The sequence below is a fragment of the Pseudomonas guariconensis genome (assembly GCF_040822035.1).
In the GTDB taxonomy this organism is placed as follows: Bacteria; Pseudomonadota; Gammaproteobacteria; order Pseudomonadales; family Pseudomonadaceae; genus Aquipseudomonas; species Aquipseudomonas guariconensis.
In genome coordinates this window covers 3,004,226-3,231,189 of sequence record NZ_CP162012.1, presented here as the reverse complement: position 1 = coordinate 3,231,189, position 226,964 = coordinate 3,004,226, and the positions used below count along the sequence as shown (strand labels likewise).

General features: G+C 63.0%; 208 protein-coding genes, 2 tRNA genes and 3 pseudogenes (2 of these 213 running past the window's edge). 103 read left to right on the top strand and 110 right to left on the bottom strand.

Annotated elements, in window-relative coordinates:
- From gorA to AB1N67_RS14635, 7 genes are all read left to right on the top strand, one after another.
- On the top strand, window positions 1-1,180 hold the 3' portion of the coding sequence (gorA, locus tag AB1N67_RS14665) for a glutathione-disulfide reductase (protein WP_289717474.1). Its footprint begins 176 nt before the window's first position; only the last 1,180 of its 1,356 coding nucleotides appear in the window; its start codon lies beyond the left edge, outside the window; its stop codon occupies window positions 1,178-1,180.
- A gap of 198 nt (window positions 1,181-1,378) precedes the next feature.
- Entirely contained in the window at window positions 1,379-1,909 is a 531-nt protein-coding gene (locus AB1N67_RS14660; RefSeq protein WP_367863105.1) for a fimbrial protein, read from the top strand.
- 56 nt (window positions 1,910-1,965) lie between these two features.
- Entirely contained in the window at window positions 1,966-2,700 is a 735-nt protein-coding gene (locus AB1N67_RS14655) for a molecular chaperone (RefSeq protein WP_043211765.1), read from the top strand.
- Between the two features lie 8 nt (window positions 2,701-2,708).
- Window positions 2,709-5,153 carry a fimbria/pilus outer membrane usher protein gene (locus AB1N67_RS14650; RefSeq protein WP_367863104.1) on the top strand — a complete coding sequence of 815 codons (2,445 nt, stop codon included), beginning with the start codon at window positions 2,709-2,711 and terminating at the stop codon, window positions 5,151-5,153.
- Window positions 5,154-5,291: 138 nt separating this feature from the next.
- Window positions 5,292-5,855, top strand: a complete 564-nt coding sequence (gene ahpC / locus AB1N67_RS14645) for an alkyl hydroperoxide reductase subunit C (RefSeq protein WP_043211767.1) — start codon at window positions 5,292-5,294, stop codon at window positions 5,853-5,855.
- Window positions 5,856-5,981: 126 nt separating this feature from the next.
- Window positions 5,982-7,544: an alkyl hydroperoxide reductase subunit F gene (gene ahpF, locus AB1N67_RS14640; protein WP_043211770.1), complete on the top strand. Its 1,563-nt coding sequence runs from the start codon at window positions 5,982-5,984 to the stop codon at window positions 7,542-7,544.
- A 171-nt stretch (window positions 7,545-7,715) separates the two neighbouring features.
- Window positions 7,716-7,907 (top strand): hypothetical protein, encoded by a 192-nt coding sequence (locus tag AB1N67_RS14635; protein ID WP_043211771.1) that lies wholly within the window; start codon window positions 7,716-7,718, stop codon window positions 7,905-7,907.
- A 2-nt stretch (window positions 7,908-7,909) separates the two neighbouring features.
- On the opposite strand, the gene AB1N67_RS14630 is transcribed toward AB1N67_RS14635, so the two are convergent.
- From AB1N67_RS14630 to nhaR, 3 genes are all read right to left on the bottom strand, one after another.
- Window positions 7,910-8,557 (bottom strand): YceH family protein, encoded by a 648-nt coding sequence (locus AB1N67_RS14630; protein WP_043211773.1) that lies wholly within the window; start codon window positions 8,555-8,557, stop codon window positions 7,910-7,912.
- Window positions 8,558-8,669: 112 nt separating this feature from the next.
- A complete protein-coding gene (gene sstT / locus AB1N67_RS14625; protein WP_090344589.1) occupies window positions 8,670-9,881 on the bottom strand; it encodes a serine/threonine transporter SstT in 1,212 nt (403 codons plus the stop codon).
- 145 nt (window positions 9,882-10,026) lie between these two features.
- Window positions 10,027-10,920: a transcriptional activator NhaR gene (gene nhaR, locus AB1N67_RS14620; protein ID WP_102082266.1), complete on the bottom strand. Its 894-nt coding sequence runs from the start codon at window positions 10,918-10,920 to the stop codon at window positions 10,027-10,029.
- Window positions 10,921-11,056: 136 nt separating this feature from the next.
- Here nhaR and AB1N67_RS14615 point away from each other — a divergent pair, with 136 nt between their 5' ends.
- Both AB1N67_RS14615 and AB1N67_RS14610 read left to right on the top strand, forming a co-directional pair.
- Window positions 11,057-11,296 carry a hypothetical protein gene (locus AB1N67_RS14615; protein ID WP_043211781.1) on the top strand — a complete coding sequence of 80 codons (240 nt, stop codon included), beginning with the start codon at window positions 11,057-11,059 and terminating at the stop codon, window positions 11,294-11,296.
- Between the two features lie 25 nt (window positions 11,297-11,321).
- Window positions 11,322-12,074: a TerC family protein gene (locus AB1N67_RS14610; RefSeq protein ID WP_043211783.1), complete on the top strand. Its 753-nt coding sequence runs from the start codon at window positions 11,322-11,324 to the stop codon at window positions 12,072-12,074.
- 120 nt (window positions 12,075-12,194) lie between these two features.
- Here AB1N67_RS14610 and AB1N67_RS14605 read toward each other — a convergent pair whose 3' ends face one another.
- Window positions 12,195-12,371, bottom strand: a complete 177-nt coding sequence (locus AB1N67_RS14605) for a hypothetical protein (protein WP_167358087.1) — start codon at window positions 12,369-12,371, stop codon at window positions 12,195-12,197.
- A gap of 157 nt (window positions 12,372-12,528) precedes the next feature.
- On the opposite strand from AB1N67_RS14605, the gene AB1N67_RS14600 reads away from it, so the two are divergent.
- Window positions 12,529-13,260 carry a peptidase C39 family protein gene (locus AB1N67_RS14600; protein ID WP_090344591.1) on the top strand — a complete coding sequence of 244 codons (732 nt, stop codon included), beginning with the start codon at window positions 12,529-12,531 and terminating at the stop codon, window positions 13,258-13,260.
- Window positions 13,261-13,361: 101 nt separating this feature from the next.
- Here the strand turns inward: AB1N67_RS14600 and AB1N67_RS14595 are convergent, their stop codons facing one another.
- Window positions 13,362-14,645 (bottom strand): FAD-binding oxidoreductase, encoded by a 1,284-nt coding sequence (locus AB1N67_RS14595; RefSeq protein ID WP_043211788.1) that lies wholly within the window; start codon window positions 14,643-14,645, stop codon window positions 13,362-13,364.
- 201 nt (window positions 14,646-14,846) lie between these two features.
- Here AB1N67_RS14595 and AB1N67_RS14590 point away from each other — a divergent pair.
- A tRNA-Val gene (locus AB1N67_RS14590) sits at window positions 14,847-14,923 on the top strand.
- A gap of 155 nt (window positions 14,924-15,078) precedes the next feature.
- On the opposite strand, the gene AB1N67_RS14585 is transcribed toward AB1N67_RS14590, so the two are convergent.
- The 6 genes and pseudogenes from AB1N67_RS14585 to hutC all read right to left on the bottom strand — a co-directional run bounded on the left by AB1N67_RS14585 (window position 15,079) and on the right by hutC (window position 22,354).
- On the bottom strand, window positions 15,079-15,723 hold the full coding sequence (locus tag AB1N67_RS14585; RefSeq protein ID WP_367863103.1) for a TetR/AcrR family transcriptional regulator: 645 nt from the start codon (window positions 15,721-15,723) through the stop codon (window positions 15,079-15,081).
- 74 nt (window positions 15,724-15,797) lie between these two features.
- Window positions 15,798-17,204 carry a cytosine permease gene (locus AB1N67_RS14580; protein ID WP_102082274.1) on the bottom strand — a complete coding sequence of 469 codons (1,407 nt, stop codon included), beginning with the start codon at window positions 17,202-17,204 and terminating at the stop codon, window positions 15,798-15,800.
- Between the two features lie 101 nt (window positions 17,205-17,305).
- On the bottom strand, window positions 17,306-18,451 hold the full coding sequence (locus tag AB1N67_RS14575; RefSeq protein ID WP_043211791.1) for an acyl-CoA dehydrogenase family protein: 1,146 nt from the start codon (window positions 18,449-18,451) through the stop codon (window positions 17,306-17,308).
- 2 nt (window positions 18,452-18,453) lie between these two features.
- Window positions 18,454-19,611, bottom strand: coding sequence for a CaiB/BaiF CoA transferase family protein (locus tag AB1N67_RS14570; protein WP_367863102.1), 1,158 nt, complete (start codon window positions 19,609-19,611; stop codon window positions 18,454-18,456).
- Window positions 19,612-19,622: 11 nt separating this feature from the next.
- Window positions 19,623-21,299, bottom strand: a pseudogene (hutU, locus tag AB1N67_RS14565) (urocanate hydratase).
- 302 nt (window positions 21,300-21,601) lie between these two features.
- Window positions 21,602-22,354, bottom strand: coding sequence for a histidine utilization repressor (gene hutC / locus AB1N67_RS14560; protein ID WP_043209069.1), 753 nt, complete (start codon window positions 22,352-22,354; stop codon window positions 21,602-21,604).
- Between the two features lie 174 nt (window positions 22,355-22,528).
- Between hutC and AB1N67_RS14555 the strand changes: the two genes are divergently transcribed.
- Both AB1N67_RS14555 and AB1N67_RS14550 read left to right on the top strand, forming a co-directional pair.
- Window positions 22,529-22,849, top strand: coding sequence for a hypothetical protein (locus AB1N67_RS14555; protein ID WP_090344593.1), 321 nt, complete (start codon window positions 22,529-22,531; stop codon window positions 22,847-22,849).
- Window positions 22,850-22,851: 2 nt separating this feature from the next.
- Window positions 22,852-23,565 carry a DUF72 domain-containing protein gene (locus tag AB1N67_RS14550; RefSeq protein ID WP_043209065.1) on the top strand — a complete coding sequence of 238 codons (714 nt, stop codon included), beginning with the start codon at window positions 22,852-22,854 and terminating at the stop codon, window positions 23,563-23,565.
- 150 nt (window positions 23,566-23,715) lie between these two features.
- On the opposite strand, the gene AB1N67_RS14545 is transcribed toward AB1N67_RS14550, so the two are convergent.
- Window positions 23,716-24,546, bottom strand: a complete 831-nt coding sequence (locus AB1N67_RS14545; RefSeq protein ID WP_043209063.1) for an alpha/beta fold hydrolase — start codon at window positions 24,544-24,546, stop codon at window positions 23,716-23,718.
- Window positions 24,547-24,638: 92 nt separating this feature from the next.
- Between AB1N67_RS14545 and AB1N67_RS14540 the strand changes: the two genes are divergently transcribed.
- Both AB1N67_RS14540 and AB1N67_RS14535 read left to right on the top strand, forming a co-directional pair.
- Window positions 24,639-25,076 (top strand): YeeE/YedE family protein, encoded by a 438-nt coding sequence (locus AB1N67_RS14540; protein ID WP_182942857.1) that lies wholly within the window; start codon window positions 24,639-24,641, stop codon window positions 25,074-25,076.
- 1 nt (window position 25,077) lies between these two features.
- Complete coding sequence (locus AB1N67_RS14535) at window positions 25,078-25,497, top strand: DUF6691 family protein (protein WP_090344601.1); 420 nt, start codon at window positions 25,078-25,080, stop codon at window positions 25,495-25,497.
- A gap of 103 nt (window positions 25,498-25,600) precedes the next feature.
- Here the strand turns inward: AB1N67_RS14535 and AB1N67_RS14530 are convergent, their stop codons facing one another.
- Both AB1N67_RS14530 and AB1N67_RS14525 read right to left on the bottom strand, forming a co-directional pair.
- Entirely contained in the window at window positions 25,601-26,401 is an 801-nt protein-coding gene (locus AB1N67_RS14530) for a helix-turn-helix domain-containing protein (protein ID WP_197852970.1), read from the bottom strand.
- 1 nt (window position 26,402) lies between these two features.
- Complete coding sequence (locus tag AB1N67_RS14525; protein WP_043209053.1) at window positions 26,403-26,651, bottom strand: hypothetical protein; 249 nt, start codon at window positions 26,649-26,651, stop codon at window positions 26,403-26,405.
- Window positions 26,652-26,926: 275 nt separating this feature from the next.
- Between AB1N67_RS14525 and AB1N67_RS14520 the strand changes: the two genes are divergently transcribed.
- Window positions 26,927-27,850 (top strand): universal stress protein, encoded by a 924-nt coding sequence (locus AB1N67_RS14520; protein WP_102081461.1) that lies wholly within the window; start codon window positions 26,927-26,929, stop codon window positions 27,848-27,850.
- 26 nt (window positions 27,851-27,876) lie between these two features.
- Here AB1N67_RS14520 and AB1N67_RS14515 read toward each other — a convergent pair whose 3' ends face one another.
- Window positions 27,877-28,425 (bottom strand): GNAT family N-acetyltransferase, encoded by a 549-nt coding sequence (locus AB1N67_RS14515; protein ID WP_253132218.1) that lies wholly within the window; start codon window positions 28,423-28,425, stop codon window positions 27,877-27,879.
- 184 nt (window positions 28,426-28,609) lie between these two features.
- Between AB1N67_RS14515 and AB1N67_RS14510 the strand changes: the two genes are divergently transcribed.
- The 4 genes from AB1N67_RS14510 to AB1N67_RS14495 are packed head-to-tail and all read left to right on the top strand — an operon-like array spanning window position 28,610 to window position 32,287.
- Window positions 28,610-29,536, top strand: a complete 927-nt coding sequence (locus AB1N67_RS14510; protein ID WP_367863101.1) for a universal stress protein — start codon at window positions 28,610-28,612, stop codon at window positions 29,534-29,536.
- Window positions 29,527-30,894, top strand: a complete 1,368-nt coding sequence (locus tag AB1N67_RS14505) for an MBL fold metallo-hydrolase RNA specificity domain-containing protein (protein ID WP_090344609.1) — start codon at window positions 29,527-29,529, stop codon at window positions 30,892-30,894. Before AB1N67_RS14510 ends, AB1N67_RS14505 begins: the two co-directional genes overlap by 10 nt.
- A gap of 19 nt (window positions 30,895-30,913) precedes the next feature.
- Window positions 30,914-31,558, top strand: coding sequence for a hypothetical protein (locus AB1N67_RS14500; RefSeq protein ID WP_367863100.1), 645 nt, complete (start codon window positions 30,914-30,916; stop codon window positions 31,556-31,558).
- A 54-nt stretch (window positions 31,559-31,612) separates the two neighbouring features.
- On the top strand, window positions 31,613-32,287 hold the full coding sequence (locus AB1N67_RS14495; protein ID WP_367863099.1) for a phosphoribosyltransferase: 675 nt from the start codon (window positions 31,613-31,615) through the stop codon (window positions 32,285-32,287).
- 110 nt (window positions 32,288-32,397) lie between these two features.
- Here AB1N67_RS14495 and AB1N67_RS14490 read toward each other — a convergent pair whose 3' ends face one another.
- The gene (locus AB1N67_RS14490) at window positions 32,398-32,967 is read right to left on the bottom strand and encodes a GNAT family N-acetyltransferase (protein ID WP_043209041.1); all 570 of its coding nucleotides are present in this window, start codon (window positions 32,965-32,967) and stop codon (window positions 32,398-32,400) included.
- Window positions 32,968-33,287: 320 nt separating this feature from the next.
- Between AB1N67_RS14490 and fnr the strand changes: the two genes are divergently transcribed.
- Window positions 33,288-34,019 carry a fumarate/nitrate reduction transcriptional regulator Fnr gene (gene fnr, locus AB1N67_RS14485; protein WP_070571237.1) on the top strand — a complete coding sequence of 244 codons (732 nt, stop codon included), beginning with the start codon at window positions 33,288-33,290 and terminating at the stop codon, window positions 34,017-34,019.
- Here the strand turns inward: fnr and AB1N67_RS14480 are convergent.
- Genes AB1N67_RS14480 through ftsH form a run of 3 tightly spaced genes read right to left on the bottom strand, consistent with a single transcriptional unit; the run spans window position 33,994 to window position 37,138 of the window.
- Window positions 33,994-34,803: a hypothetical protein gene (locus tag AB1N67_RS14480; protein ID WP_232095186.1), complete on the bottom strand. Its 810-nt coding sequence runs from the start codon at window positions 34,801-34,803 to the stop codon at window positions 33,994-33,996. The two genes, fnr and AB1N67_RS14480, sit on opposite strands and share 26 nt — an antisense overlap.
- Before the next feature lie 39 nt (window positions 34,804-34,842).
- Window positions 34,843-35,268: a potassium channel family protein gene (locus AB1N67_RS14475; protein ID WP_043209039.1), complete on the bottom strand. Its 426-nt coding sequence runs from the start codon at window positions 35,266-35,268 to the stop codon at window positions 34,843-34,845.
- 28 nt (window positions 35,269-35,296) lie between these two features.
- Window positions 35,297-37,138: an ATP-dependent zinc metalloprotease FtsH gene (gene ftsH / locus AB1N67_RS14470; protein WP_090344612.1), complete on the bottom strand. Its 1,842-nt coding sequence runs from the start codon at window positions 37,136-37,138 to the stop codon at window positions 35,297-35,299.
- Window positions 37,139-37,430: 292 nt separating this feature from the next.
- Here ftsH and AB1N67_RS14465 point away from each other — a divergent pair, with 292 nt between their 5' ends.
- A complete protein-coding gene (locus AB1N67_RS14465; RefSeq protein WP_043209082.1) occupies window positions 37,431-37,682 on the top strand; it encodes an Lpp/OprI family alanine-zipper lipoprotein in 252 nt (83 codons plus the stop codon).
- A gap of 5 nt (window positions 37,683-37,687) precedes the next feature.
- The gene (locus tag AB1N67_RS14460) at window positions 37,688-39,970 is read left to right on the top strand and encodes a heavy metal translocating P-type ATPase (protein WP_102081465.1); all 2,283 of its coding nucleotides are present in this window, start codon (window positions 37,688-37,690) and stop codon (window positions 39,968-39,970) included.
- 39 nt (window positions 39,971-40,009) lie between these two features.
- Here the strand turns inward: AB1N67_RS14460 and AB1N67_RS14455 are convergent.
- Window positions 40,010-40,117: pseudogene (locus AB1N67_RS14455) on the bottom strand (ribose-phosphate pyrophosphokinase); the annotation flags it as partial.
- Window positions 40,118-40,152: 35 nt separating this feature from the next.
- Window positions 40,153-41,049 (bottom strand): universal stress protein, encoded by an 897-nt coding sequence (locus AB1N67_RS14450; protein ID WP_332773182.1) that lies wholly within the window; start codon window positions 41,047-41,049, stop codon window positions 40,153-40,155.
- A 162-nt stretch (window positions 41,050-41,211) separates the two neighbouring features.
- Between AB1N67_RS14450 and AB1N67_RS14445 the strand changes: the two genes are divergently transcribed.
- Entirely contained in the window at window positions 41,212-42,105 is an 894-nt protein-coding gene (locus AB1N67_RS14445; RefSeq protein WP_102081466.1) for a universal stress protein, read from the top strand.
- A gap of 127 nt (window positions 42,106-42,232) precedes the next feature.
- Here the strand turns inward: AB1N67_RS14445 and arsJ are convergent, their stop codons facing one another.
- From arsJ to AB1N67_RS14410, 7 genes are all read right to left on the bottom strand, one after another.
- Window positions 42,233-43,465 (bottom strand): organoarsenical effux MFS transporter ArsJ, encoded by a 1,233-nt coding sequence (gene arsJ, locus AB1N67_RS14440; RefSeq protein ID WP_367863098.1) that lies wholly within the window; start codon window positions 43,463-43,465, stop codon window positions 42,233-42,235.
- A gap of 9 nt (window positions 43,466-43,474) precedes the next feature.
- Window positions 43,475-44,479, bottom strand: a complete 1,005-nt coding sequence (locus AB1N67_RS14435) for an ArsJ-associated glyceraldehyde-3-phosphate dehydrogenase (protein WP_043209030.1) — start codon at window positions 44,477-44,479, stop codon at window positions 43,475-43,477.
- 62 nt (window positions 44,480-44,541) lie between these two features.
- A complete protein-coding gene (gene arsH, locus AB1N67_RS14430; protein WP_043209028.1) occupies window positions 44,542-45,258 on the bottom strand; it encodes an arsenical resistance protein ArsH in 717 nt (238 codons plus the stop codon).
- A gap of 55 nt (window positions 45,259-45,313) precedes the next feature.
- Window positions 45,314-45,670, bottom strand: coding sequence for a metalloregulator ArsR/SmtB family transcription factor (locus AB1N67_RS14425; protein ID WP_043209026.1), 357 nt, complete (start codon window positions 45,668-45,670; stop codon window positions 45,314-45,316).
- Window positions 45,671-45,836: 166 nt separating this feature from the next.
- Window positions 45,837-47,174, bottom strand: coding sequence for a cytochrome c (locus tag AB1N67_RS14420; protein WP_367863097.1), 1,338 nt, complete (start codon window positions 47,172-47,174; stop codon window positions 45,837-45,839).
- Between the two features lie 16 nt (window positions 47,175-47,190).
- On the bottom strand, window positions 47,191-49,440 hold the full coding sequence (locus tag AB1N67_RS14415) for a molybdopterin cofactor-binding domain-containing protein (protein ID WP_367863096.1): 2,250 nt from the start codon (window positions 49,438-49,440) through the stop codon (window positions 47,191-47,193).
- On the bottom strand, window positions 49,440-49,895 hold the full coding sequence (locus AB1N67_RS14410; RefSeq protein ID WP_367863095.1) for a (2Fe-2S)-binding protein: 456 nt from the start codon (window positions 49,893-49,895) through the stop codon (window positions 49,440-49,442). Before AB1N67_RS14410 ends, AB1N67_RS14415 begins: the two co-directional genes overlap by 1 nt.
- Window positions 49,896-50,149: 254 nt before the next feature.
- Between AB1N67_RS14410 and AB1N67_RS14405 the strand changes: the two genes are divergently transcribed.
- The 7 genes from AB1N67_RS14405 (at window position 50,150) to AB1N67_RS14375 (ending at window position 54,297) form a co-directional block, all read left to right on the top strand.
- Entirely contained in the window at window positions 50,150-50,440 is a 291-nt protein-coding gene (locus tag AB1N67_RS14405) for a hypothetical protein (RefSeq protein ID WP_090344628.1), read from the top strand.
- A 119-nt stretch (window positions 50,441-50,559) separates the two neighbouring features.
- A complete protein-coding gene (locus AB1N67_RS14400) occupies window positions 50,560-51,024 on the top strand; it encodes a hemerythrin domain-containing protein (RefSeq protein WP_043209016.1) in 465 nt (154 codons plus the stop codon).
- Between the two features lie 58 nt (window positions 51,025-51,082).
- Window positions 51,083-51,301 carry a hypothetical protein gene (locus AB1N67_RS14395; RefSeq protein ID WP_332773170.1) on the top strand — a complete coding sequence of 73 codons (219 nt, stop codon included), beginning with the start codon at window positions 51,083-51,085 and terminating at the stop codon, window positions 51,299-51,301.
- A gap of 423 nt (window positions 51,302-51,724) precedes the next feature.
- Window positions 51,725-52,006: a DUF6555 family protein gene (locus AB1N67_RS14390; protein WP_043209012.1), complete on the top strand. Its 282-nt coding sequence runs from the start codon at window positions 51,725-51,727 to the stop codon at window positions 52,004-52,006.
- Between the two features lie 18 nt (window positions 52,007-52,024).
- Window positions 52,025-53,101, top strand: a complete 1,077-nt coding sequence (locus tag AB1N67_RS14385; RefSeq protein ID WP_043209011.1) for a M28 family peptidase — start codon at window positions 52,025-52,027, stop codon at window positions 53,099-53,101.
- A 21-nt stretch (window positions 53,102-53,122) separates the two neighbouring features.
- A complete protein-coding gene (locus AB1N67_RS14380) occupies window positions 53,123-53,647 on the top strand; it encodes a hypothetical protein (RefSeq protein ID WP_090344633.1) in 525 nt (174 codons plus the stop codon).
- 140 nt (window positions 53,648-53,787) lie between these two features.
- Window positions 53,788-54,297, top strand: coding sequence for a ferritin-like domain-containing protein (locus AB1N67_RS14375; RefSeq protein ID WP_043209008.1), 510 nt, complete (start codon window positions 53,788-53,790; stop codon window positions 54,295-54,297).
- 45 nt (window positions 54,298-54,342) lie between these two features.
- Here AB1N67_RS14375 and AB1N67_RS14370 read toward each other — a convergent pair whose 3' ends face one another.
- Together AB1N67_RS14370 and AB1N67_RS14365 are read right to left on the bottom strand one after the other, a co-directional pair.
- Entirely contained in the window at window positions 54,343-55,218 is an 876-nt protein-coding gene (locus tag AB1N67_RS14370) for a manganese catalase family protein (RefSeq protein WP_043209006.1), read from the bottom strand.
- Between the two features lie 60 nt (window positions 55,219-55,278).
- Entirely contained in the window at window positions 55,279-55,632 is a 354-nt protein-coding gene (locus AB1N67_RS14365) for a general stress protein (protein WP_367863094.1), read from the bottom strand.
- A gap of 355 nt (window positions 55,633-55,987) precedes the next feature.
- On the opposite strand from AB1N67_RS14365, the gene AB1N67_RS14360 reads away from it, so the two are divergent.
- The 3 genes from AB1N67_RS14360 (at window position 55,988) to AB1N67_RS14350 (ending at window position 56,889) form a co-directional block, all read left to right on the top strand.
- A complete protein-coding gene (locus AB1N67_RS14360) occupies window positions 55,988-56,386 on the top strand; it encodes an NUDIX domain-containing protein (protein ID WP_043209002.1) in 399 nt (132 codons plus the stop codon).
- Between the two features lie 110 nt (window positions 56,387-56,496).
- Window positions 56,497-56,730 carry a PLD nuclease N-terminal domain-containing protein gene (locus tag AB1N67_RS14355; protein ID WP_043209000.1) on the top strand — a complete coding sequence of 78 codons (234 nt, stop codon included), beginning with the start codon at window positions 56,497-56,499 and terminating at the stop codon, window positions 56,728-56,730.
- 9 nt (window positions 56,731-56,739) lie between these two features.
- Window positions 56,740-56,889, top strand: a complete 150-nt coding sequence (locus AB1N67_RS14350; RefSeq protein WP_168166359.1) for a hypothetical protein — start codon at window positions 56,740-56,742, stop codon at window positions 56,887-56,889.
- Window positions 56,890-56,910: 21 nt separating this feature from the next.
- Here the strand turns inward: AB1N67_RS14350 and AB1N67_RS14345 are convergent, their stop codons facing one another.
- The gene (locus tag AB1N67_RS14345) at window positions 56,911-57,813 is read right to left on the bottom strand and encodes a LysR substrate-binding domain-containing protein (protein ID WP_102081474.1); all 903 of its coding nucleotides are present in this window, start codon (window positions 57,811-57,813) and stop codon (window positions 56,911-56,913) included.
- 148 nt (window positions 57,814-57,961) lie between these two features.
- Between AB1N67_RS14345 and AB1N67_RS14340 the strand changes: the two genes are divergently transcribed.
- The 11 genes and pseudogenes from AB1N67_RS14340 to AB1N67_RS14290 all read left to right on the top strand — a co-directional run bounded on the left by AB1N67_RS14340 (window position 57,962) and on the right by AB1N67_RS14290 (window position 71,327).
- The gene (locus AB1N67_RS14340; protein ID WP_102081475.1) at window positions 57,962-59,545 is read left to right on the top strand and encodes a peptidase M20; all 1,584 of its coding nucleotides are present in this window, start codon (window positions 57,962-57,964) and stop codon (window positions 59,543-59,545) included.
- 96 nt (window positions 59,546-59,641) lie between these two features.
- Window positions 59,642-61,378, top strand: a complete 1,737-nt coding sequence (locus AB1N67_RS14335; protein WP_102081476.1) for an amidohydrolase — start codon at window positions 59,642-59,644, stop codon at window positions 61,376-61,378.
- A gap of 16 nt (window positions 61,379-61,394) precedes the next feature.
- Window positions 61,395-62,363 (top strand): GTP-binding protein, encoded by a 969-nt coding sequence (locus AB1N67_RS14330; protein WP_367863093.1) that lies wholly within the window; start codon window positions 61,395-61,397, stop codon window positions 62,361-62,363.
- 416 nt (window positions 62,364-62,779) lie between these two features.
- Window positions 62,780-64,381, top strand: coding sequence for a 5-guanidino-2-oxopentanoate decarboxylase (locus tag AB1N67_RS14325; protein WP_367863092.1), 1,602 nt, complete (start codon window positions 62,780-62,782; stop codon window positions 64,379-64,381).
- Between the two features lie 120 nt (window positions 64,382-64,501).
- Window positions 64,502-65,263: pseudogene (locus AB1N67_RS14320) on the top strand (ABC transporter ATP-binding protein); the annotation flags it as partial.
- Between the two features lie 87 nt (window positions 65,264-65,350).
- The gene (locus tag AB1N67_RS14315) at window positions 65,351-66,127 is read left to right on the top strand and encodes a transporter substrate-binding domain-containing protein (protein ID WP_196168634.1); all 777 of its coding nucleotides are present in this window, start codon (window positions 65,351-65,353) and stop codon (window positions 66,125-66,127) included.
- A 37-nt stretch (window positions 66,128-66,164) separates the two neighbouring features.
- Complete coding sequence (locus tag AB1N67_RS14310) at window positions 66,165-66,878, top strand: ABC transporter permease (protein ID WP_102081480.1); 714 nt, start codon at window positions 66,165-66,167, stop codon at window positions 66,876-66,878.
- Window positions 66,879-66,888: 10 nt separating this feature from the next.
- A complete protein-coding gene (locus AB1N67_RS14305) occupies window positions 66,889-67,584 on the top strand; it encodes an ABC transporter permease (protein WP_102081481.1) in 696 nt (231 codons plus the stop codon).
- Window positions 67,585-67,628: 44 nt separating this feature from the next.
- Window positions 67,629-68,810 carry a pyridoxal phosphate-dependent aminotransferase gene (locus AB1N67_RS14300; RefSeq protein ID WP_102081482.1) on the top strand — a complete coding sequence of 394 codons (1,182 nt, stop codon included), beginning with the start codon at window positions 67,629-67,631 and terminating at the stop codon, window positions 68,808-68,810.
- 127 nt (window positions 68,811-68,937) lie between these two features.
- Window positions 68,938-70,398, top strand: coding sequence for an aldehyde dehydrogenase family protein (locus AB1N67_RS14295; RefSeq protein WP_102081483.1), 1,461 nt, complete (start codon window positions 68,938-68,940; stop codon window positions 70,396-70,398).
- 104 nt (window positions 70,399-70,502) lie between these two features.
- A complete protein-coding gene (locus tag AB1N67_RS14290; RefSeq protein WP_043208999.1) occupies window positions 70,503-71,327 on the top strand; it encodes an ABC transporter substrate-binding protein in 825 nt (274 codons plus the stop codon).
- A gap of 8 nt (window positions 71,328-71,335) precedes the next feature.
- Here AB1N67_RS14290 and AB1N67_RS14285 read toward each other — a convergent pair whose 3' ends face one another.
- On the bottom strand, window positions 71,336-72,805 hold the full coding sequence (locus tag AB1N67_RS14285) for an aldehyde dehydrogenase family protein (protein WP_090344638.1): 1,470 nt from the start codon (window positions 72,803-72,805) through the stop codon (window positions 71,336-71,338).
- A 203-nt stretch (window positions 72,806-73,008) separates the two neighbouring features.
- On the opposite strand from AB1N67_RS14285, the gene AB1N67_RS14280 reads away from it, so the two are divergent.
- Entirely contained in the window at window positions 73,009-73,758 is a 750-nt protein-coding gene (locus AB1N67_RS14280) for a class II aldolase and adducin N-terminal domain-containing protein (protein ID WP_090344640.1), read from the top strand.
- 51 nt (window positions 73,759-73,809) lie between these two features.
- Window positions 73,810-74,757: a choline ABC transporter substrate-binding protein gene (locus AB1N67_RS14275; protein ID WP_090344642.1), complete on the top strand. Its 948-nt coding sequence runs from the start codon at window positions 73,810-73,812 to the stop codon at window positions 74,755-74,757.
- Between the two features lie 48 nt (window positions 74,758-74,805).
- Here AB1N67_RS14275 and AB1N67_RS14270 read toward each other — a convergent pair whose 3' ends face one another.
- The 3 genes from AB1N67_RS14270 to AB1N67_RS14260 all read right to left on the bottom strand — a co-directional run bounded on the left by AB1N67_RS14270 (window position 74,806) and on the right by AB1N67_RS14260 (window position 78,810).
- Window positions 74,806-75,855 carry a GlxA family transcriptional regulator gene (locus AB1N67_RS14270; RefSeq protein ID WP_052352424.1) on the bottom strand — a complete coding sequence of 350 codons (1,050 nt, stop codon included), beginning with the start codon at window positions 75,853-75,855 and terminating at the stop codon, window positions 74,806-74,808.
- Between the two features lie 111 nt (window positions 75,856-75,966).
- Window positions 75,967-77,628 (bottom strand): choline dehydrogenase, encoded by a 1,662-nt coding sequence (locus AB1N67_RS14265; protein ID WP_367863091.1) that lies wholly within the window; start codon window positions 77,626-77,628, stop codon window positions 75,967-75,969.
- Window positions 77,629-77,646: 18 nt separating this feature from the next.
- On the bottom strand, window positions 77,647-78,810 hold the full coding sequence (locus AB1N67_RS14260) for an aromatic ring-hydroxylating dioxygenase subunit alpha (RefSeq protein WP_090344645.1): 1,164 nt from the start codon (window positions 78,808-78,810) through the stop codon (window positions 77,647-77,649).
- 258 nt (window positions 78,811-79,068) lie between these two features.
- Between AB1N67_RS14260 and AB1N67_RS14255 the strand changes: the two genes are divergently transcribed.
- Window positions 79,069-79,145 (top strand) — tRNA-Val (locus AB1N67_RS14255).
- Between the two features lie 189 nt (window positions 79,146-79,334).
- On the opposite strand, the gene AB1N67_RS14250 is transcribed toward AB1N67_RS14255, so the two are convergent.
- Window positions 79,335-81,077, bottom strand: a complete 1,743-nt coding sequence (locus AB1N67_RS14250; RefSeq protein ID WP_102081487.1) for an EAL domain-containing protein — start codon at window positions 81,075-81,077, stop codon at window positions 79,335-79,337.
- 743 nt (window positions 81,078-81,820) lie between these two features.
- On the opposite strand from AB1N67_RS14250, the gene AB1N67_RS14245 reads away from it, so the two are divergent.
- The gene (locus AB1N67_RS14245; protein ID WP_043208990.1) at window positions 81,821-82,924 is read left to right on the top strand and encodes a GlxA family transcriptional regulator; all 1,104 of its coding nucleotides are present in this window, start codon (window positions 81,821-81,823) and stop codon (window positions 82,922-82,924) included.
- A 50-nt stretch (window positions 82,925-82,974) separates the two neighbouring features.
- Here AB1N67_RS14245 and AB1N67_RS14240 read toward each other — a convergent pair whose 3' ends face one another.
- The 8 genes from AB1N67_RS14240 to glaH all read right to left on the bottom strand — a co-directional run bounded on the left by AB1N67_RS14240 (window position 82,975) and on the right by glaH (window position 92,492).
- The gene (locus tag AB1N67_RS14240) at window positions 82,975-83,706 is read right to left on the bottom strand and encodes a cytochrome c (protein WP_090344651.1); all 732 of its coding nucleotides are present in this window, start codon (window positions 83,704-83,706) and stop codon (window positions 82,975-82,977) included.
- An 8-nt stretch (window positions 83,707-83,714) separates the two neighbouring features.
- A complete protein-coding gene (locus AB1N67_RS14235; RefSeq protein WP_090344654.1) occupies window positions 83,715-84,659 on the bottom strand; it encodes a copper resistance protein B in 945 nt (314 codons plus the stop codon).
- Entirely contained in the window at window positions 84,649-85,059 is a 411-nt protein-coding gene (locus tag AB1N67_RS14230) for a hypothetical protein (protein ID WP_090344658.1), read from the bottom strand. The genes AB1N67_RS14235 and AB1N67_RS14230 overlap by 11 nt, the downstream gene beginning before the upstream one ends.
- Window positions 85,056-86,825, bottom strand: coding sequence for a copper resistance system multicopper oxidase (locus AB1N67_RS14225; RefSeq protein WP_367863090.1), 1,770 nt, complete (start codon window positions 86,823-86,825; stop codon window positions 85,056-85,058). Before AB1N67_RS14225 ends, AB1N67_RS14230 begins: the two co-directional genes overlap by 4 nt.
- A gap of 206 nt (window positions 86,826-87,031) precedes the next feature.
- Window positions 87,032-88,285 carry an arsenic transporter gene (locus AB1N67_RS14220; RefSeq protein ID WP_043208982.1) on the bottom strand — a complete coding sequence of 418 codons (1,254 nt, stop codon included), beginning with the start codon at window positions 88,283-88,285 and terminating at the stop codon, window positions 87,032-87,034.
- A 7-nt stretch (window positions 88,286-88,292) separates the two neighbouring features.
- Window positions 88,293-89,825: a sensor domain-containing diguanylate cyclase gene (locus tag AB1N67_RS14215; RefSeq protein WP_043208981.1), complete on the bottom strand. Its 1,533-nt coding sequence runs from the start codon at window positions 89,823-89,825 to the stop codon at window positions 88,293-88,295.
- 383 nt (window positions 89,826-90,208) lie between these two features.
- Window positions 90,209-91,450, bottom strand: coding sequence for an L-2-hydroxyglutarate oxidase (gene lhgO / locus AB1N67_RS14210; protein WP_367863089.1), 1,242 nt, complete (start codon window positions 91,448-91,450; stop codon window positions 90,209-90,211).
- Between the two features lie 55 nt (window positions 91,451-91,505).
- On the bottom strand, window positions 91,506-92,492 hold the full coding sequence (gene glaH, locus AB1N67_RS14205; protein ID WP_043208977.1) for a glutarate dioxygenase GlaH: 987 nt from the start codon (window positions 92,490-92,492) through the stop codon (window positions 91,506-91,508).
- 180 nt (window positions 92,493-92,672) lie between these two features.
- Here glaH and csiR point away from each other — a divergent pair, with 180 nt between their 5' ends.
- The 6 genes from csiR (at window position 92,673) to AB1N67_RS14175 (ending at window position 98,589) form a co-directional block, all read left to right on the top strand.
- Window positions 92,673-93,365, top strand: coding sequence for a DNA-binding transcriptional regulator CsiR (gene csiR / locus AB1N67_RS14200; RefSeq protein ID WP_043208975.1), 693 nt, complete (start codon window positions 92,673-92,675; stop codon window positions 93,363-93,365).
- Window positions 93,366-93,674: 309 nt separating this feature from the next.
- A complete protein-coding gene (locus AB1N67_RS14195; RefSeq protein WP_043208973.1) occupies window positions 93,675-94,229 on the top strand; it encodes an XRE family transcriptional regulator in 555 nt (184 codons plus the stop codon).
- A gap of 28 nt (window positions 94,230-94,257) precedes the next feature.
- Complete coding sequence (locus AB1N67_RS14190; RefSeq protein WP_090344672.1) at window positions 94,258-95,604, top strand: glutamine synthetase family protein; 1,347 nt, start codon at window positions 94,258-94,260, stop codon at window positions 95,602-95,604.
- Window positions 95,605-95,682: 78 nt separating this feature from the next.
- Window positions 95,683-96,456 (top strand): gamma-glutamyl-gamma-aminobutyrate hydrolase family protein, encoded by a 774-nt coding sequence (locus tag AB1N67_RS14185; protein ID WP_043208971.1) that lies wholly within the window; start codon window positions 95,683-95,685, stop codon window positions 96,454-96,456.
- 70 nt (window positions 96,457-96,526) lie between these two features.
- Complete coding sequence (locus AB1N67_RS14180) at window positions 96,527-97,885, top strand: aspartate aminotransferase family protein (protein ID WP_043208969.1); 1,359 nt, start codon at window positions 96,527-96,529, stop codon at window positions 97,883-97,885.
- Window positions 97,886-98,034: 149 nt separating this feature from the next.
- Window positions 98,035-98,589, top strand: coding sequence for a helix-turn-helix domain-containing protein (locus AB1N67_RS14175; RefSeq protein ID WP_043208966.1), 555 nt, complete (start codon window positions 98,035-98,037; stop codon window positions 98,587-98,589).
- Window positions 98,590-98,604: 15 nt separating this feature from the next.
- On the opposite strand, the gene AB1N67_RS14170 is transcribed toward AB1N67_RS14175, so the two are convergent.
- From AB1N67_RS14170 to AB1N67_RS14140, 7 genes are all read right to left on the bottom strand, one after another.
- Window positions 98,605-99,951 carry an OprD family porin gene (locus AB1N67_RS14170; RefSeq protein WP_367863088.1) on the bottom strand — a complete coding sequence of 449 codons (1,347 nt, stop codon included), beginning with the start codon at window positions 99,949-99,951 and terminating at the stop codon, window positions 98,605-98,607.
- Between the two features lie 11 nt (window positions 99,952-99,962).
- Entirely contained in the window at window positions 99,963-101,129 is a 1,167-nt protein-coding gene (locus tag AB1N67_RS14165; RefSeq protein WP_102081494.1) for a DUF1624 domain-containing protein, read from the bottom strand.
- A gap of 128 nt (window positions 101,130-101,257) precedes the next feature.
- Window positions 101,258-102,085, bottom strand: coding sequence for a phosphonoacetaldehyde hydrolase (phnX, locus tag AB1N67_RS14160; RefSeq protein WP_102081495.1), 828 nt, complete (start codon window positions 102,083-102,085; stop codon window positions 101,258-101,260).
- Window positions 102,086-102,160: 75 nt separating this feature from the next.
- Entirely contained in the window at window positions 102,161-103,039 is an 879-nt protein-coding gene (locus AB1N67_RS14155; RefSeq protein ID WP_070571198.1) for a LysR substrate-binding domain-containing protein, read from the bottom strand.
- A 50-nt stretch (window positions 103,040-103,089) separates the two neighbouring features.
- Window positions 103,090-104,385 carry an MFS transporter gene (locus AB1N67_RS14150; protein WP_043208955.1) on the bottom strand — a complete coding sequence of 432 codons (1,296 nt, stop codon included), beginning with the start codon at window positions 104,383-104,385 and terminating at the stop codon, window positions 103,090-103,092.
- Between the two features lie 112 nt (window positions 104,386-104,497).
- Entirely contained in the window at window positions 104,498-105,586 is a 1,089-nt protein-coding gene (psrA, locus tag AB1N67_RS14145; protein ID WP_090344861.1) for an iron-containing alcohol dehydrogenase PsrA, read from the bottom strand.
- Between the two features lie 144 nt (window positions 105,587-105,730).
- Entirely contained in the window at window positions 105,731-108,283 is a 2,553-nt protein-coding gene (locus AB1N67_RS14140; protein ID WP_102081496.1) for an EAL domain-containing protein, read from the bottom strand.
- A 220-nt stretch (window positions 108,284-108,503) separates the two neighbouring features.
- Between AB1N67_RS14140 and AB1N67_RS14135 the strand changes: the two genes are divergently transcribed.
- Entirely contained in the window at window positions 108,504-109,883 is a 1,380-nt protein-coding gene (locus AB1N67_RS14135; RefSeq protein WP_367863087.1) for a cytosine permease, read from the top strand.
- Window positions 109,884-109,943: 60 nt separating this feature from the next.
- Here the strand turns inward: AB1N67_RS14135 and AB1N67_RS14130 are convergent, their stop codons facing one another.
- The 7 genes from AB1N67_RS14130 to AB1N67_RS14100 all read right to left on the bottom strand — a co-directional run bounded on the left by AB1N67_RS14130 (window position 109,944) and on the right by AB1N67_RS14100 (window position 116,723).
- Window positions 109,944-110,852: a MurR/RpiR family transcriptional regulator gene (locus AB1N67_RS14130; RefSeq protein ID WP_043208948.1), complete on the bottom strand. Its 909-nt coding sequence runs from the start codon at window positions 110,850-110,852 to the stop codon at window positions 109,944-109,946.
- 79 nt (window positions 110,853-110,931) lie between these two features.
- On the bottom strand, window positions 110,932-111,696 hold the full coding sequence (locus AB1N67_RS14125) for an ABC transporter ATP-binding protein (protein WP_182942896.1): 765 nt from the start codon (window positions 111,694-111,696) through the stop codon (window positions 110,932-110,934).
- Between the two features lie 18 nt (window positions 111,697-111,714).
- Complete coding sequence (locus AB1N67_RS14120) at window positions 111,715-112,827, bottom strand: succinylglutamate desuccinylase/aspartoacylase family protein (protein ID WP_289717442.1); 1,113 nt, start codon at window positions 112,825-112,827, stop codon at window positions 111,715-111,717.
- 9 nt (window positions 112,828-112,836) lie between these two features.
- Window positions 112,837-113,535 (bottom strand): ABC transporter permease, encoded by a 699-nt coding sequence (locus AB1N67_RS14115; protein WP_043208941.1) that lies wholly within the window; start codon window positions 113,533-113,535, stop codon window positions 112,837-112,839.
- A 13-nt stretch (window positions 113,536-113,548) separates the two neighbouring features.
- On the bottom strand, window positions 113,549-114,238 hold the full coding sequence (locus AB1N67_RS14110) for an ABC transporter permease (protein WP_043208939.1): 690 nt from the start codon (window positions 114,236-114,238) through the stop codon (window positions 113,549-113,551).
- Between the two features lie 24 nt (window positions 114,239-114,262).
- A complete protein-coding gene (locus tag AB1N67_RS14105; protein WP_043208937.1) occupies window positions 114,263-115,039 on the bottom strand; it encodes an ABC transporter substrate-binding protein in 777 nt (258 codons plus the stop codon).
- A gap of 259 nt (window positions 115,040-115,298) precedes the next feature.
- Window positions 115,299-116,723: an MFS transporter gene (locus AB1N67_RS14100; RefSeq protein WP_324723776.1), complete on the bottom strand. Its 1,425-nt coding sequence runs from the start codon at window positions 116,721-116,723 to the stop codon at window positions 115,299-115,301.
- A 253-nt stretch (window positions 116,724-116,976) separates the two neighbouring features.
- Between AB1N67_RS14100 and lhpH the strand changes: the two genes are divergently transcribed.
- The 3 genes from lhpH to AB1N67_RS14085 all read left to right on the top strand — a co-directional run bounded on the left by lhpH (window position 116,977) and on the right by AB1N67_RS14085 (window position 120,181).
- The gene (gene lhpH, locus AB1N67_RS14095; RefSeq protein ID WP_182815410.1) at window positions 116,977-117,984 is read left to right on the top strand and encodes a trans-3-hydroxy-L-proline dehydratase; all 1,008 of its coding nucleotides are present in this window, start codon (window positions 116,977-116,979) and stop codon (window positions 117,982-117,984) included.
- A gap of 170 nt (window positions 117,985-118,154) precedes the next feature.
- Window positions 118,155-119,165, top strand: a complete 1,011-nt coding sequence (locus AB1N67_RS14090) for an aldo/keto reductase (RefSeq protein ID WP_090344693.1) — start codon at window positions 118,155-118,157, stop codon at window positions 119,163-119,165.
- Window positions 119,166-119,395: 230 nt separating this feature from the next.
- Window positions 119,396-120,181, top strand: a complete 786-nt coding sequence (locus AB1N67_RS14085) for an SDR family oxidoreductase (RefSeq protein WP_043208929.1) — start codon at window positions 119,396-119,398, stop codon at window positions 120,179-120,181.
- A 28-nt stretch (window positions 120,182-120,209) separates the two neighbouring features.
- On the opposite strand, the gene AB1N67_RS14080 is transcribed toward AB1N67_RS14085, so the two are convergent.
- The 6 genes from AB1N67_RS14080 to AB1N67_RS14055 all read right to left on the bottom strand — a co-directional run bounded on the left by AB1N67_RS14080 (window position 120,210) and on the right by AB1N67_RS14055 (window position 125,864).
- A complete protein-coding gene (locus tag AB1N67_RS14080) occupies window positions 120,210-121,196 on the bottom strand; it encodes a zinc-binding dehydrogenase (RefSeq protein ID WP_367863086.1) in 987 nt (328 codons plus the stop codon).
- 136 nt (window positions 121,197-121,332) lie between these two features.
- Window positions 121,333-121,740: an SRPBCC family protein gene (locus AB1N67_RS14075; RefSeq protein ID WP_043208925.1), complete on the bottom strand. Its 408-nt coding sequence runs from the start codon at window positions 121,738-121,740 to the stop codon at window positions 121,333-121,335.
- A gap of 21 nt (window positions 121,741-121,761) precedes the next feature.
- Entirely contained in the window at window positions 121,762-122,559 is a 798-nt protein-coding gene (locus AB1N67_RS14070) for an SDR family NAD(P)-dependent oxidoreductase (protein ID WP_090344698.1), read from the bottom strand.
- 92 nt (window positions 122,560-122,651) lie between these two features.
- Window positions 122,652-123,557, bottom strand: coding sequence for a LysR family transcriptional regulator (locus tag AB1N67_RS14065; RefSeq protein WP_197852994.1), 906 nt, complete (start codon window positions 123,555-123,557; stop codon window positions 122,652-122,654).
- Between the two features lie 73 nt (window positions 123,558-123,630).
- A complete protein-coding gene (locus AB1N67_RS14060; RefSeq protein ID WP_197852995.1) occupies window positions 123,631-124,803 on the bottom strand; it encodes an MFS transporter in 1,173 nt (390 codons plus the stop codon).
- A 125-nt stretch (window positions 124,804-124,928) separates the two neighbouring features.
- Entirely contained in the window at window positions 124,929-125,864 is a 936-nt protein-coding gene (locus AB1N67_RS14055; RefSeq protein ID WP_090344703.1) for a cyclase family protein, read from the bottom strand.
- A 213-nt stretch (window positions 125,865-126,077) separates the two neighbouring features.
- On the opposite strand from AB1N67_RS14055, the gene AB1N67_RS14050 reads away from it, so the two are divergent.
- The 3 genes from AB1N67_RS14050 to tcuB all read left to right on the top strand — a co-directional run bounded on the left by AB1N67_RS14050 (window position 126,078) and on the right by tcuB (window position 129,763).
- Window positions 126,078-126,998: a LysR family transcriptional regulator gene (locus AB1N67_RS14050; RefSeq protein ID WP_043215834.1), complete on the top strand. Its 921-nt coding sequence runs from the start codon at window positions 126,078-126,080 to the stop codon at window positions 126,996-126,998.
- 148 nt (window positions 126,999-127,146) lie between these two features.
- Window positions 127,147-128,601, top strand: a complete 1,455-nt coding sequence (gene tcuA / locus AB1N67_RS14045) for an FAD-dependent tricarballylate dehydrogenase TcuA (protein ID WP_367863085.1) — start codon at window positions 127,147-127,149, stop codon at window positions 128,599-128,601.
- A complete protein-coding gene (gene tcuB / locus AB1N67_RS14040; protein ID WP_367863084.1) occupies window positions 128,582-129,763 on the top strand; it encodes a tricarballylate utilization 4Fe-4S protein TcuB in 1,182 nt (393 codons plus the stop codon). The genes tcuA and tcuB overlap by 20 nt, the downstream gene beginning before the upstream one ends.
- Before the next feature lie 48 nt (window positions 129,764-129,811).
- On the opposite strand, the gene AB1N67_RS14035 is transcribed toward tcuB, so the two are convergent.
- Window positions 129,812-130,705, bottom strand: coding sequence for a LysR family transcriptional regulator (locus AB1N67_RS14035; protein WP_043215830.1), 894 nt, complete (start codon window positions 130,703-130,705; stop codon window positions 129,812-129,814).
- Window positions 130,706-130,852: 147 nt separating this feature from the next.
- Between AB1N67_RS14035 and AB1N67_RS14030 the strand changes: the two genes are divergently transcribed.
- The 4 genes from AB1N67_RS14030 to AB1N67_RS14015 all read left to right on the top strand — a co-directional run bounded on the left by AB1N67_RS14030 (window position 130,853) and on the right by AB1N67_RS14015 (window position 136,051).
- A complete protein-coding gene (locus tag AB1N67_RS14030) occupies window positions 130,853-131,932 on the top strand; it encodes a 4-oxalomesaconate tautomerase (RefSeq protein WP_102081509.1) in 1,080 nt (359 codons plus the stop codon).
- Window positions 131,933-131,995: 63 nt separating this feature from the next.
- A complete protein-coding gene (locus AB1N67_RS14025) occupies window positions 131,996-133,309 on the top strand; it encodes a dicarboxylate/amino acid:cation symporter (RefSeq protein ID WP_367863083.1) in 1,314 nt (437 codons plus the stop codon).
- A gap of 123 nt (window positions 133,310-133,432) precedes the next feature.
- Window positions 133,433-134,737: a CitMHS family transporter gene (locus tag AB1N67_RS14020; RefSeq protein WP_043215617.1), complete on the top strand. Its 1,305-nt coding sequence runs from the start codon at window positions 133,433-133,435 to the stop codon at window positions 134,735-134,737.
- A 60-nt stretch (window positions 134,738-134,797) separates the two neighbouring features.
- A complete protein-coding gene (locus AB1N67_RS14015; RefSeq protein WP_367863082.1) occupies window positions 134,798-136,051 on the top strand; it encodes an OprD family porin in 1,254 nt (417 codons plus the stop codon).
- Window positions 136,052-136,228: 177 nt separating this feature from the next.
- Here AB1N67_RS14015 and AB1N67_RS14010 read toward each other — a convergent pair whose 3' ends face one another.
- A complete protein-coding gene (locus AB1N67_RS14010) occupies window positions 136,229-137,293 on the bottom strand; it encodes an SDR family oxidoreductase (RefSeq protein ID WP_090344717.1) in 1,065 nt (354 codons plus the stop codon).
- Between the two features lie 74 nt (window positions 137,294-137,367).
- Here AB1N67_RS14010 and AB1N67_RS14005 point away from each other — a divergent pair, with 74 nt between their 5' ends.
- Complete coding sequence (locus AB1N67_RS14005) at window positions 137,368-137,754, top strand: MerR family transcriptional regulator (RefSeq protein ID WP_090344719.1); 387 nt, start codon at window positions 137,368-137,370, stop codon at window positions 137,752-137,754.
- Between the two features lie 65 nt (window positions 137,755-137,819).
- On the opposite strand, the gene AB1N67_RS14000 is transcribed toward AB1N67_RS14005, so the two are convergent.
- From AB1N67_RS14000 to AB1N67_RS13975, 6 genes are all read right to left on the bottom strand, one after another.
- A complete protein-coding gene (locus AB1N67_RS14000; RefSeq protein ID WP_289717434.1) occupies window positions 137,820-138,938 on the bottom strand; it encodes a sensor histidine kinase in 1,119 nt (372 codons plus the stop codon).
- A gap of 184 nt (window positions 138,939-139,122) precedes the next feature.
- The gene (locus tag AB1N67_RS13995) at window positions 139,123-140,022 is read right to left on the bottom strand and encodes a LysR family transcriptional regulator (RefSeq protein ID WP_090344863.1); all 900 of its coding nucleotides are present in this window, start codon (window positions 140,020-140,022) and stop codon (window positions 139,123-139,125) included.
- A gap of 101 nt (window positions 140,023-140,123) precedes the next feature.
- On the bottom strand, window positions 140,124-141,338 hold the full coding sequence (locus tag AB1N67_RS13990) for an MFS transporter (protein WP_367863081.1): 1,215 nt from the start codon (window positions 141,336-141,338) through the stop codon (window positions 140,124-140,126).
- A gap of 299 nt (window positions 141,339-141,637) precedes the next feature.
- The gene (locus AB1N67_RS13985) at window positions 141,638-142,954 is read right to left on the bottom strand and encodes an SDR family oxidoreductase (RefSeq protein WP_102081564.1); all 1,317 of its coding nucleotides are present in this window, start codon (window positions 142,952-142,954) and stop codon (window positions 141,638-141,640) included.
- A gap of 137 nt (window positions 142,955-143,091) precedes the next feature.
- A complete protein-coding gene (locus AB1N67_RS13980; RefSeq protein ID WP_289717431.1) occupies window positions 143,092-143,949 on the bottom strand; it encodes an MBL fold metallo-hydrolase in 858 nt (285 codons plus the stop codon).
- A 25-nt stretch (window positions 143,950-143,974) separates the two neighbouring features.
- Window positions 143,975-144,733, bottom strand: a complete 759-nt coding sequence (locus AB1N67_RS13975) for a gamma-glutamyl-gamma-aminobutyrate hydrolase family protein (protein WP_043207055.1) — start codon at window positions 144,731-144,733, stop codon at window positions 143,975-143,977.
- Window positions 144,734-144,959: 226 nt separating this feature from the next.
- Here AB1N67_RS13975 and AB1N67_RS13970 point away from each other — a divergent pair, with 226 nt between their 5' ends.
- The 3 genes from AB1N67_RS13970 to AB1N67_RS13960 are packed head-to-tail and all read left to right on the top strand — an operon-like array spanning window position 144,960 to window position 146,847.
- Window positions 144,960-145,616, top strand: coding sequence for a hypothetical protein (locus AB1N67_RS13970; protein WP_232095183.1), 657 nt, complete (start codon window positions 144,960-144,962; stop codon window positions 145,614-145,616).
- Window positions 145,616-146,044 (top strand): phage holin family protein, encoded by a 429-nt coding sequence (locus AB1N67_RS13965; RefSeq protein WP_043207053.1) that lies wholly within the window; start codon window positions 145,616-145,618, stop codon window positions 146,042-146,044. The genes AB1N67_RS13970 and AB1N67_RS13965 overlap by 1 nt, the downstream gene beginning before the upstream one ends.
- The gene (locus tag AB1N67_RS13960) at window positions 146,041-146,847 is read left to right on the top strand and encodes a DUF3618 domain-containing protein (RefSeq protein WP_182815395.1); all 807 of its coding nucleotides are present in this window, start codon (window positions 146,041-146,043) and stop codon (window positions 146,845-146,847) included. The genes AB1N67_RS13965 and AB1N67_RS13960 overlap by 4 nt, the downstream gene beginning before the upstream one ends.
- 59 nt (window positions 146,848-146,906) lie before the next feature.
- Here the strand turns inward: AB1N67_RS13960 and AB1N67_RS13955 are convergent, their stop codons facing one another.
- Window positions 146,907-147,662, bottom strand: a complete 756-nt coding sequence (locus AB1N67_RS13955; protein WP_182815394.1) for an SDR family NAD(P)-dependent oxidoreductase — start codon at window positions 147,660-147,662, stop codon at window positions 146,907-146,909.
- Complete coding sequence (locus tag AB1N67_RS13950; protein WP_182942917.1) at window positions 147,659-148,378, bottom strand: EthD domain-containing protein; 720 nt, start codon at window positions 148,376-148,378, stop codon at window positions 147,659-147,661. The genes AB1N67_RS13955 and AB1N67_RS13950 overlap by 4 nt, the downstream gene beginning before the upstream one ends.
- Before the next feature lie 225 nt (window positions 148,379-148,603).
- Between AB1N67_RS13950 and AB1N67_RS13945 the strand changes: the two genes are divergently transcribed.
- Window positions 148,604-148,945 (top strand): hypothetical protein, encoded by a 342-nt coding sequence (locus tag AB1N67_RS13945; RefSeq protein WP_043207044.1) that lies wholly within the window; start codon window positions 148,604-148,606, stop codon window positions 148,943-148,945.
- A gap of 27 nt (window positions 148,946-148,972) precedes the next feature.
- Here AB1N67_RS13945 and lapD read toward each other — a convergent pair whose 3' ends face one another.
- The 3 genes from lapD to AB1N67_RS13930 form a co-directional block, all read right to left on the bottom strand.
- Window positions 148,973-150,919 carry a cyclic di-GMP receptor LapD gene (lapD, locus tag AB1N67_RS13940; RefSeq protein WP_102081517.1) on the bottom strand — a complete coding sequence of 649 codons (1,947 nt, stop codon included), beginning with the start codon at window positions 150,917-150,919 and terminating at the stop codon, window positions 148,973-148,975.
- Between the two features lie 9 nt (window positions 150,920-150,928).
- Window positions 150,929-151,606, bottom strand: coding sequence for a cysteine protease LapG (gene lapG / locus AB1N67_RS13935; RefSeq protein ID WP_090344735.1), 678 nt, complete (start codon window positions 151,604-151,606; stop codon window positions 150,929-150,931).
- A 145-nt stretch (window positions 151,607-151,751) separates the two neighbouring features.
- Window positions 151,752-151,922 carry a hypothetical protein gene (locus AB1N67_RS13930; RefSeq protein WP_167358089.1) on the bottom strand — a complete coding sequence of 57 codons (171 nt, stop codon included), beginning with the start codon at window positions 151,920-151,922 and terminating at the stop codon, window positions 151,752-151,754.
- 401 nt (window positions 151,923-152,323) lie between these two features.
- Between AB1N67_RS13930 and AB1N67_RS13925 the strand changes: the two genes are divergently transcribed.
- The gene (locus AB1N67_RS13925) at window positions 152,324-152,740 is read left to right on the top strand and encodes a tetratricopeptide repeat protein (protein ID WP_232095182.1); all 417 of its coding nucleotides are present in this window, start codon (window positions 152,324-152,326) and stop codon (window positions 152,738-152,740) included.
- A gap of 14 nt (window positions 152,741-152,754) precedes the next feature.
- On the opposite strand, the gene AB1N67_RS13920 is transcribed toward AB1N67_RS13925, so the two are convergent.
- A complete protein-coding gene (locus tag AB1N67_RS13920) occupies window positions 152,755-153,201 on the bottom strand; it encodes a MaoC family dehydratase (RefSeq protein ID WP_043207036.1) in 447 nt (148 codons plus the stop codon).
- A gap of 280 nt (window positions 153,202-153,481) precedes the next feature.
- Between AB1N67_RS13920 and AB1N67_RS13915 the strand changes: the two genes are divergently transcribed.
- Entirely contained in the window at window positions 153,482-154,411 is a 930-nt protein-coding gene (locus AB1N67_RS13915; RefSeq protein ID WP_043207034.1) for a malate dehydrogenase, read from the top strand.
- Between the two features lie 33 nt (window positions 154,412-154,444).
- Here the strand turns inward: AB1N67_RS13915 and AB1N67_RS13910 are convergent, their stop codons facing one another.
- Together AB1N67_RS13910 and AB1N67_RS13905 are read right to left on the bottom strand one after the other, a co-directional pair.
- Window positions 154,445-156,994, bottom strand: a complete 2,550-nt coding sequence (locus AB1N67_RS13910; protein ID WP_367863080.1) for an excinuclease ABC subunit A — start codon at window positions 156,992-156,994, stop codon at window positions 154,445-154,447.
- A gap of 59 nt (window positions 156,995-157,053) precedes the next feature.
- On the bottom strand, window positions 157,054-158,112 hold the full coding sequence (locus AB1N67_RS13905; RefSeq protein ID WP_367863079.1) for a sterol desaturase family protein: 1,059 nt from the start codon (window positions 158,110-158,112) through the stop codon (window positions 157,054-157,056).
- 137 nt (window positions 158,113-158,249) lie between these two features.
- On the opposite strand from AB1N67_RS13905, the gene AB1N67_RS13900 reads away from it, so the two are divergent.
- On the top strand, window positions 158,250-158,423 hold the full coding sequence (locus AB1N67_RS13900; protein WP_102081520.1) for a DUF2986 domain-containing protein: 174 nt from the start codon (window positions 158,250-158,252) through the stop codon (window positions 158,421-158,423).
- 169 nt (window positions 158,424-158,592) lie between these two features.
- On the opposite strand, the gene AB1N67_RS13895 is transcribed toward AB1N67_RS13900, so the two are convergent.
- The 3 genes from AB1N67_RS13895 to AB1N67_RS13885 form a co-directional block, all read right to left on the bottom strand.
- Window positions 158,593-159,975, bottom strand: coding sequence for an APC family permease (locus AB1N67_RS13895; RefSeq protein WP_367863078.1), 1,383 nt, complete (start codon window positions 159,973-159,975; stop codon window positions 158,593-158,595).
- 750 nt (window positions 159,976-160,725) lie between these two features.
- Window positions 160,726-161,286 (bottom strand): AAA family ATPase, encoded by a 561-nt coding sequence (locus AB1N67_RS13890; RefSeq protein WP_052352379.1) that lies wholly within the window; start codon window positions 161,284-161,286, stop codon window positions 160,726-160,728.
- A gap of 58 nt (window positions 161,287-161,344) precedes the next feature.
- Window positions 161,345-161,731, bottom strand: coding sequence for a hypothetical protein (locus AB1N67_RS13885; RefSeq protein ID WP_324723741.1), 387 nt, complete (start codon window positions 161,729-161,731; stop codon window positions 161,345-161,347).
- Between the two features lie 124 nt (window positions 161,732-161,855).
- On the opposite strand from AB1N67_RS13885, the gene AB1N67_RS13880 reads away from it, so the two are divergent.
- The gene (locus AB1N67_RS13880; RefSeq protein ID WP_324723740.1) at window positions 161,856-162,056 is read left to right on the top strand and encodes a DUF1289 domain-containing protein; all 201 of its coding nucleotides are present in this window, start codon (window positions 161,856-161,858) and stop codon (window positions 162,054-162,056) included.
- A gap of 64 nt (window positions 162,057-162,120) precedes the next feature.
- On the opposite strand, the gene AB1N67_RS13875 is transcribed toward AB1N67_RS13880, so the two are convergent.
- From AB1N67_RS13875 to AB1N67_RS13855, 5 genes are all read right to left on the bottom strand, one after another.
- Complete coding sequence (locus tag AB1N67_RS13875; RefSeq protein ID WP_367863077.1) at window positions 162,121-163,443, bottom strand: MFS transporter; 1,323 nt, start codon at window positions 163,441-163,443, stop codon at window positions 162,121-162,123.
- A gap of 149 nt (window positions 163,444-163,592) precedes the next feature.
- A complete protein-coding gene (locus AB1N67_RS13870; protein ID WP_043207021.1) occupies window positions 163,593-163,973 on the bottom strand; it encodes a RidA family protein in 381 nt (126 codons plus the stop codon).
- Between the two features lie 44 nt (window positions 163,974-164,017).
- On the bottom strand, window positions 164,018-165,115 hold the full coding sequence (locus AB1N67_RS13865; RefSeq protein WP_289717422.1) for a PLP-dependent cysteine synthase family protein: 1,098 nt from the start codon (window positions 165,113-165,115) through the stop codon (window positions 164,018-164,020).
- Window positions 165,116-165,220: 105 nt separating this feature from the next.
- Entirely contained in the window at window positions 165,221-166,483 is a 1,263-nt protein-coding gene (locus tag AB1N67_RS13860) for a hydantoinase/carbamoylase family amidase (protein WP_102081525.1), read from the bottom strand.
- On the bottom strand, window positions 166,480-167,001 hold the full coding sequence (locus AB1N67_RS13855; protein ID WP_289717420.1) for an L-2-amino-thiazoline-4-carboxylic acid hydrolase: 522 nt from the start codon (window positions 166,999-167,001) through the stop codon (window positions 166,480-166,482). The genes AB1N67_RS13860 and AB1N67_RS13855 overlap by 4 nt, the downstream gene beginning before the upstream one ends.
- Window positions 167,002-167,170: 169 nt before the next feature.
- Between AB1N67_RS13855 and AB1N67_RS13850 the strand changes: the two genes are divergently transcribed.
- Window positions 167,171-168,022 (top strand): LysR family transcriptional regulator, encoded by an 852-nt coding sequence (locus AB1N67_RS13850; RefSeq protein ID WP_052352375.1) that lies wholly within the window; start codon window positions 167,171-167,173, stop codon window positions 168,020-168,022.
- Here AB1N67_RS13850 and AB1N67_RS13845 read toward each other — a convergent pair.
- Both AB1N67_RS13845 and AB1N67_RS13840 read right to left on the bottom strand, forming a co-directional pair.
- Window positions 168,019-168,765: an aspartate/glutamate racemase family protein gene (locus tag AB1N67_RS13845; protein WP_367863076.1), complete on the bottom strand. Its 747-nt coding sequence runs from the start codon at window positions 168,763-168,765 to the stop codon at window positions 168,019-168,021. The two genes, AB1N67_RS13850 and AB1N67_RS13845, sit on opposite strands and share 4 nt — an antisense overlap.
- A 200-nt stretch (window positions 168,766-168,965) precedes the next feature.
- On the bottom strand, window positions 168,966-169,454 hold the full coding sequence (locus AB1N67_RS13840; RefSeq protein ID WP_367863075.1) for a hypothetical protein: 489 nt from the start codon (window positions 169,452-169,454) through the stop codon (window positions 168,966-168,968).
- Between the two features lie 173 nt (window positions 169,455-169,627).
- Here AB1N67_RS13840 and AB1N67_RS13835 point away from each other — a divergent pair, with 173 nt between their 5' ends.
- Window positions 169,628-170,062, top strand: a complete 435-nt coding sequence (locus AB1N67_RS13835) for an anti-virulence regulator CigR family protein (RefSeq protein ID WP_102081528.1) — start codon at window positions 169,628-169,630, stop codon at window positions 170,060-170,062.
- Between the two features lie 33 nt (window positions 170,063-170,095).
- On the opposite strand, the gene AB1N67_RS13830 is transcribed toward AB1N67_RS13835, so the two are convergent.
- The gene (locus tag AB1N67_RS13830; RefSeq protein ID WP_182942938.1) at window positions 170,096-170,878 is read right to left on the bottom strand and encodes a helix-turn-helix domain-containing protein; all 783 of its coding nucleotides are present in this window, start codon (window positions 170,876-170,878) and stop codon (window positions 170,096-170,098) included.
- Window positions 170,879-170,970: 92 nt separating this feature from the next.
- Here AB1N67_RS13830 and AB1N67_RS13825 point away from each other — a divergent pair, with 92 nt between their 5' ends.
- Window positions 170,971-171,882: an ATP-binding protein gene (locus AB1N67_RS13825; RefSeq protein ID WP_052352369.1), complete on the top strand. Its 912-nt coding sequence runs from the start codon at window positions 170,971-170,973 to the stop codon at window positions 171,880-171,882.
- Between the two features lie 18 nt (window positions 171,883-171,900).
- Here AB1N67_RS13825 and AB1N67_RS13820 read toward each other — a convergent pair whose 3' ends face one another.
- Window positions 171,901-172,305 carry a hypothetical protein gene (locus tag AB1N67_RS13820; RefSeq protein WP_043207010.1) on the bottom strand — a complete coding sequence of 135 codons (405 nt, stop codon included), beginning with the start codon at window positions 172,303-172,305 and terminating at the stop codon, window positions 171,901-171,903.
- Between the two features lie 209 nt (window positions 172,306-172,514).
- Between AB1N67_RS13820 and AB1N67_RS13815 the strand changes: the two genes are divergently transcribed.
- The 8 genes from AB1N67_RS13815 to AB1N67_RS13780 all read left to right on the top strand — a co-directional run bounded on the left by AB1N67_RS13815 (window position 172,515) and on the right by AB1N67_RS13780 (window position 182,104).
- Window positions 172,515-172,985 carry a YMGG-like glycine zipper-containing protein gene (locus AB1N67_RS13815; protein WP_090344761.1) on the top strand — a complete coding sequence of 157 codons (471 nt, stop codon included), beginning with the start codon at window positions 172,515-172,517 and terminating at the stop codon, window positions 172,983-172,985.
- 225 nt (window positions 172,986-173,210) lie between these two features.
- Window positions 173,211-174,971, top strand: a complete 1,761-nt coding sequence (locus AB1N67_RS13810; RefSeq protein ID WP_367863074.1) for a monovalent cation:proton antiporter-2 (CPA2) family protein — start codon at window positions 173,211-173,213, stop codon at window positions 174,969-174,971.
- 66 nt (window positions 174,972-175,037) lie between these two features.
- Window positions 175,038-176,135: an AI-2E family transporter gene (locus tag AB1N67_RS13805; RefSeq protein WP_043207007.1), complete on the top strand. Its 1,098-nt coding sequence runs from the start codon at window positions 175,038-175,040 to the stop codon at window positions 176,133-176,135.
- Between the two features lie 13 nt (window positions 176,136-176,148).
- Window positions 176,149-177,666: an efflux transporter outer membrane subunit gene (locus tag AB1N67_RS13800; protein WP_182815366.1), complete on the top strand. Its 1,518-nt coding sequence runs from the start codon at window positions 176,149-176,151 to the stop codon at window positions 177,664-177,666.
- Entirely contained in the window at window positions 177,663-178,763 is a 1,101-nt protein-coding gene (locus AB1N67_RS13795) for an HlyD family secretion protein (RefSeq protein ID WP_043207002.1), read from the top strand. Before AB1N67_RS13800 ends, AB1N67_RS13795 begins: the two co-directional genes overlap by 4 nt.
- A complete protein-coding gene (locus AB1N67_RS13790; protein WP_043207000.1) occupies window positions 178,753-179,787 on the top strand; it encodes a DUF2955 domain-containing protein in 1,035 nt (344 codons plus the stop codon). The genes AB1N67_RS13795 and AB1N67_RS13790 overlap by 11 nt, the downstream gene beginning before the upstream one ends.
- Before the next feature lie 41 nt (window positions 179,788-179,828).
- The gene (locus tag AB1N67_RS13785) at window positions 179,829-181,217 is read left to right on the top strand and encodes a DUF3300 domain-containing protein (protein ID WP_182815362.1); all 1,389 of its coding nucleotides are present in this window, start codon (window positions 179,829-179,831) and stop codon (window positions 181,215-181,217) included.
- The gene (locus AB1N67_RS13780; RefSeq protein ID WP_367863073.1) at window positions 181,214-182,104 is read left to right on the top strand and encodes a DUF2950 domain-containing protein; all 891 of its coding nucleotides are present in this window, start codon (window positions 181,214-181,216) and stop codon (window positions 182,102-182,104) included. The genes AB1N67_RS13785 and AB1N67_RS13780 overlap by 4 nt, the downstream gene beginning before the upstream one ends.
- A gap of 224 nt (window positions 182,105-182,328) precedes the next feature.
- Here the strand turns inward: AB1N67_RS13780 and AB1N67_RS13775 are convergent, their stop codons facing one another.
- Both AB1N67_RS13775 and AB1N67_RS13770 read right to left on the bottom strand, forming a co-directional pair.
- Window positions 182,329-183,060, bottom strand: a complete 732-nt coding sequence (locus AB1N67_RS13775) for a TorF family putative porin (RefSeq protein WP_043206993.1) — start codon at window positions 183,058-183,060, stop codon at window positions 182,329-182,331.
- Window positions 183,061-183,155: 95 nt separating this feature from the next.
- Window positions 183,156-184,901, bottom strand: coding sequence for an amidohydrolase (locus AB1N67_RS13770; RefSeq protein WP_367863072.1), 1,746 nt, complete (start codon window positions 184,899-184,901; stop codon window positions 183,156-183,158).
- Window positions 184,902-185,006: 105 nt separating this feature from the next.
- Between AB1N67_RS13770 and AB1N67_RS13765 the strand changes: the two genes are divergently transcribed.
- The gene (locus AB1N67_RS13765; RefSeq protein WP_367863071.1) at window positions 185,007-185,924 is read left to right on the top strand and encodes a LysR substrate-binding domain-containing protein; all 918 of its coding nucleotides are present in this window, start codon (window positions 185,007-185,009) and stop codon (window positions 185,922-185,924) included.
- Here AB1N67_RS13765 and AB1N67_RS13760 read toward each other — a convergent pair.
- Window positions 185,921-187,102, bottom strand: coding sequence for a GGDEF domain-containing protein (locus AB1N67_RS13760; protein WP_367863070.1), 1,182 nt, complete (start codon window positions 187,100-187,102; stop codon window positions 185,921-185,923). The two genes, AB1N67_RS13765 and AB1N67_RS13760, sit on opposite strands and share 4 nt — an antisense overlap.
- Before the next feature lie 402 nt (window positions 187,103-187,504).
- On the opposite strand from AB1N67_RS13760, the gene AB1N67_RS13755 reads away from it, so the two are divergent.
- Window positions 187,505-189,703 carry an OsmC domain/YcaO domain-containing protein gene (locus AB1N67_RS13755; RefSeq protein ID WP_367863069.1) on the top strand — a complete coding sequence of 733 codons (2,199 nt, stop codon included), beginning with the start codon at window positions 187,505-187,507 and terminating at the stop codon, window positions 189,701-189,703.
- Window positions 189,704-189,888: 185 nt separating this feature from the next.
- Here AB1N67_RS13755 and AB1N67_RS13750 read toward each other — a convergent pair whose 3' ends face one another.
- From AB1N67_RS13750 to AB1N67_RS13730, 5 genes are all read right to left on the bottom strand, one after another.
- Window positions 189,889-191,244 (bottom strand): cytosine permease, encoded by a 1,356-nt coding sequence (locus AB1N67_RS13750; protein ID WP_182942948.1) that lies wholly within the window; start codon window positions 191,242-191,244, stop codon window positions 189,889-189,891.
- A 16-nt stretch (window positions 191,245-191,260) separates the two neighbouring features.
- Entirely contained in the window at window positions 191,261-191,935 is a 675-nt protein-coding gene (locus AB1N67_RS13745) for a cysteine hydrolase family protein (protein ID WP_070571620.1), read from the bottom strand.
- A gap of 486 nt (window positions 191,936-192,421) precedes the next feature.
- Entirely contained in the window at window positions 192,422-193,078 is a 657-nt protein-coding gene (locus tag AB1N67_RS13740) for a cupin domain-containing protein (RefSeq protein WP_367863068.1), read from the bottom strand.
- A gap of 94 nt (window positions 193,079-193,172) precedes the next feature.
- Window positions 193,173-193,802: a hypothetical protein gene (locus AB1N67_RS13735; RefSeq protein WP_367863067.1), complete on the bottom strand. Its 630-nt coding sequence runs from the start codon at window positions 193,800-193,802 to the stop codon at window positions 193,173-193,175.
- Between the two features lie 92 nt (window positions 193,803-193,894).
- A complete protein-coding gene (locus AB1N67_RS13730) occupies window positions 193,895-194,758 on the bottom strand; it encodes a sensor domain-containing diguanylate cyclase (RefSeq protein ID WP_043206975.1) in 864 nt (287 codons plus the stop codon).
- A 397-nt stretch (window positions 194,759-195,155) separates the two neighbouring features.
- Here AB1N67_RS13730 and AB1N67_RS13725 point away from each other — a divergent pair, with 397 nt between their 5' ends.
- The 6 genes from AB1N67_RS13725 (at window position 195,156) to AB1N67_RS13700 (ending at window position 201,832) form a co-directional block, all read left to right on the top strand.
- Complete coding sequence (locus AB1N67_RS13725; RefSeq protein ID WP_043206972.1) at window positions 195,156-195,455, top strand: hypothetical protein; 300 nt, start codon at window positions 195,156-195,158, stop codon at window positions 195,453-195,455.
- 246 nt (window positions 195,456-195,701) lie between these two features.
- On the top strand, window positions 195,702-198,533 hold the full coding sequence (locus tag AB1N67_RS13720; RefSeq protein ID WP_289717412.1) for a xanthine dehydrogenase family protein molybdopterin-binding subunit: 2,832 nt from the start codon (window positions 195,702-195,704) through the stop codon (window positions 198,531-198,533).
- On the top strand, window positions 198,526-199,065 hold the full coding sequence (locus tag AB1N67_RS13715) for a (2Fe-2S)-binding protein (protein WP_043206967.1): 540 nt from the start codon (window positions 198,526-198,528) through the stop codon (window positions 199,063-199,065). Before AB1N67_RS13720 ends, AB1N67_RS13715 begins: the two co-directional genes overlap by 8 nt.
- 2 nt (window positions 199,066-199,067) lie before the next feature.
- Window positions 199,068-200,279, top strand: coding sequence for a cytochrome c (locus AB1N67_RS13710; RefSeq protein WP_332773030.1), 1,212 nt, complete (start codon window positions 199,068-199,070; stop codon window positions 200,277-200,279).
- A 3-nt stretch (window positions 200,280-200,282) separates the two neighbouring features.
- Window positions 200,283-201,254, top strand: a complete 972-nt coding sequence (locus tag AB1N67_RS13705; RefSeq protein WP_367863066.1) for an XdhC family protein — start codon at window positions 200,283-200,285, stop codon at window positions 201,252-201,254.
- Window positions 201,251-201,832 (top strand): NTP transferase domain-containing protein, encoded by a 582-nt coding sequence (locus tag AB1N67_RS13700; protein ID WP_090344796.1) that lies wholly within the window; start codon window positions 201,251-201,253, stop codon window positions 201,830-201,832. Before AB1N67_RS13705 ends, AB1N67_RS13700 begins: the two co-directional genes overlap by 4 nt.
- Before the next feature lie 163 nt (window positions 201,833-201,995).
- On the opposite strand, the gene AB1N67_RS13695 is transcribed toward AB1N67_RS13700, so the two are convergent.
- Entirely contained in the window at window positions 201,996-203,282 is a 1,287-nt protein-coding gene (locus AB1N67_RS13695) for a Zn-dependent hydrolase (protein WP_367863065.1), read from the bottom strand.
- Between the two features lie 47 nt (window positions 203,283-203,329).
- Window positions 203,330-204,820, bottom strand: a complete 1,491-nt coding sequence (locus tag AB1N67_RS13690; protein WP_367863064.1) for an NCS1 family nucleobase:cation symporter-1 — start codon at window positions 204,818-204,820, stop codon at window positions 203,330-203,332.
- Between the two features lie 540 nt (window positions 204,821-205,360).
- Between AB1N67_RS13690 and hydA the strand changes: the two genes are divergently transcribed.
- The 3 genes from hydA (at window position 205,361) to preA (ending at window position 209,557) form a co-directional block, all read left to right on the top strand.
- The gene (hydA, locus tag AB1N67_RS13685; RefSeq protein WP_043206953.1) at window positions 205,361-206,800 is read left to right on the top strand and encodes a dihydropyrimidinase; all 1,440 of its coding nucleotides are present in this window, start codon (window positions 205,361-205,363) and stop codon (window positions 206,798-206,800) included.
- 114 nt (window positions 206,801-206,914) lie between these two features.
- Window positions 206,915-208,282 (top strand): NAD(P)-dependent oxidoreductase, encoded by a 1,368-nt coding sequence (locus AB1N67_RS13680; protein WP_043206950.1) that lies wholly within the window; start codon window positions 206,915-206,917, stop codon window positions 208,280-208,282.
- Complete coding sequence (gene preA / locus AB1N67_RS13675) at window positions 208,283-209,557, top strand: NAD-dependent dihydropyrimidine dehydrogenase subunit PreA (RefSeq protein WP_043206949.1); 1,275 nt, start codon at window positions 208,283-208,285, stop codon at window positions 209,555-209,557.
- A 144-nt stretch (window positions 209,558-209,701) separates the two neighbouring features.
- Here preA and AB1N67_RS13670 read toward each other — a convergent pair whose 3' ends face one another.
- Window positions 209,702-210,322 carry a TetR/AcrR family transcriptional regulator gene (locus AB1N67_RS13670; protein WP_043206947.1) on the bottom strand — a complete coding sequence of 207 codons (621 nt, stop codon included), beginning with the start codon at window positions 210,320-210,322 and terminating at the stop codon, window positions 209,702-209,704.
- A gap of 223 nt (window positions 210,323-210,545) precedes the next feature.
- Between AB1N67_RS13670 and AB1N67_RS13665 the strand changes: the two genes are divergently transcribed.
- Entirely contained in the window at window positions 210,546-213,341 is a 2,796-nt protein-coding gene (locus AB1N67_RS13665) for an amino acid adenylation domain-containing protein (protein ID WP_367863864.1), read from the top strand.
- A gap of 65 nt (window positions 213,342-213,406) precedes the next feature.
- Window positions 213,407-214,027, top strand: a complete 621-nt coding sequence (locus tag AB1N67_RS13660; protein WP_182815346.1) for a LysE family translocator — start codon at window positions 213,407-213,409, stop codon at window positions 214,025-214,027.
- Between the two features lie 12 nt (window positions 214,028-214,039).
- On the opposite strand, the gene AB1N67_RS13655 is transcribed toward AB1N67_RS13660, so the two are convergent.
- Together AB1N67_RS13655 and AB1N67_RS13650 are read right to left on the bottom strand one after the other, a co-directional pair.
- A complete protein-coding gene (locus AB1N67_RS13655; RefSeq protein ID WP_090344811.1) occupies window positions 214,040-215,374 on the bottom strand; it encodes an ATP-binding protein in 1,335 nt (444 codons plus the stop codon).
- On the bottom strand, window positions 215,371-216,096 hold the full coding sequence (locus tag AB1N67_RS13650) for a response regulator (protein ID WP_043206941.1): 726 nt from the start codon (window positions 216,094-216,096) through the stop codon (window positions 215,371-215,373). Before AB1N67_RS13650 ends, AB1N67_RS13655 begins: the two co-directional genes overlap by 4 nt.
- Before the next feature lie 146 nt (window positions 216,097-216,242).
- Between AB1N67_RS13650 and AB1N67_RS13645 the strand changes: the two genes are divergently transcribed.
- Complete coding sequence (locus AB1N67_RS13645; RefSeq protein WP_090344813.1) at window positions 216,243-216,554, top strand: hypothetical protein; 312 nt, start codon at window positions 216,243-216,245, stop codon at window positions 216,552-216,554.
- Between the two features lie 39 nt (window positions 216,555-216,593).
- The gene (locus AB1N67_RS13640; protein ID WP_367863063.1) at window positions 216,594-217,262 is read left to right on the top strand and encodes a DUF3313 domain-containing protein; all 669 of its coding nucleotides are present in this window, start codon (window positions 216,594-216,596) and stop codon (window positions 217,260-217,262) included.
- Between the two features lie 75 nt (window positions 217,263-217,337).
- Here AB1N67_RS13640 and dkgB read toward each other — a convergent pair whose 3' ends face one another.
- The 3 genes from dkgB to AB1N67_RS13625 all read right to left on the bottom strand — a co-directional run bounded on the left by dkgB (window position 217,338) and on the right by AB1N67_RS13625 (window position 220,503).
- Complete coding sequence (gene dkgB / locus AB1N67_RS13635; RefSeq protein WP_043206934.1) at window positions 217,338-218,141, bottom strand: 2,5-didehydrogluconate reductase DkgB; 804 nt, start codon at window positions 218,139-218,141, stop codon at window positions 217,338-217,340.
- A gap of 231 nt (window positions 218,142-218,372) precedes the next feature.
- Window positions 218,373-218,867, bottom strand: coding sequence for a DUF934 domain-containing protein (locus AB1N67_RS13630; protein ID WP_070571600.1), 495 nt, complete (start codon window positions 218,865-218,867; stop codon window positions 218,373-218,375).
- A complete protein-coding gene (locus tag AB1N67_RS13625; protein WP_043206929.1) occupies window positions 218,851-220,503 on the bottom strand; it encodes a nitrite/sulfite reductase in 1,653 nt (550 codons plus the stop codon). Before AB1N67_RS13625 ends, AB1N67_RS13630 begins: the two co-directional genes overlap by 17 nt.
- Window positions 220,504-220,720: 217 nt before the next feature.
- On the opposite strand from AB1N67_RS13625, the gene AB1N67_RS13620 reads away from it, so the two are divergent.
- Window positions 220,721-221,803, top strand: a complete 1,083-nt coding sequence (locus tag AB1N67_RS13620) for an ABC transporter substrate-binding protein (protein WP_367863062.1) — start codon at window positions 220,721-220,723, stop codon at window positions 221,801-221,803.
- A 265-nt stretch (window positions 221,804-222,068) separates the two neighbouring features.
- On the opposite strand, the gene AB1N67_RS13615 is transcribed toward AB1N67_RS13620, so the two are convergent.
- Both AB1N67_RS13615 and metH read right to left on the bottom strand, forming a co-directional pair.
- Window positions 222,069-222,287, bottom strand: coding sequence for a DUF2970 domain-containing protein (locus tag AB1N67_RS13615; protein WP_043206924.1), 219 nt, complete (start codon window positions 222,285-222,287; stop codon window positions 222,069-222,071).
- Window positions 222,288-222,446: 159 nt separating this feature from the next.
- On the bottom strand, window positions 222,447-226,154 hold the full coding sequence (gene metH / locus AB1N67_RS13610) for a methionine synthase (RefSeq protein ID WP_367863061.1): 3,708 nt from the start codon (window positions 226,152-226,154) through the stop codon (window positions 222,447-222,449).
- Window positions 226,155-226,327: 173 nt separating this feature from the next.
- Here metH and AB1N67_RS13605 point away from each other — a divergent pair, with 173 nt between their 5' ends.
- Window positions 226,328-226,964, top strand: the beginning of a protein-coding gene (locus tag AB1N67_RS13605) for a fatty acid cis/trans isomerase (protein WP_043206919.1). 1,664 nt of this gene lie beyond the right edge of the window; 637 of the gene's 2,301 nt are visible here — the first part of the coding sequence; its start codon is at window positions 226,328-226,330; its stop codon lies off the right edge, out of view.

Below are 226,964 nucleotides of genomic sequence, written 5' to 3'. Positions count from 1 at the left end.
GGCCGACGAGCTGGAGCAGGCCGCCGGTTTTGGCTGGACGCTGGAGGAAGGGCATTTCGACTGGGGCACCTTGATCGCCAACAAGAACCGTGAGATCGAGCGCCTCAACGGCATCTACCGCAACCTGCTGGTCAACAGCGGCGTGACCTTGCTGCAAGGGCATGCCCGTATCACCGGTGCCCACGAAGTCGAAGTCGAAGGCCAGCGCTACAGCGCCGAACACATTCTCATCGCCACTGGCGGCTGGCCACAGGTGCCGGATATTCCGGGCAAGGAGCTGGCGATCACCTCCAACGAGGCGTTCTACCTCAAAGAACTGCCGCGTCGTGTACTGGTGGTCGGTGGCGGCTACATCGCCGTCGAGTTCGCTGGCATCTTCCAGGGCCTGGGCGCCGATACCACGCTGTTGTACCGCGGTGACCTGTTCCTGCGCGGCTTCGATGGCTCGGTGCGTACCCACCTCAAGGAAGAACTGCAAAAGCGCGGTCTGGATCTTCAATTCAACGCCGATATCCAGCGTATCGACCAGCAGGCCGATGGCAGCCTCAAGGCAACCCTCAAAGATGGCCGCGAGCTGGTCGCCGATTGTGTGTTCTATGCAACCGGGCGGCGTCCGATGCTGGACAATCTGGGGCTGGAAAACACTGGTGTCGAGCTCGATGACCGCGGCTTTATCCGGGTGGACGATCAGTACCAGACCACCGAACCCTCGATCATCGCCATCGGTGATGTGATCGGTCGCGTCCAGCTCACACCGGTGGCCTTGGCCGAAGGCATGGCAGTGGCTCGTCGTCTGTTCAAGCCCGAGCAGTACCGCCCGGTGGACTATCAGAACATCCCCACTGCCGTGTTCAGCCAGCCGCCGATCGGCACCGTGGGCCTGACCGAGGAGCAGGCGCTGGAAGCCGGGCACAAGGTTCAGATCTTCGAAAGCCGCTTCCGCGCCATGAAACTGACCCTGACGGACATCCAGGAAAAGACCTTGATGAAGCTGGTCGTCGACGCTGAGACCGACAAGGTCTTGGGCTGCCACATGGTCGGGCCGGATGCCGGGGAAATCATCCAGGGCCTGGGTGTGGCCCTGAAGGCTGGCGCGACCAAGCAGCAGTTCGACGAAACCATTGGCGTGCACCCGACCGCTGCCGAAGAGTTCGTGACCATGCGCACCGCGACACGTTGATCCCGCCTTGTCAGCTCCTTCATGGCCTCGCTGCAACGGGGCCATGATTCTTACTTGCCTGCCGTGAATTTCACCTGCCTGGCTGGTAAGTCATCCGACATATTGTTCTTGAGACCTTCCTGATACTGCACCCACGTCCGGCAACCGGACAGCAGCCTGACACTTGCATGGCTGTCAATCAGCAATCAGAAGGTGATCATGAAAACACTCTATAAAGCCTTGTGCGCAGCCTGCGGCAGCGCGCTTCTCTACGCTGGTATCGCGCAGGCGGATCACGGCGAAATCAGCATCAGTGGTCAAGTGCTTGCGCCGACCTGCATCGTCAATGGCGGTAATGGCAACTTGCCGGTCAGTCTGCCTGACGTCAATGCGACCTTGCTGTCTCGGCCTGGACAGGTGGCCGGGCAAACGTCCTTCCAGCTGCGCTTGACCAACTGCGCCCCAACTGTAAGCCGGGTCTCGACCTACTTCGAGCCTGGCCCAACCATTAGCCCCGAGGGACGGCTCATCGTGGATGCCGGCGGTAGCCGCAATGTCCAGATTGAACTGCTCAATAGCAGCTTCGCACCGATGGACTTGTCGGCCGCCAAACGCAGCCGGCGCTCCCAGACCGTGCAGATCGTCGGTGGTAACGCCACGCTCGACTATCACGCGCGTTACTACGCGACCGGGGCCGCTACGCCAGGACTGGTCTCCACCCGTGTCCAGTATTCGCTCGATTACCTCTGAGCTTCCTCGGACAGGCCTGAGCGCCTGTCCTCGCCATTTACAGAACAAGGCATTCGATGTTCTTTCAACTCAACGCCCTCAGGCGCTGGGCGCTGCTGGCTGTATGGCTGTCTTGCGCCGAAGCAGGCGCCAGCGTGGTCATCTCCAGTACGCGTGTCGTTTATCCGGCCGACCAGGCCGAGATTACCCTCAAGCTCAGCAACGAAGGGCTCAATCCATCGTTGGTCCAGGCCTGGGTCGATGACGGCTCTGCCCAGGTGGATGCGCAGGCGCTACACGCGCCATTCAGCCTCGTGCCCTCATTGTTTCGCCTGGATCCAGGCAAGGGGCAGAGCCTTAGACTGTTCCATACGGGCGAAACGATGCCCCAGGACCGTGAAAGCCTGTACTGGCTCAATGTGCTCGACGTCCCCCCCAAAGGCACAGGCAACACGCTTCAGGTTTCCCTGCGGACCCGTATCAAGCTGTTCTATCGCCCCATGAGGTTGTCAGGCAATGTCGCAGAGGCGCATCAGATGCTGCGCTGGCGTGTTTTGCGCGATGGGGCTGGCGGGGTGCTGCAGGTCGACAACCCCAGTCCGTACTTCGTCAATCTCGCCAAATTGGAGGTGCATCAAGGTAACCAAGTGCTCGACATCGAGCCCGGCCATATAGCGCCTTTTTCGAACACTCGATTCGCCGCGCCAGGCTTGAAGACTGGCGGTATCGTCCAGGTGCGCTACGCATTCATCGACGACTACGGCGCGGTGCATGAACGGCCAGAAGCCGTACATGCGAGCGGGGCGGGCTGAGGCTTGTCATGAGCCGCAGGACATTCGTCGACTGTGTGCCAGGGTGTCTGCTCGCCAGTCTTTGGGGGGAGCCGGTCCTGGCGATCGAGTTTGACGCAGGGCTGCTCAAGCAAGGCTCGTCATTGGACGTGCGCCGTTTCGAGAGGGAAGCGGTCGTCCCGGAGGGGCGCTTCACCCTAGACATTGTGCTCAACCAGCAGTGGAAAGGTCGGTTGCCTGTCTTGCTAAAGAAGCAAACGCTGACTAACCAGGCAGCGCCTTGCTACAGCAAGGGCTTGTTGCAGCGTCTGGGCCTGGATCTGCAATCCTTGGCCAGCGAGACCCAGAGCGTCCTCAAGGAAGATGACGCGTGTCTGCCCTTGTCCCAGCTACAAGTGCCTTCTAGTGAGACGCTGGATTTTGGCGCATTGCGGTTGGATCTGGTGATAGCGCAACAAGACCTGGACCGCCAATCCAATGGTCACTTTCCCGCAGACCAGTGGGACAGCGGGGTAAATGTGGGCTTTATCGACTACCGGCTCAACCTCCATCAGCAGCGATCCAGACAGCAGGGCAGTGGTACTCGTCAAGGGTACCTGGGCCTGCGCATGGGGTTGAACACAGGGGACTGGTACTGGCGTCACGAGGGGCGCTGGCAAGGGCGTGATGCCGGGGCCTCGCACTATCAGGCGGGTGGATTGTCGGTCAGGCGGGACATTCCTACGTGGTCATCGCAAATGACACTCGGTGATAGCTACAGCCGTGGCGACGTTTTCGATACCGGCGCGTTGCGTGGCGTGTTGTTGAACAATGACGAGCGCATGCTCCCGCAGACCCAGCGCGGTTTTTCCCCCGTGATCAGCGGTGTGGCAAACAGCACGGCGTTACTGAGCATCCGCCAGCGCGGTGTGCTGGTGCACGAATCGACAGTAGCCCCCGGCCCCTTCGAAATCGACGACCTCTATGCCAGCGGCTTGCACGATGACCTTGAGGTCACTCTGCGCGAGGCCGATGGCGAGGTGCGAACCTTCTTCGTGCCGAGCCAGGCCGCACCGCTTGCCTTGCGCCCAGGAAGCAAACGGTTCGAATTCGCAGCGGGTGTCTGGCGCGATGAGCTGGGGAAGATGGGGCCTGGCCATTTGCACGGGAGTTGGCAACAAGGGCTGAACAACCATCTGAGTGTGCATGGAGGTGCGTGGTTGGCCAGCGATTATCTGGCCAGTGCCATGGGGGTGGCGATAAACAGTGGCGTCGGTGCTGTCGGCCTGACGCGCTACCACAGCCGCGTTTCGCTGGATCGGGAACGACAAGGGCACGCCTGGCGGATGAGCTGGCGACACAGGCTCACTGCATGGGAGACCGACCTTGGCGCGACATTGACGCAATACGCAGGCTATTACCGTTTCGACGATTTTGCCCAGGCGAGCCAAGGCCATGTGTTGGCCCCTGCGCGGCGGCGGGTCGGACTTACCGTCAACCGGCCGTTGGGCTCGCAAGGTGGTCGTCTGACGCTGATGGCGGGTTGGGGGCAGGGCGCAGAACGCCAAAGCAGTTACAGCCTGGGCTACAACAACCATCTGGGGAAACTCAACTATGGGATGCGGTTCGACCGTGAGCGGCGACCTTCTGGCCAGGCGCTCGACACATTCACGCTCACGGCCAGCCTGCCGCTTGGGGAGCGGCGTCGTGCTTCGTTGAGCAGTGGGATGACATGGGGGGCTCAGGGGCAGGGCCGTTCGAATGTGCGCTTGCGTGCAACGGCTGGGGAGCGTGGGCAATGGGGGTATGGGCTGGCTGCAGTGCGTCAGGAAGGGACGCGGGGCGGGGCAGGGCTGGATGCCCATCTGCTGCACCGTGGTTCGTTTGGCGAGCTGAACGCCTCGTTCGCCAATCGGCACACTCATCACCAAGCCTCAATGGGCGCCCAAGGGGCTCTGGTTGCCCATCCGGGGGGCTTGTCCATGGCCCCGCCGCTTGGGGAAAGCTTTGCGATTGTCCATGCACCGGGTGCGAGCGCGGCGCGGCTTCGCCAGCATCCTCAGATACGCCTGGATGAGCGTGGGTTCGCGGTGGTACCAGCATTGCTGCCGTATGGCCTGAACACAGTGGAGCTCGACCCCAAAGGCATGTCCAAGGATGTCGAGCTGCAACTCACTGGCCAGTCGGTAGTGCCGCGGTCAGGCGCGGCAAGTTGGTTGCACTATCCAACCCGTAGTGGTCATCCACTGATGCTGCACGCGCTCAAGGTGAGCGGACAGGCATTGCCCTTCGGTGCATTGGTACTGGATGAAGCGGGTAGGGAGCGAGGGATGGTCGGCCAGGGCAGCCGCCTGCATGTGCGTGGCGATGCTCAGCGAGGCCGGCTCAAGGTCATTTGGGGGGAGGCGGGTGATCAACAGTGCTGGCTGGACTATAGCGCCGGTCCCAGCGGGAGGCTCGAGGCATCGGCGTGTGTACAGGCCGACGCGTCTTAGGAATCAAAGTATCTATTGGGATTGGCGACTTATAGCCAAAACCAATCACAAGCATGAGGTTTGCCAATGAGCCTTTATCGGAGCCTGCGGTTAGGATTCTCTCCGTCAACTGATTTCAACCCATGAAGGAGCGTCTCCATGCCTATCATCAACAGCCAGGTCAAACCGTTCAACGCGACTGCCTACCACAAGGGCGAATTCGTCCAGGTCAGCGAAGCCGACCTCAAAGGCAAGTGGTCCGTCGTGTTCTTCTACCCAGCTGACTTCACCTTCGTTTGCCCGACCGAGCTGGGTGACCTTGCTGACAACTACGCCGAGTTCCAGAAGCTGGGCGTGGAAATCTACGGCGTGTCCACCGACACCCACTTCACTCACAAAGCCTGGCACGACACCTCGGAAACCATCGGCAAGATCCAGTACCCGCTGATCGGTGACCCGACCCACGTCATCGCCCGTAACTTTGACGTACTGATCGAAGAAGCCGGTCTGGCGGATCGCGGTACTTTTGTGATCAACCCGGAAGGTCAGATCAAGATCGTCGAAATCAACGACGGCGGTGTAGGCCGCGATGCCAGCGAGCTGCTGCGCAAGGTCAAGGCTGCCCAGTACGTCGCCGCCCACCCAGGTGAAGTTTGCCCGGCCAAGTGGAAAGAAGGCGAAGCCACCCTGGCGCCATCGCTGGACCTGGTCGGCAAGATCTAAGCCGATGTGTAAGTCGCGGGCGGTAGCCGGTCGCCAAAGCTGAAGTAGCCACCGCCCCGTAAAAACGCCCGGGCGACCTCGCCTGGGCGTTTTTGTATCCAAGTTTTGAAAAAAGGAATCGCCCGTATGTTGGACGCCACGCTTAAATCGCAACTGAAAACCTACCTGGAGCGGGTCACCCAGCCGATCGAGATCGTTGCTTCCCTCGACGACGGCGCGAAATCCCGCGAATTGCATGACCTGCTGGTGGAAATCGCCAGCCTGTCGAACCTCATTACCCTGCGCGAGGACGGCTCCGACGCCCGGCGTCCCTCGTTCTCGCTCAATCGTCCGGGGGCTGACATCAGCCTGCGTTTCGCCGGCATCCCCATGGGCCACGAATTCACTTCTCTGGTACTCGCGCTGTTGCAGGTAGGCGGTCACCCGTCCAAGGCCAGCGCCGAAGTGATCGAGCAGATCCAGGCCCTGGAAGGTGAGTTCACCTTTGAAACCTATTTCTCGCTGTCGTGCCAGAACTGCCCGGATGTGGTCCAGGCCCTGAACTTGATGGCTGTGCTCAACCCCAATGTGCGCCATGTGGCTATCGACGGTGCGCTGTTCCAGGAAGAGGTCGAGTCGCGCAAGATCATGGCGGTGCCGAGCATCTACCTCAACGGCGAAGTCTTCGGCCAGGGCCGCATGGGCCTGGAGGAAATCCTCGGCAAGATCGACACCAATGCCGGAGCCCGTGAGGCCGAGAAGATCAACGCCAAGGATGCCTTCGATGTGCTGGTGGTCGGCGGTGGTCCCGCTGGCGCTTCGGCAGCCATCTACGCCGCGCGCAAAGGCATTCGTACAGGCGTTGCTGCCGAGCGTTTCGGTGGCCAGGTACTCGACACCCTGGCGATCGAGAACTTCATTTCGGTCCAGGAAACCGAAGGACCGAAACTGGCCAGGGCGCTGGAAGAACACGTCAAACAGTACGATGTGGACATCATGAACCTGCAACGCGGCGAAGCGTTGATCCCAGGCGTCAATGGCGCGCTGCACGAAGTTCGCCTGGCCGGCGGCGCTTCGCTCAAGGCCAAGACCGTGATTCTCGCCACCGGCGCCCGCTGGCGCGAAATGAACGTCCCTGGCGAGCAGGAATACCGCGCCCGTGGCGTAGCCTACTGCCCGCACTGTGATGGCCCGCTGTTCAAGGGCAAGCGTGTGGCTGTGATCGGCGGAGGCAATTCCGGCGTGGAAGCGGCCATTGACCTGGCCGGTATCGTCGCACAAGTGACGTTGATCGAGTTCGACAGCCAACTGCGTGCCGATGCCGTGTTGCAACGCAAGCTGCACAGCCTGCCGAACGTTAAGGTCATCACCAGCGCCCTGACCACCGAAGTGCTGGGCAATGGCGAGAAGGTCACGGGCTTGCGCTACAAGGATCGCAACAGCGATGAGCTGCACGACCTGGCGCTCGAAGGTATCTTCGTGCAAATTGGCCTGCTGCCGAACACCGACTGGCTCAAGGGCACGGTCGAGCTGTCGCCACGTGGCGAGATCATCGTCGATGCCAAGGGGCAGACCAATATCCCCGGCGTGTTCGCTGCAGGTGATGTGACCACGGTGCCGTACAAGCAGATCGTCATCGCCGTGGGTGAAGGGGCCAAGGCTTCGTTGGCAGCCTTCGACCACCTGATCCGCACCTCGGCGCCGGCATAAGCCTGCACCACCCTCTTCGCGGGTAAACCCGCCCCCACAGGTATAGCGCTGGTCTCTGGTTCTGCGCCGTACTTCTGGGGGCGGGTTTACCCGTGAATGCTTTTGCGCGTTGTCAAAGCCAAACCTGAAGGTGTCTATGATTTATTGCGGACACCCTCGGGAATCACACTCATGACCCTGATCAGCCGCGAACCCTGGTGGCTAGAGCCACCCAAGCCCGGACAGAAGGAGCAGGACCTGCACTGGGGCTATCTGGAGATCTATGCCGACGGGCGCACGGTCTTTGTCGACCAGCGTCCCACCGACCAAGAGCTGGCCGAGCGTAAGAGTTGCCGCAACTTTCCTGACGCCGATCAGCCCTAAGGTCAGCCCTCCAGTGCGGCAAGGCGCGCCTCCAGCGCTGCGACCCGGGCTTCCAGAGCCTCGATCCGCTCATCCGACACACTGGTGCCGCTGTTGCTGCGCTCGGCGCCTTGCTGGCGTGCGGCGAGGATCTCCTCGATCTGCGCCGGGTCGCCAAGGGCGTGGGTGTAGCGGTCTTCGCGTTGGCCGGGCTGGCGTGGCAGGTGCAGCGCCAGGCCGCGTGAGACCAGACGCTCGAGCTGGTGCTGGATCTGCTCGACGTCTTCAAAGTCATGGAGGCGATTACTGCGGGTCAGCAGTTCGTTGAGGGTCTGCGGTCCGCGCAGGAACATCAGCCCCATCAGCACCAATTGAGCCGGCACCAACTCCAGTGCCTTGTCCACCCGGTGCTCCCAACGATCGGCGCGGCTGCCCATCTGCAGACGGGTCATTTCTTGCCCTTCGAGGGCACGCAGGGCCTGGCCGACCTGGCCGGCGGAGAGGTTCATCACCGGTTCACGGCTGGTCTTCTGGTTACAGGCCAGCACCAGGGCGTTAAGGGTCAGCGGGTAGGTTTCCGGGCTGGTGGCTTGTTTTTCGATCAGAGAACCGAGCACACGGATCTCGATGCTGTTGAAACGGCCTTCGCCTGCGGTTTCGTGTTCTGACATGGCCCTGTCTCATTGCGAGGAAAAGGCCACTAGCCTAGGTAATGCGGCAGGCTTAATCAATCAGACAATACTGCGGGGAAAACCCGCTCCGGTTGCCGGAGCGGGCTGTACCTCAGGCGTTGCGGCGCTCCTGCCCCAGGCAAGCCGCTGCAGTGAACAGCACGTCGGTCGAGGAGTTGAGCGCGGTCTCGGCCGAGTCCTGCAATACGCCGATGATGAAGCCGACCGCCACCACTTGCATGGCGATCTCGCTGGGGATCCCGAACAGACTGCAGGCCAGCGGAATCAGCAGCAGCGAGCCACCGGCCACGCCCGAAGCGCCACAGGCACACACGGCCGCCACGACACTGAGCAGCACGGCGGTCGGCAGGTCCACCGTAATGCCCAGGGTGTGTACGGCGGCCAGGGTCAGCACGGTGATGGTGATTGCTGCGCCCGCCATGTTGATGGTCGCGCCCAGCGGGATCGATACCGAATAGGTGTCCTCATGCAGTCCGAGCTTTTCCGACAGCGCCAAGTTGACCGGAATGTTGGCCGCCGAGCTGCGGGTGAAGAACGCCGTGATGCCGCTTTCGCGCAGGCACATGAATACCAGTGGGTACGGGTTGCGACGGATCTTCCAGAACACGATCAGCGGGTTGACCACCAATGCCACGAACAGCATGCAACCGATCAGTACCATCAGTAGGTGCAAGTAACCAAGCAGAGCGTCCAGGCCGGACTGGGCCAGCGTCGAGGCGACCAGGCCGAAGATCCCCAGGGGGGCGAAACGGATGACCACGCGTACGATCAGGGTCACGCCGTTGGACAGGTCCTCGACCACGGTGCGGGTGGTCTGCCCAGCATGGCGGATGGCGACGCCCAGGCCGATGGCCCACGTCAGAATGCCGATGAAGTTGGCGTTGAGCAGCGCATTGACCGGGTTGTCGACGGCGCTCAACAGCAGGCCTTGCAGCACTTCGCTGATGCCGCCGGGAGCGGTGAGCGAGGCATCGCCGGTGCTGAGCACCAAGTTGGACGGGAACGCCATGCTGGCGACCACGGCCACGACCGCGGCGGCGAAGGTGCCCAGCAGGTACAGCCAGAGGATCGGTCTGATGTGGGTTTCCTGGCCGTGACGGTGATTGGCGATCGACGCCATGACCAGGATGAACACCAGTACCGGTGCCACGGCTTTCAGCGCGCTGACGAACACTTTGCCTAGAAAGGCCAGGTCACGGGCCACGGCCGGGGCGAGCAGAGCGAGGGTGATGCCGGCCACCAGGCCGATGCAGATCTGCGTCACCAGACCGGTGCGGTTGATGAGACGAAGGACAGGGGTCATGTGCAGCGGAATCTCGTTTTTGTAAAACCGGCAACTCTAACACAGAGCTTTGCCGGCCTGGTCTGAGCTCGGACGTTCGGGTCGCTTCGCATATAGCCACGAGCTACATTTCCTGCTGACTAATCCGTATTTCCCGCAGCGTGGATCACCAATGAAACAGATCCCGGCGCGCCCCCTCGGTAATCGCCACGATCCCTGGATGGGTGACCTTGCGTTCCACCGAAATGGCATAGAACGACTCGTTCACCGCCTCGGTCTGCCCGATCAGCTCGACGCCATACTGACGGCACACTTCTTCGGCGATCACGCTGGGCGCCACGAAAATCCCGCTACCGGACTGCCCGAAGGCCTGCATCAAGGCGCTGTCATCGAATTCGCCGATGATCCGTGGATGCAGCTGCTGTTCAGCCAACCAGCGCAGCAACCGGCTGCGGACCACGGTTTCCTGGCCCGGGATCAACAGCGGTGCGTCGTCTAGGCAGGCCGGGAAGGGCAGGGCATGCTGGCGCGCCAGCGCCGGGGTGGCGAAGAAACTCAGGCCGCACTCGCCCAGTTTCTGGCTGTAGCCCTTGATATCCAGGTGGCTGGGCATCGGGCTGTCGGAGATCACTACATCAAGGCGCTGGATGGCAAGGTCGGCCAGCAGGCGTTCGAGTTTGTCTTCGCGGCAGTTGATGCGCAGGACGTTGTCCAACTCCATGGTCGGGGCCAGCAGTCGATAGACGATGGATTTGGGAACGACGTCGGCGACACCGACGCGAAACAGGATCTGTTCCTGAGGCCCTGCGCGCAGCAGGGCTTCCAGTTCACCGCCGATCTGGAACATCTGTTCGGCATAGCCCAGTGCCTGGCGGCCAGTCTCGGTCAGCTCCAACTGCCTGCCGACACGCTGGAACAGCTCCAGCCCGTAGGCTTGTTCGAACAGGCTGATCTGCCCGCTGATGGTCTGGGGCGTCAGGTTCAGTTGCTCGCTTGCGCGGGCGATGCTGCCGGTCTTGGCCACCACCCAGAAGTAGTGCAGCTGGCGATAATTGAGCATCCGACACTTTCCCGATTCGTAAAAACCGAAGTATAACCGCTAAAAATACGAATTTTCCTGATGTATGGCGTTCTCTAGAATGCCCACCCATAAGGCGCTGCATGCAGCGCCGGAAATTGGAAAAGCGAGGATTCCCATGTTGCAACTCAAATCCATCGGTACGCCCTTGGTGCTGGCCTTGGCCCTGTTCAGCCTGGCTGGCTGCGACCAGGCCGAGAAGTCCGCCCAGCAGATGCTCGATCAGGCCGCCGAGTCGGCCAAGCAGGCGATCGACAAGACCAACGAAGCTGCCCAACAGGCCCTGAGCGAGGCCATCGGCTCGGAGGGCGCCAAGCCCAAGGCCGCTGAAGAAAAAAGCGACACCCAAGACATCTGACCCGGACTCGATGCAGGACTAAATCATGGAATATTTGCTGGAACTCGCTGCAAGCCCCGCTGCCTGGGTCGCCCTGGCCACGCTGGTGGCCATGGAAATCGTACTGGGCATCGACAACCTGATCTTCATTTCCATCCTGACCAACAAACTGCCTGAGGCCTACCGCTCCAAGGCGCGGCGTATCGGTATCAGCATGGCGCTGATCATGCGCTTGGCGTTGCTCTCGACCGTGGCCTGGATCGTCCAGTTGACCGAACCTGTGATCGATGTGTTCGGCCACAGCTTCTCTTGGAAGGACATGATCCTCATCGCCGGTGGCCTGTTCCTGCTATGGAAAGCCACCAAAGAGATCCACGAGAACGTCGATCCGCATGGCGCCAAGGAAGAAGCCAAGGCTGGATCCACCGTAACCCTGGGCTTTGCCGCTGCGATCGGCCAGATCCTGATGCTCGACATCGTCTTCTCGATCGATAGCATCATTACCGCTGTAGGCATGACCGAGCACTTGCCGATCATGATCATCGCCGTGATCAGCGCCGTGGTCGTGATGCTGGTAGCTGCCGACCCGCTGGCCAAGTTCATCAACGACAACCCGACCGTGGTGATGCTGGCACTGGGCTTCCTGATCATGATCGGCATGACCCTGATCGCCGAGGGCTTCGGTGCCCATGTGCCAAAAGGCTACGTGTACGCCGCAATGGCGTTCTCGACTGCGATCGAAGTGCTCAACATCATGGCGCGCCGAGCTCGGCTCAAGCGCGAAGCTGCCGAGGGCTGATCGCTCGAAGCACAAAGGAGGGGGCGCAGTGCGCCCCCTTCGCTTTTTCTGGATTCGGGGGCTGACGGGTAGGGGAGCGGTCTATCGTATGTGGGCCGCGTCGGCAGGCTGGGTTGAATGTCAGTGCGCCCCTGCGTGCCGCCGCGCACGACGCGCCGGCTGTGGTTTGGGCAACGTTTGCGGTGGCAGGTGATGGTGGGAATGCCTGCGCACGATGCGCAACACCCCCCACAGCATGGCGGCGGCGACGCTCACCCACATCCCCACCAGCATCAGTATCGCCATTGTCAGGCTCATGTGTGCCTCCTTCTCTCAGGCGCGCACGGGGCTCGCCTTCCAGACACTGCTTTAGTCTAGCCCGCCGGGCGGTGCGTTCCATTGACCGAAGGTCTATTCCCTTGGGCCGTTTCGTTCCAAGCCGGTGACGGGCTATACCCAAACACGCACCCAGCCTATGATCGGAGCCCAGGGCCGGGCGCTGCCTGCCTGGCGACGGAACAAGCGAGTGCCCATGTTGCAAGAAACCTTCACTTCATCGCGCCGGCTGCTGGCCGCGTGCCTGGTCGTGGCCAGCCTGGCCGGTTGCGCCAGTGGTCCATCGCCTGTGGCGAAGGGCCAGGCACAGCGGGTCGAGATCAGCAGCGTGCCGTTCTATCGCGGCAAGGCCAATCACAGCGGGGCCATGGCACTGGCGGCACTGCTGTCGCAACAGGGCGTGGTCATCACGCCGGGTTTGCTTGATAAACCCCTTAACCTGCCACAGGGCGCCGACGCGCTGGGCGCCGGCATTCCCAAGGTAGCGCGTGAATACGGCATGGTCGTCTACCCACTGGACAAGCGCCTTGAGGCCTTGCTGACCCAAGTGGCGGCAGGCAACCCGGTGCTAGTGCGTTACGAAGAAGGCTCGGCCTTTTGGAGTGAGCCACGCTATGCGGTGCTGATTGGCTATGACAGCTACAAAGGGCGGGTGCTGTTGCGTTCGGGGATGCAGCGTCGCCTGTTGATGGCGTTCGATGATTTCGAGGCTGCGTGGGCGAAGACGGGAAGTTGGGCTGTGCTGGTGCAGCCACCGAAACAGCTGCCGGCTCAGGTGGACCGTCAGCGTTGGCTGCAGGCCGCCGACGAGCTGGCCCGGGCAGGCCAGGAAATCGCGGCGAAGCAGGCGGTCCGCAGCCTGGGCCAGTAATGCAATCGCGGGCCAAACCCGCTCCTGCAGCCAGGAGCGGACTTGGCCCGCGATTGGGTCGACCATACCTGGGGCGACGCTTTCGTCGCCCCCGGCTCGTCTTAGATGCCCAGACGGTCGCGCAGGCTGTAGTACCAGGCGCCCAGGGCGCTGAACGGTACGCGCAGCAGCTGACCACCCGGGAACGGGTAGTGCGGCAGACCGGCAAAGGCGTCGAAGCGCTCGGCCTGGCCACGCAGGGCTTCGGCCAGTACCTTGCCCGCCAGGTGGGTGTAGGTCACGCCGTGACCGGAGCAGCCCTGGGAGTAGTAGATGTTGTCGCCGATACGACCCACCTGTGGCAGGCGCGACAGGGTCAGCAGGAAGTTGCCGGTCCAGGCGAAGTCGATCTTCACGTCCTTGAGCTGCGGGAAGGCCTTGAGCATCTTCGGACGGATGATTGCCTCGATGTTGGCCGGGTCGCGAGCACCGTAGACCACGCCACCACCGAAGATCAGACGCTTGTCGCTGGTCAGGCGGTAGTAGTCGAGCAGGTAGTTGCAGTCCTCGACGCAGTAGTCCTGCGGCAGCAGGGTGCGGGCCAGTTCCTCGCCCAGCGGCTCGGTGGTAATCACCTGGGTGCCGCATGGCATGGACTTGGCCGCCAGCTCCGGTACCAGGTTACCCAGGTAGGCGTTACCGGCAACGATGATGAACTTGGCGCGCACCTTGCCTTGCGGGGTGTGCACGACCGGGTTGGCACCGCGCTCGATGCGCACGGCCGGGGTCTGTTCATAAATCACGCCACCCAGCGACTCGACCGCGGCAGCTTCGCCCAAGGCCAGGTTAAGCGGGTGAATGTGGCCACCGCTCATGTCCAGCATGCCGCCGACATAGTTGTCGCAGGCGACCACTTCGCGGATGCGCTTCTGGTCCATCAGCTCCAGCTGGGTGTGGCCGAAACGTTCCCACAGACGCTTTTGCGACTCCAGGTGGCCCATCTGCTTGGCGCTCAGTGCAGCGAACACGCCGCCGTCCTTCAGGTCGCACTGGATGTTGTACTTGGCCACGCGCTCACGGATGATGCGTCCGCCTTCGAAGGCCATCTGACCCAGCAGTTGCGCCTGCTTGGGGCCGACGGTGCGCTCGATCACGTCGATGTCACGGCTGTAGCTGTTGACGATCTGGCCGCCGTTGCGGCCCGATGCGCCGAAGCCCACTTTGGCCGCCTCGACGATGCTCACTTTGAAGCCGTTTTCCAGCAGGAACAGGGCGCTGGACAGGCCGGTGTAACCGGCGCCGATGATGCAGATGTCAGTCTCCACCTCACCCTGCAGCGCCGGACGTGGCGGCACCGGGTTGGCCGAGGCGGCGTAGTAGGACTGGGGGTAGGGGGTATTGGCCATGCTCGGGGAACCTCGTGTTTTATATTTTTAACGAATGTACCGATGCTATCAATAATAATAAACACCCGCTAGTCGTCCGTTGAAAATCCTTTACTCCCCCCGTCGCTTCGGGTCAGGTAAATATTTTTAAGATTCAGTGAGTTAGCGTGAAAAAAACAGTTGACAGCGATTTTGGAGCGCGTAGAATGCGCCCTCATCGACAGGCACATAGCTCAGTTGGTTAGAGCACCACCTTGACATGGTGGGGGTCGTTGGTTCGAGTCCAATTGTGCCTACCAAACAAAAGCCCCGGGTTTCCGGGCACCGAAAAGGGCGATCCGAAAGGATCGCCCTTTTTGCGTTTGCACTACTCCGTGCGGCTTTGTTGAGCGTGCCGACCACTTGCAGATTCGGCCGGCATGTTACCCATCGAGTGGCAGAGCACGAGCCTTGCTCACACGGCACTCGACGAAGCACGGGCTGTCTGCGCCGTGGAGGGTTCCAGTTCCAGGCGGGACGCCGCGCCCAGAATCATCTCGGTCAGTTGTTCGATGATTTGCCGTTGTGACAGGGCCGAATCGATATCCGATGATTGGCAAAGGCTTTCAAGCATGCCGATGACCCTGTCAGTGAAGAACTTTGTCTTTGAGCGATCAATGCCTCGAGGGAAGGTGGAGGCAATGATAGCCATTAGCTGCTGAGTGTATTCATCACGCATCGCGGCATGCAGCCGAGCGTGTTCTGCCGTCAGGTTGCGAGCCTCCCGCAACATGAGCTGGACTCTTTTCTGCTCGCTCTGCTGAAGTTCGATGAAGGCACTGACGAATGCATGCAGACGGGCGCGCGTGCCTTGGGCGGCTTTGAGCTTTACCCGAGTGAGTCTTAGCAGGTCGCTCATGCATTCCTCGATGAGGTCGAAGAGCAGCGCCTGTTTACTTTCAATGTGGTTGTAGAGGGACCCTCCGCCGATACCCAAGCGGGCGGCCAGGTCGCGCAAGCTCGTATTCTGGTAGCCCTGTTCAGCGAACAAGTCCACCGCCGTGAGGTACAGGCGTTCCTGTGTCTTGGTCGGCTGGGCATGTTGTGTGTTGGTGTTCATGGGGGCTCGGGGGTTGTAAGGGCGGGTAGGGCAGGTGGCCTGCCGCCCTTATCGGGCGGCAAGCGGCTCAGGGGCTAGCACTGTTTCTGGGCATAGTCCTGCGCAGGCAGAGGCTGCTGACGTCGCGCCCCGTGCTTGGCAAGCGGGTAGTAGACGAGCGCTGGCACGATCAGCCCAACCAACCAGGATATGTCCGTATCGCCCAGGTGTTGCACCAAGGGGCCTGTGTAGAAGCCGGTGGCGATGAAGGGCATCTGCACCAAGACCCCGAACCCATAGGTGCCGATGCCTACCCAGTTCCAGCGGCCGTACCGGCCATCCGGGTCATCCAGGGCGGCGATGTCGTAACGCTCCTGAGTGATGAAGTAGTAATCCACCAGGTTGATGGCGCTCCAGGGTGTGAAGAACGCCAACAGGAACAGAAGGAAGGATTTGAATGCGCTGAGGAAGGAATGCTGGCCGATCAGCGCCAGGGTAGTGGAGATACCGACTATGCAGAGCACGAACACCAGGCGCTGGCCGGAAGAGACGGTGAAGCGTTTTTGGAACGCACTGACAATGGTGGCGATGCACATGAAGCTGCCATAGGCGTTCAAGGTAGCGATGGTCACCTTGCCAAAGCCGATGCTAAAGAACAGCAGGCCGGCAATCATCCCGCTGGCGCCCAGGCTAACAATGTAGTTCACCTCGTTTCCGGAGAAGGCGCCGCCTGCCAGCGCCGCTGCGAACACGCCGAGCACCATGGAGGTTTGCGAGCCCAGTACCGAGCCCAGGCCCACGGCGAGGAAGGTGCGCAGCGGGGAAGTTGCGCTGGGGAGGTAGCGCGAGTAGTCGGCTACATAAGGGCCGAACGCAATCTGCCACGACGCCGACAGCGAAACGGCCAGAAGAAAGGTGTTCCAGCTGAAGTGTCGATTTTCGAGCAGGGTGGCGATGTCATTGATCGACAGCAGGCGTACGAACAGGTAAGCGAACGCCACCACGCCAAGCACGCTGGCGACCCGCCCGAGCACATGGATCACCCGGTAGCCGCACACTGTCAACACCACGATCACGGTGGCGAAAACCAGGATGCCGCTCGTATCGCTGATGTTCGCCATTCGGCCAATCGCCTGGCCGGCCAGTACCGTGCCGGTGGCATTGAAGCCGATGTACATGATGCAGACGAGTACCAGCGGTATCACCGCGCCGAATACGCCGAACTGCACGCGGCTTGAAATCATCTGCGGCAGGCCAAGACGCGGACCTTGGGCGCCGTGCAATGCCATCACGATGCCGCCGAACACCTGGCCGATCAACAGGCCGATCAATGACCAGAAGACATCGCCACCCAGCACCACTGCCAAGGCGCCGGTGACAATGGCCGTGATCTGCAAGTTGGCACCGAACCACAAGGTGAACTGGCTGAAGAGCCGACCGTGTCGTTCGCTTTCAGGAATGAAGTCGATGGAGCGCGTTTCGATGAGGGGCTTGCCAGACATGAGGGTTTCTCCCGTGGCGCCATTGCCCATGGCGCCTCTATTGTTGTTATGTAGCGGATGCCCTGTGAGCCTGGTCGGCTGGTGCCTTCCAGGCTGACACCTCAAGTGCGGGCGGCGTCTAGTACGGCGCGCGAGATGATGATTTTCTGCACCTCCGAAGTGCCTTCAAAAATGCGCAGGATGCGTGCATCGCGCACCAGGCGCTCCAGCGGCAGGTCGCGGATGTAGCCATAGCCGCCGTGCAGCTGGAGTGCGGCATCGGTAATGAAGCCCGCCGCTTCGGCGGCGAACAGCTTGGCGGTGGCCGACTCAAGGCTGAAGCGCCCGCCCGCGTCGCGCGCGGCCGCAGCCTGCAGGGTCAGCAGCCGTGCTGCCTGCAATTGGGTGTGCATGTCTGCAATACGCCACTGTGTGCCCTGATAGGCCGCCAAGGGCTTGGGCCCGATCTGGCGCTGCTGGGCCCAGCTGAGGCTGTATTCCATAGCCGTGCGGGCGATGCCCAAGGCCATCGCCGCCACCTCCACCCGACCGCGATCCAGTACTTCCATGGCGGTCTTGAAGCCCTGACCAGGCTGGCCCAGCAGGGCGCTCGCGGGAAGCCAGCAGTCCAGGGACAGCTCATAGATCGTGCTGCCGCGCAGGCCCATGGTCTTCTCCGGGCTGGAAAAGGTGATGCCCTCTGTACCTTTGGGAATGAGGAATGCGCTGATGCCATGATGACCCGCGTCTGCGTCGGTCTTGGCGTACAGCACGATGAAATCGGCTTCGCGCGCATTGGTGATGTAGTGCTTACTGCCACGGATTCGCCATCCATCGTTCTCCTGGCTTGCCCGTGTGCGCATGTCAGCCGGATTGGAGCCGGCGGCCGGTTCGGTCAGGCCGAAGGCGCCGAGCAGTTCGCCCGTGGCGGCACGAGGCAGCCATTGCTGGCGCTGCGCCTCTGTCCCGCCAATGAGGATGGAATCGGTGGCCAGGAAGTGCGCAGTCATCGCCGATGCGGTGGAGGCGCAGGCGGCTGCGACGGCCTCAACCACGCGGCTCATTGCCAGGCTTGTGATGCCAAACCCGCCATAGGCCTCTGGCAGATTGATCCCCATGAACCCCAGCTCGCCCAAGGCTTTGAGGCTGCCGGCACAGAACGCTTCGGCCTCGTCAAAGCCTTGGGCATTCGGTTTGAGCACGTCGTGAGCGACGCGTTCGGCCGATTCGATGATCGCAAGTTCTGCGGCGTCCAGTTCGAAATTCATTTTTATTCTCCTGTGTGGGACAGACCGTACAAGGCATTGGCTTCGCCCAGGCGGGGGGCGGGTGAGGCGGTGTGGGGCTTGCTTCCATTGAAAAACACTGGCTGCGGTACCAAAGGTGACTGCGCGCAGCCCTCTACCAGCAATTGGCGCACGTGGGCTTGTTCGCTGCCTGTGGCCTGGGCGAGATTCCATACGGGGGAGGCGGGTACGCCTGCGTCCAGCAGCAAGGAGCAGATCTGTTCAACGCCTCGGGTACAGGTCCAGGCCTCGATCTGTGCCTTCAATGACGCCTCGTTCGCGGTGCGTGAGCTGTCGTCGACGAAACGTGGGTCATCCGCCAAGGCCTGGCATTCCATGCTCTCGCACAAGCGGCGGAACAGCTTGTCGCTGGCGACTGCGATCACGACCAATCCATCGGCGGCGCGGTAGGTGTCGAAAGGGGTCGAGACCGGATGCCGGTTGCCCACCAGTCCGGGCGCGCGGCCCTGGGCAAAAAGATTGGACAGGCCGGTCATTTGAAGACTGACCAACACGTCGAACATCGCCACATCCAGGTACTGTGCAGCGGCACCCTGGAACTCACGGGCGAACAGTGCGGAGCTGATTGCCCAGGCGGCGTAGACGCCTGCACAGAGGTCTCCAAGGGCCTCACCGCTCCGGGTTGGGCCGGTCTGGGGAAAGCCGGTCACACTCATCAGGCCAGACATGGCCTGGGCGACGATGTCGTAGGCCGGGCGGGAGGACAATGGCCCGCTTTGACCGAATCCGGAAATACTGGCGTATATCAGTCGAGGGTTGAGTGCCTTGAGGCTGTCGAAGTCGATGCCCAGGCGCTGGGTCACGCCAGGGCGAAAATTTTCCACCACGACATCGGCGTCGGCGACCAATGCATGGAAGCGCTGAAGATCGGCTGGTGCCTTGAAATCAAGCTCGACGCTACGCTTGCCGCGGTTGATCAGACCGAAATAGACGCTCTCGCCATTTTTGTCGAAAGGGCCCAGGTGACGGCTGTCATCGCCATGCCCTGGGACTTCGAATTTGATCACTTCAGCGCCGAGGTCAGCCAGCATTGCTGTGCAATGAGGGCCGGCCAGTACACGGCTCAGGTCCAGCACACGAATGCCTTTGAGCGGCTTTGATGCAGGGTTTTGCATAGTCATGGCGTGTTTCCTCAGCGCTTGACGCCCGTGATCATGGGCAGGTCCAGGCCCTGCTCCTTGGCGCAGTCGATGGCGATCTGGTAGCCGGCATCGGCGTGACGCATCACGCCAGTCCCTGGGTCGTTGGTCAGCACGCGAGCGATACGCGCGGCCGCTTCGTCGGTACCGTCACAGACGATGACCATGCCCGAGTGCTGGGAGAAGCCCATGCCCACGCCACCGCCGTGGTGCAGCGAAACCCAGGTGGCGCCGCCTGCGGTGTTGAGCAAGGCGTTGAGCAGTGGCCAGTCGGAGACGGCGTCGGAGCCGTCACGCATGGCTTCGGTTTCGCGGTTCGGGCTGGAGACCGAGCCGGAGTCCAGATGGTCGCGGCCGATGACGATCGGTGCCGACAGCTCGCCGCTGCGGACCATTTCGTTGAACGCCAGGCCCAGCTTCGCGCGCAGGCCCAGGCCCACCCAGCAGATACGTGCCGGCAGACCCTGGAAGCTGATGCGCTCGCGGGCCATGTCCAGCCAGCGGTGCAGGTGGGCGTCGTCCGGGATCAGTTCCTTGACCTTGGCGTCGGTCTTGTAGATGTCCTCGGCGTCGCCGACAGAGCGCCGCCCAGCGGAACGGGCCGACACCGCGGCAGAACAGCGGACGGATGTAAGCCGGCACGAAGCCTGGGAAGTCGAAGGCATTGGCCACGCCTTCTTCCTTGGCCATCTGGCGGATGTTGTTGCCGTAGTCGAAGGTCGGCACGCCCATTTTCTGGAAGTCCAGCATGGCTTGTACGTGCACGGCCATGGACTGCTTGGCGGCCTTGACCACCGCAGCGGCGTCGGTCTGGCGCGGTCGCGGTAATGCTCCCAGGTCCAGCCGGCCGGCAGGTAGCCGTTGAGCGGGTCGTGGGCGCTGGTCTGGTCGGTGACCATGTCCGGCGCACGCCCCGCTTGACCAGCTCAGGCAGGATTTCAGCAGCGTTGCCGTGCAGGCGATGGAGATGGCCCTTGCCTTCGGCGGTGTACTTGGCGATGCGCGCCAGGGCGTCGTCCAGGTCCTTGGCCTGCTCGTCCACGAGCGGGTCTGCAGGCGGAAGTCGATGCGGCTCTGCTGGCATTCGATGTTCAGCGAGCAGGCGCCGGCCAGGGTCGCGGCAGTGGCTGGGCGCCGCCCATGCCGCCCAGGCCTGCGGTCGGACCCATTTGCCGGTCAGGTTGCCGTCGTAGTGCTGACGTCCGGCCTCGACGAAGGTTTCGTAGGTGCCTTGGACGATGCCCTGGCTGCCGATGTAGATCCAGCTGCCGGCGGTCATCTGGCCGTAACATGGCCAAGCCTTTGGCGTCCAGTTCGTTGAAGTGTTCCCAGTTGGCCCAGTGTGGCACCAGGTTGGAGTTGGCGATCAGCACGCGCGGGGCATTGGCGTGGGTCTTGAAGACACCGACCGGCTTGCCGGACTGGACCAGCAGGGTCTCGTCGTCTTCCAGGCGGGTCAGGGTCTCGACGATCTTGTCGTAGCACTCCCAGTTACGTGCGGCACGGCCGATACCGCCGTAGACCACCAGCTCCTTCGGATTCTCGGCGACCTGAGGGTCGAGGTTGTTCATCAACATGCGCAGCGGCGCTTCGGTCAGCCAGCTCTTGGCGGTCAGCTTGTTGCCACGCGGGGCGCGGATTTCAGTGTCGCGGAATCGGGAAGCTGTCATGGCGGTTTCCTTTTTTTTGTGATTGTGGTGTCGGGAGTGTCGTATGCGCTCATATACATACAACCATATATCAACCTGTATATACAACATGGGGCGTACCGATCCTGGTACACCCGGCAGAATGGATTCAGCCGCCAAGCGAAAGAAAAATAGCTATATTTTTCAGTTTGTTGCGTTTCAGGAAATGCTGTCTATATGACGGGGCGGGGCGCGAAGCGGCGACGAAAGGTCAAAAATTTTTGATCAAACTCAAAGCGAAATACCATCGACCGGTTCCAGTCGATGGTCATCCTTGAACGAAATTACTGGCCGAAACGGCCTTCCAGGCGATAACGGGAGCCTGGATAGATCAGCCGAGCGCAGCCCACTTGCCGTTTGCCAGACCAGCTACGACGCCGGATGAGAAGACAAGGATCGGTGCGTTTGATGTGCAGCAGCTTGCACTCAGCTGGTGTTGCATGGATGGCCTCCACCATGTGCTCGGCCTCGGTCAGTGGCGCGAGCTGCATCAGATAGGCGAAGGGCGTGATCCGGGTGAAGTCCTGCTGGAGATAATCGGGTGCGATGTCGGCATTGACGAAACGTTCTTCGATTTGCACCGGAATATCGTTTTCGTAATGCACCAGCACGGAGTGGAACAGGTCCTGGACCTCATCCAGAGAGAAGGGCAGCGAGGCCGGCGTTTTACCTGCAAGCGCCTCAAGCAGCACCACGTCGCTGCGATGCTGATGACCACGCTTGGTGATCTCTTCGGCGATGTCGTGTATCTGGAAAAGCGCGGCATGGCCTTTGAGTTCCGCCACGAAAGTACCTACGCCTTGCAGGCGCACCAGCACGCCTTCGATGGTGAGTTCGCGCAACGCCCGATTGATGGTCATCCGGCTGACGCCGAGTTGATTGAACAGCTCGCTCTCGGAGGGCAGCTTGAAGTTCGGTCCCCAGACGCCGGTACGGATCTGCTGAAGGATGATGTCTTTGACTCTTGCATAGAGCGGGGCAGGGCTTTCCAGAGCGAAAGCGGCCAAAGATGCACGATCGTCAGAAGAGTGGGGCACTGTCTTTTCCTGGGTGATAAGTGGGGGCGAACGGGCACCAGTTTACCCTTTACTTCAAGGCGCTTGCTATGAACGACAGGATCGGCCAAGCCGGCTGTCCGGTGCCGCGAATTGATTTCGATCGGTTGGGCAAACCCGGTGCTCTATGTAAGACAACACAGCAAGGGGCATCCCATGAAAAAGAGAGGCGAGACGTACCGACAATGGTGCGATCCGATCCTGCATCATCAAACCCATGAGCAGACCCTCGACGATGGCACCTGCCTCGAGGTGCAGACGCGCTTGTCGCGCACCGGGGCGACACAGCTGTTCATCGGTGTCTACGACGCGGACGGCAATGTGGTGTGTGAACAGATATACGACCAGCGCCCCGGCGAGACCATGACTCGGGCCTTGATGTGGGGGGTGGGCCATGCCAGGCAGTTGGCCGTCCAAGGCGCGGAGGCGCAAGTGGGGCGGTCCGGCCTTGCAGCGAGGTCTAATACAGGAAGGTAGGAATGATTCATCTGGGGTGTGCGGGTTGGAGCTTGCCACGCGAGTACGCCGATGAGTTCGTGCAGTCTGGCAGCCACCTGCAGCGATACGCCGCGCGATTGAACGCAGTGGAAATCAACAGCTCGTTCTATCGCCCCCACCGGCCTGGCACATACGCACGCTGGGCATCGTCCGTGCCGGAAGACTTTCGCTTCGCGGTGAAACTTCCCAAGATCATCACTCATGACCAGCGCCTGCAAGGATGCACTGAGGTCCTCGATGAGTTCCTGGGGCAATGCGGGCAATTAGGCAGCCGCTTGGGTTGCTTGTTGGTGCAATTGCCGCCCTCGCTGAGGTACGACGTTGGCAGTGCCGGACGTTTCTTCGAAGCCTTGCGTGAGCGGTACAGCGGATCGATAGCGCTCGAGCCCAGGCACGTTAGCTGGCAGTTGGCACAGCCGCTGTTGATCGACCTGCAGATCGCGCAAGTAGCCGCCAGTCCCTCACGCTTTGAGACCGATGCCCGCCCTGGTGGTTGGCCAGGGCTGGTCTATTGGCGCCTTCATGGTGAGCCGCGGATCTACCACAGCGAATATCCCACGGCCTACCTGCAAAGCTTGGCCGAACAGTTGCAGCGTAGCCGTGCAGCCGGGATACCTACCTGGTGCATATTCGACAACACCGCGTCGGGTGCGGCATTGAGCAATGCGCTGACGCTTCAGGGCTTTCTGTGCTGAGGCTTCAAGGTGCATGGCCGGGCTTCGGGCCATCCCGTACCTGTCGATGGAAATCCACCCGCGAAGCATGCGACTCGGTCGCTGGCACCGGTGTTGCCGAAGTTCGCGGGTGGAGTCGCTCCCACAGGGCGCAACGGAACATGCACCAGCCTAGCCGCGTATGAAGGCCAGCAGGTCAGCGTTGATCGTCTCGGCGTGGGTGGTCGGCATCCCATGAGGGTAGCCGGCATAGAGCTTCAGCGTACTGTTCTGCAGCAGCTTGGCCGAGAGCACGCCGGCGTTCTCATAGGGCACGATCTGGTCATCGTCACCGTGCATCACCAGAACGGGAAGGGTGATGCGCTTGAGGTCTTCGGTGAAATCGGTTTGCGAGAACGCAACGATGCCATCGTAGTGAGCTTTGGCGCCGCCCATCATGCCCTGGCGCCACCAGTTGAGGATGATGCCTTGCGAAGGCTTCGCGCCCGGGCGGTTGTAGCCGTAGAACGGGCCTGCGGGGACGTCGTGGTAGAACTGCGCGCGGTTGGCGGCAAGTTGGGCCTGCAGGTCGTCGAAGACCGATTTGGGCAGGCCGCCTGGGTTGGCGTCGGTCTTGACCATCAACGGCGGCACCGCGCTGATGATGACCGCCTTGGACACGCGATCCTGCCCATGGCGGGCAATATAGTGCACGACCTCGCCGCCACCTGTGGAGTGGCCGACATGAACGGCGCCATGGGTACCAAGGTGATCGACCACCGCAGCCACATCATCGGCATAGTGGTCCATGTCATGGCCATCCCATACCTGGCTCGAGCGACCATGGCCGCGGCGGTCGTGCGCCACCACACGAAACCCTTGGGCCAGGAAGAACAGCATCTGGGCATCCCAGTCATCGGCACTGAGCGGCCAGCCATGGTGGAAATGGATGACCTGCGCATCGCGGGGACCCCAGTCTTTGTAGAAGATCTCAACGCCGTCTTTGGTTGTGACGTATCCCATGCTTGCATCTCCTGTGTAGGTGAAGTTCGGCACTGCCCATCAACTGTAGGATTAAAATTGAGATTGGGCTCGACTCGCTCGCGGAGGATGCGATGACAATTGATTGGATGGCCTTCACACCCTGGTCGGCCTTGGCCGGCGGCGCACTGATTGGGCTGGGGGCCGGCCTGTTCGTGGTCGCCAACGGTCGCATTGCAGGAATCAGCGGTTTGCTCAGCTCGGTGCTTGAGCGTCGGGCTGAGGGGCGTGGCGAGAAATTCGCGTTTCTCCTGGGCCTGCTGGCGGCGCCGTTGTTATGGATGCTGTTCTCGACGCTGCCACCCGCGCACTTCGCTTCGGCCCCGTGGGTACTGGCAACGGCCGGCCTGCTGGTCGGCTTGGGCACGCGCTATGGCAGTGGCTGCACCAGTGGCCATGGTGTTTGCGGTATTTCTCGACTGTCACCCCGTTCACTGGTGGCCACGCTGTGCTTCATGGCAACGGGCTTTCTCACGGTCTTTGTCGTTCGACATCTTCTACAAGGAAGCTGACATGTCCCGTATCAGTGGCTTTATCGCAGGGGTTCTGTTCGGCATGGGGTTGTTACTGGCGGGTATGGCCAATCCTGCCAAGGTGCTTGGGTTTCTCGACCTTGCCGGGCAGTGGGATCCCTCCCTGGGATTGGTGATGGTGGGCGCTATCGGTGTGGCGCTGCTGCCCATGGCCTGGGCACGCCGGCATGGCGTGGCGGTGCTGGGCGGCAAGATGCAACTGCCAGACCGGCGCGATGTAGACCGCCGGCTGGTCGGGGGCAGTCTGCTGTTTGGCGTCGGATGGGGGCTGGCGGGTGTCTGCCCTGGGCCGGCGCTGGTCCTGCTACCGGCCGGGTATTGGCAGGCTTGGTTGTTCGTTGTCGCGATGCTCGCCGGTATGGCGCTGTTCCAATGGATCGAAACGCATCGTCGTCATTGATGGGCGGATTAAACCTGTACCTTGCCGCAGGCCTATCCATATCGTGTCGAGCGACAACGGCCAGAGCCATGTTCAGGTAGTCCAAGACGTAATGGCGAACGTCCTAGGTGATGGCAGGACGCTGGGCATCGCTGCAGCCCTGTTCCAGGGCCATCAGTGCTGGCATGTCCAGAATCTCGACGAGGCGGCCGTGCAAGTCGGCGATACCCAGGGCACGCAAGCGGGCGACCGACCGGCAGATCGTTTCCAGGCGCAGTCCCAGGTAGGAGGCCATGTCTTCCCGCGACATGCGTAGCATGAAGCCATGAGCGGAATAGCCCCGGCTGACGAAGCGCTTGGACAAGCCCAGCAGGAAACTGGCAAGCCGCTCCTCGGCACTGAGGTTGCACAGCATCAGCACACGTTCGTGCTCGCGTACGATTTCCCGGCTCATCAAGCGATTCAGGCTTTGCTGCAGGACGGGAAAGTCCCGAGCCAGCGATTGCAACCGCCGGTAGGGAATAGGGCAGACTTCGCTGTCTTCAAGGGCGATGGCGTCACACACATGAAATTCAGTGGCAATGGCGTCGAGCCCTAGCACATCGCCTGGCATCCAGAAATTGATCACCACACCCAGGCCTTCGGCATTGTTCAGGCTTGTCTTGAAGCTGCCGCAGCGCACGGCATACAGGGTATCCAACGGTGCATTGGCATTGAACAGCGCAGCGCCTTTCTTGATGCGTATGCGTGGGCCCACCAGGCTACCCAGGCAACTGCTGTCGCTTACCGGCAGGCCGGTCGGCAGGCACAGCCCGCTGACCCGGCATTGCTGGCACGGGGACGCCAGCGGCTTGAGATGGATGGGGGTCGCCTTGGCTGCGGGGATGGGCTGCTCGAGCACCCGGACCCTGATCTGACTGGTCATTTCAGGCCCCCTTCACGCATCGCCCGAGCGATGGCATTGCCTTGGCGGACAGCTGCGCATGCCTGCCCGCCATCTGGTTCCAGATTGGGCTGTCGGCGAGCATGTCCAGCGAATGGGGGGCGTTGAGCCGGGCGGTGAGCCGTTCGACGAACTGTTCGGCCTCATCCGGCGTTCTGAAGCCTACGTGCCATTGATCCATGTGGACACACCAGCGGTGCTGATCGGCGTTTACCTCGATATAGACGTTCATCGGAACCTCCAGAGCGCGCGTGAGCAAGGACTTGCGTATCGATTCGTAGTGCGATGGCGTCCTGCCGACGGCCCTGAAGATCAGGGGGCATTGCACGATTGCTGTGGCTGTGGAGCTAGCGTGCGCCGCACATGCTTTGGAGCTTTGATCCGTGTCAAGTTCTTGGTTCGCCGTGGCAGCCGTTTGTCCGAGCCGTTCGAGTTGATAAACATCAAGTCGGGCAGGCGCCGGTGGCAGATGATCGAGGCACGCTTCCCCAACCGCAGAGGTGTGTCATGGACAATCAACGACTCTTGCTCATCGTGTCGCCCTTGATGCGTCGCACGCCGGTCTATGACCGAGCCGCCGCGCTGGCCAAGGCCAAGGGCATGCCCCTGCACATCGTGGCCTTCGACTATCTCGAAGGGCTTGCCACCGCGGGGATGGTCAACGACCAGGCCCTTGCCGTCATGCGCGATGGGTATGTGCGCCAACACCGTGAGTGGTTGGAAACCCAGGCACTGTCGATGCGGCGCAATGGCGTGACGGTCACCACCGAGGTGGTGTGGGTCCAGAATCCGCTGGACGAGATCCTGGTGCATCTGCGCGAGCAGAAATTCGCCATGCTCATCAAGGCGCTCGAGCACGAGCCGTGGTGGGTACGCGCGATGTTCACCTCGCTGGACATCCAGCTGCTGCGCGAAACCAGCATCCCCCTGCATCTGGTGAACAAGGCCAGTCATGCGCTGCCACGCAAGATACTGGCGGCGGTGGACCTGTCCCGGCCCGAAGATCAGGTCGAGGGGCTCAACGACCAGATCATCAGTGAAGCGCTCAAGCTGGCATTGCAATGCAACGCCCAAATCGACCTGCTGTACGTCTATGACCTGGGCTCGATGTATGTTGACGCCGGCGGTGGTCGCGAGCACTCGTTCCTGTTCGACACGAACCTGTTCAAGACCCTTCACGAAGCCCAGAGCGAGGCGTTCCAGGCGCTGGCCGAGCGCAATGGTATCGCCGCCGAGCACCGTCACATGCGCGTCGGCGATCCGGCCAAGGGCCTGGCGTTGTACATGCAGAACAACGACACCGACGTGCTGGTGATGGGCAGCTATCACCATCATGGTATTGGCTGGTTCATTGGCAGTACGGCAGAGCGGGTGCTGCACCGGCTCGATAGCAGCGTGCTGGTGATCTCGCCGGAGCGCTCCCGAGGCTGACATCCAAGGCCCGCAAGGGCCTTGTTTCAGGTTCTGAGATCCAGCTCGTGGAGGATCTCGCTGACATCGCCCCCCAGGTAACGTGAGGTGAAGCCCAGCGCCTTGGTCAGTCGGTGCATGGCATAGTTGTTTGCAAGGTCCCTGGACACCATGCAGTGATAGCCATTGCGCCGGGCCGCGTCGATCAGGTGCTTGAGCAGCAACCTGCCCAGGCCCTTGCGTTGCCATTGTTCGCTGACCGCGACTGCGCATTCGCAATTGTGGCTGCCGGGAATCCCTGCATAGCGGCTCACGCCGACCTGTCTGAGTTGGCCGTCCTCATGCGCAAGTGCCACGTATGCCATGCACCGGTGGTAGTCCACCGGCATCAGCCGTGCATCCAGGTTGGGCAAGCCGCGGCTGAGCCCGGCGATGAAGCGAAAGCGCCGTGACTCATAGGTGATCGTGCTGAGAAAGCGCTTGTCCCGTTCATGATCTTCATCGCGCAGTGGGCGGATCAGTACGACAGCGTCATCCGCAAGATGCTCCACCCAATGTTCCTCCACGTCCGGCTGCTTGGCGGGTTGCTTGTTCATGTCGCCTCCGATGATCCGGTCTATACCCTGCGAACCGTTGTACCGCGGTGGGCCGGTCCGGTTCTGACAATCGTCAAGTTCATGCGGGACAAGCGGTTTTCTGATCTGCATCAAGCGGCGAGGGGGCTGTTTACCGAAGATCAATTGCATCCCTACTCCTGCCGTGCAAGCCCGGAGGTCCGCCATGGGTCAGTATCGACAACTGCTGGTGCTGCTTACCGACATCGATCCGCATTCCTCAGCCCTGCGCAGGGCGCTTGCCTTGGCCCATGTCAGCGGTGCCAGCGTGCATGTACTGGGGCTGTTCGAACCCACTGAAGAGCACCTGCTGCGGGAGGAGCGACTGAACGAGGTGGATATCAAGCGCCAGTTCATCCACTACCGCGAGCGCCTCGCGCAGCTGGTCGACCGGCACCGGGCCAGCGGTGTCGCGTTGACGGTCGACAGCCTTCATGCCGAAGACATTCGCAGCCAGGCCATCGATTACCTGTGCGAAATGCAACCTGACGTGGTCATCAAGGACAGCGAAGCGTTGCCGGCCCTGGCGCGGCTGTTCGGCACGCCGCTGGACTGCGCGCTGATGCGTGGGTTCAAGGGAATGGTGCTATTCGTGCCAACGGCGGCGGTGTCGCTGCCCAAACGCATCATGGTTGCCGTGGACACCGCCTTCAGCGATACCCCTGAGGCCCAGGCGCTGTTCAATCACGGGCTGGTCCAGGCCGCGCAAGCGCTGGCCCTGCAGTGCGATGCGCAGCTGCACCTGCTGTCGGCGTACAACCTGGCGGGGGTGTTTGCCTCGGACATGAATGTGACCCAGGCGTGGATCGACGAAATGCGCAGCGCCCTCCAAGAGCCTTTCGACACCCTGGCCGATGCCGAAGGCGTCCCCCAGGATCGTCGGCTTTTCAAGGAAGGTGGGCCTGTGCAGGTCATTCGCGAGCAGGTGGCCGTGCTGGATACGGACGTGGTGGTCATGGGCGTCGTGCAGCCCAAGGGATTGGACAAGCTGCTGGGCGATACCACTGAACGCATCGTCAGCCGACCGCCTTGCAGTGTGCTGGCGGTTCATCCCCATGTGATCCAGACCTGGGAGCCGCAGCCATGCAACTGACCTTCCTAGGCGGTACCGGCACCGTGACCGGCAGCAAATTCCTGTTGACCCGCGACAGCACCCGCGTGCTGATCGACTGCGGGCTGTTCCAGGGCTACAAGCAGTTGCGCCTGCGCAACTGGGAGCCTTTGCCCGCCCCCCTGCGTGCGCTCGATGCCGTGGTGCTGACCCACGCTCACCTCGATCACAGTGGGTACCTCCCGGTGTTGGCACGCGAAGGGTATTGCGGGCCGATCTATGCGACGCCGGCTACCTGCGCCTTGGCCGAAATCCTGCTGCTCGACAGCGCCCGGTTGCAAGAAGAGCAGGCCGAGCACGCCAACCGGCATGGCTATTCCAAGCATTCACCGGCGCGCCCGCTCTATACCGAGCAGGATGCCAAGCGCGTACTGGCGCTGTTTCGCCCGGTAGAGTTGCACCACAGTACCGTGGTTGCCGAGGGCATGGAGCTTCTGTTGCGTACGGCCGGGCATATCTTGGGCGCTGCGTCCGTGCAGATCACCGCCGACGGCCAGCGATTGCTGTTTTCCGGCGACCTGGGGCGCCCGCAGGACCCGATCATGCACGCGCCCGAACTGGTCAGGACGGCAGATGTACTGCTGGTGGAGTCCACCTACGGGGATCGCAAGCATCCTGACGAATCCACCGAGCAGTACCTGGCCCAGGTCATCAACCAGACGCTCCTGCGCCATGGCATCACCTTGGTGCCATCCTTCGCCGTGGGCCGAGCCCAGCTACTGATGTACTACCTGTACAAGCTCAAACGCGACGGGCTGATACCGGACATTCCGGTCTATCTCAACAGCCCGATGGCGACCGATGCCACCGTCCTGTACCAGCAGTTCAGGGGCGAGCACCGCCTGTCACCGGCGGAGTGCGCTGCGATGTGCAGGGGCACACACATCATCCGCACCGTCGATGAGTCTCGGCGCCTGGACCAGCTGCGCGAGCCGGCGGTGATCATTGCCGCCAGCGGCATGGCGACCGGCGGGCGGGTACTGCATCACCTCAAGGCGCTGGCGCCCAATCCCCGCAACAGCATCCTGTTTTCGGGCTTCCAGGCCGGTGGTACACGCGGCGCCGATATCGTCGCCGGCGCGCACAGCGTGCGCGTGCATGGCGAAGATGTGTCCATCAGGGCGCAGGTGTACGCGATGGAGAATCTTTCGGCGCATGCCGATGCTGACGAAATCATGGAGTGGTTGCGCGGGTTCGCCCGACCGCCTCGCCAGACCTATGTCATCCATGGCGAGCCGCACGCGGCCGACACCTTGCGCCGGCGTATCAGCCTCGAACTCGGATGGCAGGTCTGCGTACCCGAACATCAGGAAACCGTTGCCATAGACCCTGTGCGCTAGCCAGGCGCGGGAGGCTGTCATGGATACACAAGCAAGGGCAAAACTCAAGGCATGGATGCAGCGGCCCAAGGGTAGTCTGGGTTGGGTCATGGCCATCGTCACCTGGGCGGTGGCCGCCTCTGCCTACCAGGCGTTGGGCCCGTCCTGGCGCCTGCCGATGCGTGATCCCGCGGTCTTGTTGACGTTACTGGTCTTGAGTATCGCGGTGGGATGGGCCGTGCAGCGCGGCGTGAGGCGCACGGTGGGCAAAGCCATTTTCGAAGGGCAGACCACCGGCTGGCAGGCCAGGCTCGCCTTCATCCGGGCGGTAGCCCGGGAGTCGAATGTGCTGCTGGGCGTGCTGGTGCTCTTGGCTGTGCTCGGCGCCAGCACGCTCTGGCTGGCAGGCCGCTCCGTGGAGCGTATCGTGGATAGATGCCAGGCCAACTTGCAGGCCCAGGTGCAGGCGCCCGAGGACGAGCCCCTCGCCACTCTGGTGGGCAGGCCGGTGTGCTCATGCCTGGCGCAGACCTTTCTGGACCGCAATGGCGTGATCCGACTGGCGTTGTTCGAGACACCCTTGCAGCAAGCGAGCACCCTCAAAGCCTTGACGCCGGCGGATGAGCGGCGCTGTCTGGCGCAGTTCGACTTGCTGCCCGAAGAGGCCGCCGAGGCGATGCCCTAGAGGCGCGATAGGCGATCGAATCAACAGGCGTCCGTCGCGACGCAGGAGGCTCCCATGACTCAGGATCTTGCACGGCAGACTACCTTTGCGAACCGCACCGAAGCCGGTCGAGCCCTGGTGGAGCCGCTGCGTGAATACACCAACAGGCCTGATGCGATCGTGCTCGCATTGCCCCGTGGTGGTGTGCCAGTGGCGTATGAAGTTGCCACGGCCCTCGGGCTTCGCCTGGACCTGCTGGTGGTGCGCAAGCTCGGCCTGCCTTCGCATCCGGAGTACGCCATAGGCGCCATTGCCAGCGGGGGCATCCGCATTCTCAATGACGATGCGCTCTGGGCGTATCCCATCGACCGCACCCGTTTCCAAACTGTGCTGGACCAGGAAACCCAGGAACTGCTGCGACGGGAAAAGAAATACCGGGGCAATCGCCCACCGCTGCAGCTCAAGGACCAAGTGGTAATCCTTATCGACGACGGCCTGGCCACAGGCGCCTCGATGATGGCCGCCGTTCAAGCGGTGCGGGCACAGGCGCCTTCGCGCATCGTGGTTGCGGTGCCGGTCTCGCCCCCGGATACGCTCGACGCCCTGTGCACAAAGGTGGATCAGGTCATTTGCCCGCTGGTGCCGGAGCGGATGGTCTCAGTCGGCTATTGGTACCTGGATTTTCCCCAGACCACCGACGAAGAAGTCCTGGCGCTCATGCACAAGGCAAGCTTGCGTGAGTCAACGTGAGACTGCCGGTCGTAGAGTTTCTCCTGCAAGCTGTTCGAAGGTGCGTTCATCAACGTCATCCCCCAGATGGATAGCTGAGGGCGGCCCTGAAGGGCCGCCGCGACACCGTTTCAGACCAGCGAGAGGCGATGGATGACTTGGCTGGCGTCATCCGGATCCCGGGTCGTGGTGAACCCCGCCGCTTTAGCAAGATCACGCATCGCTACGTTAGAGGCGGCATCGATCGAATACATCGCTCGCAGGCCTCTGCTGCGGGCATGGTCGATCAGATGTTTGAGCAGCAGACGGCCCAGACCGTGATGCTGCCAGCTGTCGAGGACCGTTACCGCGCATTCGCACTCGTCGTCCTTCTCGCAGGCGGCATAGCGGGAAATGCCCACTTCCTGCAGTTCGCCATCGACGTGGGCAAGCGCGACATAGGCGGCGTGCCGGTCCTGGTCGACATCCATCAGTTGGTTGAGCATTGCCTCGCCAGGCTCTTTGAGCTGGCACAGGAAGCGGAAATGACGCGATTCTGGGGATAGCCGTTCGATAAAGGCCTTTTCGCGCTGGCGGTCCTTGGGTTGCAAGGGCCTGATCAGCACATGGGTGCCATTGTCGAGTGCTTCGATCCAGTGCTCGCCGGAGGGCACGGGGAACGAGGGTGCGGTGTGCTTAGGGGTCATATCGGCGGTAGCCATGGCAATTTCCTCGTTTGCAAAAAAGGACGATGGAGATTCAGTTTCAACGTTCAGGCGTTGATCGACTTGATCGTTATCAAGTGCCCGGTTGCCGGTCATCGCAGCCGCTCGCGTCGAGGTCTATCCTCGGCTCAGGTAACCGTTGGGGTCACCGGAAACGATTGCCTGGCGCATGAGCATGACGAGGGCTCGCGGGCTTGTCTTGATCTTGCTCAGGTTCAGGCAGGGAGGCAGATGACCCTTGGTCGGCCATGGCGCATGGCTCAGACGAAGCAGCTAGTTTTTATATATGCCCTGCATGAGAAAGCGGAGGCATCGTCATGTCAGGCTCTGAAGATTTGGGGGCAAGGCCCCAGGTGAAGTGCCTTGCGTGCTCGTTGAGCCGCCTTTGCCTGCCCGCCAGCCTCAGTGCTGACGAAGTGGACAAGCTCGAGCACATCGTGCGCCGGAATCGCCCGCTAAAGAAGGGCGAGTACCTGTTCAAGGCCGATGAGCCCATGGATCACGTGTTTGCCCTGCGCTCAGGGGCCATCAAGAATTTCCTGCTCGACGCCGAAGGCAACGAGCGGGTCAGCGGATTCATCCTGCCGGGGGAAATGCTGGGCCTGGATGCCATCGGTGCCAGTCATTACCGAAGCTACGCCCTGGCGCTGGACATATCGCTGGTCTGCTCGATCAAGCTCGATCAACTGGTTGACCTGTCGGGGCAGATTCCAGGCTTGCGCTACCAGCTGTTGCACATGCTCAGCCTGGGGATCCAGGGCAAGGATGAACACCTGCGCTGCTGCCATGGGCGTGCCGACCAGCGCCTTGCGATATTCCTGCTGGGCATGTCGGCTCGGTATCACCAGCGAGGCCTACGTACCGACCTGTTCAGACTGCCCATGTCCCGAGGCGACATTGCCAATTACCTGGATCTGACGCTTGAAACCGTCAGCCGGCTGTTCAGCCGATTCACCCAGGCAGGGTTCATTGAATGCGTTGGTCGGGAAGTCCGGCTTGTCGACCAGCAAAGCCTGGTCAATCTCACCCGGGTGGAGGAGGCCGGTTGAGCATCGCGAGCACCCGGTCATAGCGTTGCACCGGGCCTTCCAGCGCAGATCGCCAGCGCTCTGCTTGGGGCGCCACTTGATCCGTACGTAGCCAGATACGCTGTGCAGGTACGCCGTGTTGCCAGCACAGACGGGCGGCTTGGCGGGCGATGTGCGCCGGCGCGCAGCAGTAGACGGTGTCGGGCTTGAAATGCGTCAGTTGATCTGCAAGTTGCGCCCATCCGCTGCAGCTGTTGCGGGGCAGGGGAGACAGCGTCGAGAGCCTGTGGAGACAATCATCGGGTAGCTGATCGTGGGGGAAGCCTTCGTGTGACAGTTGCACCTGCACCCAGGGCAGCCAGCAGAGGATTTCATCCAGGCAGCCAAGAAGCGCCAGGATCCCTTCTCCTCGGGTGATCGCCAGCAGCCGCGTACTGTGCAACGGAATCGGCCAAGCGCTGCCCAGCGGCCCTGAGTAATCGAGAACATCACCTGCCTGCCCCAATGCTTGGGTGCGATGCGTGGTCACGGTGAAGCGCCTGGCCATGCCTGGCAGGCTGACGTAGCTGCATGACAGGTCAACGCCTTGGCTGCCCAGCAGGCAGTACTGGCCCGGCATCGCTTCCGTGAGCTGCGAGCCGCACAGCTCCAGGCGCAAGCATTGCTGGATGCCTGGGCCCGGTAACACTTCCAGTAACCGGACACCTCCGCTGTCTTCCCGCCTCATACGCGCCTCGAACGTGCAAGCGTTACGTGCTTGCTTCAGGCTAGGCCTCTGCCACAGGCGCACTTTGATCAGGGTCAAACCGGCATCCTCGGGCTTCCTTCAGCCGATGACGCATCGCTACTTGGCCTTCCAGTACTTCTGCATCTCCAGGAACAGGAACGATGCCGTCCAGGTGATCAACACCAGGCCTGTCAGCGCTTGCAGGCCTGTGAGGTACTTGAGATTGCCCGTGGGGGCGATGTCGCCGAAGCCGATGGTGGTGTAGGTGGTGAAGGAGAAGTACACGCAGTCCATGAACGTGCCGTCGAAATTGCCACTGAACGAGCCCCAGCCTTCGGCATTGGCCATCAGGTAGTAGGCCAGGGCGAAGCACCACACCTCCAATGCGTGGGCTAGCAGCGCCCCGAACACACCGACCACGATCCGGAAGCGGCTCCATAGCTTCAGCCGTGGCAGCCAGTCGTTCAGGCGCAGAAGGCATTCGTAGTGAATGATCACCACAAGAATCACGACCAGTGTGTTGATCAGCGTGACGGTGAACATGGCAGGCACCCTGGCCGAAATCGGGTGATTATTTTGCAGTGCCGATCAATGGGCATGCCACAGGCTCCTTGAGCTGCGGCTGCAGGGCGGGAAACTCCTCGGGCGTGATGGTTTCTTTGGCCAGCAGCAAGCGCGCGCCTGCGTCCAGATCGGCACGGCGTTGCTCGAGCAATGCCTGGGCTCGCTTGTAGGCCTGCTCGAGCAGCTCACGAATGCCAAGGTCGATTTCCCGCGCCGTTTGCTCGGAGTAATCCTTGTGCTCCTGACGCAACAGGGCGTCTCCAAGGTAACTGGCCTGCTGGCGCTCCAGCACTGCCTGGCCCAATTCAGGGCTCATGCCGAACCGGGTGATCAGCTGTCGGGCAATATCGGTGGCGCGGCCCAGGTCATCGGCGGCCCCGGTGGACACCTGGCCGAATGCCAGGCTTTCGGCCGCACGGCCTGCCATCAGCACCACGATACGGTCTCTGAGCATCTGCCCGCTGATCAGGAAGCGGTCGTCCGTCGGCCTTTGCAGGGTATAGCCCAGCGAGCCCGCGGCCCGTGGGATGATCGACACCTTGTGGACCGGGTCCATCGCCGGCAGGCTGCTGGCGGCCAGGGCATGGCCCATTTCGTGATACGCCACGACCTGGCGCTCGTCTTCACGCAGCACGGTGCTCTTGCGCTCTACCCCAGCGACCAGGCGCTCGACCGCCTCGGTGAAGTCCTCCAGTTCGACCCACTGACTGGCGCGCCGGGTGGCGACGATGGCCGCCTCGTTGACCAGGTTGGCCAGGTCGGCGCCGGTCAGGCCAGGCGTGATATCGGCGATGCGTTCGCAATCCAGGTCGTTCTTGTAGACGATCTTGTGCAGGTGCACTTTCAGGATCGCCAGGCGGCCCTTGCGATCGGGCCGGTCTATCAAGATCTGCCGGTCGAATCGTCCCGCGCGCAGCAACGCCGGGTCCAACACCTCGGGGCGATTGGTGGCTGCCAGCAGCACGACGCCTTCGCGCGGATCGAAGCCGTCCAGTTCGGCCAGCAGTTGGTTCAGCGTCTGCTCCTTCTCGTCATTGCCACCCAGGTTGCCGATACCGCGCATCTTGCCCAGGGCGTCCAGCTCATCGATGAAAATGATGCACGGTGCCGCGTGTCGAGCCTGGTCGAACAGGTCGCGCACTCGGGCGGCGCCCACGCCCACGAACATTTCCACGAACTCCGATCCGGAGATCGAGAAGAAGGGGACTCCCGCCTCTCCGGCGATTGCCTTGGCCACCAAGGTCTTGCCGGTTCCGGGGGGACCGACCAGCAAGGTGCCTTTGGGGACGTGGGCCCCCAGGCGTGCGTACCAGGCCTGGTTTTTCAGGAACGAGACGATTTCGATCAGTTCATCCTTGACGTCATCGATCCCGGCAACATCGGCGAAGGTGACCTTGATGTCCCGCTGGGCATAGACCCGCGCACGGGACTTGCCGACACTCATCAAGCCCCCCAGCCCCTGCTTTTCCCCAAACCCACGGAAGATGAAGAACCAGGCGCCGAGCATGACCATCAACGGCAGTAACCAGCCCGCCAAGTCCGCGACCGTGTTGTCTTCTGCCAGACCGGTGAAGGCGACCCCGGACTGGCTGAGCTGCGCCGACAGCGCCGGATCGACGCGGACGGTGGAAAACCGTTCGCGCCCATCGATGGGTTCCTGCAGCCTGCCCTGGATACGATTGCGCTTGATTTGCAGATCACTGACTTTTTGCTGTTCGAGCAGTTGCAGGAACTGGCTGTAAGGGAGGGTTGCGACAGCCGAGCGGTCGAACAGACTGAACAGCAGGGCGGTGAGCAGCGCGATCGCGATCGCCAGGTAATACAGTTTCGATGGCTGATCTTTATTCATGGCCGCAGTTCCTCGAGACGATCACTGGACGGGCCTCGTGCCACGCATTCTATGAAGCGCTTCAGGCGATCAGCAGACAATCGTCGACCTTCCTCACGCCGGGCACCGCCCCCTGAAAGCGTGACGACGCCATTGCCTTTAGTCCTTGTTTTTACCCGTCGATGGCCTGGCGCGATTGACAAAGGTCAAGATCGACGTGCTGCCCACGCCGCAGGAGCTTGATAAATGTCAGGCCGCTGCCCGATGCGCTACGGATACTCAAGTCATCTTAGGCACCTGCGAGGGCATGGACATGCGACGCTATCTGCTTATCGGGTTGTCGATCGTGCTGGTATCCGTTTCAGGCTGCAGTCCTTGGCGCGCCGAGGAAATCGATGCGCGCCTGGAGTCGGCGGAGAACAACGCCGCCACCGCAAGGCTGCGCGCTGACGAGGTCTGCTACCGGATCGATCTGGTCGAGCAGACTGCCAACCAGGCGCTGCGCATCGCGACCCAGACCCAGCAAGAGGTCCAACGGTTGCAGCGGCAGGCCAAACAGAAGTAACCGCCATGTCACGTCGTTGGCTGGACCCGGGCCTGTTGCTCGTGAGTGCAGTGGCCTTGCTGTTTGGCGGGGTCGCCTATGCCGCGCAGCAGCCTGCCTGGGCGGCGCTGATCTGGGCGGGAGGCAGCAGTGTGATGGCCCTGGTGCTGGCCGTGGAGATCGCCAGGCGCCTGGCCAGGCGCGAAGCTGGCATCGATCTCATCGCCCTGGTGTCGATCCTGGCGGCGCTGTGGCTGGAGCAGATGCTGGTCGGTGCGGTGGTCGCGCTGATGCTGGCGACCGGGCGTGCATTGGAGGCGCTCAGCCTGCAACACGCCGAGCGCGAACTGCGGGCCTTGATCGAGCGGGCTCCCCAGCGTGCCTGGATTCAAGAAAACGACGGGCTGCGTGAAGTACCCGTGGACGAAGTTCAGCCCGGTCAAATCGTATGGGTGCGCCTGGGCGAGGTGGTGCCGGTCGATGGTCGTCTGCTGAGCGATCAGGTGATACTGGATGAGGCTGCGCTCACGGGCGAGTCCTTGCCGGTCACACGCTATTGCGGTGAGCTTCTGGCCAGTGGCGTGACCAACACCGGCGCGCCAGTGCTGTTACTGGCCACGCGCACGGCAGCGCAGAGCACCTATGCTGGCATCGTACGTCTGGCCGAAACGGCGCGTCGATCTCGCGCGCCTTTCGTTCGCTTGGCCGATCGTTACGCCTTGGGCTTCATTGCGCTGACGTTGCTGGTCGCGGGGGCCGCCTGGTGGCTCAGTGGCGATGTGTATCGCGTGCTCGCAGTGTTGGTGGTCGCCACCCCCTGTCCGCTCATATTGGCCGTGCCCATCGCCATCATCTCCGGTATTTCCAGGGCCGCGCGACGCAACATCCTCGTGCGGGATGGCCAGGTTCTGGAAGCGCTTGCCGGGATCCGGCAGGTCTTTCTGGACAAGACCGGTACCTTGACCGGTGGTCATGCCCAGATGCAATCGATCGAGCTCCAGGGTGAAGGGCTGCCGCTGCAGCTTCTGCAGTGGGCCGCCTCGCTGGCACAGGCCTCTTCGCACCCGATCGCCCAGGCCATTGTCCAGGCCGCTCGCGTGCGCGGTTTGTCGCTGACACCTCCTCAGGATGTGCAGGAGACTCCCGGGCAGGGGCTTGCCGGCACCGTGCAGGGGCATGCCGTGCGCTTGGGAGCGGTGGGCTATGTGCAAGGCGAAGCGCAAAGCGATGCCTGGGCGCAGGCGCGCTTGCAGCAGCTGGATTACCTGGCCAGCAGTGGCAGTTTTGTCGCGATCGACGGTCAACTCAAAGGGATGATCAGGCTGGCCGACAACCTGCGCCTGGAAGCACCCCAGAGCCTGCGCTTGCTCCGTAACCGAGGTATCGAAAAGATCGTCATGCTGACGGGGGATCGTCTGGAAACGGCACAGGCAATCGCACTGACTGCGGGCATCGACGAACTGCATTCTGGCCTGACGCCCGAGGACAAGGTGCGCCTGGTGCAGGAAGGCTGCCGCCGCGAGCCAACGCTGATGGTCGGCGATGGCATCAATGATGCTCCAGCCCTGGCCGCTGCCGATGTCGGCGTGGCCATGGGGGCGTCTGGCGTCACCGCTTCGGCACAGGCGGCGGGTGTGGTGCTGCTGGTGGACCGATTCGACCGGCTGGTCGAAGCACTGGATATTGCCCGGCATGCCGTGCACATCGCGCGGCAAGGCGTGTGGGCCGGGATGAGCCTGTCGTTGCTGGCCATGCTCATCGCCGCGGCAGGCTATCTGCCGGCCTTGCTCGGCGCCATCCTGCAGGAAGGGATCGATCTGCTGATCATCGGCAATGCCCTGCGCGCATTGGGACCCTGGCCCGGTAGGCGGCGCGCCGGCATCGACGTCGCCGCGATCGATCGGCTCCAGGATGAGCACCGGCAACTGGAGGGGGTGCTAACGGACCTGAGCCAGATGGCTCGCGACTTTTCCAGTCGTCCTTTCGACAAGGCACAGGCCGACTTGAGCAACTTGGTCGCTGCTCTGCACAACCTGCTGGAGCGTCACGAACGCGATGACGAACGCCGGCTCTACCCGCTGCTTAGCCGCTTCATGCCAGGTGATGATCCACTGTCGACCATGAGCCATACCCATCGCGAAATCTTTCGCCTGATTCATCTGCTGTCGCGTATGAGCGAAGATTTCAGCCAGGCAACGCGAGCTCCAAGTGCTGAAGAGATACAGCAACAGCTTGTTCGTCTGGACACCCTGGCCAAGCTTCACTTCGACCAGGAGGACGCGCTGTATCGCTCCTTGGATCGACGCTGAGCTTGGGTGTGAGCGGTTGCTGTATCAGGTGTCCTGCAATTGCTCGGCACGCAGCAGTGTCTGACCGGTGCTGATCAGGTCGTCGAAAACGATGACGGTTCTGCCGGCCACGTCACCTATCAGATGCTCGCCCCTCAGCCCTGCCTTGGCCAGCATCAAGCCTAAACGGTGCGCCACCGCATTCAACCGTGAATGGCCAGAATGCTGGAATGGACCTTGTACAGGGCCTGCTCGGTGGTGCTGCCGACAACCTTGGTGCGCCCTTCATGGTAGAGCGTTCCCATCACCACCACGTCGAAACCCTGTTGATTGGCGAACTCGCTGACGACTTTGCTGGCGGGTCCGCGCACCAGATGCAGGTGATCCTGCCGAATGCTTTGGTCGGCACCCAGCTTTGCCAGACGCTCGCGTGCGCGGCCGGTCATTTCCTCGACCAGCGCCTCGGTCCAGGCCACAGGGGCGGCTGCATAGGCAACGAAGCTGGGGCTGGGTTCGTATGCCTGAAGCAGGTGCAGTTGCGCTTTACAGCGCTGCGCAAGGGTGTGTGCCGCTTGCAAGATGCGATCGTTGAGTTTCTGGATCGTTGGGCCGTTCTCGGCCAGTTCCACAGCGGCAATGACACGTGTTGGCAGCGTGGGCTCGGCATGGGCCACCAGGTGTAGAGGGATCGGGCAACGACGCAGCAACTGCCAATCTAGTGGCGTGAGCAGGGCGCGGCTCAGGGCGGTTTCGTGCTTGATGTCCTTGATCACCATTTCCACACGATGCAGTTGGGCCAGGTGAATCAAGTCCTTCAGCGGATCGTCTTCGTCCACGGTTTCGGCGTAGGCGGTGATGCCGAGCGCCCCCAGCGCCGCGACCTGTTCAGCCAGCCAGGCCTTGCGATGCTCGGCGTCCTGCTTGCGGGCATTGCTGCGCAGTACCTGGTCCAGCGTCGCCAAGCGGCTTGGCAGTTGGCTCAACACCACAAGGTGCAGAGTAGCCCCCGTGCCACTGGCCAGCGCTTGCGCGCGGGCCATGGCGGGCGAGGGGTGCAGGTCTGGATGGCAGATCAACAGGAGTCGCGAATAGGTAGTCATGATGGCCTCCTCGGCGATGGCAGCCTTGAGCAAGGCGCATCGGTACAGGCCAAGGGTGACGTATCGGGCCTTTCAAGCCTTGATTTTTATCAAGCTTGCGCCAGCACCTGCTCTGATAATGACGGGGCTGCGAGTGTCGACCCTCGTCTCGGGAGGTGGCCTATGAGCCCGTACCGCCGGATTCTCTTGATCATGACCCAGCCCGAGTCATGTCCGGCCGCCTTGCTTCGGGCGCTGGCGTTGGCGGATGCTTCGGGCGCGGCGTTGCATGTACTGGCTGTCTATGAGCCCACGGAGCTGCGATTGCACCACGAACTGCAGCAACCCCCGGCAGCGACAGCATCGTTCGTGCATTTCAATGCCGAGCTCAATGCGTTGCTCGACGAGCAGTGCGCCCACCGGCCCCGTCCATCGTTCGAGGCCGTGCAGACCCTCAACCCGCGTGATTTCCTCCCCGCCTATATTGCGAAGTTCGCACCTGACCTGGTGATCAAGGATTGCCCCGCCAGCTCGATGTTTGGGCAGATCGCGCAGGCCTCGCTCGACTATGCGTTGTTGCATGCCTGCCAAGGGCTGTTCCAGTTCGTGCCGGTCAATGCGCCGGCCATGCCGGCCCAGGTGTTGATTGCAGTGGATGTGGCCAGTCCCGAGCCTGCTCAGCACGTGCTCAACCACCGGTTGATAGAGGCCGGTCAGCAACTGGCGCTCCAGTGCAATGGGCACGCGCACCTGTTGTCGGCCTACGACCTGCCCATGGCCATGCTGGCCAATGCAGAGCTCGCCGAGCCATGGGCACAGGAGGTGCGAGCGTCACTGCGGGTACCGTTCGATACCTTGGCCGATGCGCACGGTATTGCCTATTCGCATCGGTACTTCGTCGAGGGGGCGCCACTTCGCATCATCAAGGCGCATATCAGCTCGCTGATGATCGATGTGGTCGTGGTGGGCGTGGTGCAGCCCAAGCGTTGGGCCAAACTGATTGGGGACACCACCGAAAGACTCATCGGCAGTGCCCCCTGCAGCATTCTGGCGGTCAAGCCGACACCTGCGGTCTGACACGGTGCTATGTGCACGGCCATGGCGCACCAGCTCAATACAAAAGTCGACTTCATAGGGAGGAACGTGGCACTCGATGATGTCCTGTGCGGTCACCCTGGTGGCCGGTCGCACGGCCGCCCGGGGGCTAATGCGCACCGACAACCCCCTTGGCATGCCTTGGCAACGCGACCGAAATCAAGGCCGCCAGCAGCACGAAGGCGCAGGAGATCCACAGGCACGCCTGTAGGCCATACGCCTGGAACACCCACCCCGAGAGCAGTGTGCCGATCAGCCGCCCCAGGGCGTTGGACATGTAGTAGAAGCCCACATCCAGCGATACGCCGTCTTCCTTGGCATAGCTGACGATCAGATAGCTGTGCAGCGACGAATTCACCGCAAACAGCACGCCGAACAGCATCAGCCCGCCGAGCAGCACGACCTGGGGTGGCGCCCCGGCAGTCAGGCCCAAGGCGATCAGCGCGGGCACGCCAGCGAGGGCGGTGGCCCAGGCCAAGGCCGCCCGGCCGTCGGGGACATGACCGCGCGCCTTGCCGGTGAGGCGAGGGGCAAGCGATTGGACGATGCCATAGCCGATGATCCAGCTGGCCAGGAAGCCGCCGACCTGCCAGAAATCCCAGCCAAAGGCGGTGCTCAGGTACACCGGCAGTGCCACGACGAACCACACATCGCGGGCGCCGAAGAGAAACAGTCGTGCGCCCGAGAGTAGGTTGATCGCCCGGCTCTTGGACAGCAGGTCGCGGAATTTCGGTTTGGCCTTGGCCTTGCCCAGATCCTTTTGCAGCAGGATCAGGCTGGCGAGCCAGATCAAGGCCAGTACTGTCGCCATGGCCAGCACCGCCTGGGTGAAGCCGAGCAGGGCAAGCAGTGCGCCGCCAAGGAAGAACCCCACGCCCTTGAGCGCGTTTTTCGAGCCCGTGAGTAGGGCAACCCATTGGTAGAGAGTGCCTTGCTGGCTGTCCGGTACCAGCAGCTTGATAGTGCTTTTGGCACTCATCTTGTTGAGGTCCTTGGCGATGCCGGACAGCGCCTGGGCGGCCATCACCCAAGGCACCGTCAGCCAGGCGGCCGGCACCGTGAGCATCAGCAAGGCCAGCACCTGCAGGCCCAGGCCGATGTTCATGGTGCGGTTGAGCCCCAGACGGGCGCCCAGGTAGCCGCCCACCAGGTTGGTGATCACCCCGAACACTTCGTAGAACAGGAACAGCGCCGCGATCTGCAGCGGCGTGTAGCCCAGTGCATGGAAGTGCAGCACCACCAGCATGCGCAAGGCGCCGTCGGTGAGGGTGAAAGCCCAGTAATTGCCGGTCACCAGCAGGTACTGACGGACTTGCGAAGACAGGGCAGACAACGCCTTCATGATCGCTGCTTACTCCGCCGTGCCGACCAGCCGGGCCAGCTCCGCTGCGCGGTTGGCATAGCCCCATTCGTTGTCGTACCAGGCGTAGACCTTCACCTGGGTGCCGTTGACCACCAGCGTCGACAAGGCATCGATGATCGAGGAGCGTGGATCGGTGCGGTAGTCGATGGACACCAGGGGGCGTTCTTCATAACCCAGGATGTCCTTGAGCGGGCCTTCGGCGGCTGCCTTGAGCAGCGCGTTGACTTCTTCGGCCGTGGTCGCACGCTCCACTTCGAACACGCAGTCGGTCAGCGAGGCGTTGGCCAGCGGGACGCGCACGGCATGGCCGTTCAGCTTGCCGCGCAGTTCGGGGAAAATCTCGGCGATCGCAGTGGCCGAGCCAGTGGTGGTGGGAATCAGGCTCATGCCCGAGGCGCGGGCACGACGCAGGTCCTTGTGCGGCGTGTCGAGAATGCTCTGGGTGTTGGTCAAGTCGTGGATGGTGGTGATCGAGCCGTGGCGGATGCCCAGGTGCTGGTGAATCACCTTGACCACCGGCGCCAGGCAGTTGGTGGTGCAGGAGGCGGCGGTGACGATGCGGTGCTGCGCCGGATCGAACAAGTGCTGGTTGACGCCCATCACCACGTTCAACGCGCCGCTTTCCTTCACCGGGGCACAGACCACCACGCGTTTGACGCCTTGGTCGAGGTAGGCCTGGAGCACGGCCACCGATTTCATCTTGCCGCTGGCCTCGATCACCAGGTCGCAGCCCGACCAATCGGTGTCGGAGATCGTCTTGTTGGCGGTGACTTTGATGCGCTTGCCCTCGATCACCACCGAGTCGCCTTCGGCATTGGCTTGACGGTGCCAGCGTCCGTGGACCGAGTCGAAGTTGATCAGGTGGGCGTGGGTTTCAGCGTCGCCGGCCGGGTCATTGATCTGCACGAACTCGAATTCTGGCCACTCCCAGGACGCACGCAGCGCCAGACGACCAATACGTCCAAAACCATTGATGCCTACTTTGATTGTCATGTTCTTGTGCTCGTAGTGCGGTAAACCCACCTCCGACGGAAGTGAGGAAGGTCATGAGGGGGTCAGATAGAACGTTGATTGACGCGCTTGGACAGTTCCTCGGCCGACTCCTTGCGCTCGGAGTAGCGGTCGACCAGGTAATCGGCGCGGTCGCGCAACAGCAGGGTGAATTTCACCAGTTCCTCCATGACATCGACGACGCGGTCGTAGTACGCAGACGGCTTCATGCGCCCGGCTTCGTCGAACTCCAGGTAGGCCTTGGGCACTGACGACTGGTTAGGGATGGTGAACATGCGCATCCAGCGGCCGAGCACACGCAACTGGTTCACCACGTTGAACGACTGCGATCCACCGCAGACCTGCATCAGTGCAAGGGTCTTGCCCTGGGTCGGACGTACCGCGCCCATGCTCAAAGGAATCCAGTCGATCTGCGACTTGAACACGCCGGTCATTGCGCCGTGGCGCTCAGGCGAGCACCAGACCATGCCTTCGGACCAGAGCACCAGTTCGCGCAGTTCCTTGACCTTGGGATGATCGTCCGGGGCGTCATCGGCCAGCGGCAGGCCTGAGGGGTTGAAGATGCGCGTCTGGGCACCGAAGTGTTCCAGCAGGCGGGCCGCTTCTTCGGTCAACAGCCGGCTGAAGGAGCGCTCGCGGGTCGATCCGTAGAGCAGCAGGATCCGTGGTTTGTGCGTGGAGGTCTGCACGCGCGCCAGTTTGTCCACGGTCGGCAGGTCAACGAGTGCGTTGTCCAGGTTGGGAATAGGGTGTTCGTTCATGATTTCACTCTTGGCAGAGGGACGGCGTTCTTTGCTCGCACGCCAATGGTGGCAATCAGCAGCAGGAGGCGAGGCGCTGGGGCCGCTCGCCCATGACATCCAGGCGTCGAGTGCTGGTGCTGAGCCATTCGCGGTTGGCCTCCAGCGTGGTTGCCAGCACTTCGCGTACCCAGGCGGGCAATGCGGGATGTAACCGGTAATACACCCATTGGCCTTGGCGGCGGTCTTCCAGCAGGCCACAGGTGCGAAGTTGCGCCAGGTGGCGGGAGACCTTGGGTTGGCTTTCATCCAGGGCGCAGATCAGTTCGCACACGCAGAGTTCTTCCTCGCGGGCAATCAGCAGCATCATGCGCACACGGTTCTCGTCGGCGAGGCACTTGAAAACCTGGGTGGGCGACAAAGGGTCAATCATGGCGGTTCTCATGGGCTGACGAGCACGAGTTTCGAGGGATATATGATTTTGTGAATATACGCCTTATCGAATATATCTCAAGCCCCCGCTGATCAGAGGCAGAGCTCAGCGGGGCGGTCAGGCGCCAAGGGCCTGGCCACCTCGTCCGGCATTGGCCGGCGACCGCTCAGCGCATGTGAAGGATGATCGGGCTGCTGCTGGCCGGGTCGGTGTGTTCGCGCAGCTTGGCGACCGCCTGGGCCTGCACTGCACCGCCCCGATTACCCCAGGCGCTGCGCATGAAAGTCAGGACATCGGCAATCTGCCGGTCCGACAGCTGCTCGCGAAACGCCGGCATGCGGTAAGCGTCCGGTTGGCCTTGGGCGACGACCCGTTGCGAGCCGTTGAGGGTGATGTTGATGGCCGAGGCGTCTTCCTCCGCCAGCGCCGAGGTGGCCCCGGCCAGGGGCGGCATCCATTCGGGCTGGCCCTTGCCATCGAGGCCGTGGCAGGAGGCGCAGTGGGTCAGGTAGGTCTGGGCGCCTGGGGTGTCCAAGTGCGTGGCAGGCAAGGCCTGGTATTGCCAGGGCGCACCGTCGCGCTCACGGTCGCCCGGCAATGACTTGAGATAGCGCGCGATCGCCGTCAGGTCCTCGTCGTTCATGAACTGGCTGGAGTTGTTGAAGGCTTCGGTCATCGAGCCGAATACCACGGCATGCTGGTTTCGCCCGGTCTTGAGGAACTGCACGATGTCCGCCTCGCTCCAGCGCCCAAGGCCGGTGTTGTGGTCGCCGCGCAGGCTCGGGGCATACCAGCCATCGAGCAGGGCACCGGCCAGGAACGGCGCACCTCGCTCATCCAGGGCCTTCTCGTTGAAGGCCAGGCCCCGAGGGGTATGGCAACTGCCGCAATGACCGGGGCCCTGGACGATATAGGCGCCGCGGTTCCACAGTGCATCCTGTGCGGGTTTGACCGCATAGGGTGTGGTGGGCGAGAACAGGCCGTTCCACAGGGCGATGGGCCAGCGCAGGTTGAGCGGCCAGGGAATGTCGCTCTGGATGTTGGCCTGGTTGACGGGCGGTACGCCGTGCATGAAGAAGGCATACAGCGCCCTGACGTCATCGTCGCTGAGCTTGGCGTAAGAGGGGTAGGGCATGGCCGGGTACAGCCGTCGGCCTCCTGGCGCGACGCCCTGGCGCACGGCGCGGTCGAAGTCAGCCAGGCTGTAGGTGCCAATGCCGGTCTGCCGGTCGGGGGTGATGTTGGTGGCATGGATCGAGCCCAGCGGCGTGGCCATTTCCAGACCGCCAGCGAATGGCTTGCCCGCCGGCAGGCTGTGGCAGGCGACACAGTCGCTCAGGCGAGCGACGTACTCGCCACGACTGACCAGCGCAGCGTCCGGTGGCGCCTCGCCGGCCAGGGGCGAGGCTGGCTCACGGGTGACATACCAGGCCAACAGGCCTGCCGCAGCCAGGCACGGCAGGGCCAGCCAACGGGCGGCGGTTGCGAGTCGACGGTTGTGCATGGGTGGCCCCTGGGCGTCAGCTGAAGGTATAGCGACTGAGCGGCATGCTGCGAATGCGCTGACCGGTCAGCCGTGCCACCGCGTTGGCCACGGCAGGCGCCACCGCTGGTAGCGGGGGCTCGCCGATCCCGCCCATCTTCGCGCCGCTCTCGATGATGCGCACATGCACCCTCGCCATGCGCGAAGGCGGCAGCACCGGATACAGGTCGTAATTGCGCGCCCGCGGCATTCCGTTTTGCCATACCGCTTCCTCCAGCAGCACCTGGGACAGCCCCAGGGCCACCGCGCCGTTGACCTGGGCTTCGATGATCGCCGGGTTGACGATGCTGCCCGGGTCGATCGCCTGCCAAATGTCGTGCACCTTGACCTGGCCGTTCTCGATCGACACCTCGGCGATCACCGCCGCCTCGGAGCCGAATGGCGAGGCCATGGCCACGCCACGGGCGCGCGTGCTGCCATCCTCGGCCGTGAACGGACCGCGCTTCCAACCGCCGGACAACTCGCCGACCGCCTGCAGTAATGCGGTCAAGCGCGCGTTGCCCTGCAGCAGGTGCAGACGCAACGCGTAGGGGTCCTGGCCGCCCTTGTCGGCCAGTTCGTCGAGAAAGGCTTCGTAGAAGAAGTCGTTGAGCGAATTACCCACCGAACGCCAGTAGCCGAGCATGGCCGGCCCTTTGACGTAGATCTGGGCGATGCGCGTGTTGGCGATGGCGTAGGCCTTGCCCGACAGCCCCTCGAGCGCTGTAGGGTCCAGTTGCTCGCCCTGTTTGCCGGCGATGGCTTCGGTAGGACCCTCGGTGGCGCTCACTGCTTCAAGCGCCACCGGCAGCCCTCTGTCATCGAGCCCGGCGCGGAACTTGACCACGGCGACGGGGCGTAGCACATCGCGCAGGAATTCTTCCTCGCGGCTCCAGATCACCTTGACTGGGCGGCCGACCGCCTTGGCCAGCGCGATGGCTTGCGGGTAGGGGTTGGCCGAGTCATAGAGAAAATGCCGACCGAAAAAGCCGCCGAGCAGAGGCGAGTGCAGGGTGATCCGCGCAGGGTCGAGCCCGGTGCGTTTGGCGATGTCGTCGCGGAACATGTCTGGCGCCTGGTTGGGCAGCCACACCTCCAGCGAACCGTCCGGGTTGAAGCGCGCGGTCGCCGAGGGCGGCTCCAGCTGGGCATGGTTGAGGTACTGATTGTGGTAGGTGGCCTCGACGGTGGTCTTGGCGCTGGCCAGGGCCGCAGCTACATCACCATGTTTTTCGTCATCGCGGCCTGGACCTGGTTGGGCTGCCAGGTGCTCGCGCCAGGCATCGCTGGAAAAATCCTTGGGCATGGGCCGTACCGTCGCGTCGGGCCCCGGCTCCTGCCAGTCGACCTGAAGCGCCTCGGCTGCACGCTTGGCGTACCACCAACGCTCGGCGACCACTGCGACCGCACCGGGCAGTAGGTGCACGGAATGTACGCCTTTCATGGCCTTGACCTGGGCTTCGTTGCGGATGCCGCCAGGGGTCATGCCCAGACGTGGCGCATGCTGCACGGCGGCCTGGAGCATGCCGTCGAGGTGGATGTCGATGCTGTACTGGGCCTTGCCGGTGGACTTGTCGTAGGCATCGACGCGCTTGACCGGCTTGCCGATCCAGCGGAACTGGCTGGGGTCGCGCAGCGGGACACTGGCCGGGTCCGGCACGGGCAGGTCCATGGCGCGTCCGGCCAGCTCGCCATAGGTGATGCTGCGCCCAGAGGCGCCATGGACGACCTTGCCAGGCTCGGTGGAGAGTTCGCCCACCGGCACGTCGAAGTGCTCGGCGCCGGCCTGCAGCAGCATGGCGCGGGCCATGGCGCCGAGACGGCGCATGGTCGGGTAGCTCATGCGCACCGACATGCTGCCGCCGGTGATGCGCATGCCGTTTTCCATCACCACGTAGGCTTCGCCAGGTGGGGCGCTGTCGACCACGAACGTGGCCGGGTCGGCATCCAGTTCCTCGCCGACGATCTGCGCCATGGCGGTGTAGGTGCCTTGGCCGCCTTCCATGAACGGGCTGAGCAGGCGCACGGTGTTGTCCGGGCGAATCTCCAGGAAGGCCGGTACCTGGGTGCCGCGTTCAGTGCCGGTGGCTGTGGCCGCCTGCACCCTGGGTGAACCCAGGGGCAGGCCGAAGCCCAGCACCAGTGCACCGACGGCGGTACCGGCGAGAAAACGCCGGCGCGACAGGTTGACGGTTGCACCGAGCGTCAGGCTCAGCAGGTCTTCGGGGAGCTCCAGGGGCGTTTTCATCAGGCTTTACCCCCTTGGGCCAGGTCGTGCATGGCGGCGTGGATGGCGTTGTAGGTGCCGCAGCGGCACAGGTTGACCATCGCCGCGTTGATCTGCTCGTCGCTGGGCGTGGGCGTGTGCTTGAGCAGCGCGGTGGCCGCCATCACCTGGCCGGACTGGCAATAGCCGCACTGGGCCACCTGGTGCTCGACCCACGCCGCCACCATGCGCTTGCCGACCTCATCGGCCTCGATCGCCTCGATGGTGGTCACCTCCCGCCCGACCACACCGGCCACCGGCGTGACGCAGGCGCGCACCACGTTGCCGTCGACCAGCACCGAACAGGCGCCGCACTGGGCCAGGCCGCAGCCGTATTTGGTGCCGGTCAGCCCCAGGTCGTCGCGAATCACCCACAGCAGCGGCGTGTCGGCTTCGGCATCGACCTGGTAGGTCTTTTGGTTGATTTTCAGCTCCATGGCTCACCTGTAATCAGTCGGTTGATGTGTCGATTCTCGTCGGCAGGAGGGCAGGGCACCCAATCAGGAAACGCTAGCACAGGCGCAGCGCAGCTCGAGGGCGGCAGCATTAGACCGATGCTGGACGATCATTAGCCTGATTGCAGGGTAGCCCACCGGTTGTCTGATTCAGTTCTCATTCCTGCCCATGGAGGTTGCATGCCAGGGCGGTTTCGATAGGGTGGCGCTCTGGACAGGAGTCGCAGGAGGCCGACATGCGTATCAGGGGTAATGTGTTTTGGAACTGGGCTGATGCGACCCTTCATCATCGAACGCATCAGGAGGCGCTCGACGATGGCACCTGTATCGATGTGCAGGTAAGGCTGTCGCGCACCGGGGCCACGCAGTTGTTCATCGGTGTGTATGCACGTGGCGGCAAGGCCTTGCACGAAGAAGCGTTCGATGCTCGCCCAGGCGAGACCATGACCCGGGCGCTGGCCTGGGGGGTGGGCCGCGCCAGGTGGATAGCCGGCGAGCGCGTCGCGGTCCCCGCCTGCGCCAAGTGACCGACACCCCGCGGCGCGGCCGGTGCGCTGCCATTTATCGGCCACCACGAACCGACGTAGCGGGCGATGACTCCACACAGGGCAAGTCTTTGTATTCCATCGACTGATGAGGCCCGACAATGAATGCCATCGAACTGCTGATCCAGGATCATGAAACCGTCAAGAAACTGCTCGAGGAACTGTCCAGCACCACCGAGCGCGCCGTGAAAAAGCGCAGTGAGTTGCTCGCCCGCATCGAACAGGAGCTGCAGATCCATACCGCGCTCGAAGAGCAGATCCTCTACCCGGCCATCAAGCAGGCCGGGGGCAAGGAAGAGGAGAAAATGTACTACGAGGCCAAGGAGGAACACCGCACCGTCGACTCGCTGGTCTTGCCCGACTTGCTGCAGACCGACACTGGCACCGTGGAGTTCGCAGGCAGGGTCAAGGTGATGAAGGAGCTGCTGGAGCACCATATCGAGGAGGAGGAAGGCGAGCTCTTTCCGACTGCCAAGAAGCTGCTGGGCAAGCAGGCGCTCGAGGAGATGGGCGTCGCCATGCAGGCCCACAAGAAAATGCTAAAGGCCGACCAGAGCGCCGCCTGACGCCCATACGCGACCGGGTAGCCGGTCGCGTTTCATTTTCTCGACAGGAGCGCCGTCCATGGCCAGTCATCTGTTTCTGATCAGCTACATCCTCGATAACCAACCAGGCACCTGCGAAATGCGCAGCGACGAACAGGACATCAGCGTGGAAAGCGCGCGCAGCTATCTGCAGGGGCTGCATCGCGGCGAGTCATCGTCGTTCACCGATGTACAGGTGCAGCGCATCGAGCATGAACATGAGCCGGGCACATCCCCGGCCCACTACCAACAACCCTGAGCGGTGTGGCCGGATGGTAGTCCGCACCGGCGACCGCCCTGAGGAACGCCCGGTCGGCCAGCCGGCGCAGGTCGCGCCATTCGGTCCACTCCACCAACCCGAGTCGGTCCATTTCATCCGCTTGGCGCAACAGCGTCTCGTGGTAGGTGCTGGGGCAGTCCTGGCGTAGCGTGTGATCGTCGAACAGGGCGAACCAGCAATCGATCGCCAGGCGCTTGCGTCGCTCCCGCTCCAAAGGCTCGTTGAATGCATTCATGGCCGTTTTCCTGCGCGCTTTGGCAATCGAGCCCGAGAGCGGGGCCAAGGTTCATTGCGAGCGTTCCGGCGGTCGTTTGGGGCGACTGTATCAAGCGTGTGAATCTCGAATGAATTTTCTTTCCCTGCCCCTGCTCCATAGGCTTGGAACCACTGAGGAGGCTTGTGATGGCAGGGCAGCAATTGTTTGTGATCGAGTACGAACTCCATGGCGAGTACCGCACGTTCATCATCCGCCTGGGGCGCATGGACAATGCCGAGGCCTGGCATTGGGCCTGTTGCGATGCGGGCGTGGGCATCATCCCACGGTTCGGCCAGCACACGATCAAGAAGGTCAGCCGACCCATGGCCGAGCGCTACGGCCTGGCCAACGTGCGTTGGCGTCCAGCGGGGCAGGGGCCCGAATTCGTCGCCCCGCCCATCGATGTGAAGAAGTTCAACGGCTCATGAGCCCGGGGGCACGTCATCATGGAAATCGATCCGCTACTCCACGCACTGCTGCTGGCCCGCGGACCGGGCGGGCAGGAGGATGAAGTCCGGCACATCTGCCAGCGTGAACTGGCTCGTCACTGCGACGAAACCCGCATCGATCGCGCCGGCAACGTGCTCGGCGTGCTGCGCGCAACCCAGCCTTGCGAGCCTGAACAGAGCATCCGATTGATGGCGCACATGGATGAGATCGCCATGATCGTGAAGCGCGTGAAGACCGACGGCACGCTCGAAGTACTGGCACTGGGAGGCGCGCAACCGATCAGTTTTGGCGTGTGCCCGGTGGAGCTGCTCGGCGACCAGCAGTGCCTGCCGGGCGTGCTCTCCTATGGCTCGATGCACAACAGCGGCCGCTCCACCAATGGTCGCGAAGTCCTGTCTGGTGACGTGCATTGGCAGGACGTGCACGTGGTCACACGCCAGGATACCGCTGCACTGGAACGCGCCGGGATCAGGCCTGGCACGCGGGTCGTGCTCAGCCGGCACTGGCGTCAACCCTACGCGGTCAACGACTGCATCGCGGCGCATTTTCTCGATGATCGCGCGCCGGTTGCAGCGCTGCTGGGCTGTGCCCGTGATCTTAAGGCACGCCGCGCCGGGCTGCGCCAGGATGTCTGGTTCGTCTTCACCACCCTGGAGGAAGAGTCCAACGCCGGAGCCATGTACGCCGCGGCGCGCCTGCCGGGCGATACTACCGTGGCAGTCGAAGTGGGCCCGGTGCTGGACGAGTACGGTACCCGGTTGAGCGCCGACCCGATCATCAATACCGGGGATCAAAAAGGTCTCTACAGCCGTAGTGTCGTCCATGGGCTGACGGCGGCGGCGCAGCGCGCCGGGTACAGGCCGCAAGCCGCCTTGCTGGTGGATTTCGCCAGTGACGCGAGTGCGGTCATGAGCGCGGGTGTCGCGGCGCAGGCAGGCTGCCTGGCCATTCCCACGGAGAACACCCATGGCTTCGAGATGATCCATGGCGATGGCATCACGGCCTGTGCAGCGACGTTGGTGGAATACGCGCTGGCGCCGCAAACCCCATCAGCCCCCCACAATCCACGTTGAACCCTCTCCCAGGAGCGACCGGTGCCGCGCATCATCACCCCCGCAACCCCAGAGCACGAAATCAGCGAGCGCAATGCCAAGCTGTTCGGTTCTCCCAAGGAGCGTCTGGATTTCTACCGCCGGGAAATCCAGTACGAGACTAGCATCCTGGCCAACCGCACCGATGCCTTTCTTGCGGCCCAGTCGTTTCTGGTCATCGCGTTCGTGTCCTCCATGGGCAATCTCAATCCGGACTGGGGGGCGGCGTTCACCTTGATCGTGCCGCCGTTTCTCGCCTTGTTGGGGGCGTTGAGTTCGTTGAGTGCCTGGCCGGGCATCCGCGCGGCCTACAAGATCATCGACCATTGGCAGTTCAAGCAGAGCCACCTGCTGCGCAGCGAGCCCTTGATGGGGTTGGCTTATGACGAGTCACCCCTGTTTTGCGAGACGGAAATCTCGCGACCTGGGTATCGCAAGTCATTGCTGTTTTCGTTGCGCACTCCTTGGGTATTCCTGGTGTTCTGGCTGGCCCTAGGGGGTTATGCGGTGGCAATCCAGGTGTTGTGATGTGCGCGGGGCCTGGCAGTCGAAGCGAGGCCGCGTGGCGCCTTTAGCGTAGCCGCATGCCCACCTGTCGGTTCGACAGAGTCGAGGCGGGGAACTGGCTTTCACAAGCAGTACCCATCATCCCAAAGAGGCAACGCAACATGACATCCATTACCGACAATCTGCTCGACTGGCTGCGAGATGCCCATGCCATGGAACAGCAAGCCGAGAGCATGCTCAAAGGGCAGGCTGAACGCCTCGAGCATTACCCCACCCTCAAGGCACGGATCGTCCAGCACATCGAAGAAACCCAAGGGCAGCAGCGCGTGCTGGTCGAGTGCATCGAGCGCCTGGGCGGAAGCACTTCGGTGTTCAAGGACATGGCAGCCAAACTCATGGCCTTCGGGCAGGCAGTGGGCGGCATGGCCATGAGCGACGAGGTGGTCAAAGGGGCCATGGCCGGCTATGTCTTCGAAAACATGGAGATCGCCTCGTACACCGTGTTGATCGAGGCGGCGGAGGCGGCCGGCGACAGCGCCACCGCACAGGCCTGTAGGTCGATTCTCAAGGAAGAAGTGGCCATGGCCGAATGGCTGAAGGACCATCTGCCGGAAGTGACCCGGGCCTTCCTGGCCCGGTCCGCCGATCCGGATGCCGAAGCCAAACGCTGAAGCCAATCACCCGCACCGGCGTTTTGCCCGGTGCGGGTCCCCATCCTACTCCTGACCGTTGTTGACCTTGCCAAGCTCCGCCCCGGTCAGAGGCTGGGCCTGGGGGTTGGACATCGTCCTGGTTTTCATCGCGTCCAATGCGGTTTGCGACTGCGCGTCGAGCTGTACCGAGGCCTCGCCATCGCCGCCATCCACAGCCGGTTGAGGCTGTTCCACATAGACCCAGTCTTGTCCTTCATTCCAGGCCCCGCGCATTTCGCCACCTTTGGAAAGGTTGAAGTACGTGTTGTTGAACTCAGGATCTCCTGGCAGCTTGCCTTGTGGGAAGTTGGGCTGAATGGCATGCAGGGCTTTTTCGAAAGACAGTTGGTGAGCGATTTCCCGACTCATGAGAAAGCCCAGGGCATCCTTGATGCCGGGATCGTCCGTGACATTGATCAGCCGCTCGTAGACGATCTTGGCACGGGCTTCGGCGGCGATGTTGGAGCGAAGATCTGCAGTGGGTTCGCCAATGGTATCGATGTAGGCCGCCGACCAGGGCACACCGCCGGAATTGACCAAGGGTGCGCCGGCGCCATAGAGCAGGCTGGTGATATGCGAGTCGTTACCGGCACCGGTCAGCGAGCGGTAGAGCTCGCCTTCGGCCTCGATGCCCTCGGCCAGTTGGCCTTTGGCGCCCTTGTTGAGCATCACCACGATCGAGCCGATGATTTCCAGGTGGCTCAGTTCCTCCGTGGCGATATCGAATAGCAGGTCCTTGCGCCCTGGGTCATCCTCGCTCACGGCCTGGGTGAAATAGCGCATGGCGGCGGCCAGTTCCCCTTGGGGGCCGCCAAACTGTTCGAGCAGCAGATTGGCCAGTCCGGGATTGGGCTGCGCCACCCGCACGGTGTACTGCAGACGTTTGTTGTGCATGAACATTGGAATGTGCCTCATCAACAGCGCCGGGGCGGCAGAACCGCCCCGGCAATCGGTTGGAAGTTAGCGGTCGTCGTCGCTTTTACGGCCGCCCCCATGGCTGTGCTGGCCGCCTACGCGACCGGCTTCGGAGGCCTTTTCACGGTCGTTGGCGAAATTGCCGCCGGACGCCTGGCCGCCTTTCTTGCCGGCCTCAGAGGCACGTTCAGGGTCGTTCTTGAAATTGCCCCCGGACATTTGGCCGCCTTTGTGACCGGCTTCGGCGGCGCGCTCAGGATCGTTCTTGAAATTGCCACCGGACGCCTGGCCACCTTTATGCCCAGCTTCAGAAGCTTTCTCCCGGTCGTTGGCGAAGTTGCCTGGGTTGGTGTTGGCGCTGCCGCCTTGGTTGCTTTGTTTGTCTTGGTTGTCAGCCATGATCTTTCACCTCATGTCATCTACACAGGAAGGTCTGTGTCTAGTAGTGACAAGGGCGAGGCATTGCGCCTCGCAAAAGGAATTGGAATTTGCTGACGGGTTGCTTTAAGGATTGACGGACCGGCGTTTGAGGTGCCAAAGCCAATAACCCTGGCTTGTCTCGCACTGCTTTCGGGTGCGCAGGTTGTTGCTTTACGGATGACCTTCGCGCAAGTATTCGCAAGGCGCTGGCACTGTGGTGAGATCGATTGGTATGTGTCCCTTCGCTTGAACGGGGCGTCAGGTGTGCAGGTCTTCAGGGAAGAAGCGTCAGTCGGCGCTGCCGATACCCGAACCTTTGCCCAGAACACCCGGTATGCCTGCAAAGAAAAACCGCACAGCCAAAGCCCGCGCCACGATCGTCTGTCTACGCAACGGAAAGGTCCTGCTCGTACGCAAGAAAGGCGCGAGGTGGAACCTGCCAGGCGGCGTCATCGAACCGGGCGAGACGCCGGAAGAGGCCGCTATCAGAGAGTTGCGCGAGGAAGCCTCTTTGCACTGCCAGGGCTTGCATGCGTTGTGTACATTGCCGGTTGGCAATGTGCTTCATCACATCTTCACCATCAACCTCGGCGAGCGGACACGGCCGGTGCCCAGCAACGAAATCGTGGCCTGCAAATGGGTGCTGCGCAGCGTGCTGGGCCGTATGCAATTGAGCAGCACCGCCGCTGCCTTGTTGGCCAAGGAGCTGCCGGTGTTGTCGGCACCGGTGTGACAGCGCCGGCCCATTCATCCGCGCTCAACGAAGCTGTCTGAACTTTACGCCGCCGTGCGCCTTCCTCTGTTCACACCTGTGGTTTTTTCGAATCGCAAGAGGAGGCGGATATGAGTGATCCTGTCACGTATTTCTGGATCGCCCTGGTGGCGATCATTCTGCTGGTCGATCTCTGGGCCATCGTCAGCGTGTTCCGCAGCGACAAGTCCGACGGCACCAAAGTGCTGTGGTCGTTGCTGCTGGTGCTGTTCCCAGTGATCGGGCTGGCCATCTGGGGCGTTGCCGGGCCGCGCGGCATCAAGCGTGGCACCGGACCGACTTCGCCTGAGCACAGCAAAGGATAGGAGGGGACGATGACCCAAGCTACCCACGAACCTGCCAAGCGCCCGCCCAAGGGTGAGGCCGAACGCGACAACGACGCCCATCGTCCTGATGGCTCGACCGGTACTGCGCACGACTCGACGGCGCAAAAGGCCGCGCGGGACAAAGGCAAACGCCACTGAGCCTGCCCAAGTTGGGCATGGTTAAAGGTCTACCCACGCTTGGCGCGAGGCCTGCAGTTGGGTCTTGATCCAGTTGGTGAAGGCAAGGACCGCAGGCCGCTCGCATTTCTGCGGATCGGTGACAAGGTAATAGCCTCGGTGAGAGTGGATGACGATATCGAACGGGCGCACCAGCAAGCCTTTGGCCATGGAGTCGCCGCACAGCAGGTTGTCTCCCATGGCCACGCCCTGGGCGGCGATGCAGGCCGCCTGGGCGCAGTGTGCATCGGAAAACACAATGCCGGTCGCCACGTTGAGTTCCGGCGTGTTCGCCGCCGCCTGCCACACCCGCCAATCGCTGTAGTCGCTCATGTGCAACAGCGGGAACGCTGCCAGATCCTGCGGCGTCTTGAGTCCACCCAGGGCGTTGATCAGCCGTGGGCTGCACACCGGAAAGTAGTTTAGTGCCGCGATCTGTTCGACCTTCATTTCAGGCCAATCGCCAATGCCGTAGGAAATGAACAGGTCGGCGGTGTGATTGCTGACATCGTCTGCCGACGTCGGCGTGACCATGTGCAACTGAACCTGGGGATACTCCTTCACGAAACCGCCAATGTGATGGCACAGCCAGTAGGTCGAAAAGCCTGAGCTGCAACTGATGCACAGCTTGCCGTAGACCTCCTGGTCATCGACTCGTCGTCCGGCATCTTCGAGGTTGGCCAGAAACCGTTGTATCTCCCGCGCGTAGCGTTCGCCTCGAAACGTCAGCGAAATACCTCGGCCCTGTCGCTCGGTGAGGGCGAAGCCGAGGGTTTCTTCCATACCGGTGATCTGGTGGCTGATCGCGCTGCGGGTAAGGTTCAGTTCAAGGGCCGCCGCCGTTACGCTGCCCAATCGGGCAACCGCTTCCAGAGCGCGTAACGCGGGCATCGAGGGCAGTCGCATGGGGGTCTCCAAACACTGAATGTTGAGCAAATATAAACATTAATGGCGAAATAAATCGATTGTCGTATTTGTGGAGTCAACAATACTAGGCAGGCCCTGCTGGCCTATGCCGCTGTGCGGGGTCATATACCTACAAGGAATGCCCTGCATGATCGAGCCCAAGGCTTTTGCCCGAAACTGGGTGGAGCAACAGCACAAGACCCTGTCCGACTGGCATCAGGTGATTTGGCATTTCGCCGAGCCGGCGTTTCGTGAATATAAATCCTGCGCTTGGTACGTCGAACTGCTGCGCCAGGAAGGGTTCGAGGTGGAGCAGGGCAGTGGCGGGATGCCTACGGCATTCTGCGCGACCTTTCGCACTGGCGACGGCCCGGTGCTGGCGACCTACGCTGAGTACGATGCGGTGCCGGGCAACAACCAGGCGGCGACCACACGGCGTCAGCCGCGCGAAGGGCTTTCGCGTTTCGCCCCGGGCCATACCGACCCCCATTCGGCGCTGGGCATCAGTGCCCTGGGCGGGCTGCTCGCGGCCAAGGCTGCCATGCTCGAATACGGCATCCAAGGCACGCTGAAGTTCTTCGGCGAGCCTGCGGAAAAACTGCGCGCCTCCAAGCCTGTGCATGCGGCCAAGGGTTACTACGACGACCTGGACGCGGCCATCAGCTTCCATCCCACGTACATGTTGCCGCTGAACAACACCACCACCTGGGACACCCACTGCGGCATCGCCTACGCTTATATCTACACCTTCACCTGCCAGGCGCCGCAGGACTGGATCGCCTCGGACAAGTACAGTCCCATCCCTCAGAACCACCTAGCCGCGCGGGCTCCCGGGGCGAACGACGCCTTGGTGCACTTCTATACGCTGAACGAAAGCATGCGTCGATCCACACTGCCGTTCACCGGGCTGTGGAGTTTCAACGAGGCGATCCTCACCGCAGGCCAGGCCACGGCCGACAACCTGCCGCCGCACATTGCCCAGATCCAGTACCTGTCCCGTTGCGACTCGATCGAACAGGCAGAAACCATCTCCCAGGTGATGGACAACAACGCAGCCGCCGCAGCCCTGGCCACCGGCTGCCGATGGAAAAAGACCTGGGTGTGCAAGTCCCGTGGTGGGCTGCCCAACCATGTGCTGGCGCAAGCCACCTACGACAACCTGCAAGTCGTCGGTGCCCCCACCTGGGGCGACGAGGCCATCGCCATCGCCCAGCAGATCCAGGACAACCTGGGGCTCGAGCCCATGCCCCGTCCGTTCCTGCCCGACACCGAGGCCTTGATCGACCCGCAGGCATGCGAGCGTCTGCTGCGCGAGCAGATGCCAGCCTGGCAGAAGCACCTGACCTCCGACGATTACCCCGAGTACACCTGGCATTGCCCGACGGTGCGCCTGCTGGTGGCCCGCCCCATGCTCTCGGCGCCCCCCGGCTTCACCTACCCGGACTGGGTGTCCAACGCTCTGGGCGGTATCCGCCAGACCATCGACCCGATGATCCAGGTGGCGGCCAAGACCATCGGCGCCACGTTGGTCGAGCTGTTCACACGCCCCGACCTGCTGGCCGCCGCCCGCGACGAATTCATCGAGCGTACCGGTGGCGGGATCGGTGGGACCCGCTGGCAAGCCCCGTTGCTGTCGCGCGACTTCAAGGTCCCTCACGACTTCCGTTGGCCCGAATACATCCGCACCGCACGCGGCGAAGAGTGGTGGATTCCGACACGGGACGACGAGTAGCCGACCGGCGATGGCGCCTGTGGCGGCGTTTGAACCACTTGGCTTTTTTCTTGGACTGGCGCTGACCACAGCCGCCATAGAAAGGTATTACCTGCAATGAGTGCTATGACCGACTACCGCTCCAGCCATGTTCCCGGCCCGCGTGGCGCCGCCGACCTGGTATTTCTCAATGGCCGTATCTACACCGTCAATGAAGCTGAGCCCTGGGCTCAAGCCGTGGCCATTCGAAATGGCAGCTTTGTCGCGGTGGGGGCAAACGACGACGTTGCCGAGTTCATCGGCCCTCGCACGCAGGTGGTAGATCTGGATGGCCGTTTCGTCATGCCCGGCATCTACGACATGCACACCCACCCGGACCTGAAGCTCGCCCCAGGTTATTCCGGCTACCTGGAGGTCGGTGTCAGCGACCCCACCCCGGAGCAGGTGCGTCAGGCCATCCTCGACTATGCCGCCGAGCACCCGGGCGATGGCTGGGTGTATGGACAGTATTTCGTGCGCTACACCTTCAAGCAGGCCGGCCTGGTGCCGTCGCGTCAATGGCTGGACAGTGTGCTGCCGGATCGTCCGGTGGCGATCCTCGATCGCTCCTGGGGCTGCATGATGGTCAACTCCCGAGCGCTGGAGATCGCTGGTATCGACGCTGACACCGTCGACCCTCGGCACGGCTACATCGAGCGCGACAGCGTCACCGGTGAACCGACCGGTATCCTGGTCGACGGCGCCTATGCACTGATTCACGCCGCCATGCCGCCCACCCCGCAGCATGCCTTGAAGCGCGCCTACCGCGAAGGCGTGTGGTTCCAGAGTGGCCATGGCGTGGTCGGCACCAAGTACGTGCATGTGTGCGAGCACCGCCTCAATGCCCTCAAGGCCATTGACCAGGCCGGTGAGTTGTCGGTACGTGTAGAGGCCGCGATCAGCTGGCAGGACGATATCTTCCCGGTCAAACGCCGCTGGGAACTATTGGCTGGCGAGCGCCACTTCTATCGCAGCGCGCGGCTCAACGCCAACGCGGTCAAGTTCCACTTCGACGGCACCCATGAATCCCGCTCGTCCTACCTGTCCACTGCGTGGCCTGGCGAGGAGCGTTGGCGCGGTCACTTGAATCTGACGCCTGAGCACATCACTGACATGGTGGTGGACATGGACCGGCGCGGGATCCGCGTCATTGCCCACTGCACCGGTGACGGGGCGTCCGATCTGTTCCTCGACGCCGTGGCCACTGCACGTCGCAAGAACGGTCCCGATGGCGTGCGTCACCAGTGTGCCCACAGCACCACATTGTTGGACGGCAACCTCCCGCGTTTTGCCGCGCTCAACGTCACGGCGGAGTTCTCGCCAGTGGGGTGGTTCCCGTCGTCGTTCGCCAACGCCCGGGCGGTGTTCGGCGAGGACCGAATGCAGCGGGCCTATAACTTCAAGGGCGTGTTCGACCATGGCGGCGTCGCGGTGATGGGCACCGACTGGCCGGTTTCGAGTATCAACCCGTGGATCGGTTTCGAGGCCATGATTACCCGGCAAAACCCGTTCGGCGAGGAGCAGGGCAGCTTCTATGGCGCGCCCATCACCTTGGAGCAGGCGATCCGCGTGATGACCATCAACGGCGCCTGGTGCATGGGGATCGAGGACAAGGCCGGGTCGATCGAGACGGGCAAGTCCGCTGACCTGATCGTGCTCGATCGCAACCTGTTCGAGGTCGAGCCCAAGGGCAACATCCACAACACCCAAGTGCAGATCACCGTGCTCGAAGGTGAGATCACTTGGGATCGCAACGGCGAGTTCGATGCCAGTGCCCATGCCGCCACCTGGCGCCGCGAACTCCCCAATTTCTAAAGGCGGAGCGTTTTCCATGAACACGCAGTCTCCCATTCCGGTCACGCTGGTGTCGGGCTTTCTCGGCTCCGGAAAAACCACCTTGCTCAACAAGATCCTCAGCAGTGATCACGGCTTGCGCATGGCGGTGATGGTCAATGACTTCGGTGCGATCAACATCGACAGCGACTTGATCGTCAGCCAGACCCAGACCACGGTCAGTCTGGCCAATGGCTGCATCTGCTGCACGGTCGAAAGCGATCTGATCGAGCAACTGGGCCGCTTGCTGAGCGACCGGCAGAACCGCCCGGAGTACATCCTGATCGAGGCGAGCGGGGTGTCGAGTCCAGGCAAGATCGCCCGCACGCTCAAATACCCGCAGTTTCGCGAGGTGCTGGCGATCGACAGCATCATCACCGTGGTGGACACCGAACAGTTCGAGCAGCTCGAAGGCGAAATGGCGCAACTGGCCATGGATCAGCTAGATGTGGCGGACATCATCGTGCTGAACAAGCTGGATCGGGTCGAGCGCAGCCAGATCGAGGCGCTCAAGCGCCGTTGGCTGTATCCCCAGGCGCGGATCCTTGAGTGCCAGTATGGTGACGTTCCGCTGGAGCTGATCCTGGGGATAGGGCAGGGCAACCCGCTGGCGCCCTTTACCCAGGTGAAGCCGGCTTCAGTGCTCAGCCTGGACCGACAGGAGGCCGATCATGGGCGCGTGTTCGAGTCCTGGAGTTTTGCCAGCGACCGACCGATGGGGCTCGATACCCTGCGCTCGACCTTGGCCCAGCTGCCGACGTCGATCTACCGGGCCAAGGGCACCGTGCACATTGCCGAGGTGCCGGGCACACGCTTCATCATGCACCTGGTCGGCAGCCGCTGCGAAATCTTGCCCGACCGCGACTGGGGCGAAGACACACCGCACACCCAATTGGTGTGCATTGGCAAGCGAGGCACCCTGACCCGCCAGGCGCTCGAGGTGAGCTTCCAGGCCTGTACGGTCTAGGTAGAATCGCCAGTAGCGCGTCAGGGCACATGACGCGCTTCATTCACCTCAAGGGCAATTCCAACTCCGTCGTTCGTGCCTCTTCTGGCGCAGTTGCCGTGCTTTCACGGCACCTGCGCCATCTTCTGCCCCGACAGGTTCTTTGCGCAGCAAGCGCACAAGTCTAGGAAATTCTACCTCCTACCCCTTGGTGACCGCTCTGGCTTGAGCGGTTTCGGCCTTTTATGTCATTTCACGACTTGATTGGTTTCTGGCGACCTCGGCGGCTTGGGGGAATCGCCTTTCCAGGCGCTTTTGGTATACCGGCGAATGGTGAGCAGATATCAACAATGGGCCAAATTTAATTCGATTGTGGTTGCCCTGCATCTCCTGAAAAATGCCTCGGCGGTCGAGTAAAAATAACAGGAGAAGACCCAATGACCAGTTGTGCTCAGGCGCTCGTCAAACTGCTTGAAGGTTATGGTGTGGACACCGTGTTCGGTATTCCGGGCGTGCACACTGTTGAGTTGTATCGCGGATTGGACGGTAGCCACCTTCGCCATGTCAGCCCCCGCCACGAGCAGGGTGCCGGTTTCATGGCCGATGGATATGCCCGAGCCAGCGGCAAACCGGGCGTGTGCTTCATCATCACAGGCCCCGGCATGACCAACATTCTCACCGCCATGGGCCAGGCCTACGCCGATTCGGTGCCGATGCTGGTGATTTCCACCACCAGCCGGCGCGAGCATCAGCGCCTGGGTCACGGTTACCTGCATGAACTGCCCGACCAGCGGGCGATGATCGCGGGGGTATGTGCCTTCAGCCATACCCTGCAGCGCCCCCAGGAGCTGCCCGAGGTGATTGCCCGGGCTTTCGCCCTGTTCGGTTGCGCCCGCCCGCGTCCGGTTCATATTGAAATCCCTCTGGATGTTCTCGAGATGCCGGCCGACGGCCTGGACCTGCGACAGCGCGCCCTGCCTTTGGCCAATGCGCCTGCCGCCTCGGCCATCGAGCAAGCGGCGGCCTTGCTGGGCAACGCCCGACGCCCGCTGATCCTTGCCGGCGGCGGTGCGCGTGGGGCCAGTGACGCCCTGCGGACCCTGGCCGAGCGCCTTCAGGCCCCCGTCGCCTTGACCACCAATGCACGCGGGCTCTTGCCACCGACCCATCCTTTGCTGCTGGACGGTGTCCAGTCCAGCGCCCATGGCCGTGCGCTCTTTGCCCAGGCTGACGTGGTGCTGGCAGTGGGGACTGAGTTGGGTGAAACGGACTACGACTTCTTCGGCCTGGGGCCTCTGGCCCTGGCTGTGCCGGTCATTCGCCTGGACATCGACCCGATGCAGATCCTGGGCGTACAGCGCGCGGCCGTTGGCCTGCTCGGCGATGCACGGCTTGGGCTGCAGGGCCTGAATGCGGCCTTGCCCAGCACAAGCCCCGACAGCGACTGGGCATCGGTGAACGTGCCGCAGGTCAATGCCGCCGAGCGAGCTGGTTGGACCGGCAAGCAGCAGGCGATGCAAGCGGTGCTGGATACGCTGCGAGACAGCCTGCCTTCGCCCATCCTGGTCGGTGACTCGACGCAACCGGTGTACCAGGGTGCCCTGGGCTATCGTGCCCCCGCGCCTTGTACCTGGTTCAACGCTGGTACTGGTTATGGAACGCTGGGGTATGGCTTACCCGCCGCCATCGGTGCCAAGGTGGCCTTGCCCGAACGCGCGGTGGTGGCCCTGGTGGGCGATGGCGGTATGCAGTTCTCTAGCGCTGAGCTCATTGCGGCCCGGGAGCATGGCATCGGGGTCATCCTGGTCCTATGGAACAACCAGTGCTACGGCGAGATTCGCGACTACATGACCGCGCGTGAGATCCCGCACTTGGGCGTGGACATCCTGACGCCAGACTTCGCCGCCTTCGCGCGCTCCTGCCATGTCCAGCATCACACCGCCAGCAGCCTGGCCGGATTGCGTGATCTGTTGCAAGGCCTGGACACTCACACGCCGCACTTCATCGAACTGAAGGCCTCGGACTTCCTGCCCACCTGAGCGCCCTGCGTGACCCCGCCGCGTCACGCGGCGGCCGCTACTCGGTTGGGTTGATCAACAACAATGGGACATCCAAGAATGATCCACGAAAAAGGGCTGCCAAGCCTGCAGTCCACCCCCGTCGTCGCCATCGATGACCTGCACAAGAGCTATGGCGATCACCATGTCCTGAAAGGGATCTCCCTGCGCGCCCATGAGGGGGACGTGGTGTCCCTGATCGGCTCCAGCGGTTCAGGCAAAAGCACGCTGCTGCGTTGCATCAACCTGTTGGAGATCCCCAATGCCGGCACGCTTCGGGTGAACGGCGAAGAGGTCAAGTTCAAGCAAGGACGCAGTGGCGTGCAGGAAATTGCCGACCTGCGCCAGGTCGAGCGGCTTCGCGCGACCCTGAGCATGGTCTTCCAGAACTTCAACCTGTGGCCCCATCGCACGGTCCTGGAAAACGTGATCGAAGCACCGGTCCATGTGCTGGGCGAAAAGCGCCAGGATGCGATCGAGCATGCCGAGCAACTGCTGGAGAAGGTCGGGCTTGCGCACAAGCGCCATGACTACCCATCGTTCCTGTCCGGTGGCCAGCAACAGCGGGTTGCCATCGCCCGCGCGCTGGCGGTGCGTCCGAAGGTGATGCTGTTCGACGAGCCCACCTCGGCGCTGGACCCGGAACTGGTCGGCGAGGTCCTGAAGGTGATCCGCGGCATCGCCGAGGAAGGGCGCACGATGATTCTCGTGACCCACGAGATGGCCTTCGCCCGGGACGTCTCCAGCCAGGTCGTCTACCTGCATCAAGGCCAGATCGAGGAGCAGGGCCCGCCCCAGCAGGTGATGCTGAACCCGAACAGTGAGCGCTGCCGCCAGTTCGTGATGGCTCAACACAATCGCTGACAATAAGAACATTTCATCTGCCGGGGGCGCGCTGTCCCCTGTATGTCCGCTGCCAAAACCAAACAATAGTTGCAAAAGGACTGTTCAATGAAAAAGACCCTCGTTGCTTTCGTGCACACCTTCATCCTGGCTGGCGCGATCAATGTCGCCCATGCCGACGACAAAGTGGTATTCGCGATCGCCCAGGAGCCCTATCCGCCGTTTTCCTATAAAGACAGCAGTGGCGTCTGGAGCGGTTTCGAGCCTGAGCTGATCACTGAAGTGTGCAAACGCATGCAGGCCGACTGCTCACTCAAGGAACTGGCCTGGGACGGCTTGATCCCGGCGCTGCGCTCCAAGCAGGTCGACGTCATCATGAACTCGATGTCCATCACCCCTGAGCGCGAGCAGGTTGTCGACTTCACCGAGCCCTACATCGAGACCCCGGCCTTGTGGGTCGGCGATGCGGCCCTGGAACTGACGCCCACCCCTGAAGGGCTTGAGGGCAAGACCATCGGCGTCCAGGGTTCGACCAGCCACTCGGCCTACGTGAAGCAGTACTTCGGCAAGACCTCGACCATCCGTTACTACAACGACCAGGACGATCTGCTGGCTGACCTGCGCAGTGGCCGGATCGACATCATGCTCGCCGACAAGATCTCGGTGGAGCCGATGCTGGCATTGCCGGACAACTCGATGCTCGCAAGCAAGGGTGTCGCCCCGGCCGATCCGCTGTTCGGCAAGGGCATCGGCGCGGCGGTGCGCAAGGGTGACGATGCCCTGCGCGAGAAGCTGAACAAGGCACTGAAGGCCGTGCGCGAAGATGGCACCTACGACGCTATCGGTGCGCGCTACTTCAAGACCACTGTTTCAGCCTCCCAATGAGACCGGCTGGACCGGACGCGGGTGATCGGGTGCTTGTATGACCATTTCTGATATCTCCAATCTGCTGTTCGCCAAAGGCTGGGTGCAGACCTTGGCCGAAGGCGCGGTCAAAACCCTGGGTATTTCCCTGGGTGCCTTCGCGCTGGGGCTGTGCATCGGGCTGCTGGTCGCCCTGGCCAAGCTCAGGGGGCCGCGCTGGTTGGTCGCCTGCGCCAACTGCTACACCACGCTGTACCGTGCGGTACCGGAGCTGCTGTTGATTCTGCTGCTGTACTACGCCGGCACCGATCTGCTGAACCTGGCGATGGCCGCCATGGGACGGCCTAGCGTCGAGGTTAACGGCTTCATGGCGGCGGTCGTGGTGCTCGGGATCGTCCAGGGCGCCTATTCGGGTGAGGTGATTCGCGGGGCGATCGAGGCGATTCCGCCGGGGCTCATCGAGGCTGGCAGGGCCTACGGCATGCCACGGCTGAAACTGCTGAGCCGCGTCATCCTGCCGTGCATGTTGCCCTTCGCCATCGCCGGCCTGTCCAACCTCTGGCTGGTGCTGGTCAAGGACAGCGCTCTCATCAGCGTGGTGGGCTACAGCGAGCTGTTGACCGCCGGGCGACAGGCTGCCGCCACGACCAAACACTACCTGCTGTTCTACCTGGCGGTCGCGGCGTTCTATTACGTCATCACCTTGATCTCCAGCATGGTGTTCCGCAAGTTCGAGTCCAGCTTCGAGCGCTGGATGCCCAGGAACGTATAAGGGGACGATCATGGATATGTCATGGCTGAATAATTTTTCCAGTGAACTGGTACGTGGCGCCGGGCTGACCGTGCAGTTGCTGCTGTTCTCGGCAGGCTTTGGTTTCCTGTTGGCTATCGCGGTGGCGTTGGGACGCTTGTCGAACAACATCGTGCTGTCCAACTCCGCCAGGTTTTTCAGCAGCGTGATCCGCGGTACACCGCTGCTGGTGCAGATCTACATCCTCTATTACGGAGTGGGCAGTGTCCTGGCCGGATTCCCGCTGATTCGGGGCGGGGTGTTATGGCCTTACCTGCGTGAAGGGTTCTGGTATGTCGCGCTGGCCCTGACCTTGAGCGTCGGCGCCTATGTGGGCGAAGTGCTGCGCAGTGGTTTGCGCGCGGTACCCAAGGGCGAGCTGGAAGCGGCGCGGGCCTATGGCATGCGTCGTGGTCAGATCCTGCGCCGGGTCTGGTTGCCGCGGGCCTTGCAGATGGTGCGGCCGACCCTGGCGGGGGAGAGCGTCATGCTGCTGAAGTCGACGGCACTGGCCTCAACCGTTGCGGTCACCGACCTGCTGGGCGCCGCCAACATCGTGCGCTCGCAGACCCTGCGGGTCTACGAGCCGCTGCTGCTGGTGGCAATCACCTACATTGTCTTGGCCCTGCTCATCGAAAAGAGCTTCAAGCTGATGGGCAACACCGCCTCGCAGCGTCGAGTCCACTGACTAACGTAATGGCGTGGGTTCGTACGCCAGTTAAGGAATGAGCAATGAAGTATTCATCTTTGGTTCAACGCATCAGCGGCGAGAGCGTGGCCGCCTGGGACATCCACTATGCCGCCTGCCAAGCGCAAGAGCGGGGCGAGAACGCGATCATCCTGAGCATTGGCGATCCGGACTTCGCGACGGACGATGCGATCTGCGAGGCCGCGATCAAGGCCCTCAAGGAAGGCGACACCCACTACACGCCGGTGGTGGGCCGGGCCAAGCTGCGCGAAGCCATCGCAGCCAAGCAACGCAAACTGCTGGGCATGCCGGTGGCCGCCGAGAACATTGCCCTGGTGGCCGGTGCGCAGAACGGCCTGTATGCCGCGGCCATGTGTCTGTTCGAAGGCGGTGACGACGTGCTGGTGCCCGAGCCGATGTACCTGACCTACGCGGCCAGCGTACAAGCCAGCGGCGCGCGCCTGGTGTGCATCGAGCAGCCCGCCGCCAAAGACTTTCGCCTGACCGCCGAAGCGCTCGAGGCGGCGCTTACCCCCAACACCCGGGGCATTGCCTTGGCCACGCCGAACAACCCGACCGGCAACGTCTATACCCGCGAGGAGCTGGAGGCCGTGGCCGAGGTGGCTCGCCGACACGACCTGTGGGTGATCTCCGATGAGGTCTATTGCCAGCTGACCTACGGCGCACCGCACATCAGCATTGCCAGCATGGACGGCATGGCCGAGCGCACGGTGGTGCTCAACAGCCTGTCGAAATCCCACGCCATGACCGGCTGGCGGGTGGGTTGGATCGTCGCCCCGCAGGACCTGATCCAGCATTTGGACAACCTGCTGCTGTGCATGCTGTACGGCCTGCCGGGGTTCGTCCAGGAGGCGGCGCTCAAGGCCATCGAACTGGACGATGAAATCGTCGCCTCGGCCCGCGAGGTTTATACCCGTCGGCGCGACCTGATCGCCCGCGAGTTGGACGGGGTCCCGCTGATCAAGGGCAAAGTGCCTGAGGCCGGCATGTTCATGCTGCTGGACATCCGTGCAACGGGCCTGTCAGGCGTCGAATTCGCCTGGGCGCTGTTCCGCGAAACCGGGGTCTCGGTGCTCGATGCGCAAGCCTTCGGTGCCAGCTGCGCGGGTTTCGTGCGGGTGTCGTTCACCGTCGCCGACAAGGACTTGCTGGACGCCTGCCAGCGGATCCGCCAGTTCATCGAGAAGCTGCAGGTCGCCCGCTGAGCCTCACCTTCGTTCGAGGTGCTTGAAGACCCAGTGCTCGCAAGAGGCTGGGTCTTCACTTTCATGTCGCTACGTCATGGTGCGCTGCAGGCAGTGCAGGGCCATTGACGCTCGTGGAGTCAATACGATGTTCCATCCTGAATGTTCATCCGAGGTCGTCGCGGGTGTGCTGGTCGGCAATCAATGGCTGGCGGGCGGACCTACGCTCGAAGTCTTCAACCCCAGCACCGAGGACCGTCTGGCCACGGTCAGTACCGGGGACAGTCAAACCGTGGATCTGGCCGTGCAAAGTGCCGCGCAGGCCTTTGCGGCATGGTCGAGCAGTGCGGGCGCGTTGCGTGGCGAGCTGCTCGCAAGGATCGCCGAAGGCGTGCGGCAGAACAGACAGCACCTGATGACGCTGCAATCGCGCAACAACGGCAAGCCGCTGGCTGAGGCCGGGCTCGATGTGGATGACGTGATCGCTACCTTCGAGTACTACGCCGACCTGGCCCGGGACCTTGATGCCACGCAGGACCGCGGCGTGGCCCTGCCCAGCAGCGATTTCGCCGCTCGCCTGCGGCGTGAGCCCTGTGGCGTGGTGGCGCTCATCGTGCCCTGGAACTTTCCCATGGTCACCACCGCCTGGAAACTGGCACCGGCCCTGGCGGCAGGGTGCACGGTGGTGCTCAAGCCTTCCGAGGTCACGCCGTTGCCGGAGCTTGCGCTGGTGCGGATCATGCTCGACGCCGGCCTGCCGCCCGGCGTGCTGAACGTGGTATGCGGCACGGGCATCGCAGTCGGCGCGCCGTTGTCGAGCCATCCGCAAGTGGCGAAGATCTCCTTCACCGGCAGCAATGCAGTGGGCGTCCAGGTGATGCAGCGGGCGGCCGAGACGGTGAAGGGCGTGAGCCTGGAGCTTGGCGGCAAGTCCTCGCTCATCGTGCTGGAGGATGCCGATCTTGAACTGGCTGTGGAGCTGGCCTGCGCCGGCGGATTCTACAATGCGGGTCAGATGTGTTCGGCCACCAGCCGGGTGCTGGTCGCCGAGCAATTGGCCGACGCCTTCGTGGAGAAGGTGAAGTCGCGCGCCCAGGCGATCTGCGTGGGCGACCCCTTTGACGAAGGTGTGCAGCTTGGCCCGCTGGTCAACCGGGCGCAGTATGACCGGGTGATGACTCACATTGCCCGTGGGCTGACCGCTGGTGCTCGACTCGAATGCGGCGGTCGGCGGCCGGAAGGACTGGACCGCGGCTTCTACATTGCGCCGACGGTCTTCACCGAGGTCGCCCTGGATAGCAGCGTGTGGAACGAAGAGATCTTCGGTCCGGTGATCTGCATTCGCCGATTCAGCTCGCCAGCAGAAGCCATCGCGCTCGCCAATCAAAGCGATTTTGGTCTGGTGGCGACGGTGGTCAGCAGGAACCTTGATTCTGCCAACCACGTGGCCGACGCCCTGCAGGTAGGCATGGTGTGGATCAACGCGCCGCAGGTGATCTTCCCGCAGACGGCGTGGGGTGGGTACAAACAGAGCAGCATCGGGCGCGAACTCGGCCCCTGGGGGCTGGCCGCGTTCCAGGAACTCAAGCACGTGGTGCGGGCGGTCTGACCGCCACCCCGGACCCCCAGGTTCGGGGCGTCGTGCTCGCAGCCTGCATCGACGCTACACTTGCATCGTCGAGATAGGCGGGTACGACCGAACCGAGGGCGCCCATGCGCAAGCTTTATCGACCGATGCTCTTGTCACTGATGTGTTTCCTGCTTGCCCCGGCGGCTGCCGGGGCAGCGCCGCCGTGCAAGCACTTGGTGGCAACAGGCAATCCCGAGTACCCGCCTTACCTGTGGCGCGACCCGCAGAACCCGCAACGCCTGATCGGCGCCAATGCCGATCTGCTCCAGCGCCTTGGCAGCGAACTGGGGCTTGAGATCGACGTGGTCTATGGCGGGCCGTGGTCGCGTGCGCAGGAGCAGGTCAAGAGCGGGCGGATCGACTTGATTGCCGGCGCCTTTCGTACCGCATCGCGCGAAGTCACCATGGATTTCATACCCCCGCCGTTCCTGAACACGCCCAGCGTGGTCTGGGTGCGTCACGACGACCCGTTTTCCTACACAGGGTGGGCCGACCTGCAAGGGCGCAGCGGTGGCACCCTGGTCAACAACAGCTACGGCCAGCAATTTGACGACTACGCCAACGCTCACCTGAAACTCGAAGCGGTCCCCAGCGCGGACCAAGCGTTTCGCAAGCTGTTGTTCAAACGCAACGACTACGTCATCTACGAGCTTTACCCAGGACTGGCGCTGGCCCGCACTCTGGGCATCTCCCAGCAAGTGCAGGCGCTGGCGCCGCCTGTTTCCAGCGAAGGGCTGTACCTGACCCTCTCCCATCACTCGGCCTGCAACCAGCCCGAGCTACGGGCGCAACTGGCACAAAAACTCACCGACCTGCTCGACCGTGCCGTGCCCAGGCAACTGCTGGAGCAAAACCTCAAGCGCTGGCAGGACCAGCAGGCTCGGTCGGGTACGACGGGCAAGCCTTGATGGCGGCCTCACTTGAACCAGTTCAGCGATCGGGGTTCGCAGTTGAGCAGCACATGCTTGAGTTCGCTGAATTCCTCTAGCCCTGCCGCCGACAGCTCGCGGCCAATGCCGCTGGCCTTGAAGCCGCCCCAGGGCGCCTGGGGAAAGGCCACGTTGTAGTCGTTCACCCAAAGCGTCCCCACCCGTAGCCGCCGCGCCAGACGATGGGCCCGGCCTAGGTCTGCGGTCCACACGCCCGCCGCCAAGCCATAGGGCGTATCGTTGGCAAGCTGAACGGCATGGTTCTCGTCGGTGAAGCGCTCGACGGTGATCACCGGCCCGAAGATTTCCTCACGGGCGATGCCCATGTCGGCCTGGACCTCGGTGAGTAGGGTAGGGCGCAGCCAGAACCCCTTGCTCAAGTGCGCGTCCCTGGGGATATGGCCACCTGCGCTCAGGCGGGCGCCTTCGCCTTGCGCCGTCTGGACCAGTGCCAGCACACGGTCCCGATGCGCCGCCGAGATCAGCGGGCCCATGCGCGTACGGCTGTCGAAGCCATCGCCCAGGACGATGGCTTCGATGCGTTCGGCCAGGCGCTCGACGAAGCGGTCATGGATGCTCGCCTCCAGCAGCAGGCGCGACCCGGCCGAGCACACTTGCCCGGCATTGAAGAACACTGCGTTGAGCGCTTGGTCCAGCGCCACGTCCAGGTCGGCGTCGGCGAACACGATGTTCGGGTTCTTGCCGCCAAGTTCCAGGGCCAGGCGCTTGAAGTTGCCACTGGCGGCCTGCATGACCTTGGCGCCGGCATTGGCGCCACCGGTGAACGACAGCATGTCCACCCGCGCGCTGAGCGCCAGGCGATGGCCCACGGCGCCATCGCCGCAAACCAGGTTGAACACGCCGGGCGGCAGCGCGAGGGCGGCCAGCAGCGATGTCAGGTGCAAGGCGCTCAGCGGCGTCAGTTCGCTCGGTTTGAGAATCACCGTGTTCCCTGCGGCCAGGGCGGGCGCGAGTTTCCAGGCGGTCTGCAGCAGCGGGTAGTTCCACGGCACGATCAGTGCGCAGACGCCCACCGGCTCATGGCGCGTGACGCTGATGACATGGGCGGGCGCCTGGGGATGGGCGATGTCGGTGCGCGCTTCGAGCAGCCCCGCGTAGTAGCGGAAGGTGGCTACCACGCAGGCCAGGTCGGCCTCGCTTTCGCCGAGGGTCTTGCCAGTGTTGAGGGTTTCCAGGCGCGCCAGATGGGCGGCATCGGTTTCGATGGCCGCCGCGATGCGCAGCAGCACGGCGCTGCGCTCGTTCGGCGGCAGTTGGGGCCAGGGGCCGTGGTCGAAGGCGTGGCGGGCGGCGTCGATCGCGGCGTCGATATCGTCGGCGCTTGCCTCTGGCGCCAGGGCGAGCAGGGTTTCGTCGGCGGGGTTGATGATTTCCCGATAGCGCTTGCTGTGCGGTTCACGCCACTGTCCTGCAATGAAGAGCTGATGATGCGCCATGCTGCGTTTCCTCGTGTGCATTGGAAATGACCGCACCATAGCCAGGCCCCTGGGCGCGATCTTGACCGAATGCGACAGCCATTACCGCCCGTGCATTCGCGACAAGCCAGGTCGCATCGCGTCAAGTCCTCGGTTGTGTGCTCCCTAGACTCGGGGATGTGAATGCGTACCCGGGGGGTGCGCTCGAAGCCCGAGGAACTGCCATGCACAACCCATCCATCGCCGTGTTAGACGCCCATGCCCAGCTCCGCGTCGAGCTCGCTTGCGCGTTTCGCTGGACTGCCCGCCTGGGCATGCACGAGGCCATCGCCAACCATTTCAGCCTGGCCGTGTCCGAGGACGGAAGGCGCTTTCTGATCAACCCCTATGGGCGGCATTTTTCCAGGATGCGCGCCAGCGACCTGTTGCTGCTCGATGCCGATGATCCTTCGGCCCTGCAGCGCCCCGGGGCGCCGGACATCACCGCCTGGGCTTTGCACGGTGCCTTGCATCGCCAGCACCCGCACGCGCGCTGCATCCTGCATGTGCATTCCAAGTACGCCACGGCCTTGGCCTGCCTGGCCGATTCACGCCTGCCGCCGATCGAGCAGAACGCCATGCGCTTCTTCGAGCGCGTGGCCATCGACGAGGGTTTCGATGGCATGGGCCTGGGGGATGAAGCGGAGCGAGTGAGTCGTCAGCTGGGCGACAAGCCGATCCTGCTGATGGGCAACCACGGGGTACTGGTGGCGGCGCCCAGCGTGGCCCAGGCCTTCGACGATCTCTACTACTTCGAGCGCGCCTGCGAGCTCTACCTCACCGCCCTGGCCACCGGCCGCCCGCTGCGCATCGCCAGCGACGCCGTGGCGCGCAAGACGGCCCGGCAGTGGTTGGACTACCCGGACTTCGCCACCCGCCATTTTGCCGCGCTGCAGGAAATCCTCGATGAACAGGAGCCGGACTACCGCGCCTGAACGTCCCAACCCTTTGCCACGCCCACCCTCAACCGTTCTGGAGTCGCTCGCATGCCGAAGAAAACAGCCGTATCCGTGCTCGCCGCATCGCTGTTCGCCGCAGCCTTTGCCACCGCCCAGGCGGGGGAACCCGTCGCCTGCCAGACCGTGCATTTCGCCGAGGTCGGCTGGGCCGACATCGCTGCCACTACAGGCCTTGCCACCACCGTGCTGCAGGGCCTGGGCTACAAGACCAAGACGCAGATGCTGTCGATCCCGATGGCTTACCAAGCCATGGAGATGAAGACGATCGATGTCTATCTCGGCGCATGGATGCCCTCGATGGCGGCGATCTCTACGCCGTTTCTGGAAAAAGGCAGCGTCGAGCGGGTGCGCACCAATCTGACCGGCGCCAAGTACACCCTGGCGGTGCCGGACTATGCCTACGAGGCTGGGCTCAAGGATTTCAAGGACATCGCCCGGCTCAAGGACCAGTTGCAGGGGCGCATCTATGGCATCGAGGCGGGCAACGACGGCAACCAGATCATCCAAGGCCTGATCGACAAGGATCGCTACGGCCTCAAGGATTTTCGCCTGGTCGAGTCGAGCGAGGCCGGCATGCTGGTGGAGGTGCGCCGGGCCGTGCGCTCGAAAAAACCGATCGTGTTCCTGGGCTGGGAGCCGCACCCGATGAACACCCAGTTGTCGATGCGCTACCTCAGTGGCGGCGATGACGACTTCGGGCCCAACTATGGCGCTGCGGTGGTCGATACCCACACCCGCAAAGGCTTTGGCCAGGAGTGCCCGAACGTTGGGGCGCTGTTATCGCGGATGGAGTTCCAGCTTGGGATGGAGAGTCAGATCATGGGCGCGATTCTCAACGACAAGCGAAAGCCTGCGCTGGCATCGCGTGAATGGCTCAAGCGCAATCCGCAGGTGCTGGACAGCTGGTTGGCGGGGGTGACGACCTTCGATGGCCAGCCGGGCGTGTCGGCGGTGCGCCGTTACCTGGGGCTCTAGCGCAAGGCCCCCGGGGCCGCGTTGCGGCCCCAAAGGTTCGCATTGCGCTTAGATCGCCAACGGCTGCCGGTCATGCCCTAACGGTTGACGCATGACCGGCGCGTTCAAACTCTGCGAACGGTCATTGCTCGGCGCACAGCCAAACTTGGCGCGGTAGGCGCGGGAGAAGTGCTCCAACGAGCCGAACCCAGCGCTGGCGGCTACCTGGGCGACGCTCATGCGGGTCTGCTGCAACAGGTTGTGCGCACGCGCCAGGCGCAGGCTGAGGTAGTACTTCAATGGCGTCAGGCCGGTGTGCTGCATGAACTGGCGCTCCAGTTGCCGACGCGACAGCGCCACCCGCTCGGCGATAGCCTCGCAACTCAGCGGCTCTTCCAGGTGCTGCTCCATCAGCTCGATGGCCCGCCCCATCTTGCCCGCTTGGGCGTGCAGGCTGCGGCGATAACCCTCAGCCTGCTGGACCTGCGGCTCACGCACCTGCTCGATGAGCATGTGCATGGCCACCTCGCGCGCCAGATTGCCGCCGGCCAGGTGATCCAGCCAGTTGAGGACCATATCCAGCACGGCGGTGGCGCCCGCGCAGGTCAGACGCTTGCGCCCAAGCGAGTAGAGCTGCGCGCACGCCTGGACCTTGGGGTAGCTTTCCTGGAAGCCTTGCAGGTTGTCCCAGTGCACCGCCGCCGGATGGCCATCGAGCACGCCGGCGGCGGCGAGTAGCTCGGTGCCGGTCTCGATGCCGACCATGATTGCGCCGAATGCGGCCTGGCGCTTGATCCAGGCCTTCAGCGCCGGGTTGCGTGCATGGCGGTGCACGTCGAAGCTGGCAATCACCGCGCAGGCGTCGAACTCGGTGTGCTCGCCGATGCCTGCCTGGGCGCTGGCCAGCAGGCCGTTGCTGGCGGGCACGGGCTGGCCGTCCACCGAGAGCAGGGTCCACTGGAACAGGCTGCGTTGGGCCAGCCAGTTGGCGATCGAGAATGGCTCGATCAGCGAGGCCAGGCCGAAATTGGAAAACGACGGCAACAATAGGATGCCGATGCGCAGGGGAGGGCTGGCGGGGCCCTGCCATTGAAGGCCAAGGGTTTCGGATCGGTTCATGGTTGCACCAGGCTCGACAATGGGCGTCGGCTGCATGGGCCGGCGCCTCGTTCATAGAAAAGGCCCGCTGCGCCTATCCAAGCGCAGCGGGTCGGCTTTGGCAAGCGCGCTTCAGCGCTGGCATTGGCGCCAGTGCGGGTGAATCCACACCGGGGCATCGTTGGCCGGCAACGGGTCATGGCCGCGGATCAAGTCACTGGCCTTCTCGGCGATCATCACCGTGGGCGCGTTGGTGTTGCCACTGACGATCTGCGGCATGATCGAGGCGTCGACCACCCGTAAACCACGCAGGCCATGCACGCGCAACTGCGGGTCGACCACCGCCTCCGGATCGCCGGCCGGGCCCATCTTGCACGTGCCGCTGGCGTGGTAGCCGGTCTCGGTGACGCGCCGCGCCCAGGCGTCGAGCTGCGCATCGCTCACTTGGTCGGCACCGGGTACCAGCTCATCGCCCGCATAGGCACGCATCGCCGGTTGCGCGAGGATCTCGCGCACCAGTCGGGCACCGGCGCGCATGTCGGCCCGGTCGCGTTCGCTGGTGAGGTAGTTGAACAGGATGCGTGGCGCCTGGTGCGGGTCGGCGCTGGTCAGGCTGACACTGCCCAGGCTGGTGGGGCGCATTAGGTCGATGTGCACCTGGAACGCGTGCTCCGGCACCAGATCGACGCTGCCCGGTTGCACCGCCAGGGGCATGAAGGTCAGTTGCAGGTCGGGAAACTCAACGCCCGCCCGCGAACGGATGAAGGCGCCGGCCTCGAAATGATTGCTCGCCGCCAGGCCATCGTGGCTGGCGAACCAGCGCGCGCCGATCAGCCATTTGCCTGGCGCCCGCGTCCAGGGATAGATCGACACCGGCTGCTTGCAGCGGTACTGCACCACGGTGTCGGGATGATCGTTGAGCCGCTGGCCAACCCCTGGCAGATCCCGCACCACGGGAATGCCCAGGCGCTGCAGGTCCTCGGCAGGGCCGACGCCGGAGAGCATCAGCAGTTGGGGCGAGTTGATGGCGCCTGCGCTGAGCAGCACTTCGCGGCGCACGCGCACCTGGTGCACGGCACCGTCCATTTCCAATTCCACCCCGTAGGCCTGGTCGCCGTCGAACAGAATCCGGCGGCTCAGCGCCGAGTTGGCGACCGTGACGTTGCCGCCTTGGAGCGCTTCGGCCAAGTAGCCGCGAGCAGTGCTCCAACGTTTGCCGTCGCGGGTGGTGCGGTCGACCGGGCCGAAGCCTTCCTGGCGGTAGCCATTGAGGTCGCCGCTCGCGCCGTAGCCGGCTTGCTGTCCGGCTTCGATGAAGGCCTGGCACAGCGGTGACGACGTATCGCCTGGGGTGACGTGGAGCAGCCCGGCCCCGCCCCGGTAGCGGTCGGCGCCGTCCCGGTGGTTTTGCGCACGGATGAAGTACGGCAGCACCTCGCGGTAGCTCCAGCCCTCGCAGCCGTGCTCGGCCCAGCCGTCATAGTCGCGGGCATGGCCGCGGATGTAGACCATGCCGTTGATCGACGAGGAACCGCCCAAGGTGCGCCCGCGTGGCGTGCCGATACGCCGGCCGTCCAGGCCCGGCTCCGGTTCGCTGCTGTAGCGCCAGTTGAAACGCGTGCCGCCCACCACGATGCCCACGGCCGAGGGCATGTCGATGGTCCAGCTGGCGTCCGGCGGGCCGGACTCCAGCACCAGGATGCGCAGCGCCGGGTTCTCGCCCAGGCGCTTGGCCAGCACGCAGCCGGCCGAGCCTGCGCCGATGATCACGTAGTCGTATTCATGCCCGAGCATAAGGCTCTCCCTCAACGGTCAGCGGCCTTCGCCGATTCCGTCGAACACCAGCTTGTGGAAGTGATGCACCAGGTGCTCGCTTTCGTTGCTGCGTTCGGCATCGATCATGTAGCGGCCTTGGTCGTAGCCCAGCGAGTGCAGGCCTTTCTGCACACTGATGTTGAGCTCGATGTCTTCCGGGCCCAGATCTTCGTTCATCCATTTCATGCAGGCATGGGAAACCGCCGGCACCTGTTCGTGCGGGCTGTAGTAGCCAAAGCGCAGCAGCGAGCGTTCGGCGTCCAGCGGAATCATGATGAAGGTGCCGAGGAACTCGGAGAACGGGAAGGTATAAAAGGTGTTGTTCGGCCATAGGCCAATGTTGAAGAAGCGCTCGTCGGGGTTGCGCGGCCCGCTGAGTTTCACGCCGTAGGCTTCCTCGGCCTGCAGGTTGGCTGGGGCGATGTAGGTCCACCAGTTGTCACGCTTGGTCAGGCGGTAGCCTTTGAAGTCGATCAGCTTGGCCAGGTCGATATGGCAAGGGCCGGACAGCTTGAAGTGATACCCCTCGATGGAGTTGTCCATGATCACCTTCCAGTTGGCCGGCACGATCACGTCCTGCTCCTCGATCAGGCGCATCTTGCCCAGCTCGGGAAACACCGCTCGCATCTCTTCATCGGCGCCGGGGAACAGTTCGGCCAGCGAGGGGGCTTGGGCGTCGAAGTTGAAGTAGACGAAGCCACCGAGCTCTTCGACGCGGACCTTGGGAATATTGAACTGCTGCTTGTCGAAGGCGATCAGCCGTTCGCTACGTGGTGCGCTGCGCAGGCTGCCGTCCATTTCGTAGCACCAGGAGTGATAGGCGCAGCGCAGCACCCGGGTGTCGCTGCCCCGGCGCACGTCCAGCAAGCGATTGCCGCGGTGCTGGCAGACGTTGTGAAAGGCATTGATCTTGCCATCGTTGCCACAGGCCACCACCACGCTCTGGTCAAAGATGTCGCAAACCACGAATTGCCCGGGCTCTGCGAACTCGTTGCGATGTCCGGCCAGGTGCCAGGCGCTCATGAAGATGCGGTCGCGTTCGGCGGCGAAAATCTGCTCATCGAAGAAGTAACGCGAGGGCAGGGTGAACGCCTGTTCCGGGCGCTGATCGGCCCAATCTGCAATGCAAGTGCTGTGCTTGAACTGTTCGACGGATTGCATGGCTGGTCTCCTCCAGACACTGCCCCTTGGGTTCGGTCAGGGGCTTGCTCGGAAGTTAATCTAGGGGAGGGGCAACAGGCGCTCTTGATGGAAAGCGACAACATTCGCCTGTGTTGGCGGGAGTGCTACGGCGATAGGAGCGTGCCCTTGGGGCGCGGTCTTCGCCCCTGGCCTGGCACCGTTGGCAAAGTTTTTGATTTTTTTGAAAAAAGCGCTTTACAGCTGGGGGGCGCCCCCTTAATATGCGCGCCACACGACAGGCACATAGCTCAGTTGGTTAGAGCACCACCTTGACATGGTGGGGGTCGTTGGTTCGAGTCCAATTGTGCCTACCAAACAAAAGCCCCGGGTTTCCGGGCACGAAAAGGGCGATCCGCAAGGGTCGCCCTTTTTTCGTTTGCAAAGTTGTTGCAAACCCCGCCTAAGAAGGGCCACTTCACACATACAGGTTGGAATTAGGCGCGTGTTCATCTCGAAGTAGGCCTGGACCTGTCCCGTGACAGCGACAGGTCCGCTGAAAGTGTTCAGTGCACCTTTCTAGGCGCCTGGCTGCAGGGCATGGTGTGACGAGGTTGGCTCTGTAACCACTCGATCAACGCCCCCAGTGGCAAGGGATGGGCGAGCCAGAAGCCTTGGCCTTGTTCGCAGCCTTTGTCGCGAAGCCACTCAAGTTGTGCCTGCGTTTCGATACCTTCGGCCACCACCTGCATATCCAGCGCATGGGCAATCCCCAAGATCGCACGGACGATGGCTTGGTCGGAGGTATTATCAGAAAGTTCCTTTACAAAAGACCGATCGATTTTCAATTTATGAAAGTGCAAGCCGCGCAGACGACTCAGTGACGAGTAGCCGGTTCCGAAGTCGTCCATGGACAGTGAAATCCCAGCGTGATTCAGCGCGCGTGCGTGCTCGGTCACCAACTCCAGATTGTGCATGGCGACATCTTCGATGATTTCGATTTCCAGGCGGTTGGTGGGCAGGCGGGCTGCATCGCAAAGGTTGGTCACCGTTTGCACGAAGTCGTAACTGCAAAATGAACTGGCACTGATGTTCACTGCGACGGGGACATCCAACACACCCTCTTCGATCAGTCGGGCATTGTCTTGGCAGGCTTTATCCAGTACCCACCGCGTCAGCTCTGGCATCAGCCCATAGGTTTGCGCGATGGGTAGGAACTCATTCGGCGCAATGAGCGTGCCGCTGTGGTCACGCCAACGTATCAAGGCTTCCAGTCCGCAAGGGGCTCGGCTTTGCAGGTCGAACTGCAATTGGTAATGCAGCTCGAATTCTTCTTTCTGGATGGCCTCGCGCAAACGCGTCGAGAGTTGGAAAACGTACTCTGATTTTTTTCGCATCTCTTGGTCGAACAGGCATGTCTGCATGCGGTCACTGGACTTTGCCTGATACATGGCGATGTCCGCAGCGCTGACCAATGCATCGCTGGTTTCTCCATGTTGGGGATACAAACTTATGCCGATACTGGCGGAGACTCTTAGCGGCATGTCATTGATCAGGAAGGGGTCTTCCAAGCTATGCAACAGGCGATGGGAGACTGCTTGCAGCGTGAGCTCGTCACTCGAGGTGATGAGTGCGATGAACTCATCGCCGCCAATCCGTCCCAAACTGTCGTTTTCGCGAAGGCTGGCACGAAAGCGCTCTGCGACTTGTGTCAGCACTTTATCGCCGATGGTGTGGCTGTAGTTGTCGTTGATCTGCTTGAAACCATCCAGGTCGATATACAACACGGCAAGTTGCTCGTGTTGTATCCGGCATTGCACTAGCGCGTTGTCCAGGGTTTTGATCAGTTGATGGCGATTGAGGCAGCCGGTGAGGCTGTCATGCGCAGCCAGTTGGATGATGCGCTCCGATAACCGGCGCCGCTCGCTGATGTCATAGCAGATGCCGACAAAAGCCTTACGCCCGTCGAATTGAAATTCACTGACATTCAGGTACATGGGGAACTGCGAGCCGTCCTTGCGCTGCCCCACGACTTCACGACCTACGCCAATTATCGTTCGATTCCCGGTCTTGGAATAATTGGCCAAATAGCCGTCATGGGCTTTTGCATAATCCGTAGGCATCAAGCACGACACGTTTCGCCCAATGAGTTCTTCTTGCCCATAGCCAAAGTCTTGTTGGACCGAGCGGCTGACCGCTTGGACGATACCCCGTTCATTAATGATTACCACGGTATGCATCGAAGCGTCGGTGAATACTTCAAACATGGAGAGGTCAATGTTGCACAGATCAGTTTTCAAGCGTTGCATTGCGCTTCAAATTCCTTTCGGTCCACGGTCAGGACGCTGCAATTTTGGTGTTGCGCAGTAGGGGTTCGTGCACTGAAAACGTGTTTCAGTAATGGCTAAAACCACATGATTATTAAGCTTTTTAGAGAGTGAGTTTTTGCTGCAGAGAGGAAATCTTTCGCTGGCGGGCAATATTTTTATCGATCGTGGCCGTACAGCTGCAGCGGGCCGGTCCGGGCAAAGTCACATGCGATAGGCTGCATGGATAAAGGCCAATGGCCTTCTTTATAAGCGGGAAGGGGTGCACTTGCCTGATGGGCGGTACCTTGGGTGATCGATGCGAAATCGGCCCCACCAGCCTGCACCGGCAGGTCGCACATGGGCAAAAAAATGACGTAAACAGATTACGTACCCTTTAAACCCAGCACGTACATTGACCCTCTAGTAAAGTAAGAATAATTAGTCGAACAATGCATGTCTCATCAGGCCAATACGGCGAATGTGTGAGAGCTAAATCGTGTCGCTTCCCAAGCGAAAGCTGCTTTCACATTGACGGCTCGCACCCCGTTGGGGCTAAAACAAGTTAGCGTGCTAAGTGGTATTGTTGAACGACGGTTCAAAAAACACGGCGTCTTTGCGACCGCAGGATTAACGTTGCAATTTTCAAATAACTAAAAAAACAAATTTTAATATATCGATTATTTCGAGAATTATTAAAAGTAGCCCTTGATGGGTGCTCGCCTGCATGTCGAAGAGGTATCTGTATGTCGTCGCAAAAGGACGGAAAGCCTGCTCAAAACGGCTTTCCTCCCCAGTCCATCGGCTTTCTTTTGCTGGACAGTTTCACGCTGATCTCCCTGGCGTCCGCCGTCGAACCGCTGCGCATGGCCAACCAGCTTTCTGGACGCGAGCTCTACCGTTGGCACACCCTGACCGTCGATGGTGGCCAAGTCTGGGCCAGCGATGGCTTGCAGATTGTCCCCGACGCCGCCATGCACAACGCGCCGCCGATGGATACCGTGATTGTCTGCGGTGGCGTCGGCATTCAACGCACCGTCACCCGTGAACATATCACTTGGCTACAGGCCCAGGCGCGCAAGTCGCGGCGCTTGGGCGGGGTATGCACCGGCAGTTGGGCGCTTGCCTGCGCCGGGTTGCTCGACGGTTTCGATTGCAGCGTGCATTGGGAGTGCCTGGGCGCGATGCAGGAAGCCTTTCCGCGGGTAAACATGAGTACCCGCTTGTTCAGCCTGGATCGCAACCGCTTCACCAGTTCGGGAGGCACAGCCCCCTTGGACATGATGCTGCACCTGATCAGTCGCGAGCACGGTCGAGAACTCTCGGCGGCCATTTCAGAAATGTTCGTGTATGAGCGTATTCGTAATGAGCAGGACCATCAGCGTGTGCCGCTCAAGCATATGCTCGGCACCAATCAGCCGAAGTTGCAGGAAATCGTCGCGCTGATGGAGGCCAATCTGGAGGAGTTGATTGATCTGGATGAGCTGGCCAAATATGTGAATATTTCACGGCGCCAACTTGAACGATTGTTTCAGAAAAACCTGAACTGTACCCCCTCTCGTTATTATCTGCGGTTGCGTCTTGTCCGGGCGCGTCAATTACTCAAGCAAACGCACATGTCGATCATCGAGGTGGCTTCCGTGGTGGGCTTTGTCTCCACGCCGCACTTTTCCAAGTGCTACCGGGAATACTTCGGCGCGCCACCGAAAAACGAAAGAGCTACCTCCAATACTTCGCAAAAGCTGCTGCTGGATGACGACGAGACAAAGGGGCCAGACGACACCACTAAAAGTTCGCTCGACCAAGCACAAAGCGAGTCGACTTTCGCGAGCGTGAAGTTAAAACTTTAACCCTGCGCAAAACGGGTAGGGGCACAGCGACCCCTCCCGCCAGTGACCCTTCAGTTTCCGTGGGTGTGCTCTTTTCCATCTCGGTGGACATGCGTCGTTGGCGAAGGTGTGGCGGGCTGGGCAACGTCCGTTTCGGCCCCGCCATGCCCATCGTGGTGACCTGAGCTGTGTGCTGAGTCGGAGGGTGGATGATGCGCCTTCGATTGCTCCGTACCCTGACCATGGTGGCCTCCAGCGCTGTGCATCGCACTCTCACCACCGCTGTGCTGGTGGCCGCCACTGCTCGCCACCATCGCCTGATACTGCTGAGCGTCCATCTGGGGCAGTCGATCGAGGAAGGCGACGATCCCCCAGATGTACTGATCCCCCATGCTCTTGCCCCATGCCGGCATGCCTGTGGCCTTGATGCCATGCTTGATGGTCCAGAACGCCACGGCGGGATGATCACCGGTCCCGATCTTGGCCAGGTTCGGAGGCGGGGGGTAGAGCGCTTGGCTGAGTTCGGTCTGGTCAACCCCAGGGGCGAGGTGGCACCCGACGCACATGGCGTTGTAGTTGCCCGCTCCCGTGCGGATCAGTGCTTCATCCTTGAGGTTCGGCACCTCGATATCCCTGGCGCGCACTTCGATGGAGCGCTCCCGGGCCATGACCAGGAAGGCATGCACGGCGGGGAAGTGGGGATCATCGGCCCCCACGTTGACCAGGCCCGAGTAGGCGGCGCCCAACACGGCGGCACTCGCTACCGCGCCTGCGACCACGAGCGTTGTCATTGTTCTTTTCATTCAAGGTCTCAGAACCACATCCGAATCCCGGCAACGAAGCGCGCCTCTTCCACATCCCCGTCTTCGTCGCGAATCAGGTCAGCGGTCTTGCCGTAGGAACGGCTCCAGGTAACGCCGATGTACGGCGCGAATTGACGAACGATTTCATAACGAAGACGCAGGCCGACTTCGGTGTTGGCAAGGCCCGAACCGACGCCGCGCGCAGGATCGTTCTTGCCATAGAAGTTGGCCTCGGCGATGGGCTGCAGGATCAGGCGATTGGTCAACAGAATGTCGTACTCGCCCTCAAGACGCGCGGCTGTCTGACCATTCTCGCCAATAAACGCAGTGGCTTCGGCTTCGAAGTCGTAAAGCGCCATGCCCTGCACACCAAACGCTGCCCAGGTCTGCGGTGATTCGGGCTTGAAGTCCTGGCGAACCCCGGCCACCACGTCCCACCAAGGGCCGATGGCGCGGCCATAGAGCAATTGCAACTCGGCATCCTCGGTCACCCCGTTGGTCCGTTCGCCTTCGGAGCGGATCCACAACCGATTGATATCGCCCCCCACCCATCCCGAGGCATCCCAGGCCAGCGCACTGCCTTCGTCCGCGTCCTGATATTCCAGCTGATCGAGCAAGAAGAAGCTGTTGATCGCGCTGTCATGCATCTTGTGACCGTCCAGCGGGGGAAACGCGGCCTTGCGATCGGCGTCCGTGAGGATCGGAATGGGCGTTCGACTGGTCGTTCGGGGGGCGTCGTCGGTGCCAGGGTTCATCATTGAATGATCCATGGCACCGTGGTCCATCCCCTCCATGCTGCCATGACCCATCTTGCCGTGGTCCATGCCCTGCATGGCGCCGTGGTCCATCGACGAGTGCTCCATTTTTTCAGCCGCGAAGCTCGGCGTCCCGCCCAGTGTGCCGAGGGAAATGGCCAATGCCATGAGCGAGGGTCGCACCCGCCTATTGGTCATCTTTCCCTGCCTTGGCTTTGTCGCCGCCCTGGGATTCCATCATCTTGCGGTGATCCATGCCCTTCATCGCGTCATGGTCCATGCCTTTCATCTTGCCGTGATCCATGCCCTTCATCGCGTCATGGTCCATGCCCTTCATCTTGCCGTGATCCATGCCCTTCATCGCGTCATGGTCCATGCCTTTCATCTTGCTGTGATCCATGCCTTTCATCGAGCCATGGTCCATCCCCTTCATGGCATCGGGCTGGCCGGCAGCCTGGGTAGATTTCTGAACGTGTTGCTCATGATCATCGCTGGACCACGAGGACGGCGTGTAGACCGCCAGCAGGCCTGCCAATGCGGCAGAGAAGACATAGGCGTTTCGTTTCATGGTTTTGCTCATTTCAGATCTCCAGTTCATTCGTCCACACGAACTTCTCGGAACATGCCCATTTCCATGTGGAACAGCAGGTGGCAGTGATAGGCCCAACGACCCAAGGCATCCGCCGTCACGCGGTAGCTTCGTTTGGAGCCTGGGGGGATATCGATCGTATGTTTTCGGACCATGAAGTTGCCGTGTTCATCCTCCAGATCGCTCCACATGCCATGCAGGTGGATGGGGTGAGTCATCATGGTGTCGTTGACCAGCGTGATGCGAAGACGCTCGCCATACTTCAGGCGCAGCGGCTCGGCATCGGAGAACTTGATGCCGTCGAAAGACCAGGCGAACTTTTCCATGTGACCGGTCAGGTGCAGTTCCACGGTCCGCCCCGGCTCACGGCCGTCCGGGTCAGCGAAGGTGCTTCGCAGGTCCGCGTAGGTCAGCACACGGCGGCCGTTTTTGCGCAGGCCAATTCCAGGATCATTGAGCTTGGGCGTCGGGGTCATGGTCTGCATGTCGACCAGAGGGTTGTTGGTTTCCGACGCAGGATGGGTCTGCATGGCACCGTCCATGCCAGCCATGCTGCCGTGATCCATCCCGGCCATCTGGCTGTGGTCCATACCCGCCATGCTGCCGTGGTCCATTCCAGCCATCTGGCTGTGGTCCATGCCAGTCATGCTGCCGTGATCCATACCCATGTCGCTCATCGAGATGAGCGGGCGTGGATCGACCGCGGGGACGGGCGCCTGCAGGCCTTCGCTTACTGCCAAGGTGCCCCTGGAATACCCGGTACGGTCCATGGACTGAGCGAAAATGGTGTACGCCTGCGCGTCCTCGGGCTCGACGATGACATCGTAGGTTTCCGCCACGGCGATTCGGAATTCATCGACCGAGACGGGATCGACGTGCTGACCATCCGCTGCGACGACAGTCATCTTCAAGCCGGGGATCCGCACATCGAAATAAGTCATGGCCGAGCCGTTGATGAAGCGCAGCCGAATTTTCTCGCCGGGTTTGAAAAGGCCGGTCCAGTTTCCATCAGGGGCCTGGCCATTCATCAGATAGGTGTAGGTATAGCCACTGACGTCGGCGAGGTCGGTGGGGCTCATCTTCATCTGGGCCCACATCTTGCGATCGGCCATGGCCGCCGACCAGCCCATTTCGCTGACATCGTCGACGAAGTCGCCAACGGTGCGCTTGTGGAAGTTGTAGTAGTCGGACTGTTTCTTGAGCTTGGACAGAACCCGGGCAGGATCCTCATCGGTCCAGTCGCTGAGCATGACCACGTAATCGCGATCATAGGTGAATGGCTCGGGCTCCTTGGCATCGATGACCAGCGCGCCATACACCCCGACCTGTTCCTGAAGGCCAGAGTGACTGTGGTACCAGTAGGTACCGTTCTGCTGGACCTTGAACTTGTACTCGTACATCCCGTCGGGGGCGATGCCGTGAAAGCTCAGCCCAGGCACCCCGTCCATGTTCGCCGGAAGGATAATGCCGTGCCAATGGATGGAGGTGTCCTGCTTCAAGCGGTTGCGCACACGCAGCGTGACAGTGTCGCCCTCGCGCCAGCGGAGAATGGGGCCTGGCAGCGAGCCGTTGATGGCCATGGCCGTACGCGCGGCGCCGGTGAAGTTGACCGGCAGGTCTGCGATATACAGATCGAACTCGGTGCCCGTCAGCACGCTGGGTTGGCCGGGGCTGGTCACGGCCCAGACCGGTGTGCGCCACATGCCCAATCCACCCAGTAGTCCGGTCGCGGCCAGGCCTTTGACGAAGGATCGTCTTGTGGTTTTGCTTTGCATGCCGTTGCGTCCAGTCAGTCATATAGTGGCTGATGTACGGGCTATCGGGTCAGCGTCCTTGGTCCCGAGAGCACTCGCACTTTCCAGGCTTACGATAGGCAGGCAGCGCTGTCAGAAAACTGAGTGCAACATTACAGATCTGTCAGGTGTTGGCGGGCAGCATCAGGATCTTGCTCAAGGTCGAGCTAAGTGCCCTGGTTTTGCGCTCAGAGCATCAATGCCAACAATGCAGCAGTCAGCGCTGGCGGCATCACCAGCAAGCCCAGGCGCAGGAAGCGCCAGGCACTGACATGCTCGCCTTCGCGACGGATTGCCACCAGCCATAGCAAGGTCGCCAGGGAGCCTGTGATCGACAGGTTAGGGCCCAGGTCTACACCAATCAGCAGTGCGGCCGTCGTCTGTCCGGGTAACTCGACCAGATGCCCCATGGCCCCGGCGATCAGCCCGGTGGGCAGGTTGTTCATCAGGTTGCTGGCAAGGGCGACACCCACGCCTGCGGCCCAGCTGGCCTGGGTGGGCGAGACCTGGGCCCGTGCCGCCAGGGCCTGAGCCAGCCGGTCGATGACGCCGGTCTGGGCCACGGCTTCGACGAGCACGAACAAACCTGCCACCAGCGGCAGCACGCCCCAGGCCACGTGCCTGAGCACCGGCATCGGGCTACGTCGCTGACGCAGGTGGATCAGCCCGGTGGTGGCCAGACCTGCGCAAAAGGTGGGCAGGCCCAAGGGCATGTCCAGTGCCGACGCCGTCAGCAACAGGGTACCGGTCAGCACAATCCCCACGGCGCTCAGCCTGGCCCCTTGGGACAAGGGCTGCGGGTCGATTTCCAAGGCCAAGGGTTGGCGAATCTGCCGACGCTGGGTGATCCGCAGGACCGCGTAGGTCAGGCCGATGGCCGCCAGCGACGGCAAAGTGAACTGCCTGAGCCATTCCAGCAGCGGCGGCATCTGGCTGCCGAATACGACCAGGTTGGCGGGGTTGGAAATCGGCAACACGAAGCTGGCGGCGTTGGCGATGAACGCGCAGATGAACAGGTACGGCAGCGGTTCGGCCTTGGCCGCCCGGCAGGCGGCGTAGACCGCCGGGGTCAGCACCACGGCAGTCGCATCGTTGGAGAGGAACACGGTAACCAGCGTGCCTACCAAGAACACCAAGTCGAACAACCGTTGCCCGGAGCCACGGGCGTGGCCCACCGCGTACCGGGCGAGCCAGTCGAACAAACCTTCCTGTCGTGCCAGTTCGGCCAATACCATCATGCCGATGAGAAACAGATAGACATCACCGCCTTCGGCGATAGCGGCCATGGCACGGTGCAATGGAATCAGCCCCAGGCCTGTCAGCAGCAGCGCGCCTCCCATGGCCCAGACGTATTCAGGGATGCGCCAGGGGCGCAGGATGACGCCACAGGTGGCCAGGGCGGCCACGGTCCAGATGAGGAGTGAGGGGTTGGAGAGTGTCATGCTCGATTCAGGATCCAGCGGGTAAGGAAATGCCGGTCGTCGTGGCGACATGCAGGCGATTGCGGCCCGCCTGCTTGGCGGTATAGAGCGCCTGGTCGGCGCGTTCGAGCAGCGATTGGCTGCTGTCGAGGGAGGCACCGGCCGCGCAGGCGATGCCGATACTGGCGGTCACCTGGCCAAAAGGGCTGCCTTGGTGGGCGATGGACGCCATGGCCAGGCACTCCAGCATCAGCCGCGCCACGACGACGGCACCGTCGCAGTCGGTGTCGGGCAGGACCACTGTCATTTCTTCGCCTCCGTAACGTGCCAGCAGGTCGCACGGGCGACGGATGCAGCCGGTGAGCAGGCCGGCGATTCGCTGCAGGCAGGCATCGCCGGCCGGATGGCCGTAGGTGTCGTTGTAGCGTTTGAAGTGGTCGATATCGATCATCAGCAGGGACAATGGCGTCCCACTTCGACGGGCTCTTCGAATCTCCTCGTCCAGCACCTCGTCGAAGCGGCGTCGGTTGGCGAGTCCGGTCAGAGCATCGAGCATCGCCTGGCGTTCGAGCTGTTGATTGCTGTCGAGCAACTGTTGTTGGGTCTCTCTGAGTTCACGCTCTGCGGCGATCCGTCGGCCCATGGCGCGAATCAGCAGCCAGCCGATGGCGCCGGTGAGGGCGAGCAGACCGCAGACCACCAACGCCGACAGTTGCGCCTCGAAGCGCCAGGCCGCGAGCGCCTCGCGTTTGCCCAGGGCGACGGTTGTCACCAGGGGGAGGGTGTCGCTCTTGCGAAATGCATACAGGCGCTCCACGCCGTCCAGGCTGGAGGTGAACGAGGCCGTGCCCACTGACTGATCGACGAGGTACTTGGCATAGATGGGCGATTTGGAGAAGTTGCGTCCCATGTCCTGTTCACGAAACGGGTAACGCACCAGTATCGCCCCGTCGGTGTACGACAGCCCGATGGCGCCGTCCTGGCCCACATCCAGCTGTCCGAACAGGTGCAGGAAGTTCTCCACGCCCAGCGTCACGGCAACGACGCCGGCGAAATCGCCATGGGCGTCGTTGAAGCGGCGGCTGATGGTGATGACCCATTCCTGGTTGGTGCGGCTGCGGATAGGAAGGCCGATGAACGGCTCGCGGGAAGGATCGTCGCGGTGATGGATGAAGTAGGCGCGGTCGCTGCTGTTGGCACCGACGGGCATGGGGCTGTTGGAGGACATGAGCCCGCGGCCATCCTTGTCATAGATGGTGATGCCGCTCAACTGCGGCATCAACGGGTGCTGACGGCTCACCAGCTGGCTCAGGCGTTCGATCTGCGAAGGCCCGCTGCCTTCGGTTTCCAGCCGCTCGATGAGGCCGAGCAACAGCAGCGAGCTCTGTCGCACGATGCCCTCAGAATAGGTGGACAGTGCCTGGGTGAGGTTCAAGGCGTGGGTATTGATGTCTTCCAGTGCCCGCTCGCGAGAGGCCATGACCTTCCACAGTGTCAACGATGCGAGCGAACAACCGATGATCGACAGCAGCAGAACGACGAGGTGGATGTCACGCTTCACATAGATACCTGATGGGAATTCCGATTTCTCTTGCGGGTCGCGAATGCGTGGGGGATTCGCAACGGGCACTCCCGGCCCTGTGCCACACATCAAGCAGACTGACACTGCCACGGGTGGCTAACCTAGCGGTCAAGAAGTAACCAGGTGGTCCAATTGGCGAAATATAACACTGCTTATGTCGGAGTGTCTGACAGATATTATGAAGAATACGTCAAATGACTGCCTGCTGAATCATTGCTTCCAGCAGGCAGCCCGGCGGGGATCAAAGCATGAAAACGGCGATCAATAGACTGGCCAGGGCGAGCAGCTCGAGTCGGTGGCCCTGGGTCAGCCTTGCCACCCAGTGGAAGGTCGCACCACCTTGCGAAGGCAACAGCCTATGTTCAGACGGCTTGGGCCTGAAGTGCCGGCACGGACGTTTTCTTGAATTCATCGCCGACGATTTCCTGGACCTTGGACACGATGTAGGCCCCGATCGGAATGGCTGAGGTGGCCGCCGGGGAAGGCGCATTGCAGACGTTGACGCTACGGGCGGTGTTGACGAACAGGAAGTCATCGATGAGCTTCCCGTCATTGGACACCGCCTGGGCGCGCACGCCGGCCGGGTAGGGCTTGAGGTGTTTCTTCTCGAGGCTCGGGCAGTACTTTTGCACGGTCTTGAGGTAGGCCCCCTTGAACAGCGAGTTCTTCATCTCGATCAGCCCTGGGCGAAGATTGTCCTTGAGCACTTTGCGGATACCACGGTGCCCCAGCATGTTGCCCAGGTCGCTCAGGGAGACATCGGATTTGCGATAGCCCTCGCGCTTCATGGCCAGCACTGCATTCGGCCCGACGGTGACGGTGCCATCGATCATCCGGGTCAGGTGTACACCCAAGAACGGCATGGACGGGTCCGGGATCGGGTAGATCAGGTGATTGACGATCCGGTTGTGCTCCGGTGGCAGCAGGTAATACTCGCCACGGAACGGGCAGATGGTAAAACCTGGCTCGACACCGAGCATGCGTACGACTCGGTCAGCCATCAGGCCCGAGCACGACACCAGGTAGCGGGTCGTGTAAGTGCCCCGGTCGGTCTGGACGACGATCGAGTCTGCCTGTTCGACCAGCCCGGTGACTTCGGTATCGAACTGCAGGGTGCCGCCTTTTTTCTCGAACTCCTTGGCCATCTGAGCGGTCACCGCAGCGTAGTTCACGATGGCGCTGGAGGGCACGAAGATCCCGCCCAGGCCGACGATGTTGGGCTCGCGTTCGCGAAGTTCGCCGGCCGACAGCCAGTGACGCTCCAGGCCATTGGCCGCAGTGCGCTCCCACAGGGCGCGCATACGCTGCATCTCCAGCTCGTTGGTGGCGACGAGGAGTTTTCCGCAGTTGTCGTAGGGGATGGCGTGCTCATCGCAGAAGCGTTTGGTGGCCTTGTTGCCTTCAAGGCAGAACTTTGCTTTCAGGCTGCCGGGCGTGTAATAGACACCCGCATGGATCACACCACTGTTGTGGCCGGTCTGGTGCTGCGCTGGGCTGCTCTCTTTCTCGAGCAGCAGCAGGCGCGCCTCGGGGTACTGGTCAGCCAGCTGCATCGCTGTCGACATGCCGACGATACCGCCGCCGATGATCACGAAATCGTACATGAGTCTGTTCCTTGCAGATGGCCCCGGCCCACAGGCGCCGAGGCCATGCTGAGCATCAGTTGGAGGTCTGGCCCCGGTGGTGTTCCATTTTCGGGAAGCTGAAGTAGCCGCGCTGACGCATCAACTCGCGGCGCAGGCCCGGGTGAGCGACGAAGCGGTCACGGCCGTGCAGCCAGAACAGGTTGTTGATCAGCAGGAACGAGCCGACCGGAACCGGAATCGACACCTTGTGCGCACTGCCTTCGAGTGACTCGCCCAACTGGAACAGCCAGGTGCCTTCCTCGTAGTTCTCTGGCTGCACGAACTGGTCGATGTAGCGCATGGTCGGGCGACCCACCGAGTCGGTATCGAACACGGCATGGAATACATCCTCCCGGGTGTTCTTGCTCGGTGGCGCGGTCCAGCGCATCACCCGACGGGCGAGCGGGTGCTTGTAGAAACGGTCCAGGTCAGCCCAGTCGTCCAGGTGCAGCAACAGGGAATTGCCGCCTTCCATGTTCTGCTCGTCGATTTTCATCATCAGTACATAGTCGGTGATCTGGTTCACGAAGGTGCCGTCGTTGTGCAGCTCCATCACCCGGTGTGGCTGGCGCAGGTAGCTGTCGGAGTTATCGACGTTCTCGACCACGAAGCGCGCGTAGAACTGGCCGCTCATGGCATCGAAATTCGATCGGCCCAGCAGATGGGCCACAGCGGTAGAGAGTTTCACCATGTCTTCAGCCTGGGAGACGTTGTCCAGGCCCTCAGGGGTGACCAGCAGGCCGCCAGTGCTGCGATCGAGCAGGGTGTTGACGATGACCGGGCGCAAAGTGCCCTGGCACAGGTCATCGAGGATCTTGCCGAACTGGAAACGCAGGAACGATTTGTACTCCAAGGCCTGGACCGGCCATTGGGCGACCGCGGCGACGAAGGCGTCGACGGTCTCCTTGGCAAAGCGCAGTTCCAACAGGCGCTCGGACTGGGAGGTCGACTGCAAGGTGAAACCGTGCAGCAGGGCAGGTTGCTCGAGGACAGGCATATCGATGTGGGTGAGGGCGTTCATGGCGACTCCTTGTTAACCGGGCGGTTGAGAGGACGGGTCAGGTCGTGGGGCAAAAATATCGCCGAAATTAAAAAATGTCTACATTTTTAAATATCGTCGCAATTATTGTGTTTTGTACACGATCTGCGTGTCTGAACGGAGTCCGGTATGATAGGTGCGCCTAGCAAGAGAGCCCTCTGGATGGACCACACAGACCTCGCTGAAACCGCATCAGATGCTGCCTATTCGCGCTTGAAATCCGACATTCTCCGTGGCGTCTTCCGCCCCGGTGAAAAACTCTTGATGAGCGCCTTGAAAGACCGTTACGCCGTCGGTGTGGGGCCGATGCGCGAGGTGTTGGCGCGGCTTGTGGCGGAGCGGTTGGTCAGCGCGATCAACCAGAAGGGCTACCGGGTGGCACCGATGTCGTTGGACGAGATGCTCGATGTCTACACCGCCCGGGCTCACCTGGAGGCCTTGATCGTGGGGTTGGCGGTAGAGAAGGGCGATGAAGCCTGGGAGGCGTCCATCGTGGCGTGTTCGCACACACTGTCGAAGGTGGTCGAGTTGCACAGTCCGCAGGAAATGGTCGATATCTGGGATGCCCGGCACAAAGCTTTCCACAATGCCATTGCCAGTGGTTGCGGCTCCAAGAGCCTCCTGCAGGCGCGTGCCTTCCTGCAGGATCAGGCCGAACGCTACCGGCAGATCTGGCTCAAGCGCACGGTGTTGTCCGAAGCGGCGTTGCGGCTCAAGCGCGAAGAGCACGCCGAGCTGGTCAGTACCATCCTGGGGCGCGATGCCGCCAAGGCCAGCAAGATGATGCTGGAGCATTTGATGACGCCGGTGCCGATCATCACGCAGATCATCGAACGCGAATCCGACATCTTGTAGCCAAACAGCAGGCGAGTGCTTCGCACTCGATCGCAGGCTGCGCCAGCGCCCACGAACCCTGGCGCAGCGTCCCCAGTGTAAAACCGCCTCACTGGATAGGAGCTGGCCTCAGTCTCCCCGGCGAAAGCTTGGTCCTCTCTTGTAGGCGCTGGCGAAGCCTACGATGGCCGCGCGCCTGACGTCCCCGACCTCATCTGAATCCCTGGCTATGGGTGGCAGCCGTTTGCTGCGCCTGGCTTGACGCGTGAAATTTTTCATGTATTTTTTCATGAAAAATAAATCCAATAATTTCACGGCTGCCTCTGAGCGATGAAGATGGACGAAGAAGTTGAAGCCTTGGCGATCCTCATTCATGACCTGCGCAAGTTCAAGAATCTGACGCTGGGCGAGCTGGCTGAACGCATCGACCGTTCGGTTGGTTTTCTTTCCCAAGTTGAACGGGGTGTTTCGCGCCCGACCGTGGCCGACCTCACCGCCATCAGCGAAACACTCGGCGTCTCGACCGCGTATTTCTACAACCTGAGCAAGCCCCGCGCCGTCAGCTGGGTGACCCGCCCTCATGAGCGGCGCACGTTGTACTTCGGTTCGGGTATCACCGATGTGCTGGCCTCACCGACGATCTCGGGCGCCTTCTCGATGCTCGACAGCCGCCTCGAGCCTGGTGCGAGCAGTGGCCCCGAACACCTGAGCGATCGCTCGGAGCAGGGCTGCTTTGTGCTCGAAGGCGAACTGACGGTCTGGCTGGACGACGGCGATGCCGTGACCCTGCACGCCAACGACAGCTTCCAGCTGCAACCTCATGCGCGTTTGCGTTACGCCAACCTCACGGACAGGCTCACCCGCGTGCTCTGGGTCTTCAACTGAATTCGTTTCACCTCACAAGGACAAGAAGATGAGTGTCATCTTTCCGGATCTGCTGACTGAAGTGCGCGCTTTTCGCGCCCAACACCCAGACGTGCGTTACGTCGACCTGATTGCGCTGGATATTCCCGGGCATTTCTATGGCAAGCGCTACCCCATGGACATGCTGGAGAAAGTGGCTGCAGGCGCGCCTTTGAAGTTGCCGCAGAACTGTGTGTTGCTGGGGACCCAGGGTGGCCTCTACAAGATTGGCGACTATTGCTTTGCCGATGGTGACCCGGATGCACCGCGGCGCCTGGTGCCTGGCACCCTGAAACCGGTGCGCTGGGAAAAGGAGGCGATCGCCCAGATGATGATCACCTCCGATGGCACCGCCAAGCCCATCGAGTTCGAGCCCCGCGAAGTGCTGGCCCGGGTGCTGCGACGTCTGGCCAGTCGTGGCATTCGTCCGGTGGTTGCCTTTGAGCTTGAGTTCTACCTGTTCGACCGCGCGCTCAAGGACGGCCTGCCGCAGTACCCACGCGATGTCGCTACCGGCGACCAGGACGACCAGCCGAACATGCACATCGAACGGCTGTCGCGGTTCTCGTCCGTGCTGCATGAGATGGTGGATGTCGCCAACGAGCAGGGTGTGCCGGCGAACGTCATCACCGCGGAACTGGGCCCTGGCCAGTTCGAGATCAACTTCTCCCACAGTGACGACGCGCTGAGCGCGGCGGACTGGTCAGCCTTGTTCTGCCGCAGTACGCGCGGTGTCGCCATGAAACATGGCTATCGCGCCAGCTTCATGAGCAAACCTTACCTGGACGCACCGGGCAGCGGCATGCATGTGCATGTCAGTCTCTACGATGAGGCCGGCAACAACCTGTTGGCCGGTTACGGACAACGCAACCTGCGCCATGCCGTCGCCGGTTGCCTGGAGCTGCTGCCCCACTGCATGCCGATCTTCGCCCCTAATCACAACGCCTACCGCCGCTACGGCGCCATGGTCAACGCCGCGAGTGTGGCCAGCTGGGGCTTCGAGGACCGGGATGCGTGCATTCGCATTCCCGAGTCCGATCCACGCAACCTGCGCATCGAACACCGCCTGGCCGGCGCCGATGCCAACCCGTACCTGGTGCTGGCGGCCATTCTCACCGGCATGGAGCATGGCCTTGATCGCGGTGTGGAACCCATCGCACCGCTCAATGACGATCGCACGAGCGGTATCGATTTCCCCAAGGATGCCCTGAGCGCGGTGGCTGCGATGCGCAACCATCCGGTGGTCAACGAGGGGCTGGGCAGTGAGTTCGTGATGGTCTATTGCGAAAACAAACGCCAGGAACAACTGGATTTCATGAACGCCATCAACGCGCGTGAATATCGCTGGTTCTTGTGAGCATCCGTTTCACCCAACTGCGCCCCACTTTCTTAATCAGTTTGAATAACTCGCAATATTGATTTGCCGGAGGATGATATGCCACGCGTGCCCGTTATCGGCATCACTGCATGCACTCGCATGATTGAACAGCATGCGACCCAGACGATCAGTGAGAAGTATGCGCGCGCCGCGGCCAAGGCGGCGTGTGGCTTGCCCATCGTGATTCCCAGTCTCGGTGAACTGATGGATACCGCCGACATCGTCGACACAGTGGATGGGCTGATCTTCACCGGCTCGCCGTCCAACATCGAACCATTCCACTACAACGGCCCGGCCAGTGAGCCGGGCACCCATCACGATCCGTTGCGCGATGCCACGACGTTGCCGCTGATGCGTGCGGCCATCGCCGCTGGTGTGCCGGTGCTCGGCATCTGCCGGGGTTTCCAGGAAATGAATGTGGCGCTCGGGGGCACCCTGCACCAGAAGGTCCATGAGACCGGTCTGTTCATGGATCACCGCGAAGGCAAGGACGAGCCTGTGGACCAGCAGTATGGCCCGCGCCACGCAATGCATATCCAGCCAGGCGGCCTGATGGACCGTATGGGCTTGCCCGCGGTCATCGACGTCAACTCCATCCATGGCCAGGGCATCGATGTGCTGGCGCCGGGGCTGAGGGTGGAGGCGTTGGCACCGGATGGGCTTGTGGAAGCGATCTCGGTTGAAGGCAGCAAGAGCTTTGCCCTGGCCGTTCAGTGGCATCCGGAGTTCCGGGTACTTGAAAACCCGCATTACCTGACGATCTTCCAGACCTTTGGCAAAGCCTGCCGGCAACGCTCGGTATTGCGTCAGTTGATGTTGAAAACCGCCTGAGCCGTGAACGCTATTGAAACGTTGAATGTTATTACGCAGCCCGGCTGCGCCTCGTTAAGGAGAGCAATAAATGAGTGAAAAGAATTCCCAGACGCTTGCCTGGCAAGCCATGAGCCGAGACCATCATCTGGCGCCGTTCAGCGACGTCAAGCAACTGGCCGAGAAAGGCCCGCGCATCATCACCTCGGCCAAGGGCGTTTATCTTTGGGACAGCGAAGGCCACAAGATCCTCGACGGCATGGCGGGCCTGTGGTGCGTGGCCGTCGGCTACGGTCGTGACGAACTGGCCGACGTGGCTGCCCGGCAGATGAAAGAACTGCCGTACTACAACCTGTTCTTCCAGACCGCGCACCCGCCGGCGCTGGAGCTGGCCAAAGCAATCGCCGATGTGGCCCCGCAGGGCATGAACCATGTGTTCTTCACCGGCTCCGGCTCCGAAGGCAACGACACCGTGCTGCGCATGGTTCGCCATTACTGGGCGATCAAGGGCAAGAAGGACAAGAAGGTCATCATCGGCCGCATCAACGGTTACCACGGCTCCACCGTGGCGGGTGCCGGCCTGGGCGGCATGAGCGGCATGCACCAGCAGGGCGGTTCGCTGCCGGATATCGTGCATATCCCCCAGCCGTACTGGTTCGGTGAAGGCGGCGACATGTCCGAGGCCGAGTTCGGCGTGTGGGCGGCTGAACAACTGGAGAAGAAGATCCTGGAAGTAGGCGAGGACAATGTCGCCGCCTTCATCGCCGAGCCGATCCAGGGCGCAGGCGGCGTGATCATTGCGCCGCAGACCTACTGGCCGAAGATCAAGCAGATCCTGGCCAAGTACGACATCCTGTTCGTGGCTGACGAAGTGATCTGTGGCTTTGGCCGTACCGGTCAGTGGTTCGGCACCGACTACTACGACCTCAAGCCCGACCTGATGACTATCGCCAAGGGCCTGACCTCCGGCTACATCCCCATGGGCGGTGTGATCGTGCGGGACGACGTGGCCAAAGTGATCAGCGAAGGCGGCGACTTCAACCATGGCTTTACCTATTCCGGCCACCCGGTGGCAGCGGCGGTGGGCCTGGAAAACCTGCGTATCCTGCGCGACGAGAAGATCATCGAGCAGGTGCGTGACGTCACTGCACCGTACTTGCAAAAACGTCTGCGTGAACTGGCCGATCACCCGCTGGTGGGTGAAGTGCGTGGCCTGGGCATGCTAGGCGCGATCGAGCTGGTCAAGGACAAGGCCACACGGGCTCGCTACGAAGGCAAGGGCATCGGCATGATCTGCCGCCAGCACTGCTTCGACAATGGCTTGATCATGCGCGCCGTGGGCGACACCATGATCATCGCACCACCTCTGGTGATCAGCACTGAAGAGATCGACGAGCTGGTGGAAAAGGCCCGCAAGTGCCTGGACCTGACTTACCAGGCTGTCCAGTAAGCCTGCGGCACCTCGGCAGGCTCCCTGCCGAGGTGCTCTTCAGGCATCGTGCCCGCCCAGTCCGTCCCCTTCGATCCTTGATCTTGCCTTGCACGGCCCACTCCAATACCCTCCGTCGACACCATCGCTCCCACCGCCAAGACCACACGATGAAAGTGCACGAAGAAATTGAAGGGCTCGCCATACTCATTCGCGATCTGCGCAAGTTCAAGGGCTTGACCCTGGGCGAACTCGCGCAACGCATCGGTCGTTCGGTGGGCTTTCTATCCCAGGTCGAGCGGGGCGTGTCACGCCCAACCGTGGCGGACCTGACGGCGATCAGCGAGACGCTGGGGGTCTCGACGGCCTACTTCTATAGCCTGGAAAAACCCCGCGCGCTCGACTGGGTCACGCGACCGGATGAGCGCCGTACGCTACATCTGGGAGGGGGGATTACCGATGTGCTCGTGTCGCCCACCATCGCCGGTGGTTTCTCGATGCTCGACAGCCACCTCGAACCTGGGGCCTCGAGCGGGGAAGAGTATCTGGACGACAGTTCGGAGCAGGGCTGTTTCGTGCTCGAAGGCGAACTGACTGTCTGGCTGGATGACGGCGATCCGGTGACGCTCCACCCCAATGACAGTTTCCAGCTCCAACCTCACGCGCGTTTCCGTTATGCCAACCTGACGGACAAGCCGACCCGCGTGCTCTGGGTGTTCAACTGAGGGCTCGTCCAGCGCCTAGAGCTTCCCTCCTATCGGATATTCCACCGCCAGGCGTATCTGGTCGGCATCCAGTTCTGCCTGTGCGGCATTGCCCCGGTGCACATTGTGCCGCAGCGAAAACACCATGCCCTTGGCATTGCCGCTCTGCACCACATACCGCACCTGCAGGTCCCGCTCCCAATGCTTGCCGCCTTTGCCGTAGCCGAGGTAGGCGTAACCGCCGTCCGGGTCGGCATGGGTGCCGTCGATATCGAACCCGCGCACATACAACGCCGTCAGGTCCAAGCCGGGCACGCCGTAGGGGCCCAGGTCCAGGTCATACCGCGCCTGCCAGGATTTTTCGTTCGGTGCGTTGAAGTCGGACAACTGCACCGCATTGCCGAGGTAGATCGCACCCCGGGTCACGTAGTCGAACGGGGTGCTTCCATCGACCTGTTGCCAGCCGAGGCTGAACGTATGCGGGCCGTCGCTGTAGCGGGACACCAGGCTCCAGGTGGTGTTGTCGATACGGCCTGACAAGGCGTCTGCGGTATCGGTGGTGCGGTACAGGTTCAGGTCCAGGCCCAGGCTGCGTCGATCATCCAGAGCATGGCTCAAGGTGCTGCCGAAGTAGTGCTGGTTCCAGGTGTCTTCGTAGCGCGAGGTATAGAGGCTGGCGCTGACCCGGGCATTGGGAGCCCACACCATGCCGGCCAGGTCGAACGTGTTGCCTTGACGGGCATTGGTGTAGTTCACCACGAAGCCTTGGTCGTGGCTCGACGCATTGCGGTCGGTGTTTTCGTTGAAGTGACCCGCGACCAGCCTGAGCGTCGGGATCTCTTTGCTGTCGAGAAACCACCCGGTGGCGGTCTCAGGCAGCAGGCGGCTGTCGGATGAACTGAACACGGGCGTCTTGATCCGTTGTTCGCCATACGACAACACAGTGTTGGAGAAACGCAGTTTCACCGCCGCACCGCCACGGCCGTATTGCGTTTTCGGATGGCCGTCGTTGTCCAGCGCGAGCAAGCGCGCCTTGCCGGCGCGGCCGCCACCGCTGTCGAGTTGCACGCCGAGGTAGGCGTGCGCGTCCAGGCCGACACCGACTCGCCCTTGGGTGAAACCGGACTGAAGACTACCCATCAGGCCGTAGGCCCATTCTCCGGCCTGGTCGCTGCGTTCGCGGCGCGGCTTGAAGGCGTTGCGGGCACTGCTGTTGCGTGAGCCATGGCGATAGTCGCGCTGGTCGAGCACGCTGCGGTTGAGCACGATCCAGGTGCTGCCGTCGAGGAACCCTTCGGCGTGCGATTGCGCGGCGTCGGCCATTGCCGCAGACGAGGCGCCTGCCAGCGGCAGCAGCAGGGCGATGCGATTGAACAGGGTCATCGCTGTGACTTCTACAAATACTTGAGCCAGGCAATGTCACGTCGCCGCGCCTTGAGGCGGGCGAAGCTGCGCACCGGCAGGTACAGCGCAATGGCCAACAGCAGGGCGACCAGCCAAACCGCGCCGATGCCGTCGAAGCCGAAGTAGTCACCCTGGTTCAGCCCAAACAGCGCGACGCAAGCGAGGTACAGCAGCTTCAACACATACAGGTGCAGCAGGTAGAAGAACATCGGCGCGGCGCCGAACACCGCCAACGTACTGATCCAACGGGCGCTGCCCGCGCGTTCGAAGCCACGCAGCACCAGCAGGCCGATGCCCAGGGTCAATGCCAGGAACAGCAGCGATGGTGGGTACTTGGTGATGTTGAAGACACTCATCAGCGTTTGCGTGGCGGTGGGATAGCCACTCCAGGGCGCCTCGCCGTAGCCATTGATCATACGCAGCACGGCGAAGCCGAGCAGGGCAGCGGCACCTGTGAGCAGCAGTCGCTGCTGGCGCTCACGGGCATCGCTGCCACGGCCGAACCATGGGCCCAAGCCATAGCCCAGGGCGATCACGCCGATCCACGGCAGCACAGGATATGAAGTGCGCAGACGCAAGTCCTCGGAGACCACCAGCCAACCACGGTCATGCAGGATCGCCCACGGCACGTGCAGGGCCGACTCTGGCCCGAAGTGCAGGCCATCGAGCAGGTTGTGCCCGGCGACGATCACCAGGCCCAGCGCCACCAGCGCAGGCCGCGGCAGCCATACCAACAGCGACAGGGCGATCATGCTCAGGCCGATGGCCCAGATCACTTGCAGGTAGATCACGCTCGGCGGCAGTTGGAAGGTCCAGGCGAAATTGACCAGGGTGAACTCGAGCGCCACCAGGAACAGCCCTCGCTTGAACAAGAACACCGCCGCAGCGCCTTGGCCCTGGTGCTTTTCGCCGTAGAGCCAGGCCGAAAGCCCCGTGAGCAGCACGAACACCGGGGCGCACAGATGGGCCAGGGTGCGGCTGGCGAACAGGCCGGGTTCGGTCGTGTCGATGTTCATCGGATCGCCGACCTGGTGATGCAGGAAGAACGTCTCGCGCACGTGGTCGAGCAGCATGAACAGGATCACCAGGCCACGCAGGGCATCGATGCTCTGCAGGCGCTGGGTGGTTTGGGTAAGGGCGGGAGTGGCACTGGTCATGGGCGAGGAGATAATCAGTATGAATGAAACGTTATCTTATAACGTAAATTCATGCCGTGGCTATCGCCTGGTTGATCGGGACTCCAAGCAAGCCCGCGCGAGGCGGGCGTGCTTGGGGGCGTTTGAGTTCACCGCCCTTGCGGCATCTCTCCCTTCGCCAGGCGTGCATTGATGTCGGCGATGACCTCAGGCAGCTCGGCGATGGTGTCGATCAGATAATGTGGACGCGAGCCTTCGAACAATCGACCGATGCGCAGGCGCTCCTGCGCCAGCCGGTCCGCCGGCAAGGCCTTGTACTGGGCGTAGGTCAAGCCCAGGGCATTGCCCGAGCAGGTGAGGGCGACAGTCCACATGCCGGCGCGCCGGCCCTCGAGAATGCCCGGCCAGGTGTCGTCGACCTTGACGCATGCCGCGACGTCCTCGATGCCCAGCGCAATCACGTTGGCCAATGCCTGGGCCGGGTGAGGGCGGCCATTGGGGACTTCATCGGTGGCCACTACATGGTCGGCTTCATAGCCGTTGGTCTTGGCCAGGGCAACGACCTTTTCCATCACCACCGCCGGATAACCGGAGCACGAGCCGATCTTCAGGCCTTGCGCACGCAGTTGCATGATGGCTTCCAAGGCGCCTGGAATCAGCGCCGAATGCTCGGCGATCTTCTCGATCTGCAACGGCATGAAGCGGTTGTAGATCGCCGTCACGTCCTGGTCGGTGGGATAGCGGCCAAAGGCGGCGTGATAGCGCTCGGCGATCTGCGGCAGGTCGCACAGGGTGCGGATGTGGTCCCACTTGCCCATGCCCATCGGGCCGCGTGCTTCTTCCAGGCTGACCTCGACGCCGAATTCGGCGAACGCCTCGACGAAGATCTGGGTCGGCGCGAAGGAGCCGAAATCGACGACGGTGCCGGCCCAGTCGAGCACGACAGCCTGCAGTTTGCTGGGGGTGTGATAGTTCATGGTGTTCTCCGGTGAGTGAAATTCAGGGCGTACGAAGCCAGCCCGCACGCGGCGGGCGGCAGGCAAGGCGAAGCATCAGTGTGGGGCGTTGGGAGCGGTGCTGGCGTCGAACAGCTCGCAGATGATCGGCCGGTTGCGACGAATGCCCAGACAGCACAGGTAGTAGCTGATGTGGAACGGGTCTTCGGCGAAGGCGATCGAGCGCGTGCCGGGGCGATCGGCATACTCCACCGCAGAGACGAAGCCAATCCCGATGCCATGGACCACTGCATGCACGATCGCCTCGCGGCTGTTGAGTTGCATCGCGCAGTCGAGTGTCACGCCGTGCGCCTGGCAACCTTCCTCCACCAGCTGGCGTGTGCGCGATGCCGGCTCGCGCAACACCACACGCTGATCGGCGATCTCCTGGACGCTGATCCGCTCGCGCTGGGCCCACGGATGGTCGTCGCGCACCACCGCGAGGATCGGGCAGGTGCGATACAGCTGGGTGCTCAGGCGATGGTCGAATTCCGACAGAGCGAGAATCGCCACGTCGATATCGAAGTTGTACAGCCGCTCCAGCGTGCCAGCTTCGCTGGTGAACGAGGTTTCCAGCTCGATGTCCGGATACTGCTGCATCAACGAATAGGTCAGGCTCATGGCGATCGGCGGCGAGACGGCGCCGATGCGCAACATACCCTGCTTGCGCTGGGCAAAGCTCTGCAGCAACTGCAGGGCTTCGTCCTCCTGGCCGAACAACCCTTGCGTGATCTCGTACAACTGCTGTCCGGCAGGGCTGAGCTCGATGAAGCGACCGCGACGATGAAACAGCTCCACCGAGAAGCGTTTTTCCAGGCCGCTGACCTGCTCGCTGATGGTCGGCTGGCCGATGTTGAGCAGCGTGGCGGCCTGGGTGAAGCTCCCGCTCCGGGCAACGGCATGAAACGAACGCAACCACTTGTGGTACTGGTACATGGAGCCTCTCGGTCAGGGGCGCGCGGGCAATGACGGGCATCTTCACACCCTCAGCGCCGGACGAACAGGGCGACCAGGGCACTGCAGGCGCAGGCCGTGGTGACGACGATGAAGATCAACGACGTGTTGCCGGTCGTGTCCAGCATACGTCCAATCAAGGGTTCGGCCAGGCCTGCAAACAGATAAGACGAGAAATTCATGATGCCGGTGGCGGTGCCGGCCCGGCGTGCGCCGACAAGGTCCGGGCACAGCGCCCAGAAACTCGACGCCGGCCCGTAGACGAAGAACCCGCACAGGAACAGCGCCAACAACCCCATCGCGCTGTGCGCCGGCAGGCTCCACATCCACAGGCTGGTCAGGGCGCCCAGTACCATGTAGAGCATGATCGCCAGGTAGCGCTTGCTGCCGAACAGCCGGTCCGAGACCCAGCCGTTGCTCAATGCCCCGACAGCCATGCCTACCGGCAGAGCGACGGTGATCCATTTCGGATCGATGAAGCTGTCACCTTTCTGCCAGTTGGCGCCCAAGAAGTGCACGGGCACCCAGACGATCAGCCCGTAGCGCGCAGCGTTCTGGAAGCCCAGCGAAACAGCGGCCACCAGCAGGCGCGGGTTCTTCAGCACGGCCAGGTAGCGTTGCCGGGAGGTTTCCTGGTCGGCGTGGTCGGCTTCGTTCGCACGGTCCGCCGCATTGGCCACACCTGTGTCTGACAAGGGCTCGAAGCCCATGTCCTGTGGCCGCTCGCGCGCCACCAGGTAGAACACGATGCCTCCGGCGAGCATCAGCAGCACCGGCAGGCGGAAGATCCACCGCCACTCCAGGTGCAGCACATCGATGACCACCACCGAGGTCACATACGACAGCACCGAGGCGCAGCCTGCGGCGAACACGTAGAAGCCATAGACCTTGCCGCGTTCTCCTGCGCCCCACCAGTTCGACAGCAGGCGGCTTCCCGGTGCCCAGCCCAAGGCCTGGAAGTAGCCATTGACGCCCCAGGGCAGGACCAGGCTGAACAAGCCTCCGGCAAAACTGGTGACCCAGTTTGCACCGCAAGACAGCACGGCCCCCAGGCTCATGATGCGGCGCCCGCCGAACTTGTCGGCGAGGTTGCCATTGATCGCCTGACCGATGGCGTACATCCACAGCATGGCGCTGGAGGCCCAGCCGAGGGTTTCCTTGCTCAGGCCGAACTCGGCCTGGATGCCGGGGATGGCGAATCCAAAGGTCTGGCGACCGGTGTAGAAGAACAGGTAGCAGAACATCGCCGCCAGCAGCATGCGCCATTGGGCGACGCGAAAAGGCGAGGTTCCGGTCAATGGGCCAGACAGGGTTTGTGTACGGTTCATGACGGTTTTCCTTCTTGTTCGTAGGCGCCGCCGTGAGGCACGGCGGGGCGGCACGCTTGTTCGGTGCAACAGGAAAGGGCGGCGGCGCTGGCCACCGGGGTCTGGACGCGTATCAGGCGGCGTGCGAGCCGATGAAGTTACGGCCGCGTGCGCCCTGCATGGCGAAGTCGATCATCGCTTCGGCCTCGGCATCCGTCACGCCGTAGTCCTCGAACTCGGTCTTGACCCCCAGCCGGTGAAGAAACCCACGCAGCTGATGCTGCGCATCGGCCAGGTCATTGCCGAACACCTTCTTCAGGGCTTGGTCACGTCCGGCGTCGCGCCCCCAGGCAAGGCCCAGCACCAAGGGCAGGGTGAAGGAGCAGGCGATGCCGTGAGGCAGACCGTGGCGCAGGGTCATTTCATAGGAGATGGAATGGGCCAGGGCAGTCTTGGTGTTGGAGAAGGCCATGCCGGCCTTGAGCGCAGCCAACGCCATGCGCGCACGAAGTTCGCGGTTGCCCAGATCCTGCTCAAGACGCGGCAGGCATTCGAGGATGTCTTCGATGGCCGAAATGGCGAAAGTGTCGGAAATCGGATTGGCGTTGTGGTTCCAGATCGATTCCAGTGCGTGGGACAGCGCATCCAGTCCGGTGGAAACCGTCACCGCCGCAGGCACGCTGAGCATCAGGTCAGGGTCGATCAGCGCCACCTTGGGCCAGGTGCACGCCAGGTGCAGCGAATATTTCTTCTGCTGCGCGGCATCCCACAAAGTCGCCCAAGGGGTCACTTCGCTTCCGGTGCCGGCGGTGGTGGGCGCGGCGACCAGGGTCTTGCAGCGCGCAGGGGTGAACGGTTTGCCACTGGCCAGCAGTTCCAGCAATTCGTCGAAGCGCCCAGAGGCGGTCCCCACGATCAACGCCTTGGCTGTGTCGATCGCGCTACCGCCACCCAAGGCAAGCACGGTGTCGCACTCGGCGTTGACCTGCCAGAAGCGCTCATGGACCGTGCGCAGCCAGGCGACATCGGGGTTGGGCTGGACGTCGTCGATCACGCATACCAGCCGCTCGCCGAGCAGGCCGCGCACGCGTTCGACCAAGCCCAGTTGCGCGGCTTCGGGGAAGGTCACCAGTGCGACTTTGCCCGGGCAGAGCGCGGGCAGGCGTTCCAGGCTGCCACTGCCGAACACGGTGGCGACAGGGTTGTGAAAGAGAGCGGGCATGGACAGTTCCTTGTTTTTGTTGTTGAACGGTGCGCCCATGCTCGGCGGCTTGCGGTTTTCGTTCCAATCGATTGATCGCAGGTAGCTATCGGGTGGGCCGATAATGGGTACGCTCCATCGTGCGCCACCCGACCCAACGCGGCCTTACTGCATCACCGCCACCTTCTCCTCCATCATGCGGACCAATACCACGTTCTCCACGGGTTCACTGAGCAAGAACCCTTGCACTTCATGGCACTGGTCATCGCTGAGCAAGGCCAGTTGCTCGGCGGTCTCGACGCCTTCAGCGGTCACTGTCATGCCCATGGCGTTGCCGAGGTTGATGATGGCCTGGACCACACTGCGGTCGCTGCCGCTCTTGCCCAGGGACTGAACGAAGCGCTTGTCGATCTTGATGCTGTCGAACGGGTAGGTGCGCAGGTAGCCCAGCGAGGAGTAGCCGGTGCCGAAGTCGTCCATGTTCAGCCGCACTCCCAGCTCCTTGAGCGCATGCATGGTGTGCAGAGCGCCTTCGACGTCATTGAGCATGACGTTCTCGGTGATCTCCAGCTCCAGGCGGTGGGCAGGCAGGCCAGTGGCCCGCAGGGCATCGCCGACGTCCTGGACCACATCGGAGCGGCTGAACTGGGCCGGTGACATGTTCACCGAGACCATCACCGCCTGCGGCCATTCCCTGGCCTTGGTGCACGCCTCGTGCAGCACCCAATTGCCCAGCAGCACGATCAGGTCCGATTCCTCGGCCAGGGCAATGAAACGATCCGGTCGCAACAGGCCGAGCCGGGGGTGTTGCCAGCGCACCAGCGCCTCGACCGAGGCGACCGATATCCCGTCGACCTTGAAGCGCGGCTGGAAATGCAGCACCAGTTCCCCGCGTGGTATGCCCTCGCGCAGCTCGCTTTCCAGCACACGTTTGTCCAGCAGCGCCGCATTCATCTGCGCCGAGAAATAGCGCCAAGTGTTCTTGCCTGCCTGTTTGGCGCTGTACAAGGCCACATCAGCGTAGCGGATCAGGTCGCTAGGGGTGCCGGGGTATTCGGCTGACAGCACCACGCCTAGGCTGACGCCGACATGAACCACATGGCCTTCGACCTGCATGGGGCGCTTGAGCGCTTCGATCACCCGCAGGCAGAAGCGGTCCATGTCCTCTCGATCTCCGGGGTGCGTCAGCACGACGATGAACTCATCGCCCCCCAGCCGGGCCACCAGGTCACTGTCCCGGGTGGCCTGGCCAAGGCGCGCAGCGACCTCGATCAGCACCGCATCCCCGGCAGGATGGCCCAGGCTGTCGTTGATCGGCTTGAAGTTGTCCAGATCCAGCATCAGCACCGCGACCTGGCGCGTCTCCCCGCCCGGACCTGAGGGCTCGAGGAAGCGGAACAGCTTGTTGCGGTTGGGCAGACCGGTGAGTGCGTCGTGCAACGACAGGTGTTGGATCTGAGCGTGGGCAGCCACTTCATCGGTGATGTCGCTGCAGGTCCCGCGAAAACCGGTACAAGCGGCCTGGGCCATGGTCGCTCGCGCGGCGATGCGGCAGATGCGTTGCTGGCCCAGGTGATCCTGGTACTGGCAGCGCAAGGTGCCGGAAGCGCCGGTCGCCGCCAGGCCGTGCAGCCAGGTTGCGAGCTCGCTGGTGTCACAGGACAGCAGCTCGGTGATCGGGCGCTGCAACCAGGCCTCGACGGTATGCCCGGTCAGTTCGGCGAAGCGCGCCGAGAGGTAGGTCAGGCGCAGGTGCGCGTCGGTTTCCCAGATCCAGTCCGAGGCGGCTTCGGCTACGGCCTTGAAGCGCTCTTCGCTGGTCTGCAATGCGTGCTTGGAGGCCGCCAGGTCGCGATGGCTGCGGTCGATGCCGGCGCTTGCGCGCATCGCATGGCGGGCAAACAGGGCCATGGCCAGGGCGATGAGCAGCACCGCGATGGCCAGCGGGACGATCACGGTCTTGATCAGTTCGGTGCCGGGTTGGGGAATCTGCCAGGTCAAGACATGGCCGCTGCCTTCGAGCGGCAGCAGGCCTCGCCCGGTAGGGGCGCTGGCCGTGTCGCTCACGGCAAGGCCGGTCAGCCCTACCGATCGACCCAGCGGGGCGAGTACCGCGGGGGTGAGGATGCGGACGAACACCATCACGGTGGTGGGCTCCGGCACGTGATGGGGCAACGCCTGCGGGCGGATCAACGAGGCTGCGAACACCGCAGGCTGGCCGCGGAACAGCAAATAGCCCGAGGCTGCCTGCTCGGTCTGCGCAGCCTGGCGGGCCAGGAGCAGGACCTTGCCGGCACTGGCGCTGTGCTGCTCGAATCCCGCATCGCTCAAGCGTCCGTCGACCATAGCGTAGTGGGTGCCGTCATCGTTGAGTACGAATACGCCGTCATAGCCATCGGCGGTGTAGAGCGTGGCGCCGACATTGTCTTCATCGTAGGCCCAATGGCTATCGACCGGCCCGGCCAGGTGGTCGTAGGCGGCTTGCCAGTTGGCGTGCGTCAGCAAAAACGTTCTGTCGTTCTTTTGCAACTGGGTCATGGCGGACTCGGCGTGGAAGCGGCTTTGCTCCACCTCACGCGCATCCAAGGCCCCGGCGAGGCGGTACAGCGAAAACAGCCCCAGCACCAAAGCCAGCAGCAAGACGGAGGAAAACACCACGATCAGTTGGCGGACCACATGACTACGGGGCGACAGGCCATTGTCAGCAAGCACGTCCATTCGTTCACCATCGCTGCCAGGGGAATGCAAGGTTGACCGGGTGCGGGCCCGGGAGGTCGATGCAGCTGACGACCGGTGGTCTATCCAGCCAGCGACCGCCGCTTTGCCAGCGCCGACAAAGTGCACGCAGGCGTCGTTGGCAGCTATGGGATGTTCGTCGCCAGGTCGGGCAGGCTCCTCGCACCACTCGATAATCCCGAAATTCACTCAGGAGACGGTCGTGAAGCTGGAAACGCGAAGTATCGAGTTTGTCCCTCACGCTGAACGCTATGGCACACCCAGGCGGTTGTTCACCATCTGGTTCAGCTCCAATTTCCAGGTGACCGCCCTGATGGTCGGTACGTTGGGCATCGCCGCAGGCTTGAGCTTTGCCTGGACGCTGCTCGGCCTGCTGATCGGCAATCTCGTCGGCACTATCTTCATGGCCGCGCATTCGGCCCAAGGGCCGCATCTGGGCGTGCCGCAGATGATCCAGAGCCGGGCACAGTTCGGTGTCTACGGCGCGGCGATTCCGTTGCTGGTGATGGTGGTGGCCGCTGTGCTGTTCCTGGCCGCCAGCGGTGTACTGATGCGCGATGCCTTGAAAGCGCTGCTACCGATCAGCGACGACCAAGCCATCGTCCTGGTCGGTGTGTTGACCTTCGTCATCGGCTTCGTCGGCTATGAGCTGATCCACCGACTGGGCGCCTGGATGAGCTTGCTGTCCACGCTGGTGTTCGGTGGCGCCCTGGTGCTGATCCTGCTGCATCCCGGCCAGGCGTCGGCGAATGCCTCGGCCACTGGCGCGTTCTCCTGGACCGCTTTCAACCTGGTGGTAGCGCAGGCGGCGTCATGGACGCTGGGATATGGCCCCTACGTGGCCGATTACTCACGCTATCTGCCGGCCAACGTGAACACCCGCACCACATTCTGGACAACCTATTCGGGTTGCGCGCTAGGCTCCTTCGCCATGATGGCCCTGGGCGCGTTGCTGGCCGTCGCGATTCCGACAGCCCTTGGCCTGAACCCGGCCACCGCGATCGCCACGCTGTTCGGGCCTTCGGCGCCGATGGCGCTGGGCGTGATTGCGCTTGGCGTCATCCAGTACAACGTGCTCTGCCTGTACAGCGCCTACATGTCGTCGGTGACGATTTTCGGCGCTTTCGGTGGGCTGCGATATGTCACCCCCACCGCCAAGGCAGTGGTGATGGCGGTGCTGACGCTCGCCGCCACGCTGATCGCCATTGCCACCCAGTACCATTTCGACACCTTCTTTGCCGACATCCTGATCGGGCAGCTCTACTTGTTGATCCCCTGGAGTGCGATCAACCTGGCGGACTACTACTGGGTGTGCCGCGGTCACTACGACGTCGGCGAGCTGTACAACGCCAAGGGCCGCTACGGACGCTTCAATCGCCGGACCCTGGCGGTGTACGCCGTCTCGATCATCGGCACCATTCCGTTCATGAAGCTGTCGTTCTACACAGGCTTCGTCGCGAGCTGGCTGGACGCGGACATCAGCTGGGTGGTGGGCCTGGTACTGGCGGGGGCGCTGTATTGCATGGTCAACAGCCCATCCTCGGTCAGGCAAGGTCAGTTCCCGTCCTCGGTGCCGGAGTAACTGGCTAGTCGGCTATTTCGATAGGCTGAAAACCCAACACGCCCGCAGGAAGCGGGCTTTTCATCCCTTGCGGGGCGTCTTGGCAGCGGGCATGTGCAAGTAAGCCATTACGCTTTCGGTCAACTCTGTCGCCAGCTTCACCGCTTCCTTGTTGCGCGCCATGACGCCGGCCACCAGCCCCTCGATCAATGCCAGCACGGCAATGTTGGAGCTGGTCAATACCGGATGATCGGCGGGCGCGAACAATACATGGTCAGCGATGGCGGTGAGAGGGGAGGCGGGCGAGTCGGTAATTGCCAGCACCGTGGCGTTGCGCTCGCGAGCAAAGCGAGAAAGCTGGAGGGTGTCCTGGGAGTAGCGCGGCATGGAAATCGCCAGCAGCACGTCTTGCTCGGTGATTGCTGCCAGGCGGTAGGCGGCGTTCTCGTTACCGCCTTCCATGCTGATGGCGCAGGCATCCTTGCAGAACGGCACTAGCGTCGAAGCTGCCAGTCCGGCCATGTAGGCGCTGTTTCCGAAGCCCAGCACATAGATTTTGCGTGCCGAGATCAGCCGGCTGACGAAGGCTTCGAACGCATCGGCTGGATTGTTGCTATCGGTGCTGGCCAAGTTGCTGCCGGCACTTTGGATCTGCTCATGCAGGCCGAAGTCGCCGCTGGGCCGCTGGGCCAGCTCGTTGCGGAGTTTGTCTACGGGCGAGACCATTTGCTGCAAGGTGGCCACCAGCTCGGCTTTCATGCCAGTGTAGCCGCCCAGGTCCAGGGCCTTGGCCAGGCGATTGACCGCAGCAGGCGAGGTCGCGGTGGCCTGGGCCATGTCTTCGATGGTCAGGGTCGCCGCTTTCAGCGGGTGGCGCAGAATGTAGTCGGCGACCTTGCGCAACGACGGTGGTAGGTCGAGCAGTTGCTGCGACAACTTGCGCATGACCGGCGAGGCATAGACGGTATTGTTCTTCGATTTGCTCGGCATCCGGCGCAAGCTCCCTGAGTGATTGGCCGTAGTCTATCTCAAGGCATTCCCCGGCCACAGCCGGGGCGCTCGTTCGGACTTACTTGAGGCTGCCGGCAAGAAACTGCTGCAAGCGTTGGGACTGGGGACGTGCGAGCACCTCCTGAGGGGCGCCGCGTTCCAAGGCCACCCCCTGATGCAAGAACAGCACTTGGTTGGAGACCTCCCTGGCAAAGCCCATCTCATGGGTGACCACGACCATGGTGCGGCCTTCCTGAGCCAGGTCCTGCATGACCTTTAGCACCTCGCCGACCAGCTCCGGGTCGAGCGCCGAGGTCGGCTCGTCGAACAGCATGACCTCCGGCTCCATGGCCAGGGCCCGTGCGATCGCCACGCGCTGCTGCTCGCCTCCGGACATGTGTGCTGGGTAGGCGTCACGGCGATGGCTGACGCCAACCTTGTGCAGGTAGTACTCGGCTTTTTCGCGGGCTTGCTTGCGGTTCATGCCCAGGACATGCACAGGGGCTTGCATGACGTTGTCCAGGGTGTTCATGTGCGACCAGAGGTTGAAATGCTGAAAGACCATGCTCAGCCGTGAGCGCAGGCGCTGCAGTTGGCGAGGGTCGGCGGCGCGCAGACCGCCACGGGGGCAGTTGCGCAATCTCAGTTGTTCGCCATTGACCAGGATCTGCCCGGCATTGGGTTGCTCGAGCAAGTTTATGCAGCGTAGGAAGGTGCTCTTGCCGGAGCCGCTGGAGCCGATGATGCTGATCACATCGCCCGCCTTGGCCTGCAGCGAGACGCCTTTGAGCACTTGATGGCTGCCGTAGCTTTTATGCAGGTCCTGAATTTCCAGTTTGTTCATCGATGGGTACTCGTTGTGTCAGTCGCTGAGCAAGCGACCTTGGCGAATGGGCGTGCTACCGGCGACTTTGGCCAGCCACAGACCTGGTTGGGCGAAGCGCAGGCGTTCGCGGGCATAGAGAATGCCGTCAGTGGTGGCCCTGACCACGCTGTGACGATCGCTGAGCGGATCGATCACTTCGAACAACGGGTCCCCGACCTTCACCTGCGCCCCCAGTGGTTGCAGATAGCTGACCACGCCGGGATGTTCGGCATAGGCGTATTGAGCGCCGGCAAAGGGTGTGGCTTGGCAGCAGTGGCTTGGCGCATCGGGCCATTGGCCGCTGATCAGTCCCTGATCGGCGAGGTAGGCAAGGATGTGCTCGGCGTTGGCCTGGCAGAGTTCACGTTCGGTATCGGCCATGCCGCGCAACTCCACGGTGGTGGCGATACAGGCCAACGGGATGTTGGCCTGCTCGAAGTGCTTGGACAGCTTCGTCCAAGGCACCGCGCAGGCTTCGTCGAAGGCGTTGCCGCCGGCGTCTTCGGCCAACAGCGCTACCTGCACCTCCAGGCGTGCCGCCAGAGCGCGCAGACGTGGCCAGTTCTGCGGCAATGCATACAGCAACATCACCGACTCGAAATCGCAGTGCAGGTCCAGCACCACATCGGCGTCGCACGCGTGTTGCAGGAGCAAGCGACGAAGACCGTCGAGCTCCGACTGCGCGGGGGGCATGTGCTCGAGAATATCGAGCATGGTGCGGCGAATGATGGCTACGTTGGCCTCGCCGTCCTCGCCCAGCAGGCCCTCCAGACGTTCGACCAGTGCTGTGGTCAGTTCCGGAAAATCGCGGTTGAAGTTCTTGCCGCTGTTGAACTCGAAACGGCCTTGGTGTGTGGCCTGGAACATCTGGCCGATTCCGATCGGATTGGCCAGTGGCACCAGTTCGATCACGCCCTTGAGCCGGCCTTGGGCTTCCAGCTCGGCCAGGCGGGACTTCAAGGCTACCGCCACGCGCATACCCGGCAGTTCGTCCGCGTGCAGCGAGGCCTGGATATAGGCTTTGCGCGGGCCGTTACCGAAGCGGAACAGGCTCAGGGTGCGTTGGGTACCGCAGGCACTCCAAGGCAGGATATGGTCGATTTGCTGCACGGATGCTCCTCAGTGCTTGCGTGGGGCCAGGTAGGTCAACCAGCGGCGTTCGGCCAGCTTGAACAGGCGCACTAGTAGAAAGGTCAGGACTAGGTAGATCAGCCCCGCGGTAATGAAAGCCTCGAACGGCAGGTAGTAGCGCGCATTGAAGGTCTTGGCCGCGCCGGTGATGTCTACCAGCGTGACGATCGACGCCAGGCTGGTGGTCTGCAGCATCATCAGCACTTCGTTACTGTATTGCGGCAGGGACCGGCGCAGGGCCGAGGGCAGCAGGATGCGCCGGTACAGGGCGAGACGCGACATGCCCATGGCACGTGCGGCTTCGACTTCGCCCCGTGGGGTGGCCCTCAGGCTACCGGCCAACAACTCGGCGCTGTAGGCGCTTGTGTTGATGGCGAACGCCAGGCAGGTGCAGAAAGTCGCGCTGGACAGGTATGGCCAGAGCAGGCTCTGACGCACAAGCTCGAACTGAGCCAGGCCGTAGTAGACCAGGAACAACTGCACCAGCATCGGTGTGCCGCGAATCACGTAGGTGAAGAGCCAGGCCGGGAAGCGCAGCAGATACAAGTTCGACACGCGCATCAGCGCCAGCGGGATCGCTAGCGCCAGGCCGCAGGCCAGGGAAACCAGCAGCACTTTCAGGGTCAGCGCGATGCCGCTTAGGTACAACGGTAGGTTCTGCCAGATCAGGTGATAGTCAAGCATGATGCAAACCTTCCCTTCACAGGTCCGCGGCTTTGAAGCCGAACGAGTAACGGTTTTCCACGCTGCGCAGGATCCACAGCGACAGGCTGGTCAGCAGCAGGTAGAGCCCTGCCACGGTGAGAAAGAACGTGAACGGTTCATGGGTCGCATCGGCCGCGTTCTTGGCCTTGAACATCATGTCCTGCAGGCCGATCACGGAGATCAGCGCGGTGGACTTGGTCAGCACCAGCCAGTTGTTGGTGAAGCCCGGCAGCGCCAGGCGCACCAACTGCGGTACGCTGATTCGCCAGAACACCTGCAGGCTGCCCATGCCATAAGCGGCACCCGCTTCGGCCTGGCCCTTGGGTATGGCGAGAAAGGCCCCGCGAAAAGTCTCTGAGAGATAGGCCCCAAAAATGAAGCCCATGGTGCAAACCCCGGCTATGAATGGGTTGATGTCGATGTACTGCTCGTAGCCCAGGACCAGCGCCAAGCGGTTGACCAAGTCCTGGCCGCCATAAAACACCAGCAGAATCAAGACCAGGTCAGGAATGCCGCGCACCACCGTGGTGTAGACCTCGCCCAGTGCTGCCAGCCAGCGCAGCGGCGACAGCCGGCAGGCGGCGCCGATCAGACCAAGGCCGATGGCCAGTGCCATCGCCATCAGGGCCAGGCTGATGCTCAACCACGCGCCATCGAGAATGCTCGATCCATAGCCGTGAAGCATGATGTAAGTCCTCGTTAGCCGGCGCTATTGGCCATAGATGTCGAATGGGAAGTACTTGCTTTGCACCTGCTGGTAGGTCCCATTGGCACGAATGGCTGCGATGGCGGCATTCAATCGCGCCAGATTGGCGTGATCGCCTTTGCGCACGGCGATCCCCGCGCCCCGACCGAAGTAGCGTGGGTCGCTGATGTCCGGGCCGACCAGTGCGAAGCCTTGGCCAGCGGGCGTCTTGATGAAGCTCTCTTCGGTATTGACGATGTCCGCCAGGGTGGCGTCCAGCCGGCCGGCCACCAGATCGAGGAAGGCTTCGTTTTGCGAGGCGTAGCGCAACACCTCCACACCCGCGCTTTCCAGTTGCTCGGTGGCGAAGCGGTCATAGGTAGAGGCACGCTGCACGCCGAGCTTTTTGCCTTTGAGGTCGTGGACCGGATCGGTTATCTGGCTGCCGGCCTTCATCGCGAACTTGCCGGGGGTGTGGTAGTACTTGTCGGTGAAGTCGACCGACTTGAGCCGATCTTCAGTGATCGACATCGACGACAACACGGCGTCGATCTTGCGTACCTTCAATGACGGAATCATCCCGTCGAACTCTTGGATCACCCACTGACATTTGACCTTCATCTGCGCGCACAGGGCGTTGCCGATATCGTAGTCAAAGCCCGCCAGCTCGCCTTCGGGCGTGCGGTAAGCGAAGGGCGGATAAGCCGCCTCGATGCCGATGCGCAGGCTTCCTTCATCGGCCTGAGCCAAGGCGCTGCAGGCACACAGCGCCAATGCGCCTAGAAGTCCGGTCTTGTTCATATTCTTGTCTCCGGTGGATAGGGCGTTACCGGCCTGCCTCTTTGCGGGGTGCGGCTCGGTGCGAAGAGAAAATGACACGTTTAATTTCACAAATCAACGATCGTGAAAATAAAAGTATCAGTGCCTGATTGCGCAAAGCGCACGCCTAAGACTGTCGCGTCTTACTCATCGAGGAGGTTGTGTGGAGAACACGGGGAATCGCATTTCGAGCACCAGTGCAACATCGTACGGACAGGTGCCGATAGATTTCCTGCAGAGCCTAGCGGCCCTGCAAGGCGCTTATTCGCAGCTGTTTGTCGCAGACAAGGGACTTGCACACGCTCGCCACGCACGCCAAGGCCGCAAACGCAACGCCGGCCCACAGCGCCAGAAAAGCGCCCTGGGCGGAGTACACCTGGAAGAGTCCCGCCACCAACGCCGCGCCCAATACCTGCCCGAGCATTCGCATCGTGCTCGACAGGCCGCCCGCCCCACCGCTGCGCTGCGGTGCGATCGACGAAATCATGTCGCGCATGTTCGGCGACTGGAAGAACCCGAACCCCGCGCCACATACGGCCATGCGCAAGGCGATGTCCCATGGCGCGGGCGAAGACGGTAGGGTGCAGAGCAGTATCAGGCCGATCCCCAGTATGCCCATGCCCATGGCGGTGAGGGTGCCGGTCGCGTAGCGGTCCGAGAGCCTTCCAGCGATGGGGGCCATGAGCGCGGCCATGGCAGGCCAAGGCGTGATCAGAAATCCGGTCTCGACTTGGGAGAGCCCCCACTGGTGCTGCAACATGAAGGGCAGGGCGACGAACGCCAGGCTCTGCGCCGTGAGCGACGCCGCAGCGCTGGCGGCAGACAGCGCGTAGAGCGGCTGGCGCAGCAGGTCAAGAGCAAGGATCGGCGCGGGATGACCGGCCTGGCGCCGCAGCAATAGGCACAGGCAAAGCCCGGCGAGCACCGCGCTGCCCAGCGTGACGCTCCATGGCCCGCCTTGGGCAAGGCCATTCACGGCATACACCAGGGCAGCAAGAAACAGCGCGCAGAGCCCTGCGGCCATGGCATCGAATGCCCGCGCGCTGGTAGGGGTGGGCGGCAGCGAGCGCAGGCCGAGAAACACGCCGACCAAGCCCACCGGGACATTGATCAGGAACAGCCAGTGCCAGCTGGCAAGGCTCAGGATCAGTGAAGCCACGCTCGGTCCGGCAGCCAGCGAGGCGCCCACGACCAGCGCATTGACCCCCATGCCGCGCCCGAGCATGTGATTGGGAAAGACGAAACGCGTCATCGCCACACCCACACCCAGGATCCCGGCGGCGCTCAAACCTTGTACCAGGCGACCGACCAGCAGCCACTCGAACGACGGGGCCAGGCCACACAGCAGCGAGGCCAGGATGAACAGCACCAGGCCCGCCATGGAGATGCGCCGGTAGCCGACGATGTCTCCCAGCGAAGCCAGTGGCAGCAGGGCGGCGATCATCGCCAGGTGATAAATGCTCACCACCCAGATCGATTGGGCGTCGGTGGTGCCCAGGTCGGCGGCGATGGTCGGCAAGGCCGTGTTGGCGATCGCCGTTTCCAGGTTGGCCATGGCGATGTTGAGCATGATCGCGATGACGGCGATGAGCCTTTGAGGTTTGGGCACCCCTTCGCCGGGGGGCGGCAGGGTGGTCTGCTTGAAGGCGAACACGGCGAGACTCATGGCAGGGACTGAACGAGGGAGGCGGCAAGGCGCCTGGCACATACTAGGAAATGTCACCCGGCGCTTGAAATTAAATATCGGCATCCTGGGCAGTGAGAATTCGAATCGGCCAACCCTGTGGCGCATGCTCGATGGCATGGGGTCTGAAGCGCGCTAAGGGGCCTTTCCTTACATCTTGTGCCGAGAGTCCTGTTGTTATCGGTAATTTTGCAGGCATAGGATCGATCCGCAGCGCATTCAAGGAGACGCATCCATGCAAATCACCCGCAGCATCAGTACCGTCGAAGTCCACACCGGTGGCGAGCCGTTCCGTATCGTGACATCCGGGCTGCCGCGCATGCCGGGCAAAACCATCGTCGAGCGCCGTGCCTGGTTGCGGGAAAACGCCGATGACATCCGCCAGGCCCTGATGTTCGAGCCTCGCGGTCACGCCGACATGTATGGCGGCTACCTTACCGAACCGGTTTCGCCCACGGCGGACTTCGGCATCATCTTTCTGCACAACGAGGGTTACAGCGACCACTGTGGTCACGGCACTATCGCACTGGCGACGGCAGCGGTCGAACTGGGCTGGGTCGAGCGTACCGAGCCGGAAACGCGTGTGGGTATCGATGCCCCTTGTGGCTTCATCGAAGCGTTCGTGAAGTGGGATGGCAAGCACGCCAACGGCGTACGCTTCATCAACGTGCCGTCGTTCATCTACAAGCGCGATGTGACCGTCACGACCCCAAGCTTCGGTGAGGTCACAGGGGACATCGCCTACGGTGGCGCCTTCTATTTCTACACCAGCGGCGCGCCGCATGGCTTGGAGATCCGCGAGTCCGCGGTGGAGACACTGAAACAGTTCGGCGCGCAAGTGAAGCAGGCGGCCAACGCTGCATTCGCTGTGGTGCATCCGGACATCCCGGAAATCAACCATATCTACGGCACCATCATCGATGGCGCGCCGCGTTTCGCTGAGTCCACCCAGGCCAACTGTTGCATCTTCGCCGATCGCGAAGTGGACCGCTCGCCGACCGGTTCAGGCACCAGTGGCCGTGTCGCGCAACTCTATCTGCGCGGGCTGCTGGGCAAGGACGAGGTGTTGGTCAACGAGTCGGTGATCGGTTCGGTCTTCACCGCCAAGGTCATCCAGGAAACCACCGTGGGCGACATTCCAGCGGTGATTCCTGAAGTATCGGGCAACGCTTACATCTGTGGGTTTTGCAACTGGATCATCGATGATCGCGATCCGCAGAAGCACGGCTTCCTCGTGCGTTAATGAAAAGGGCAAGAGGTCGCTTTTCTGGGGCACCGCTCTTGCCTCCACACGGGTGTTGCTTTAGAGGTCTGAAGTCTGTCGAATTATGACTTGGACGGTCTTGGTGGGGGAGGCATAGGATGACGGCCACTGGAGTTCACAACTGACTCCCCTCATCAGGAAAGACATCAATGAGCCTCAAATCGCTTATCGCCAACCCACTGGGCTTCGGCACCGCACCGCTTGGCAACATGTTCCGCGACGTACCCCAAGACGAGGTGCAAGCCACCGTCGATGCCGCCTGGAACAACGGCGTGCGTTACTTCGATACCGCGCCGTTCTACGGCGCTGGTCTCTCCGAGTCGCGTCTGGGCGATGCCCTGGTCGGTCGTCCACGTGACGAGTACGTGCTCAGCAGCAAGGTCGGCCGGATCATCCTCGACGAACTGGAAGACCCCACCAGCCGCGAGCTGGGCGAGAAGAGCGGCCTGTTCGAACACGGCAACCGCAACCGCATCGTCAACGACTACAGTGCCGATGCCACCCTGCGTTCGATCGAAGACAGCCTGCGCCGCCTGAAGACCGACCGCCTGGACATCGTCTGGATTCACGACATCGCCCAGGACTTCTACGGTGACGAGTGGCTGGAGCGTTTCGAGACGGCCCGCAAAGGCGCCTTCCGCGTCCTCACCCGCCTGCGTGAAGAGGGCGTGATCAAGGCCTGGGGCCTGGGTGTGAACCGCGTCGAACCGATCGAACTGACCCTGGATCTTGACGAGCCGCAACCCGATGGCTTCCTGCTCGCCGGCCGTTACTCGCTGCTCGATCATGACCGCGCTCTGCAACGTGTCATGCCGCAGGCGGTCGAGCAGGGCGTCGGCATCGTCGTCGGCGGCCCCTACAGCTCTGGCGTGACCGCCGGTGGCGAGCACTTCGAGTACCAGAAAGCCACCCCAGCGGTACTGGCCAAGCTCGAGCGTATCCGTGCTGTGGCGCGTGCCCATGGCGTCGAGGTCAAGGCCGCCGCCTTGCAGTTCGCCCTGGCTCACCCGGCTGTGGTCGCGGCCATTCCTGGCTCTACCCGCGTGGCGCACGCCAACGAAGACCATGCCGCGCTGAGCGCAGTGATCCCGGCGGCGTTCTGGAACGACCTGCGCCAACAAGGCCTGATCAACGCCCTGGCACCGGTTCCGGCCGCCTGAGCATGACGGGGCAGGGCTGCGTCGCAGCCCTGTCAACATCCGCGCCGCGCGTGGCCGATGGGGCACGCGCGGCGTTTTCATGCGTTGAGCGTGCCGCGCGTTGTAACTCGTCGTCCTCTCGGTGTGGAGCGTTGTAATGCCAGGATGGCCCGTGCAGGCGCTTCTTTCACAGGGGAAAGCGTGCTTGCGCGCGTGGTAAGGTCCAACGCATCAATCAACGAGGAGCCAACATGGATCTAGGTATCAAGGGCCGCTGGGCCATCGTCTGCGCCGCCAGTCAAGGGTTGGGCAAGGGCTGCGCCGAGGCCCTGGGCGGCGAGGGCGTCAACCTGGTGATCAACGCCCGCACTGCCACCACCCTGGAGCAGGCGGCTGCCGAACTGCGTAGCCGCTTCCCGGGCATCGAAGTCCGCACGGTCGCTGGCGATGTGGCCGAGCCTGCGGTGCGCGAAGCCCTGCTCAGCGCCTGCCCGCAGGTCGATATCCTGGTCAACAACGCCGGTGGCCCACCACCAGGCGATTTCCGGAACTGGGATCGGGAAGACTGGCTCAAGGCCTTGGACGCCAACATGCTCACGCCCATCGAGCTGATCAAGGCCGTGGTCGATGGCATGGCCGAGCGCGGTTTTGGACGGGTGGTGAACATCACCTCGGGCGCGGTGAAAGCGCCGATCGATATCCTGGGGCTGTCCAATGGTGCGCGCAGCGGCCTGACCGGTTTCATCGCAGGGCTCGCCCGCCAGCAACGTCTGGCCGGGCGCAACGTGACCCTGAACAACCTGCTGCCAGGCGCCTTCGACACCGCTCGCCTGCAAAAGACCTTGCAGGCGGCCAGCCAGGTCAGCGGCGACCTGCAGGCAACCACCCAGGCACGTCGCCAGGCAATCCCGGCGGCGCGGTTCGGCGATGCCAAGGAGTTCGGGGCGTACTGCGCCTTCCTGTGCAGCGTCCATGGTGGCTATATCACCGGGCAGAACCTGCTGATCGACGGCGGTGCTTACCCGGGCACTTTCTGACCTAGCACGCCTGGGCGAGGCGGCTGGATCACCCCAGCCGCGTCACCCACTTGCCCGATGCATGGCCTTCCTTGAGTTGGCGCAATGCCCTCGGTAGCGCATCAAAGGCAAAGTCCAGGCGCTGTGGCATTACCAGTCGGCCCTCGGCGACCATTTGCAGCAAACGCTCCCCTTCGACCTTCAACGCCTGGCGATCGAGCAGTCGACCGTGGGCGTGGATGCTGTTGAGCGCGACTTCATGCAACGAGATCGCTGTGCTGAAGGCAGGCAGCGGCGCGGTTTCCTGGCGGTCCTGGATGCATACCAGATGGCCGTTGTAGCCAAGCAGGCAGGCCAGGCTCGCCGCATGCGCGCCGCTGACGGTATCGAACAGTGCATGCAGCGGGCGTTCGCCCAGGGCGGTTTGCAGGTGTGCCTGCCAGTCCTCGGCGCGGTAGTCGAATACACCTATCACGCCCAGTTGCCTGAGGCGGTCATGGTGTTTCTCGCCAGCGGTGGCCCATACGCGCAGACCGCGCTGCACGGCGAGCTGAACAAGGTAGAAGCCCACCGCACCACCCGCGCCCACCACCAGTACATCACGTGAGGCGCCGTCGGCGACTTTGGCCAAGGCCTGCCAGGCAGTGAGCGCCGGGCAGGGGATGGCGGCTGCAGCGGCATCGTCGAGGTTGGCGGGGATGTGCATCACCAGCGTTGCGTCGAGCAGGCAGTACTGGGCAAAGCTGCCATCACGGGACAGCGACTGGTGATAGGCGACACGGGTGCCCAAGGGCAGGTCGACACCTTCGCCGACGGCGGCAACGAGGCCGGCGCCGTCGACGCCGGGCACGGTGCCCTGGCGCCAATCGGCATGGCCCCATTCGCAGATCTTCCAGTCCACCGGGTTCAGGGAGATGGTACGGTTGGCCACCAGTACTTGACCGGGGCCGGGTTTGGGGAGGGGTTTTTCGATGAGCTCAAGGCCGTCCAGGCCGGCGCCCGGGGTCCAGCCCCAGGCTCGATGCGTGGTGGACATGGGGAGTCCTCTTGGGGGAAGAAGGGGGAGGGTAGCGAGGTGTTGCGAGGGGAAACAGCAGTGTTGGCGCAAAGGCCTGTTGACCTGCGGTCAACAATGACGAGGGGCCGCTGCGTGGCGGCCCCTTGTGTTCATCTCAGCCCAGGGTCTTGGCCAGGGCTTGCAGGCCACCTTCGTAGATGCCGGTGAACAGGGCGATGGCTTCCTCGTCGCTCACGCCAACCGGGGTGAACTCGCCGAGCCATTCCACCAGGCTGCCCTGGCCGTCGGCCTTGACCCGCAGGGTCGACAGGTAGTCGGTTACCGGGAACGGGCTGGTGAGGATCGAGTAGCTGTAGCTGCGCTGGTGTTCATCGAAGGCCATCAGACGCTCGATGATGGCATTGCCCTCCGGATCTTTCAGCGAGCGTACGCGGCCGCCTTCGCTGGAGAGGCTTTCAGGGATGAATGGCAGCCAGTCGGGCAGGCTGTCGAAGCCGCCGATCAGGGCCCAGACGTGATCAGGGCTGTGTTGGGTTTTCAAGGATGCGTAGGCGTTGGCCATGATGGGATTCTCCAGTTGAATTCAGATAGCGAGGCTGTCGACCACACCGCCGTCGACCCGCAGGGCCGCACCGGTGGTGGCGGAGGAGTAGGGGGATGCGAGGTACACCACCAGGTGGGCGACTTCGTCCACTTCGGCGGCGCGTTGAATGATCGAGCTCGGGCGAGCGGTGCGCACGAAGTTGTCCGCCTCTTCGCGAATGCTGCGGCCGGACACCTTGGCTGCTTCAGCCACCAAGGTGGCAACGCCGTCGGTGAGCGTCGGGCCAGGCAATACCGCGTTGACGGTGACGCCCGTGCCGGCCAGGCGCTTGGCCAGGCCGTGGGAGACGGCGAGGTTGGCGGCCTTGGTCACGCCGTAGTTGATCATGTCGGCCGGGATGGCAATGCCGGATTCGGAGGAAATGAACAGGATCCGCCCCCAGCCTTTGTCGACCATGCCCGGTGCGTAGTGGCGAGCCAGGCGCACGCCGGACAGCACGTTGGTGTCGTAGAAGCGGCTCCACTCGCTGTCGGGGACATCGAAGAAGTCGACGTCATCGTAGATGCCCAGGTTGTTGACCAGGATGTCGGCGCTCGGGTGGGCGTCGAACAGCGTCTGGGCGCCTTCGGCGGTGCCCAGGTCGGCCACCACGCCGTGGACCTTGCCGCGGCCACCTTGGGCGTGCAGCTCGGCCAGGGCGGCGTCGACCGACTTCTGGCTACGGCCGGCGATGACTACGTCGGCGTGGGCGCGGGCCAGGCCGCGGGCGATGGCCAGACCAATACCGCCGGTCGAGCCGCTGATGATGGCGGTACGTCCGCCAAGGTCGATGTTCATGGAATGGCTCCTGTGGATGAGTTGCATCGATGGGAGCCATGCTAGGGCGGTCTGGTCAGACTGTAAAAGACGTAATTCGACTGAGTTAAGACCTATGCGGTCTCTTTTGCCAGCGCCAGCACCCGCTCGCGGAACACGCCCACGATTGGCCGCAGGTCTACCTGGTGCCAGGCTGCCCACAACTGCACGCAGGGGCTGAACCACGGCAGCTTGCGCAGCACGACGGTGGAGCCTGCGCTGGCGGACAGGCTGCTCTGGACCATCGCCAGGCCCAGCCCGGCGGACACCAGCCCGAGCACGCTCAGCGGGTCGTTGGCCTCCAGCGACAGGCGCGGGGTGAAGCCTGCGTCGGCGCAGCGGGCGATGAAATCGTCGCGTTTGTTGATCTGGTCAGGCTGGCCGCCGGTGATGATCCATTCCTGCTCATGCAGGTCGGCGGGCGTGAGTTCGGCCTTGATGGCCAAGGGGTGCCCGGCGGGGATGGCCAGCAGCAGAGGGTCGTCCAGCACGGGGTGGCCACGCAGGTCGGGGTCGGTGCTGGGCGGGGGCTCGCAGACCAGGGCGATGTCCAGGCTGCGCTGGCGCAGGCCTTCGAACTGCTCGCGCGGGGTCATGTTGTACAGGGCGATATGGATGTTCGGACGTTCGCTGCGGATGGCCCGCACCGCGCCGGGCAGCACGCCGGCATGGATGGCGTGGTTGACGTAGCCGATGCACAAGCCGCCTTCCTCGCCCCGGCCCAGTCGCTTGCCCAGCGACTCCAGGCGTTCGGCGTGCTTGAGCAGGCCGCGGGCTTCGGACAGGAAGGTGCGGCCGTCGGCGGTCAGGTACAGGCGCTGATTGCGCCGCTCGAACAGGGCAAGGCCCAGGTTGTCTTCGAGCTGGGCGATCTGCCGGCTAAGGGGGGATTGTGAAATGTGTAGCTGCTCGGCCGCGCGTCCAACGTTCTCGCATTCGGCGACAGCGACGAAGTAGCGCAACTGACGTAGATCTTGCATGAGACCTCCAAGGGAACTGCCCAAAGTTTTACGCGGACAGCTCTGCCTTGGCTAGCCTCCTCAGGTGGGGGAACTATACGGTCCCGCCCACGGCCCTGGCGGCGACCTTGCCGCGTCCGCCCAGCCAGACCAGCAGCAGGCCGCCTGCCGCCAGCATGCCGCCGGCGACCGGTACCGCGGCGTAGCCCAGGTCCAGGCTGATGACCGCGCCACCCAGCGCTGCCCCCACCGCATTGCCGAGGTTGAAGGCGCCCACGTTGATCGACGAGGCCAGGCCCGGAGCCTCGCTGGCGGCGATCATCACGCGCATTTGCAGCGGCGGTACCACGGCGAAGGTGAATATGCCCCAGACCAGCAAGGCCAGCGCCGCGCCGACGTGGGAACCCAGCACGAACGGCATCAGCACCATGATCAGCGCCAGTACGCCGAGGAAGAGACGTGCCGAGCCGTCCAGCGACCAGTCGGCCAGGCGACCGCCGAGGCTGTTGCCCAGGGTGAAGCCCACACCGATCAGCACCAGGCCCAGGGTGACGAAGCGGTCCGAAGCGCCAGTGAGGTCCGCCAGCACCGGGGCGACGTAGGTGTACAGGGTGAACATCGCGCCAGCACCGAGCACCGTGGTGGCCATGGCCAGCAGCACGTTCGGCCGGGCGATCACTGCGAGCTCCCGACGCACATCGGGCACGCTGCCGCGCTCGCCCTTGGGCAGGGCCCACCACAGGGCGGTCATGGCCAGGATGCCAAGCAGCGCAGTGCCGGCGAAGGCTAGACGCCAGCCGACCTGCTGGCCGATCCAGGTGGCGGCGGGGACGCCGCCGATATTGGCGATGGTCAGACCCATGAACATGGTGGCGATGGCGCTGGCCTGCTTGTCGCGAGGCACGACGCTGGCGGCCACCACCGCACCCAGGCCGAAGAAGGCGCCGTGGTTGAGGCTGGTGACCAGGCGCGAGGCGAGCAGCGTGCCGTAGCCCGGCGCCAGGGCCGACAGCAGGTTGCCCACGGTGAAGATGGCCATCAGCGCGATCAGTGCGCCGCGCTTGCCAAAGCGGCTGAACAGCAAGGTCATGATCGGTGCGCCGACCATCACGCCGACGGCGTAGGCGGTCACCAGCATGCCGGCGCTGGGGATGCTGACATCGATGCCTTCGGCGATCACCGGCAGCAGGCCCATGGGGGTGAATTCGGTGGTACCGATACCAAAGGCCCCGATGGCCAGGGCGAACAGGACGTGTCCGGGTTTCATTGCAAAGGCTCCTGGGGGCGAAGTGTGTGAAGGTGAGGCGCAGTATGGCAACGGCCGGCAGGCCGATTAAGTCACGACTGCGCCAAGGACTTTTGATTTGAAATCAACGATCGCCTGGGCGGCGATCAGTGGATGGCCACCGGATTGATGTTGACCTGGGTCGAGCCCTTGTACAGCGGCTGGCCCAGCACGAAGAGGAACTCGAAGGCCTTGTCGCGCACCAAGGCGCGGGTGTCGATCAGCTCCAGGTTGTAGATACCGCGCTTGGCCAGCATGAACTGGTTGACCGGAAACTCTTCGCCTGTGGGGTTGGGGTAGACCTCCGAGGCCCAGGTGTCACCGCCAAAGGCGACGATGCCCTGGTCGGCGAGCCACTGGGCTGCTGGCAGGTCGATGCCGGGCTCGGTAGCGAGGAACTGCTGGTTGTCCTTGCCGATCAGCTCCAGCCAGCCGGTGTTGAACAGCACCACATCGCCCTTGCGCAGGGTGATGCCTTGTTTCTTCAGCACAGCCTTGATGTCGTTCACGGTGAACGATGTGCCACCCGGCACGATGGCCTTGCCGTAGTAGGCGGTCATGTCCAGCACCACGCCGCGGGTCACCATGGGCGGTACTTTCTCCACGCCGAGCTTGGTGACGCCCTCGACGGTGACGAAGTCCGCTGCCTTGTTGCCGTTGTAGTAGACGTTGTCGATACCGATATGGCCGATGCCGTTGAGCTGGGTGCCGACGCCGGTCCAGCCGTTGACCAGTTCATCGTTGAAGCTGAACTTGTTCTTGCCCAGCGTCTGGCCGGCCTGTTCGCCGGGCTGGATGTTGTAGAGGTGGAAGCTGCGATGGCGGAAGGCGGGCAGGTCCTTGCTCACAGGCACGGCCAAGGGGTAGGTCTTGCCGGTCTTGACCAGACCCACGGCCTGTTTGACCACCTCGGGGGTCAGCAGGTTGGCGGCGCCGATTTCGTCCTGCTTGCCATAAGGCGAATCCTGCCAGTCGGCTGCCAGGGTGGCCTGGGCGGTGGTGGCCAGGGCGGCGGCCAGAAGCAGGGGCTTGAAGTAGTTCATCCGGATTCTCCTGATCGGGAAGTGATGTCAGGGACGGATTCTGGGCGGGTGCAGGGGGGAGAAAAAGCAGCGGGCGGGACAATGACTTTTGCGTACGGGTCAAGGAGCGAAGCCTCAGTCGCAGGTGAGCCCGCTCCCGCAGCGATCAAGCGCAACCGATCCAAATGCCTTTAACATGGTTGCGGATCGGCCCCTTCGTTGAAAGAGACCTGTATGGAGTTACGTCAGCTTCGCTATTTCCTGAGTGTCCTGGAGTACGGCAGCCTGGGCAGGGCTGCAATCGAGCTCGGGGTCGGCGCCTCCGCCTTGAGCCAGCAACTGTCGAAGCTGGAGAGCGAGGTGAGTACCCGGCTTTTGACACGTTCGAGCACGGGCGTCTCGCCGACGGCGGCGGGCCTGGCCTTCGAGTACCACGCACGCCTGGCGCTTCGCCAGGCCGAGCATGCCGTTCTTGCCGCGCAAAGCGGGCGCATGAGTGGCTATGCCAGCGTGGGGCTGGCGCCGACCACCGCCTCGATTCTCGGTCTGGCCTTGATCGACAGGATGCGCGAACGCTATCCCGATATCCGTCTGCATCTGGTGGAAATGCTCTCTGGCTACCTGATGAACCAACTCAATGCCAGACACCTCGACTTGGCAGTACTGTTCCAAGCGGAGTCGGGGCCACGCCTGGATGTCCGGCCGCTTCTGAACGAGCGGCTGTTCGTTCTGGTTCCCGCCCCGTTGGTCAAGGCCGATTGGGGCGAGTCCCTCACGCTGGAACAGATCGCGACGCTTGCATTGGTGATGCCCAGCACACAGCATGGCCTGCGCACGACACTGCGTTCGATCTTCGAGGGGGCCGGGCTGGAGGCCAACATCGTCATGGAAATCGATGGCCTGTCGCTGTTGATGGATTGTGTCTGTGCAGGTCACGCCGCCACCATCCAGCCCGGCGCGACGGTGGCCCGGGCGCACCAGGCGGGCTTGCGAGTGTTCGCCATCGATGAGGCTCAGGCGCAGCGGCGCAACGTGATCGTCAGCCTCACCGATGACGAACTTTCGCCAGCGGCGTTGGCGACCCGGATCGTTCTGCAGGAGCTCGCACGGGAGCTGGTGGAGCAGGGGCGATGGCCGGGCGCCCGGTTACTTTGAGCCTGGGCACGCCATTGCCGCCCAGGACCGTTTAGCAAAACTGAATGCCTCCCCTCGGCGATCGCGTTTCGCCGTCCATGCCCGCTCATTAGAGTCCCCGGTCACGAGGAGCACCCGAACAGTCGGCTCCTCGTGATCTGGAGGCGAAATGATCGATGTGCTTGTCATCGGAGGGGGCAATGCCGCCCTCTGTGCCGCGCTGATGGCGCGGGAGGCCGGAGCCAGCGTGATGCTGCTCGAAGCGGCCCCACGTGCCTGGCGGGGCGGCAATTCCCAACATACCCGCAACCTGCGCTGCATGCATGATGAGCCGCAGGACGTGCTGGTCGAGTCATACCCGGAAGAAGAGTTCTGGCAGGACCTGCTCAAGGTCACCGGTGGCCAGACCGACGAAACGCTCGCGCGTTTGGTGATTCGCGCGTCCTCCAATTGCCGCGACTGGATGCGCCGCCATGGTGTGCACTTCCAGCCGTCGTTATCCGGTGCGCTGCATACCGCTCGAACCAACGCGTTCTTCATGGGCGGTGGCAAGGCGCTGGTCAATGCGTACTTTCGCAGTGCCGAGCATCTGGGCGTACAGATTCGCTACGACACCCCCGTCGCCGACATCGAACTGCACAACGGACGCTTCGTTGCCGCGCACGTGCCGGCGCGTGAAGTCCAAGGCCGACACTTGCCCGCCGAACGCATCGAGGCGCGCAGTTGTGTGCTCGCCGCCGGAGGTTTCGAGTCCAACCGCCAGTGGTTGCGCGAGGCCTGGGGACAGAACGAACGAGGGGAGTGGCCTTCGGACAATTTCCTGATTCGCGGTACGCGTTTCAACGATGGGGTGCTGTTGCGCCGCATGATCGAACACGGCGCCGACACGATCGGCGACCCGACACAGGCGCACATGGTGGCGATCGATGCCCGTGCGCCGCTGTACGACGGCGGCATCTGTACGCGCATCGATTGTGTGTCGCTGGGCGTGGTGGTCAATCGCGACGGCCAGCGTTTCTATGATGAAGGTGAAGACTTCTGGCCCAAGCGTTATGCCATCTGGGGACGGCTGGTGGCCCAACAGCCCGGGCAAGTGGGCTTCTCGATCATCGACCAGAAAGCCCTTGGCCGCTTCATGCCCCCGGTCTTCCCGGGGGCTACCGCCGATAGCCTGGAAGCCCTGGCCGGCCTGCTCGGCTTGCCCGTGCAGCCCTTCATCGACACCGTGCGGGCCTACAACCGAGCCTGCCAGGCGGGCACCTTCGACCACACCCGGTTGGACGACTGCCACACCCTGGGCCTGGAGCCTGTGAAGAGCCACTGGGCACGACCGATCGATACCCCTCCTTACTACGGCTACCCGCTGCGTCCTGGCGTCACTTTCACCTACTTGGGGCTGCGCACCGACGAAACCGCCGCGGTCCATTTCGCTGGACAGCCCAGCCCGAACCTGTTCGTCGCCGGCGAAATGATGGCGGGCAATGTGCTCGGCAAGGGCTACACCGCGGGTGTCGGCATGTCCATCGGCACTGCCTTCGGCCGCATCGCCGGGACCAGCGCCGCGGCGGCTGCCGGCCATGTATATCCAGAACAAGAGAATCGCCATGACCGCACAACTGCCTGAACCCCGCCAACCTGATGCCGAGCAGCCAGCCCTCGCCCTGATCCCGGTGTTGAACCTTGAGGAGCAGGAAGTGGACCGGCAGATGCGGATCTGCAATGCCTGCCGATACTGCGAGGGCTTCTGCGCCGTGTTCCCGGCCATGACCCGCAGGCTGGAGTTCGGCAAGGCCGATATCCATTACCTGGCCAACCTGTGCCACAACTGCGGCGCTTGCCTGCACGCCTGTCAGTATGCCCAGCCCCACGAATTCGCCGTCAACGTGCCCCAAGTCATGGCCAAGGTGCGCGGGCAGACCTACGCCGAATACGCCTGGCCGAGCCTCTTCGGGCGGCTGTATCGGCACAACGGCACCTATGTCGCCAGTGCCTTGGCAGTGGCCTTGTCGCTGTTTTTGCTGCTGGCATTGTGGGCCAACGGCACGCTGTTGCCCGGGCGGTTGGCGGGGAATTTCTATGCGGTCTTCCCGCACAACACCTTGGCGTTGATGTTCGGCAGTGTCTTTGCCGCCGCAGGTGTGGCGCTGGCGGTGGCGGTGCGTCGTTTCTGGCGCTCGGTCTCGCCTGCCCAGGCCCAGGCGCAACCGGCCAAGGGAGCGGCGCTCGAGGCCTCGAGCGCGGCGCTGACCCTGAAGTATCTGGACGGTGGGCATGGCCAGGGCTGCAACAACGCCGATGATCGCTACACCCTCTGGCGCCGGCGCTTCCATCACTTCACCTTCTACGGCTTCCTGTTGTGCTTCGCTGCCACAGCGGTCGCCACCGGCTACCACTACCTGTTGGGCTACCCGGCGCCGTATCCGCTGCTGAGCGCACCGGTGTTGCTGGGGACCTTGGGTGGGCTTGGCTTGGTCGTCGGGCCAGCCGGGTTACTGGCGCTGAACCTGCGCCGGGCGCCGGAGCAGGGCGATGTGGCCCAGCGGCCCATGGACCGGGCGTTCATCCTGCTGCTCTTGCTGGTCAGCGTCACGGGCCTTGCCCTGCTGGGCCTGCGCGACACCGCCGCGATGGCGATCCTGCTGGCGATCCATTTGGGCACGGTCATGGCGCTGTTCATCACGCTGCCTTACGGCAAGTTCGCCCATGGCCTGTTCCGAAGCGCGGCACTGCTCAAGTTCGCGATCGAAAAGCGCCGCCCCAATGACCTGGGTCTGGGAGGGGAGTGAGCCATGGATGCAGCCGGTTTCTCATCTGCACCGTTTTGCGCGTCTCGCTCACCGGTTGGGCCATTTGTCCAACAGGATCGACACGAACTTCTCCGCCGCCGGCGACAGCGATGCCCCGCGTCGGTAGACCAGCCCCAGGGTGCGGGTCACCTGGGGTTCGATCAGCGGCACGCTGACCAGCGTCGGATGATCGGCGCTGGGCATGGCGAGGCTGGGCATGGCCGAAACACCCAGCCCGGCCTCGACCATGCCCAGCGAGGTGGACAGGTGCTGGACCTCATAGAACCACTTGGGCCGCAGGTTGAGCCCGGACAGGGCATGGTCCAGCAGCATCCGGTTGCCGCTCAGCCGGCCCACGCCGATCAGTCGGTAGTCGGCCAGTTCCGTCCAGGTCACCGCGTCGCGGTTCGCCAGCTTGTGGTCCCGACGGCAGGCCAGGACAAAATGCTCCTGCACCAGGGAGACGAATTCGATGTCCGGGTGCTGGCCGCTCATCATGTTGATGCCGAAGTCGGCCTCGCCGCGCAGCACGGCCTCGAGCCCGTCGTTGGCGCTGAGGTCGAGCAGGCGGATGCGGATCTTGGGGTACTGCTCGTTGTAGTCGCGGATCACCGACGGCAGGAAATAAAACGCCGCAGTCGGGATGCAGGCGAGGGTGACCTGGCCGGTCTGTCGTTCGGCGAGTTCGCGAATGCTCAGGATCGAATCCTCGAAGTCATCCAGCAGGCGCCTGGCTTTGGGCAGAAAGTCCCGCCCGACACTGGTCAAGCTGACGCGGCGGGTCGTGCGCTCCAGCAGGGAGGTGCCCAATCCTTCCTCGAGCTTTTTTATCCGCCGACTCAGGGCGGGTTGGGACAGGTGCAGCGCTTCCGCTGCTTCATGGAAACTGCCCAGTTCGGCGATTTTCACGAAAGATCGTATGTCTTGCAGCTCGTATTCCATCTCGGATCGCTCTTTGGCCCTGGCTCTGGATTGATTCACCAATCGCAATAATGGCTACGATATTTGCATTGGATTGATTTATCCATCCCTGTCAATCTTGTGTCCACAACATCAATGATGTCCATTGATCAACAAGAGTGCGAAATCATGCAACGAATTCCTTGCGTACTCATGCGCGGCGGCACCTCCAAGGGGCCCTTTTTCCATGCATGGGATCTTCCTGCCAATGTGGTCGAACGCGACGAATTGCTGATCAACCTGATGGGTTCCGGGCATGAGCTGGAAATCGACGGAATCGGCGGCGGTAGCCCGCAGACCAGCAAGGTGGCGATCGTCAGCCCCTCGCTGCATGCCGACGCCGATGTCGATTACCTGTTCGTGCAGGTCATGGTCGCCCAGCGCCGGGTCGATACCGCACCCAACTGCGGCAATATGCTCTGCGCCGTTGGCCCATTCGCCATTGAGCAAGGACTGGTCAAGGCCCAGGATGGCAAGACCTTGGTACGCATCCGTAACTTGAACACCAACACCTTCGTCAATTCGCTGGTGGAAACGCCCGGTGGCATCGTGCGTTACGAAGGCCGCACGGCAATCGACGGCGTACCTGGCACTGCCGCCCCGGTGCACCTGACCTTCCTCGACGCGGTGGGCAGCAAGACTGGCAAGCTGTTCCCCACCGGCCAAGCCCAGGATGTGATCGACGGCGTGCCGGTGACCTGCATCGACATGGCCATGCCGATGATGATCGTCGAGGCCAGCCAGCTGGGCGTGACCGGCTCCGAGACCCCCGCACAGCTGGATGCCGACACCCGCCTGCTGCAACGTCTGGAGGCCTTGCGCCTGAAGGCCGGCAAGGCCATGGGGCTGGGCGATGTCAGCGGCATGGTGATCCCCAAGCCCGTACTGGTTTCTCCGCCCCGCCATGACGGCACGCTGCAAGTGCGCTACTTCATGCCTCACAACTGCCATCGCGCCTTGGCCATCACCGGTGCGATCGGGCTGGCGACTGCCTGCGTCAGCCCGGGCACCGTGATCATGGACATGCTTGGCGAACAAGCACAGCACCTGGATGAAGTGCGCCTGGAGCACCCGAGCGGTGGCATCGACGTCGCGCTTTCGCGCAGCGGCGCCGATGGCAAGACACTCCAGGCCTCTGTGGTTAGAACTGCCCGCCGGCTGTTTTCAGGCTTCGTCTACGCCCCAACCTTGCGCAGGCTGGCGGGGTAGGCAGCTGCTTGCATCACATCGCAACCCGCACATCCGCACAATTTCAACAATGGGTGATGCCTCATGAAACTCGCGAAATCACTGTATTTCCAGATCCTCTGCGCCGTCCTGCTGGGCGTGGTGGTCGGTCACTTCTGGGCGCAACAGGCCGTTGCGCTCAAACCACTGGGCGACGCGTTCATCAAACTGATCAAGATGATGATCGCCCCGGTCGTTTTCTGCACCATCGTGACCGGCATCGCCGGCATGACCGACAAGCGCTCGCTGGGTCGGTTGATGAGCAAGACCTTGCTGTTGTTCCTGGGGCTGACGATCGTCAGCCTGATCATCGGCCTGGCTGCGGTGTACCTGTTCCGCCCGGGTGTGGGGATGAACATCGATCCGGCCACCCTCAGCACCGAGGGCCTTGGCCAGTACGCCGCCTCTGCGGCGAAGCTCAGCGTGGTCGATTTCTTCATGCACATCATTCCGGACACCTTCATCGGGGCGTTCAACAAGGGTGAAGTGCTGCCGGTGCTGTTCATCGCGGTGCTCAGCGGTTTTGCCCTGTCGTCCATGGGCGAGAAGGGCAAGCCGGTACTCGATGTGCTGGAGTCGGCCTCGACCATGGTGTTTCGCATCTTCGGCTACCTGATGCGCTTCGCCCCGGTCGGTGCCTTCGGGGCGCTGGCCTTCACGGTTGGGCAGTACGGGGTGACCTCCTTGGGCGCATTGGCCAAGCTGGTCGGCACGCTCTACATCGCCTGCGCATTCTTCGTGCTGGTGGTGCTCGGTGGCATCTGCCGCGCGCACGGCTTCAGCCTGTGGAAGCTGCTGCGTTACTTCCGCGAGGAGTTTCTGGTGGTGCTTGGCACATCGTCCACCGAGCCGGTGCTGCCGTGCATGCTGGAAAAACTCGAGAAGCTGGGGTGCAAGAAAGGTGTGGTGGGGCTGGTGCTGCCGACCGGCTATTCCTTCAACCTCGACGGCACCGCCATCTACCTGTCGCTGGCGGCGGTGTTCATCGCCCAGGCCTGCAACATCGACCTGAGCCTCGGGCAGACGGTGACGATGCTGGCGATCATGCTGTTGTCGTCCAAGGGCGCTGCAGGTGTGACCGGCAGTGGTTTCGTGGCGCTGGCCTCGACCTTGACCGTCATCCACGACATCCCGTTGGCAGGGCTGGCCTTGCTGATCGGCATCGATCGTTTCATGTCCGAAGCGCGGGCCCTGACCAGCCTGGCCAGCAACGCCGTGGCCACCGTGGTCATCTCGCTGTCGGAGAACGCCTGTGAACGGGAAACCTTGCTGCGTCGTCTGAACGGCACCCCGGCTGCACCGGCCGAGACGCAGATTGCGCAGGCCGACTGGTCTGCCGAGCCTCGGCATCACGGCTGAAAGCCTCTTCCACCTCCCATCGTTGACGTAAAATCCCACTCGACATCCCGGCGATGCCGAGTGGGGTAGGGGGCCGTCTGCCTTGCCGATGGCCGCAACACAATAAAAACAAGAGAAAAGACCATGCTCGCACTCCTGGGCCTGATCATGGTGGTGACCTTCACCTACCTGATCATGAGTAAACGCCTGTCGCCGATCGTTGCGCTCACCGTGGTACCCATCGTCTTCGCGGTGATCGGTGGTTTTGCCCCCGAGCTGGGCAAGATGATGCTCGATGGCTTGAAGATGGTGGCGCCCTCGGCGGCACTGTTGCTGTTCGCCATCCTGTTCTTCGGCCTGATGATCGATGCTGGCCTGTTCGACCCGCTGATCCGCAAGATTCTCAAGCGCGTCAATGGCGACCCGATCAAGATCGCCATCGGTACGGCGCTGCTGTCGCTGCTGGTGGCACTGGACGGTGACGGCACCACCACCTACATGATCACCTGTGCGGCCATGCTGCCGCTGTACAAGCGCATTGGCATGAACCCGATGATCCTGGCCACGGTGTCCATGCTGTCGCTGAGCATCATGAGCGGCATGAGCCCCTGGGGCGGGCCGGCCACCCGGGCTATCGCCGCGCTCGGGCTGGATGCGACCGAGTACTTCATTCCGATGCTGCCGACCGTGATCGGGGGGGCGGCCTGGGTGGTGTTCACCGCCTACCTGCTGGGCCGTGCCGAGCGTCGACGCATCGGCAACATCGCCCTGGAGTCCGGCGGGGGCAATTGCTACATCAAGGAAATCCTTGGCGACAACCCGCACAAGCGCCCACGGCTGGCGTACGTGAATCTGGTGCTGGTGATTGCCGTCATGACGGCCTTGGTGATGGGTGTGATGCACTCCGCGCTGCTGTTCATGATCGGTTTCGTCGCGGCGCTGATGATCAACTACCCGCAGTTGGAGTTGCAGAAGGAGCGCATCCTCGCCCATTCGGGCAATGCCATGACCGTGGTGCTGCTGGTGTTCGCCGCCGGCATCTTCGCGGGGATCTTCTCCGGCACCAAGATGGTCGATGCCCTGGCGCAGACCCTGGTCGACTGGATTCCCGAGGCCTGGAGCCACTGGTTCCCGCTGGTGGTGGCGCTGACCAGCATGCCGCTGACCTTCGTGCTGTCCAACGATGCCTACTACTTTGGCGTGGTGCCGATCCTGGCCAACGCGGCTGCCGCCTACGGCATCGACCCGGTCGAAATTGCACGCGCCTCGGTGCTAGGCCAGCCGGTGCACCTGATGAGCCCGCTGGTAGCTTCGACCTTGCTGCTGGTGGGCATGGTCGATCGCGATATCGGCGACTTCCAGAAAGCCACCGTCAAATGGGCGGTACTCACCTCGCTGGTGATCACGGCACTGGCGTTGCTCACGGGGGCGCTGTCCTTCTTCGTCTGATCTGCATGGGGCGCTCCTGGCGCCCACCTCTATCCAAGAACAACAACTAGAGTACCGAACATGTCCCGAGCTGTTTTCCGTGGGGCCACCTGTGGCCTGCTCTGCGGCTGGCTGCCTGTGGCCGGCGCTGCCGGAGTCATCGATGACGGCAAGCTCAAGCTGCAACTGCGCAATGTCTATTTCAACGAAAACTTCCGTGACGAACAGGGCATGAGCCCCCGCGCTGCCGCGAACGCCAAGAGTGAGCGGGTGGAATGGGCGCAAGGTTTCCTGCTCGATTACCAATCAGGGTTTACTCAAGGCCCGCTGGGTGTGGGCCTCGATGCCCTTGGCTTGGTCGGTGTCCGGCTCGATTCGGGCCGTGGGCGCAGCGGTACCGGCTTGCTGCCGGTCCACGACGATGGCCGCGCCGCAGACGAATTCTCCAGCGCCGGGGTGACGGCCAAGGCGCGCGTGGGGCAGACCGTGGTCAAGCACGGCACTTTGCTGCCCAAGACGCCGGTGTTGGTCTACAACGATGCGCGGCTGCTGCCTCAGACCTACCAAGGCACACAGCTGATCAGTACCGATGTCGAAGGGCTGACCCTGACCGCCGGCCACCTGGATCGCTTCAAGCAGCGTGATTCCTCCGACAGCACTGGCCTATTTCTGGATGGCTACGGCGGTAGCGAGTCTGGCGATTTCAGTTTTGCCGGCGCGGACTATGCCGTGAGCAAACAGCTGCGTTTGAGTTATTTCCATGGCCAGCTCGAACACTTTTACCGCCAGGACTATATGGGGCTGGTACACGACTTGCCATTGGCCGGCGGGGTGTTGACCACCGACGTGCGTTACTTCAAGAGTCGTGACAGCGGAGCCGCTTACGGTGGCAAGATCGACAACGACATGTTCAGTGGGCAGGTGTCGTATACCCACTCGGGGCACACCGTCGGCGCCGGCTACCAAGTGCTTGATGGCGATGCTGGGCTGCCGTACATCAGCGGCGCGACGGTCTACTCGTTCAGCAACGTCGGCATCGGTAAGTTCATCGAGGAGGAAGAGAAAACCTGGATGGCAAGCTATGCCTACAACTTTGCAGCGGCCGGTGTCCCTGGGCTCACCTTCATGGCGCGCTACTTGAGCGGGGACAACGGTCGCTCCGCTGACGCTGAACTCAACGAATGGGAACGTGATGTGGAACTTGCCTACGTGGTGCAGTCCGGTCCGGTCAAAGGGTTGGGCGTGAAGCTGCGCAACTATGTCTACCGCTCTGATTTCTCCCGCGGTCGTGACAGCAACCGGATCTACCTGACCTACGACATCGCGCTCTGGTAATGCAGCGACGCGAGCCGGCGCACTTCGGTGCGCCGGCTCGCGCTGTGTCGGACTTTCTCGAAGACGAACTACACGCCGGACGGCTGTGGCGCTTTTTTGCCCAGCCGGATCAGCTCGTTGCGTCTGGAGCGGGCCCGCTGTCACAGGTATTGTTCGAGTCCGCTCAACCGGGTTGCCTCAGTGGGCCAAGTCGCCTTTGACGTAGCGCACCGTATTTTCCAGCGTGCGCGCCATGTCGGGGTGTGTGAATTGATACTTGTGCTCCAGAAGCTCGCTTTGACGCATGTCGAAGCGCTGGGTCTGAATGAAGTCCAATGATTCGGCGCTGACCGCCAGTCGGGCCGCCAGGCCCGGAATCGTCAAAATCCACCTGAGCAAACCTATCGGTACATGGTAGCGGGGTGCCTTGACCTGCAGCGTTCCTGCGATCTGCTCGAGCATCCCTTGCAGGTTCGGTGTGTGCGCGCAGAGCGCCAGGACCTGCCGGTTGGCCATCGAAGGGTCGAGCGCCACGCAGGTCATCATCTTCACCAGGTAATCGACGCTGACCAATGGCAACCAGTGCCTGGCAGAGCCGGGAATCGCTTTGAACCGGCCTTGTGCCAGGTTTCGAATGAGCTCGGCCAGAGGTTGTCCTTGCGGGATGTGCCCAGTCTCGCTGTGGCCACACACCGTAGCAGGATGGACAACGGTGTAATCCGCACCGGCATCGTGCATGTAACGCATGACTGCGAAATGGGACTCGATCTTGCTGCCTTCGTAGCCCCCAGCACGGGCGTAGACTGCAGGCCAATCTGTGTTTTCAGGGCGCTCGTTATCGACGCCGATCCTGGCAAGGTGGGCCAGGTTTTGCAGCATGAAGCCACCTACCATGAGCAAGCGGATGTCCTGGCTCGCCGCAAGCCTGGCGACTCTGAGCGCCCCTTGCACATTGACGGCGCGGGCGTGCTCCATCGTCAGCCCCCAGGAAAAATCCGCCGCAAGGTGGAAAACCACCGAAGCCGAAGACACGCACGCCTGGTCCGCCTCGCTCAGACCAAGCCCCTCTGTGCTGATGTCGCCTTCAACCGCGTGGACATGTGCAGGGTCACCGCCCAGCCGGCTTACCTGTTCTCTGAGCCGTTCGATGTTTCCAGGATTGCGCATGAGCACCCAGGTCTTGTGCCCTGTCGCAGTAAGACGGGCCAGTAGGTGTTGGCCTATAAATCCGCTGCCGCCCGTGACGAAGCATTCCACGCTCATGCCTGATTCCTTGTTTGGATGATGGGTGCAGGCTAAGGTGTAGAGCGTGCTCTACAGTCAAGGAGTTTCTTTAGGTGAACATTGGAGAGTTGGAGCGCCGAAGTGGACTCGGCCGCCACGCATTGCGCTATTACGAAAAGCTCGGGTTGATCGTGGCCCATCGACAGGCCAACAACTACCGCAGCTACAGCGATCAGACCGTTAGTGACCTGGCATTCATTCAAAGTGCCCAGGGGGCGGGATTTTCACTCGCCGAGATCGGGGACATCCTGGCGGCCAGGCGCGGTAACTCGATCAATTGCGCCCAAGGCGCAGCCTTGGTTGCCGGCAAGATGGCCGAGATTCAAGCGAAGATCTCCACCTTGCAGGCCGCGTATGCCTTTCTCGACGCCGAGCGTGCCAAGCTTGAAGCCAGTGCCATTGCCCAAGGGCTGCCGCTGATTGCCAGCTACACGAGGTAGGTCGTCCGCTCCTTCTTCGACGAAAACGGTGGACAGCAACTGTCGATACGATTTCGACTTCACCCTTACCCCTTGAGCAACACCGCAAACGTCGTCCCTTGCTCTTCATTCGACATGACTTCAATCCTGCCGCCGTGACTGGCAACGATTTCCGCCGCGATGAACAACCCTAGCCCAAGACCTGCAGCTGAACCCTTTTCTCCGGCTGCATAACTGGAATAACGCCCCTCCGGCTTGAAGAGGTAGGGGATCACGTCAGCAGGAATGGGTTCTCCCCAGTTATGGACTGTCACACGCGGACCGATAGCGTCGTTCTCCACCGTGACCTTGATAGGGCAGGCTATATCGCCGTGGCGGATGGCATTGCCTATCAAATTGGAAAAGACCTGGGCGATACGGGCCGAATCAAACGGGCCGGTCACCTGCGCGACTTCGTCAAAGACGATGTCGGCCACCGGGAAAGCGGTTTGCAACTCCTCGATCACGGTGCGGCATATCGGGTTCAGTTCGACCTCCTCTGGATAGACCGGGATGCCGGTACCCAGATTGCAGCGCGCCAGGTCGAGCAGGTCATTAACAATGGCCGTAGCGCGGCGAGCGCTTGTACAAACCTGGGATGCCAGTGCCTTGCCTTTTTCATCCAGCCCTTTCTGGCGCAAAAGCAGATCGCCAGCCATGTGTACCGCCCCCAACGGTGACCGCAGGTCATGGCCTAACACGGCAAGCACCTTTTTTCGTGTCGACTCCACTGCCACCCCATAAGCTGCGATCGACTCTACCAAGGCTTGGTCTATTGCCTCGTTGAACCGAATCATGTCTTGGACCTGGTATTGGTCGAATGCTTCGTGCTTAAGCCAGAGGGAGAGCACACTGGAGCGCAGCGCTCGATATTCGGAGACCATCTGATCCATGGAGAAGCCTGCCATCAGACGTACCACCGCATGTGTCTGGGCCGCTGTCTCGCTGGATATTTGCGGCCCCCTTCCTTGCGCTTTTTCAGACTGTTGATGGGCTGTCTGAGTCGTTCGCATGTCCTGGGCGACCGTGTGCAGGATCTTCTCGGCGTGATTCCTCAAACCGGTCGCATCCAGATTTGGCTGCTGCGTCTCCACCGAACGCGCGAAATCCTCCCAGGCTTGGAGAATCGGCTCCATGTTGCCCTCGATGAAGTCGTACAGTCTCATAACGGTCCCTGGCACTGTCCTCAAACGGCGTCCCAATAGACTAGATCATCGAACTGTAGGGGTATAACAACCAGTGCGTTAACTTCTGTCACGCTTTTGCAACGACGCGCTATATGGCTTGGAATTCACCGATGATCACGGCGGTGAAGTCGTAGGGTGTATCCGCGAAGGATGATGTTGCCCATCAACGGTCGAGCAGCGTTTTCATGAACCGAGCGAATGCCTTGATACGCGTGGACTCGCGATTGGCCGGCAGATACACCATGTTGATACTCGTGTCGACCGAGGTTGGATTGACTTCGAACATTGGCAGCAAGCGGATCAGCCGGCCGTGCCGCACGTCTTCGGCGACCAGCCAGTCGGCCAGCAGCGCGATGCCTTGACCGGCGACGGCAGCCTGGCGGAGAACGTCGGCGTTGTTGCTCTGCATCTGGCCGTGCACTTGGACCGGCACCGTCTGGTCGTCAATCTGGAACTGCCAGGCGCGCATGGGCCCGCCGTAATCGAAGCGCAGGCATCTGTGGCGGGGTAGCTCGAGGGGATGGGCGGGGGCCGCGTGCTGCTCGAGGTAGGCAGGGCTTGCCACCAGCCAACGCTGGAAATGGCCGAGCGGGGTGCAAATGACTTCATCGCTGGAAACCGTTGACCCTAAACGCACGGACAAATCAATGCGCTCCTTGAAAAGGTCCACCCGCTCATCGCTGAGGTTGAGGGTGACTTCCAACCCCGGGTGGCTGTCGAGAAAACGCCCCAGATGCGGTGAAATCAAGTGACGGCCGAACTCCACCGGCACGCTGATCCTGAGCGTGCCTTTGGCCTCGCTCCCCCGGTCCATCACCAGGCTGTCGGCCGCAGCCAACGCATCGAGGATGGCCACCGCGTTCGCAAAGTAGGCCTGGCCCAGGTCGGTCGGGCTGTTTCGCCGCGTGCTGCGGGTGATGAGCGTGGCCCCAAGGTCTGCCTCCAACGCTGCAACCTGACGGGCCACCGACGAGGTGGCCACGCCGAGCTTCCGTGCCGCTGCGGAGTAGCCGCCGCAGCGTACCGTCTCGACGAACATGCTCAATGCCAGAAATTTATCCATACGTACAACCTTGTCGAAGAGGACCGGGAGCGCCAGCCCGAAGGTAACGGCTGCACGGATGATAGCCATGTCAAGGCTCATCGAGATAGCGCGATGCCGGCTCAACGAGCATTCCTGTGTTTGACCACGAACACCAGCAATGCCAAGACCGGGAGCAGGGCAGCGGTATAGAGCGCGGTACTCCATCCGAAACGCTCGTACAGCGGGCTTGCCATCATCGAGCCCACTGCGCCGCCGACGAAGATGCTGGTCATGAACACGGCGTTGAGGCGAGCGCGGCTGTGAGGGTCCAGCGCGTAGACCTCACGTTGCCCCAGGACCATGTTCAACTGCACGGCAAAGTCCAAGGCGACAGCTGCCACTACCAGGCCCAGGTAGCCAAGCCCGGAAATGGCACCGATCAGTAGCGAAGCGGGCGCCAACAGCAAGGCAGCCAAAGTGCTGACCTGCCCGTGACCTGCATCGGCAAGGCGCCCGGCGATGGGGGCTGCAACCGCCCCGACCGCACCGACCAAGGCAAAGAGCGCGACGCCGTTCTGGCTGAGGCCGTAATGACGGATCAGCTCGATGGGCGCCAGGGTCCAGAAGCAGCTGAAGCTTGCGAACAGCAGCCCTTGGTACAGCGAGCGCTCGCGCAGCACTGCATAGCGTCTGGCCAATGCGAACACCGATCCGATCAAGCGGCCATAGGTGGTGTGATGGTTCGGGATCCGTTCAGGCAACAGCACCGCTACCAGGGCTGCGATGGCCACCATCAGCAGGGCGGCACTGAAGAACACGCCCCTCCAGCCAACGTACTCCGACAGTAGGCTCGAGACCGGGCGGGCGAGCAAGATGCCGAGCAACAGGCCACTCATGATGTTGCCCACGACGCGACCCCGGCTGCTTTCTGGCGCCAGGTGTGCGGCCAGGGGCACGAGGATCTGCACGGCGACGGAAGTCAGGCAGATCATCAGCGAGGCGGCCAGAAACAGCGAAGGCGAACCGGCAAAACCTGCCGCCGCCAGGCACACCCCCACTACCAAGGTAAAGCCGATGACCAGGCGTTTGTTTTCCATCAGATCTGCCAGCGGCACCAGCAACAGCAAGCCGACGGCATATCCCAACTGGGTCAGCGACACGATCAGGCTGGCATGCTGCGGCGAAAGCCCGATGCTGGGCGCGATGAGTTCAACGATCGGCTGGGCGTAATACAGGTTGGCAACGACGGCGCCGCAACAGAACGCCAGAAACACAACCAGCGCCTTGGACAGGGCAGGCGTGACGACGGCGGACGCCGACGGTGAAGCAACAATCTCAGGGCTGCTCGCTGACATGGTGGACACTCCAAATGGGTTGACAGGTCAGCGACAAGCCTAGGGCTGCGGTCGGGAAGGCGGTAGACCCACTCGCCGCAACGAACTTGTGCGTGCTGCGCAAAACCCCGGGGCCGCCTCACAGCATCGGCTTGCCCCTGTCTCACCATAGCGTGACCCGGAGATGTAGCTGCCCTCGTCGGAGTCGAGCAGGACAAAGACCGGGTCCGGGGATTGGAAGTTGGTGGCGAGGGTCCGATGACGCGACAGGTGGTGCCGGGTCCTGCAAGGGTGTCGTCGGACCACACCTTCCAGAGCACTCAGCGCCGTTTGCGTCGAAGCGTGGCCAGCGCGCAGCTCCCCAGTATCAGCACCGCCGCAGTGACCAGCAACGCAGGTGCAGGGTGTCCAGCGGTGCGCCAACCCCCTTGCACGCCACGGGTGCCAACAGGGGGCTGGAACAGATTGCCGTCCGACACCGCCGCCTTCGGGCTACGCTCGATGCCCAGACGGGTCAGCCAGCCGGTGAACTGGGCAAGGCGAGGCACCAGATGACTGGCCAGGTGCGCGAGCCGCGCCGCTGAGCCCACAGTGGTGTGAGCACGGGGCGATACTGCGCAGGCCACCATGGCCTTGGCCACCAACGCCGGATCGTAGACGGGCCCCGGCGGTTTGAGCGCATGGCCTGTGTAGTTGCCGCCGTCCCTGAAACCCGGCGTGTCCATCACCGCCGGATAGATATCGCACACATGGATATCCGGATATTCCGTCAACTCGCCCCTGAGCGCTTCGGTCAGGCCACGCAAGCCGAACTTGCTGGCCGAATAGGCCGCTGCATAGGGTTGGGCTACCCAACTGCCGACCGACAAGGTGTTGATCAATATCCCGCGCCCCTGGGCCTTGAAGTACGGCAGCGCCGCGTGAGCGCCACGCAAGTAGCCGAGCAGGTCGGTCTGGATGACTTGCTCATGGGCGGGGAGCGGCGTCTGGTCGAAGCTGCCCACGGCTCCGACACCGGCATTGTTGATCCAGATGTCGATGCGTCCGTGGCCGAACTCCGCCGCCCGTACGGCCAGCGCTTCGACCTGTTCGCTACGGGTGACGTCGGTAACCACGACCAAGGCATCGGTGCCGCACTCGGTGCACTCATCCAGCACCTCGAACAGCGCCTGTTCGTCGCGGGCGGCCAGCACGAGGCGGGCACCTTGGCAAGCAAAGGCCTTGGCCGTGGCCCGACCGATGCCACTGGATGCGCCGGTGATGACCACCAGTTGGCCCTGCAGCCGGCGCTGGGCCGAGGGTCGGTGCGGCGTAGGACTGGGTCGTTCGGTGTGCGACGCAGCCGCTTCGCCAGCGGCAGCATCGACCCTCGACAGCTTAAGGGCCGGACCCTCCACCACATGAAGCGTCAGGTCCTCGACCGTCCCGGCGAAGCGATCCGCGAACACCGGCTCGCCTGTGGGCGTAAGGTTGTCATAGATGAACCGCCGACCTTCCAGCCAGCCGACGGCCGTCAACAGCTCAGGTTCCAGGTAATACTTGCCGTCCAGGAAGAATCCCGGAAACTGCTGGACCTCGTCGGGATCGCTTACCCGGTAGCGTTCACCCGGTTTCATTCCCGTTGCCGGATCAATCATGATCGAACCCTCTCTCAGGCAGCCATCGCCGTGAATGATCAAGGCCAACATGCAAACGGAACCGCCTGTTGGGCCGGTGGTGGTTTAAGTAGAGGAAGCTGGACAGCCTGAGGAAGTTCAGGCCAAACGCTCGATGGTCAGGCTCGCTGACACCGGGCATCCTTTTCCTGCTGGTTGGTCAAGGCATACTGCATCTCCCATCGGTCATGGCTGCAGAACACCTCCAGTCCCGGCCCCTGGGTCAGGACCAGGTCGCGCAGGCGTCGCTGGTTGGCCAGGCGCAATTTGTGGTCGGTGTCCATCATGCGCTGATACAGACGCATGCCTGGCGGGCAGCGACGTTGGGGGCTGTGCACCTCCAGGTGGTGGAAGTACGCATCGCCGGCATGCAGCAGCCAGCCCTGTCCGGTGCGCAATGCGATCCCGGCATGGCCATGGGTATGGCCGCCCAGGGGTACCAACAGAATGTCGTCCTGGGCATCGATCAGCGCGCGCACGGCATCGAAGCCGAACCACTGTTCGCCCAGCTCGGGATAGAACTCCCAATCCGCCACGGCTTGCCACTGGCGGGCGCGGTAACGCCGTGATCCGATCCAGCCACCGGCCTGGGTGGCATGCGATATTTCCTCGCCCATCACATGTACCCGGGCCTGAGGGAAGTCTTCCAGCCCGCCGGCGTGGTCGAAATCCAGGTGCGTCAGCACGATGTGCCTGACATCCCGCGGATCGAAGCCCAGCCGCCTGATCTGATCCAAGGCTGTCAGGCGGTGGTCGAGGCGGATGTTGTTGAACAGCCGAAAGAAGCGGCTCAAGCGCTGTGGGTGCTGGATATCGTTGTAGCCAAAACCCGTGTCGACCAGTACCAGCCCGTCACGCTCGGTTTCGACCAACAGGCAATGGCACGGCACGGTCGCCGTCAGGCCTGGACTGTAGCCGTCGAACAGCGCACCGCCCCAAGGGCACATGCAACCGCAGTTCAAATGATGAATGTGCATGGTCTTCCTCCAGTGGCCCGAGCCCTCAACGGCGTGCGCAACGCTGCTGAGCGCGTTGTCGACAGGCGTCGCCGAAGACTTTGAAAATGGCCAGGTAATCCGGGTTGAACATGACCTGCCACTCAGGATGCCATTGCACGCCCAGGGCAAAGCTCTGGCTGCCTTCTACCGAAAGCGCTTCCACAAGGCCGTCCTCAGCGACGGCCTCGACACGCAAGCCTTTGCCCACCTCGGCGATACCCTGGCCATGGACCGAATTGACTTCGATACGGCCCGCCAGGCCCAGACGATAAAGCACACCGCCTGGCAACACGGTCAGGTTGTGTGTGCGCGCATATTGGTCTTCCACCGGCTCGTTGCTCGGCGGTTGATGTTCGGTGCCGGTTTCTGGCAACCGCTGTTCAAGGGTGCCGGCGAAGGCGACGTTCATTTCCTGGAACCCTCGACAGATGCCCAATACCGGCAGGCCGGCGTCGACGGCTTCGCGCCACAGCGGCAGGGCCAGATGGTCACGGGCCGCATCATGTGGGGTGTCGGGTGGGCTGGGAGGACCTTGGTAGTGATGTGGCTCGATGTTCGAGGGCGACCCGGTAAACAGCAGGCCGTCGACACGCTCTATGATGTCGCGGGGCATCAGAAGCTCGGCGAACACAGGAATCACGACAGGCAGGCCATTGGCAGCCAAGGCAACGGCGCGCCCGTATTTGTCGTCCATGATCTGCACGGCATGGGGGCCGATTTTCCAGGAGCTTGCCACTATGCCGATTACAGGAAGACGTGCCATACCTTCAGGCCTACTGGTTATCGAGAGAAAACAACCTGTGTCTTGGCAAAGGATGCCGCCCTGTCCCGAACGTTCAAACTGCGTATGCAGGCGGTTTGGGAAATCGGCGCAGGCAGGTACGCGCTAAAGCACGGCCCTAATGGATCGTGCACGAGCCATTGGCACCGTGGCGAACCGTTGCCGATCGCTTGGACTGAACTCCCTGTGTTGCGCCCACGTCCCTCGAATGAATGTCGCAAGTTCCGGCATTCACCCAATCGTCAACTTCGAGGACGTCATGATGGAAAAAAACGACCCCAGCGCCACCTCCAGGCCGGGCAGTACACAGGATCACCTCCACGCCATTGCCGATGAAGCCGGAGCTTTGCTCGATGATGCGAAAACCCAAGGTACCCACCAGTACGAGCAATACCGCGACCGTGCGGCGGAGCAGCTCGACGCTCTCAAGGAAGGCGCGCGTTCGGCGGCTTCGGAGCTTGAGGGCCATGACAGCCTAGGGCTTTCCCACTATCTGAACGAGGCGGCCGCCTGCATCGGCAGCTTCGCCGAGCAGGTTCGTCATGAAAGTGCCGAAAGCCTGCTACAGCGAGGTGCACAGCTGGCGCGGGACAATCCTGCGCTCTTTCTCGCAGGCAGCGTGGCGGTGGGATTTGCCTTGTCGCGTTTCGCCAGTGCCAGCAACCGCCACGCAACCGCCGAACCCCCTCAACCTACGACGCACGCGCGCCCTGAGCCCGATCACACCCTACCAGCCGTGCCCGATCGGGCGAGCGATGTTTCCACCCACAAACCCTACACCCCCGTCGACCCTGTGGGGCTCGGCGCCGGAAGGCCGGTAAGTGACAGCCCACTGGATCGCGATCCACTCAAAGGAGGCGAGTGATGAACAAGGACCCTTTGCAACACACCCCAACTGCACATTCGACGGTCGACGATCCCGTGGGCGTGACGGGCCTGCTGCGCCAATTGATGCGCGAAGTCCCGGAACTGTTCGCCAAGGAGCTGGCACTGGCCAAGGCCGAACTGCAACAGAACCTGGCCACGCTCAAGGCCGGCACGGCGGCCGTAGCGACCGGCGCGATCGTGTTGCTGGCAGGTTTTGTCATCCTCCTGCTGGCGGCGGTCTATGCCCTGGCGATGGTGCTGGAGCCGTGGCTGGCTGCGCTGATCGTGGGTGCCGTCACCGTCATCGTCGGCTTGATCATGGTGCAATCGGGCAAGAAGCAGTTCGAGCCTTCGCACCTCAGACCTGACCGTACGTTGCATGCCATGGAGCAGGACAAGGACACCTTGAAGAGGAAACTGCCATGACCAGCACCTTCGAACGCGACGCACAAAAAGACCCCGACTTGCTCGAGCAGGAAATCAACGCCAAGCGCGAGCACATCAACGAACTGGTCGATGCACTGGAGCAACGACTGAGCCCTGGGCAATTGGTCGACAGGCTGCTTGCCTATGGCAAAGGCAATGGTGGCGAGTTCCTGCACAACCTGGGCACCACCCTCAAGAACAACCCGGTACCTGCGACCCTGACGGTCCTTGGCCTGGCTTGGCTGGGCCTTAACCAGCACCGGCCCTTCAATCCAGGCCCTGCATCCACAGGGCCTGGGCTGGGCGAAAAACTGGGTGATGCGGTCGATTCCGTGAAAGGTGCATTCGCCCAAGCCGCCCAGACGGTGCACGATGCCAGCCACAAGGTGCGCAGCAAAGCCCACGATGCGAGGGACCGCGCCAGCGAGCTCGGCCAGGGCGCACGCGCCTCGGTGAGCGAATCTGCCCAATCCTTGGGCAGCCGGGCACATCAGGTAGGCGACCAGGCCACCGCCCTGAAGGGCCAGATGGACCAACTGCTCAAGGAGCAGCCGCTGGTGCTGGCAGCGCTGGGCGTACTGCTGGGAGCGGCGCTGGGCGCTGCGCTGCCCGGCACGCGTCAGGAGAATCGGCTCATGGGGCCCAGCAGCGATCGGGTCACCGACGCGCTCAAGGCCAAGGGCGAGGGGCTCAAGGCGTCGGTGAAACATGCCGTCGACGATACCTCGGGGCAGCAGGCGCCTGGCACGGCGCGTGATGCCAAGGGGGCCGATCTTTCCGCAGGGTTGGGTTTTCCACCTTGATCTGCCGGTAATGGCCGCCAGCCTCCGGAGCGTCCCAGGAGGCTGGCGCTACTGCATGCTCAACCCCAGAACGCCTGGCCGCCATCGAGCGGCAGCGTGGCGCCGGTCAGATAGCCTGCTTCGTCGCTGGCCAACCACGCGACCGTTCGGCCGATATCGTTTTCGCAATCCCCGACCCTGCGCAGCGGAATGCCCTGCAGGAACGCTTCGGCTTCTTGCGGGTGGGCTTGCATCCAGCCTTCGAGCCCTGGAGACAAGGCGTGGGGCGCGATCACATTGACGCGTATGCCATCAGGCCCCCATTCGCATGCGGCTGCGCGGCTGAGGCAGCGGATGGCTTCCTTGGCCGCCGCATAGGCACCATAGCCGCAGGCGTCCCAGCGCACTGCGGCAGAGGAGGCCAGGTTGACCACCACGCCGCCGCCCCGCAGATACGGGTGGCATGCACGCATCAAGCGCAGGGTGGCCAGGGGGCCTGAGTCCATGCCTTGGGCGAAGGCCTCGTCGCTGACCTCCAGCAATCGGCCCAGGGGTACGATCTGGGCGTTGTTGACCAGGATGTCGATCGTGCCGAACGCTTCCAGCACCTGGGCCACGCACTGCTCGATGGCCTGCGCCTGGGTGACGTCGCAGACCACCGCCAGTGCCTCGCCACCGCGCGCGCGGATTTGCGCGCAGGTCGCTTCCAAGGGGGCCAGTGTGCGTCCTGCGACGGCCACCCGCGCGCCCTCGGCGCACAACGCCAGGGCAATGCCTTGGCCTACGCCCTGACCCCCGCCGGTGACCAGGGCTGTCTTGCCGGTAAGACGGTTCATGCGAGAAATTCCAGTGACAGGGGGTATTGGCTGGTGGGCAGTACGCCCAGCTGGTCGAAATCGATGAAGCGCTGGCAGCTGTCCATCATCAGCGCCAGGTTGTGCTGGAACTTCGCCTCATCGCCCGGCGCATCGAAGAACGCCTGCGGATCGTCCATGGCTGCCGGCGGGAAGCATTCCTCGACGATGGCCGCCAACGCGGTGGCGCCAGGGGTGAGCACCTGCACCACCAGGTTTTGCACGTACTGGAAGTTGTCCTGGGTATCGATGGCTATCCGTGTGTGGTGGTTTTGCCAGACCTCGAGCCAGGCCTCGTGGCTCAAGCGCGTCGGCCGTTGCAGGAAGGCCAGTTGCGAGAAGCCGTGGGTGCGCTGGCCGGGGCTGGCGGGGAATCGCGTGTTGCGGATGGGCACCGACTCGCAGACCAGGTACCCCGCAATGCGCGAACAGATCGCCTGCAAGGCCTCGTCGAATGGGCGGCGGAATTCGCCGACGGCGCTGTCCAGCCAGAAGCTCAGTACGGCCTGGGGCAGGGGGCCTGCCTGTGTCTGGCGCAAGCCGTTGGCGGCGCTCACGTCGGCGTCGGCCAGGTTCAGCTGCAGGTGCCGGGCGCCGAGGGTGTGCAGGCGGTCGGCGAGGGGGCCGCTCAATTGCTGTGAGAACGAATCGAACGTGTCGTGCTCGGTTTGCCAAAGCAGGTAGATGACTTTCTGCACGGAGCGCTCCTTGACACAAGGCATGGTTGAGAGATGACCGTGACCATGGTTGATCGCCGTCGCTGCAGAGGAATCCTCCAAACGGACTATCCCGCGCCGATGAGCAGGCTCGCCTTACTTGTTGCCGGGCGATCTTTGCCTATGCTGCGTAGCGAGGGGCTGTATGAAATGTATTCGCGCAAAGGCCAGACAAGGCGAAACCAACACGTCACGAGGGTCGATACCATGTATTACGTGCAACGCGATGCCGCAGGCCAACTGTTGCGGGTCGAAGCCGCTCCTTACGCCGACTACACCGAAATACTCCCTGCCGACCATGGCGAAATCCAGGCCTGGTTCGCGGACGATGTGGTGGAAAACAGCCTTCGCCAGCTCAAGCAGAGTGACCTGGACATGATCCGTGTGCTCGAAGACCTGATCGACGTGCTGACCACCAAGGGCGTGATCAGCATCACCGACCTGCCGCCGGATGCGCAGTCCAAACTGCTCAACCGCTCTTCGGCGCGCAAGGCGCTCGGCAGCCTGAACAACCTGATCGAGGAAGACGAGGGCGGTGGTCTGATCTGACCCCGTCCGGGGGCGGCAGCGCTGACGTCAGCGCCAGGGTGCAGGCTCGCCCACCCGCCGCCCTTGCATCCCTTGCACGCCCATTTCGCGCAGAACGTTCGATTCCCCTTCGGACTCGACCCGCTCGGCAATCAGCGGCAGGTCGATGCTGTGCGCTGCCCGTTGAATGGCTTCGATGAACAGGCGTTTATGCTGCTCCTGATCGATGTGGCGAATGTAGCTACCATCGATCTTCAAGTAGGCAAGTCCCAGGTTTTCCAGGTTACCGATCATGCTGAAGCGCCCGCCGAAGCGCTGCAGCGCCAGGCCAACGCCCAACTCGCGCAGGCGTCGGGTCAAGTGCTCGAGCGAGGCCTGCCGGGGCAGTTGCTCTTCGCCGATTTCCAGGGTCAAGCGTGCGGCCAATGCGCGATGATGGCCGAGCTGTTCGTAGACCTGGCGCATCGCGCCGTCATCGGCCAGGGTGGCGGCCGAGAGGTTCAGTGCCAGGGAGGCATCGTGGCCTTCCAGATGCCTGAGGACCTTATCCAGCATCAACAGGTCCAGGCGCGGCATCCAACCGAAACGCTCGAGCCACGGCAGGAAGCGACCCGCCGCCAACGGCTCGCCCTGATCATCGTGCAGACGGGAAATGACCTTGTAATGCAGGATCCGGCTCGGCACCTGGCAATCGACCACCGGCTGGAAGAACAGCTCGAACAGCCCCCGGTCCAGGGCCCGGTCGAGCCGCGAGTGCCAGGCATTCTGACTGTCGGGTGCCTGTGTCGCGGCGCTGCGTTCCAGGCACACCCAGCTCGGTGCTCCCTGGTGCTCGGCGCGCGCCAGGGCTTCATCGGCCAGCTTGAGCAGTGCGTCGGGCTGATCGCCTGGCGTATAGGGGGCAAGGCCCATGCGGGCCACCGGGCTGACATCGCTGGCCTCGGTCTGGTGCAGGCTGTGCAAGGCCTGCTCCAATGCCTGGGCCAGGTGTACGGCTTGCTCGGAGTCCAGGCCAGGGGCCAGCACGGCGAACTCGCCGCCACGGCTGCGCGCGATCAGGTCGCGGGTCTGGGGATGGGAGGCGCAAGCGCGGCGTAGCTGTTCGGCCACCGCCTGGATCAACTGATCGGTACGTTGCCCGCCCAGGCGCGCGTTGAGGCCGGCCAGGTCCTGAATGCGCAGCAGCAGCAGGTAGCCAGCCCGGGCGTCCTCGACGTTGCTGACTTGGTCGTTGAGCTGCATCTGGAAGTAACGCCGGTTGGCCAGGCCAGTGAGGCTGTCCTGATACGATTCGGCACGCAGCTGCTCGCTGCGCTCGGCCTGTTCGTGGAACAGCGCCTTGAGCTTCTCGACCATCTGGTTCATGGCCTGGACGACGCGGCGCAGTTCGGGCGTGCGGGGAAGATCCGGAAGGCTGAGGAATTCCCGGCGGGCGATGGCATGGGACTGGGCAACCATGTAATCGAGCGGGCGCAATTGGCGGCGTAGCAGCAAGGCGCCCAACACGGCGCTCAAGGCCCCGCACAGCAGCAGCCAGCCCAGGCTGCCCAAGGCGCCTTGCCAGAGCTTGGCCAGGGCGAACATCGGGTGGCTGACCACCTCGACCCGTGCCGCCTGCTGCCAGCCGCGGCTGACGATGGCGTCCGCGCCGGCGGCCTGCAATCCCGCCAGGCGAATGAACCAGGCGGGCACGCCATTGCTGTCGGGTTCGGCGTGGCGCTCCACGAGCACGGCGTTGGAGGCCAGGTCGATGACCTTGATGCTGGCGTAGTACCCGCTGTCGAACAGCGAGCTCACCATCAGCTCGACCATGGCTGGATCGTCGATGTTCGGCGTCAGCGACAGGGCCAATGCAGTGGCACCGTCCTGGGCATGCGAGCGCAGCTGGTTCACGTACTGGCTACGCGAGCTTTCCAGGCTGACCATGAAGCTGCCGGTGAAGGCAACCACCAGGAACAGGCAAATGGCGAACAGCAATTGTTTGAACAGTGACATCTGCGCTCCTTAGTAGACCGGTTCGGCCGGGAAGCCTTCGGCCTGCATCTTTTTCAGCACGTCCTGCCAGCGCGACAGCCGTTTGGTATCGCCGACTTTCTTGTTCCCCGAGGCGCCGGTCAGCCAGAGACCCTCACCGTTGAAGGCGTAGACCGGCAACAGGTCGGTGCGCTCGCCCGCCGGCTTGATCGCGTCCATCAGGCTGTCGAGCACCAGCGGCTGGGCCTGTGGGGTCGAATAATAGGTCAGGACCATGTGCGCCCGATTCTGGCGCAGGGCCTTGACATAGGTGATGCGTAGCTTCTCGCTGGGGATGCCCATGCGCCGCAGGCTGAAGTACTTGGCGATAGCGTAGTCCTCGCAATCGCCTGCGCCCTTGATCAGTGACTGGATCGGTGTGGCCCAGTAATCGATGTCGCGCCACAGGTCGATATCTTCGACGTAGCGCAACTGCTGGTTGAAGAAGAGATTGACCTGCCGCAGCCGTTCCAGCTCGCTGCCTTGTTGCTGGGTGGCAAGCAGCTGCTGCCAGGCATCGATGCGCGCCTGGCCTGGGCCCAGAGGGCCATAGAGGGCCTGGGCCCGTCGGCTGATCTGCGAGAAATCCCAATCGGCGCGCAGGCTGCCCAGCAGCACAAGCGCCAACAGGACGGCGAGGCCGAGGCGCCACACGACGGTTTCGAGCATCCTGGGTTTCGCCACTGCTAAGGCCTATTGAGTACCGATCCTTGACAACCGTGGTGCTGTCGTCCGGGAAAAGCGCAGGGCACGTCACTGCCCGGCGACAACGAGCAGTGTAGATGATAGGCGCCCAGCTATGGCCATGCGCCAGCTATGCAATGAAATCCGATTCGGCGGGCGGCTCTGCCCGGGCATCCTGCTGGATCGTGCCATGCACGGCAATGCCACACACACCGCACAAGCCAACGCTGGCGAGCACGATGTCGCCCAGGATCATGCCGACGATCAACAGCAGCAGGCTGGCGCGAAAGAGGGTGGTCATGACTGCCTCCATGGCAATTGACGTGGGGATGGTGCTAACCATAACGCCTTTGGATCCCAGGATGCAGCCTGGTTTTTGGCAGACGGCAGGCTTTCCATCGGAATTGGCCGATTGGTCCTGTCCGCGTGCTCGGCCCTGATGGCCGCTGGCCGTTGCAGGGCTGGAAACCTCATCCCGACCGAGGCCAGCCTTGGGGGAGGCGAAAGCGGCGGATCAGGCCGGGCGACGCGGAACTTCAAGCGGCGGGCCCGGTCGATAGCATCCCTTGCCTTCCGAACAAGGGCCCAGCCAACCTGGACGGCTGCAAACCTGCCCATCGTGTGGCAGTCCACCCGGTCTTGTCGAGTTCGTTTCCGATGCCAAGCACGCCTGTATGGTTGGCTTTATGCCTGTGTCTGACGGTGATCGTATCCCAGTGTGCCATGGCTGGCGGCCGTGCCACTCAAGCCCGTAGCAACAACGCCTCCACCGCGTTGATCGAAGCCGCCTCGCAGCAATATGCAGAAGGTCATCTGGACCAGGCGGCGGCGACATTGGAACGCGCGCTGCACATACAGCCGAACAATCCCGCCACCTTGCATTACCTGGGTGTGTTGCGCCTGCAGCAGGGGCAATACCAGCAGGCCGAGACGCTGGCGGCCCGCTCCAACCTTCGTGTCGGCGCCAATCGTGCGCTGTACGCTCGCAATCTTCAGCTGATAACGGCGGCCCGCAACGCTCAGCGCTCAGGTGCAATGCCTGCGGCGATCAAGGACTCCGAGCGGGCCGGCGGCGATGCCAGCGGCATGATCACCGCCGAACAACTCATCCGCTACTGACCCCGGCAGGGCGCCTAGGCCTCACGGGCAAAGCACAGCACCTTGCTCGTCATGCGCTGCAAGGTTTCGCCCCGCTGGTTGGACGTGATGCATTCGACCACCACCATGCCGCGGTCGCGGCGCGTGCGCGAGGGCGTGATGCTCACGATGGTGCTCTGCACACGCAGCCGGTCGCCTGCTCGGGTGGGCTGCGGCCAGGAAACCTCGGCAGTGGCACCGATCACGCCGCGGGCCAGGGGCAGGCTGCTCACCAACAGTTTCATGGTCAGCGCACTGGTCTGCCAGCCGCTGGCGGCCAACCCTTCGAAGAACGTGTCCTTGGCAAGGCTTTCGTCCAGGTGAAACGGCTGCGGATCGTACTCACGGGCAAAGCGAATGATCTGTTCAACATCCAGGCAATGCTCACCGCTGGTGAAGGTATCACCTACGGCCAGGTCCTCCAGATAGATCGGGTCGGTCATGTCAGGCTCCTCACGGGGCAGAGGCCGGGAGCGGCACGCTGCGCTCGGCCCATCAAACGCGATAGTGGTGCCTTGTTCAAGTAGGCCGACACTTGTAGCCAGAGGGCGCGGCGCTGGAAAGCGCCAAGCGAAACCTTGACCTGACTCGAAGTCCACTCTCGCTGTCGACAACACCCCAGGCGGCCTTGCGTCGTGAAAGCACTGCGAGGCCTTCGCCAGGGCCGATACTGCTGGTATCGGCGGCGTCTGGCTGGTGGCGCGGGCCGCGAGGAGGTGTGAGGTGAACAAATTGTCCATTGTGGGTGCCGGAATGGTGGGTGAGGCGGCGGCGCAAATCATCGCCCGGGAGGAGTTCTGCCGTGAGCTGACGTTGATCGATGTGCAAGGGGACATGGCGCAGGGCAAGGCACTGGATGTCTGGCAGGCAGCCGTCGAGTCCGGTTCCGATACCCGGGTCTACGGAGGGGGCGATGCTCAGTTGCTGCAGGATTCCGAGTTGGTGGTGATCACCGCGGGCGTGCCGCGCAAGCCGGGTCAGTCGCGCCAGGATGTACTGAGCATCAACCTGCCGATACTCGACGGCATCATGCGGGACATCAATCGGCATGCCCCGTCGGCGATCGTACTGGTGGTGTCGAACCCGGTCGATGTGCTCACTTACCGGGCCTGGAGCCTCAGTGAGCTGGGCCGCGACAAGGTGTTCGGGCAGGCCGGGGTGCTGGATACCGCGCGGATGAAGTGCTTCATTGCCGAACAGACAGGCTTTTCTGCCCGGGATATCGCGGCGCTGGTGCTCGGAGGCCATGGCGACAGCATGGTGCCGTTGATGCGCTACTGCACGGTCGGCTCTGTACCGCTTTCGCACTTTTTGACCTCTGAGCAGATCGAGCGGATCGTGCAGCGTACCCGTCAGGGAGGCGGCGAAATCCTGGGCCTGAAGAAGGTGGGGAGCGCATGCGATGCACCGGGCGTGGCAATCGCCCAGATGGTGGATGCGATCGCCAACGGTCGAAACCGCATTCTGCCTGCGGTCGCGATCCTCGAGGGCGAGTACGGGCGCCGGGATATAGCCATGGGGGTGCCTTGCGTGCTGGGAGAGCAAGGGCTGACGCGGGTCGTCGAACTGCCCCTGGATGCGCAGGAGCAATCGATGTTCGACCACTCAGCCGACCAGGTGGCGCGTGACATCGGCGAAATGAAAGCGCTGTGAGCCTGCAGGGCGCGGGTTCAGCCGCAGCGCCCCTCAGGCGTGCCCGCGGGCCAACGCCTGCGCGAGATAGGGCGCAGTGCGGCTGCCCTGAACCTGGGCAACCTCGGCGGCGGTGCCGGTCGCGACGACCAGGCCACCGGCCTGGCCTGCCCCGGGTCCAATGTCGATCACCCAGTCGGCCTGGGCCACCATGCGCATGTCGTGCTCGATCATCACCACGCTGTTGCCGGCATCGACCAGCTGTTGCAACTGCGCCATCAGCCGGTCGGCATCGGCCACATGCAGGCCGGTGGTCGGCTCGTCGAGCACGTACAGTGTGCGCCCTCGCTGGCTGCGCTGCAGCTCGGTGGCCAGCTTGATGCGCTGCGCCTCGCCGCCGGACAGCTCGGTGGCCGGCTGGCCCAGGCACAGGTAACCCAGGCCGATCTCGCGCAGCACCTGCAGCGAGCGCGATACCGCTTGCTCGTCGACGAAGAAATCGCAGGCTTCTTCCACGGTCATGCGCAGCACGTCGGCGATGTTGCGGCCATTCCATTGCACCGCAAGGGTGTCCGCGTTGTAGCGGGCGCCGTGACAGGTGGGACAGGGGGCATAGACGCTGGGCATGAACAGCAGCTCGACGCTGACGAAGCCTTCGCCTTCACAGGTCTCGCAACGCCCCTTGGCCACGTTGAACGAGAAACGCCCCGCGTCATAGCGGCGCTTGCGGGCTTCGTCGGTCGCGGCGAACAGTTTGCGCACAGGGTCGAACAGCCCGGTATAGGTCGCCAGGTTGGAGCGAGGCGTGCGACCGATCGGCTTCTGGTCCACCTGCACGACCCGTTGCACGGCCTGTACATCGCCGCCCAGGTGACCGCCGGTGCGCTCGATGATCGTCGGGCCTTCGGTGCTGGCTTCGCTGTCTTGCTCCTCAGGTTCGTGCCCCAGGTGCAGCAGCATCAACTCGGGCAATGCCTGGGCGATCAGGCTCGACTTGCCGGAGCCGGAGATGCCGGTCACCGCCGTGAGCACACCCAGCGGCACGCGTGCGTCCACGCCGTGCAGGTTATGACGTCGGATGGCCTTCAGCTCCAGCCAGCCGGTGGGTGTGCGGGCGCGAGTGCTGGGGGCGGGCAGTTGGTCGAACAGGTAGCGGGCGGTGTGCGATTCGGCCACTTCGCGCAGGCCCGCCGGGGCACCGCTGTAGAGCACGCGGCCGCCGCGCTCACCGGCATCGGGACCGACATCCACCAGCCATTGGGCGCGGCGCATCAGTTCCAGATCATGCTCGACCACGAACACCGAGTTGCCGGCGTCGCGCAGGCGGTCGAGGGCGTCGTAAAGCGCCTGGCTGTCGGAAGGGTGCAGGCCGGCTGAAGGCTCGTCGAGCACATAGACCACGCCGAACAGCAGGGCGCTCAGTTGCGTGGCCAGGCGCAGTCGCTGAAGCTCGCCGGTCGACAGTGTCGGTGTGGCGCGTTCCAGGGTGAGATAGCCAAGGCCCAGCTGCTGCAGCGTGCGCAGGCGCGCCAACACCCCTTCGGCCAGGCGCTGCGCGGCCAGTTGTTTTTCGCTCGAGCGGGTGTCCTGGGCAGAGACTTGGCCTCGGCTGACCGGTTCGAGCAAGGCCACGACCTGGTCCAGCGGCATCTGGGCCAGGGTGCCGATGTCCACCCCGCAGAACGTCACTGACAATGCCTCTGGCTTCAGACGCTTGCCGTCGCACGCTGGGCAGGGGCGACCCTCCATGAAGCGCGACACACGCTTGCGCATCAGCGCGCTCTGGGTGTTGGCGAATGTGTGCAGTACGTAACGCCGGGCACCGGTGAACGTCCCCATGTAGCTGGGCTCGAGTTTGCGCTTGAGGGCGGTGCGGGTTTCGGCCGGCGTGAGGCCCGCATAGACCGGCACGGTGGGCGCTTCTTCGGTGAACAGGATCCAGTCGCGGTCTGCCTGCGGCAGGTCTTTCCAGGGCCTGTCGACGTCATAGCCCAGGGTGACCAGGATGTCGCGCAGGTTCTGCCCATGCCAGGCCGGTGGCCAGGCGGCGATGGCCCGGTCGCGGATGCTCAAGGTCGGGTCGGGGACCAGGCTCGCCTCGCTGACCTCATAGACGTGCCCCAGGCCATGGCACGCCGGGCAGGCCCCTTGCGGTGTATTGGCCGAGAAGTCTTCGGCATACAGCATCGGCTGGCCGCTGGGGTAGGTGCCAGCGCGCGAGTACAACATGCGCACCAGGCTGGACAGGTTGGTCACGCTGCCGACCGAGGAACGGGCATTGCTCGCACCGCGTTGTTGTTGCAGCGCCACAGCCGGGGGCAATCCATCGATCGCGTCGACATCCGGCACGCCCACCTGGTCGATCAGTCGCCGGGCGTAAGGCGCTACGGATTCGAAGTAGCGGCGCTGCGCTTCGGCATACAGAGTGCCGAAGGCCAGCGATGACTTGCCGGAGCCGGAAACGCCGGAAAACACCACCAGCGCATCGCGGGGGATGGCGACATCCACATCCTTGAGGTTGTGTTCGCGCGCGCCGCGCACCACCACATAGCCGTCTTCGGTCTCGAGGTGGGCACGGTCGGTCGGGGAGGGGGTGCGTGTCATGGGGCGGCGGCTCGGCGGCTGGCAAAAGGGTTACGGTAGCCGTTGTCGGGCCTCGGCGCCTACCCCTGGGTGTCTTGAGGGCGTTGGGTGTGGAGTCTGGTGTGCATGTTCTCTGGCGTGCCCTCGTCCTTTGCCAGAAGCTTGCGGGCTGTCTCTATAAAGGGCGTGACCACCAGGCTGTACACCGTCAGGTAACGCTGCTGGTCTTGTTCTGCGGTGCCGAAGCGGATGTCTTCAGGCGTTGAGGTGGTGACATAGAGCGTGCCGAACATCCAGTCCCAGAGGGACAGGTTGGTGCCGAAGTTGCGGTTGAAATGGCGCGGGGCGTCACTGTGGTGGATCTGGTGCTGGGCCGGACTGTTCAATACATGCTCAAGCCGCGGACCGAACGACAGCCAGACATGGCTATGGCGAAGGTTGGCCGCCAGGCCATTGAAGATGAACACCAGGTAGGTCACCCCGAACAAGGTGTAGCGGCTGATTTCGCCGCCGCAGGCGTACCAGAAGCAACCGGCGTACAGGCCGATGAATAGGCTGGTGCTCAGTTTTTCGACGATCTTTTCCACGAAGTGCACCCGGCTTGCCGTCACGGGTACCAGCACGGGCGCTGAATGATGAACCTTGTGAAAAGCCCAGAGCCAGCGGGAATGAAACGCCCGATGCGCCCAGTAATGAATGAAGTCTTTGACCAGGAACACCCCCAACCCGTACAGCAGTGAGAGCCCGAGGTTTTCACCCACGCGCGGGCGTTCGCCCCAGAGATTGACGAAAAAGGCCTGGTAGTCGCCTGAATGCAGGATGTAGGGATCGACCCAGTTGACGATAGGCAGCACCAGCGCGACTTTGAGGACGGCTCGCACGAAGTAGTAGCGGTAATCCAGCAGCGCCGAGGGATGCAGGTGTACTCGGCCAGCGCCGATGAACTGCCAGAACGAAGGGGCGTCGGTCAGGCCGTGATGCTTTCTGAAGCGGAACAGGCCATAGGCGACGCCATAGGAGATGCAAAGGAACAGGACCCCGAAACGGCCGTTCAGGTTGAATATGCCGAGAAACTGCTCGGTGACGGGCGCGATCACCCACTCGGTCAGATGTTCGAAGGCAAGCGACAGTGCATCCACGAAACGGCGGCCTCGGCGAAAGAAACGGCATTGTAAATCAGATTGATTTACTTAAGCGTCTTTATATGAAGCACCGTGGGTTTGTGGGCGCTACGCCACGGTATGATAGGCGCAACGCGATCCCGCCAGAGTGAATCATGAACCGTCAGAAAAAAATCAAGCAGTTGCTCAAGGCCCATGCCAAGAAAGCCAGCGCCAAGCTCGCACCGCGCAGCAACAAGCCCAAGTACATCAGCAAGGCCGAGCGGGAGAAGCTAGCCGCGCAGACGGCGAGTGAATCAAGCGCAGAGATCGAGCAAGGCGCGCATTGATCACCGCCGGCGCTTCCTATCTTCGCAGCGGCGCCACCGACCGCTGCTGATGGCGAGCCAGGTGTTCAAGGCGACGCAGTGTACTTCCTTGTGGCTGTACCTGTTCGAAAGGCACGCCTCCTGCAGGCAAAGGGGCATCCATAGCCCCTGTGCCTTAATATCTGCCGAATCAATCAGCCGCGATTTGCAGTTCCGGCAGCTTGACACGAAACGCCCGGGTGACCCCCAGCAGGCAGATGAATCCAAGCCCCATCCAGCCCAGGCCAATCATGAACGACATGCTCGACAGGCTGGTCCACAGCCAGATCGTGCTCAGGAACCCCAGCCCCGGAAGCATGCCGTACAACAGGTAATTGCGCAGGCCACGCAGCTTCTGGCCGACCAGGTAGTGCTTGACCACCGCCAGGTTCACCGCCGAGAAGGCGAACAGTGCACCGAAGCTGATCATGTTGGCGACGGTATCAAGGGTGATGAACAGCGCGATCAGCGACAGAAGGCTGACCACCATGATGGCTGTGGCCGGCACCCGCTTCTTGGACACCAACTGGCCAAATGCGCGCGGCAGCACGCCGTCCCGGCCCATGGCGAACAGCACCCGTGACACGCTCGCCTGGGACACCATCGCCGAGGCGAAGCAACCTGCCACGTAGGTGGCCGTGAAGGCGCTCACCAGCAGTTCACCGCCAACCCGGCGCATGACGTCCACCGATGCGGAGTCGGGGTCGTGGAAAGTGTTCCACTGCGGAAACACCATCTGGGCACACCAGGACACCACCAGAAACAGCAGGCCACCGATCATTGTCACCGCCATGATCGCCTGGGGGATGCGACGTTGTGGGTTGGGGGTTTCCTCGGCCATGGTCGACACCGCGTCGAAGCCCAGGAACGACAAGCAAAGTACGGCTGCGCCGGTCATGATCAGCGGCACGCTGAAGCCTTCATGGTGGAAGGGCGCCAGCAGCGAAACAGGCCCCGTTTGCTGGTTCAGGTGACTGATAGACAGCGCGATGAAGACCACGATGAACACCAACTGGGCAACGATCAGCACCCAGTTGACACGGGTGATGGACTCGATGCCGATCAGGTTGAGGAAAGTCACCAGAGCGATGGAGCCGAGCGCCCATACCCACGCGGGGACTTCGGGGAAGTATTCGGACATGTAGATGCCGATCAACAGATAGCTCAGCAGCGGCAGGAAGATGTAGTCAAGCAGTAGGGTCCATCCGGCCATGAAGCCGAAGTAGGTGCCGAAGGCCTTGCGGGTGTAGGTGTACACCGAGCCGGAATAGGGGTGGGCCTGGACCATTCGTCCATAGCTGTAGGCGGTGAACAGCATGGCGACGAGCGTCAGTATGTAGGCGGTGGGCAGATGCCCTTGGGTCATTTGGGTGACCAGTCCGTAAGTGGTGAATACCGCCAGCGGCACCATGTAGGCTAAACCGAACAGCACTAGGGCGGTCAGGCTCATGGACTGGCGGAAACGACTTGATGAGGTGCTTTGCGACGGTGAATGGTGGGAGGAGGTATCGGCCGCATTTGTTGTTATATTCATTACTGACTCCTGAAAGTTCAGAGGCAAGGCACTGGCGGTATTTGGGTCGATCGTGACTTTGTGGGTACGTTTGTTCTCTTTGTAAAAACCTCGGTGCGGGCACGTGATGACCTGCGTTGAAATAACGCATTGAGCACGTCCAAGAGTCGCTACGTTGAAACTTGCAGCTTCACAAGCGTTTTACGGCATGAGTGGGGCGACCTGCGGGCTCGAATGGCGCCAGGCCATGGCAGCGATATAAAACCGGGCCTTCGGAACGAGAAGAGCCGTAACACTGCAGGTCAATTCCTGTAGTTCATTAAGTAGGTGTAACTACTTAATACTTTCAAGGCATTTATATTGCCATCGAACGGATATCGGATTTCGAATGACAACAGCGGCAATATTGCTCGATGACCACTAAATGCCTTGATCAAGAAAGCATGACTAGACAATCCCTGTTGGCCCAACGACGATCCTGTTTTCGACTTGGGGATTGAACGAGTTCGTTGTCCAACCAGGACTCAAGCTTCAGACGGTTTTGATCCACCTCTCATGGCCTGTCACTCCACCCCTGGAGTGTCAATTCTTCATATCGTCCGTGCTTGGCTATTTTTCCATGGCTGTGCGGTGGCCACCATCACCCTTTTGTGTGAGCTGGCGCTGGGCAGATACGGTCACAGGAGATACAGATTGATCAGGGCCCAGCGCCACACCGCAGCGACTATCAATTGCACGGCAAATGCGCCGAACCTGAGCCCTGCAAGCACACTAGGGACGATCGTGTCGCGTTGGCTCCATCGCTCTCTGCAGGGTCGTGTCATCGAACCTTTCCAAGAAGCGGTCGATCTGCGTCTTGCCGCACAGATGCACGGTTGGAACCTGCGGCGCCACAGTCAGGCGGATGGCTTCAATCTCTGCGCGGTAGCTGCTATCGAACTGCCAGACGAATTTCAAGAACTCTAGAAACGCTTTGTCCAGGCGTTCCTTGCAGCCAACCGGCCGGTCGGCCCGGGGCCTGTCCAGCAGGCTGCGAACGATCACCCGGGCGAGGCAGGTGAGTCGCGGGGTATCAAGCCAGATGACCAGGTCGGCTTGGGGCAGGCGCAGGTCGAAGGTGCGCCGTGCATAGTTGCCTTCACAGACCCAGGCGGGCGCGGCAACGGCATGGCGTACCCGTTCGCGAAACTGTTCGGCGTCGGGTTCTTCCCAGTTTGGTTCCCAGAACAACGTATCCAGGTGCACGACGCAAGCGCCGAGGCGTTTGCCCAGCGCCCGGGCCAATGTCGATTTGCCGCTGCCGGCGTTACCGAGTATCACAATCCGTTGCATGGGAAGACTTCCAGTCGCCAAATGAGGGGCGGCGATTTTGCGGATTTTGTGGGTGCTGTCAAGGCGAGAAGGGCCAGGCGCCCACGGCATAACTGGTGCGCGCATCGTTCGAGGCCTCATCGTTCAAGTGGCTGATGGCCGCGCTTTTCGCCTGGGCATCCACGAGCGCGGTCTGTCGATCCGAGAGCTGCTGGTTGGCCGTGAACAGGTTCGCCACCTGTTGCTCCAAGTGGTTCAGTGCATCCACAAGTACCTTCTTTTGCTCAAGCTCATCAGCCAGTTGGTGGGCGAGATCGCTCACCCGAGCGATTTGCTGCTCCTGCTCGGGCGTGACGTTCGCTGGCGAGGCAACGGTGAATCCGCTGAACACCGAAGACAGGCTGCAAAGCGCAATGCCAAAGTACTTTTCCATCAGGATCCAGAGCCTGTCACGGTGATGGGTCATCGATTCACGATGGGACCATGACAGGGCCAGGCGGCCAATAAGATGAGTCTTAAAAGTGCCTTGGTGGGAACACCGAATGCCGGCGTGTTTGCAGTATCATGCGCGCCCGCTTTCGGAGCAGCCCATGGCCAAAGACATCGACAACCCCTGCGTCTCGCTTTGCCAGCTCAATGGCGAGCTGTGCGTGAGCTGTGGCAGAAGCCGCGAAGAGATCCGCAAATGGCGCGGCATGAAGCGGCCGGAGAAGATGGCGACGGTGCAGCGTGCGGCGACGCGGTTGAAGGCCATCGTCAAGAAGGGCGCCAAGCGTCAGGCGCGTGACTGACCGGTGAATACCCTTGAGGGCTGCTCAGGGCAGCCCCAAGGGTATCGCCAGCGCACTTGAGCCTTTATCGCAACGCCTTGCCTTTGGTCTCCGGCGCCCAGGCCACTGTCACCAGCAGGCCCAGTAGCGGGAAGAGCGCCATCATGATCAAGGTCGCCGAGAAGCCGAACGCCTGCAGCAACGAGGGCAGCAGATAGGTCACGCCTGCTGCCGATATCCGCGAGAAAGCCGCCGAGAAGCCGATCCCGGTCGCACGGACATGGGTGTCGAAAATCTCAGGCGGATAGACGAACTGAATGTTGTTGATCGCAGGCCCGATGAACATGTACGTCGCGAACAAGCCTACGACGACCCAGGTCGGCGCATGGGCGAACAGACCCAGTGCCAAGAAGATCGCCAGTACCGCGACGAAGGTCCAGATGACGAATCCGCGACGGCTCATCCAGTGCACCAGGAACACCCCAAAGACCACCCCGGCGATCTGAATGGCGTTCAGCGACAGGTCGACCCGGTGATCGCCTTGCAGCCCCAGCGTTTCCAGCACCGGCACCATGAAGGTGAAGATGGCGAAGAAGGGGCCGACCTGACAGAACCAGAACAGGCCGGAGAACAAGGTGTGTTTCCAGGTGTCGCGCTTGAACAGCTCGCCCAGCGAGGCGCCCTTGGGGCTGACATCGACATCGGGAATCGCGTACTCGGCGCCGAAGTGCCGATCGACGATGGCCCGGGCCTCGGCGTCCCGTCCCTGTGCCTTGAGCCACATTGGTGTTTCCGGCAGCAGCAGGCGAAGCAGGTAGATGATGACCGCTGGAATCACACTCGAACCCAACAGCATTCGCCAGTTATCACCGTCGTAGAAGGCGCCGATGATGAAGGCGGCGGTAAAGCCGATTTGCCAGGCGATGGTGAAGCAGCCAAGCAAGGCCCCGCGGTTCTTGCGTCGGGAAAACTCGGCCAGGACCGTGGAGCCGACGGCGTACTCGACGCCGATTGCCAGCCCTAGAAGCAAGCGGATGACCACCAGTTGCCAGATGTCCTGCACGAAGAACTGGCACACCGACAGGACAATGAACGCCGCCAGGTTCCAGGAGAACACTGGTCGACGTCCGTAACGGTCGGCGAAGTTGCCGAACACCAGACCGCCGATGAATACACCGATCAACGCACTGCAGGCAATCAGGCCTTGGCTCGTTGCGGTCAGCAGTTCGTTCTTGGCCAGCGCCAGCGCAGGGCCGACGATTCCCAGGATGTAGCCATCCAGCGCAGCGCCGCCCAGACAGGCGAGCGCGGCGATGACATGGATGGGCATCAGGCGCGCCTCATCCAGCAAACGTTGACCGGACGTGCTGCTTGCTTCGCGTGGACTCGAAGCGATTGGCATACCCATAAAAGCCTCCGCAATCTCTCGTTGTAATTATTGATGTGCGCAGACGGTCCCCCCGCCGTGGCGGGCGCCTGCATGACGCGTGCTGGGTCTATGTGGCGGTGCGATACCGGGGCCGTCGGAAGCAAAGACCTCAGGCCCCGGCAGTGGGACTAGGGAAGGGCGATCACCGCCTCGATCTCGACCTGGGCGCCTTTGGGCAGGGCCTTGACCTCATAACAGGCGCGCGCTGGACAAGGCGCTGAGAAGAACTCGGCATAGGCCCCATTGACCAAGGCGAACGCACTCAGGTCGGTGACAAGCAGCGTCGTCTTGACCGTGTACTTCAAGGAGGTGCCGGCCTCGTGCGCGATGGCGGCAATGTTCTCCAGGCACTGGCGCGTCTGCGCGACGACGTCATCGGAACAGAACTCGCCGGTGGCCGGCACGATGGGCAACTGGCCCGAAACGAACAACAAGTTGCCGATCCGGATGGCCTGGGAGTAAGGGCCTATGGCAAGCGGGGCGTGGGTGCTGGAAACCTGGGTGATCATGTCGATATCCGTTGTCGTGGGAAAGGTGCGTTGCTGTAGTGCGATCAGTCGGTGCTCAAGTGATCCGTTGCGCCGTCCAGGAAGGCTTCGATGCGCGCGTACCAGGGCGCGATGTCGAGGTTGTTGCACGCCAGCCATTGGGCGTTGAAATAGGTATCTGCGTAGCGATCGCCGCTGTCGCAGATCAAGGTCACCAGCGAGCCCTCTTCGCCACGGCGTTTCATTTCGCTGGCAATGCACAGCAGTCCGAAGAAGTTCGTGCCGGTCGAGCCGCCGACGCGGCGGAACAGACGCTCCGACAGCACATGGGCGGCGGCGATCGAGGCGGCGTCCGGCACCTTGAACATGCGGTCGATCACGCCCGGAATGAACGACGGCTCCACACGCGGGCGACCGATGCCTTCGATCCGCGAAGGGTGTGCACAGGTCGTTGACAGATCCCCGGTCTGCCAGGCTTGGCAGAAGGCGGAGTTCTCCACGTCCACGACGCACAGGCGGGTGTCGAAACCGCGATAACGGATGTAGCGGCCGAGGGTGGCCGAGGTGCCGCCGGTGCCGGCGCTCATCACCACCCACGCTGGGCACGACTGCTCCTCGCACTCCATCTGGTTGAATATGCTTTGTGCGATGTTGTTGTTGCCGCGCCAGTCGGTTGCCCGTTCGGCATAGGTGAACTGGTCCAGGTAGTAGCCGCCTTTTTGTGCCGCGATCTCGGCGGCCACGCGATAGACCTCGCCGGGGTGATCGACGAATTCGCAGACCCCACCGAAACGCCGGATGGCGCCGATCTTCGCTTCGCTGGTGCTTCTGGGCATCACGGCAATGAATGGCAAGCCCAGCAGGTTGGCGAAGTAGGCTTCCGACACGGCCGTGGAACCGGAGGAGGCTTCCACCAAGGTGGTGCCCTGGTTGATTCGCCCGTTGCAGATCCCATAGAGAAACAGCGAGCGGGCCAACCGGTGCTTCAGGCTGCCGGTGGGATGGGTACTCTCGTCCTTGAGGTAGACCGAGAGCTTGCCCAGGCCTGGGAAGGTCGGCTTGATCAGATGGGTGTCGGCCGAGCGATGACCGTCGCCCTCCAACAACCTGACCGCGTTGCGTGACCAATCGATCGCTACGGATTGCGTGGTATCAGTGCCCATATCAATGTTCCAAGTTATGCCGATCGTAATGAATTGCGCCCACGACCCTGCGCGGACAGCCTCGAGGGCCGTCCGGGGTGCAATCAATTGCCGTGGGGCAGTGCGTCAGTTGCTGGAGGCGTCGGCCGACAGGCGCTCGTCCAGGTCAAGCACCGCATCGAGCAGTACCGTGGCGCCCTTGGCGCATTGCTCGGGTGAGGAGTATTCGCGCACGTTGTGCGAGAGCCCTAGGTACGACGGAATGAAGATCATTGCGCTCGGAGCCAGGCCGGCCACGTGCGCAGCGTCGTGCCCGGCGCCGGAGACCATGCGTCGTGCCGAAAAGCCCAGGGCCTCGGTGCAGGCGGCCACGACATCGACGATGCGTGCGTCGAACCTGACCGGTGGTTTGAGCCATACCCTGCGCACCTGCGCCTCGGGGGAGATGCGCCGGATTTCGGCGGTCAGTTCGGTTTCCAGGGCCGTGAGCCCTGTATCGGTGGGGTGGCGCAGGTCCACCTCCAGCGACACCGAGCCCGGTATGACATTGCGTGAATTGGGCCCGGCACTGATGTAGCCGACCGTGCCCACGCCAGGGCTATGGCGGGCTGCCACGGCCTCGACCGCCAACACGATCTTGGAGGCCGCGACCAGGGCATCCTCGCGCATCGTCATGGGACGGCCACCGGCATGGGCTTCGACGCCGGGCACTTTGATGTCCAGCCAGCAGACCCCCTGTACCGCTTCGACGACACCGATCTCCAGGTTCTGCGCTTCCAGTACCGGCCCTTGCTCGATATGCAGTTCCAGGTAGGCGGCAAACGGCAGGAAGCCAGGCTCACGATCACCGGCATAACCGATGGCGTCCAGGGCCTGTGCCACTGAAACACCGGACTTGTCGCAGGTCGCAGCAACGGTTTCCAGCGAATGGGCGCCGCAATAAACGCCCGAGCCCATCATGGCCGGGGCAAAGCGAGAACCCTCTTCGTTGGTCCAGACAATGACGGTGATCGGATGGGCAGGGCGCATCCCGGCATCCTGCAATGCGCGCAACAGCTCGACACCGGCCAGCACCCCGAGGATGCCGTCGAAGCGGCCACCGGCAGGCTGCGTGTCCAAATGGCTGCCCATGGCAATGGGGGCCAGGTTTGGGTCGCGGCCTGGGTAGGTCGCGAAGATATTGCCGATCCGGTCGATGTCGATCGTGCAGCCCAGGGCACGGCACGCGGCCACGAACCAGTCCCGAACCTGACGGTCCTCCTCGCTGAGGGCCAGGCGACGCATGCCGGTTTCGCCCAAGGCGCCGAACCTGGCGGTCGACATCAAGTCCGCCCAGAGACGGTCTTGCTGGATGAGCACTTTGCGCGCCTTGCTGGTCGATACGCTCATTGCTGGCCGTCCTGTTTTTTCACGTAGCGGTATTTGAAGTCGCAGCAGGGCGCGCCTTCCATCAAGGTCTGGGTACGTTCGAGTTCGATGTTCGGGTCGTAGCCTTGCGGGAACATGTAGTCGCGGTTGCACGACAGCAGGTGCCCGATGTGGCCCAGGCCCATTTCCCGGTACATCTCGGCGTAGCGGCAGCGGTGGACGGTGTAGTTGAAGTGCTCGTCGGTGGCCGTGTCGACGGCGATGATCAGCGCATCGTCCTGGGTCCACAGCGACTGTAGCTCCTGGAAGGTACGCAGGCTGGTGCCACCCGGGGTCTTGGCGGCGAAGGCCTGGCCGGCCTCGACGGCGGCCTTGCGGATCGCGGCATCGATGATCGCTTGGGCCATGTCCTCGCCCAGGCGGGCGCAGAGTTCCTGGTAGATCGGTGCGATGACACCGGCTTCGATACGGCGCCGGGCAAGGATGCCGATCTCGCCGTCGGTGGCGGATGCCGGACGGTAACCTGGCTTGTCACTCATGCTGCTTCTCCTTTGCTGGAGTTCTTATGGGTATGTGTCGGCACTATACCCAGCAGCACTTATTGGCTGGTAACGGATTTATCTGATAGTTTGATCGCGATTTGCAATAAATCAGGCGCGCGATCGACCCTGCGCCCAACGGCCTCAAGCCTGTAGAGGAAACACCCCGATGGATACCGTCCTGCTGCGCAGTTTCTACAAAGTGGCCTCGGTGGGGAGCTTCAGTGAGGCAGCGCGTCTGCTCAATGCCAGCCAGTCCACGGTCAGCGGGCATATCGCCAAGCTCGAGGACTACCTGCAGACCCAGCTTTTCCGGCGTACCACCCGCAGTTGCCAGCTGACCACGGCCGGTGACGTGCTGCTCACCCATGTCACCACCTTGCTGCAGGTCATCGACCGGATCGAGGAAGAGTTCTGCCCCGCGCGTATGGGCGGCACGATCAAGCTCGGGCTGCCGGATGAATATCACCTGTTCTCGCGCCTGGCGCCGGTGCTGCAAACCTTCATGGCCATGCGCCCGAAGGTGACCATCAAGGTCACCTCGGGGTTGTCCTACGAGCACAGCCGGGCGCTCGCCGATGGCTTTCTCGATGCTGCGCTGATGCGCGAGCCGTTGCAGGAAGGGCAGGTGGCAGATCTATGCCCCTCCCAGCTGGTGTGGATCGGCCTGCCGGGCTTTGACCTGGACCAGGCCGAGGTCCTGCCGCTGGCGCATATTTCAGGGCATTGCCTGTACTTTCGCGAGGCTTTCACGGCGCTGGACCAGGCGGGTGTGCCGTGGCGTTCGGTGTATGACTGCAACACGCTCGAAGGCATTCGCACGGCGGTGCGCAGTGGCCTTGCCATTGCTGCCATCCCCGAGGAAGACTGCCCTGATGATCTTGTGAAGCTGCATCATCCGCGGTTGCCCAGGCTGCCCATCGTGCATGGGCAGTTCAAGACTGCCCACCGCGAACCGCCGGTCATCGTGCAGCAGTTGCTCGCGACCCTGCGCGAGGCCTTGCAGGCCGATGGAAACTAGCAAAGCAGCTTGCCGAAGCCGGTCATGGAGGGCGTACGGCCCATGCAACGCAGTGCATGCCAGAAGGCTGCCTGGTTCGAGGTGATCACCGGCAGCCCTGTTTGCGCCTCCAGCGGTGCGATCAAGTCCAGCGTGGCAGCGGTGGTGCAGGAGAGGAAAAGTGCATCGGCGGTGGCGATATCCATCTGAGCGATGGCACGTCGATAATGCGCCAGCCCCGGAGTGGCGATCTGCACGTCGCTGGTCAGGCCAAAGCACAGACGATCGGAAAAACCGATACCGGCCTCAGCGAATACCCCGCTGGTGATCTCGGCGACATCCTCGGTATAGGGCGCGATGAATGCGATCTTGCTGCATCCCAGGTACTTCAAAGCTTCCACGGCGGCGGTCGCTGGATTGGTGACCGGCACGCCGGGACGCAAGGCAGCGATTTGCCCGGCGATTTTCGCGGGTCCGATGATCGCGGAGCCGGAAGTACAGGCGAAGACGATGGCATCGAGTTGTGCTTCAGGCAGCAGCAAACCCATGGCGTCCGGGATGCCGTCTTCGAGCCGCGCGAGCGTGGTGGGCGTCAGTGGCATCGATTGCGCGATCCGCGTGGTCACGATATCGACCCCGGCCGCCAGGCCTATGCGCCAGAAGTCACGCTCGACCAGCACATCCGACGCCAGCGCGATCAAGCCCAGACGAGGGCGGCGCTGCGGTGGCTGAGTGAAATCGATACCCGTCTGGTGCTGCTTCATGACCTGATCTCCCGGCAGTCAGTGCTATTTGGTGCCCGGTCCGCATCATAGCGGAGGGACAAACGCACGACTGACGGTGTGTTTCGGCAGGTCCATCGCGATCTGCGATGAATGAGGGCAAAGGTGGCGCCAGGTACCTGGGCATCGGGCGATGTCCAGGTACCTCGGTGAGCCAGGCGCTCGTCGCGGAGCGAGCCTGATCAGCGATCGTTCTTGGTGGAGGAGTGGACTGCGTTGTCCAAGCCTTTGGTGTTGTGACTACCCGGCGTGGTGTCGGAGATCGCTCGGGCCTTGTCCAGGCCGCGGGTTTCCTTGGAGTGTGCGACTCCGGAGGTCACCGAGCCATGCCCTTCGCTGTCATTTCTGTCCTGGCCGTAATGCTTGCCGCTCACGCCGTGGTCGCGGGTGGCTTTGCCGGCATGCAGACCACCTTCGTTGGCGCCATTGCTGTTGCTGCCATGGTTGCCGCCCAGCCCGCCCTTGCCGCCGCCATGGCCACCGCCGTGACCGCCGCCGCCGCCATGACCGCCGCCGCCGCCATGACCGCCGCCACCACCATGACCGCCGCCGCCGCCACCGCCGCCACCCTTGGCATAAACCGAACCAATCGGGGAAAGGTCAGCGGGCAGTATGGCTGTAGCACCAAGCGCGAACGCGCACACTGCTGCAACTACCAGGGTTTTCTTCATGATCGAATCGCCTCCAGGGGCGGGATTGGGATGCCGATATGACATCGTCCAGGCCACTGAGTTCGCGGCCTGGCGACGAAATGCAGGCACGCCGGTGCCAAGTTTTCGCTGTCGGGTTCTGTTGGTGGGCGCTACGCTCAGTAGCGGCATTCTCAAGTAAGGAGACAGATGCAATGTCCAGACTCAACACACTGCTCGCCGCCACGCTGGGGCTGGCCTTGCTGGGCGCAGCCCCAGTGCTGGCCGACCCAGGCAAGGGCAATGGCCACGGCAAAAACATGCAGCACGGTAATCAAGGTCATCAGAATCCGGGCGGCGGCAACGACTGGCGCGGTGGCCCGCAGATAGACATCGGGGGCATTCGGGTCATCCTCGACGATAATCGCGGCTACTGGAGCCCGGGAGCAGACCTGCCGCCTGGCGTGCGGAAGAATCTGGCACGCGGCAAGCCGCTTCCGCCAGGCATCGCCAAGAAGCTCGATGGGCGCCTGATTGGCCGGCTGCCTCACTATGACGGCTATGAGTGGCGCCAGGCGGGCACCGACTTGCTGCTGGTCACGATCGCCACGGGCCTGATCTATGAAGTGCTGACCAACGTGCTGGATTGATCCGCCCTGGCGCTGCCACGCCGCCTTGCAAGCTCAGCGGCGTGGCTGCTGGAAGGTGCGCGGGGGCTGCCCGAATTCCCGTTTGAACATCGCCGTGAACGCGCTAGGCGTGGAATAGCCGGCATCCAGCGAGACGTCGAGAATGTTGTGGCCTTGGGCAAGCCTGTCCAGCGCGATCAATAGCCGCGCCTGTTTGCGCCATGTACCGAAACTCATGCCCACATCCTCATGGAACCAGCGCTGCACAGTCTTGATGTTCAAGCCAAGGAAGGCGGCGCACTCGGCCAGCCCCCAATCCAGCGTCCTGTTCTGGACAAGGTGCTGGCACAGCGCTTGAAGGCGCTGCCCCTTGGGGCGCGGCAGGTAGATCGCCGAGACTCTGGCGAGCGCCAGTTCATCGAGCAGCAACCCGACCAGGCGGGCATGCCGGCTACCTTTGGCAATCTCCAGGTCCATGCCCGAGGTCTCGATGATCAATTCGCGCACCAGATTGGAGATGGCGTAGACCGCGCACTCGCCAGGCATGCCCGGGGTGCGCTGTGGCGCGAAATAAAGCGTGCGGATACAGGTGGCACCGAGGCTGCGTGTCCAGTGGGCGACCTCGGCGGGAATCCACAATCCGTAATTGCAAGGCACCACCCAGCACCCCTGATGGGTGTTGACCATCAACGTGCCCTGGGTGGTGTAGAGCAACTGCCCATGGGGGTGTCGGTGGGTTTCGATGCAGGTGCCGTCCGCCAGGTCCAGGGCCAGCGTGGCCACTTCCTGGTCAGGTGGGAGGAAATGCTGGGTCGCGATCGGGGTCTTGTTGTCCATTATTCGACGATTTGTGTCCATCAGTCGTTAGACGGGAGCGCGCCAGCTTAGCATCATGGCGCCTCATACCCTCGCCCTGTGTGCCTTCGCTCATGAACACGCCTTTGCCTGACCCGGCCGATTTCTCCCAGCAGGTCCTTGCGCAGCTCAAGCGCATCGCCGATTCCCTGGAACGCGCATTCGCGCCTCCACCCGTGCCCGTCCTGGACCCCGATGCCATCGCCTACCAATGGCAGTACCGGGCCAGCCAGGGCGGCCATCGCGCCACCTTGGTACCGGTCAGGCGGCCCATGCTCATCGGCTTCGATCAACTGCAGAACGTCGACCGGCAAAAGGCGCTGATCCGCCAGAATACCCAGCAGTTTCTCGACGGCAAGCCAGCCAACAATGTGTTGCTGACCGGCTCCAGGGGCACGGGCAAGTCCTCGCTGGTCAAGGCGTGCCTCAACGAGTTCCACTCGCGTGGGCTCAAGCTGGTGGAGATCGACAAGGAAAATATCGGGGACCTGCCCGAGGTCATCGAGATCGTCAGTCACCAGCCTGGATACTTCATCCTGTTCTGCGATGACTTGTCGTTCGAGGAAGGGGATATCGGTTACAAGCGTCTGAAGACCGCCCTGGACGGTTCGGTGGCCGAGCATTCGTCGAACGTGCTGATCTACGCCACGTCCAACCGCCGGCACCTGATTGCCGAACGCGCCTCGGACAACCTGTCCATGACCCGCGGCGAGAACGGTGCACTGCACCCAGGGGAAGAGATAGAAGAGAAAGTGTCGCTGTCCGAGCGCTTCGGGCTGTGGATTTCGTTCTACGGCTTCTCGCCGGACGAATACCTGAACGCGGTGAACCAGTGGCTGGCGTTCTACGGTGTGCCTGCGCATGCCATCGAGCAGGCCCATGTGCACGCGGTTCGCTGGGCCACTCAGCGCGGCTCGCGTTCCGGGCGCATCGCCGCGCAGTTTGCCCGGGACTACGCCGGACGCTGGAGCCAGGACACGCCCTGATATCAGGGCGTGAGGCGCTTAACGACGGTAATAGCGCTGATCACGCCCGTAATAACGTCGGTCGTGATCGTAGTAACGGTGATCGTGTTCGTAACGGGCGCGGTAGTGACGGCGTTCCCACTCGTGACGACGCTCGGCCTCCCGGCGGGCCTGCTCGCGGCGCCATTGGGCACGGCGCCAATCGTCCCGTCTGTCGTGCCAGCGGCCGTCTCGCCAGTAGCGGTCGTCGTGGGCGAGCATCGGGCCTTGTTGCTTATCGGTCAGGCTGGCCAGGCTCGGCCAAGGGTTCTCGACCACCCGAGGGGTCGTGATCGGGGCGGCGGGCGCTGGGCTTGCCGCTTTCATCGGTGAAGCAGATGCCGAGCCCATCGACGCGAACGCGAACAGGCCAAGGAGCACCATTCGTGGGACGTTGATTTTCATGAGCAAAGACAACCTCTGAATGACATTGGGATCGCGGCCATGGGGCTTAAACAGCGGTGGGCCGCGTTTATTGAGCTGAGCTCCCTCACATAGACCGATAAATAGCAAAAAGTTCTAGGCGAGGGCCCGAATGATTTTGCCCACGAACCCAGTGAACTCGCGCGGGCACTATTCTGAAACGTTGGGGCTTTCTTTCGAGGAGGTGTGTCATGCGTGCGTTCACAGGGTGTTGCCTGGGGTTGATGTTGCTCGCAGGGCCCGTCAGCGCCCAGAGCGTCGTGCCGCTCAATGGCCAGAGCAGCCAGCAGATGCAACAGGACATGGACTACTGCAATGGTGTGGCCAACAACGCGGCCAACAGCGCCGGCACCTCGTCCGAGGCCCATGTCGGGGGCCGCGTGCGTGGCGCGGCAGCCGGGGCGGCGGCAGGGGCGGTGGGTGCCGAGGTCCGTGGCCGGCAGCACGAGGAACTCTATGACCGGGCCGGTGACGATGCCAAAGCGCAATACCGACAGAACCGCGCCGGCGAAGTGGCCGCAGCGGGGGCGGCAGTCGGTGGAATGCGCCAGCGTCAGGAGCGCCGGCAGGACCGCCGCAGCCAGAACCAAGCCCAGGACTCCGCCCACGCCAGCGCCTACAGCAGCTGCCTGCAGGGACGTGGCTATCAGGTCAGCCCTTGAGGTCGATGACGCGTCGCAACAGGCCGTGTGGCCTTACATATCGACTGCCCCGAGCAGACAGCGGCAGGGGGGCGATGCGCGTCTGTAAACCCTGCGCGGAAAATAAAAACCTGCGACAAGCAAACGGCCATTAATCACCCATACTCAATTCCATCTTGACTGGCGGGACTCAGGCAATCGACTTCGCGCGGGCGATTGCCTGGCATTCGAGCAAGGGGGAGGGAAATGCCTCATGACGGCAGCCTGTTGCAGGCGACGGTAGTCTTTCTGTTGGCTGTGGTGCTTCTGGTTCCTCTGCTCCAGCGCCTTAAGTTGGGCGCCGTACCTGGTTATCTGCTCGCAGGTATCGTGATCGGCCCTTCGGTGTTGGGGTTGATCGACAATCCCCACAACGTCGCACGGCTCTCGGAGATGGGCGTGGTGATGCTGTTGTTCATCATCGGCCTTGAATTGTCGCCGCGTAAATTGTGGACGATGCGCAAGTCGCTGTTCGGCGTCGGCTCGTTGCAGGTGGGTTTCACCGCGGTGGCACTGGGAGGGCTCGCCTTTGTGCTGTTCGACCAGTCGCCTGCGGCGGCGGTGGTACTCGGCGTGGGCCTTGCATTGTCGTCCACCGCGTTCGGCCTGCAGGTACTGGCAGAGCGCAAGGACCTGAACAAGCCACATGGGCGCTTGGCCGTGGGGATCCTGTTGTTCCAAGACATCGCCGCCATCCCCTTGATTGCCGTGGTGCCGTTGCTCGCCGGTGGCGCGACGACTACGGCCGAGGGCACCCGGCCATTGCTGGCGGTGGCGATTGGTATCGGCATCGTGATCATCGGAGGGCGTTACCTGCTGCGGCCGGTGTTTCTCTGGGTGGCCAAGTCGGGGCTGCACGAGCTTTCCACCGCCACGGCGCTGCTGGTGGTGTTGGGGACGGCCTGGGTGATGGAGCACGTGGGCGTATCCATGGCGCTGGGTGCATTTTTGGCCGGTGTGCTGATGGCGGAGTCTCCCTTTCGTCACGAGCTCGAATCCCAGATCGAGCCGCTCAAGGGGCTACTGCTGGGGCTGTTCTTCGTCGGCGTCGGCATGACCGCCGACCTGCGATTGCTGCTGGGTTTCCCCCTGCAAGTGCTGGGGCTGACCCTGTTGCTGGTGGGCATCAAGCTGCCTGTGCTGTTTGGCCTGGGACGTTGGGCCGGCGGCCTGAGCCGTGCCCAGGCGCTGTGCCTGGCGGTGGTGCTGGCGTCGGGGGGCGAGTTCGCCTTCGTGGTGTTCAAGCTGGCGCTGGATCATCAATTGCTGGCGCAACAGGTGCACGACCTGCTGGTGCTGGCCATCACCTTGTCGATGGCGGTGGTGCCGCTGGTGATGATGGCGCTGGCGCGTCAGTTGCGTGAAGAGCGGCCGGTATTGGAGGCCCCGGACACGCTGCCGGCAGTGGATGAAGCGCCGCAGGTGGTGGTGGCCGGCATGGGCCGCATGGGGCGCGCCATCGCCAGGATGCTGCACGCCGAAGGTGTACGCCTGGTAGCCCTGGATACCTCGGTCGAAACCTTCGGACGCCAAGCCGACAAACAAGGCCCGCCGGTGTTCTATGGCGACCCGTCGCGCTCGCAGATCCTGCGCGCGGCCAAGGTCGGCGAGGCCGAACTGGTGATCGTCGCCACCGACGATCCGCAGGTCAATCTCAAGACCGTGGACCTGCTCGCCCAGCAGTACCCGCATACCCCAGTCATCGCCTCCGTACGCGATCATCGGGATGTCCTGCATCTGCTCGAGCTGGGCGCGAGCCCGGTCCGCGAAACCTTCCATTCCAGCCTTGAAATGGCGCGTCGCGCCTTCATCGCCCTGGGCCAGGACGAAGCCCAGGCCGCTGCCTGGGTGCGGCGCTACCAGCACCAGGAGCAGCGATGGCTGCTGGAGCTGTACCAACGACGCGCGTCCAGTGAAAGGCTCGAGGACGATGACGGTTCGGCAGACGACCACCGACCGCAGGATTGACGACCAACATCGCGCCAATCGGCGCACCGACTGTTCGACCCGCCCACGGCGGCCCGGAGGTGATTCATGCAGCCGAGTTTCAAACTGGACAGCGCCCTGTCGCGGGGATTGCTGGATGTGCTCATCAAGGCGGGGTTGGTGGCAGGCTTGGTGATTTTCGCCTTTCAGGTGTTCCAGCCATTTCTCGAACTGATGCTCTGGGCAGTGATCCTGGCGGTCACGCTGTACCCGTTGCAGCAACGGATCAAGCGTGCCAGCGGCTTGAAGGACGGCCATGCGGCGACACTGGTGGTGCTGTTGGTCCTGCTGGTGCTCCTGGTGCCGATTTACTTGGTGGTGGTGTCCCTCGGCGAGTCGGTCGAGAGCCTGGTGACACTGCTCAAGAGCGGCGCCTGGAGCGTGCCGGCGCCGCCAGAGTCGGTCGCCACCTGGCCGTTGGTGGGGCCACGGGTGTATGCCCTCTGGCTGTCGGCCTCCGAAAGCCTGAGCGGGGTGCTGAACAACCTGATGCCGTACCTCAAGGATGCCGGCCGGTTGCTGCTCGGGGCCATCGCCAGTGCTGGCGGCGCGTTCTTGCTGTTTATTGCGGCGATCATCATCTCAGGGGTGATCATGGCCTTTGGCGAGCGCGGTGAATGGGCGGCGCAACGCATCGCCATGCGGGTCTCAGGCGAAGCTCAGGGCAAGCCCATCGCCAAGCTGTGCACCGCCACCATCCGTGCGGTGGCCCAAGGCGTGATCGGCATCGCGTTCATCCAGATGCTGCTGATCGGTGTCGGCTTCGTGATCAAGGGGGTGCCAGGCGCAGGCATCCTGGCCATCGCCATCCTCATGCTGGGTATTGCCCAGGCGCCTGCGACGCTGATCACGCTGCCGGTGATCGCCTACGTCTTGAGCACCGAAGGTTTCACGGTCGGCACCATCGTGTTCGCCATCTACACCTTCGTCGCCGGCCTTGCCGACAACGTGCTCAAGCCCTTGTTGCTGGGGCGTGGCGTGGACGTGCCGATGCCGGTGGTGCTGATCGGTGCGCTGGGTGGCATGGTGGTCAAGGGCATCATTGGCCTGTTCATCGGCCCGGTGATCCTGGCTGTGACCTACAACCTGTTCTGGCAGTGGGTCGCGCAGCAAGTGCCCGAAACGCCCGTCGACAAGACGTATTGAACCAGGGCTTGCCATGGTCAAACGTGTCTTTTGCTGTGCACTGAGCCTGGCCGCCTTGGGCGGTTGCACCCAGGTCGGCCCGGATTTCAAACCCGTGCCGACACCCTGGCTGGACACCTGGAATACCCCCTTGCTGGAGCAGGCCACCCACCCGGCGGCATCGCCGGACCTACGCCAGTGGTGGGCGGTATTCGCCGACCCGATGCTCGATGCGCTGATCGCCGAAGCCGATGCACATAACACCGACCTGCGCGTGGCCGGCCTGCGCATCGCTGAGGCGCGCGCGCAGTTGGCCATCGCCCAGACCGGGCGCTACCCCCAGGTGCAGCAGCTGCGTGGCGAGAGCCTTTACCTCAAACAGGACCAGTCCGGTACCCCCACGGCCCGGGACTCGGTGTTCTGGCAATCCAGCTTGGGCTTCGACATTGCCTGGGAAGTGGACTTCTGGGGGCGCTTCAGCCGCGCCATCGAGTCGGCCGACGCGCTGTATTTTGCCTCCCAGGCCAACTACGCCGATGCCATGGTGCTGTTGCGGGCGCAGGTGGCCGATACCTATTTCAGCCTGCGTACCGTCGAGGCCCGCCTGGACATCGCCCAGGAGAACGCCCAGCGCCAGGCGCGCAGCTTGCAGATCACCGAACGGCTGTTCCGCCATGGCGAGAACGATGAACTCGACTGGCAGCAAGCCCGCACCCAGTTCCTGGCCACCCAGGCCAGCATTCCGGAGCTGGAAAACCAGCTCAACGCCCTGCGTAACGTGCTGTGCGCATTGCTGGGCCGACCACCTGGGCCATTGCCTGAATTGGCGAGCGGCCACGGGCAGTTGCCGCTGCCTGACCGGGCGATCCTGCAGGACGTGCCGGCGAGCCTACTGCAGCGCCGCCCGGACATCCGCGCTGCCGAACAGGCGGTGGCGGCGCAATCGGCGCTGGTGGGCGTGGCCGAGGCCGACTTGTACCCATCGCTGAGCCTGTTGGGCAGCATTGGCTGGACGTTCGTCTCGGCCAGCCATCTGCCCGACAGCTTCCAGCTCGCCGCCGGCCCCAGCCTGATCTGGAACCCGTTCGACTATGGCCGGCGCAAGAACGCCGTGCGCGTGGAAGATGCGCGCCTTCAGCAGTTGATCGAGTTGTACCAGCGCGATGTGCGCGAGGCCGCTCGCGAGGCCGACGATGCGGCCAGCGGGCTGGTGCGCTCGCTGCAAAGTGCCGAGGTTCGCCAGCAGGCCTCCCAGGCCGCGCAACGCTCGTTGGAACTGGCCACGTCCCAGTACCGTGAGGGCTTTGCCGATTTCCAGCGGGTGCTCGATGCCCAGCAACTGTTGCTGCAACAGCAGGACAGCTACCTGGTGAGCCGTGGCAATGCGGTCGGCAGCCTGGTGGCCCTGTACAAAGCCCTCGGTGGCGGCTGGGATCCGCACCGTGCGCCCATCGCCCCCGACACCCGCCAACACATGCAGCAACGCACCGACTGGGGGGATCTGCTCGACAACCCCGCCCCAGCGCGCAACGACACAGGTGAGCCGAAATGAGCGATGCCCCAGCCCCTTCGCCGACACCCGCCAAGCCCGACCGGGGCATGCGCTGGGTCTTGCTGCTGATTCTCGTGAGCCTACTCTGGTATGTGCTCGCCGACCGTTTCACACCCTATACCCAGCAGGCACGGCTGCAGGCCTATGTGGTGCCGGTCAGTGCCGAGGTGGCCGGGCAGGTGAAGCGGGTGGCGGTGGGCAACAACCAGGAAGTGCGCAAGGGCGAGGTGCTGTTCGAACTGGACCAGGCGCAATACCGCATCGCCCTGGCGCGGGCCGAGGCCGAGCTCGACACGGTGCGCCGGCAGATCGGCGCCCATACGGCCGGCATCGACGCCGCCCAGGCTTCGCTGGCTGCCGCCCAGGCCAACGAGCGCAAGGCCCGCCAGGACGCCGAGCGCCTGGCACGCCTGTATCGGGAAGACCCGGGCACGGTGTCCGTGCGACGCCTGGAGGGCGCCCAGGCCAGCCGCGAGCAGGCCAGCAGCCAAGTGGCCGCAGCCCGCGCCGAAGTCGAGCGCGCCCGCGAGCAGCAGGGCGGACAAGAGGCGGACAACGCCCAGGTGCGCAGCGCGGTGGCCAACGTCGAAAAGGCTCGGTTGGACCTGGCACGCACCGCAGTGCGGGCCGACTCCGATGGATTGATCACCGACCTGCGCACCGATGTCGGCCATTATGTCGGCGCCGGCAGCCCGGTGATGACCTTGATCGCCATCCACGACCTGTGGATCAGCGCCGACATGACCGAGAACAACCTGGGCCACCTGCGCCCGGGCACCCCGGTGCTGGTGGTGCTCGATGCCTTGCCCGGCGAGTTGCTGCACGGACGGGTACGCAGCATCGGCTATGGCGTAAGCGTCGGCCAGAGCCCGCCGCCAGGTTCGCTGCCCCAGGTGCAGAACAGCCGCGAGTGGCTGCGTTCGGCGCAGCGCTTCCCGGTGATCGTCGAGCTGGAGCGCGATGGGCGGCTGAACGTGAGCAACCTGCGGGTCGGTGGCCAGGCCGAGATCATGGCGCTGCCAGGGGAGGGCAACCCACTCAACCTGCTGGGCCGGGTGTTCATGTGGGTGATGAGCTGGTTGTCCTATGCCTATTGAACTGCGTCGCCTGCGGGCGCTGCGCCTGGCCTGGGGCACGGCACTGTGCCTGGCGGCGAGCTTCGGCCTGGACATGCCGGTGCCGATCCTGGCGCCGGTGTTCGCCGTGCTGTTGCTGGCCATGCGCAGCCAGGCACTGGGGCTGCGTGCGGCGCCGGTGCTGGCGCTGATGGTGTTGCTCAGCTGTGGAAGTGGCCTGTTGCTGATTCCGCTGCTGCGCCATGCGCCGCTGAGCGGCGTCCTGCTGGTGGGTGTTGGTTTGTTCGCGGTGTTCCGCTACGCCTTGCGCGGCGGCAACGGGCTGCTGGCGAACCTGCTGGTGATCGGCTTGACCATGATCGCCGCGGCAGGGACCAGCGATTTCACCCTGGCGTTGTCGGTGGTCGAGGCACTGGCCAAGGGCATGCTGCTGGCGGTCATCGGCTGTGCGGTGGCCCATGTGCTGTTCCCCGAGCCGGCCGACGTGGCGGCTGCGCCAGTGCCGCCGCGCTTGGGCCCCGATGAGGCGAGCTGGATCGCCCTGCGCGCGACGCTGATTGTCATGCCGGCGTTCGTGCTGGCGCTGATCGCACCGGACCGCTTCATGCCGCTGATCATGAAGGCGGTCAGCCTCGGCCAACAGGCAGACCAGACCGATGCCCGCCAGGCCGCCCGCGAACTGATTGGCTCGACGTTGCTGGCCGGGCTGCTGGCGATTGTGCTGTGGGGTGCGCTCAGCTTGTTCGTCCATCTGTGGATGTTCTTTCTGTGGGGGCTGCTGTTTGCCCTGTGGCAGGCCCGGCGGCTGTATGCGGTGATCGGCAGCCGGCATGGACCGGCGTTCTGGGTCAGTTGCCTGACGACCATGCTGATCTTGCTCGGGCAGTCGGTGCAGGACAGCGTGGCAGGCCAGGACGTGTACCGTGCGTTCGCGGTGCGCATGGCGTTGTTCCTGGCGGTTTCGCTGTATGCCAGCGCCATGCTGGTGTGGATCGACAGCCGGCGTGCGCGACGTGGTAAATCGCAGGTGCAGCGCTACCCTTAACGCACAGTCATTTCAGGCGATAGGCCTTTGCGGGAGGTGCAATGCGCGTTCCAATGCTAGGCGTCATCACAATGATGTTGTGCCTAGGCGGCACGGCGAGCCTCGCCCAGACGGCGACGACAGCGCCTGCCCCGGCTGGCGAGCCGGCGCCGAGCACGGGCGCCGCCAAGACGGCCGTGTTCACCCAGGAGCAGTTGGATCAGATGCTCGCGCCCATCGCGCTGTACCCCGATGCGCTGCTGGCACAGGTGCTCATGGCGGCCACCTACCCGGGCGAGGTCGCCGAGGCGGTGACCTGGTCCAAGGCCAACAGCACGCTCAAGGGCGACGAGGCGGTCAAGCAGGTGGCCGGGCAGACCTGGGACCCCAGCGTGCAGGCGCTGGTGGCCTTTCCGCAGGTGCTGGTGACCTTGGGCCAAGACCCGGTCTGGGTGCAGCGTCTGGGAGATGCCTTCCTGGCCCAGCCCGACGACGTCATGAACAGCGTGCAGCGCCTGCGTCACCAAGCTCAGGCAGCCGGCAACCTGCAGAGCAACCAGTACCAGAACGTGACCGTGCAGGCCGCGCCCGCGCCGTCCTCCGCCGGCGGTACCGGCCAGAGCGCAGCGGCCGGCAACACCACCATCATCATCGAGCCGGCCGACCCGCAAGTGGTCTACGTGCCCAGCTACAACCCCAACACCACCTACGGCACGTGGCAGTACCCCGCCTCTGCGCCGGTGTACTACCCACCGCCGCCGGCCTATTACGCAGGTTCAGCGCTGGTGGCGGGGTTGGCCTTCGGCACTGGCGTGGCGATCATCAATTCGCTGTGGGGCGACTGCGACTGGGACGATCACGACATCGATATCGATGTCGATCGCTACAACAACATCAACAACATCGAAAACCGCATCGACAACAGCCAGAACAAGTGGCAGCACAACGCCGTGCATCGCGATGGTGTGCCCTATCGCGATGCCAGGAGCCGCGAGCAATACGGCCGGCAACTGGACGGCGCCCGCCAGCGCGCCGCGTATCGGGGTGACGATGCCCAGCGCGCCGAGGCCCGAGAACGCGCCCGGGCTTCGATGGACCGGCACGGCATCGAACGTCCGGCCACCACCAACCGCGAGGCCCGTGAACGGGCACGCGAAGCCCAGGCTGGCCATCGCCTGCAAGGTGCGACGAACGCACCCCGGGTAGCCGACCGTCGCCAAGGCGATGGCCAGCTCCGCCAGGCTGCGCACAAGCGGCCTACGGCCTCGGCCGGGCGGGCCCGCAATAATGCTTTCGATGGCGTTCGCTCGCCGTCGCGAGCCAACGTGCAGGCCAACCGTGGACGGTTGAGCCAGTCGTTCGCCCAGCGGCCCGGTTCCGCGCGGGCGGCGGGACGTCCGGTGTCCAGACCGGTCAGTGCGCCGATGCGCAGGGGAGGAGGGCGGCGATGAACCTCAAGTTGCTTATGGGACTATGGGCCACAGGCCTTGCCTGGTCGTGCATCGCCTCGGCCCAGCAGGCCTTCCCGACGCCGGAAAAAGCCGTCGAGGCCTTCGTCCAGGCCCTGGGTGTGGAGCACCCCGACGAAGCGCGCCTGGCGCAGCTGCTCGGCGAAGACTGGCGTAACTACATTCCCCGCGGGGGCGTGCAGCGCAGCGACGTGGATGCGTTCTTGCAGCAGTACCGCGAACGACACCGCATCGAGCCAGACGGCGAGCGCAAGGCGATTCTGGCAGTGGGCAACGCCCCCTGGACCTTGCCGATCCCGCTGGTCAAAGGCAATGGCGGTTGGCGCTTCGATCTGAAGGCCGGCAGCGCCGAGATCCGTGCGCGGCGCATTGGCCGCAATGAGCTGGCGGCTTTGCAGTCGGTGCTGGCGTATCACGACGCGCAGATGGACTACGCCACCCAGGATCGCAACGGCAACGGTGCGCTCGAGTACGCCCAGAAAATCTTCAGCAGCCCAGGCAAGCACGACGGCCTCTACTGGACGGACGAAGGCGACGGCCAGATCAGCCCGCTGGGCCCGCTGTTCGGTCAGGACGTAGTCGGCGATGACTGGTATGGCTACCACTTTCGCATTCTCGATGGCCAGGGCCCGTCGGCACCTGGCGGCGCGTACAGCTACCTGATCGGCGACCAGATGAGCCGAGGCTTTGCGCTTATCGCCTGGCCTGCCAAGTACAACGAGACGGGGGTGATGAGCTTCATGATCAGCCATGACGGCCAGGTGTTCGACAAGGACCTGGGGCCTGATGGCGAGAAGGTCGCCAAGGCGATGAAGCGCTTCGACCCGGACGACAGCTGGCAGGTGGTGAAGGTAGACCCAGCCGAGTGAGGGCTGGCACTGAAAGCGCAGGCTGAGCCCTGGGCCGAGCTGTGCAGCGATACGTCGGCAATTGCCGAAGCCCACTTCTTGGCCTGGCTATTTTTTTCGAAGCGCCGGCGTATCTACAGTCGCAGGCGAGAGGCAGGCCTCTGTGCGGCTGCGGGCTCACCGGCGAAAGTGTCGCTACAGGCAACGCAACGACAGGGTGCCGGGGCTGCCTGTGCAGTCCTGATTCAGAACTTCTTGCTCGCACTTCCTACCCAGGTCGCCGAACACAGGTCATCGAACCCATAGCTGCTGGCGCACTCGGTCTTGGACAGGTCGGTGTCGATGTACGACAAACTCCAGGTCAGCCCAGCCAGTTCACGGGTCAGCTTCACTTCCCATTCGTGGTGGTCGGACGATGTCTTGCCATCGCCGGCCGTGTACATCGGATCCTTGAAGTCCATGCGCCCGTAACGCAGCTGCAAGCCGATCTCCAGCGGCAGGGCGGTTTCGTAGGCCACGTAGCTGTAGAGGGTGTCCTGGTCATCGCCCAGGGCGCTGCCGGTGTCGTTGGAGTAGTTCGCTCCCAGGGTCACGCCGTAGACGGTGAGGGCGGCGTAGTAGTCGCTGAGGTTGTACAGGCTCGACTTGGGGTAGGTGTACTTGAGGTAGCCCACATCCAGGCTGACTTCATCGGTGGCCTGCCAGTACCAGCCGGCGTAGTAGTCCACCTCCTGGCGGGTCTGGGTGCCGAAGCCAAAGTCCACATTGGAGGTCCAGGCGCCGAGGTACAGGCCGCTGGTGTGCTGCAGGGTGATGGCGAGTTGGGCGGCGGGGTCGTTCTGGGTCTGGGAGATGCCGCGGGTACGGTAATCGCTGACCAGAGCGGGTTCGATCTCCAGGTAGAAGTCATCACTCAGGGATACGGCTTGGCTGGTCAAGGGGGCCAGGGTCGAGGCAATGAGCAGGATGCGGCGCATGAAGGTACCTGTTTGTTGTGATTGTTCTGGCAGGTGCGGGCAAAGCGCGGCCTGGCTCCCGGGTAGCCCGGGAGCTTGGCGTGGTGCAGAGGGAGTCAATGTTCGGCTTTGTAGACTTCGCGGCCGCCGAACCAGGTCTGCAGGACGCGGGTGTCGGCCAGGTCATTGTCGGCGACGGTGAGCACATCGCGGTCGAGCACGATGAAGTCGGCTTGCTTGCCGGGCGTGAGCGAGCCGATCTGCTTGTCCAGGCCAATGGTGCGTGCGGCGTTGAGGGTGTAGGCCTGGAACATGGTCTGGCGGTCGATGCGCTCCTTGGGGTTAAGCACGCCCTTGGGGCCTTCGCGGGTGATGGCCTGGTGAATGGCCAGCCACGGGTTGGGCGAGGAAACCGACCAGTCGCTGGCCCCGGCGATGGTGGCGCCGTGGCTGAGCAGCGAATGGGCAGGGTACTGGTAGGGGAAGACATGGGGGCTGACGTAGGGCTTGACCATGTCCAAGGTGTATTCGTCGCCCGAGGCCCAGAGCAGCTGCATCGAGGCGATCACGTTCAAGGGCTTGAAGCGAGCGAACTCGGTGGGGTTCACCAGTTGCAGATGAGTGATGGAGTGGGTGACGCCACTCTGGCGGTCCTTGCGCGCTTGGGCGATGCCGTTGAGCGATTCGCGTACCGCCCGGTCACCGATGGCGTGGATATGTACCAGCCAGCCTCGGGCGTCGGCGGCGCTGACCAGCTCGCCGAAATGCGTCGGGTCGATCAAGAGCTCTCCGGTTTTGTGGGAATTGCTGTAGGGCTCGAGCATCGCCGCGCTTTGCGCCGGGTATTCCACCACGCCGTCGGCGAATATCTTGATGCCGGGCAGTGTCAGGTTGGGGATGCCCTGGAACTGCTGGCGAACTTTGTCCAAGGTGTCGAGATCGGCCGGCAGGCTCTTGGGGTTGGCCACCAGCAGCGCAGCGACATGGGCATTCAACTGGCCTTTCTCGGCCAGGGCCTTGTAGGCCGGCAGTACGCCGATGGATTTTTCCGTGGGCTGGAGGCTGAACACCGACTCCCCAGGTGCGGCGTTGGCGGCCGGGTCCATCCAGGCGGTGATACCGAAGGCGTTGTTGTATTTCACCGCAGCGTCGGCGGCGTGCAGCAGGGCGTCGGCGCTGGGGGAGGGCATGGCGGCGCTGATGCGGTCCCAGCCTGCATCCACGGCAAAGCCATTGGGTGTGCCGTCTTGTTTCTTCCCCAGGGTGTCGCGTTCGGCGGCGGGCAGGGTGGCCAGGAGCCTGGCGTCGATACCGGCGCGTTCGAGCATGGCCTGGTTGGCCCAGGCGGTGTGGTGGTCGCTGCCAATGAACACCACCGGGACCTTTGCCCACTCGCCGTGGTTGAAGGTCGCGCCCAGCTCCTCGGCCTTGGCCCAGTAGGTGGAGCTCACCCCGACCACGGTCAGCACATCGCCCTGGCGGGCTGTGCCGTCGTCACGCCAGGCGCGCAATCGTTTTTCCAGCTCCGCGGTGGGCACGTTCTCCTCATCGGCCAGGCTGGCTGCCGACAGCTCCAGGCCACCGAAGATGGCGTGGGAGTGGCTGTCGATCATCCCCGGCATGACCCGCTTTCCGCCCAGGTCGATGACTTGGGTCGTGCTGCCGGCCAGAGCCTTGATCTGGGCATCGGTGCCTACTTTGAGCACTTTGCCGTCCTGTACGGCCATGGCCTGTGCAGACGGGTGGGCGGGGTCGGCGGTGTACAGCTTGCCATTGAGCAGCACCAGATCCACAGCGGCCATCGAATCCATCGAGGCAAAGGCCAGCGCCACGGACAGCAACGTAGGCGTGAAACGTCTCATTGCAAAACCTCTTGTTTTTTGGGGGCTGTTGGCGAGACTAACGGCTGGCCCGGGCAGGCAGAACGCCCGAAATGCGCAAAAGCTTTTTTCCTGAATGGAAAAACCATGGACAAGTTCGCCGCCATCACCATGTTCGTCGCCACTGCCGAGCACGGCAGTTTCAGCCGCGCCGCCGAGCAATTGGGCAAGACCCCGTCGGCCCTGACCAAAGCCGTGAGCCATCTGGAGGATGACCTGGGCGTGCGGCTGTTCGAGCGCAGCACGCGGCGCACGGTGCTGACCGAAGCCGGCAAGGTCTACCTGGAAACCGCGCGCCAGGTGCTCATGCGCATGCATGAAGTCGGCGAAGTGGTGGGGCAGATGCAACATGGCTTGCATGGGATCCTGCGGCTGACGGCGCCGCTGGCCTATGGGCGGGCCTTTCTGGACCAGGTGTGCTCACAGTTTCTGCGCGACTATCCGCAGATCCGCCTGCGCGTGGACCTCTCCGATGACTTCGTCGATCTGGTGGAAAGCGGCTACGACCTGGCCCTGCGCGAAGGGCACAATGACTTGCCCGGGTTGATCGCCAGGGAGGTCGGCCGCAACCGCCTGACGCTGTGCGCGAGCCCCGACTACTTGGCGCGCAACCCGATACCGGTCACACCCCAGACCCTCGATCAGCACGACTGGCTGTTGTATCGCCATGCCGCCCTGAGCCGCACCTACTGGTGGGTAGAGAAGGACGGCGAACGTCTGAGCCTGCTGCAGCCCACCCATGCTCGACTGGAAAGCGACAACTACGACCTGCTGCTGGCCAGCGCGCTGGCCGGTGGCGGGTTGTTTCATGTGCCGCTGTGGAGTGGCGCGCCCTATCTGGCCGATGGGCGCCTGGTGCGCTTGATGGAAGACTACGCGATCGACCCCGACGCCTTCGGGCCGAAGATCCTGGCGGTGTACCCCAGCCATCGGCGAGCGACGGGGAAGGTGCTGGCGTTCATCGAGTACCTGGCGGCATACCTGGAGTGCACGGGGTTGGCCTAGCCTTCGATGGTCGGCTCGTTGGCTGCGCTGTGCTCGAACACATGGACACGGTTGCGTCCCGCGGCCTTGGCCGCATACAGCGCGTCGTCCGCCAGCGCCAGCAGGCGCGAGAGTTCGTAGCCGGCGGCCTCGCTGGTGACGACGCCGATGCTGACGCTCAGACTCCCTGGCGTGGGCAGTGCAGCGCTGTGAAAGCGCTGACGAATGTTCTGCGCGACCAGGGTCGCGATCTGCTCCCCCGCACCGGGCAGAAGGCAGGCGAATTCCTCGCCGCCGATCCGGCCGAACACATCGCCGTGGCGCAGGTTGCGGGTCGCCAGCTGACTGAAGGCGATCAACGCCTGGTCGCCTGCCTGGTGACCGAGGCTGTCATTGAGGCGTTTGAAATGGTCCAGGTCGAACAGCAGCAGGGTGATGGGGGTGTGGGTGCGTTTGGCCTCGGCCAGGATCTGCTCACCTTGGGTGATGAATGCCCGGCGGTTGCCGATGCCCGTCAACTCGTCGGTGTTGGCGGCCGTCTTGTACTTCTTCTCGGCCTGCTCCTTGACCATTGCCAGGGTGATGTAAGCGATGCCGGTGGCATAGAGCATCGACTCGAACAGCATGACGGCAAAGAACCGTGCGCCATCGCCACTGCCGGACAAGGCGTTTTCCAGCGAGAGGCCTTCATCGACGATGAGGCGCACGATGTAGAAGATGGTGTGCATGCCCAGGATCAACAGGGCCGGCATGTACGCCATGTCCAGGCGATTGCGGCTGCGCCACAGCTCGACGATGCCCAGGCCCGAGTAGGCCGCGGCAAGGGTCGAATACACCGTGATGCGCAGTGACAGCGAGTCGTAGAACACCGGCGTGAAGCAGAACAGCAGCCACACCACCACACCCATGGCAATGCCGGGCAAGTAGGGCGCGCGCCCGGCCAGGGTGCGCATGGCTGTCCAGCCCAGTGCGGCTGACAACAACAGCACGATATTGCCCAGCACCAGGGGAACGAGGTCGTAGCCGCGCTCGCGCAGGCTGATCAAGGCGACGCCCACCGAGGCCAGCAACAACATCGCGCCCAGATAACCCAGCGGCCGCTCACGTTTGCCACGCGCCCAGGTGTGCAGGGTGAGTGTGCCCATCAGACCGAGCAGGAAGACGGTGACGAGAATGAGGGTGGGAATACTCAAGAGCACGGGAAGTCCTTTGGGCTCGGCGGCAGGTCCATCAGTTTTGCCATGTTAAGCGCCAGCGTGACAGTTTGCCAATGTGCGGAAAGTTATTAAATTCGCTATGGGTGGGGCTGTCGTTAATGTCGCAAGAATAAGCTCACGGATGGCGTACTCTCGGGAAAAAGTATTTTTAAACAATCTGTTAATTGTTCGGGGAAGCATTATGCCGGGCCGGTTGGTCGGGCTTGCGCAGGTGACCAAGCACGGTGCATGCAGGCCCGGGAGCGAGCCTGAACAGGCTGGGAGGCGCCCTGCGCCTGGCCTGCCGGGCGCCGCGCCCACGGCCGAAAAGCACAAGACTTTCGCGGGGAAAAACCGGATAATGGCCGCCATTTTCGTTTTGCTCGTTATCACGGTATCCCCCGCATGGAAATCAAGGTCAACTTTCTCGACAACCTTCGACTTGAAGCCAAGTTTGATGACTTCACGGTCGTGGCCGACCAGCCGATTCGCTATAAGGGCGATGGTTCGGCACCGGGGCCGTTCGATTATTTCCTGGCCTCTTCGGCCTTGTGTGCGGCGTACTTTGTAAAGTTGTACTGCAATACACGAAACATTTCGACCGATAATATTCGTCTGTCTCAGAATAATATTGTCGATCCGGAAAACCGCTATAAACAGATCTTCAAGATCCAAGTGGAACTGCCGGCGGACATCAGCGAAAAAGACCGCCAGGGCATCTTGCGTTCGATCGAGCGATGCACGGTGAAGAAGGTCGTGCAGACCGGTCCTGAGTTCGTCATCGAAGAGGTGGAGAACCTCGATGCCGATGCCCAGGCATTGCTGATGGTGGACACCGACCCGAGCGCGAGCACCTATATCCCAGGCAAGGACCTGCCACTGGAGCAGACCATCGCCAACATGTCGCAGATCCTGGCCGGTCTGGGCATGAAGATCGAGATCGCCTCCTGGCGCAACATCGTGCCCAACGTATGGTCGCTGCACATCCGCGATGCCCACTCGCCGATGTGCTTCACCAACGGCAAGGGCGCGACCAAGGAGAGCGCCCTGGCGTCGGCCCTGGGCGAGTTCATCGAACGCCTGAACTGCAACTTCTTCTACAACGATCAGTTCTGGGGCGAGGACATCGCCAACGCGCCGTTCGTGCATTACCCGGACGAGCGCTGGTTCAAGCCGGGCCGCAAAGACGCGCTGCCAGCGGAGATCCTCGACCCGTACTGCCTGGAAATCTACAACCCTGAAGGCGAGCTGCGTGGCTCGCACCTTTACGACACCAACTCTGGCAACGTCGAGCGTGGCATTTGCTCGCTGCCCTATGTGCGTCAGTCCGACGGCCAGGTGGTGTATTTCCCGTCCAACCTGGTCGAGAACCTGTTCCTGAGCAACGGCATGAGCGCCGGCAATACCCTGGCTGAAGCGCAGGTGCAGTGCTTGTCGGAAATCTTCGAGCGGGCGGTCAAGCGCGAAATCCTCGAAGGCGAGCTGGCATTGCCGGATGTGCCGCAGGAGGTACTGGCCAAATACCCCGCTATCCTGGCCGGTATCCAGGGGCTCGAGGAGCAGGGTTTCCCGGTACTGGTCAAGGACGCCTCGCTCGGCGGTGAATTCCCGGTGATGTGCGTCACCTTGATGAACCCGCGTACTGGCGGTGTGTTCGCGTCCTTCGGTGCACACCCAAGCTTCGAAGTGGCGCTGGAGCGCAGTCTGACCGAGCTGTTGCAGGGGCGCAGCTTCGAGGGCCTGAACGACCTGCCTCAACCGACCTTCTCCAGCCATGCGGTGACCGAGCCGAACAACTTCGTCGAGCACTTCATCGATTCGAGCGGCGTGGTGTCCTGGCGCTTCTTCAGCGCCAAGGCCGACTTCGAATTCGTCGAGTGGGACTTCTCCGGCCACGGCGAGGATTCCAACGCCGAGGAGGCCGCCACGTTGTTCGGCATTCTCGAGGGCATGGGCAAAGAGGTGTACATGGCGGTGTACGAGCACCTCGGTGCAACTGCCTGCCGCATCCTGGTGCCGGGCTACTCGGAAATCTATCCGGTGGATGACCTGATCTGGGACAACACCAACAAGGCCCTGTTGTTCCGTGCCGACATCCTCAACTTGCACAGCCTGGACGATGACGCCCTGGCGGCGCTGGTCGAGCGGCTGGAAGAGAGCGAGCTGGACGACTACACCGACATCACCACCTTGATCGGCGTCGAGTTCGACGACAACACGGTCTGGGGGCAGTTGACCATCCTGGAGCTCAAGCTGCTGATCTACCTCGCCCTGGAGCAGTTCGAGGCGGCGAAGGAACTGGTGGAGACCTTCCTGCAGTTCAACGACAACACCGTCGAGCGCGGGCTGTTCTACCAGGCCTTGAACGTGGTGCTGGAAGTGGAACTGGACGAGGACTTGGAGCTGGCCGATTACGAAGCCAACTTCCGCCGCATGTTCGGCGATGCGCGCATGGATGCGGTACTGGGTTCGGTCGATGGCAGCGTACGTTTCCATGGCCTGACACCGACGAGCATGAAGCTCGAAGGCCTCGACCGCCACCTGCGCTTGATCGACAGCTACAAGAAGCTGCACAGCGCCCGGGCCAAGGTGACCCTGCGCTAAGCCAGTCGCCAGCCCTGGTGGCTACCGGGGGCGCGGTGCGCCCCTTTTCGCGGCCCTTCGCCGCTCCCACAGACGCCGTAGTCCTCCTCGCACAGTTTTTGCGGATGAACCCGCTCCCATCGGATCGGCACCGATCCTGTGGGAGTGGGTTACCCGCGCAGCACACGCTGCACAAAGGCTTGGCTTTATGCGCAGGCGCCGGCCAGCGCCTTGCGTCTGCCCATCAGCCAGTAATAGGTCAGCGCTGGGAAAATCAGGCCGACCGCCCAGGCCAGGTCAACCCCTTGCAGGTGGGTGGCGATGGGCCCGGCGTACATCGAAGTATTCATGAACGGCACCTCGAGCACGATGGTGACCAGGAATACGCCGATCGCGACGCCATTCACCCGTCCATAGATCCCGCTCGGCCGGAAGATGTCTTCGATGCGGTATACCCCTTTGCGCACGACGTAGTAGTCGACCAGGTTGATGGCCGTCCACGGGATCAGGAAGTAGCTCATGAAGAAGATGAAGTTCAGGAAGAACGCAATGAAGTCATCCTGGGCAAGCGTGCACAACCCTGTAGCCGCAGCGGCAATCACCAGCAGCAACCCTGCCCGCACCCACGCGGTGACCTTGAGTGCGGTGAAGGGTTCGATCACGGTCACTGTCGACATGAATGCTCCGTACAGGTTGAAGACGTTGATGGCGATCTGACCGTAGAGCACGAAGGCGAACATCAACACCGTGCTGCCGCCGAGCAATCCCACCAGGTTCAAGCCAACGTTGTCTCCGAACCCGGCCATCGCCTTGGCCAGCACCGCACCCAGCAGCATCATCCAGCTCCCGCCGATCACCGTGCCCAGGTAGCTGTACCAGAACACCTGCTGCGTCGGGGTTTCGGTAGGCAAGTAGCGGGAGTAGTCGGCCACGTAGGGCGCATAGGAAAGTTGCCAGGTGACCGCGATGCTCACCGAGGCGAGGAAGGTCGGCAGGCTGAAGCCCTCGAGCGACCATTGCCCGGCGGGCACTGGCAGGCTCAGTGCCAGCCAGGTCGCGATGCCGAACACCCCGAGCGAAGCCAGCGTCAGCAGCTTTTGCAGGCGATGGATCAGTTGGTAGCCGAACAGCGCGACCAGGAAGCACACCGCACCCAGCACCACGATGTTGCCGCCATTGCCGATCGGGCTGGCGCTGGCGACGGCCTGGGCGGCGAGCAAGGTATTGCTGACGAAGAAGCCCAGGTAGATGAGCATGACGAACAACAACGGCACGATCGCGCCATAGACGCCGAACTGGGCCCGACTCTGGATCATCTGTGGGATGCCCAGCTTGGGCCCTTGGGCAGAATGTGACGCCATGAAGAGGGCACCGATCATCGAGCCCAAAAGAATTGACAGCGCACTCCAGAACAGGTTGAGGCCCAGGCTGATGGGCAAGACGCCGGCCGCGACCGTAGTGATGTTGGCATTGGCGCCGAACCACACGAAGAACAGCGAACGCGCCTGGCCGTAGCGCTCGCCCTCAGGGATGAAATCGATGCTGCGATTTTCAACTTTCATCAGGATCTCTCCACACTCAGCAATCATGGGCAAGGCGGTGTTCGAAGCGTTGGATCGCGTCGACGAATGCCTCGGGGTGGAAGGCGAGGTGGTCGGGCGTATCGGTGCGCACCGAGCCTGCCGGCTGCTGCTGCCAATGGCGCAGCAGCTGTGACGTGGAGAAGATCTCCAGCCCGTAGATCCAGTTGGAGAGGATCATCAGGGCTGAATAGTGCGCACCCAGCGTCGTGGCCGTGCAGGCATCGGCGACCAGGCTCAGGGTGAAGCCGTGCTGGTAGGCATCGAACACGCTGGTCATGACGCACACATCGGTCAGCACGCCGAACACCACCAGATGCTCGATCCCCTGGCTTCGAAGCCGCTGCGCCAGGTCGGTGCCATGGAAGGCGCTGTAACGGTGCTTGTCCAACACCTGGTCGCCGGCGTGTGGCGCCAGGGCGTCGAGGACCTCCACCGCCGAGGTGCCGGCGCGGTAGCTGGTCGGTTGGCCATGCTCGTCCACCGGCTCCCCGTGCGCCAGGTCGTGGCCTTGGGCGTTGTTCACGTGGCGGGTGTAGATCACGGGGATGGCAAGGCGGCGGGCTGCGCCGATGAGGGCGCCGGCGTTGCCGACGACTTGGTCGAAACGCTCCAGGGGGAAGCCGTCCTCCTGTTGCAGGTCGATCACGAGAAGTGCGCTGGTACAGGTCATGGTAAATCACTCGGGTACAGTGCCCCTGGCGCCGTCGCAGGAGGCGCCTTGAGGGCGAACGAACAGTCGCAGCGTCCAGGCGAGCCGGGCGCTTGTGGGAAGGTCGAGACGACGCTCGAAGGGGACTTACGCGACTATTTGCCAGAACCCGTTCTGTTTGGCTGCCACGCAGGCAGGCAGGCGTGGCAGGGTGACCTGGGCGGGCGCGCGCCCATGGCGAAGGAAGCCTTGCATGGCACTGGGCAGGTCATGTCTGTCAACGCCTGCCCTGCAGAGGGCAGCGTGACGACGATTGCCTGTGAGAGTGAAAAAAGTGCCCATGTGAGGTGCGCCTTGGAACGGTTGAGCAGGAGCAAAGCAAACGTCGGGCCATTATTGGCGTTTTGGCCGTAAGGCGCATTGCAGGGGCATTTGGGGTGCTTAGCGGGGGCGTGTTTCTAGGTATACCGTAATACGGTGATACCAAAAGTAGCGATTTGCGCTGAATCAACAGGCCGTGAGGTCCAGCGCGGCATCCTTGATCCAGATCCGCGCCCCGGCATCGCCCGCCACCGCCTGAACCGCAGCCCCCGGCGGTCGGCGCATCCAGCTCCAAGGCCGCAACGCGAAGTCGTCACCTTGTAACTGGCCGTCGAGTACGAACAGCTCCAGACCTCGCGGGTTGGCAATGTTCAGTGTCTGTCCGGGCTGGGCCTGCTGCACCCAAACCCGTTCATGGATGCTTTGCCACAGTAGCTGGTCACCCTGCTCGGGCACCTGTGCGACCACGCGTTCATGGTCCTCGGGATGGAACTGGCGCAAGTGCACGAAGATGACGCAGCCCTGGGCAGACCCCGGCGAGTGCTGGCTGCCGGGTGGGTTGCGTATGTAGCTGCCAACTGGATACTGACCCTGTTCGTCCTCGAAGACCCCCTCCAGCACCAAGAACTCCTCACCCCCCGGATGGGCGTGGGCATTGAACCGACTGCCAGGCGCATAGCGCACCAGCGAAGTGGCGCGGGCCTGCTCCTGTCCGATGCGGAACAACAGGCGTCGCTCCACCCCGGCTTGCGGGCTGGGAATCCAGGGCAGGGCATGTCCATGCACGATCACCGTTTGCCGCAGGTCGGCATTGATCAGGGCCGGCATTACCATCGAAGTCATCTCCACACATCCGACCGACTGATGATCCACCGCCATGGCCCGAAAATCGAGCGTAAAAAAAGCCCAGCGCTGGCGCTGGGCTTGGGCGTCTCCGTTACTGCACGACGCCGTTGTACACCACCGTCGCGACGCCATCCTTCTTGATCGTCAGCTTGTTGCCCTCGGCCAGCGACTCGACCACTTCGGAGCAGCCATCGACTTCCTGTTTGCCGTCCACGTACTCGCCCTTGGCGTCGAAGCTGAAAACATAGGTGGACGCGGGGCAGGCGTTACCACCTTCACCGGTGGACACCACCACGACGTACTTGCTGGGACCGAACGAATAGGCCTTCTCGATGGTGACATAGCCGGTGGCTTCGACATCTTCGACGACCGACTCCATGACGTTCACGACGCCGGCCCGCGACGGGTACATCAGCGCGGTCCCCAGTTCCATGCGCTGGATGCTGAAGGGACCTGCGCTGTCGCCGCTGACCAGCAGCGTTTCGTAGGCCATGGTCGGTGCAGCGGGGGCCAGTTCCGGCGCCACCGGGTGCTTGGCGGCGAGGGCTTGCGGGGGCTGCGGGCTGACGCACTGGCCGCTTTCGCAGATGCGATCGCCTTTGCAGTCGATGTCCTTGGCGCATTGTCCGGCGGGTACGGTGGCCTGGGCGGTGTTCTGCTCGGTTTTGTCACAACCGGCCAGGGCCAGTGCGACCAGGGTGCAGGCAAACAGACGCTTCATGGGGTGAAGTCCTTTTCCAGAAAAAAAGTGGTGGCACAATAGTATCGCGCAATCGCGCCAGGTTGTCTCAAACGCTTGATTTCAGGCGCGTATCAGCGTGTGCCCGAACGCTGTCGCTTGATCCGGTACATGTCGTGATCGGCATGGCTGAGCAGCGCGTCGGCATCCTCGCCGTCCGCCGGGTAGCAGGCCACGCCGATGCTGCAGGAAGGCATCTCGACCTCGCCGAACTCGGCGCCCAACGGCTCGGCCATGGCCGCGAGGATCTGCGCGATCTTTTCGGCCACCGCGCTGTGCGACGGGATGTCGGTCAACAGCACGATGAACTCATCACCGCCCATGCGTGCCACGGTGTCGGTCTTGCCCACGCAGGCTTCGAGCCGTCGGGCGACCGTGCACAGCACGCGGTCGCCCGCCGCATGGCCATGGACATCATTGATGCCCTTGAAGTCGTTGATGTCCACGAACAGCAGCGCCAGTGCGCTCTGTTGGCGGTGCGCCGTGCGCAGGGCCGATTCCAGCCGGTCATTGAACAGCGAGCGGTTGGCCAGCTGGGTCAGCGGGTCGTGGTGGGCGAGAAAGCGCAGCTCCTTCTCGGCCTGGGCCAGGGCCGTGACGTTGCGCGCCACGCCGATGCGAGCCCCGACCTCATCGGACCAGAAGGCCGCCCACAGGATGTGCACCACGCCGCCATCCTTGCGGATGTAACGGTTGCGAAAATCCACATGGGGCTGGCCATTCATGATGCGGATGATCGAGGCGCGGGTGGCTTCCAGGTCGTCGGGGTGCATGTAGTGGGTGATCGGGGTGCCGACCAACTCGCTGGCTCGATAGCCGAGCAGGGTTTCGCAGGCGTCACTCACGAAGACGATTTCGTTGTCCCGGTCGACCACAAAGACCGTGTCCAGCATCAGGTGGATCAACTTGGGGTAAAGCGCTTGGAGGTCGACGGCCATAGGTCAGCGGAGTCCGGTGCAGAAGGGCGTTCGCGGCGCAGGACAGCATACAAGGCTCATGCCTGCGTCACTACTGGGGCGGGCAAGAAAACCCTCGCTGGCGATGGCCGGCAAGTCGTTCAAGTTCTTCTAGAATTTCGCTAATGCGGGCACCGCTCTGTTGGGAGCCTGATCCTGGTCTCGGCGGTGCTGCTGTTGCTCAATGTCAGCGATACGCTGCACCGCTTGGCCAAGTTGCCTTACCACACGGTGCTGCTGGTGGTGTTGTGCGTGCTTTAACTGGTTCTGGCTTCACGGGTGGTCGAAATCGTCTGAAGTTTCACGGGCCAATAGTCGCGGTTGAAATCTTCAGGCAGACCGGCCAGGCTCTGCAGCTTTTGATTCTGGAGTCCTCCAAATGTGGGGAAAACCTGCGCGCCAGAGCCCGCCATGGGCCTTGTGCACCTTGCTCGCCATCAATCTCGCCCTGGCCGCCGGCTGCAGCAGCAAAGCCAGCACGGCTCGGTATGCCGCAGCGACGGCGGGGTCTAACTGCTATGCCAAGGCCTTGCCGACAGCGGGCGAGGGCGGTCTGGCCTGGGGGGCGAGCATGAGCATTGCCCGGCAAAAGTCCCTTCACAACTGCATGCGCTACGCAAGCCGCTCCGGCGGTACACCGCATACCTGTCAGGTGGTGTTGGCCAAGTGCAAGCGCTGATGGCCCGAGCCCTGTGACCGAAAAACCTTCATCTTTAATGCCTGTGGCGAAAGTTCGTACATCGGCGCGACAAGTTGTCTGCTTGACTTTGCCAGAGGCGCGGTCGTTGCGCTAAACTTGACGCCAAGGTCAGTTTTTGTGATTTCCACTCCGACCTTGCTTTCGGAACGTCAGTGATTCCGCCCTCCGAGCTATCAAGTACCAGAATACGTCATGGGCAGGCGCGCTCTGCCCAGAGGATGAAGCATGACCCACCGTGATATTTCCCGGCGCGCCTTCCTGCAAGGCGGCGTGATTGCGGGCGTAGGGGTGACCCTCGCACCGCTCGGCAGCCCGGCCTTCGCCGCCCTGATGGAAAACAGTGTCACCACTTCCCCGCAGAAGTGGATGAGCCATGACGGCAAGACACGTTTTCGCAACGATGCGCTGTCCAAGGTGTGCGGCAACAAGGTGTTCGCCCGCGACATCCGCGCCAAGGACATGCCCGGCTGGCCGCAGCAGCAAGGCCACGCCCTGTTGCTCAAGACCATCAAGGCCGACCGCATCTATGCAGGCCTGGACCTTGCCTGGCTGGGCGCCGACCTGCAGCCGGACCGCGTCGTCACCGCCGAGGACCTGCACAAGGATGGCATCGCCTGGCCTGAGGCCCACTCGCCGGACCCGCTGCTGCCACCTGGCAAGGTGCCGATGTTCATCGGCCACCCGGTGGCGATCCTGATCTGGAACGACTTCGAGCGTTACCGCCAGGCCAAGCTCAAGCTGCAATTCAACGACAAGGCCATCCGCTACGGCGCCCAAGCGCCGCTGTATCAAGGCGACCCCTATGGCAGCTTCCGTTTCGTGCGGGTGGCGGGCAAGACGCCGTTCGAGGAGGACGAGTTCTCCAGCCTGAAGAACTCCATGCTGTTCCCCACCATCCTCAACCGCAAACCGGTCTGGACCAACGAGCCCAAGCAGCACGGCACCCTCACCGAGCAAGGGTTGTTCTATGCCGATCGCATGGCCGAGCAGCTCAAGCAGGCCCCTGAGGACTGGTTGGTGTTCGACGAGCGCTACAAGACGCCCTCGATCGAACCGGCAGCGCTCGAGCCGGACAACGGCAACGGCTGGTACGACCCGCAAAGCGGCACCCTGCATTTCGTGGTGGCGACGCAGTGCCCCTTCGAGGTGGCACAGGAATGCGTGCACATGATCAAACCGTCGCGCTTTGCCCTCAAGACGCTGAACATGCACCCCGGCTACACGGTCGGCTACGGCTCCAAGGACAACAACATCTTCGTGTTCTACGCTGCCGTCGCGGCCCTGTACGGCAACGGTGTGCCCGTGCGCCTGGCCAACGACCGCTACGAGCAGTTCCAGAGCGGCATCAAGCGCCATCCGTTCGACATCCACTACCAACTGGCGGTGGACAAGAAAGACATGTCGTTCAAGATCTTCCGTGCCGACATGAGTGTCGACGGTGGCGGACGCGCCAACTACAGCTCCTCGGTGGCCGCCGTGGGCGCGACCGCGGCGCAGTCGATCTACTACATGCCTCAGAGCGATCTGGCCGTGACCGCCTACCACTCCCGCGGTGTCGAGGCCGGTTCCATGCGGGGTTATGGCACCCTGCAGACCATGGCCGCGACCGAGATGATGGTCGACGAGATCGCCGGTCGCCTGGGTGTGGATGCCATCGAGCTGCGCCGGGTCAATGCCCTGAAGTCGGGCATGAAGAACACCCAGGGCGCCGTACCCGCCGGGGCCTTGCGCCTGCATGAGATCCTCGACAAGGCCAGCGCCCACGAACTGTGGAAGAACCGCGACGCCTACAAGAAGGCTATGGAAGCCAAGGACGCCGACAACTGGTACGGCGTGGGCTTTGCCATCTGCCAGAAGGACTTTGGCACGGGTGCCGAAGCGCCCATGGCGAGCATCGAATTCACGGCCGACGGGCGTATCAGCCTGCGTCATATCGGCACCGAACTGGGCACTGGCATGTCGACCTCCCAGGCGTTCGTGGTCAGCGACTTCCTGGGGCGTCCGGCCGATGAAGTGAAAACCGCCGAGACCGAGTGGCCGGAGCTGCAACTGGCCACCCACGGCAACCCCTATCTGATGAGCCAGGCCGAGCAGGACGCTGCCCTGCGTGACCCGCGCTGGGTCGGCAAGCTGGCCTCGCCATCCTCGGCGACCAACTCGGCCTTCTACTTTAGCCACGCCACGCGCGAAGCCGCTCGGGTGCTGTTCAACCATGGCCTGTGGCCGGCGGCGTTGTCGCTGTGGCGCCAGGGCCCGTTCGGTGGGCAGGCCAACCCGCTGGTGGTGCGCCGCGAGAACGCGGTCTGGGTCAACGGTGAACTCACCGGCAATGGCCTGGCCCCGATCCCGTTCGCCGAGCTGGCCAAGAAAGCCCATGAGATGGGGCTGGTGACCGGCGTCAGCGTCCACGCATTCAACCGCTGGAGCTGGGCTGAATCCGATTTCGTCATCGATGGCGTGCGTGAGCGCCTGCCGCTCGATGCGATGGCGGTCAAGTACGGCGACGGTGCGCCGAACGTCAAGAAAGCGCAGATGAACAGCGCCAGCTACCACCTGCTGGACCGCCAGAACGCCGCCTATCCGGCCACCCAGCTGAACAACGCCATGGTGACTTACTACAGCCCGGTGGCGACCCTGGTGCAGGTGAAAGTGAACAAAGGCAGCGGCCAGGTGCAGGTACTCAACCACCACAGCTGGGTGGAGTGTGGCCGTGTACTGGTACCGGAACTGGTCAAGGGCCAGCTCGAAGGCGGTATCGCCATGGGCATCGGCCATGCACTGACCGAAGAAATGCCGCTGTACGAAGGTGGCCCGGGCGAGGGCGACTGGAACTTCAACCGCTATCGCCTGCCGATGGCCAAGGACGTGGCAGTGTGGCAGCAGACATCGGAGATCCTGCCGCCACTGTCACCGACCGACCCCTCCAAGGGCATCGCCGAAGTGGTGATGATCCCGGTGGTCGGCGCGATCGGTAACGCCGTGGCCCATGCCATCGGCAAGCGTGTTCGCGACCTGCCTATCACCCCCGCCCGCGTCAAGGAGGCCCTCAATGGCTAACCGCCCGCTTCAAATGACCTTGAATGGTCAAACCGTCGGTCCGGCCGAAGTGCCTGAAGACCTGGCAATGATCGACTACCTGCACGAATACCAGAACCTCACCGGCTCCCGCCTGGGCTGTGGCCAGGGCATCTGCCACGCCTGCGTGGTGATCGTCGACAACCCTGACGGCACCAGCGAGGAAGTGCGCACCTGCATCACCGGCGCGCATTACTTCGAAGGCAAGAAGGTGCGCACCATCGAGGGCCATGCCAAGCATGACGAGGCGGGCAACCTCAGTGAGCTGAACCCGATCCAGCAGAAGTTCGTCGACCGCTTCGCCTTCCAGTGCAGCTACTGCGCACCCGGCTTCGTCAATGCCGCCACCGTGCTGGTGGAAAAGGCCCAGCGCCAGCCGCTGAAAAAGAGCGAGCTCGAAGGGGCCATCGAGGCCAGTCTCGGCCATCACATCTGCCGCTGCACCGGGTATGTGCGTTACTACGACGCCACTCGCGAAGTGCTCAGTGACCTCGGCCTGGTCAAGGAGGGTTGAGCATGAGGCACGTTCTTTCGGGCCTGGCGCTGGCCATGGGTGCGGCGCTGTCGCTCGGTGTACAGGCAGCCGACCAGGCGCAGGTCAAGCGTGGCGAATACCTGGCCCGCGCGGCCGACTGCATGGCCTGCCACACGGCCGAAGGCGGTGCGCCGTTCGCCGGCGGCCTGCCGATCCATTCTCCGTTCGGCACTATCTACGGCACCAACATCACCTCGGACAAGCAGTTCGGTATCGGTGACTACAGCCGCGACGAATTCTTCGCCGCCCTCACCGAGGGCAAGCGCAAGGACGGCGCCAACCTGTATCCGGCGATGCCCTACACCTCGTACCACTTGATCAAGCGCGAGGATGCCGACGCCATCCACGCGTACTTGATGACCGTGCCGCCGATCAACCGGCCCGCGCCTGAAACCAGCCTGAGCTTCCCGTTCAACGTGCGCATGGGCCTGGCCGGCTGGAACATGCTGTACGGCAAGAGCGTGCAGTTGCAGGCCACCGAGGGCAAGAGCGAGGCTTGGCAGCGCGGGCAGTACATGGTGGAGGTACTCGGCCACTGCGGCGAATGCCACACCCCGCGTAACCGTATCGGCGCCCTGGAGCAGGACAAGCGCTTGACCGGCGGCCTGTTGGCCGGCTACCTGGCACCCAGCCTGCTGGCCCAGGACCTGGCCGAGCGCGGCTGGACCCAGCCGGACCTGACCACGTTCCTCAAGCACGGCATCAGTGGCCAGGGCAGCATGTTCAACGAGATGTTCCCGGTGGTGCACCACAGCACCCAGCATCTGGAAGACGCCGACCTGGCCGCGATGGCGACCTATCTGCTGGGTGACCAGCCACCGAAGGCCAAGGTCGTGCAGGCCGTGCCGGTGGACCAGCTCGGCGAGAGCGCCCAGCGTGGCCGCCAGCAGTACCTCAACGTCTGCGCCGGCTGTCATGGCGTCGAGGGCGAGGGCAAGCCGCACATCGCGGTCGCAATGCAGGGCAACACCGTGCTGCGCCAGGCCGACTCGCGCAACCTGGCCAAGGTGATCCTCGAAGGCATCCGCGAGCAGCAGTTCACCGGTTTCGAGCGCATGCAGCCCATGCCGGGCTTTGCCGACAAGCTCGACGACGGGCAAGTCACCGACCTGGTCAACTACCTGCGTGAAGCATGGGGCGGGCTGCCGGGGGACTTGAGTACCCAGCAGCTGGCGAACCTGAAGACGGAGTGAGCCGTGCAGCATCTTGATCTGCAAGTGGTACGACAGGCGCTGCAATGGTCCGGCCAGGGCCAGCGTGTGTGGCTGTGCACCGTGCTCTTCACCTACGGCTCGGCGCCCCGTGCGCCGGGCTCGCTGTTGGCGGTCAATGAGCGCGGGCAGTGGGTGGGGTCGCTTTCTGGCGGCTGCGTCGAGGAAGACTTCCTGGCGCGGGTCGGCGAAGGCGAGTTTGCAGGGCCGGTCGCGGTTGTGCGCTATGGCGATGGTAGCGACAGCCGCTCGAATATTCGGCTTCCGTGCGGCGGTGTGCTCGATGTCCTGGTGGAGAACCTGCCAGCGGATTGCGACGTGCAGGCGCACTTGCGCGAGCTGGAGTCGGCCTTGCTCGGCCAGCGTCGGCTGTTACGCCAGGTGAGCCTGCACGATGGCCAGCGCCGGTTGAGCGACGATATCGAGCAGGGGCCTCGGGTGGCCTACGACGAGGCCGCCGTCCATCTGCGGGTGGGCGCGGCCCAGCGTTTGCTGCTGGCAGGGTATTCCAGCGTCGCGCACTTCTGCGCGGAGTTCGGCAAGGGGCTTGGTTTTGAAGTCATCCTCTGCGAACCCCGCGAGGAGGTGCTCGACGGGGTGGAGCTCGACGGCATCGAGATTCGTCGCGAGCTGCCGTCGGTGTTCATTGCCAATGGCGGCTGCCACCGCGACACGGCGGTCGTGGCCCTGACCCACGATCCCAAGATCGATGATCTGGCCATGCTCGAAGCGGTACGCACCGAGGCGTTCTACATTGGGGTGATGGGTTCGCGCACCACCTCAGAGAAACGCCGGGAACGCCTCCAGCGCATCGGCAAGCTGGATGAGCAGGCGCTGGGGCGGGTTCACGCTCCCATCGGCCTGAACCTGGGCAGCAAGACACCTGCGGAAATCGCCTTGGCAGTGCTTGCGGATGTGCTGCGTACCCGCAGCGGCATCGCCCGCGAGGCGCTGTGACGGTCGTTGCGCTGGTACTGGCCGCCGGACGCAGTGCGCGTTTCGGCAGCGACAAGCGCCGTGCGCCTCTGGCTGACGGGCGTAGCCTGTTGGCGCACAGTGTCGAGCAGGCCTTGGCCGTGTTCGACGAGGTGCGGGTGGTGCTGCGTGAGGGGGAAGGCATGCAGGAGTTGGGACTGCCTGCCGGCTGCCGCGTGGTCCCCAGCCCGGATGCTGCCTTGGGCATGGGCCACAGCCTCGCGGCGGGCGTGGCCTCGCTTCAGGACGGCAATGCCCACGCGGTCGCCATCTTGTTGGGGGACATGCCCTGGATCTTGCCGGACACCTTGCGGCGAATGGCGCAGGCCGCTTCGGCATCCAGCATCCTGTTGCCCTCGCATGGGGGGCGACAGGGGCATCCTGTGGTGTTCGGCCGTACCTTTTGGCCGGAACTGATGCGCCTTACTGGCGACGAAGGTGCGCGCTCGGTGCTGCGCTCACACCGGGATTGCTGCGTGCTGCTCGAGGTGGACGACGCCGGCGTATTGCGTGATGTGGATACGCCGGACGCGTTGGCGGCAAGGGCCTCGCCCCTGTAAGAGCGGGTTCACTCGCGAATACCGGCCACCGCTGCACGGTCTGCTTCGCGGCGGTTCGACGCTTAGATAACCCCCCATCCACAGGCTCAGTGGTGCTGTCCTTGTGGGTAGGGGGCTTGTCCTGCGCCGGGCTGCGCAGCAGCCTCGATGGTCTTCCGTCTGGCTAGGCCGCCAGGCGCCCACTGGCAATCGCCTGCGAAGCCGCCAGCATGGCGCGCAGCAACACCGCGCAGCCGGCCGCCAGGTCCTCTGGCGTGGCATTCTCGATTTCGTTGTGGCTGATGCCGCCTTCGCAGGGTACGAAGATCATCCCTGCAGGGCCAAGCTCGGCGAGGAAGATCGCGTCGTGCCCCGCACCGCTGACGATGTCCATGTGCGCCAGGCCCAGGTTGCGCGCCGAGTCGCGCACGGCTTCGACGCAACCTGTGTCGAAGTACAGGGCAGGGAAGTCCGCGGTCGGTGTCAGCGTGTAGCTCAGGCCATGCCGCTGGCAGGTGCTGTCGATCACCTGGCGGACCTCAGCGATCATCGCATCCAGCTGCTCACCCTCCAGGTGACGAAAATCGAGAGTCATGCGCACTTCGCCGGGGATGACGTTGCGCGAGCCAGGGTAGGCCTGCAGGCAGCCCACGGTGCCGCAGGCGTGCGGTTGATGGCTCAGTGCGGCGCGGTTGACCGCGGCCACCACGTCGGCGGCGCCCACCAGGGCGTCCTTGCGCAGGTGCATCGGCGTTGGACCGGCATGGGCCTCGACGCCGCGCAGGGTCAGGTCGAACCACTTCTGGCCCAAGGCGCCCAGCACCACGCCGATGGTCTTGGCTTGGTCCTCGAGGATCGGCCCTTGCTCGATGTGCGCCTCGAAGTAGGCACCCACCGGGTGACCGAGCACGGCCCGTTGACCGGCATAGCCGATAGCATCGAGCGCCTCGCCGACGGTCACTCCCTGGGCATCGACTTTGGCCAAAGTTTCTTCGAGGGTGAACTTACCGGCGAACACGCCTGAGCCCATCATGCACGGGGCAAAGCGCGAGCCCTCCTCGTTGGTCCATACCACCACTTCCAATGGCGCCTCCGTCTCCACACCCAAGTCATTGAGGGTGCGGATCACTTCCAGGCCGGCCATGACCCCGAAGCAGCCATCGAACTTGCCCCCGGTGGGCTGGGTGTCGATGTGGCTGCCGGTCATCACCGGTGGCAGCTTCGGATTGCGTCCTGGCCGGCGGGCGAAAATGTTACCGACTGCATCGATGCTGACGTCGCAACCGGCGGCCTCGCTCCATTTCACGAACAGGTCGCGCGCCTGGCGGTCGAGGTCGGTCAGGGCCAGGCGGCAGACGCCACCCTTGGCGGTGGCGCCAAGGCGCGCCAGGTCCATCAGGGATTGCCACAGGCGCGCACTGTCGATATGGCGCTCGCTCGATTGCAGGACATGCTGGGCGGGAGTGCTCATGGATATCTCCTCAGGCTGTTGTTATCCGGTTGGGCGCAGGTCTTGCGTCACGGTATTGGTTTGGCCAGTCGGCTGGGTTTGCGCAGCGCCACGCTGCCCAGGGCGTAATAGAGCGTGCCGCCGAGCACCGAGCCTGTGAACCAGCCGTAGTCGTAGAACCAGCTGAAGCGGTCGTTGCCGATGGCCATGATCGTCAGCGCCACGGGCAGGGCGAAGGCGGCGAAGCCCGCCCAGTTCCAGGCGGGGTAAACGTCGTCACGGTACAGACCAGCCAGGTCCAGGCGTTGCCGGCGGACCAGGAAGTAGTCCACCACCATGATTCCGGCAATCGGCCCGAGCAGGCTGGAGTAGCCCAGCAACCAATTGGAATAGACACTCTCAAGGCTCAGGTCCGAGACGATCCAGCCAAGCTTTTTCAACAGCTCGTGAGCCATCAGGGCCAGGCCGATGAAACCGGTGAGCCACACGGCGCGGCTACGGCCGATCAGCCGTGGGGCGATGTTCTGGAAGTCGTTGGTGGGCGAGACGATGTTCGCCGCCGTGTTGGTCGACAGCGTGGCGATGATGATCAGCGCCATGGCCAGTGCCACCCAGCCTGGGCTCTGGATGTGACCAATCAGGCTGACAGGGTCCGACACTGTCTCACCGACCAGGGACGCCGAGGCCGCCGTCATGATCACGCCCAGGGAGGCGAACAGGAACATGGTCAGCGGCAAGCCGAAGATCTGCCCGAGGATCTGGTCTTTCTGGCTCCTGGCGTAACGGCTGAAATCCGGGATGTTCAGCGACAGCGTCGCCCAGAACCCCACCATGGCCGTGAGCCCCGCGCAGAAGTAGCCCACCACGCTGGCGCCTTCCGGACGCTTGGGCGGCTGGGCCAGCAACTCAGTCATCGACATGTGCGGCAGCGCCCACATCAGCAGGCCGAAGCCCACCGCCACGAGCAGTGGGGCCGACAGGGTCTCGAGCCATTTGATCGACTCCGCACCGCGCAGCACCACCCACAAGTTGAGCGACCAGAACACCATGAAACCGATCACCTCGCCGGTGCCGCCCAACGACTTCCAGCCCTCGAACAGCGACCCGAGGAACAGGTGAATGGCCAGGCCACCGAACATTGTCTGGATGCCGAACCAGCCGCAGGCGACCACTGCGCGGATCAGGCAGGGCACGTTGGAGCCCAGGATGCCGAAGGAGGCGCGTAGCAGGACGGGGAAGGGGATGCCGTACTGGGTGCCGGGAAAGGCATTGAGCGTCAAGGGAATCAACACGATCAGGTTGGCCAGCAGGATCGCCAGCAACGCCTCGCCGACGCTCAGACCGAAATAGGCGGTGAGCACGCCACCGAGTGTGTAGGTGGGTACACAGATGGACATCCCCACCCACAGGGCGGTGATGTGCCATTTGTTCCAGGTCCGTTGATGCACCTTGGTCGGTGCGATGTCGTGGTTGTAGCGCGGGCTGTCCAGGACATCGCTGCCGGCGGACAGCTCAAACAGCCCGTCCTGCTCGATCACTTGCGATCTGCTCTGTTGCATGGGGCTCTCCAGGTTTTTCTTGTAGTTGTTCGCTCATCGGGCTGATGCGATGGCCGGAGTACACACACCACCAGTACTGCACCTTCGGTCCGGCCAGGCGGTTGGGGCCGCACTCAACAAACGTGCCGGGTTGGCCCTGGACCTTCCCGGATGGCCGCCGCCGACCGAAGGTAATGCGCTGCAAAGCATTTCTCGACAACAACAGCGGGCGCGGCACCTGCCGCGCCCGCTGTTTTCGTGTTGTACGGACCAGATTTCAAACAGCTGAATTTGCATGGAAAATCTCGACCAATTTCGCTTCTTGTCAAGTGAGTCAAGCTGGTTCGAGGTCCGCTGTTTTTCCTGTTTTTTATAAAAAACTAATAAAAACAAGATGTTAATGATTGACGGTTTTGCCAATTAATTTTTTGACCAAACCCGGATCAGCAACTAGATTCCAATCTTGTCAGGTCTGACAGGATTGCATGTTCCTTTCCAGGCCTAGGCCACATAACAATTTCAAGAACCGGCCTTGACCGGTCAGCCTGCGAGGAAAACGGCATGTCCCTGTTGATCCGTGGCGCCACCGTGGTTACGCATGAAGAACACTATCGCGCAGATGTCCTGTGCGCCGATGGCCTGATCCGCGCCATCGGGGAAAACCTCGACCCACCGGCCGACTGCGAGATTCTCGACGGCAGCGGCCAATACCTGATGCCAGGCGGCATCGACCCCCACACTCACATGCAGTTGCCGTTCATGGGCACGGTAGCCAGCGAGGACTTCTTCAGCGGCACGGCCGCAGGCCTTGCCGGTGGCACCACGTCGATCATCGACTTCGTCATCCCCAACCCGCAGCAATCGCTGCTGGAGGCTTTCCACACCTGGCGTGGCTGGGCGCAGAAATCCGCCGCCGACTATGGTTTTCATGTCGCCATTACCTGGTGGAGCGAGCAGGTGGCCGAAGAAATGGGCGAACTGGTCGCCCACCACGGGGTGAACAGCTTCAAGCACTTCATGGCCTACAAGAACGCCATCATGGCGGCCGACGACACCCTGGTGGCCAGCTTCGAACGTTGCCTGCAACTGGGGGCGGTGCCCACGGTGCATGCCGAGAACGGCGAGCTGGTGTTCCACTTGCAGCAGAAGTTGCTTGCCCAAGGCCTGACCGGGCCAGAAGCGCATCCGCTGTCGCGTCCCTCCCAGGTCGAGGGCGAAGCCGCCAGCCGCGCCATTCGCATCGCCGAGACGCTCGGGACACCGCTGTACCTAGTGCATGTCTCCAGCCGCGAAGCCCTGGATGAGATCACCTACGCCCGGGCCAAGGGCCAGCCGGTGTACGGCGAGGTGCTGCCGGGCCATTTGCTGATCGACGACAGCGTCTACCGCGACCCTGACTGGGCCACGGCCGCAGGCTACGTGATGAGCCCGCCGTTCCGCCCGCGCGAACATCAGCAAGCGCTGTGGCGTGGGCTGCAATCGGGCAGTCTGCATACCACCGCGACAGACCATTGCTGCTTCTGCGCCGAGCAGAAGGCCATGGGCCGCAACGACTTCAGCCGCATTCCCAATGGCACCGCCGGCATCGAGGACCGCATGGCGGTGCTGTGGGACGCCGGCGTGAACAGCGGGCGCCTGTCGATGCACGAGTTCGTCGCGCTGACCTCCACCAACACCGCGAAGATCTTCAACCTGTTCCCGCGCAAGGGCGCCATTCGCGTTGGGGCCGATGCCGACCTGGTGCTCTGGGACCCCCAAGGCACACGCACGATTTCCGCCCAGACCCATCACCAGCGAGTGGACTTCAACATCTTCGAGGGGCGCACGGTCCGTGGCGTGCCCAGCCACACCATCAGCCAGGGCCGCGTGTGCTGGGCCGATGGCGATTTGCGCGCCGAGCCCGGGGCAGGGCGCTATGTGGAGCGTCCGGCCTACCCAGCGGTGTACGAAGTGCTGGGCCGACGTGCCGAGCAGCAGCGGCCGACGCCCGTCAGCCGCTGAGCCTGAGGGCTGCGCTGGCAGCCCTTCAGACACCACGAACTGCCGTTGACTGCCATCCCGAGAACGCCGGGCGGGTGACCGCCGCCCGGCCAATAAGAAAGAGAGGCTACAACCGTGATCGATGCCCTGAACCACTTGCCCAAGCCCCGGGCCAGCCGTGAGCAGCTGGCCGAGGCGTTCACCGATCTTGCACCTGCGCTGACGGCGCGCCAGGCTGCCGTGGAAAGCGCACGCTGCCTTTACTGCTACGACGCGCCTTGCGTCAATGCCTGTCCCAGCGAGATCGACATCCCCTCGTTCATCCGTCGCATTGCCGACGAGAACCTGCAGGGCGCTGCCGAGCGCATCCTTTCGGCCAACATCCTCGGTGGCAGCTGCGCCCGCGTCTGTCCGACCGAGATCCTCTGCCAGCAGGCCTGCGTACGCAACAACGCCCAGGAGTGCGCGCCAGTGCTGATTGGCCAGTTGCAGCGCTACGCGCTGGACAATGCAGGCTTCACCGGGCATCCGTTCCAGCGCTCACCGGCTACCGGCAAGCGCATTGCCGTGGTCGGCGCAGGGCCGGCCGGGCTTTCCTGCGCCCATCGCCTGGCCATGCAGGGCCACGATGTGGTGATCTTCGAAGCGCGGGAGAAGGCCGGTGGCCTCAATGAGTACGGCATCGCCCGCTACAAGCTGGTGGATGACTACGCCCAGCGCGAGGTCGAGTTCCTGCTCGGTATCGGCGGTATCGAAATCCGCCATGGCCAGGCGCTGGGAGCCAACCTCACCTTGACGGAGCTGCGTGGGCAGTACGATGCAGTGTTCCTCGGCCTGGGCCTTGGGGCCGTGCGCCAACTGGGCTTGCAGGATGAAGAGGCCCCAGGCGTGCTTGGCGCTACTGCATACATCCGCGAGTTGCGCCAGGCCAGCGATCTGACGCAACTGCCCGTGGCCGACCGCTGCCTGGTCATCGGTGCAGGCAACACCGCCATCGACATGGCGGTGCAGATGAGCCGCCTGGGCGCGCGGGACGTGAATCTGGTGTATCGCCGCGGCCAGGCCGACATGGGCGCGACCGGGCATGAGCAGGACATCGCCAAGGCCAACCAGGTGCGCCTGCACACCTGGGCCCGCCCCGACGCGGTGCTGCTCGATGACTGCGGCCGGGTGCGCGGCATGCGCTTTGCCCGCACGGCGCTGGTCGATGGGCGACTGACCGACACGGGTGAGACGTTCGAACTGGCCGCCGATGCCATCTTCAAGGCCATTGGCCAACGCTTCGACGATGCAAGCCTGGCCGATCCGCTGGCGGCGCAGCTGGAGCGCGACGGCGAGCGCATCCGCGTCGATGCGCAGATGCGCACCAGCCTGCCAGGCGTCTATGCCGGTGGCGACTGCACCGCGCTGGGCCAGGACTTGACTGTCCAGGCCGTGCAACATGGCAAACTGGCTGCCCAAGCCATCCATGCCGAACTCATGCTCAACGTGGAGGCTGCGTAAATGGCCGACTTGTCTATCGTCTTCGCCGGCATCAAGGCGCCAAATCCTTTCTGGCTGGCCTCCGCGCCGCCCACCGACAAGGCCTACAACGTGGTGCGCGCCTTTGAGGCCGGTTGGGGCGGGGTGGTATGGAAGACCCTCGGCGAGGACCCTGCGGCGGTCAACGTGTCGTCGCGCTACTCCGCGCACTACGGCCCCAACCGCCAGGTGCAGGGCATCAACAACATCGAGCTGATCACCGACCGCTCGCTGGAGATCAACCTGCGCGAGATCACTCAGGTGAAGAAAGACTGGCCTGACCGCGCATTGATCGTGTCGCTGATGGTGCCCTGCGTGGAGGAGTCCTGGAAATTCATCCTGCCGCTGGTGGAGGCCACGGGCGCCGACGGTATCGAGCTGAACTTCGGTTGCCCCCATGGCATGCCGGAACGGGGCATGGGTGCGGCGGTCGGCCAAGTGCCGGAGTACGTGGAGATGGTCACCCGCTGGTGCAAGACCCATTGCTCGCTGCCGGTGATCGTCAAGCTCACGCCCAACATAACCGACATACGCCAGTCAGCCCGCGCCGCCCATCGTGGCGGAGCGGACGCGGTGTCGCTGATCAACACCATCAACTCCATCACCAGTGTCGACCTTGATCGGATGGTCGCGCATCCGATCGTGGGCGAGCAGAGCACCCATGGCGGTTACTGCGGTTCGGCGGTCAAGCCGATTGCGTTGAACATGGTGGCCGAGATCGCGCGGGATCCGCAGACGCGCGGCCTGCCGATCTGCGGCATCGGCGGTATCGGCAACTGGCGGGACGCCGCGGAGTTCGTCGCCTTGGGCTGTGGCGCGGTGCAGGTGTGCACGGCAGCGATGCTGCACGGTTTCCGTATTGTCGAGGACATGAAAGATGGCCTGTCGCGTTGGATGGACCAGCACGGCCATCACAGCCTGGAGGCCTTCCGCGGTCTGGCGGTGGGGCACACGACCGACTGGAAGTACCTGGACATGAATTACCAGGTTGTGGCCCACATCGACCAGCAGGCCTGCATCGGCTGCGGTCGCTGCCACATCGCCTGCGAGGACACCTCGCACCAGGCCATCGCCAGCACCCTCAAGGCCGACGGTACCCATGCCTACAGCGTGATCGACAAGGAATGCGTAGGCTGCAACCTGTGCCAGATCACTTGCCCGGTGGAGGGCTGCATCGACATGGTGGCGCAGGACACCGGCAAGCCCTACCTCAACTGGACCCAGGATCCGCGCAATCCCTATCGCGAGGCCAGTTGATCCCTGGCTGCGGCACGTGAGCATCGGGCTGCTGCGCAGCCCATCGCAGGCTGTCGCCAGTTCCCACGGTTAAACAGCAAGATCTGTGGGCGCTGGCGACAGCCTGCGATGGGGCGTGTATCGGCCCCAGGGGCAGCAATGGGATCAGGGTTCCAGGCCGATGCCGCGCAGGATCACGCAGGTCACGGTCTGCACGGCCCGCTCGAAGGCCGGGTCTGACAGCGGCTCGCCGCCATTGAGCAGCGTCACCTGATAGCCGAAGTCGGCGTAGTGCTGGGTCGCGGCCCAGATCATGTACAGCAGTGCCGAAGGCTCCACCGGCAGGATACGTTTTTCCTCCACCCAGCGACGGATCTTGGCTTCCTTCATCAGCGCCCAGGGCACCAAGTCGTCGTCCAGGCTGGCGCCGAGCAGGGGCGCGCCATGCAGGATCTCTTCGGCCCAGACCTTCGAGCCCAGCGGTCGCGAGCGCGAATGACCCATCTTTGCGCGAATGTAGCTGGTCAGTACCACCCGCGGATCCTCGAAGCGCTCGAAGCACAGGGCGTCCTGCTTCCACACTTCCAGCAGATCGCGCAGCACCGCCTGGTACAGCTCGTCCTTGGTGCTGAAGTAGTAATGCAGGTTGGAGCGGGGCAGTTCGGCTTGCTCGGCGATATCGCCCATGGAGGTGCCGGCGTAGCCTTTTTCGGCAAATACCTTTTCGGCGGCCTGCAGGATCTTTTCGACGTTGCGTCGACGGATCTCGATCTTGTGGTTGGTCATAGCCTGTCCATTGCAACCTTCGCCCGCCAAGGCTAACAGCTTTACAGGGCACGGCCCAAAGCGAATGCACGACCTGCAAGCCTCTGGTTGGCATCTATGGCCACTGTGCACTACCGTTCAAGCAACGGGGCCTGCGCCATTTATCGCTTTCTTTGATGCCCAGACCACGAATCAACGTTGTCAGGACGACGTCACTCGTTTGGCTTACGGAGTAGACAAGCAAATGCAGGATGTCCGTCCGAACCCGCGCCTTCCCTTGGCCCACGATGCTGGGCAGCCGATCTTCATGGACTTTTTGCAGCAGGCTCAGCGCTCGCCGCAGGCGCCTGCCATTGTTTCCGAGCATGGCATCTGTACTTTTCTTGAGCTTGAGGCGATCAGCCGGGGTATTGCAGCGTTGCTGATCGAAAGCGGGGTGCATCAAGGCGATCGCGTCGTGATCGTTTCGAGCCGGTGCGCGGGGCTGGTCTACGCCATGCTCGGTGCCTCGCGGGCGGGCGCGATCTTCACGGTGGCCGACACGGCCTACCCGAAGGCGCGTATCGCTCAGATCCTGCATACGCTGCAACCTGCCTTCGTCTTGTTGGCCGGGGCGGCGCAGCTTGAACTCGACGACGCGTCCATTCGGGTGGAACGGGTGCCTGAGCCGGCAGGTGAGGCCCTGGCGCGCTTTGCCCATCATCATCAACAGCAGTTGCCGTTGGTCGATCCTGATCAACCGGCCTATATCACCTTTACGTCCGGCAGCACTGGCGAGCCCAAGGGCGTGGTGACGACCCACGCGCCATTGGTGCACTTCATCGGCTGGCATGTTCGCCAGCATGGATTTTCCCAAGAAGACTGCTTCTCGCTGCTCTCCGGGCTGGGCCATGACCCGGTGTACCGGGATGTGTTCACGCCGCTGTCCATCGGTGCCAGGGTTGCGATCCCTGCACAGACCACAGTGATCGACCCGACTGCACTGGCGGCCTGGCTGCAGGCCCAGGCGGTCTCGGTGGTTCACCTCACACCGCCCCTGGGCAAGCTGATCGAGACCGGCGCCAGGCTCGGCGGCATCAGGCTCGATGCGCTGCGCTACCTGTTCTGGGGCGGCGAAGCGCTGGGCAGCGCCCTGTATGGGCAAATACGCGAAATCGCGCCCAACGCCTGCTGCGTCAACTTCTACGGCACCACCGAAACGCCCCAGGCCATGGCGTACCACCGGATCGATCCGGGCGCCGACCACAGCAGGATCCCCCTGGGCAAAGGCATCGATGGCGCGCAGCTGCTGGTCGTGGATGACGCTAACCAACTGGCCGGGCAAGGGCAGGTTGGCGAGATCCTGATCCGCAGCCCCTATCTGTCCCAGGGGTACTGGGGCGATACGGTCCAGACCCGCCAACGCTATGTGCCCAACCCCTTCACCCAGGCCGAAGACGACCTGTGCTACCGCACCGGTGACCTGGGCAGTTACGGTGCCGACGGCAGCGTCACGTTCCTTGGCCGTGGAGACAGCCAGGTCAAGATACGTGGGCACCGGATCGAACTGGCGGAGATCGAAGCGGTGTTGGCCCAGCACCCGCAGCTCAGGCAATGCGTGGTGCTGGCCGACACCGAAGGCCCCAGCACCAAGCTGGTGGCCTATTGTGTTGCCAACGACGCAGCGTCCTCTCAGGCGCTGCGCGAGTACGCTGCCAGCCAATTGCCGGACTACATGGTGCCGGCGTTGTTCGTGATGCTCCAGGCGATTCCGATCACGCCGAACGGCAAGGTCGACAAGCGTGCCTTGCAGGCGCTGCGCGGCGACATCGAGGCGAGCACCGTGCAGGCAAACCAGGTGCTGTCGCCGGTGGCGCAAAAGCTGGTCAGCGCCTGGTCAGAAATCCTGCAGACGCCTGAGATCGACCCGAACCTGTCATTCGTCGAACTGGGCGGCGATTCACTGTCGTTCGTCCAGGCCTCGATGGTGCTGGAGACGCTTATCGGCCCGCTACCGGCGCAATGGGAGCTCAAGCCGATCCATGAGCTGTGTCAGCTAAGTGCCACGCGGCCAGCGGCCAGGCCTATGATCCGCGCCGTGGAGATCCCGGTGCTGTTGCGGGTGCTGTCGATCCTGCTGATCGTCATCGGGCATTTTCACGGTGGCTCGGGTTGGCCGATCGTGGGCGAAACGTCGGTGTTGTTCGCGGTGTCCGGGCTTGCCCTGGCGCGGTTTCAACTCAAGGCCATCGACGACTATGGCAGCGTGCGCACGCTGATTCGCTCGATCGCCGTCATCGTGGTGCCGACCCTGCTCTATACGCTGTTGACCCAGGTCGTGTTCGGCAACGTGCACTGGCAGGCTTTCTTGCTGATCGCGAACTGGTACCCGCCAGCGGTCACCGGAGGTTTTTCGTATTGGTACATCGAGCTGCTGGTGCAGATGCTGGCGATCATGGCGGTGGTGCTGTCGTTCGCCCGGGTCAGGGCGCTGATCATGGCGGCGCCGTTTCGCGTGCTGCTGGCCGGTGCCTGCGCGGCGGCCGTGGCGGGCCTGTTGATCGATGCCTATATCTTCGATGCAAGTGCGCTCTACAACCGCGTGCCCCAGCATTACCTTGCGGTCCTGGTGCTGGGCATGGCGATTCATTTTGCCCGGACCACGCCGCAGAAATGGCTGGCCAGCGCGGTGGTGGTGCTCGTGCTGGGCGGGCAGCGTGTGGTGGATGTGCTGGCGCATGGGGTGGACTTCAGCCAATACGTCGATGTGGCCATCCCGGCGGTGCTGACGATGATTTGGTGGCGCGCCGTTCCCCTGCCTGACCTCATTGCCCGTGGGGCTGCCTTGATCGCATCCTCGACGCTGTTCATCTACCTGACCCACTATCAGTTCCAGTCCGTCGCGCGCCGTCTGGGCGATGTGCCGGGGCTCGATGTGGTTCTGGCCATCGTCGGCGGGATCGCTGTGGCTTATGCCTGGAACAAAGCCGTCCGCTTCGTCTCGATGCGCTGGAGTGGCGGCGCCAAGCGCAGCGCGGAAAAGTTCGAGCGCGTCCTGTGACGGGGCTGTGCGGGGGCTGACTGGCCTGCTAACGTGCCCACTTGCACCTGCACAGGCCTCGCCCCATGCCCGTCGTCGACAACCTGATCGCCTTCACCTTCGCCGCCACGGTGCTGACCCTCACGCCGGGCCTGGACACCGCATTGATTTTGCGTACAGCCACGGTGGAGAGCCGCACCCAAGCCATGCGCGCCGCCTTGGGCATCAACGCAGGCTGCCTGCTGTGGGGCGCTGCGGTGGCATTCGGGCTCGGGGCCCTGATTGCGGTCTCGGAGCTGGCCTACAACCTGCTGAAATACTGCGGCGCGGCCTACCTGGCTTACCTGGGGCTGAACATGCTGTTGCGCCCGCGCCAGGCCTTTTCGGCTGCCGGCGAACAGGCCAGGCCTGTGGCCAACTGGTTTCTCAAGGGCATGATGGGCAACCTGCTCAACCCCAAGGTCGGCATCTTCTATGTGTCCTTCTTGCCTCAGTTCATCCCCCAAGGCGAGCCGCTGGTGGCCTGGACCTTCGGCCTGGTCGGGATCCATGTGGTGCTGGGGCTGCTCTGGGCGAGCGCCCTGATCGCCGCGACCCAGCCGCTGGCGACGGTGCTGCGCCGGGGCCCGGTGATCCAATGGATGGACCGCACCACCGGGCTGATCTTCGTTGCCTTCGCCGCGCGTCTGGCCTTGAGCAGGCGCTGAGCAGCACGCAGTTCAGCGGCGCACGGGAAGCACCACCTGCGCCAGCAATCCGCCGCTGTCGCGATTGCGCAGGGTCAGCTCGCCGCCCTGTTCGCGAACGATCGCCCGCGCCGCCGAAAGCCCCAGGCCAACGCCACCGGTGTCACGGTTGCGCGAGGCCTCCAGGCGAAAGAACGGGGCGAACACCTGCTCCAGCGCGGCCTCGGGAATCCCTGGCCCTTCGTCGCTGACATCGATGCGCACCGCCTGATCGTCCTGGGTCAGGGTAATGGCCGGGTTTCGTCCGTACTTGAGGGCGTTTTCCAGCAGGTTGACGACCACCCGCTTGATGCCCAGCGGACGCCCCAGGTACACCAGGTGGGCGGGGCCCGTGAAGTCGACGGCGATGTCCTGGTCGCGGTAGTCGTCGACGATGGTGTGCAAAAGCTCGGAGAGATCGAACGCGGTGCTGGGCTCGCGCTGGGTGTCTTCGCGAAAGAACGCCAAAGCGGCGTTGATCATCGACTGCATTTCCTCGACATCGCGAATGAGCTTGCGCTGGTGATCCAGGTCTTCCATGAACTCGCTGCGCAGGCGCATGCGTGTGAGCGGGGCGCGCAGGTCGTGGGAGATCGAGGCGAGCATGTGGGTGCGTTCGGCGACGAAATGCTGGATCTGCGCCTGCATGGTATTGAAGGCGATGATCGCCTGGCGGATTTCCTCGGGGCCTTGCACCTCGATGGGCGGGGCGCGCAGGTCATCGCCGAAGCGCCGCGCCGCGCTGGCGAAGCGCTGCAAGGGACCTGCCAGCTGGCGCGTGGCGATCCAGGCCACCAGCAGGGTGGCCACCAGGCCGAGGGCGATGATCACGGCGATGCGCACGTTAGCGCGCAAGCCCCAGCTGCGTTCGGGCGGGGTGAAGGACAGCCAGCTGCGGTCCTGAAGCTGAACCAGCGCCACGTAACGGGCCTGAGGGCTATCGCCGGGCCAGTCGTCGGGGGTGAAGATGTCGATTTCCCGGCCATCGCCCAGCAATCGGTGCAGCACCGGCACCTGGCCTGCATCGAGCCGTGCGCCGTCGCTGGGCAGCTGGAAGTCGGCGCGCTGCGCATTCCAGGCCACCCGCAGCATGGGGTTGCTGGCGGCGCTTGCCAATTGCGCTCGCAGCGGCGCAGGCGCAGCTTCGATCACCCGGGTGGTCGAGGCGATCTGCTCCAGCAGGCCGGTGCGTTCGATGGGCGGGCGCGCCCAGGTGCCGGCGACCTGGACGAACAGGGCGTTGAGGGCCAGCGAGGCGAGCATCGCGGCGACGATGGTCAGGGCGATGCGGCGCCTGAGGGTGTCGCGACGCAGCAGTGGCTCGATCATGAGCGGGTGACCTTGGCCGTGAACAGGTAGCCACCGTTGCGCACCGTGCGGATCAGTTCGGGGCGTTTGCTGTCCGGCTCGATCTTGCGCCGCAGGCGGCTGACCTGCACGTCGATGCTGCGGTCGAACGCCTCATGGCCCTGGCCGTGGGCCAGGTCGATCAACTGCTCGCGGGTGAGGATGCGCTGGGGGTGTTCGAGAAACACCACCAGCAAGTCGAACTCGCCACCGGACAAGGGCACCATCACGCCCTCGGAGGAGCGCAATTCGCGGCAGGTGATATCCAGGTGCCAACCTGCAAAGTGGATGACCGGCCGTGTCGGTTCGCCTGCCGGGAGGTTTGGCTGGCCGATGCGTCGCTGCAGCGCGCGAACCCGGGCGAGCAACTCGCGCGGTGCAAAGGGTTTGGTCAGGTAGTCGTCCGCACCGAGCTCCAGGCCCACGATGCGATCGCTCAGCTCGGCCATGGCGGTGAGCATGATGATCGGAATACCGGTCTGGGCATGGACCTTCTGGCACAGGCTCAGGCCGTTTTCCCCGGGCAGCATCAGGTCGAGGATCACGGTGTCGGGCCGCTGCGCCGCAATCGCCGCCCACATGGCCTCGCCGTCGGCTGCGACGTCCACCTCATAGGCGTGCTGAACGAAGAATTTCTTCAGCAGGGTCAGGATTTCCACGTCGTCGTCGACGATCAGCAATCGGCTCACGTTCACAGGGTCCAGGGCTAGAAAGGGCGGTATCTAAAACCATTCTGCTGCTTGGGTCATTTATTTCAATCGAGCAACATTCCTTCAGGCCTGACATCAAGCGGACATCCTCTGGCAAAACGCCTTGGGTACTTTGCACGCCTTCGTTTTTGGGGGCTTGCATGAAGGATTTGAGCAACAGGTACACCACCGATCAGGGCGCGGCTGCACGCCCGTTGATCCTGGCCCAACGCACCACCGCGCCAGGGCAGGATGCACCGATTCTGTTCCAGCAGTCCTGCCTGGGCGTGGCCGAGGATCAAGAGCGCATCGTCCTGCGTCGCTATTTCGAGCGCTACAGCCCGGACAGCGGACATTGGGTGCAATACGTCCACTCGATCCCCACGGCCGATTTCATCCACTGGATCATGACCCATGGCCAGTTGCACATCGAATGCTCGGACAACACCCCGGACACCCACGGCCACGCCTGAGCGGCGCCGGCCATCGAGCAGAACAAGGACCTTTGATTGATGAAAAAGCATCGCTCGCTGCCGCTGGTGCTGGCGGCCTCCCTGAGCTTGTCGGCATGCAGCAGCAAGACCGTCAGCCCCAAGATGTACACAGGGTTTCTGAAGGACTACAGCCAGTTGGCGCCGCACCAATCACCCTCGGGCCAGCAGGTGTCGAGCTGGGTCAGTCCGGCGCTCAAGACCGGTCGCTACAAACAGGTGTACCTGGAACCGAGCCAGTTCTATCCGCGGCCTGAGCCGACCGAGCGGATCCCCCGCAGCACCTTGATCAACGTCACCGGCTACTACGATGCGGCGCTGAGGCTGGAGTTGGGAAAAGTCGTCCCCCTGGCCTCCAAGCCTGGCCCGGACACGTTGGTCGTCAGGCCTGCCATCACCCGGATCGCCACCTCCACCCAAGGCCTGCGCTTCTATGAGTGGCTGCCGGTCACGCTGGTGGCCGCTGGCGTGAGTGCGGCGACGGGGATACGCGACCAGGACAGCGAGATCGCCACCGAGGTGTCCTTCGAGGACGGCGAAACCGGCGCGGTCGTCGCCGAGCTGGTGCGCAAGGGCACGGGTGTACCGCTGGACAATGACAAGCAGGTCTTGACCGCGCACAACGTCAAGGCAGTGCTCGATGGCTGGGCGGGTGACCTGCGTACGGCCTATTCGGCGCGTCTTCAGTAGAAACTCTTGCGCGGGATGAACGAAAGGGCTGCGTAACAGCCCTTTGTTTTTGCATCGGTAGACGTTTGCCGTGGCTCAGTCCCAGATCGGCGCCAGGCCGTCAGGGCTGACCTCGCGTCCGTTGCGCTCGAGCTTGGCGATGCGCGCCATGTCCTCGTCGTCCAGGCGCAGGTCTCGGGCAAGCAGGTTGCTGGCCAGGTTCTCGGGCTTGGTGGAGGAGGGGATGACCGCATAGCCCAGCTGCATCGCCCAGGCCAGCGCGACTTGTGCGACGGTCGCCTTGTGCTTGGCGGCGATGTCGGCCAGCACAGGGTCCTTGAGCACCTTGCCGTAGGCCAGGGTCATGTAGGACGTGACGGTGATGCCTTGCTCCTTGAGGAATGCTGCGAGCTTGGTGTTCTGCAGGTACGGGCTGAGTTCGATCTGGTTGGTGGCGATCTCGCCCTTGCCGACCACCTCGATGGCCTGGCGGGTCAGTTCGATGTTGAAGTTGGAGACGCCGATCTGACGCGTCAGGCCTTGCTTCTTGGCGTCGGCCAGGGCGGTCATGTATTCGCGCAGTTCGACGCCGTTGCCGGGGGCTGGCCAGTGGATCAGCAGCAGGTCGACATGATCGGTGCGCAGCTTCGCCAGGCTCTCGCGCAGGCTCGGGATCAGCTTGTCGGCGGCATAGTTGTCGACCCAGATCTTGGTGGTGATGAACAGCTCGTCACGCGGTACGCCGCTCTCGAAGATCGCCTGGCCCACGTCGGCTTCGTTGCCGTAGATCTGCGCGGTATCGATGACGCGGTAGCCCAGCTCGAGGGCGGACTTGACCGAGTCGATGACGGCTTGACCGGTGAGGCGGAAGGTGCCGAGGCCGAAAGAGGGAATGCTCATTGATCTGCTCCTGGTAAGTGTGGCAAGGATCGAACCCAGAGATAGTGTGGCCCGGAATCGATCGAGTGAGACCAGTGTGCGGATTTACCGAAGATTGATTAAGACGCCGGTGAACCAAGGTCATTTGACTTCAAATCATCAATGGCCGGTGGCGCGTGCGTGAGGCAGGGGCAATGGGCGAAAACGACACGGCCCGCCAAAGGGCGGGCCGGTCGGTGCTGGCTGTGACGATCAGCGGCGGCGGAACAGCGGCAGCGGCTCGTCGGTGGCGCCCTGGTAGGTCACCGAGAAGTCCTTCAGGCTCTGCAGCGCGTCTTCTGGGTCCTTGTCCGCGCGGATGGCGAAGGCGTCGAAACCGCAGCGGGCCATATAGAACAGCTGGTCGCGCAGCACGTCGCCAATGGCGCGCAGCTCGCCTTTGAACTTGTAGCGGTCCCGTAGCAGGCGCGCGTTGGAGTAGTTGCGCCCGTCGGTGAAGGCCGGGAAGTTCAAGGCGATGACCTGGAAGGCATCCACGTCTTCGCCGATCTCTTCGGCTTCTTCGTCGCTGTCCAGCCATACACCCAGGCCGCCGTCGCGTGCCTTGAGGGCATGGGCGTGGTCACGCCACATTTGCAGTGGGACGATGTAGTCGTCGCAGTTGGTCAGCTCGTCGAACGAGGTGCCTTTGGGCAGCAGGTGCCAGGTTTCGTCGACCAGTTGGTTGTTTTTAATGATTCGCTGCATAGACGCGTTCCTTGAAGGGGTCGATGCCAATACGCTGGTAGGTGTCGATGAAGCGCTCGTCTTCGGTACGCTGTTCCACGTACACGTCGATCAGCTTCTCGATCACATCGGCCATTTCGTCCTGGGCGAAGGAGGGACCGAGGATCTTGCCCAGGCTCGCATCGCGCGCGGCGTTGCCACCCAGGGAGACCTGGTAGAACTCTTCGCCTTTCTTGTCCACACCGAGGATGCCGATGTGGCCAACGTGGTGGTGACCACAGGCGTTCATGCAACCGGAGATGTTCAGGTCGATCTCGCCGATGTCGAACAGGTAGTCCAGGTCGTCGAAGCGGCGCTGGATGGATTCGGCGATCGGGATCGACTTGGCGTTGGCCAGCGAGCAGTAGTCGCCGCCCGGGCAGCAGATGATGTCGGTCAAAAGGCCGACGTTCGGCGTGGCGAAGCCCTGTTCGCGCAGCTCCAGCCAGAGGGCGTGCAGTTGGCGCTGCTCGACGTCGGCCAGGATGATGTTCTGCTCGTGGGAGGTGCGCAGGAAGCCGAAGCTGTAACGCTCGGCAAGGTCGGCCACGGCGTCGAGCTGCTTGTCGCTGATATCGCCCGGGGCAACGCCGGTGGGCTTGAGCGACAGGGTGACAGCGACATAGCCGGGCTTCTTGTGGGCGCGGGTGTTGCGTGAGCGCCAGCGGGCGAAGCCTGGGTATTGCTCGTCCAGCGAGGCGTAGTCGACGTTGTCCAGGGCCAGGTAGGCCGGGTCGACGAAGTGGCGCGACACGCGCTGCAACTCGGCTTCGGTCAGGGTGGTCGGGCCGCCACGCAGGTGGGCCATCTCGGCCTCGACCTTCTCGGCGAACACTTCTGGGGTCAGGGCCTTGACCAGGATCTTGATCCGCGCCTTGTACTTGTTGTCACGGCGGCCGTAACGGTTGTACACGCGCAGGATGGCGTCCAGGTAGCTGATCAGGTCTTGCCAGGGCAGGAATTCATTGATGAACGAGCCGACCACAGGAGTACGGCCCAGGCCGCCGCCGACCAGTACACGGAAGCCCAGCTCACCGGCCTCGTTGTACACCGGCTCCAGGCCGATATCGTGGACTTCGATGGCGGCGCGGTCTTCCTTTGAGCCGTTGATGGCGATCTTGAACTTGCGCGGCAGGTAGGCGAATTCCGGATGGAAGGTGGTCCACTGGCGGACGATTTCGCACCACGGGCGTGGGTCGATCACTTCATCGGCGGCGACGCCGGCGAATTGGTCGGTGGTGGTGTTGCGCAGGCAGTTGCCGCTGGTCTGGATCGCGTGCATCTGCACGGTGGCCAGCTCTGCCAGGATGTCCGGAATGTCCTCGAGTGCCGGCCAGTTGTACTGGACGTTCTGGCGGGTACTGATGTGGGCGTAGCCCTTGTCGTAGTCACGGGCGATCTTCGCCAGTACGCGGACTTGGCGTGCGTTCAGCTGGCCATAGGGCACTGCGACACGCAGCATGGGCGCAAAACGTTGGATATACAGGCCGTTCTGCAGGCGCAGAGGGCGGAATTCTTCTTCGCTCAGCTCACCGGCCAGGTAGCGGCGGGTCTGATCCCGGAACTGCTTGACGCGGTCCTCGATGATCCGCTGGTCGTACTCGTCGTATACGTACATATAAGTCCTGTCTCAGGCTGCAGGCAGCTATTCGCGCGCACGGCCGCGCACTCCGCTTCGGAGCCGGAGCACGATATCAGGTTGTGTTTATGCGCTAAAGTGATGTTTTTGCATATGAAAAGAACCAATAGGACTAAGTGAGATCCACTGGCATTTGCCCGCCTTCAGGCCCCGTCCGTTTATACTCGCGCGTTTGTTTCGCAACGGATGTCATCGAATGCTCAAGGCCTTGTGCCAGGCCCTGTCGCTGAGCTTGCTCCTGGCAGCAGCGAACGCGCAGGCCGCCTCCGTGGTGTTCCTCAACCCGGGCTTTTCCCATGAGGCTTTCTGGGTCGGCTACTCGCGCTTCATGCAGGCGGCCGCGCAGGAGCTGGGCATGGACTTGCGCATCGAATACAGCGAGCGGCGCACGGACCTGGCGCTGGCCCAGGCCCGCGCGGTGCTGACCGGGCCCCAGCGCCCGGACTACCTGGTCTTGGTCAACGAGCAATACCTGGCCCCGGAAATCATCCGCCTGGCACAGGGGCTTGGCGTCAAGTTGTTCCTGGTCAACAACGGCCTGACCGAAACCCAGGCGCGCAGCATTCAGGCTCAGCCGGACCGCTATGCGCAGGTGCTGGGCACCCTGACTGCCAACGACGAGCAGGCGGGCTACCAGATGCTGCGGCAGATGGTTGCCATGCTGCCGCCAGGTCCGGGACCGGTGGACCTGGTGGCGTTCGCCGGGGTCAAGACCACCCCGGCCTCCCAATTGCGCGAGCAAGGCATGCGCCAAGCCCTGGCGGACTTCCCCCAGGTGCGCCTGCGCCAGGTGGTCTATGGCGGCTGGAGTCGCAAGCGCGCCTATGAACAGGCCCAGTTGCTGGCAGAGCGCTATCCGGATACGCAGTTGGTGTGGTCTGCCAACGACGAGATGGCTTTCGGTGCCATGCAGGCATTTGAAGAGAAGGGACGCACGCCTGGGCGTGATGTGATCTTCGGCGCCATCAACAGCTCTCCCGAAGCGCTGCGCGCGCGAATCGATGGGCGTCTGAGTGTGCTGATGGGCGGGCATTTCACTTTGGGCGGCTGGGCCATGGTGATGTTGCATGACGATGCCTTGGGGCTGGCGATCAATCGTGATGGTCTGCAAGCGCACACGATGCCGGTGTTGCAGTCCTTCGACCAGGCCAAGGCCCGCCGCTGGCTCAATTTGCTTGAAAGCTGCGACGACATGGGGGTGGATTTTCTGCGCTACAGCGCAGAAGGGCGACCGGAAGGTTTTCGTTATCCGTTTTTGGCCAAGCCTGTCGACTATTGAAAGACCTTGCTTGAGAGAAGGCCATTGCTGGGCTTAACTGCTGGTTGAAGTGCATTCCCATAACCACTACAAGAGGCAATGCAATGGGAAACTCGACCAAGTTGCGCAAAGCTGACAGCACTGTCGACGCCTGGGCGATCCTCTGCCTGATCGTCCTGGTCGTCGTGGCCGCCGTGTATTGGGTCAGCCACCAATAGCGCCGATCTTCAGACCTTGAGCAAACCGGAACCGCCCGCGGAAGGGATATCCGCGGGCGGCTTGCGTTCTAGCGGGCGGTCAGGTGCATGGCCAATTGCACCAGGCCGATCAGTGCGAGGATGAACACCAGGGTGAACAAGGTGCCCAGTGCGATGAAGTGACTGGCCTTACCATGGGTGAAGTCGCGCGCGCGGTTCTTGCCGCTCTGCACGCCGAAGGCGGCGGCGAGGATGCTGTGAAGCATCTGCCAGAAGGTGGGCGGTTTGCCGGGGTCGTTGTCATCCATGAAGGGCTCCTGAAAACAGAGACAATCACACGACAGTGTAGACAGGCCTGTGGACGCTGCGCAGGTCTTCGCGGGTAAACCCGCTCCCACAAGGATCACTGTGAACCCTATGGGAGCGGGTTTACCCGCGAGAGTGCCGCAGCGCGGCCGCCTAGCAGATCAGCTCTCGTAACCGAGGTTCGGTGCCAACCAGCGCTCGCTGACGCTGATGTCCTGGCCCTTGCGCGCGCTGTAGCGCTCGATCTGGTCTTTGTCCACCTTGCCCACGGCGAAGTACTGCGCCTGCGGGTGAGCGAAGTACCAGCCGCTGACCGCCGCTGCCGGGAACATGGCGAAGTGTTCGGTAAGGAACACACCGCTCGGCCCGGTCTCGCCGATGGCTGTGCCGTCGAGCAGGCGGAACAGCGTGGCTTTCTCGGTGTGGTCCGGACAGGCCGGATAACCCGGAGCAGGGCGAATACCGCTGTACTGCTCCTTGATCAGCGCTTCGTTGTCCAGGTGTTCGTCCTTGGCATAACCCCAGTACTGCTTGCGGACCTGCTCGTGCAGCCACTCGGCGCAGGCTTCGGCCAGGCGATCGGCCAGGGCCTTGACCATGATCGAGTTGTAGTCGTCGCCTTTGTCCTGGTAGGCCTTGGCCACTTCCTCGGCACCGATACCGGCGGTGGTGATGAAACCGCCGACGTAATCGGTCACGCCACTGTCCTTGGGCGCGACGAAGTCGGCCAGGGAGAAGTTCGGCTTGCCGTCCGGCTTGATGGTCTGCTGACGCAGGTGGTGCAGGGTGGCGAGCTTCTCGCCGTTGTCGCCGTAGACCTCGATGTCGTCATGCTCGACCTGGTTGGCCGGCCAGAAGCCGAAGACCGCACGGGCACTGATGAGCTTTTCGTCGATCAGCTTGTCGAGCATCTCGCGGGCATCGTTGTACAGCGAGGTAGCGGCCTCGCCGACCACTTCGTCGGTGAGGATACGCGGGAATTTGCCGGCCAGGTCCCAGGAAATGAAGAACGGCGTCCAGTCGATGTATTCGGCCAGTACGCGCAGGTCGATGTCCTCGAGCACCTTGACGCCCGTGAAGGAGGGCACCGCTGGGGTGTAGCCGGCCCAGTCATACTGAGGCTTGGCGGCGATGGCCTGGTCGTAGCCCAGGCGCTCGGTGCGGGCGCTGCGGTTGGCGGTGCGCTCACGGACTTCCACGTATTCTTGGCGGGTCTTCTCGACGAAGGCCGGCTTGAGTTCCTTCGACAGTAGCTGAGTGGCCACGCCCACCGCACGCGAGGCGTCGGTGACGTAGACCACCGCGTCGTTGGAGTACTTGGGTTCGATCTTGACCGCCGTATGGGCCTTGGAGGTGGTGGCACCGCCGATCATCAGCGGCAGCTCGAAGCCTTGGCGCTGCATTTCGCGGGCGACGTGGACCATTTCGTCCAGCGACGGGGTGATCAGGCCGGAGAGGCCGATGATGTCGCATTTCTGCTCTCGGGCGGTCTGCAGGATCTTCTCCGCTGGCACCATCACGCCCAGGTCGACGATGTCATAACCGTTGCAGCCAAGCACCACGCCGACGATGTTCTTGCCGATGTCGTGCACGTCGCCCTTGACCGTGGCCATGAGGATCTTGCCCTTGGCCTCGGGGGTATCGCCTTTCTCGGCTTCGATGAACGGGATCAGGTGGGCCACGGCTTGCTTCATCACTCGGGCGGACTTGACCACCTGAGGCAGGAACATCTTGCCGGCACCGAACAGGTCGCCAACTACGTTCATGCCGCTCATCAGCGGCCCTTCGATGACCTCGATGGGGCGCGCGCACTGTTGGCGGCACTCCTCGGTATCCTCGACGATGAAGGCGGTGATGCCTTTGACCAGCGCGTGCTCCAGGCGTTTTTCCACCGGCAGCGTGCGCCACTGTTCGTTTTCCACTTCCTTGGTCGCGCCGCCGCCCTTGTAGTCGTCGGCAATCGCCAGCAGTGCGTCGGTGCCGTGCGGGGTGCGGTTGAGCACCACGTCCTCGACCTTCTCGCGCAGCGCCGCCGGGATCTCGTCGTAGATTTCCAGTTGGCCGGCGTTGACGATGCCCATGGTCAGGCCGTTCTTGATGGCGTGGTAGAGGAATACCGAGTGGATCGCCTCGCGCACCGGGTTGTTGCCGCGGAAGGAGAACGACACGTTGGACACGCCGCCGCTCGACAGGGCGAATGGCAGATGGTCGCGGATGTAGGCGCAGGCTTCGATGAAGTCCACGGCATAGTTGTTGTGTTCCTCGATGCCGGTGGCCACGGCAAAGATGTTCGGGTCGAAGATGATGTCTTCCGGCGGGAAGCCCACTTCATTGACCAGGATGTCGTAGCTGCGCTGGCAGATTTCCTTCTTGCGCGCGGCGGTGTCGGCCTGGCCGACCTCGTCGAAGGCCATCACCACCACGGCGGCGCCGTAGCGCTTGCACAGGCGGGCATGGTGCTTGAATTGCTCGATGCCTTCTTTCATGGAGATCGAGTTGACGATGCCCTTGCCCTGGATGCACTTGAGGCCCGCTTCGATTACCTCCCATTTGGAGGAGTCGATCATGATCGGCACCCGGGAGATATCCGGCTCGCCCGCGATCAGGTTGAGGAAGCGGACCATGGCAGCCTTCGAATCGAGCATGCCTTCGTCCATGTTGATGTCGATCACCTGCGCGCCGGCCTCGACCTGCTGCAGGGCCACTTCCAGTGCTTCGGTGTAGTTCTCCTCGCGGATCAGGCGGGCGAACTTGGCGGAACCTGTGATGTTGGTGCGCTCGCCCACGTTGACGAACAGCGACTGGCGATCGATGGTGAACGGCTCCAGACCCGACAGGCGGCAGGCCTTGGGGATGTCCGGAATTTCGCGTGGTTTGTACTTGGCCACGGCCTCGGCGATGGCCTGGATGTGCGGCGGGGTGGTGCCGCAGCAACCGCCGATGATGTTGAGAAAACCACTGGCAGCGAATTCCTCGACCACCGCGGCCATTTCAGCCGGGGTTTCGTCGTACTCGCCGAAGGCGTTGGGCAGGCCGGCGTTGGGGTGGGCCGAGACGTGGGTGTCGGCCTTGGTGGCCAGCTCTTCAAGGTAGGGGCGCAGGTCCTTGGCGCCCAGGGCGCAGTTCAGGCCTACGGAGATTGGCTTGGCGTGGCGCACCGAGTTCCAGAACGCCTCGGTGGTCTGGCCCGACAGGGTACGGCCGGAGGCGTCGGTAATGGTGCCGGAGATCATGATCGGCAATTCGACGCCGTCTTCCTCGAACACTTGCTGCACGGCGAAGATCGCCGCTTTGGCGTTGAGGGTGTCGAAGATGGTCTCGATCAGCAGCAGGTCGGCGCCGCCTTCGATCAGGCCGCGGGTGGCCTCGGTGTAGTTTTCGACCAGCTCGTCGAAGGTGACGTTGCGATAGCCCGGGTCGTTGACGTCCGGGGAGATCGAGCAGGTGCGGCTGGTAGGGCCGAGCACGCCAGCGACGAAGCGAGGCTTGTCCGGGGTTTCCAGTGTCTTGGCGTCGGCCACCTGGCGGGCAATGCGCGCGCCTTCGACGTTGAGCTCGTACACCAGCGCTTCCATGCCGTAGTCGGCCTGGGAAATCTGCGTGGCGTTGAAGGTGTTGGTCTCGAGGATGTCGGCGCCGGCGTCGAGGTAGGCTTTCTCGATCGAGGCGATGACATCGGGGCGGGTGAGCAGCAGTAAATCGTTGTTGCCCTTGACGTCGCTTGGCCAATCGGCGAAGCGCGTGCCACGATAGTCGTGTTCCTCGAGGCGGTAGCTTTGGATCATAGTACCCATGCCGCCGTCGAGGATCAGTATGCGCTCCTTGAGTGCTTGCTGGAGTGCTTGGAAACGAGCGCTGCGGTCGGACATAGGAACTACCTGGTCGGGCGAATTTCGGAAGGTGCTGAATAATAACAAAGCTGCACGGATTTTAGGCGTGCCGGCCATTTGCATGAATTTCCTTCATGTTGGTGAGCGCGCCAAAGCACCCAAGGACCGGTCAGGCAATCGTGATGGCTTTCAGGAATCAGGACATTCGGCACATGGTGCATCGTTTACTTGCTGGCGCTTTCGCCCTGCTCATCAGCGGCGTGGCGTTCGGGCAAGCCCCTCAATCGAGCCCGGCGATTTCGTACACCCGGGACATTCAACCGATCTTCACTGAGAAGTGCGTGGCCTGCCATGCATGCAACGACGCGGCCTGCCAGCTCAAGCTGGAAAGCCCAGAAGGTGCAGTGCGCGGTGCTTCCAAGACGCCGGTGTACCAGGGGGAGCGCAGCAAGGCGGTGCCCACCACGCGGCTGTTCTATGACGCCCACGACGAGCAGGCCTGGCGCAAGATGGGCTTTTATTCGGTGCTCGACAACCAGGGCAGCCAGGCCGCGTTGATGGCACGTATGCTCGAGCTGGGTCACAAAACGCCGCTGACGCCCAACGCCAAGCTGCCCGAGGAGATCGTCTTGGGGCTCAACCGTAACAACATGTGCCCATTGCCCCATGAGTTCGACGCCTACGCCGGTGCCCACCCCAAGGAGGGGATGCCGCTAGCTGTCACCGGGCTCACCGATGCCGAGTACCAGACCCTGCAGCGCTGGCTGGCGGCCGGTGCGCCGGTCGAATACCAGCCGATCCAGCCCAGCGCCATCGAGTCCCGGCAGATCGCCGAATGGGAAGAGCTGC

Coding starts and splice junctions, on each gene's coding strand:
- AB1N67_RS14660 (WP_367863105.1), top strand. CDS start 1,379: ATGAAAACACTCTATAAAGCCTTGTGCGCAGCCTGCGGCAGCGCGCTT.
- AB1N67_RS14655 (WP_043211765.1), top strand. CDS start 1,966: ATGTTCTTTCAACTCAACGCCCTCAGGCGCTGGGCGCTGCTGGCTGTA.
- AB1N67_RS14650 (WP_367863104.1), top strand. CDS start 2,709: ATGAGCCGCAGGACATTCGTCGACTGTGTGCCAGGGTGTCTGCTCGCC.
- ahpC (WP_043211767.1), top strand. CDS start 5,292: ATGCCTATCATCAACAGCCAGGTCAAACCGTTCAACGCGACTGCCTAC.
- ahpF (WP_043211770.1), top strand. CDS start 5,982: ATGTTGGACGCCACGCTTAAATCGCAACTGAAAACCTACCTGGAGCGG.
- AB1N67_RS14635 (WP_043211771.1), top strand. CDS start 7,716: ATGACCCTGATCAGCCGCGAACCCTGGTGGCTAGAGCCACCCAAGCCC.
- AB1N67_RS14630 (WP_043211773.1), bottom strand. CDS start 8,557: ATGTCAGAACACGAAACCGCAGGCGAAGGCCGTTTCAACAGCATCGAG.
- sstT (WP_090344589.1), bottom strand. CDS start 9,881: ATGACCCCTGTCCTTCGTCTCATCAACCGCACCGGTCTGGTGACGCAG.
- nhaR (WP_102082266.1), bottom strand. CDS start 10,920: ATGCTCAATTATCGCCAGCTGCACTACTTCTGGGTGGTGGCCAAGACC.
- AB1N67_RS14615 (WP_043211781.1), top strand. CDS start 11,057: ATGTTGCAACTCAAATCCATCGGTACGCCCTTGGTGCTGGCCTTGGCC.
- AB1N67_RS14610 (WP_043211783.1), top strand. CDS start 11,322: ATGGAATATTTGCTGGAACTCGCTGCAAGCCCCGCTGCCTGGGTCGCC.
- AB1N67_RS14605 (WP_167358087.1), bottom strand. CDS start 12,371: ATGAGCCTGACAATGGCGATACTGATGCTGGTGGGGATGTGGGTGAGC.
- AB1N67_RS14600 (WP_090344591.1), top strand. CDS start 12,529: ATGATCGGAGCCCAGGGCCGGGCGCTGCCTGCCTGGCGACGGAACAAG.
- AB1N67_RS14595 (WP_043211788.1), bottom strand. CDS start 14,645: ATGGCCAATACCCCCTACCCCCAGTCCTACTACGCCGCCTCGGCCAAC.
- AB1N67_RS14585 (WP_367863103.1), bottom strand. CDS start 15,723: ATGAACACCAACACACAACATGCCCAGCCGACCAAGACACAGGAACGC.
- AB1N67_RS14580 (WP_102082274.1), bottom strand. CDS start 17,204: ATGTCTGGCAAGCCCCTCATCGAAACGCGCTCCATCGACTTCATTCCT.
- AB1N67_RS14575 (WP_043211791.1), bottom strand. CDS start 18,451: ATGAATTTCGAACTGGACGCCGCAGAACTTGCGATCATCGAATCGGCC.
- AB1N67_RS14570 (WP_367863102.1), bottom strand. CDS start 19,611: ATGACTATGCAAAACCCTGCATCAAAGCCGCTCAAAGGCATTCGTGTG.
- AB1N67_RS14555 (WP_090344593.1), top strand. CDS start 22,529: ATGAAAAAGAGAGGCGAGACGTACCGACAATGGTGCGATCCGATCCTG.
- AB1N67_RS14550 (WP_043209065.1), top strand. CDS start 22,852: ATGATTCATCTGGGGTGTGCGGGTTGGAGCTTGCCACGCGAGTACGCC.
- AB1N67_RS14545 (WP_043209063.1), bottom strand. CDS start 24,546: ATGGGATACGTCACAACCAAAGACGGCGTTGAGATCTTCTACAAAGAC.
- AB1N67_RS14540 (WP_182942857.1), top strand. CDS start 24,639: ATGACAATTGATTGGATGGCCTTCACACCCTGGTCGGCCTTGGCCGGC.
- AB1N67_RS14535 (WP_090344601.1), top strand. CDS start 25,078: ATGTCCCGTATCAGTGGCTTTATCGCAGGGGTTCTGTTCGGCATGGGG.
- AB1N67_RS14530 (WP_197852970.1), bottom strand. CDS start 26,401: ATGACCAGTCAGATCAGGGTCCGGGTGCTCGAGCAGCCCATCCCCGCA.
- AB1N67_RS14525 (WP_043209053.1), bottom strand. CDS start 26,651: ATGAACGTCTATATCGAGGTAAACGCCGATCAGCACCGCTGGTGTGTC.
- AB1N67_RS14520 (WP_102081461.1), top strand. CDS start 26,927: ATGGACAATCAACGACTCTTGCTCATCGTGTCGCCCTTGATGCGTCGC.
- AB1N67_RS14515 (WP_253132218.1), bottom strand. CDS start 28,425: ATGAACAAGCAACCCGCCAAGCAGCCGGACGTGGAGGAACATTGGGTG.
- AB1N67_RS14510 (WP_367863101.1), top strand. CDS start 28,610: ATGGGTCAGTATCGACAACTGCTGGTGCTGCTTACCGACATCGATCCG.
- AB1N67_RS14505 (WP_090344609.1), top strand. CDS start 29,527: ATGCAACTGACCTTCCTAGGCGGTACCGGCACCGTGACCGGCAGCAAA.
- AB1N67_RS14500 (WP_367863100.1), top strand. CDS start 30,914: ATGGATACACAAGCAAGGGCAAAACTCAAGGCATGGATGCAGCGGCCC.
- AB1N67_RS14495 (WP_367863099.1), top strand. CDS start 31,613: ATGACTCAGGATCTTGCACGGCAGACTACCTTTGCGAACCGCACCGAA.
- AB1N67_RS14490 (WP_043209041.1), bottom strand. CDS start 32,967: ATGGCTACCGCCGATATGACCCCTAAGCACACCGCACCCTCGTTCCCC.
- fnr (WP_070571237.1), top strand. CDS start 33,288: ATGTCAGGCTCTGAAGATTTGGGGGCAAGGCCCCAGGTGAAGTGCCTT.
- AB1N67_RS14475 (WP_043209039.1), bottom strand. CDS start 35,268: ATGTTCACCGTCACGCTGATCAACACACTGGTCGTGATTCTTGTGGTG.
- ftsH (WP_090344612.1), bottom strand. CDS start 37,138: ATGAATAAAGATCAGCCATCGAAACTGTATTACCTGGCGATCGCGATC.
- AB1N67_RS14465 (WP_043209082.1), top strand. CDS start 37,431: ATGCGACGCTATCTGCTTATCGGGTTGTCGATCGTGCTGGTATCCGTT.
- AB1N67_RS14460 (WP_102081465.1), top strand. CDS start 37,688: ATGTCACGTCGTTGGCTGGACCCGGGCCTGTTGCTCGTGAGTGCAGTG.
- AB1N67_RS14450 (WP_332773182.1), bottom strand. CDS start 41,049: ATGACTACCTATTCGCGACTCCTGTTGATCTGCCATCCAGACCTGCAC.
- AB1N67_RS14445 (WP_102081466.1), top strand. CDS start 41,212: ATGAGCCCGTACCGCCGGATTCTCTTGATCATGACCCAGCCCGAGTCA.
- arsJ (WP_367863098.1), bottom strand. CDS start 43,465: ATGAAGGCGTTGTCTGCCCTGTCTTCGCAAGTCCGTCAGTACCTGCTG.
- AB1N67_RS14435 (WP_043209030.1), bottom strand. CDS start 44,479: ATGACAATCAAAGTAGGCATCAATGGTTTTGGACGTATTGGTCGTCTG.
- arsH (WP_043209028.1), bottom strand. CDS start 45,258: ATGAACGAACACCCTATTCCCAACCTGGACAACGCACTCGTTGACCTG.
- AB1N67_RS14425 (WP_043209026.1), bottom strand. CDS start 45,670: ATGATTGACCCTTTGTCGCCCACCCAGGTTTTCAAGTGCCTCGCCGAC.
- AB1N67_RS14420 (WP_367863097.1), bottom strand. CDS start 47,174: ATGCACAACCGTCGACTCGCAACCGCCGCCCGTTGGCTGGCCCTGCCG.
- AB1N67_RS14415 (WP_367863096.1), bottom strand. CDS start 49,440: ATGAAAACGCCCCTGGAGCTCCCCGAAGACCTGCTGAGCCTGACGCTC.
- AB1N67_RS14410 (WP_367863095.1), bottom strand. CDS start 49,895: ATGGAGCTGAAAATCAACCAAAAGACCTACCAGGTCGATGCCGAAGCC.
- AB1N67_RS14405 (WP_090344628.1), top strand. CDS start 50,150: ATGCGTATCAGGGGTAATGTGTTTTGGAACTGGGCTGATGCGACCCTT.
- AB1N67_RS14400 (WP_043209016.1), top strand. CDS start 50,560: ATGAATGCCATCGAACTGCTGATCCAGGATCATGAAACCGTCAAGAAA.
- AB1N67_RS14395 (WP_332773170.1), top strand. CDS start 51,083: ATGGCCAGTCATCTGTTTCTGATCAGCTACATCCTCGATAACCAACCA.
- AB1N67_RS14390 (WP_043209012.1), top strand. CDS start 51,725: ATGGCAGGGCAGCAATTGTTTGTGATCGAGTACGAACTCCATGGCGAG.
- AB1N67_RS14385 (WP_043209011.1), top strand. CDS start 52,025: ATGGAAATCGATCCGCTACTCCACGCACTGCTGCTGGCCCGCGGACCG.
- AB1N67_RS14375 (WP_043209008.1), top strand. CDS start 53,788: ATGACATCCATTACCGACAATCTGCTCGACTGGCTGCGAGATGCCCAT.
- AB1N67_RS14370 (WP_043209006.1), bottom strand. CDS start 55,218: ATGTTCATGCACAACAAACGTCTGCAGTACACCGTGCGGGTGGCGCAG.
- AB1N67_RS14365 (WP_367863094.1), bottom strand. CDS start 55,632: ATGGCTGACAACCAAGACAAACAAAGCAACCAAGGCGGCAGCGCCAAC.
- AB1N67_RS14360 (WP_043209002.1), top strand. CDS start 55,988: ATGCCTGCAAAGAAAAACCGCACAGCCAAAGCCCGCGCCACGATCGTC.
- AB1N67_RS14355 (WP_043209000.1), top strand. CDS start 56,497: ATGAGTGATCCTGTCACGTATTTCTGGATCGCCCTGGTGGCGATCATT.
- AB1N67_RS14350 (WP_168166359.1), top strand. CDS start 56,740: ATGACCCAAGCTACCCACGAACCTGCCAAGCGCCCGCCCAAGGGTGAG.
- AB1N67_RS14345 (WP_102081474.1), bottom strand. CDS start 57,813: ATGCGACTGCCCTCGATGCCCGCGTTACGCGCTCTGGAAGCGGTTGCC.
- AB1N67_RS14340 (WP_102081475.1), top strand. CDS start 57,962: ATGATCGAGCCCAAGGCTTTTGCCCGAAACTGGGTGGAGCAACAGCAC.
- AB1N67_RS14335 (WP_102081476.1), top strand. CDS start 59,642: ATGAGTGCTATGACCGACTACCGCTCCAGCCATGTTCCCGGCCCGCGT.
- AB1N67_RS14330 (WP_367863093.1), top strand. CDS start 61,395: ATGAACACGCAGTCTCCCATTCCGGTCACGCTGGTGTCGGGCTTTCTC.
- AB1N67_RS14325 (WP_367863092.1), top strand. CDS start 62,780: ATGACCAGTTGTGCTCAGGCGCTCGTCAAACTGCTTGAAGGTTATGGT.
- AB1N67_RS14315 (WP_196168634.1), top strand. CDS start 65,351: ATGAAAAAGACCCTCGTTGCTTTCGTGCACACCTTCATCCTGGCTGGC.
- AB1N67_RS14310 (WP_102081480.1), top strand. CDS start 66,165: ATGACCATTTCTGATATCTCCAATCTGCTGTTCGCCAAAGGCTGGGTG.
- AB1N67_RS14305 (WP_102081481.1), top strand. CDS start 66,889: ATGGATATGTCATGGCTGAATAATTTTTCCAGTGAACTGGTACGTGGC.
- AB1N67_RS14300 (WP_102081482.1), top strand. CDS start 67,629: ATGAAGTATTCATCTTTGGTTCAACGCATCAGCGGCGAGAGCGTGGCC.
- AB1N67_RS14295 (WP_102081483.1), top strand. CDS start 68,938: ATGTTCCATCCTGAATGTTCATCCGAGGTCGTCGCGGGTGTGCTGGTC.
- AB1N67_RS14290 (WP_043208999.1), top strand. CDS start 70,503: ATGCGCAAGCTTTATCGACCGATGCTCTTGTCACTGATGTGTTTCCTG.
- AB1N67_RS14285 (WP_090344638.1), bottom strand. CDS start 72,805: ATGGCGCATCATCAGCTCTTCATTGCAGGACAGTGGCGTGAACCGCAC.
- AB1N67_RS14280 (WP_090344640.1), top strand. CDS start 73,009: ATGCACAACCCATCCATCGCCGTGTTAGACGCCCATGCCCAGCTCCGC.
- AB1N67_RS14275 (WP_090344642.1), top strand. CDS start 73,810: ATGCCGAAGAAAACAGCCGTATCCGTGCTCGCCGCATCGCTGTTCGCC.
- AB1N67_RS14270 (WP_052352424.1), bottom strand. CDS start 75,855: ATGAACCGATCCGAAACCCTTGGCCTTCAATGGCAGGGCCCCGCCAGC.
- AB1N67_RS14265 (WP_367863091.1), bottom strand. CDS start 77,628: ATGCTCGGGCATGAATACGACTACGTGATCATCGGCGCAGGCTCGGCC.
- AB1N67_RS14260 (WP_090344645.1), bottom strand. CDS start 78,810: ATGCAATCCGTCGAACAGTTCAAGCACAGCACTTGCATTGCAGATTGG.
- AB1N67_RS14250 (WP_102081487.1), bottom strand. CDS start 81,077: ATGCAACGCTTGAAAACTGATCTGTGCAACATTGACCTCTCCATGTTT.
- AB1N67_RS14245 (WP_043208990.1), top strand. CDS start 81,821: ATGTCGTCGCAAAAGGACGGAAAGCCTGCTCAAAACGGCTTTCCTCCC.
- AB1N67_RS14240 (WP_090344651.1), bottom strand. CDS start 83,706: ATGAAAAGAACAATGACAACGCTCGTGGTCGCAGGCGCGGTAGCGAGT.
- AB1N67_RS14235 (WP_090344654.1), bottom strand. CDS start 84,659: ATGACCAATAGGCGGGTGCGACCCTCGCTCATGGCATTGGCCATTTCC.
- AB1N67_RS14230 (WP_090344658.1), bottom strand. CDS start 85,059: ATGAACTGGAGATCTGAAATGAGCAAAACCATGAAACGAAACGCCTAT.
- AB1N67_RS14225 (WP_367863090.1), bottom strand. CDS start 86,825: ATGCAAAGCAAAACCACAAGACGATCCTTCGTCAAAGGCCTGGCCGCG.
- AB1N67_RS14220 (WP_043208982.1), bottom strand. CDS start 88,285: ATGACACTCTCCAACCCCTCACTCCTCATCTGGACCGTGGCCGCCCTG.
- lhgO (WP_367863089.1), bottom strand. CDS start 91,450: ATGTACGATTTCGTGATCATCGGCGGCGGTATCGTCGGCATGTCGACA.
- glaH (WP_043208977.1), bottom strand. CDS start 92,492: ATGAACGCCCTCACCCACATCGATATGCCTGTCCTCGAGCAACCTGCC.
- csiR (WP_043208975.1), top strand. CDS start 92,673: ATGGACCACACAGACCTCGCTGAAACCGCATCAGATGCTGCCTATTCG.
- AB1N67_RS14195 (WP_043208973.1), top strand. CDS start 93,675: ATGAAGATGGACGAAGAAGTTGAAGCCTTGGCGATCCTCATTCATGAC.
- AB1N67_RS14190 (WP_090344672.1), top strand. CDS start 94,258: ATGAGTGTCATCTTTCCGGATCTGCTGACTGAAGTGCGCGCTTTTCGC.
- AB1N67_RS14185 (WP_043208971.1), top strand. CDS start 95,683: ATGCCACGCGTGCCCGTTATCGGCATCACTGCATGCACTCGCATGATT.
- AB1N67_RS14180 (WP_043208969.1), top strand. CDS start 96,527: ATGAGTGAAAAGAATTCCCAGACGCTTGCCTGGCAAGCCATGAGCCGA.
- AB1N67_RS14175 (WP_043208966.1), top strand. CDS start 98,035: ATGAAAGTGCACGAAGAAATTGAAGGGCTCGCCATACTCATTCGCGAT.
- AB1N67_RS14170 (WP_367863088.1), bottom strand. CDS start 99,951: ATGACCCTGTTCAATCGCATCGCCCTGCTGCTGCCGCTGGCAGGCGCC.
- AB1N67_RS14165 (WP_102081494.1), bottom strand. CDS start 101,129: ATGACCAGTGCCACTCCCGCCCTTACCCAAACCACCCAGCGCCTGCAG.
- phnX (WP_102081495.1), bottom strand. CDS start 102,085: ATGAACTATCACACCCCCAGCAAACTGCAGGCTGTCGTGCTCGACTGG.
- AB1N67_RS14155 (WP_070571198.1), bottom strand. CDS start 103,039: ATGTACCAGTACCACAAGTGGTTGCGTTCGTTTCATGCCGTTGCCCGG.
- AB1N67_RS14150 (WP_043208955.1), bottom strand. CDS start 104,385: ATGAACCGTACACAAACCCTGTCTGGCCCATTGACCGGAACCTCGCCT.
- psrA (WP_090344861.1), bottom strand. CDS start 105,586: ATGCCCGCTCTCTTTCACAACCCTGTCGCCACCGTGTTCGGCAGTGGC.
- AB1N67_RS14140 (WP_102081496.1), bottom strand. CDS start 108,283: ATGGACGTGCTTGCTGACAATGGCCTGTCGCCCCGTAGTCATGTGGTC.
- AB1N67_RS14130 (WP_043208948.1), bottom strand. CDS start 110,852: ATGCCGAGCAAATCGAAGAACAATACCGTCTATGCCTCGCCGGTCATG.
- AB1N67_RS14125 (WP_182942896.1), bottom strand. CDS start 111,696: ATGAACAAACTGGAAATTCAGGACCTGCATAAAAGCTACGGCAGCCAT.
- AB1N67_RS14110 (WP_043208939.1), bottom strand. CDS start 114,238: ATGCTTCACGGCTATGGATCGAGCATTCTCGATGGCGCGTGGTTGAGC.
- AB1N67_RS14105 (WP_043208937.1), bottom strand. CDS start 115,039: ATGAACAAGACCGGACTTCTAGGCGCATTGGCGCTGTGTGCCTGCAGC.
- AB1N67_RS14100 (WP_324723776.1), bottom strand. CDS start 116,723: ATGAGTCTCGCCGTGTTCGCCTTCAAGCAGACCACCCTGCCGCCCCCC.
- lhpH (WP_182815410.1), top strand. CDS start 116,977: ATGCAAATCACCCGCAGCATCAGTACCGTCGAAGTCCACACCGGTGGC.
- AB1N67_RS14090 (WP_090344693.1), top strand. CDS start 118,155: ATGAGCCTCAAATCGCTTATCGCCAACCCACTGGGCTTCGGCACCGCA.
- AB1N67_RS14085 (WP_043208929.1), top strand. CDS start 119,396: ATGGATCTAGGTATCAAGGGCCGCTGGGCCATCGTCTGCGCCGCCAGT.
- AB1N67_RS14080 (WP_367863086.1), bottom strand. CDS start 121,196: ATGTCCACCACGCATCGAGCCTGGGGCTGGACCCCGGGCGCCGGCCTG.
- AB1N67_RS14075 (WP_043208925.1), bottom strand. CDS start 121,740: ATGGCCAACGCCTACGCATCCTTGAAAACCCAACACAGCCCTGATCAC.
- AB1N67_RS14070 (WP_090344698.1), bottom strand. CDS start 122,559: ATGAACATCGACCTTGGCGGACGTACCGCCATCATCAGCGGCTCGACC.
- AB1N67_RS14065 (WP_197852994.1), bottom strand. CDS start 123,557: ATGCAAGATCTACGTCAGTTGCGCTACTTCGTCGCTGTCGCCGAATGC.
- AB1N67_RS14060 (WP_197852995.1), bottom strand. CDS start 124,803: ATGAAACCCGGACACGTCCTGTTCGCCCTGGCCATCGGGGCCTTTGGT.
- AB1N67_RS14055 (WP_090344703.1), bottom strand. CDS start 125,864: ATGAACTACTTCAAGCCCCTGCTTCTGGCCGCCGCCCTGGCCACCACC.
- AB1N67_RS14050 (WP_043215834.1), top strand. CDS start 126,078: ATGGAGTTACGTCAGCTTCGCTATTTCCTGAGTGTCCTGGAGTACGGC.
- tcuA (WP_367863085.1), top strand. CDS start 127,147: ATGATCGATGTGCTTGTCATCGGAGGGGGCAATGCCGCCCTCTGTGCC.
- tcuB (WP_367863084.1), top strand. CDS start 128,582: ATGACCGCACAACTGCCTGAACCCCGCCAACCTGATGCCGAGCAGCCA.
- AB1N67_RS14035 (WP_043215830.1), bottom strand. CDS start 130,705: ATGGAATACGAGCTGCAAGACATACGATCTTTCGTGAAAATCGCCGAA.
- AB1N67_RS14030 (WP_102081509.1), top strand. CDS start 130,853: ATGCAACGAATTCCTTGCGTACTCATGCGCGGCGGCACCTCCAAGGGG.
- AB1N67_RS14025 (WP_367863083.1), top strand. CDS start 131,996: ATGAAACTCGCGAAATCACTGTATTTCCAGATCCTCTGCGCCGTCCTG.
- AB1N67_RS14020 (WP_043215617.1), top strand. CDS start 133,433: ATGCTCGCACTCCTGGGCCTGATCATGGTGGTGACCTTCACCTACCTG.
- AB1N67_RS14015 (WP_367863082.1), top strand. CDS start 134,798: ATGTCCCGAGCTGTTTTCCGTGGGGCCACCTGTGGCCTGCTCTGCGGC.
- AB1N67_RS14010 (WP_090344717.1), bottom strand. CDS start 137,293: ATGAGCGTGGAATGCTTCGTCACGGGCGGCAGCGGATTTATAGGCCAA.
- AB1N67_RS14000 (WP_289717434.1), bottom strand. CDS start 138,938: ATGAGACTGTACGACTTCATCGAGGGCAACATGGAGCCGATTCTCCAA.
- AB1N67_RS13995 (WP_090344863.1), bottom strand. CDS start 140,022: ATGGATAAATTTCTGGCATTGAGCATGTTCGTCGAGACGGTACGCTGC.
- AB1N67_RS13990 (WP_367863081.1), bottom strand. CDS start 141,338: ATGTCAGCGAGCAGCCCTGAGATTGTTGCTTCACCGTCGGCGTCCGCC.
- AB1N67_RS13985 (WP_102081564.1), bottom strand. CDS start 142,954: ATGATTGATCCGGCAACGGGAATGAAACCGGGTGAACGCTACCGGGTA.
- AB1N67_RS13980 (WP_289717431.1), bottom strand. CDS start 143,949: ATGCACATTCATCATTTGAACTGCGGTTGCATGTGCCCTTGGGGCGGT.
- AB1N67_RS13975 (WP_043207055.1), bottom strand. CDS start 144,733: ATGGCACGTCTTCCTGTAATCGGCATAGTGGCAAGCTCCTGGAAAATC.
- AB1N67_RS13970 (WP_232095183.1), top strand. CDS start 144,960: ATGAATGTCGCAAGTTCCGGCATTCACCCAATCGTCAACTTCGAGGAC.
- AB1N67_RS13965 (WP_043207053.1), top strand. CDS start 145,616: ATGAACAAGGACCCTTTGCAACACACCCCAACTGCACATTCGACGGTC.
- AB1N67_RS13960 (WP_182815395.1), top strand. CDS start 146,041: ATGACCAGCACCTTCGAACGCGACGCACAAAAAGACCCCGACTTGCTC.
- AB1N67_RS13955 (WP_182815394.1), bottom strand. CDS start 147,662: ATGAACCGTCTTACCGGCAAGACAGCCCTGGTCACCGGCGGGGGTCAG.
- AB1N67_RS13945 (WP_043207044.1), top strand. CDS start 148,604: ATGTATTACGTGCAACGCGATGCCGCAGGCCAACTGTTGCGGGTCGAA.
- lapD (WP_102081517.1), bottom strand. CDS start 150,919: ATGTCACTGTTCAAACAATTGCTGTTCGCCATTTGCCTGTTCCTGGTG.
- lapG (WP_090344735.1), bottom strand. CDS start 151,606: ATGCTCGAAACCGTCGTGTGGCGCCTCGGCCTCGCCGTCCTGTTGGCG.
- AB1N67_RS13930 (WP_167358089.1), bottom strand. CDS start 151,922: ATGACCACCCTCTTTCGCGCCAGCCTGCTGCTGTTGATCGTCGGCATG.
- AB1N67_RS13920 (WP_043207036.1), bottom strand. CDS start 153,201: ATGACCGACCCGATCTATCTGGAGGACCTGGCCGTAGGTGATACCTTC.
- AB1N67_RS13910 (WP_367863080.1), bottom strand. CDS start 156,994: ATGACACGCACCCCCTCCCCGACCGACCGTGCCCACCTCGAGACCGAA.
- AB1N67_RS13900 (WP_102081520.1), top strand. CDS start 158,250: ATGAACCGTCAGAAAAAAATCAAGCAGTTGCTCAAGGCCCATGCCAAG.
- AB1N67_RS13895 (WP_367863078.1), bottom strand. CDS start 159,975: ATGAATATAACAACAAATGCGGCCGATACCTCCTCCCACCATTCACCG.
- AB1N67_RS13890 (WP_052352379.1), bottom strand. CDS start 161,286: ATGCAACGGATTGTGATACTCGGTAACGCCGGCAGCGGCAAATCGACA.
- AB1N67_RS13885 (WP_324723741.1), bottom strand. CDS start 161,731: ATGACCCATCACCGTGACAGGCTCTGGATCCTGATGGAAAAGTACTTT.
- AB1N67_RS13880 (WP_324723740.1), top strand. CDS start 161,856: ATGGCCAAAGACATCGACAACCCCTGCGTCTCGCTTTGCCAGCTCAAT.
- AB1N67_RS13875 (WP_367863077.1), bottom strand. CDS start 163,443: ATGGGTATGCCAATCGCTTCGAGTCCACGCGAAGCAAGCAGCACGTCC.
- AB1N67_RS13870 (WP_043207021.1), bottom strand. CDS start 163,973: ATGATCACCCAGGTTTCCAGCACCCACGCCCCGCTTGCCATAGGCCCT.
- AB1N67_RS13865 (WP_289717422.1), bottom strand. CDS start 165,115: ATGGGCACTGATACCACGCAATCCGTAGCGATCGATTGGTCACGCAAC.
- AB1N67_RS13860 (WP_102081525.1), bottom strand. CDS start 166,483: ATGAGCGTATCGACCAGCAAGGCGCGCAAAGTGCTCATCCAGCAAGAC.
- AB1N67_RS13855 (WP_289717420.1), bottom strand. CDS start 167,001: ATGAGTGACAAGCCAGGTTACCGTCCGGCATCCGCCACCGACGGCGAG.
- AB1N67_RS13850 (WP_052352375.1), top strand. CDS start 167,171: ATGGATACCGTCCTGCTGCGCAGTTTCTACAAAGTGGCCTCGGTGGGG.
- AB1N67_RS13845 (WP_367863076.1), bottom strand. CDS start 168,765: ATGAAGCAGCACCAGACGGGTATCGATTTCACTCAGCCACCGCAGCGC.
- AB1N67_RS13840 (WP_367863075.1), bottom strand. CDS start 169,454: ATGAAGAAAACCCTGGTAGTTGCAGCAGTGTGCGCGTTCGCGCTTGGT.
- AB1N67_RS13835 (WP_102081528.1), top strand. CDS start 169,628: ATGTCCAGACTCAACACACTGCTCGCCGCCACGCTGGGGCTGGCCTTG.
- AB1N67_RS13830 (WP_182942938.1), bottom strand. CDS start 170,878: ATGGACAACAAGACCCCGATCGCGACCCAGCATTTCCTCCCACCTGAC.
- AB1N67_RS13825 (WP_052352369.1), top strand. CDS start 170,971: ATGAACACGCCTTTGCCTGACCCGGCCGATTTCTCCCAGCAGGTCCTT.
- AB1N67_RS13820 (WP_043207010.1), bottom strand. CDS start 172,305: ATGAAAATCAACGTCCCACGAATGGTGCTCCTTGGCCTGTTCGCGTTC.
- AB1N67_RS13815 (WP_090344761.1), top strand. CDS start 172,515: ATGCGTGCGTTCACAGGGTGTTGCCTGGGGTTGATGTTGCTCGCAGGG.
- AB1N67_RS13810 (WP_367863074.1), top strand. CDS start 173,211: ATGCCTCATGACGGCAGCCTGTTGCAGGCGACGGTAGTCTTTCTGTTG.
- AB1N67_RS13805 (WP_043207007.1), top strand. CDS start 175,038: ATGCAGCCGAGTTTCAAACTGGACAGCGCCCTGTCGCGGGGATTGCTG.
- AB1N67_RS13800 (WP_182815366.1), top strand. CDS start 176,149: ATGGTCAAACGTGTCTTTTGCTGTGCACTGAGCCTGGCCGCCTTGGGC.
- AB1N67_RS13795 (WP_043207002.1), top strand. CDS start 177,663: ATGAGCGATGCCCCAGCCCCTTCGCCGACACCCGCCAAGCCCGACCGG.
- AB1N67_RS13790 (WP_043207000.1), top strand. CDS start 178,753: ATGCCTATTGAACTGCGTCGCCTGCGGGCGCTGCGCCTGGCCTGGGGC.
- AB1N67_RS13785 (WP_182815362.1), top strand. CDS start 179,829: ATGCGCGTTCCAATGCTAGGCGTCATCACAATGATGTTGTGCCTAGGC.
- AB1N67_RS13780 (WP_367863073.1), top strand. CDS start 181,214: ATGAACCTCAAGTTGCTTATGGGACTATGGGCCACAGGCCTTGCCTGG.
- AB1N67_RS13775 (WP_043206993.1), bottom strand. CDS start 183,060: ATGCGCCGCATCCTGCTCATTGCCTCGACCCTGGCCCCCTTGACCAGC.
- AB1N67_RS13770 (WP_367863072.1), bottom strand. CDS start 184,901: ATGAGACGTTTCACGCCTACGTTGCTGTCCGTGGCGCTGGCCTTTGCC.
- AB1N67_RS13765 (WP_367863071.1), top strand. CDS start 185,007: ATGGACAAGTTCGCCGCCATCACCATGTTCGTCGCCACTGCCGAGCAC.
- AB1N67_RS13755 (WP_367863069.1), top strand. CDS start 187,505: ATGGAAATCAAGGTCAACTTTCTCGACAACCTTCGACTTGAAGCCAAG.
- AB1N67_RS13750 (WP_182942948.1), bottom strand. CDS start 191,244: ATGAAAGTTGAAAATCGCAGCATCGATTTCATCCCTGAGGGCGAGCGC.
- AB1N67_RS13745 (WP_070571620.1), bottom strand. CDS start 191,935: ATGACCTGTACCAGCGCACTTCTCGTGATCGACCTGCAACAGGAGGAC.
- AB1N67_RS13740 (WP_367863068.1), bottom strand. CDS start 193,078: ATGACTTCGATGGTAATGCCGGCCCTGATCAATGCCGACCTGCGGCAA.
- AB1N67_RS13735 (WP_367863067.1), bottom strand. CDS start 193,802: ATGAAGCGTCTGTTTGCCTGCACCCTGGTCGCACTGGCCCTGGCCGGT.
- AB1N67_RS13730 (WP_043206975.1), bottom strand. CDS start 194,758: ATGGCCGTCGACCTCCAAGCGCTTTACCCCAAGTTGATCCACCTGATG.
- AB1N67_RS13725 (WP_043206972.1), top strand. CDS start 195,156: ATGTGGGGAAAACCTGCGCGCCAGAGCCCGCCATGGGCCTTGTGCACC.
- AB1N67_RS13720 (WP_289717412.1), top strand. CDS start 195,702: ATGACCCACCGTGATATTTCCCGGCGCGCCTTCCTGCAAGGCGGCGTG.
- AB1N67_RS13715 (WP_043206967.1), top strand. CDS start 198,526: ATGGCTAACCGCCCGCTTCAAATGACCTTGAATGGTCAAACCGTCGGT.
- AB1N67_RS13710 (WP_332773030.1), top strand. CDS start 199,068: ATGAGGCACGTTCTTTCGGGCCTGGCGCTGGCCATGGGTGCGGCGCTG.
- AB1N67_RS13695 (WP_367863065.1), bottom strand. CDS start 203,282: ATGAGCACTCCCGCCCAGCATGTCCTGCAATCGAGCGAGCGCCATATC.
- AB1N67_RS13690 (WP_367863064.1), bottom strand. CDS start 204,820: ATGCAACAGAGCAGATCGCAAGTGATCGAGCAGGACGGGCTGTTTGAG.
- hydA (WP_043206953.1), top strand. CDS start 205,361: ATGTCCCTGTTGATCCGTGGCGCCACCGTGGTTACGCATGAAGAACAC.
- preA (WP_043206949.1), top strand. CDS start 208,283: ATGGCCGACTTGTCTATCGTCTTCGCCGGCATCAAGGCGCCAAATCCT.
- AB1N67_RS13670 (WP_043206947.1), bottom strand. CDS start 210,322: ATGACCAACCACAAGATCGAGATCCGTCGACGCAACGTCGAAAAGATC.
- AB1N67_RS13665 (WP_367863864.1), top strand. CDS start 210,546: ATGCAGGATGTCCGTCCGAACCCGCGCCTTCCCTTGGCCCACGATGCT.
- AB1N67_RS13660 (WP_182815346.1), top strand. CDS start 213,407: ATGCCCGTCGTCGACAACCTGATCGCCTTCACCTTCGCCGCCACGGTG.
- AB1N67_RS13655 (WP_090344811.1), bottom strand. CDS start 215,374: ATGATCGAGCCACTGCTGCGTCGCGACACCCTCAGGCGCCGCATCGCC.
- AB1N67_RS13645 (WP_090344813.1), top strand. CDS start 216,243: ATGAAGGATTTGAGCAACAGGTACACCACCGATCAGGGCGCGGCTGCA.
- AB1N67_RS13640 (WP_367863063.1), top strand. CDS start 216,594: ATGAAAAAGCATCGCTCGCTGCCGCTGGTGCTGGCGGCCTCCCTGAGC.
- dkgB (WP_043206934.1), bottom strand. CDS start 218,141: ATGAGCATTCCCTCTTTCGGCCTCGGCACCTTCCGCCTCACCGGTCAA.
- AB1N67_RS13630 (WP_070571600.1), bottom strand. CDS start 218,867: ATGCAGCGAATCATTAAAAACAACCAACTGGTCGACGAAACCTGGCAC.
- AB1N67_RS13625 (WP_043206929.1), bottom strand. CDS start 220,503: ATGTACGTATACGACGAGTACGACCAGCGGATCATCGAGGACCGCGTC.
- AB1N67_RS13620 (WP_367863062.1), top strand. CDS start 220,721: ATGCTCAAGGCCTTGTGCCAGGCCCTGTCGCTGAGCTTGCTCCTGGCA.
- AB1N67_RS13615 (WP_043206924.1), bottom strand. CDS start 222,287: ATGGATGACAACGACCCCGGCAAACCGCCCACCTTCTGGCAGATGCTT.
- metH (WP_367863061.1), bottom strand. CDS start 226,154: ATGTCCGACCGCAGCGCTCGTTTCCAAGCACTCCAGCAAGCACTCAAG.